At 71.5% G+C, this 226,952-nt stretch carries 208 protein-coding genes, 4 tRNA genes, 4 pseudogenes and 1 riboswitch (1 of these 217 cut by a window edge); of the genes and pseudogenes, 143 read left to right on the forward strand and 73 right to left on the reverse strand.

All coding sequences use genetic code 11. The features are described 5' to 3' along the window. The 4 genes in view from nuoK (ACIP4Z_RS17810) to nuoN are tightly spaced (at most 13 nt apart) and all read left to right on the forward strand, a layout consistent with a single transcriptional unit that may run on beyond the window. Window positions 1-51: the 3' portion of an NADH-quinone oxidoreductase subunit NuoK gene (gene nuoK / locus ACIP4Z_RS17810; RefSeq protein ID WP_355340432.1), read on the forward strand. Its footprint begins 249 nt before the window's first position; 51 of the gene's 300 nt are visible here — the last part of the coding sequence; its start codon lies beyond the left edge, outside the window; it ends in the stop codon at window positions 49-51. Window positions 52-64: 13 nt separating this feature from the next. Beyond that, window positions 65-1,969 (forward strand): NADH-quinone oxidoreductase subunit L, encoded by a 1,905-nt coding sequence (nuoL, locus tag ACIP4Z_RS17815; protein WP_355340429.1) that lies wholly within the window; start codon window positions 65-67, stop codon window positions 1,967-1,969. Window positions 1,970-1,975: 6 nt separating this feature from the next. Then, window positions 1,976-3,595, forward strand: coding sequence for an NADH-quinone oxidoreductase subunit M (locus ACIP4Z_RS17820; protein ID WP_355340426.1), 1,620 nt, complete (start codon window positions 1,976-1,978; stop codon window positions 3,593-3,595). Then, window positions 3,592-5,262, forward strand: a complete 1,671-nt coding sequence (gene nuoN, locus ACIP4Z_RS17825) for an NADH-quinone oxidoreductase subunit NuoN (protein WP_355340423.1) — start codon at window positions 3,592-3,594, stop codon at window positions 5,260-5,262. Before ACIP4Z_RS17820 ends, nuoN begins: the two co-directional genes overlap by 4 nt. Window positions 5,263-5,296: 34 nt before the next feature. On the opposite strand, the gene ACIP4Z_RS17830 is transcribed toward nuoN, so the two are convergent. Together ACIP4Z_RS17830 and ACIP4Z_RS17835 are read right to left on the reverse strand one after the other, a co-directional pair. After that, window positions 5,297-6,283, reverse strand: a complete 987-nt coding sequence (locus tag ACIP4Z_RS17830; protein WP_401309075.1) for a class I SAM-dependent methyltransferase — start codon at window positions 6,281-6,283, stop codon at window positions 5,297-5,299. Then, a complete protein-coding gene (locus tag ACIP4Z_RS17835; RefSeq protein ID WP_391163496.1) occupies window positions 6,280-6,927 on the reverse strand; it encodes a TetR family transcriptional regulator in 648 nt (215 codons plus the stop codon). Before ACIP4Z_RS17835 ends, ACIP4Z_RS17830 begins: the two co-directional genes overlap by 4 nt. A 146-nt stretch (window positions 6,928-7,073) precedes the next feature. Here ACIP4Z_RS17835 and ACIP4Z_RS17840 point away from each other — a divergent pair, with 146 nt between their 5' ends. Then, window positions 7,074-8,051 (forward strand): zinc-binding alcohol dehydrogenase family protein, encoded by a 978-nt coding sequence (locus tag ACIP4Z_RS17840; RefSeq protein ID WP_401309079.1) that lies wholly within the window; start codon window positions 7,074-7,076, stop codon window positions 8,049-8,051. 92 nt (window positions 8,052-8,143) lie between these two features. On the opposite strand, the gene egtD is transcribed toward ACIP4Z_RS17840, so the two are convergent. The 4 genes and pseudogenes from egtD to egtA all read right to left on the reverse strand — a co-directional run bounded on the left by egtD (window position 8,144) and on the right by egtA (window position 12,978). After that, window positions 8,144-9,136: an L-histidine N(alpha)-methyltransferase gene (gene egtD, locus ACIP4Z_RS17845; RefSeq protein WP_355340722.1), complete on the reverse strand. Its 993-nt coding sequence runs from the start codon at window positions 9,134-9,136 to the stop codon at window positions 8,144-8,146. Window positions 9,137-9,244: 108 nt separating this feature from the next. Next, window positions 9,245-10,018, reverse strand: a pseudogene (gene egtC, locus ACIP4Z_RS17850) (ergothioneine biosynthesis protein EgtC); the annotation flags it as partial. Continuing rightward, the gene (gene egtB, locus ACIP4Z_RS17855; RefSeq protein ID WP_401309082.1) at window positions 10,018-11,406 is read right to left on the reverse strand and encodes an ergothioneine biosynthesis protein EgtB; all 1,389 of its coding nucleotides are present in this window, start codon (window positions 11,404-11,406) and stop codon (window positions 10,018-10,020) included. The pseudogene egtC and the gene egtB, both read right to left, overlap by 1 nt. A gap of 297 nt (window positions 11,407-11,703) precedes the next feature. Next, on the reverse strand, window positions 11,704-12,978 hold the full coding sequence (egtA, locus tag ACIP4Z_RS17860; RefSeq protein ID WP_355340420.1) for an ergothioneine biosynthesis glutamate--cysteine ligase EgtA: 1,275 nt from the start codon (window positions 12,976-12,978) through the stop codon (window positions 11,704-11,706). A gap of 547 nt (window positions 12,979-13,525) precedes the next feature. Here egtA and ACIP4Z_RS17865 point away from each other — a divergent pair. From ACIP4Z_RS17865 to ACIP4Z_RS17890, 6 genes are all read left to right on the forward strand, one after another. After that, complete coding sequence (locus ACIP4Z_RS17865) at window positions 13,526-14,545, forward strand: polyprenyl synthetase family protein (RefSeq protein ID WP_355340417.1); 1,020 nt, start codon at window positions 13,526-13,528, stop codon at window positions 14,543-14,545. A gap of 309 nt (window positions 14,546-14,854) precedes the next feature. Then, on the forward strand, window positions 14,855-16,165 hold the full coding sequence (locus ACIP4Z_RS17870; protein WP_401309085.1) for an outer membrane lipoprotein carrier protein LolA: 1,311 nt from the start codon (window positions 14,855-14,857) through the stop codon (window positions 16,163-16,165). A gap of 157 nt (window positions 16,166-16,322) precedes the next feature. Then, a complete protein-coding gene (locus tag ACIP4Z_RS17875) occupies window positions 16,323-17,333 on the forward strand; it encodes an ABC transporter ATP-binding protein (RefSeq protein WP_401309087.1) in 1,011 nt (336 codons plus the stop codon). A gap of 202 nt (window positions 17,334-17,535) precedes the next feature. Beyond that, a complete protein-coding gene (locus tag ACIP4Z_RS17880; RefSeq protein WP_401309090.1) occupies window positions 17,536-18,426 on the forward strand; it encodes an ABC transporter permease in 891 nt (296 codons plus the stop codon). A 42-nt stretch (window positions 18,427-18,468) separates the two neighbouring features. Next, window positions 18,469-19,332 carry an NAD-dependent protein deacetylase gene (locus tag ACIP4Z_RS17885; RefSeq protein WP_401309093.1) on the forward strand — a complete coding sequence of 288 codons (864 nt, stop codon included), beginning with the start codon at window positions 18,469-18,471 and terminating at the stop codon, window positions 19,330-19,332. Between the two features lie 16 nt (window positions 19,333-19,348). Beyond that, window positions 19,349-19,756 (forward strand): DUF4259 domain-containing protein, encoded by a 408-nt coding sequence (locus tag ACIP4Z_RS17890; protein WP_401309095.1) that lies wholly within the window; start codon window positions 19,349-19,351, stop codon window positions 19,754-19,756. Window positions 19,757-20,063: 307 nt separating this feature from the next. Here the strand turns inward: ACIP4Z_RS17890 and ACIP4Z_RS17895 are convergent, their stop codons facing one another. Together ACIP4Z_RS17895 and ACIP4Z_RS17900 are read right to left on the reverse strand one after the other, a co-directional pair. Next, window positions 20,064-20,264 carry a DUF397 domain-containing protein gene (locus ACIP4Z_RS17895; RefSeq protein WP_355340402.1) on the reverse strand — a complete coding sequence of 67 codons (201 nt, stop codon included), beginning with the start codon at window positions 20,262-20,264 and terminating at the stop codon, window positions 20,064-20,066. Beyond that, window positions 20,261-21,136, reverse strand: coding sequence for a helix-turn-helix transcriptional regulator (locus tag ACIP4Z_RS17900; RefSeq protein WP_355340399.1), 876 nt, complete (start codon window positions 21,134-21,136; stop codon window positions 20,261-20,263). The genes ACIP4Z_RS17895 and ACIP4Z_RS17900 overlap by 4 nt, the downstream gene beginning before the upstream one ends. A 356-nt stretch (window positions 21,137-21,492) precedes the next feature. Between ACIP4Z_RS17900 and ACIP4Z_RS17905 the strand changes: the two genes are divergently transcribed. Further along, entirely contained in the window at window positions 21,493-21,945 is a 453-nt protein-coding gene (locus tag ACIP4Z_RS17905) for an ATP-binding protein (protein ID WP_355340396.1), read from the forward strand. Between the two features lie 74 nt (window positions 21,946-22,019). Here the strand turns inward: ACIP4Z_RS17905 and ACIP4Z_RS17910 are convergent, their stop codons facing one another. From ACIP4Z_RS17910 to ACIP4Z_RS17925, 4 genes are all read right to left on the reverse strand, one after another. Then, window positions 22,020-23,435, reverse strand: a complete 1,416-nt coding sequence (locus ACIP4Z_RS17910; RefSeq protein WP_401309100.1) for an Ig-like domain-containing protein — start codon at window positions 23,433-23,435, stop codon at window positions 22,020-22,022. A gap of 145 nt (window positions 23,436-23,580) precedes the next feature. After that, on the reverse strand, window positions 23,581-24,537 hold the full coding sequence (gene rarD, locus ACIP4Z_RS17915; protein ID WP_401309102.1) for an EamA family transporter RarD: 957 nt from the start codon (window positions 24,535-24,537) through the stop codon (window positions 23,581-23,583). A 145-nt stretch (window positions 24,538-24,682) separates the two neighbouring features. After that, window positions 24,683-26,824: an acyltransferase family protein gene (locus ACIP4Z_RS17920; RefSeq protein WP_401309105.1), complete on the reverse strand. Its 2,142-nt coding sequence runs from the start codon at window positions 26,822-26,824 to the stop codon at window positions 24,683-24,685. Between the two features lie 191 nt (window positions 26,825-27,015). Further along, complete coding sequence (locus ACIP4Z_RS17925; RefSeq protein WP_355340384.1) at window positions 27,016-27,897, reverse strand: NAD(P)H-binding protein; 882 nt, start codon at window positions 27,895-27,897, stop codon at window positions 27,016-27,018. Window positions 27,898-27,997: 100 nt separating this feature from the next. Between ACIP4Z_RS17925 and ACIP4Z_RS17930 the strand changes: the two genes are divergently transcribed. From ACIP4Z_RS17930 to ACIP4Z_RS17950, 5 genes are all read left to right on the forward strand, one after another. After that, window positions 27,998-28,366 carry a winged helix-turn-helix transcriptional regulator gene (locus ACIP4Z_RS17930; RefSeq protein WP_391050399.1) on the forward strand — a complete coding sequence of 123 codons (369 nt, stop codon included), beginning with the start codon at window positions 27,998-28,000 and terminating at the stop codon, window positions 28,364-28,366. Window positions 28,367-28,788: 422 nt separating this feature from the next. Further along, a complete protein-coding gene (locus tag ACIP4Z_RS17935; RefSeq protein ID WP_401309109.1) occupies window positions 28,789-29,307 on the forward strand; it encodes a toxin-antitoxin system HicB family antitoxin in 519 nt (172 codons plus the stop codon). A 99-nt stretch (window positions 29,308-29,406) separates the two neighbouring features. Continuing rightward, window positions 29,407-30,261: a DUF4097 family beta strand repeat-containing protein gene (locus ACIP4Z_RS17940; RefSeq protein WP_355340375.1), complete on the forward strand. Its 855-nt coding sequence runs from the start codon at window positions 29,407-29,409 to the stop codon at window positions 30,259-30,261. Between the two features lie 157 nt (window positions 30,262-30,418). After that, window positions 30,419-31,405, forward strand: a complete 987-nt coding sequence (locus ACIP4Z_RS17945; RefSeq protein WP_401309499.1) for an ATP-binding cassette domain-containing protein — start codon at window positions 30,419-30,421, stop codon at window positions 31,403-31,405. After that, window positions 31,402-32,193 carry an ABC transporter permease gene (locus ACIP4Z_RS17950; RefSeq protein ID WP_355340372.1) on the forward strand — a complete coding sequence of 264 codons (792 nt, stop codon included), beginning with the start codon at window positions 31,402-31,404 and terminating at the stop codon, window positions 32,191-32,193. Before ACIP4Z_RS17945 ends, ACIP4Z_RS17950 begins: the two co-directional genes overlap by 4 nt. Window positions 32,194-32,267: 74 nt before the next feature. Here ACIP4Z_RS17950 and ACIP4Z_RS17955 read toward each other — a convergent pair whose 3' ends face one another. From ACIP4Z_RS17955 to ACIP4Z_RS17965, 3 genes are all read right to left on the reverse strand, one after another. Further along, a complete protein-coding gene (locus ACIP4Z_RS17955; protein WP_355340369.1) occupies window positions 32,268-33,332 on the reverse strand; it encodes a 2-oxoacid:ferredoxin oxidoreductase subunit beta in 1,065 nt (354 codons plus the stop codon). Beyond that, the gene (locus ACIP4Z_RS17960; protein WP_391050402.1) at window positions 33,325-35,280 is read right to left on the reverse strand and encodes a 2-oxoacid:acceptor oxidoreductase subunit alpha; all 1,956 of its coding nucleotides are present in this window, start codon (window positions 35,278-35,280) and stop codon (window positions 33,325-33,327) included. Before ACIP4Z_RS17960 ends, ACIP4Z_RS17955 begins: the two co-directional genes overlap by 8 nt. A 206-nt stretch (window positions 35,281-35,486) precedes the next feature. Then, window positions 35,487-36,146: a response regulator transcription factor gene (locus tag ACIP4Z_RS17965; RefSeq protein ID WP_355340363.1), complete on the reverse strand. Its 660-nt coding sequence runs from the start codon at window positions 36,144-36,146 to the stop codon at window positions 35,487-35,489. Window positions 36,147-36,305: 159 nt separating this feature from the next. Here ACIP4Z_RS17965 and ACIP4Z_RS17970 point away from each other — a divergent pair, with 159 nt between their 5' ends. Then, a complete protein-coding gene (locus ACIP4Z_RS17970; RefSeq protein ID WP_355340360.1) occupies window positions 36,306-37,274 on the forward strand; it encodes a zinc-binding dehydrogenase in 969 nt (322 codons plus the stop codon). A 467-nt stretch (window positions 37,275-37,741) separates the two neighbouring features. Here the strand turns inward: ACIP4Z_RS17970 and ACIP4Z_RS17975 are convergent, their stop codons facing one another. Then, entirely contained in the window at window positions 37,742-39,073 is a 1,332-nt protein-coding gene (locus ACIP4Z_RS17975) for a sensor histidine kinase (RefSeq protein ID WP_401309116.1), read from the reverse strand. Window positions 39,074-39,270: 197 nt separating this feature from the next. Continuing rightward, window positions 39,271-40,467, reverse strand: a complete 1,197-nt coding sequence (locus tag ACIP4Z_RS17980; protein WP_355340354.1) for a sensor domain-containing protein — start codon at window positions 40,465-40,467, stop codon at window positions 39,271-39,273. A gap of 227 nt (window positions 40,468-40,694) precedes the next feature. On the opposite strand from ACIP4Z_RS17980, the gene ACIP4Z_RS17985 reads away from it, so the two are divergent. The 16 genes from ACIP4Z_RS17985 to ACIP4Z_RS18060 all read left to right on the forward strand — a co-directional run bounded on the left by ACIP4Z_RS17985 (window position 40,695) and on the right by ACIP4Z_RS18060 (window position 56,659). After that, window positions 40,695-41,084, forward strand: coding sequence for an NADH-quinone oxidoreductase subunit A (locus ACIP4Z_RS17985; protein ID WP_188283994.1), 390 nt, complete (start codon window positions 40,695-40,697; stop codon window positions 41,082-41,084). Beyond that, window positions 41,075-41,683, forward strand: a complete 609-nt coding sequence (locus ACIP4Z_RS17990; RefSeq protein ID WP_355340351.1) for an NADH-quinone oxidoreductase subunit B family protein — start codon at window positions 41,075-41,077, stop codon at window positions 41,681-41,683. The genes ACIP4Z_RS17985 and ACIP4Z_RS17990 overlap by 10 nt, the downstream gene beginning before the upstream one ends. An 83-nt stretch (window positions 41,684-41,766) precedes the next feature. Next, on the forward strand, window positions 41,767-44,025 hold the full coding sequence (locus ACIP4Z_RS17995) for an NADH-quinone oxidoreductase subunit C (protein WP_401309502.1): 2,259 nt from the start codon (window positions 41,767-41,769) through the stop codon (window positions 44,023-44,025). Further along, window positions 44,018-44,980, forward strand: coding sequence for a complex I subunit 1 family protein (locus ACIP4Z_RS18000; RefSeq protein WP_355340345.1), 963 nt, complete (start codon window positions 44,018-44,020; stop codon window positions 44,978-44,980). Before ACIP4Z_RS17995 ends, ACIP4Z_RS18000 begins: the two co-directional genes overlap by 8 nt. Before the next feature lies 1 nt (window position 44,981). After that, a complete protein-coding gene (locus ACIP4Z_RS18005; protein ID WP_401309121.1) occupies window positions 44,982-45,638 on the forward strand; it encodes a NuoI/complex I 23 kDa subunit family protein in 657 nt (218 codons plus the stop codon). Beyond that, window positions 45,635-46,291 (forward strand): NADH-quinone oxidoreductase subunit J, encoded by a 657-nt coding sequence (locus ACIP4Z_RS18010; RefSeq protein ID WP_401309124.1) that lies wholly within the window; start codon window positions 45,635-45,637, stop codon window positions 46,289-46,291. Before ACIP4Z_RS18005 ends, ACIP4Z_RS18010 begins: the two co-directional genes overlap by 4 nt. Next, entirely contained in the window at window positions 46,291-46,692 is a 402-nt protein-coding gene (gene nuoK / locus ACIP4Z_RS18015) for an NADH-quinone oxidoreductase subunit NuoK (protein ID WP_355340336.1), read from the forward strand. Before ACIP4Z_RS18010 ends, nuoK (ACIP4Z_RS18015) begins: the two co-directional genes overlap by 1 nt. Next, window positions 46,689-48,683, forward strand: coding sequence for an NADH-quinone oxidoreductase subunit L (locus ACIP4Z_RS18020; RefSeq protein WP_401309127.1), 1,995 nt, complete (start codon window positions 46,689-46,691; stop codon window positions 48,681-48,683). The genes nuoK (ACIP4Z_RS18015) and ACIP4Z_RS18020 overlap by 4 nt, the downstream gene beginning before the upstream one ends. 7 nt (window positions 48,684-48,690) lie before the next feature. Continuing rightward, entirely contained in the window at window positions 48,691-50,256 is a 1,566-nt protein-coding gene (locus ACIP4Z_RS18025; RefSeq protein ID WP_355340330.1) for an NADH-quinone oxidoreductase subunit M, read from the forward strand. Then, window positions 50,256-51,860 (forward strand): NADH-quinone oxidoreductase subunit N, encoded by a 1,605-nt coding sequence (locus ACIP4Z_RS18030; protein WP_401309130.1) that lies wholly within the window; start codon window positions 50,256-50,258, stop codon window positions 51,858-51,860. Before ACIP4Z_RS18025 ends, ACIP4Z_RS18030 begins: the two co-directional genes overlap by 1 nt. A gap of 196 nt (window positions 51,861-52,056) precedes the next feature. Beyond that, a complete protein-coding gene (gene htpX, locus ACIP4Z_RS18035; RefSeq protein ID WP_188284004.1) occupies window positions 52,057-52,914 on the forward strand; it encodes a zinc metalloprotease HtpX in 858 nt (285 codons plus the stop codon). Beyond that, a complete protein-coding gene (locus tag ACIP4Z_RS18040) occupies window positions 52,911-53,303 on the forward strand; it encodes a YccF domain-containing protein (RefSeq protein WP_355340322.1) in 393 nt (130 codons plus the stop codon). Before htpX ends, ACIP4Z_RS18040 begins: the two co-directional genes overlap by 4 nt. 146 nt (window positions 53,304-53,449) lie before the next feature. Further along, window positions 53,450-54,355, forward strand: coding sequence for a MarR family winged helix-turn-helix transcriptional regulator (locus ACIP4Z_RS18045; RefSeq protein WP_401309135.1), 906 nt, complete (start codon window positions 53,450-53,452; stop codon window positions 54,353-54,355). A gap of 146 nt (window positions 54,356-54,501) precedes the next feature. Next, entirely contained in the window at window positions 54,502-54,957 is a 456-nt protein-coding gene (locus ACIP4Z_RS18050; RefSeq protein WP_355340316.1) for a peroxiredoxin, read from the forward strand. A 134-nt stretch (window positions 54,958-55,091) separates the two neighbouring features. After that, window positions 55,092-55,757: a hemerythrin domain-containing protein gene (locus tag ACIP4Z_RS18055; protein WP_355340313.1), complete on the forward strand. Its 666-nt coding sequence runs from the start codon at window positions 55,092-55,094 to the stop codon at window positions 55,755-55,757. A 182-nt stretch (window positions 55,758-55,939) separates the two neighbouring features. Further along, window positions 55,940-56,659 carry a hypothetical protein gene (locus ACIP4Z_RS18060; RefSeq protein ID WP_391050409.1) on the forward strand — a complete coding sequence of 240 codons (720 nt, stop codon included), beginning with the start codon at window positions 55,940-55,942 and terminating at the stop codon, window positions 56,657-56,659. A gap of 119 nt (window positions 56,660-56,778) precedes the next feature. Here the strand turns inward: ACIP4Z_RS18060 and ACIP4Z_RS18065 are convergent, their stop codons facing one another. From ACIP4Z_RS18065 to ACIP4Z_RS18080, 4 genes are all read right to left on the reverse strand, one after another. Further along, entirely contained in the window at window positions 56,779-58,260 is a 1,482-nt protein-coding gene (locus ACIP4Z_RS18065) for a WXG100 family type VII secretion target (protein ID WP_355340307.1), read from the reverse strand. Between the two features lie 3 nt (window positions 58,261-58,263). Continuing rightward, window positions 58,264-59,007, reverse strand: coding sequence for a hypothetical protein (locus tag ACIP4Z_RS18070; RefSeq protein ID WP_401309140.1), 744 nt, complete (start codon window positions 59,005-59,007; stop codon window positions 58,264-58,266). Then, the gene (locus ACIP4Z_RS18075) at window positions 59,004-59,318 is read right to left on the reverse strand and encodes a hypothetical protein (RefSeq protein ID WP_355340301.1); all 315 of its coding nucleotides are present in this window, start codon (window positions 59,316-59,318) and stop codon (window positions 59,004-59,006) included. Before ACIP4Z_RS18075 ends, ACIP4Z_RS18070 begins: the two co-directional genes overlap by 4 nt. 192 nt (window positions 59,319-59,510) lie before the next feature. Then, the gene (locus tag ACIP4Z_RS18080) at window positions 59,511-59,999 is read right to left on the reverse strand and encodes a YajQ family cyclic di-GMP-binding protein (RefSeq protein WP_188284013.1); all 489 of its coding nucleotides are present in this window, start codon (window positions 59,997-59,999) and stop codon (window positions 59,511-59,513) included. Window positions 60,000-60,247: 248 nt separating this feature from the next. Between ACIP4Z_RS18080 and ACIP4Z_RS18085 the strand changes: the two genes are divergently transcribed. Then, window positions 60,248-60,329: transfer RNA gene (locus tag ACIP4Z_RS18085), tRNA-Tyr, on the forward strand. 136 nt (window positions 60,330-60,465) lie between these two features. Here ACIP4Z_RS18085 and ACIP4Z_RS18090 read toward each other — a convergent pair. The 11 genes from ACIP4Z_RS18090 to ACIP4Z_RS18140 all read right to left on the reverse strand — a co-directional run bounded on the left by ACIP4Z_RS18090 (window position 60,466) and on the right by ACIP4Z_RS18140 (window position 71,209). Then, complete coding sequence (locus ACIP4Z_RS18090) at window positions 60,466-61,875, reverse strand: tyrosine-type recombinase/integrase (RefSeq protein ID WP_401309144.1); 1,410 nt, start codon at window positions 61,873-61,875, stop codon at window positions 60,466-60,468. A 62-nt stretch (window positions 61,876-61,937) separates the two neighbouring features. Continuing rightward, window positions 61,938-62,123, reverse strand: coding sequence for a helix-turn-helix transcriptional regulator (locus ACIP4Z_RS18095; RefSeq protein WP_401309147.1), 186 nt, complete (start codon window positions 62,121-62,123; stop codon window positions 61,938-61,940). Between the two features lie 425 nt (window positions 62,124-62,548). Then, complete coding sequence (locus ACIP4Z_RS18100; protein WP_401309150.1) at window positions 62,549-64,024, reverse strand: ATP-binding protein; 1,476 nt, start codon at window positions 64,022-64,024, stop codon at window positions 62,549-62,551. Window positions 64,025-64,026: 2 nt separating this feature from the next. Continuing rightward, window positions 64,027-64,890 carry a bifunctional DNA primase/polymerase gene (locus tag ACIP4Z_RS18105; RefSeq protein ID WP_401309152.1) on the reverse strand — a complete coding sequence of 288 codons (864 nt, stop codon included), beginning with the start codon at window positions 64,888-64,890 and terminating at the stop codon, window positions 64,027-64,029. 126 nt (window positions 64,891-65,016) lie between these two features. Beyond that, complete coding sequence (locus ACIP4Z_RS18110) at window positions 65,017-65,331, reverse strand: hypothetical protein (RefSeq protein ID WP_401309155.1); 315 nt, start codon at window positions 65,329-65,331, stop codon at window positions 65,017-65,019. Next, window positions 65,328-66,584, reverse strand: a complete 1,257-nt coding sequence (locus ACIP4Z_RS18115) for a DNA cytosine methyltransferase (protein WP_401309158.1) — start codon at window positions 66,582-66,584, stop codon at window positions 65,328-65,330. The genes ACIP4Z_RS18110 and ACIP4Z_RS18115 overlap by 4 nt, the downstream gene beginning before the upstream one ends. Before the next feature lie 213 nt (window positions 66,585-66,797). Beyond that, window positions 66,798-69,014: an ATP-binding protein gene (locus tag ACIP4Z_RS18120; protein WP_401309161.1), complete on the reverse strand. Its 2,217-nt coding sequence runs from the start codon at window positions 69,012-69,014 to the stop codon at window positions 66,798-66,800. 87 nt (window positions 69,015-69,101) lie between these two features. Further along, the gene (locus ACIP4Z_RS18125; RefSeq protein WP_401309164.1) at window positions 69,102-69,311 is read right to left on the reverse strand and encodes a DUF6257 family protein; all 210 of its coding nucleotides are present in this window, start codon (window positions 69,309-69,311) and stop codon (window positions 69,102-69,104) included. Between the two features lie 354 nt (window positions 69,312-69,665). Further along, window positions 69,666-69,977, reverse strand: a complete 312-nt coding sequence (locus ACIP4Z_RS18130; protein ID WP_401309167.1) for a hypothetical protein — start codon at window positions 69,975-69,977, stop codon at window positions 69,666-69,668. A 45-nt stretch (window positions 69,978-70,022) separates the two neighbouring features. After that, on the reverse strand, window positions 70,023-70,925 hold the full coding sequence (locus ACIP4Z_RS18135) for a protein spdB (protein ID WP_391042836.1): 903 nt from the start codon (window positions 70,923-70,925) through the stop codon (window positions 70,023-70,025). Further along, window positions 70,922-71,209, reverse strand: a complete 288-nt coding sequence (locus tag ACIP4Z_RS18140) for a hypothetical protein (protein WP_391042837.1) — start codon at window positions 71,207-71,209, stop codon at window positions 70,922-70,924. The genes ACIP4Z_RS18135 and ACIP4Z_RS18140 overlap by 4 nt, the downstream gene beginning before the upstream one ends. A 92-nt stretch (window positions 71,210-71,301) precedes the next feature. Here ACIP4Z_RS18140 and ACIP4Z_RS18145 point away from each other — a divergent pair. Next, window positions 71,302-71,403, forward strand: a pseudogene (locus ACIP4Z_RS18145) (hypothetical protein); the annotation flags it as partial. Here ACIP4Z_RS18145 and ACIP4Z_RS18150 read toward each other — a convergent pair. Next, entirely contained in the window at window positions 71,361-71,810 is a 450-nt protein-coding gene (locus ACIP4Z_RS18150) for a protein kilB (protein WP_401309170.1), read from the reverse strand. The pseudogene ACIP4Z_RS18145 and the gene ACIP4Z_RS18150 overlap by 43 nt on opposite strands. 35 nt (window positions 71,811-71,845) lie before the next feature. Further along, the gene (locus tag ACIP4Z_RS18155; RefSeq protein ID WP_401309173.1) at window positions 71,846-72,301 is read right to left on the reverse strand and encodes a transcriptional regulator; all 456 of its coding nucleotides are present in this window, start codon (window positions 72,299-72,301) and stop codon (window positions 71,846-71,848) included. A gap of 672 nt (window positions 72,302-72,973) precedes the next feature. On the opposite strand from ACIP4Z_RS18155, the gene ACIP4Z_RS18160 reads away from it, so the two are divergent. The 3 genes from ACIP4Z_RS18160 to ACIP4Z_RS18170 all read left to right on the forward strand — a co-directional run bounded on the left by ACIP4Z_RS18160 (window position 72,974) and on the right by ACIP4Z_RS18170 (window position 74,844). Next, window positions 72,974-73,726 (forward strand): GntR family transcriptional regulator, encoded by a 753-nt coding sequence (locus ACIP4Z_RS18160; RefSeq protein ID WP_401309175.1) that lies wholly within the window; start codon window positions 72,974-72,976, stop codon window positions 73,724-73,726. Next, a complete protein-coding gene (locus tag ACIP4Z_RS18165) occupies window positions 73,723-74,232 on the forward strand; it encodes a GNAT family N-acetyltransferase (RefSeq protein WP_401309178.1) in 510 nt (169 codons plus the stop codon). The genes ACIP4Z_RS18160 and ACIP4Z_RS18165 overlap by 4 nt, the downstream gene beginning before the upstream one ends. Window positions 74,233-74,583: 351 nt before the next feature. Further along, window positions 74,584-74,844 carry a GntR family transcriptional regulator gene (locus tag ACIP4Z_RS18170; protein WP_401309181.1) on the forward strand — a complete coding sequence of 87 codons (261 nt, stop codon included), beginning with the start codon at window positions 74,584-74,586 and terminating at the stop codon, window positions 74,842-74,844. Window positions 74,845-75,047: 203 nt separating this feature from the next. Here the strand turns inward: ACIP4Z_RS18170 and ACIP4Z_RS18175 are convergent, their stop codons facing one another. Both ACIP4Z_RS18175 and ACIP4Z_RS18180 read right to left on the reverse strand, forming a co-directional pair. Then, complete coding sequence (locus ACIP4Z_RS18175; protein WP_401309184.1) at window positions 75,048-75,707, reverse strand: NAD(P)H-binding protein; 660 nt, start codon at window positions 75,705-75,707, stop codon at window positions 75,048-75,050. A gap of 10 nt (window positions 75,708-75,717) precedes the next feature. Further along, window positions 75,718-76,995, reverse strand: coding sequence for an amidohydrolase family protein (locus ACIP4Z_RS18180; protein WP_355340286.1), 1,278 nt, complete (start codon window positions 76,993-76,995; stop codon window positions 75,718-75,720). Between the two features lie 523 nt (window positions 76,996-77,518). Here ACIP4Z_RS18180 and ACIP4Z_RS18185 point away from each other — a divergent pair. The 8 genes from ACIP4Z_RS18185 to ACIP4Z_RS18220 all read left to right on the forward strand — a co-directional run bounded on the left by ACIP4Z_RS18185 (window position 77,519) and on the right by ACIP4Z_RS18220 (window position 83,360). Next, a tRNA-Thr gene (locus ACIP4Z_RS18185) sits at window positions 77,519-77,591 on the forward strand. A gap of 45 nt (window positions 77,592-77,636) precedes the next feature. Then, window positions 77,637-77,709 (forward strand) — tRNA-Met (locus tag ACIP4Z_RS18190). A gap of 86 nt (window positions 77,710-77,795) precedes the next feature. Continuing rightward, window positions 77,796-77,960, forward strand: coding sequence for a 50S ribosomal protein L33 (gene rpmG, locus ACIP4Z_RS18195; protein WP_004571794.1), 165 nt, complete (start codon window positions 77,796-77,798; stop codon window positions 77,958-77,960). 201 nt (window positions 77,961-78,161) lie between these two features. Next, complete coding sequence (locus tag ACIP4Z_RS18200; protein WP_391163447.1) at window positions 78,162-78,674, forward strand: MaoC family dehydratase N-terminal domain-containing protein; 513 nt, start codon at window positions 78,162-78,164, stop codon at window positions 78,672-78,674. Then, window positions 78,671-79,099 carry a MaoC family dehydratase gene (locus ACIP4Z_RS18205; RefSeq protein ID WP_355340280.1) on the forward strand — a complete coding sequence of 143 codons (429 nt, stop codon included), beginning with the start codon at window positions 78,671-78,673 and terminating at the stop codon, window positions 79,097-79,099. The genes ACIP4Z_RS18200 and ACIP4Z_RS18205 overlap by 4 nt, the downstream gene beginning before the upstream one ends. A 110-nt stretch (window positions 79,100-79,209) precedes the next feature. After that, window positions 79,210-79,767: a helix-turn-helix domain-containing protein gene (locus ACIP4Z_RS18210; protein ID WP_355340277.1), complete on the forward strand. Its 558-nt coding sequence runs from the start codon at window positions 79,210-79,212 to the stop codon at window positions 79,765-79,767. A 116-nt stretch (window positions 79,768-79,883) separates the two neighbouring features. Beyond that, a complete protein-coding gene (locus ACIP4Z_RS18215) occupies window positions 79,884-81,329 on the forward strand; it encodes an MFS transporter (protein ID WP_401309189.1) in 1,446 nt (481 codons plus the stop codon). A 975-nt stretch (window positions 81,330-82,304) separates the two neighbouring features. Further along, window positions 82,305-83,360 carry a UDP-N-acetylmuramate dehydrogenase gene (locus tag ACIP4Z_RS18220; RefSeq protein WP_391050447.1) on the forward strand — a complete coding sequence of 352 codons (1,056 nt, stop codon included), beginning with the start codon at window positions 82,305-82,307 and terminating at the stop codon, window positions 83,358-83,360. A 30-nt stretch (window positions 83,361-83,390) separates the two neighbouring features. On the opposite strand, the gene ACIP4Z_RS18225 is transcribed toward ACIP4Z_RS18220, so the two are convergent. Then, the gene (locus tag ACIP4Z_RS18225; RefSeq protein ID WP_401309192.1) at window positions 83,391-84,512 is read right to left on the reverse strand and encodes an adenosine deaminase; all 1,122 of its coding nucleotides are present in this window, start codon (window positions 84,510-84,512) and stop codon (window positions 83,391-83,393) included. A gap of 100 nt (window positions 84,513-84,612) precedes the next feature. Further along, complete coding sequence (locus ACIP4Z_RS18230; RefSeq protein WP_355340268.1) at window positions 84,613-85,851, reverse strand: pyridoxal phosphate-dependent aminotransferase; 1,239 nt, start codon at window positions 85,849-85,851, stop codon at window positions 84,613-84,615. 344 nt (window positions 85,852-86,195) lie between these two features. On the opposite strand from ACIP4Z_RS18230, the gene ACIP4Z_RS18235 reads away from it, so the two are divergent. The 14 genes from ACIP4Z_RS18235 (at window position 86,196) to tuf (ending at window position 103,734) form a co-directional block, all read left to right on the forward strand. Further along, window positions 86,196-86,268: transfer RNA gene (locus tag ACIP4Z_RS18235), tRNA-Trp, on the forward strand. A 106-nt stretch (window positions 86,269-86,374) separates the two neighbouring features. Further along, window positions 86,375-86,653: a preprotein translocase subunit SecE gene (gene secE, locus ACIP4Z_RS18240; protein ID WP_391050448.1), complete on the forward strand. Its 279-nt coding sequence runs from the start codon at window positions 86,375-86,377 to the stop codon at window positions 86,651-86,653. Between the two features lie 74 nt (window positions 86,654-86,727). Further along, the gene (gene nusG, locus ACIP4Z_RS18245) at window positions 86,728-87,651 is read left to right on the forward strand and encodes a transcription termination/antitermination protein NusG (RefSeq protein ID WP_391163443.1); all 924 of its coding nucleotides are present in this window, start codon (window positions 86,728-86,730) and stop codon (window positions 87,649-87,651) included. 160 nt (window positions 87,652-87,811) lie between these two features. Then, on the forward strand, window positions 87,812-88,246 hold the full coding sequence (rplK, locus tag ACIP4Z_RS18250; RefSeq protein ID WP_355340262.1) for a 50S ribosomal protein L11: 435 nt from the start codon (window positions 87,812-87,814) through the stop codon (window positions 88,244-88,246). 101 nt (window positions 88,247-88,347) lie between these two features. Further along, window positions 88,348-89,073, forward strand: a complete 726-nt coding sequence (gene rplA, locus ACIP4Z_RS18255; RefSeq protein ID WP_355340259.1) for a 50S ribosomal protein L1 — start codon at window positions 88,348-88,350, stop codon at window positions 89,071-89,073. 353 nt (window positions 89,074-89,426) lie between these two features. Further along, a complete protein-coding gene (rplJ, locus tag ACIP4Z_RS18260) occupies window positions 89,427-89,993 on the forward strand; it encodes a 50S ribosomal protein L10 (RefSeq protein ID WP_355340256.1) in 567 nt (188 codons plus the stop codon). An 84-nt stretch (window positions 89,994-90,077) separates the two neighbouring features. Beyond that, window positions 90,078-90,461 carry a 50S ribosomal protein L7/L12 gene (gene rplL / locus ACIP4Z_RS18265; protein WP_355340253.1) on the forward strand — a complete coding sequence of 128 codons (384 nt, stop codon included), beginning with the start codon at window positions 90,078-90,080 and terminating at the stop codon, window positions 90,459-90,461. A gap of 584 nt (window positions 90,462-91,045) precedes the next feature. Continuing rightward, window positions 91,046-94,531, forward strand: coding sequence for a DNA-directed RNA polymerase subunit beta (gene rpoB / locus ACIP4Z_RS18270; protein WP_355340250.1), 3,486 nt, complete (start codon window positions 91,046-91,048; stop codon window positions 94,529-94,531). Between the two features lie 125 nt (window positions 94,532-94,656). Then, window positions 94,657-98,556 carry a DNA-directed RNA polymerase subunit beta' gene (locus ACIP4Z_RS18275; protein WP_355340247.1) on the forward strand — a complete coding sequence of 1,300 codons (3,900 nt, stop codon included), beginning with the start codon at window positions 94,657-94,659 and terminating at the stop codon, window positions 98,554-98,556. A gap of 72 nt (window positions 98,557-98,628) precedes the next feature. Then, complete coding sequence (locus ACIP4Z_RS18280) at window positions 98,629-99,093, forward strand: DUF1707 and DUF4190 domain-containing protein (RefSeq protein WP_366823801.1); 465 nt, start codon at window positions 98,629-98,631, stop codon at window positions 99,091-99,093. A gap of 250 nt (window positions 99,094-99,343) precedes the next feature. Next, on the forward strand, window positions 99,344-99,715 hold the full coding sequence (rpsL, locus tag ACIP4Z_RS18285) for a 30S ribosomal protein S12 (protein WP_014144289.1): 372 nt from the start codon (window positions 99,344-99,346) through the stop codon (window positions 99,713-99,715). A gap of 2 nt (window positions 99,716-99,717) precedes the next feature. After that, on the forward strand, window positions 99,718-100,188 hold the full coding sequence (rpsG, locus tag ACIP4Z_RS18290; RefSeq protein WP_093713199.1) for a 30S ribosomal protein S7: 471 nt from the start codon (window positions 99,718-99,720) through the stop codon (window positions 100,186-100,188). A gap of 38 nt (window positions 100,189-100,226) precedes the next feature. Continuing rightward, window positions 100,227-102,356: an elongation factor G gene (fusA, locus tag ACIP4Z_RS18295; RefSeq protein ID WP_355340239.1), complete on the forward strand. Its 2,130-nt coding sequence runs from the start codon at window positions 100,227-100,229 to the stop codon at window positions 102,354-102,356. Window positions 102,357-102,540: 184 nt separating this feature from the next. Beyond that, a complete protein-coding gene (gene tuf / locus ACIP4Z_RS18300) occupies window positions 102,541-103,734 on the forward strand; it encodes an elongation factor Tu (RefSeq protein ID WP_355340236.1) in 1,194 nt (397 codons plus the stop codon). Window positions 103,735-103,826: 92 nt separating this feature from the next. Here tuf and ACIP4Z_RS18305 read toward each other — a convergent pair whose 3' ends face one another. The 3 genes from ACIP4Z_RS18305 to ACIP4Z_RS18315 form a co-directional block, all read right to left on the reverse strand. After that, entirely contained in the window at window positions 103,827-105,689 is a 1,863-nt protein-coding gene (locus ACIP4Z_RS18305) for a PIG-L family deacetylase (RefSeq protein ID WP_401309202.1), read from the reverse strand. A gap of 549 nt (window positions 105,690-106,238) precedes the next feature. Beyond that, window positions 106,239-108,029 (reverse strand): hypothetical protein, encoded by a 1,791-nt coding sequence (locus tag ACIP4Z_RS18310; protein ID WP_401309205.1) that lies wholly within the window; start codon window positions 108,027-108,029, stop codon window positions 106,239-106,241. After that, the gene (locus tag ACIP4Z_RS18315) at window positions 108,026-108,730 is read right to left on the reverse strand and encodes an ATP-binding cassette domain-containing protein (RefSeq protein ID WP_391163439.1); all 705 of its coding nucleotides are present in this window, start codon (window positions 108,728-108,730) and stop codon (window positions 108,026-108,028) included. The genes ACIP4Z_RS18310 and ACIP4Z_RS18315 overlap by 4 nt, the downstream gene beginning before the upstream one ends. Before the next feature lie 203 nt (window positions 108,731-108,933). On the opposite strand from ACIP4Z_RS18315, the gene ACIP4Z_RS18320 reads away from it, so the two are divergent. The 34 genes from ACIP4Z_RS18320 (at window position 108,934) to truA (ending at window position 128,933) form a co-directional block, all read left to right on the forward strand. Continuing rightward, on the forward strand, window positions 108,934-109,152 hold the full coding sequence (locus tag ACIP4Z_RS18320; protein ID WP_355340225.1) for a hypothetical protein: 219 nt from the start codon (window positions 108,934-108,936) through the stop codon (window positions 109,150-109,152). Window positions 109,153-109,304: 152 nt separating this feature from the next. Beyond that, entirely contained in the window at window positions 109,305-110,441 is a 1,137-nt protein-coding gene (locus tag ACIP4Z_RS18325; protein WP_401309208.1) for a hypothetical protein, read from the forward strand. A gap of 407 nt (window positions 110,442-110,848) precedes the next feature. After that, window positions 110,849-111,157 (forward strand): 30S ribosomal protein S10, encoded by a 309-nt coding sequence (gene rpsJ, locus ACIP4Z_RS18330; RefSeq protein ID WP_014144312.1) that lies wholly within the window; start codon window positions 110,849-110,851, stop codon window positions 111,155-111,157. 14 nt (window positions 111,158-111,171) lie between these two features. After that, window positions 111,172-111,816, forward strand: a complete 645-nt coding sequence (rplC, locus tag ACIP4Z_RS18335) for a 50S ribosomal protein L3 (protein ID WP_188284641.1) — start codon at window positions 111,172-111,174, stop codon at window positions 111,814-111,816. 5 nt (window positions 111,817-111,821) lie between these two features. Then, a complete protein-coding gene (gene rplD / locus ACIP4Z_RS18340; protein WP_355340218.1) occupies window positions 111,822-112,508 on the forward strand; it encodes a 50S ribosomal protein L4 in 687 nt (228 codons plus the stop codon). After that, entirely contained in the window at window positions 112,508-112,849 is a 342-nt protein-coding gene (gene rplW, locus ACIP4Z_RS18345) for a 50S ribosomal protein L23 (RefSeq protein ID WP_188284643.1), read from the forward strand. Before rplD ends, rplW begins: the two co-directional genes overlap by 1 nt. Before the next feature lie 48 nt (window positions 112,850-112,897). Further along, entirely contained in the window at window positions 112,898-113,734 is an 837-nt protein-coding gene (gene rplB, locus ACIP4Z_RS18350; RefSeq protein ID WP_073492405.1) for a 50S ribosomal protein L2, read from the forward strand. 12 nt (window positions 113,735-113,746) lie between these two features. Next, the gene (gene rpsS / locus ACIP4Z_RS18355; RefSeq protein ID WP_033177798.1) at window positions 113,747-114,028 is read left to right on the forward strand and encodes a 30S ribosomal protein S19; all 282 of its coding nucleotides are present in this window, start codon (window positions 113,747-113,749) and stop codon (window positions 114,026-114,028) included. A 45-nt stretch (window positions 114,029-114,073) separates the two neighbouring features. After that, complete coding sequence (rplV, locus tag ACIP4Z_RS18360; protein ID WP_188284646.1) at window positions 114,074-114,421, forward strand: 50S ribosomal protein L22; 348 nt, start codon at window positions 114,074-114,076, stop codon at window positions 114,419-114,421. After that, window positions 114,421-115,275: a 30S ribosomal protein S3 gene (gene rpsC, locus ACIP4Z_RS18365; RefSeq protein ID WP_355340213.1), complete on the forward strand. Its 855-nt coding sequence runs from the start codon at window positions 114,421-114,423 to the stop codon at window positions 115,273-115,275. The genes rplV and rpsC overlap by 1 nt, the downstream gene beginning before the upstream one ends. Before the next feature lie 5 nt (window positions 115,276-115,280). Then, window positions 115,281-115,700 (forward strand): 50S ribosomal protein L16, encoded by a 420-nt coding sequence (gene rplP, locus ACIP4Z_RS18370; RefSeq protein WP_188284648.1) that lies wholly within the window; start codon window positions 115,281-115,283, stop codon window positions 115,698-115,700. Further along, window positions 115,700-115,933, forward strand: coding sequence for a 50S ribosomal protein L29 (rpmC, locus tag ACIP4Z_RS18375; RefSeq protein WP_093713214.1), 234 nt, complete (start codon window positions 115,700-115,702; stop codon window positions 115,931-115,933). The genes rplP and rpmC overlap by 1 nt, the downstream gene beginning before the upstream one ends. Further along, window positions 115,933-116,220, forward strand: a complete 288-nt coding sequence (rpsQ, locus tag ACIP4Z_RS18380; RefSeq protein WP_188284650.1) for a 30S ribosomal protein S17 — start codon at window positions 115,933-115,935, stop codon at window positions 116,218-116,220. The genes rpmC and rpsQ overlap by 1 nt, the downstream gene beginning before the upstream one ends. 103 nt (window positions 116,221-116,323) lie before the next feature. After that, complete coding sequence (gene rplN, locus ACIP4Z_RS18385; RefSeq protein WP_031524788.1) at window positions 116,324-116,692, forward strand: 50S ribosomal protein L14; 369 nt, start codon at window positions 116,324-116,326, stop codon at window positions 116,690-116,692. A 3-nt stretch (window positions 116,693-116,695) separates the two neighbouring features. Next, entirely contained in the window at window positions 116,696-117,019 is a 324-nt protein-coding gene (gene rplX / locus ACIP4Z_RS18390; protein ID WP_188284651.1) for a 50S ribosomal protein L24, read from the forward strand. Continuing rightward, a complete protein-coding gene (gene rplE / locus ACIP4Z_RS18395; protein WP_188284652.1) occupies window positions 117,019-117,588 on the forward strand; it encodes a 50S ribosomal protein L5 in 570 nt (189 codons plus the stop codon). The genes rplX and rplE overlap by 1 nt, the downstream gene beginning before the upstream one ends. A 3-nt stretch (window positions 117,589-117,591) precedes the next feature. Beyond that, on the forward strand, window positions 117,592-117,777 hold the full coding sequence (locus ACIP4Z_RS18400) for a type Z 30S ribosomal protein S14 (protein ID WP_030890724.1): 186 nt from the start codon (window positions 117,592-117,594) through the stop codon (window positions 117,775-117,777). Window positions 117,778-118,008: 231 nt separating this feature from the next. Then, window positions 118,009-118,407, forward strand: coding sequence for a 30S ribosomal protein S8 (gene rpsH, locus ACIP4Z_RS18405; protein ID WP_355340206.1), 399 nt, complete (start codon window positions 118,009-118,011; stop codon window positions 118,405-118,407). Window positions 118,408-118,428: 21 nt separating this feature from the next. Continuing rightward, the gene (gene rplF, locus ACIP4Z_RS18410; RefSeq protein ID WP_188284654.1) at window positions 118,429-118,968 is read left to right on the forward strand and encodes a 50S ribosomal protein L6; all 540 of its coding nucleotides are present in this window, start codon (window positions 118,429-118,431) and stop codon (window positions 118,966-118,968) included. Between the two features lie 2 nt (window positions 118,969-118,970). Beyond that, window positions 118,971-119,354: a 50S ribosomal protein L18 gene (rplR, locus tag ACIP4Z_RS18415; protein WP_188284655.1), complete on the forward strand. Its 384-nt coding sequence runs from the start codon at window positions 118,971-118,973 to the stop codon at window positions 119,352-119,354. Window positions 119,355-119,396: 42 nt separating this feature from the next. Further along, window positions 119,397-120,002 (forward strand): 30S ribosomal protein S5, encoded by a 606-nt coding sequence (gene rpsE / locus ACIP4Z_RS18420; RefSeq protein ID WP_093713222.1) that lies wholly within the window; start codon window positions 119,397-119,399, stop codon window positions 120,000-120,002. Then, window positions 120,002-120,184 (forward strand): 50S ribosomal protein L30, encoded by a 183-nt coding sequence (rpmD, locus tag ACIP4Z_RS18425; protein ID WP_030890715.1) that lies wholly within the window; start codon window positions 120,002-120,004, stop codon window positions 120,182-120,184. The genes rpsE and rpmD overlap by 1 nt, the downstream gene beginning before the upstream one ends. 2 nt (window positions 120,185-120,186) lie before the next feature. Further along, on the forward strand, window positions 120,187-120,642 hold the full coding sequence (gene rplO, locus ACIP4Z_RS18430; RefSeq protein ID WP_355340200.1) for a 50S ribosomal protein L15: 456 nt from the start codon (window positions 120,187-120,189) through the stop codon (window positions 120,640-120,642). Between the two features lie 257 nt (window positions 120,643-120,899). Next, a complete protein-coding gene (gene secY, locus ACIP4Z_RS18435; RefSeq protein ID WP_093713225.1) occupies window positions 120,900-122,216 on the forward strand; it encodes a preprotein translocase subunit SecY in 1,317 nt (438 codons plus the stop codon). Beyond that, entirely contained in the window at window positions 122,216-122,875 is a 660-nt protein-coding gene (locus ACIP4Z_RS18440) for an adenylate kinase (RefSeq protein WP_355340197.1), read from the forward strand. Before secY ends, ACIP4Z_RS18440 begins: the two co-directional genes overlap by 1 nt. Before the next feature lie 133 nt (window positions 122,876-123,008). Beyond that, window positions 123,009-123,845 carry a type I methionyl aminopeptidase gene (map, locus tag ACIP4Z_RS18445; RefSeq protein ID WP_391050423.1) on the forward strand — a complete coding sequence of 279 codons (837 nt, stop codon included), beginning with the start codon at window positions 123,009-123,011 and terminating at the stop codon, window positions 123,843-123,845. Window positions 123,846-123,976: 131 nt separating this feature from the next. After that, on the forward strand, window positions 123,977-124,198 hold the full coding sequence (gene infA, locus ACIP4Z_RS18450) for a translation initiation factor IF-1 (RefSeq protein ID WP_003956442.1): 222 nt from the start codon (window positions 123,977-123,979) through the stop codon (window positions 124,196-124,198). Between the two features lie 37 nt (window positions 124,199-124,235). Next, on the forward strand, window positions 124,236-124,349 hold the full coding sequence (gene rpmJ / locus ACIP4Z_RS18455) for a 50S ribosomal protein L36 (RefSeq protein ID WP_003956441.1): 114 nt from the start codon (window positions 124,236-124,238) through the stop codon (window positions 124,347-124,349). Between the two features lie 198 nt (window positions 124,350-124,547). Next, window positions 124,548-124,928, forward strand: a complete 381-nt coding sequence (rpsM, locus tag ACIP4Z_RS18460; RefSeq protein ID WP_188284659.1) for a 30S ribosomal protein S13 — start codon at window positions 124,548-124,550, stop codon at window positions 124,926-124,928. A 68-nt stretch (window positions 124,929-124,996) separates the two neighbouring features. Further along, window positions 124,997-125,401, forward strand: coding sequence for a 30S ribosomal protein S11 (gene rpsK, locus ACIP4Z_RS18465; RefSeq protein ID WP_006376016.1), 405 nt, complete (start codon window positions 124,997-124,999; stop codon window positions 125,399-125,401). Between the two features lie 26 nt (window positions 125,402-125,427). Beyond that, entirely contained in the window at window positions 125,428-126,054 is a 627-nt protein-coding gene (rpsD, locus tag ACIP4Z_RS18470; RefSeq protein WP_355340190.1) for a 30S ribosomal protein S4, read from the forward strand. 127 nt (window positions 126,055-126,181) lie between these two features. Beyond that, on the forward strand, window positions 126,182-127,204 hold the full coding sequence (locus ACIP4Z_RS18475) for a DNA-directed RNA polymerase subunit alpha (RefSeq protein WP_033177813.1): 1,023 nt from the start codon (window positions 126,182-126,184) through the stop codon (window positions 127,202-127,204). A 176-nt stretch (window positions 127,205-127,380) separates the two neighbouring features. Next, the gene (rplQ, locus tag ACIP4Z_RS18480) at window positions 127,381-127,932 is read left to right on the forward strand and encodes a 50S ribosomal protein L17 (protein ID WP_355340186.1); all 552 of its coding nucleotides are present in this window, start codon (window positions 127,381-127,383) and stop codon (window positions 127,930-127,932) included. A 128-nt stretch (window positions 127,933-128,060) separates the two neighbouring features. Continuing rightward, window positions 128,061-128,933, forward strand: a complete 873-nt coding sequence (truA, locus tag ACIP4Z_RS18485) for a tRNA pseudouridine(38-40) synthase TruA (RefSeq protein WP_401309229.1) — start codon at window positions 128,061-128,063, stop codon at window positions 128,931-128,933. Here the strand turns inward: truA and ACIP4Z_RS18490 are convergent. Then, window positions 128,923-130,419 (reverse strand): hypothetical protein, encoded by a 1,497-nt coding sequence (locus ACIP4Z_RS18490; protein WP_401309232.1) that lies wholly within the window; start codon window positions 130,417-130,419, stop codon window positions 128,923-128,925. The two genes, truA and ACIP4Z_RS18490, sit on opposite strands and share 11 nt — an antisense overlap. A 148-nt stretch (window positions 130,420-130,567) precedes the next feature. On the opposite strand from ACIP4Z_RS18490, the gene ACIP4Z_RS18495 reads away from it, so the two are divergent. From ACIP4Z_RS18495 to glmM, 4 genes are all read left to right on the forward strand, one after another. After that, a complete protein-coding gene (locus ACIP4Z_RS18495; RefSeq protein ID WP_391050425.1) occupies window positions 130,568-132,190 on the forward strand; it encodes an ATP-binding cassette domain-containing protein in 1,623 nt (540 codons plus the stop codon). A 309-nt stretch (window positions 132,191-132,499) separates the two neighbouring features. Further along, a complete protein-coding gene (gene rplM / locus ACIP4Z_RS18500; RefSeq protein ID WP_355340175.1) occupies window positions 132,500-132,943 on the forward strand; it encodes a 50S ribosomal protein L13 in 444 nt (147 codons plus the stop codon). 39 nt (window positions 132,944-132,982) lie between these two features. After that, window positions 132,983-133,498 carry a 30S ribosomal protein S9 gene (rpsI, locus tag ACIP4Z_RS18505; RefSeq protein ID WP_188283331.1) on the forward strand — a complete coding sequence of 172 codons (516 nt, stop codon included), beginning with the start codon at window positions 132,983-132,985 and terminating at the stop codon, window positions 133,496-133,498. 250 nt (window positions 133,499-133,748) lie between these two features. Next, entirely contained in the window at window positions 133,749-135,107 is a 1,359-nt protein-coding gene (gene glmM / locus ACIP4Z_RS18510; protein WP_355340172.1) for a phosphoglucosamine mutase, read from the forward strand. A 31-nt stretch (window positions 135,108-135,138) separates the two neighbouring features. On the opposite strand, the gene ACIP4Z_RS18515 is transcribed toward glmM, so the two are convergent. Then, a complete protein-coding gene (locus tag ACIP4Z_RS18515; protein ID WP_401309237.1) occupies window positions 135,139-136,071 on the reverse strand; it encodes a DUF389 domain-containing protein in 933 nt (310 codons plus the stop codon). A 79-nt stretch (window positions 136,072-136,150) separates the two neighbouring features. After that, window positions 136,151-137,152, reverse strand: coding sequence for a type I pantothenate kinase (gene coaA / locus ACIP4Z_RS18520; protein WP_391050427.1), 1,002 nt, complete (start codon window positions 137,150-137,152; stop codon window positions 136,151-136,153). Window positions 137,153-137,310: 158 nt separating this feature from the next. Between coaA and ACIP4Z_RS18525 the strand changes: the two genes are divergently transcribed. The 3 genes from ACIP4Z_RS18525 to ACIP4Z_RS18535 all read left to right on the forward strand — a co-directional run bounded on the left by ACIP4Z_RS18525 (window position 137,311) and on the right by ACIP4Z_RS18535 (window position 141,421). Beyond that, window positions 137,311-137,679, forward strand: coding sequence for a holo-ACP synthase (locus tag ACIP4Z_RS18525; protein ID WP_355340163.1), 369 nt, complete (start codon window positions 137,311-137,313; stop codon window positions 137,677-137,679). 145 nt (window positions 137,680-137,824) lie between these two features. After that, entirely contained in the window at window positions 137,825-139,264 is a 1,440-nt protein-coding gene (locus tag ACIP4Z_RS18530; protein ID WP_401309241.1) for an NAD(P)H-hydrate dehydratase, read from the forward strand. Between the two features lie 594 nt (window positions 139,265-139,858). Then, window positions 139,859-141,421 carry a M48 family metalloprotease gene (locus ACIP4Z_RS18535; RefSeq protein ID WP_401309243.1) on the forward strand — a complete coding sequence of 521 codons (1,563 nt, stop codon included), beginning with the start codon at window positions 139,859-139,861 and terminating at the stop codon, window positions 141,419-141,421. Window positions 141,422-141,433: 12 nt separating this feature from the next. On the opposite strand, the gene ACIP4Z_RS18540 is transcribed toward ACIP4Z_RS18535, so the two are convergent. After that, window positions 141,434-141,802 (reverse strand): VOC family protein, encoded by a 369-nt coding sequence (locus ACIP4Z_RS18540; RefSeq protein WP_401309246.1) that lies wholly within the window; start codon window positions 141,800-141,802, stop codon window positions 141,434-141,436. A 27-nt stretch (window positions 141,803-141,829) separates the two neighbouring features. Beyond that, window positions 141,830-142,603, reverse strand: a complete 774-nt coding sequence (locus ACIP4Z_RS18545; RefSeq protein ID WP_401309249.1) for an SDR family oxidoreductase — start codon at window positions 142,601-142,603, stop codon at window positions 141,830-141,832. 78 nt (window positions 142,604-142,681) lie between these two features. Here ACIP4Z_RS18545 and ACIP4Z_RS18550 point away from each other — a divergent pair, with 78 nt between their 5' ends. The 5 genes from ACIP4Z_RS18550 to ACIP4Z_RS18570 all read left to right on the forward strand — a co-directional run bounded on the left by ACIP4Z_RS18550 (window position 142,682) and on the right by ACIP4Z_RS18570 (window position 147,077). After that, complete coding sequence (locus ACIP4Z_RS18550; protein WP_355350359.1) at window positions 142,682-143,242, forward strand: TetR/AcrR family transcriptional regulator; 561 nt, start codon at window positions 142,682-142,684, stop codon at window positions 143,240-143,242. A gap of 468 nt (window positions 143,243-143,710) precedes the next feature. Then, window positions 143,711-144,898 carry an alanine racemase gene (gene alr, locus ACIP4Z_RS18555; RefSeq protein WP_401309252.1) on the forward strand — a complete coding sequence of 396 codons (1,188 nt, stop codon included), beginning with the start codon at window positions 143,711-143,713 and terminating at the stop codon, window positions 144,896-144,898. After that, window positions 144,883-146,106: an alpha/beta hydrolase gene (locus ACIP4Z_RS18560; protein WP_355336783.1), complete on the forward strand. Its 1,224-nt coding sequence runs from the start codon at window positions 144,883-144,885 to the stop codon at window positions 146,104-146,106. The genes alr and ACIP4Z_RS18560 overlap by 16 nt, the downstream gene beginning before the upstream one ends. An 11-nt stretch (window positions 146,107-146,117) precedes the next feature. Beyond that, window positions 146,118-146,717 (forward strand): tRNA (adenosine(37)-N6)-threonylcarbamoyltransferase complex ATPase subunit type 1 TsaE, encoded by a 600-nt coding sequence (gene tsaE, locus ACIP4Z_RS18565; protein ID WP_391163421.1) that lies wholly within the window; start codon window positions 146,118-146,120, stop codon window positions 146,715-146,717. Window positions 146,718-146,867: 150 nt separating this feature from the next. Further along, window positions 146,868-147,077 (forward strand): hypothetical protein, encoded by a 210-nt coding sequence (locus ACIP4Z_RS18570; protein WP_355336784.1) that lies wholly within the window; start codon window positions 146,868-146,870, stop codon window positions 147,075-147,077. A gap of 70 nt (window positions 147,078-147,147) precedes the next feature. Here ACIP4Z_RS18570 and ACIP4Z_RS18575 read toward each other — a convergent pair whose 3' ends face one another. Further along, the gene (locus ACIP4Z_RS18575) at window positions 147,148-147,699 is read right to left on the reverse strand and encodes a hypothetical protein (protein ID WP_355336785.1); all 552 of its coding nucleotides are present in this window, start codon (window positions 147,697-147,699) and stop codon (window positions 147,148-147,150) included. Between the two features lie 101 nt (window positions 147,700-147,800). Between ACIP4Z_RS18575 and tsaB the strand changes: the two genes are divergently transcribed. From tsaB to ACIP4Z_RS18600, 5 genes are read left to right on the forward strand one after another with little or no spacing between them, the layout of a single operon-like run. Continuing rightward, complete coding sequence (gene tsaB, locus ACIP4Z_RS18580) at window positions 147,801-148,466, forward strand: tRNA (adenosine(37)-N6)-threonylcarbamoyltransferase complex dimerization subunit type 1 TsaB (protein ID WP_355336786.1); 666 nt, start codon at window positions 147,801-147,803, stop codon at window positions 148,464-148,466. 44 nt (window positions 148,467-148,510) lie between these two features. Further along, a complete protein-coding gene (gene rimI / locus ACIP4Z_RS18585) occupies window positions 148,511-149,038 on the forward strand; it encodes a ribosomal protein S18-alanine N-acetyltransferase (protein WP_401309506.1) in 528 nt (175 codons plus the stop codon). A 5-nt stretch (window positions 149,039-149,043) separates the two neighbouring features. Then, complete coding sequence (gene tsaD, locus ACIP4Z_RS18590) at window positions 149,044-150,213, forward strand: tRNA (adenosine(37)-N6)-threonylcarbamoyltransferase complex transferase subunit TsaD (protein ID WP_401309258.1); 1,170 nt, start codon at window positions 149,044-149,046, stop codon at window positions 150,211-150,213. Next, on the forward strand, window positions 150,210-150,482 hold the full coding sequence (locus tag ACIP4Z_RS18595; protein ID WP_391050434.1) for a hypothetical protein: 273 nt from the start codon (window positions 150,210-150,212) through the stop codon (window positions 150,480-150,482). The genes tsaD and ACIP4Z_RS18595 overlap by 4 nt, the downstream gene beginning before the upstream one ends. Window positions 150,483-150,501: 19 nt before the next feature. Then, on the forward strand, window positions 150,502-151,434 hold the full coding sequence (locus ACIP4Z_RS18600) for a polysaccharide deacetylase family protein (protein WP_401309261.1): 933 nt from the start codon (window positions 150,502-150,504) through the stop codon (window positions 151,432-151,434). Here ACIP4Z_RS18600 and ACIP4Z_RS18605 read toward each other — a convergent pair. Continuing rightward, the gene (locus ACIP4Z_RS18605) at window positions 151,425-152,690 is read right to left on the reverse strand and encodes a THUMP-like domain-containing protein (RefSeq protein WP_391163416.1); all 1,266 of its coding nucleotides are present in this window, start codon (window positions 152,688-152,690) and stop codon (window positions 151,425-151,427) included. The two genes, ACIP4Z_RS18600 and ACIP4Z_RS18605, sit on opposite strands and share 10 nt — an antisense overlap. A gap of 231 nt (window positions 152,691-152,921) precedes the next feature. On the opposite strand from ACIP4Z_RS18605, the gene groES reads away from it, so the two are divergent. Further along, entirely contained in the window at window positions 152,922-153,230 is a 309-nt protein-coding gene (groES, locus tag ACIP4Z_RS18610; protein ID WP_093740451.1) for a co-chaperone GroES, read from the forward strand. A gap of 136 nt (window positions 153,231-153,366) precedes the next feature. Beyond that, the gene (gene groL / locus ACIP4Z_RS18615) at window positions 153,367-154,992 is read left to right on the forward strand and encodes a chaperonin GroEL (protein WP_355336791.1); all 1,626 of its coding nucleotides are present in this window, start codon (window positions 153,367-153,369) and stop codon (window positions 154,990-154,992) included. Between the two features lie 566 nt (window positions 154,993-155,558). Here groL and ACIP4Z_RS18620 read toward each other — a convergent pair. From ACIP4Z_RS18620 to ACIP4Z_RS18640, 5 genes are all read right to left on the reverse strand, one after another. Continuing rightward, window positions 155,559-156,335: an SDR family NAD(P)-dependent oxidoreductase gene (locus ACIP4Z_RS18620; RefSeq protein ID WP_401309266.1), complete on the reverse strand. Its 777-nt coding sequence runs from the start codon at window positions 156,333-156,335 to the stop codon at window positions 155,559-155,561. A gap of 34 nt (window positions 156,336-156,369) precedes the next feature. Beyond that, on the reverse strand, window positions 156,370-157,041 hold the full coding sequence (locus tag ACIP4Z_RS18625; protein ID WP_401309269.1) for an MOSC domain-containing protein: 672 nt from the start codon (window positions 157,039-157,041) through the stop codon (window positions 156,370-156,372). 10 nt (window positions 157,042-157,051) lie between these two features. Beyond that, window positions 157,052-157,717, reverse strand: coding sequence for an MOSC domain-containing protein (locus ACIP4Z_RS18630; protein ID WP_401309272.1), 666 nt, complete (start codon window positions 157,715-157,717; stop codon window positions 157,052-157,054). Window positions 157,718-157,736: 19 nt separating this feature from the next. After that, a complete protein-coding gene (locus ACIP4Z_RS18635; protein ID WP_401309275.1) occupies window positions 157,737-158,525 on the reverse strand; it encodes a GNAT family N-acetyltransferase in 789 nt (262 codons plus the stop codon). A gap of 74 nt (window positions 158,526-158,599) precedes the next feature. Beyond that, complete coding sequence (locus ACIP4Z_RS18640; RefSeq protein WP_401309279.1) at window positions 158,600-159,790, reverse strand: aminotransferase class V-fold PLP-dependent enzyme; 1,191 nt, start codon at window positions 159,788-159,790, stop codon at window positions 158,600-158,602. 84 nt (window positions 159,791-159,874) lie between these two features. Between ACIP4Z_RS18640 and ACIP4Z_RS18645 the strand changes: the two genes are divergently transcribed. Beyond that, a complete protein-coding gene (locus ACIP4Z_RS18645; protein ID WP_401309282.1) occupies window positions 159,875-160,780 on the forward strand; it encodes a LysR family transcriptional regulator in 906 nt (301 codons plus the stop codon). A gap of 169 nt (window positions 160,781-160,949) precedes the next feature. Here ACIP4Z_RS18645 and ACIP4Z_RS18650 read toward each other — a convergent pair whose 3' ends face one another. Further along, a complete protein-coding gene (locus tag ACIP4Z_RS18650) occupies window positions 160,950-161,150 on the reverse strand; it encodes a pentapeptide repeat-containing protein (protein ID WP_401309509.1) in 201 nt (66 codons plus the stop codon). Then, window positions 161,124-161,432 (reverse strand): annotated as a pseudogene (locus tag ACIP4Z_RS18655) (WhiB family transcriptional regulator); the annotation flags it as partial. The pseudogene ACIP4Z_RS18655 and the gene ACIP4Z_RS18650, both read right to left, overlap by 27 nt. A 469-nt stretch (window positions 161,433-161,901) precedes the next feature. Between ACIP4Z_RS18655 and ACIP4Z_RS18660 the strand changes: the two are divergent. The 4 genes from ACIP4Z_RS18660 (at window position 161,902) to ACIP4Z_RS18675 (ending at window position 166,346) form a co-directional block, all read left to right on the forward strand. Beyond that, window positions 161,902-162,513 (forward strand): response regulator transcription factor, encoded by a 612-nt coding sequence (locus ACIP4Z_RS18660; RefSeq protein ID WP_003948568.1) that lies wholly within the window; start codon window positions 161,902-161,904, stop codon window positions 162,511-162,513. A gap of 225 nt (window positions 162,514-162,738) precedes the next feature. Further along, window positions 162,739-163,359, forward strand: coding sequence for a sigma-70 family RNA polymerase sigma factor (locus ACIP4Z_RS18665; RefSeq protein ID WP_355336798.1), 621 nt, complete (start codon window positions 162,739-162,741; stop codon window positions 163,357-163,359). A 176-nt stretch (window positions 163,360-163,535) separates the two neighbouring features. After that, complete coding sequence (gene guaB, locus ACIP4Z_RS18670; RefSeq protein WP_355336799.1) at window positions 163,536-165,038, forward strand: IMP dehydrogenase; 1,503 nt, start codon at window positions 163,536-163,538, stop codon at window positions 165,036-165,038. Between the two features lie 186 nt (window positions 165,039-165,224). Then, window positions 165,225-166,346, forward strand: coding sequence for a GuaB3 family IMP dehydrogenase-related protein (locus tag ACIP4Z_RS18675; RefSeq protein WP_355336800.1), 1,122 nt, complete (start codon window positions 165,225-165,227; stop codon window positions 166,344-166,346). Between the two features lie 280 nt (window positions 166,347-166,626). Here ACIP4Z_RS18675 and ACIP4Z_RS18680 read toward each other — a convergent pair whose 3' ends face one another. Together ACIP4Z_RS18680 and ACIP4Z_RS18685 are read right to left on the reverse strand one after the other, a co-directional pair. Further along, window positions 166,627-167,283, reverse strand: coding sequence for a hypothetical protein (locus tag ACIP4Z_RS18680; RefSeq protein ID WP_401309287.1), 657 nt, complete (start codon window positions 167,281-167,283; stop codon window positions 166,627-166,629). 133 nt (window positions 167,284-167,416) lie between these two features. After that, window positions 167,417-168,697, reverse strand: a complete 1,281-nt coding sequence (locus ACIP4Z_RS18685; protein ID WP_355336803.1) for a nucleotide sugar dehydrogenase — start codon at window positions 168,695-168,697, stop codon at window positions 167,417-167,419. Window positions 168,698-169,043: 346 nt separating this feature from the next. Here ACIP4Z_RS18685 and ACIP4Z_RS18690 point away from each other — a divergent pair, with 346 nt between their 5' ends. From ACIP4Z_RS18690 to ACIP4Z_RS18705, 4 genes are all read left to right on the forward strand, one after another. Then, window positions 169,044-170,750 (forward strand): glycerol-3-phosphate dehydrogenase/oxidase, encoded by a 1,707-nt coding sequence (locus ACIP4Z_RS18690; protein WP_188281981.1) that lies wholly within the window; start codon window positions 169,044-169,046, stop codon window positions 170,748-170,750. Window positions 170,751-170,810: 60 nt separating this feature from the next. Further along, window positions 170,811-172,589: a serine/threonine-protein kinase gene (locus ACIP4Z_RS18695; protein ID WP_401309291.1), complete on the forward strand. Its 1,779-nt coding sequence runs from the start codon at window positions 170,811-170,813 to the stop codon at window positions 172,587-172,589. A gap of 72 nt (window positions 172,590-172,661) precedes the next feature. After that, a complete protein-coding gene (locus tag ACIP4Z_RS18700) occupies window positions 172,662-174,551 on the forward strand; it encodes a serine/threonine-protein kinase (RefSeq protein WP_401309294.1) in 1,890 nt (629 codons plus the stop codon). Between the two features lie 147 nt (window positions 174,552-174,698). After that, window positions 174,699-176,702 (forward strand): protein tyrosine kinase, encoded by a 2,004-nt coding sequence (locus ACIP4Z_RS18705; RefSeq protein WP_401309297.1) that lies wholly within the window; start codon window positions 174,699-174,701, stop codon window positions 176,700-176,702. 481 nt (window positions 176,703-177,183) lie between these two features. Here ACIP4Z_RS18705 and ACIP4Z_RS18710 read toward each other — a convergent pair whose 3' ends face one another. Beyond that, window positions 177,184-177,690: a DUF6907 domain-containing protein gene (locus ACIP4Z_RS18710; RefSeq protein WP_401309512.1), complete on the reverse strand. Its 507-nt coding sequence runs from the start codon at window positions 177,688-177,690 to the stop codon at window positions 177,184-177,186. A gap of 5 nt (window positions 177,691-177,695) precedes the next feature. After that, a complete protein-coding gene (locus ACIP4Z_RS18715; RefSeq protein ID WP_355336808.1) occupies window positions 177,696-178,169 on the reverse strand; it encodes an ATP-binding protein in 474 nt (157 codons plus the stop codon). Between the two features lie 223 nt (window positions 178,170-178,392). On the opposite strand from ACIP4Z_RS18715, the gene ACIP4Z_RS18720 reads away from it, so the two are divergent. From ACIP4Z_RS18720 to ACIP4Z_RS18740, 5 genes are all read left to right on the forward strand, one after another. After that, window positions 178,393-179,556: a helix-turn-helix domain-containing protein gene (locus ACIP4Z_RS18720; protein ID WP_401309300.1), complete on the forward strand. Its 1,164-nt coding sequence runs from the start codon at window positions 178,393-178,395 to the stop codon at window positions 179,554-179,556. Between the two features lie 15 nt (window positions 179,557-179,571). Then, the gene (locus ACIP4Z_RS18725) at window positions 179,572-180,015 is read left to right on the forward strand and encodes a GNAT family N-acetyltransferase (RefSeq protein WP_401309303.1); all 444 of its coding nucleotides are present in this window, start codon (window positions 179,572-179,574) and stop codon (window positions 180,013-180,015) included. A 483-nt stretch (window positions 180,016-180,498) separates the two neighbouring features. After that, window positions 180,499-182,043 (forward strand): serine/threonine-protein kinase, encoded by a 1,545-nt coding sequence (locus ACIP4Z_RS18730; RefSeq protein WP_401309306.1) that lies wholly within the window; start codon window positions 180,499-180,501, stop codon window positions 182,041-182,043. Between the two features lie 186 nt (window positions 182,044-182,229). Beyond that, window positions 182,230-183,897 (forward strand): succinic semialdehyde dehydrogenase, encoded by a 1,668-nt coding sequence (locus ACIP4Z_RS18735; RefSeq protein ID WP_401309309.1) that lies wholly within the window; start codon window positions 182,230-182,232, stop codon window positions 183,895-183,897. A gap of 78 nt (window positions 183,898-183,975) precedes the next feature. Next, a complete protein-coding gene (locus tag ACIP4Z_RS18740; RefSeq protein ID WP_401309515.1) occupies window positions 183,976-185,802 on the forward strand; it encodes a GMC family oxidoreductase N-terminal domain-containing protein in 1,827 nt (608 codons plus the stop codon). Window positions 185,803-186,330: 528 nt separating this feature from the next. On the opposite strand, the gene ACIP4Z_RS18745 is transcribed toward ACIP4Z_RS18740, so the two are convergent. After that, complete coding sequence (locus tag ACIP4Z_RS18745) at window positions 186,331-186,711, reverse strand: chorismate mutase (protein WP_401309312.1); 381 nt, start codon at window positions 186,709-186,711, stop codon at window positions 186,331-186,333. Between the two features lie 294 nt (window positions 186,712-187,005). Here ACIP4Z_RS18745 and guaA point away from each other — a divergent pair, with 294 nt between their 5' ends. After that, a complete protein-coding gene (gene guaA / locus ACIP4Z_RS18750; protein ID WP_355336815.1) occupies window positions 187,006-188,610 on the forward strand; it encodes a glutamine-hydrolyzing GMP synthase in 1,605 nt (534 codons plus the stop codon). Window positions 188,611-188,617: 7 nt separating this feature from the next. Here guaA and ACIP4Z_RS18755 read toward each other — a convergent pair whose 3' ends face one another. Further along, window positions 188,618-188,977: a hypothetical protein gene (locus tag ACIP4Z_RS18755; RefSeq protein WP_355336816.1), complete on the reverse strand. Its 360-nt coding sequence runs from the start codon at window positions 188,975-188,977 to the stop codon at window positions 188,618-188,620. Between the two features lie 201 nt (window positions 188,978-189,178). On the opposite strand from ACIP4Z_RS18755, the pseudogene ACIP4Z_RS18760 reads away from it, so the two are divergent. After that, window positions 189,179-189,661 (forward strand): annotated as a pseudogene (locus ACIP4Z_RS18760) (DoxX family protein); the annotation flags it as partial. Between the two features lie 46 nt (window positions 189,662-189,707). Here the strand turns inward: ACIP4Z_RS18760 and ACIP4Z_RS18765 are convergent. After that, on the reverse strand, window positions 189,708-189,926 hold the full coding sequence (locus ACIP4Z_RS18765; RefSeq protein WP_355336817.1) for a hypothetical protein: 219 nt from the start codon (window positions 189,924-189,926) through the stop codon (window positions 189,708-189,710). Further along, the gene (locus tag ACIP4Z_RS18770) at window positions 189,923-191,389 is read right to left on the reverse strand and encodes a PspC domain-containing protein (RefSeq protein ID WP_401309317.1); all 1,467 of its coding nucleotides are present in this window, start codon (window positions 191,387-191,389) and stop codon (window positions 189,923-189,925) included. Before ACIP4Z_RS18770 ends, ACIP4Z_RS18765 begins: the two co-directional genes overlap by 4 nt. A gap of 134 nt (window positions 191,390-191,523) precedes the next feature. Here ACIP4Z_RS18770 and ACIP4Z_RS18775 point away from each other — a divergent pair, with 134 nt between their 5' ends. The 4 genes from ACIP4Z_RS18775 to ACIP4Z_RS18790 all read left to right on the forward strand — a co-directional run bounded on the left by ACIP4Z_RS18775 (window position 191,524) and on the right by ACIP4Z_RS18790 (window position 194,701). Beyond that, window positions 191,524-192,963 (forward strand): PspC domain-containing protein, encoded by a 1,440-nt coding sequence (locus tag ACIP4Z_RS18775; protein ID WP_355336819.1) that lies wholly within the window; start codon window positions 191,524-191,526, stop codon window positions 192,961-192,963. After that, a complete protein-coding gene (locus ACIP4Z_RS18780) occupies window positions 192,960-193,652 on the forward strand; it encodes a response regulator transcription factor (protein ID WP_188281968.1) in 693 nt (230 codons plus the stop codon). Before ACIP4Z_RS18775 ends, ACIP4Z_RS18780 begins: the two co-directional genes overlap by 4 nt. A gap of 101 nt (window positions 193,653-193,753) precedes the next feature. Next, complete coding sequence (locus tag ACIP4Z_RS18785) at window positions 193,754-194,026, forward strand: hypothetical protein (RefSeq protein ID WP_355336820.1); 273 nt, start codon at window positions 193,754-193,756, stop codon at window positions 194,024-194,026. A gap of 33 nt (window positions 194,027-194,059) precedes the next feature. Then, a complete protein-coding gene (locus ACIP4Z_RS18790; protein WP_355336821.1) occupies window positions 194,060-194,701 on the forward strand; it encodes a class I SAM-dependent methyltransferase in 642 nt (213 codons plus the stop codon). Between the two features lie 10 nt (window positions 194,702-194,711). Here ACIP4Z_RS18790 and ACIP4Z_RS18795 read toward each other — a convergent pair whose 3' ends face one another. Beyond that, the gene (locus tag ACIP4Z_RS18795; RefSeq protein ID WP_401309323.1) at window positions 194,712-195,440 is read right to left on the reverse strand and encodes a class I SAM-dependent methyltransferase; all 729 of its coding nucleotides are present in this window, start codon (window positions 195,438-195,440) and stop codon (window positions 194,712-194,714) included. 743 nt (window positions 195,441-196,183) lie between these two features. Between ACIP4Z_RS18795 and ACIP4Z_RS18800 the strand changes: the two genes are divergently transcribed. Then, window positions 196,184-202,747 carry an RHS repeat-associated core domain-containing protein gene (locus ACIP4Z_RS18800; protein WP_401309326.1) on the forward strand — a complete coding sequence of 2,188 codons (6,564 nt, stop codon included), beginning with the start codon at window positions 196,184-196,186 and terminating at the stop codon, window positions 202,745-202,747. Further along, a complete protein-coding gene (locus ACIP4Z_RS18805; protein ID WP_401309329.1) occupies window positions 202,744-203,544 on the forward strand; it encodes a hypothetical protein in 801 nt (266 codons plus the stop codon). The genes ACIP4Z_RS18800 and ACIP4Z_RS18805 overlap by 4 nt, the downstream gene beginning before the upstream one ends. 67 nt (window positions 203,545-203,611) lie before the next feature. Here the strand turns inward: ACIP4Z_RS18805 and ACIP4Z_RS18810 are convergent, their stop codons facing one another. From ACIP4Z_RS18810 to ACIP4Z_RS18830, 5 genes are all read right to left on the reverse strand, one after another. Beyond that, window positions 203,612-205,138: a VWA domain-containing protein gene (locus ACIP4Z_RS18810; protein WP_401309332.1), complete on the reverse strand. Its 1,527-nt coding sequence runs from the start codon at window positions 205,136-205,138 to the stop codon at window positions 203,612-203,614. A 134-nt stretch (window positions 205,139-205,272) separates the two neighbouring features. Then, on the reverse strand, window positions 205,273-206,385 hold the full coding sequence (locus tag ACIP4Z_RS18815) for an NlpC/P60 family protein (RefSeq protein WP_401309335.1): 1,113 nt from the start codon (window positions 206,383-206,385) through the stop codon (window positions 205,273-205,275). A gap of 7 nt (window positions 206,386-206,392) precedes the next feature. Continuing rightward, complete coding sequence (locus tag ACIP4Z_RS18820) at window positions 206,393-206,524, reverse strand: hypothetical protein (protein WP_355336827.1); 132 nt, start codon at window positions 206,522-206,524, stop codon at window positions 206,393-206,395. Between the two features lie 222 nt (window positions 206,525-206,746). Beyond that, the gene (locus ACIP4Z_RS18825) at window positions 206,747-207,832 is read right to left on the reverse strand and encodes an NlpC/P60 family protein (protein WP_401309338.1); all 1,086 of its coding nucleotides are present in this window, start codon (window positions 207,830-207,832) and stop codon (window positions 206,747-206,749) included. A 7-nt stretch (window positions 207,833-207,839) separates the two neighbouring features. Beyond that, window positions 207,840-207,994, reverse strand: a riboswitch (cyclic di-AMP (ydaO/yuaA leader). A gap of 166 nt (window positions 207,995-208,160) precedes the next feature. Then, window positions 208,161-209,291, reverse strand: a complete 1,131-nt coding sequence (locus ACIP4Z_RS18830) for an NlpC/P60 family protein (RefSeq protein ID WP_355336829.1) — start codon at window positions 209,289-209,291, stop codon at window positions 208,161-208,163. A 341-nt stretch (window positions 209,292-209,632) separates the two neighbouring features. On the opposite strand from ACIP4Z_RS18830, the gene pcrA reads away from it, so the two are divergent. Next, complete coding sequence (gene pcrA, locus ACIP4Z_RS18835; RefSeq protein WP_391123490.1) at window positions 209,633-212,101, forward strand: DNA helicase PcrA; 2,469 nt, start codon at window positions 209,633-209,635, stop codon at window positions 212,099-212,101. Window positions 212,102-212,422: 321 nt separating this feature from the next. Here pcrA and ACIP4Z_RS18840 read toward each other — a convergent pair whose 3' ends face one another. Further along, window positions 212,423-213,985, reverse strand: a complete 1,563-nt coding sequence (locus ACIP4Z_RS18840; RefSeq protein WP_401309342.1) for a M23 family metallopeptidase — start codon at window positions 213,983-213,985, stop codon at window positions 212,423-212,425. 139 nt (window positions 213,986-214,124) lie between these two features. Continuing rightward, the gene (locus ACIP4Z_RS18845; protein WP_391163374.1) at window positions 214,125-215,066 is read right to left on the reverse strand and encodes an alpha/beta fold hydrolase; all 942 of its coding nucleotides are present in this window, start codon (window positions 215,064-215,066) and stop codon (window positions 214,125-214,127) included. 369 nt (window positions 215,067-215,435) lie between these two features. Here ACIP4Z_RS18845 and ACIP4Z_RS18850 point away from each other — a divergent pair, with 369 nt between their 5' ends. Further along, window positions 215,436-215,849, forward strand: coding sequence for a cobalamin B12-binding domain-containing protein (locus ACIP4Z_RS18850; RefSeq protein ID WP_355336833.1), 414 nt, complete (start codon window positions 215,436-215,438; stop codon window positions 215,847-215,849). A 104-nt stretch (window positions 215,850-215,953) separates the two neighbouring features. Here ACIP4Z_RS18850 and ACIP4Z_RS18855 read toward each other — a convergent pair whose 3' ends face one another. After that, window positions 215,954-217,555, reverse strand: a complete 1,602-nt coding sequence (locus tag ACIP4Z_RS18855; RefSeq protein WP_391050470.1) for a DUF5691 domain-containing protein — start codon at window positions 217,553-217,555, stop codon at window positions 215,954-215,956. Window positions 217,556-217,822: 267 nt separating this feature from the next. Then, entirely contained in the window at window positions 217,823-219,226 is a 1,404-nt protein-coding gene (locus tag ACIP4Z_RS18860) for an SWIM zinc finger family protein (RefSeq protein WP_401309345.1), read from the reverse strand. Between the two features lie 138 nt (window positions 219,227-219,364). Between ACIP4Z_RS18860 and ACIP4Z_RS18865 the strand changes: the two genes are divergently transcribed. The 5 genes from ACIP4Z_RS18865 to sucD all read left to right on the forward strand — a co-directional run bounded on the left by ACIP4Z_RS18865 (window position 219,365) and on the right by sucD (window position 226,844). Further along, window positions 219,365-220,489: an AAA family ATPase gene (locus ACIP4Z_RS18865; RefSeq protein ID WP_355336836.1), complete on the forward strand. Its 1,125-nt coding sequence runs from the start codon at window positions 219,365-219,367 to the stop codon at window positions 220,487-220,489. Next, on the forward strand, window positions 220,486-223,323 hold the full coding sequence (locus tag ACIP4Z_RS18870; protein ID WP_401309348.1) for a DUF5682 family protein: 2,838 nt from the start codon (window positions 220,486-220,488) through the stop codon (window positions 223,321-223,323). Before ACIP4Z_RS18865 ends, ACIP4Z_RS18870 begins: the two co-directional genes overlap by 4 nt. Continuing rightward, window positions 223,316-224,464 (forward strand): VWA domain-containing protein, encoded by a 1,149-nt coding sequence (locus ACIP4Z_RS18875; RefSeq protein ID WP_355336838.1) that lies wholly within the window; start codon window positions 223,316-223,318, stop codon window positions 224,462-224,464. Before ACIP4Z_RS18870 ends, ACIP4Z_RS18875 begins: the two co-directional genes overlap by 8 nt. A 301-nt stretch (window positions 224,465-224,765) precedes the next feature. After that, window positions 224,766-225,938, forward strand: coding sequence for an ADP-forming succinate--CoA ligase subunit beta (gene sucC / locus ACIP4Z_RS18880; RefSeq protein WP_355336839.1), 1,173 nt, complete (start codon window positions 224,766-224,768; stop codon window positions 225,936-225,938). Between the two features lie 21 nt (window positions 225,939-225,959). Next, complete coding sequence (sucD, locus tag ACIP4Z_RS18885) at window positions 225,960-226,844, forward strand: succinate--CoA ligase subunit alpha (protein WP_355336840.1); 885 nt, start codon at window positions 225,960-225,962, stop codon at window positions 226,842-226,844. The last annotated feature ends 108 nt before the right edge of the window (window positions 226,845-226,952 follow it).

The raw sequence follows: 226,952 nt of genomic DNA on the forward strand, positions 1-226,952 counted from the left end.
CGCTCCCGCCACTCGGCTTCGGTCGACGACGCCAATCTCATGAAGCTGTAGAGGGGCTGCGACAGTGGAGAACCTGATCGGACTGCTCGTCGCGGCGCCGCTGCTGGGCGCGGGCATCCTGCTGACCGGAGGCCGGCGGCTCGACCGCTTCGGCCACCTGCTCGGCACGCTGCTCGCCCTGGCGTCGTTCGCGCTCGGCGTGGTGCTGTTCGCCAACATGCTGGGCAAGGACGCCGACGCGCGTGGCCTGCACTCGCACCTGTTCACCTGGGTGCCGGTCGGCGGTTTCCGCGCCGATGTCGGCTTCCAGCTCGACCAGTTGTCGATGACGTTCGTGCTGCTGATCACCGGTGTGGGCACGCTGATCCACATCTACTCGATCGGCTACATGGAGCACGACGAGCGCCGCCGCCGCTTCTTCGGCTACCTCAACCTGTTCCTCGCGGCGATGCTGCTGCTGGTGCTGGCCGACAACTACTTCCTGCTGTACGCCGGTTGGGAGGGCGTCGGCCTCGCCTCGTACCTGCTGATCGGCTTCTGGCAGCACAAGCCGAGCGCGGCGACCGCGGCGAAGAAGGCGTTCCTGGTCAACCGGGTCGGCGACATCGGCCTGTCGGTGGCCATCATGCTGATGTTCACCACCTTCGGCTCGTTCGCCTTCGCGGACATCCTGCCGCGGGCCGCGGACGCCTCGACCACGCAGCACGCCACGATCACCGGCATCGGCTTCATGCTGCTGCTGGCCGCGTGCGGCAAGTCGGCCCAGGTGCCGCTCCAGTCCTGGCTCGGCGACGCGATGGAGGGCCCGACCCCGGTCTCGGCCCTGATCCACGCCGCGACCATGGTGACCGCGGGCGTCTACCTGATCACCCGCTCCGGCGCGATCTTCAACGCGGCGCCCGACGCGCAGACCGCCGTCGTCACCGTCGGCGCGGTCACGCTGCTGTTCGGTGCGATCGTCGGTTGCGCGAAGGACGACATCAAGAAGGCGCTCGCCGGATCGACGATGTCGCAGATCGGCTACATGATCATGGCGGCCGGGCTCGGCCCGATCGGCTACGTCTTCGCGATCATGCACCTGGTCACGCACGGCTTCTTCAAGGCCGGGCTGTTCCTGGGCGCCGGTTCGGTCATGCACGGCATGAACGACGAGGTCGACATGCGGCGTTACGGCGGCCTGCGCACGTACATGCCGGTCACCTTCGTCACCTTCGGTCTCGGCTACCTGGCGATCATCGGCTTCCCCGGCCTGTCCGGCTTCTTCTCCAAGGACAAGATCATCGAGGCGGCCTTCGCCAAGGGCGGCGCCGAGGGCTGGATCCTCGGCTGCTGCGCCCTGCTGGGCGCCGCGATCACCGCCTTCTACATGACGCGCGTGATGCTGATGACCTTCTTCGGCGAGAAGCGCTGGGTGCCGGACGCCGAGGGCCACGAGCCGCACCCGCACGAGTCGCCCAAGTCGATGACCATCCCGATGATCATCCTGGCTTTCGGCTCGGTCCTGGCCGGTGGCCTGTTCAGCATCAACTCCTCCTTTGTGAAGTGGCTGGAGCCGGTCACCGGGCACGCCGAGGGCGACTCGCCGATCAGCGCGGGCACCGTCACCGGCGGCACGATGGTGGCGCTGGTCATCGGCGTCGGCATCGCCTGGATGCTGTACGGCCGCAGGTCCGTCCCCGCCGTCGCGCCGCGCGGTTCGCTGCTGACCCGGGCGGCCCGCCGCGACCTGCTCCAGGACGACTTCAACCACGTCGTCCTCGTCCGCGGCGGCGAGCACCTCACCCGCTCGCTGGTCTACCTCGACCACTCCCTGGTCGACGGCGTCGTCAACGGCACGGCCGCCTCGGTCGGCGGCCTCTCCGGCCGCCTCCGCAAGCTCCAGAACGGCTACGTACGGTCGTACGCCGTCTCGATGCTCGGCGGCTCCGCGGTGCTGGTCGCCGCGACTCTTCTCATGAGGGCGGTCTGATAGCTCATGTCCTTTCCCCTCCTCACGGTCACCGCCGCGCTGCCCGCGGTAGGCGCTGTCGTCACCGCGGCCGTGCCCGCGGCGAAGAGGACCGCCGCCAAGTACACGGCGCTGGTCTTCTCGCTGGGCACGCTCGGTCTGGCGATCGCCGCGCTGGTCCGCTTCGATCCGGGCGGCGACCGCTATCAGCTCACCGAGTCGCACGCCTGGATCAAGAACTTCGGGCTCCGCTACGACCTTGGCGTGGACGGCATCGCCGTCGCCCTGATCGCCCTGACCGCGCTGCTGATCCCCTTCGTGATGCTGGCCGGCTGGCACGACGCCGAGCCTCTGGAGACCGCGGCTCCCAGCGGCTCCGCCGCGGGCAACCCGCACCTCAAGTGGCGTCCCACGCAGGGCTTCTTCGCGCTGATCCTGCTGGTCGAGGCCATGGTGGTGCTCTCCTTCGAGGCCACCGACGTCTTCCTCTTCTACATCTTCTTCGAAGCCATGCTCATCCCGATGTACTTCCTCATCGGCGGCTTCGGCGACCGGGCCCACGCGGCCGGTGAGGAAGAGGCGGCACGGCAGCGGTCGTACGCGGCGGTCAAGTTCCTGCTGTACAACCTGGCGGGCGGCCTGATCATGCTCGCCGCGGTGATCGGCCTGTACGCGGTCACCGCCAAGCAGCTCGGCACCGGCACCTTCTCGCTCCAGGAGATCCTGGCCGCGCGCGGTTCCGGGAAGCTGCACATCGAGACGTCCACCGAGCGCTGGCTGTTCCTCGGCTTCTTCTTCGCCTTCGCGGTGAAGGCGCCGCTGTGGCCGCTGCACACCTGGCTGCCGAACGCGATGGGCGAGTCCACCGCGCCGGTCGCCGTACTGATCACCGCGGTCGTCGACAAGGTCGGCACCTTCGCGATGCTGCGCTACTGCCTCCAGCTCTTCCCCGAGGCGTCCAAGTGGGCGACCCCGGTGATCCTGGTCCTGGCCGTGATCGGCATCATCTACGGCGCGCTGCTCGCCGTCGGCCAGCGGGACATCAAGCGGCTGATCGCGTACGCCTCGATCTCGCACTTCGGCTTCATCATCCTGGGCATCTTCGCGATGACCACCCAGGGGCAGAGCGGCGCCGCGCTGTACATGGTCAACCACGGCATCTCGACGGCCGCGCTGATGCTGGTCGCGGGCTTCCTGATCACCCGGCGCGGCTCGCGGCTCATCGCCGACTTCGGCGGTGTGCAGAAGGTGGCGCCGGTACTGGCGGGCACCTTCCTGATCGGCGGCCTCGCCACCTTGTCGCTGCCGGGCCTGGCGCCCTTCGTCAGCGAATTCCTCGTACTGGTCGGCACGTTCAGCCGCTACCCGGTGCTCGGCATCATCGCCACGCTGGGCATCGTGCTCGCCGCGCTGTACGTGCTGGTGCTCTACCAGCGCACGATGACCGGCCCGGTCAAGGCCGGGATCGAGGGCATGTCCGACCTGAAGGTACGTGAACTGGTCGTCGTGGCACCGCTGATCGCGCTGCTGCTCTTCCTGGGCGTGTACCCGAAGCCGGTGACCGACATCCTCAACCCGTCGGTCAAGCACACGCTCTCCGACGTGCACAAGACCGATCCCAAGCCCGCGCTGGAGGCGAAGAAGTGAGCGCAGCAGACAAGGGAGCCGTAGGTGTGGGCGCCGTCCACAGCTTGTGGACGACGGCCGCTCCGGTCGCCGACAAGATCCCGAAGCCGGACATCGAGTACGCCCAGCTCTCGCCGGTGCTGATCGTCTTCGGCGTGGCGATGGTGGGCATCCTCCTTGAGGCGTTCCTGCCGCGCCGCTCCCGTTACACCGCGCAGCTCGTCCTCGCCGTGGTCGGTCTCGCGGCGGCCTTCGCCGCCGTGGTCGCGCTCGCCGAGAAGGGGTACGGCACCACGAAGGCGCATGTCGCCGCGATGGGCGCGGTCGCCGTGGACGGTCCCGCGCTCTTCCTCCAGGGCACGATCCTGCTGGTGGCGATCGTGGCCGTCTTCACCTTCGCCGAACGGCGCCTGGACCCGAAGGCGCACGGCAACAACGTCGACTCCTTCGCGGCCCAGGGCTCCGCCGTCCCCGGCGGCGAGCAGGAGAAGGCCGCGGTCAAGGCCGGTTTCACCACCACAGAGGTCTTCCCGCTGCTGCTCTTCGCGGTCGGCGGCATGCTGGTCTTCCCGGCGGCGAACGACCTGCTGACGCTCTTCGTCGCCCTCGAGGTCTTCTCGCTGCCGCTGTACATCCTGTGCGCGCTGGCCCGCCGCAACCGCCTGCTGTCGCAGGAAGCCGCCGTCAAGTACTTCCTGCTCGGCGCCTTCTCCTCGGCCTTCCTGCTCTTCGGGATCGCCCTGCTCTACGGCTACTCGGGCACGGTCACCTACGGCGGCATCGCCTCGGTCATCGACGGCACCGCCCCGATGACCCCGGCGCTCGCCAACAGCACCGGCAACGACGCGCTGCTCCTGATCGGCTTCGCGATGGTCGCGGTCGGCCTGCTCTTCAAGGTCGGCGCCGTCCCGTTCCACATGTGGACCCCGGACGTCTACCAGGGCGCGCCGACCCCGGTCACCGGCTTCATGGCCGCCGCCACCAAGGTCGCCGCCTTCGGCGCGCTGCTGCGGCTGCTGTACGTCGTCCTGCCCGGACTGCGCTGGGACTGGCGGCCCGTCATGTGGGGCGTCGCCATCCTCACGATGCTGGCGGGCGCGATCATCGCCGTCACCCAGACCGATGTGAAGCGGCTGCTGGCCTACTCCTCGGTCGCCCACGCCGGGTTCATCCTGGCGGGCGTGATCGCCACCGACAAGGAGGGCGTCTCCTCCGTCCTGTTCTACCTCGCCGCGTACTCCTTCGTGACCCTCGGCGCCTTCGCCGTCGTCACGCTGGTGCGCGACGCGGGCGGCGAGGCCACGCACCTGTCGCGGTGGGCCGGTCTCGGGCGGCGCTCGCCGCTGGTCGCTGCCGTCTTCGCCGTGTTCCTGCTGGCCTTCGCGGGCATCCCGCTGACGTCCGGTTTCGCGGGGAAGTTCGCGGTGTTCAAGGCCGCGGCGCAGGGCGGTGCGATGCCGCTGGTCATCGTCGGTGTCATCTCGTCGGCCATCGCGGCCTTCTTCTACATCCGCGTGATCGTGCTGATGTTCTTCAGCGAGCCGAAGGCGGACGGTCCGTCCGTCGCGGTGCCGAGCCCGCTGACGTCCACCGCCATCGCCATAGGGGTTGCCGTCACGATCGTGCTGGGTCTGGCCCCCCAGTACTTCCTGGATCTCGCCGACAAGGCGGGCGTGTTCGTCCGCTGACCGTCTCCTCGCCGCCGCGCCCCCGGGTGCCCCCTCAAGGGGCCCCGGGGGCGCGGCGCGTGGGGGGCGTGCGGGCGCGGTGCGTGCGCGGCGGGCGGCCGTGACGGGGCACGTCCGCGACGGCGAGCACGGCGGTGTGGGGGAGGGCCAGGAGCCCCTCGGGGGTCGTGAACTCCGCGGCCAGGCGGTCGAATTCGGCGCGGACGGCCGCGACGACGGACGGCGGCTGGGCGGTGAGGAGCTGGCCGACCGAGGCGATGCCCGCGGCGGGCCCCGACCACCAGGTGTCGGGGTCGACGCGGTGGTCCCAGGCGAGCGTGCGGGCCGTCGCCCCCGGGAGGCGGGCGTCGGCGAAGAGCCCGGTCAGGCCCGCTTCGGTGCGGGGGAAGTCCTCGTCGGGCGCGAGCGTGGGGAAGTCGGGCGGCCGGGGGACCCCGGCGGCGGCCACCGCGCGGCCGAGCAGGGACTGGCCGGGCGCGGGCGGGTAGCCCCAGACGGTGACCGCGATACGGCCGCCGGGGCGGGTGACGCGGCGCAGTTCGGCCAGGGCGGCGCGTGGCCGCCCCACGTGGTTGAGGACGAAGTTGCCGATGACCGCGTCGAATTCCCCGTCGGGGAAGGGGAGTTGCGGCAGCGTGGCGAGCCGTACGTCCGCTCCCGGCAGCGCCCGCGCGGCGGCGGCCACCATGGAGGGCTCGGCGTCCACCGCCGTGACCTCGGCCCCGCGAGCCAGGGCCGCCGCCGCGACCGTCCCCGTACCGGCGCCCACGTCGAGCATCCGGCCCCCGGCCGTTGCCCCGGTGGCGTCCAGGGCGATGTCCAGGGCGGCGTCCAGCAACTCCGGCACCGGGTGGGCGCACAGCAGGCCGAAGCTGCGCGCGTAGGCGTCGGCCTTCCCGCCCCAGGCCCGGCGCTCGAAGGCGTCGAAGGCATCGAAGGCATCGAAGGCGCCGGAGGGGGCGGGGGTGCCGGACGGGGCGGGGGTGCCGGACGGGCTGGGCGCGCCCTGAGCGTGCGTCACGTCCACTCCTCCCGGTCCACCAGCGCGGTGGCCAACTGCCGTACGCCCGCCGCGACCCGCTCCCCTTCGCCCGACTCCAGCAGCCGCAGGACGGGGACGCCGCTGAAGCAGGAGAGCAGGAGGTGGGCCAGGAGACCGGGATCGAAGGCGGGGGGAGCGTCGGGGCGGGCCTCGCGCAGGAGCGCGCTGAGGTGGGCGTGCCAGAAGCCGTAGACGGGGTGCGCGTCGCCCACTTCCGCCTCCGACTCGCACTGCCCGCCGCGCGGGGCGACGGCCGCCGCGTGGCCGAGGGCGGCCATGAGGCCCTTGTTGCGGGCGATGACGGCGGAGACGGCGTCCAGGAAGGCCAGCAGGCGCTCGCGGGGCGGCGCGCCGGGGCCGAGCGGCGGCGGCCCCGAGGTCACGTCCTCGTGCAGCGCGAGCGCGCGGTCCTCCATCAGGGCCCGCATGAGCCCGGCGCGGTTGCCGAAGCGGTGGAAGACGGTGCCCTTGCCGACGCCGGCCGCCTCCGCGACCCGCTCCATGGAGATCTCCTCCGGCCGGTGCGCGGCCAGCAGTTCCTCGGTGGCCCGCAGGATCGCGCGCCGGTTGCGGGCCGCGTCGGCCCGTTCGGGACGCGGCGCGGGCGGCTGGCCCTCTGTCATGGCACGGCTCCGTCCGGCATAGGCAAGGCGTAGGGCAGGGGCAAGACAGGCATGGACAACTGGACCGACGGTCCAGTACGGTCGCATCAACTTGACCGGCGGTCCACTTTAGTCGGGTGCCGAGTCGATCCCTGAGGAGATCCATCATGCGACGTGTCCGGTATCACGAGTACGGCGGCCCCGACGTTCTCACGCTGGAGGAGGCCGAGACCCCGGTGCCCGGCCCCGGCGAGGTGCTGATCAGGGCCGAGGCGATCGGCGCGAATTTCATCGACACCCGATTCCGGCGCGGCGCCCCCGAGGGCTCGATCTTCCACCGCCCGCTGCCCGGCGTCCTCACCGGCGACGTCGTCGGCACGGTCGAGGCCGTGGGCCCCGGCGCCGACCCCGGCCTGCTCGGCCGCCGCGTCGCCGCCCTGGCCGAGGACGCCTTCGCCGAGTACGTGACCGCCGACGCCGCCTGGCTCGTGCCCGTCCCCGACGGCCTCGCCCCCGGCCCCGCCAGCATGCTCCCGCTGGCCGTCCCGGTCGCCCTCGGCGCGCTGCGTGCGGGCCGCCTCGCGGCGGGCGAGACCGTCCTCGTCCACGCCGCCGCGGGCGGCATCGGGCACATCGCCGTACAACTCGCCAGGCTCCTCGGCGCGGGCACCGTCATCGGCACGGCGGGCGGCCCCGCCAAACTGGACTTCGTCCGCGACCACGGCGCCGACGCCGCCGTCGACTACACCGCCCCCGACTGGCCGGACCAGGTGAGGAAAGCGGCCCCCAACGGCGCCGTCGACGTCGTCCTGGACTCCGTCGGCGGCGACACCCTGCGCCGCGGCATCGACCTCCTGGCCCCCTACGGCCGGGCCGTCGTCTACGGCGCGGCCGGCGGCGAGCTGAACGCCGTCCCGGTCACCGACCTGTTCGCCCTCAAGTCCGTCACCGGCTTCTCACTCCTCGCCTGGCGCGCCGCCGACCCCGCCGCCGCCGAGGCCGACCTCCACGAGGCCGCCGCCCTCGCCGCCTCCGGCCGCCTCCGCACCGCCGTCCACGCCACCTTCCCCCTCTCCGAGGCCCCCGCCGCCCACCACGCCCTCGACACCCGCACCAACCTCGGCCGCGTCCTCCTCCTGCCGTAGCGGAAGGCGCGCGTCCCGTGCAGACCGGCCGCCTTGAGCAGCCCGCCCCCGGGGCCCGCGGTGGTCCGGGGGACCCGGGGGACGGGGCGGGGTCAGTTGGGGACGGCGAGGAGGAGGGCGAAGCGGGACTGGGGGTCGGTCCACCAGTGGCGGACGGTGAAGCCGCCTTCGTGGAGTTCGGCCGTGAGGGAGTCGCGGCGGAATTTGCAGGAGATCTCGGTGCGCAGGTGCTCGCCGGGGGTGAAGCCGGTGGTGAGGTCGAGGTCGGGGATCTTGACGGTCTGGGCGGTACGGGAGCGCAGGTGCATCTCGATCCGCTCGTGGTCGGTGTTCCACAGGGCGACGTGGTCGAAGGCGTCGGGGTCGAAGTCGGCGCCGAGTTCGCGGTTGAGCACGTGCAGGACGTTCTTGTTGAACTCGGCGGTGATGCCCTGCGAGTCGTCGTAGGCGCGGATCAGGACGTCCGGGTCCTTGACCAGGTCGGCGCCGAGGAGCAGGACGTCGTCGCTGGTGAGGGAGAGGGACAGCGTCCGGTAGAAGGCGCGGCGCTGGGCCGCGTCGAAGTTGCCGATGGTGCTGCCGAGGAAGGCCAGCAGGCGCGGGCCCGGCTCGTCGGACAGCGCGAGACCGCTCTCGAAGTCGGCGACGGTCGCGGCGACGCGCAGCCCCGGGTAGTCGCGGACGATCGCCTCACCGGCCTCTTCGAGCGCGGACGCGCTGACGTCCAGCGGCGCGTAGCGCGACAGCGTGCCGCCCGAGGTCAGCGCGTCGAGCAGCAGCCGCGTCTTGCGGGAGGAGCCCGAGCCCAGCTCGATCAGGGTCGCGGCCCGGGTGAGCTGCGCGATCTCGGGGGCCCTGCGGGTCAGGATCTCCTGCTCGGCGCGGGTCGGGTAGTACTCCGGCAGCCGCGTGATCTGCTCGAAGAGATCGCTGCCGCGCTTGTCGTAGAACCACTTGGGCGGCAGGGTGCGCGGCGCGGTGGTGAGCCCGCCGAGCACGTCGGCGCGCAGTGAGGTCGTGAAGTAGTCGGCGGGCAGCCGGTCGTCGAGGGTGAAGCGGCTGCCACCCGTGCGGCTCTCGTCCATGCTGCTCTCCTCCATAAGGTGCGGGTGCGGGTCCTCGCGTGTGCGGTCCTTGCCCCGGGCGTCCTCGCGGTCGGTACGGACAGGGGTCGGCGGGCGCAGCGGGATGATCCGTACGCCCTCGGTGGTCGCCAACAGCAGCGACCGGTCCGGGACTTCGTGCCAGTCGCCCGGAGCGTCGTCCGGCTCCGAGGCGACGAGCACGGACCCCCCGGAGGCCACGGCCTCCGCGGACCCCGGCACATCGCGGCCGGTACGGAACCACAGCGTGTCCCCGTACGCCGTGGCCGCGATCGTCCGGCCGTCCGTGAGCAGCAGATTGAGCCGCGCGGTCGGCCGGGCGGCGGCGACCTCACGTACGACGGAGGCGAGCGCCCCGCCCGGCGGCTGGCCCTGCCGCAGCCGCCGGGTGAGCAGCGCCCACAACAGCGCCGAGTCGCTGTGGGACGCGAGGCCCAGCAGTTCGGCGGAGGTCAGATCGGTCGGCAGCCGCTCCCAGTCGGCGACGGCGCCGTTGTGGCTGAACAGCCAGCGGCCGTCACGGAAGGGCGCGGCGGCCGACTCGTCCTGCGTGGTGCCCGCGGTCGCGGACCGTACCGCCGCCAGGACGGCGCCGGCCCGGATCGTCCGGGCCAGCTCGGTGAAGTTGGCGTCCGACCAGACGGGTACGGCCCGCCGGTAACGGGCGGGGAGCGGAAAGCCCTCGTCACCCTCCTCGGGCGAGGGCTCCAGCGGGTACCAACCCACGCCGAAACCATCCGCGTTCACCGTGCCGTGCCGTTGGAGCCGCGGCTGCCACGACTGCTCGTACAGTCCGCGCGACGGCTCGGTGAGCAGCCGGGCCAGCGTCAACGGCGGCCCGACGTACGCGAGATGACGGCACATCAGCCGCGCCCGGCTTCCGGGGACGCGGACGCGGACGGAGACGTGGACGCCGACCCGGACGGAGACGTGGACGCCGACCCGGACGCCGACCCGGACCCTGCCCCCGGCCCCGACGCGTCCCGCGCCGTCCTGAACCCGGAGAAGATCTGCCGCCGGATCGGATAGTCCCAGTTGCGGAAGGTCCCGCGCGCCGCCACCTGGTCCGCGCCGAACGACCCGCCGCGCAGCACCTTGTAGTCGGGACCGAAGAAGACGTCGGAATACTCCTTGTACGGGAACGCCTCGAAGCCCGGGTACGGCGCGAAGTCCGAGGACGTCCACTCCCATACGTCGCCCAGGAGTTGACGCGCGCCGCAGGGCGCCGCACCGGCCGGGTAACTGCCCGCGGGCGCGGGCCGCAGGTGCGTCTGGCCGAGATTGGCGTGCTCGGGACCGGGATCGGCGTCACCCCACGGGTAGCGCAGCGAGCGCCCGGTCGCCGGGTCGTGCCGCGCCGCCTTCTCCCACTCCTCCTCGGTCGGCAGCCGCCGCCCGGCCCAGCGGGCGTACGCGTCGGCCTCGTACCAACACACGTGCACGACCGGCTCGTTGACCCGTACGGGCTCGGTCCGGCCGAAGACGCGCCGGGTCCAGACGGAGGCGCCGTCGTCGTACGACCAGAAGAGCGGCGCTTCGAGGCCCGCGTCCTGGACGTGCCGCCAGCCCTCCTCGGTCCACCAGCGGGCGTCCTGGTAGCCGCCCGCCGCGATGAAGGCGAGGTAGTCGCCGTTGGTGACCGGCACGGTGTCCAGCCAGAAGGCGGCGACGTCCACGGTGTGCTGGGGGCGCTCGTTGTCCAGCGCCCACGGCTCGGTGCTGGTGCCCATCGTGAACGGGCCGCCGGGGACGAGGACTTCGGCGGGCAGCACGGCCGCGTCCGCGGGCGCCTGCGGAGGCTCGGGGGCCTCCAGGACGGCCGGGCCGCTGCGGAGCTGATGGGTGGCGAGCATCGTCTCGTCGTGCTGCTGCTCGTGCTGGGCGAGCATCCCGAAGACGAAGCCGTCCGCGAGCAGCCGTTCCGCCCGCTCCCGCTTCAGGGACGGCGAGTCGTTGGGCGAGGTGTCGACGGCGTCCAGTACGTCGACGGTCTCGGCGCGTACCTCCGCCACGTACGCCCTGGCCTCGTCGGGGCCGAGCAGCGGCAGCGCGGGACGGTCGGCGCGCGGGTGCTGGAAGGCGTCGTAGAGCTGGTCGAGGTCGGGCCGCAGGCCCGGCCTGCCGCCGGCCTCACGGACCAGCCACAGCTCTTCCTGGTTGCCGATGTGCGCCAGGTCCCAGACCAGCGGGGACATCAGCGGCGAGTGCTGCGCGGCCAGATCCGCGTCGTCCACGCAGTCGGTGAGGGCCATGGTCCTGCGCCGGGCGGTCTCCAGCGCGGCGAGCGCCCGCGCCTTGACATCAAAGCCGCCGGAGCCGCCTGAGCCACCGGAAGCCCCGGACCCGCCGGAAGCCCCGGACCCACCGGACCCGTCAGCACCGCCCGAAGCACGCGAAGCGCCCGAAGCACCCGATGCCGAGCCAGGCGTGGCGGAAGCGTCCGAAGTGCTGGATGCGCCAGAAGTGAGGGAAGTGCCGGGTGAGGCACTGTTTTCGGCCGTGTTCCGGCCGTCGGTACGAGGGTTTGTCACGACATGCCTTCCGGAGGGTCAGACGCGGCGCAGCGCGTCCAACTGGTCATGGGCGGGACATCGTCCGCGTTCTGGATAGCGCTCGGCGAAGTCGGCGACGGCCAGCCGCAGGGCCGCCGGGGCGTCGGTACGCGCCAGCGCACCGGCCGCGGCGTCGAAACAGGCCCGTACGGCCTCGCCGATGACGGGGTCGGCGGGGCCGACCCGGGCGGCGCGCCGCCACATCTCCTCGGACGGCATCGGATCGCCGTCCTCGCAGAGCGGCTCGGTGGCCGCGTGGGCGGCCTCGGCGGCGACGGGGTCGTCCAGCAGTGTCGCCGTCAGCACGGTCGGGACGATCCAGTCGTCGCCGTCCTGCGCGTCGGTCATCCGCAGCTCCAGCCAGCCGCGCGGGCGGACCGGCGGGAAGAGCGTGCTGAGGTGGTAGTCGAGGTCGTCCACGGTCGGCGCCCGCACGCCCGGCGCGCCCCGCAGCCATGCGCGGAAGGTCAGGTCGCCCGGCACCGACCAGTCGGGCTGGGCGGCGTCCCAGACGCCGCTGCTGTCGGTGGGCCCCTCGCGTACGCACAGCAGGCGCGCGTCGAGGGCGTACCGCGTCCACGCGGTACGGGGGTCCTCGTCGTGCCCCGGCTGCCGGGTGCGGCTGGGGTCCATCCGGCTCCAGACCGCCTGCCGGGTGGAGACCCAGCCGGTCGGCGTACCGCCCTGGACCGGCGAATTCGCGAAGGCCGCGACCAGGACCGGGCCGATCCGGTGCGCCAGCTCCCAGCGGAAGCGGTAGCCGGAGGTGCCCGCGGAGTCGTCGCCCGCGTCGAGGTTCACCTGAAGGGCGGCGGTGCGCCGCATCATCGTGCGGCCCCACGGGCCGTCGCGGTCGAAGAAGCTCTCCATGGCCCGGTAGCGGGGATGGTCGAGCACGCGGGGAGGGTCGCGGAACGGGTCGAGCCCGCGTCCCACGAGGACGAGTCCGGCCTCGTCGGTCGCCTGTCGCAGTGCCGCGAGATCGGCGGCCATGGAGTCGACGCAGGCGGCGAGGGTGTCGGCGGGCCGGGAGCTGAGCTCCACCTGGCCGCCCGGCTCACGGGTGAGCCTGCTGCCGCTGGGCAGCCCGCCCGGCTGTTCGACGGGCGCGAGGGCCGCGTCCAGCCGGTCGACGGATATCAGGGACAGCGGATCGGAGCGGTCGTGGACCAGCCACTCCAATTCCACACCGGTGCGTGCGGGCGGACCCGTTTTGAAGCAGACCCCGCGCACGTGGGCCTCCGCCTCGTCTTCCCGCAGGTCGGCTGCCATCGATCCACCTCCTCTCTTTCCTTGGGGGGTTTCCCCGGGGATTACCCGTGGGGTCTACCCCGAAGCGAGGACATGTCACCTGTTGCTGCCGCGAGTGTAGTTGACCATGTTGCGGGACCGTCTTACGTAATGGTGAACGTTCTTCGGTCAACCGCCCGAATCGGCCATCATCCCTTCCGGGCGGTCTTTACGTCGCTAAAACCGGCATTACGGATCATAACCGTCCCGGTCGGAGGCGGCCTGGTGTAGTGCCGGAGCGGGGGTAGCCGAGGGGCAGGGACGGGGAAAGCCGAGGGGTAGGGCGGGGGAAGCCGCGCCGCCGGAGTGAGGAATCGGTGCGGCCGGAGCGGGGAACCCGTGAGGAAGCCGCGGCGAATACGGGGCGAATCCGGGGGGAATTCCGGAACCTCGCTTCCGGTACGCCGCGACCCCGCTTCCAGGGCGATGCCCCGGCGGTGATCCACAGCCGACCGGCTACGCTGCCCGTGTAGACAGTGCCGCCCCTCAGACCCCGCCAGAAGCCAGATCAGCGACAGGAGTACCCCTCGTGACCGTCGTCGGGCCCTTCGGGCTGAGCGTGTGGGACGAGGCCCTTGAGGCCGACGTCCAGGCCGGTCTCTCGGCCGTCGAAGAGGGCCTGCTGGAGGCCACCAAGAGTGATGTCCCGTTCATCACCGACGCCGCGCGCCACCTCCTCAAGGCGGGAGGCAAGCGCTTCCGGCCACTCCTGGTGATGCTCGGGGCCCAGTTCGGCGACCCGCACGCGCCCCGGGTGGTCCCCGCGGCCGTCGTGGTCGAGCTGACCCACCTGGCCACGCTCTACCACGACGACATCATGGACGAGGCCGAGGTGCGCCGCGGCGTGCCCAGCGCCAACGCCCGCTGGGGCAACTCCGTCGCCATCCTGACCGGCGACTTCCTCTTCTCCCGCGCCTCGCACATCCTGGCCGACCTCGGCCCCGAGGCCGTACGCGTCCAGGCGGAGTCCTTCGAACGGCTGGTCACCGGCCAGATCCTGGAGACGGTCGGACCGCGCGACGGCCGCGATCCGATCGACCACTACCTGGACGTCCTCGCGGGCAAGACCAGTTCGCTGATGGCCGTGTCCGGGCGGTTCGGCGCGATGATGTCCGGCGCGGACGAGACGGTCGTGCACACCCTCACCCAGTACGGCGAGCGCATCGGCCTGGCCTTCCAGCTCGCCGACGACCTCCTCGACATCACCAGCGACAGCCACGAGTCCGGCAAGACCCCGGGCACCGACCTGCGCGAGGGCATCGCCACGCTGCCGATCCTGCACGTACGCCGTCTGTACCAGCAGGCCGCGGGCGGCGTCTCGGCCACCGACCGCCGCCTCAACCAGCTCCTCGACGGCGACCTCACCGACGACGCCCTGCACGGCGAGGCCCTGAGCCTCCTGCGCGGCCACCCCGCGCTCGAACAGGCCCGCCGTGACACCCTCCGGTACGCCGACGAGGCGCGCGCCGCCCTCGCGCCGCTGCCGGAGTGCACGGCGAAGCTGGCGCTGGCGGCGCTGTGCGACATCGTGGTGCACCGGGCGGGCTAGCCCCCGCGTCGGGCTCCCGCGTGGGGCCCCGGCGTCGGGCCCCCGCGTCGGGCTGCATCGGCGACGTGCACCGGCCGGTGAGGTCGGATCGCCGGCGTCCCCTAGGTGGCGCCCTGCGCCGACCCGAGTACGGCGTCGGGGTCTGTCATCCCGGGGACGTACACAGGGTTGCATCCGTCGGCTGATGTGGCGGGTTGGCCGTTTTGGTGTGATGGAGACGTCCACTTCACGGCGGACCGGGCGACAATGGCCCGGGGAGCGGACGAGTGCGAGGCAGTGAACCGCCGCGACGACGGAGGTAGAGACGCGATGGCACGGATCCAACCGGCACAGTTTCCGGAGCACCCGGAATCGGACGAGCCCGGCAGGGGGCGGGGACGCAAGGCCATGCGGTACGCGGTGCCCGTCGCGGTGGCGGGGGTGGCGGCGGCGACCATCAGCCTCGTACCCGCGCTCGCGGACACCGGCAGCCCGTCGCTGCCCACGCTGACGGCGGAGCAGTTGCTCACGAAGATCGCGGCGTCCGACACCCAGACGGTGTCGGGCTCGGTGAAGGTCAGTACGGACCTCGGGCTGCCCGACGTCCTGTCCGGCGGCGCGGCGAGCAGCCTGTTCGGCGGCGCCGCGAGCGCCGCGGGCCCGTCCGGCAAGGACGGCAAGGACGGCAAGGGCTCGGCCGCGGCCCCGCAGGCCCAGCTCACCCAGCTCCTGGCCGGTTCGCACACCCTGCACGTGGCGGCGGACGGCCCCGACCGGCAGAAGGTCTCGATCATCGAGCCCACCGCCGAGTACAGCCTGATCCACAACGGCACCGAGGTCTGGGGCTACGACAGCGGGTCCAACGAGGCGTATCACGCGACCGCCCCGGCCGACGCCAAGGGCGGCGCCGACAGCAGGGCCCGGTCCCAGGACTTCCCGGCCACCCCGCAGGCCGCCGCCCAGCAGGTGCTCAAGGCCGCCGACGGTACGGCCTCGGTCACCGTGGACGGCACCGCGCGTGTCGCGGGCCACAGCGCGTACCAACTCCTGGTCACCCCGCAGCACGCGGACAAGACCACGGTCGGCGCGATCCGTATCGCCGTCGACTCCAAGACCGGCGTCCCGCTGAAGTTCACGCTCTCGCCCAAGGGCGGCGGCAAGGCCATCGTGGACATCGGCTTCACGAAGGTGAGCTTCGGCAAGCCGTCCGCGTCGACCTTCACCTTCACCCCGCCCAAGGGCACGAAGGTCACCGAGGCCGGCAAGGAGTCCGACGCCGTCGCCAAGGGCCAGAAGGGGTTTGACGGTGTCACCGGCCTGCCCGGCTTCGACGGTGTCAACGGCACCGGTCACACCTCCGGCGCCGAGCCCACCGTCATCGGCAAGGGCTGGGACTCCATCGCCGTCATCACGTCGCCCGGCGGCCTGCCCTCCGGCGCCGACAAGAACGCGCACGGCAAGGGCGGCGGCGACGCCCAGTCCCTGCTCAACAGCTTCGGTCGGCACGTCACCGGTGACTTCGGCTCCGGCACCGTCTTCCACACCCGCCTGGTCAACGCCCTCCTGACCGACAAGGGCACCCTGTACGTGGGCGCGGTGACGCAGTCCGCGCTGACGGACGCGGCGAACGCGGCGAAGTAGCGTCGCTCGCACGCCAGTCGGTGGGTGCCCGTCCCTGTCCGGGGGGCACCCACCGGGCGCGGGCGGAAGCGGGTCCGGGCTCAGGCCCGGAGCCGGGAGTTCCGGCCGGGCGCGGCGTGCGCCGTACACTTCCCAGTCCCCGTCGCAGAGGAGCGCGATGCAGCAGCCGCAGGCCGCCGGGCCGAACGGGTCGAGCGCGTACGACGCGGTGACCGTGCCCGCGGCGGACGCCGCCGACGTGGTGATCGAGACGCGCGGCCTCGCGAAGCGGTACCGCGGCACGCTCGCCGTGGACGGCCTGGACCTGCGGGTGCCGCGCGGCAGCGTCTTCGGTTTCCTGGGCCCCAACGGCTCGGGGAAGACGACGACGATCCGGATGCTGATGGGCCTGATCGCGCCGACGGCGGGCACGGCGCGGGTGCTGGGCCGCCCGATGCCGGGCGCACAGCGCACGGTGCTGCCCAAGGTGGGCGCGCTGATCGAGGGCCCGGCCCTCTACGGCTTCCTGTCCGGCCGGGACAATCTGCTGCGGTACGACGCGGCCGACCCGACGGCCGACCCGCGTACGCGCCGGGCCAGGGTGGGCTCCGCGCTGGACCGGGTCGGGCTCACGGCGGCGGGCCCGAAGAAGGCGAAGGCGTACTCGCTGGGCATGAAGCAGCGGCTCGGACTGGCCGCCGCCCTGCTCCAGCCGCGCGAGCTGCTGGTCCTCGACGAGCCCACGAACGGGCTCGATCCGCAGGGCATGCGCGAAATCCGCTCCCTGGTAAGGGAGTTGGCCGCCGACGGCACCACCGTCTTCCTCTCCTCGCACCTGTTGGACGAGATCGAGCAGGTCTGTACGCACGCGGCCGTCATGGCGCGCGGCCGGCTCCTCACGCAGGGGCCGGTGGCCGACCTCGCGGCCGGTACGCGCGGGCGGCTCGTCGTCACCACACCGGACCCGGCGGAGGCGGCCCGCGTGCTCACCGAACACGGCGTCGGCGCCCTCCTCACCGACGGCCAACGCGTCAGCGGCGAACTGCCCCCCGCCCCGCCGGACCTCGCCGACCTCAACGCCGCGCTGGTCGCCGCGGGCGTCCGCGTCCGCGGCTTCGGCCTCGAACGCGCCTCCCTGGAGGACGCGTTCGTCGCCCTGACGGGAGAGGGCTTCGATGTCGCGGGCTGAAACGGAGCCGGCCGCTTCGAGCGCCGACCAGAACCGGCCTGCGGTCGACCAGAACCGGCCTGCGGCCGGGCCGCGACCTGAGCCGACCCCCGCCCCGGGCCCGGCCCGCCCGGAGGCCGCATCGCCCCCGGAGCCCGCCGCCCGGCCCTCCGGGCCCGCCACCGATCCCCCCGGGACCGAAGCCGGAGCCGCCGCGGGCACCGTGGCCACCGAGCCGCCGTTCGGGCCGCGTACGCCCCGGCTGCTCTGGAGCTTCGGGCTGTTCCGGTCGGAGCTGGTCACCGTGTTCCGGCGGTGGCGGACGCTGGCGCTGTTCGCGGTGCTGGCGGGGGTGCCGCTGCTGGTCGGCGTGGCGGTGCGGATCGAGACGCGTAACGGGGGGTCGCTCGGCGGGGGCGGGGGGCCGGACGGGAACGGCAACGGCCCGGCGTTCATCGAGCAGGTGAGCAACAACGGCCTGTTCCTGACGTTCGCCGCCCTGGCGGCCACGCTCCCGTTCTTCCTCCCGATGGCGATCGGGGTGATCGCGGGCGACTCGATCGCGGGCGAGGCCAGCGGCGGCACGCTGCGCTATCTGCTGGTGGCCCCGGCGGGCCGCACCCGCCTGCTGCTCGCCAAGTACGCGTCCGTGCTGGCCTTCTGCCTGGCGGCCACCCTGGTGGTCGCCGTCTCGGCGCTGATCGTCGGCTTCGCGCTCTTCCCGGTCGGAGACGTCACGCTGCTGTCGGGCACGACGATCCCGCTCTCGGACGGCATGCTGCGCTGCCTGCTGATCGCGGTCCTGGTCGCGGCCTCCCTGGTCGGCATCGGCGCGCTGGGCCTGTTCATCTCGACCCTCACCGACAGCGGCATCGGCGCCATGGCCGCCACCGTCGGCCTGCTCATCACCGTCCAGATCATCGACAACATCCCCCAGCTCCACGCCTTCCAGCCCTACCTCTTCCCCCACTACTGGCTCAGCTTCGCCGACATCCTCCGCGACCCCGTCACCTGGACCGGCATCGCCAAGAACCTCGGCCTCCAGGCCCTCTACGCCGCCGTCTTCGGCTCGGCCGCATGGGCCCGCTTCACCACCCGCGACGTGACGGCCTAGGACAGGCCCCTAGCGCCCGTCAGGCGGGCGTACGCTGCCGGTATGGAGACCGGGGTCGGCAGGGGGCGAGGGGAAGGCGTGGACGTGCTGGCCGGGTTCCTGGCCGGGCGGCCGGCCGTGGTGCTCAGCGGGGCGGGGCTGTCGACGGAGTCGGGGATTCCGGACTACCGCGGGGTGACGGGGCGGCGGCGGACGTCGGCGCCGATGACGTATCAGGAGTTCGTCGGGGAAGAGGCGGCCAGGCGCCGGTACTGGGCGCGCAGCCACCTCGGGTGGCGGACGATCGCGCGGGCGCTGCCGAACGACGGGCACCGGGCGGTGGCGCGGCTCGTGCGGGCGGGCGCGGTGACCGGGGTGATCACGCAGAATGTGGACGGGCTGCACGCGGCGGCCGGTACGGCGGAGGCGATCGACCTGCACGGCAGGCTGGACCGGGTGGTGTGCCTGGACTGCGGCGACCTCAGCGACCGTACGCGGCTGGACGAGCGCCTGGAGGAGGCGAACCCCGGCTTCCGCGCCACCGCCGTCGCCCACACCAACGCGGACGGCGACGCCGAACTCCCGGCGGGGAGCACCGAGCGGTTCCGGCTCGTGCCCTGCGAGGTCTGCGGCACCGGCACGCTCAAGCCGGACGTGGTCTTCTTCGGCGAGAATGTGCCGCCCGAGCGGGTCCACCGCGCCTTCGCCCTGGTCGACGCCGCCCCCGCCCTGCTCGTCCTGGGCTCGTCCCTCACCGTGATGTCGGGGCTGCGCTTCGTCCGCCGCGCCGCCCGCCAGGGCACCCCGGTGGCGATCGTCAACCAGGGCCCCACCAGGGGCGACGACCTGGCCGCGCTCACCCTCGACCTGCCCCTCGGCCCCACCCTCAGCGCCCTGACGGAGGCGCTGGGCGCGGCGGCCGTCTGAGCGGCGGGAGAAGCACATGGGCACCTGGCACGTCGGCCCCTTCGACAACGACACCGCGTGGGACCTCAGCGACACCCTCGACGAGGCGAGCCCCGACGCGCGCCCCGGCATCGTCCGCGACGCCCTCGTCCGCGTGATCGACACGACGGGCGACCTCGACGCGGACATCTCCGAAGAGGCCGTGGCCGCCGCCGCTCTGGTCGCCGCCCAGTGCCCCGGCGGTGAGCCCATCGACCCCGACTACGGGCCGAAGCAGCCGCTCGCGGACCTCACACCGCTGCGCGCCACGGCCCTCAGGGCCCTGGACCGGGTCGTCACCGAACCCTCCGAGCTGCTGGAGCTCTGGGACGAGCCCCCTGACGGCCCCTGGCGGGCGACCATCACCCGCCTCCAGCACACGCTCACCCCTCAAGCGCCCACCTGATGCCGCAACCCGGCCCGCTCAGCGGCCCTCAGCGCTCGTCATCGACACCGACGGCTCGGGCACCGACCCGGCCGACCGGGGCCACCGCCTCCTGGGAGCCCTGCCAGGGGAACAGCGGTGACCACCCATCTGCGGGCGCCCGCAGCCCCGTTGATGACGGCGCACGCCAAACGCGTCGTCGCCGATACCGGGGTCCTGAACAATCCGTACTTCCGCGCGCTGGTCGACGGCAGCATGCCGTTGGCCCGCCGACATGGCGAAGGCCCCCGGTGGCGACTCCGGGGGCCTTCGCGTGGCGCGTGGTGCCTTAGTGAGCGAACTCGCCGTTTCGCGTACCCGCGAGGAAGGCGGTCCACTCGGTGGGCGTGAAGTAGAGGCTCGGACCGGCCGGGTCCTTGCTGTCCCGCACGGCCCGCCCTCCGCCGGCCGTGGCGGCGACCTCCACGCAGTTGTTTTCCGCCCCGGAGTACGAGGACTTCCGGAAGGGCCCTATTACCTTAGGGGTCACTTTGTGTCGTCCTTGCTTCTCTGTAGTGCGCCTCGGATGAGCCGCGCGCTTGCATCCGGGGCCAGTGCTGCCGATCGTAGTTGATCAAATGCGAGAGCGTAAGCGGTCAAATCCTCGGCGGCTTCCAGGATGGAGGCCCCCCGGAGATTGTCCAACGTGACTGCCTCGACCACGGGTTCGCTGTCGAAGGAGAAGCTCGAAAACGCGGCGGGCATTGACGCCTTGACTCCGGCTGAAATCGATAGCACCTGTAGCGTCACGTTCTGCCTTTGGCCGACCTCAAGAATATGGGCCAATTGCTGTTGGTAGACCTCGGGTTTGACGATCGAGTGGATGATCACCGGTTCCCAGATGATGACCGTGTAGTTCGCCGAGCCCTCGACCTCGTCGATTTTTACCTGACGGTCCTGCCGCACCTTGACGAGCTGCGAGACCCGCTCCGGGTCGATGAAGTGCGGAGCACTTGTGATCACCGCCTCCGCGTACGCGGGGACTTGGAGCAGTCCGGGGATCAGGTTGGGCTGCCACTCGCGGATGTACGTCGCGTCATCCTCAAGCGAGATGTGGTCCAAGTAGTCCGCGCGTAGGTGCGCAGCGTGCTCCAGCCACCAACCGCGCCGGTTCGACCCCTTGGCCAACTCTTCGAGCCGAGAACGCACTTCGGGATCGGTCACGCCGTACGCGTCGAGGAGCAGGCGCAGTTCGATGACGCGGGTGCTGATGTGGCCGGTTTCGATGCGGCTGATCTTGCTGGCGCTGACCGCGATCACCTCGGCGGCCTGTGGTTGATCGAGCTGAGCTGCGGTTCTGTACTTTTTCAGGGCCGACCCGAGTCGCCTGCTGCGCACGGTCGGCCGTCCCCCTGCGGGCATGGGTCGGCTCCCTCCTCGGCACGCCCGGTCACGTACCGGGCACAACTCTAGGGCCACGCGACGCCGTTGACGCACCGGATTGCACGCGTGCGCCTGTTCTGGTTGCGGCGCAGCCAATTCCGCGCCTACTCTCGTACTACGCGCTACTTCGCACCGCGATGCGGCGCGGTGCTTGGCGCTGCCAAGTACGTACCGATTCCCGTCGCGTGGGTGCCGCGCCCCGCGACGGGTGGCGAGGACCCCCGTGCGGCGCCACTCCCCGTGGGCGCCCGGGTGAGTCCTCCGTCGGGGCCCCCGACGTGGCGACAAGGGGGCCCCGACGTCAATGGGATTCGGCGACGAGGGAAGGCACGGCCATGCACCGAGAACCACCTGGACAGTCCGACGAATCGGCGGGCGAGCCGCCCGGTGCCGAATCCCGAACGGTCGCCCGGTTGTGGCCGCGTACGCCGCGTTCGGTGGGGCGGGCGCGGCACGAACTGGAAACGGCCCTCAAGGGCTGGGGACTGGAAGACCTCACGGATTCCGCCGTGTTGATCCTGTCGGAGTTATTCACGAACGCCGTCGTGCACGCGCGGGTCGCCGGGCGCGATGTGCAGACGCGGTACGTGCGGACGCCTGGCGGTGTGCGGATCGAGGTGCACGACGCGGGGGACGGGCGGCCCGAGCCACGGGTCGCGGCGGAGAGCGACGAGGACGGGCGCGGGCTCGCGCTGGTCAACGCGGTCGCGGGGCCCGGGCATTGGGGCGTCGGGGAGCGGGACGGCGTCGGGAAGATGGTCTGGGCGGAGTGCGGCCTCGGGCGGTGACGCGCGGGTGAACGTGACCGCGCCCGCCGGGAACCGTACCGGCGGGCGCGGAGCCGTACACGAAGGCAGGGGGGTCAGCGGCGGCGCTTCCGCGCGCGGGTGGCGGTCACCGCGAGGGCCCCGGCGGCGACGAGGCCGCCCGCGACCATGGCGAGGGGACCGTCGGCGCCCGAGGCGGCCAGTTCGGGGCCGGTCTGCTGCGGCTGCGGGTGGTTGGCCGGGGGAGCGGGGTGCGGCTTGGGCGGCGTCGGCGTCGGCTTCGGCCTGGTGACGTCCACGCTCACCTTCACGAACTTCGGCTGCCCGTCCTTCGCCGTCACCTTGTAGATGAAGGAGTCCTTGCCCGCGTAGCCCTTGTCGGGCGTGTAGACGAGGTGGTCTCCCTCGACCGCGACCTTTCCGTGGTCCGGCGGCTCGGGGACGGTGACCGGGGTGTGGGGCGCGCGGTCGGGGGTGACCGGGACCCGGACCGGGCCGCCGTTCCCGGGGACGGTCACCGGCGGCGCGGGCTCGGGCGTACAGCCGATCCGGAAGTCGGCGCCGCGCACGTCACCGCCCGAGGTGTCGGCGGTCCGGCTGGTCGCGCCGGTCGCCGTGTACCCGGCGGGCACCGGCAGCACGACCCGGAAGCGGCCGGTGGCCACGCCGGAGAAGGAGTACGCGCCGTCGGCGTCGACGGCCGCCGCCACCGGCTGGCCCGCGCTGTCGAGCACGGCGGCGCCGGTCGCGGTGCGCAGCCGTACCGACGTGCCGGGCGGGATGCCGCAGTCCGAGGCGACCGTGCCGCTGATGTCGGCGTCCGGGGCGGCCATCCAGATCTGGTAGACCGGCGATCCGCTGAGCACGCTGTAGGTGAAGGAGACCGAGGTCACCGGGGCCGTCGGGCGGAACCAGCCGGAGGCGCCGTTGGTGTCGAGCACGTTGCCGCGCAGCGTCGAGGTCGCGGGGTCCCAGGTGGGCACGTCGGTGTTCGGGCCGGAGCCGCACGAGGACGGCTTCGGCGTGCCCACGCAGTAGTTGAAGGTCGACTGGAAGCCGAGCTGCGCCGCCGTCAGCCGTACACCGCCCGCGCCGGTCGCGCTGATCCGCACCTGGTCGGCGTCGATGTCGCCGAGGGTGAAGCCCCAGCCGACCGGGGTGGCGGCGGCGAAGGTGACGGTGGTGAGCGACGGCCGGCCGTTGGTGCCGCCGGTCGAGGGGCGCAGGGCGAGGTAGTTCTGCCCGCGCGAGCTGCCGTACTCGGCGCCGAAGGGGGTGGAGCCGTTGAGGAAGGTCGAGGCGCCGCCGGGGATGGACGGCGAGCTGCTGTCGGTGCTGAAGGTGGCGTCGGGGAAGCCGGTCACGGGCACGTGCAGCACCTCGGGACTCCAGCTCCCGTAGGCGGAGCCCGCCGCCACGGCCGGGCTCGCGGCCAGCGGGATCATGACGGCGGCCGTGGCCGCCGCGGCCAGCCCCCGGGCCGTTCTCGTGGTGAGTCTGTTGGCCGGCATGCGCACGACGCGTTCTCCTGCACTTCGGGCGGCCCGGCGCCTGACCGCCGGACGAGTACGTCCTTCGCATGACCCCTCGTCAGATCACCCAATCGGCGGCGGTGTCCGTGTCACCCGAGTGGATGTCGGCGCTCGCCCGTTCGGCTCAGCCGGGCAGCGGGGAGTCGGTCGCCTCCGGGGACTCCACGACCGCCGGGGCCTGGCGCGCCGCGCGCGCTTCCGTACGCCCGCGGTGTGCGCCCCTGATCGCGTCCCAGGTGAGCAGGACGAGCGCCGCCCACACCATCAGGAAACCGGCCCAGCGCTCGGGGGGCATCTCCTCGTGGAAGTGGAGCACGCCGATCAGGAACTGGAAGACCGGCGTCAGATACTGCATGAGGCCGATGGTGGACAGCGGGAGCCGGGTCGCCGCCATGCCGAAACAGACCAGCGGCCCCGCCGTGACCAGACCGCAGGCGGCCAGCAGGGCGGCGTGGCCGGGGCCGTGGTGGGTGAAGGTCGAGTCGCCGCGCGCGCCGAGCACGACGAGGAAGACCAGCGCGGGCAGGAACTGCACCGAGGTCTCGGCGGCCAGCGACTCCAGGCCGCCCATGTTGATCTGCTTCTTCGCCAGGCCGTAGACGCCGAAGGAGAAGGCGAGCGAGAGGGCGATCCACGGCAGCCGCCCGTATCCGACGGTGAGGACGACGACGGCCAGCGCGCCGACGCCGACCGCCGCCCACTGCACCGGGCGCAGCCGCTCGTGCAGGACGAGGACGCCGAGCGCGATGGTGACCAGCGGGTTGATGAAGTAGCCGAGCGAAGCCTCCACCACATGGCCCGCGTTGACGGCCCAGATGTACAGGCCCCAGTTGGCGGAGACGAAGACGGCGGCGACGGCGATCAGGCCGAGCCGCCCGGGCTGCCTGACCAGTTCGGATATCCACGCCCAGCGGCGCATCGCCAGCAGGATCACGGCGACCACCACCAGCGCCCACACCATCCGGTGGGCCAGGATCTCCAGCGCTCCCGCCGGTTCGAGCAGCGGCCAGAACAGCGGGAACAGGCCCCACATGCCGTAGGCCGCGAAGCCGTAGACCAGTCCCGCGCGCCGCTCGTTCATCCCGACCCCTTCCCGTACCGCCCCGGCCGTACGATCCGCCGTCGGCGCGCGACGTGACGACGGTAGCGGCAGCCGCCCCGGCCTGTCATGTCCGTTCCGCTCCACGGTCATGACAGGACGGTGGCCGGGGCCGGGCGGGACCGCCTTACGGCAGGAGGGCGGTGAGGCGGCGGCCGAGGACCGGGGCCAGCGCGTCGGCGTACGTCTCGGACATGTGGCTGTCGTCGCGGTAGACCAGGGTGTCGCCCGCGAGCACCGGGCAGGTGCCGTCCGTGGCGCACAGCCAGGGCGCGGGGTCGATCACGGCGGCCCCGGCCGCCGTCGCCGCCGCCCGTACCGCGCCCTGCCGCGCCGGGTCCCGGAGCGCGTCGGGCAGCCGGCTCGCGCAGTGGCCGAGCCGCAGCGGGTGGGCCGCCGCGCACTCGACGGCGTCGGAGGCGGTCCAGGGGGTGTCGAGCAGGGCGGCGACCCGCGCGCCCGAGGCCGCGAGCGCGGTGAAGGTGGCGCGGAAGCCGTCCGTCCACTGCTGTACGGGATCGGCGGCCGGGTGCAGCGGGCGGCCCGCGTCCGAGGACGAGACGAGGACGAGACCGGGGCGGAGCGCGGCGATCCGGGCGACCGCCGCGCGGCGCCAGGTGTCGCAGACGGCGGGGCCGCCCTGGTAAACGGTCGTCACCGTCGCGGCGTTGCACGACGCCTTCGTCAACGACACCAGTTTCCAGTGCCGTTCGCGCGCCAGCCGGTCGAGCGCGGGGAACCACTGGGCGGCGTGCGAGTCGCCGAAGAGGACGACGGTGGTGGCCGCGGACGGGTCGCCGTAGACGCACGGGGGTGTGCTCGTACGCGCGTAGCCCGCGTGGCAGCCGTCCCGGTAGACCGCCGAGCGCACCGGCTTGACCTCGGCCAGGGGCGGGGTGAGATTGCTCGGCAGGCTCGGACCCGAGGTCCGCAGGAGCTGCCCGAGCCGCAGCGCGGGGTCGCGCGCCGCCGTCAGCTCCCGCCGCAGGTCGGGCGCGGGTCTGCCGGAATCGACCGCGGGCGGGAAGTGGGCGGCGGTCAGCACGGCCACCGCGGCGCCCGCCGACAGGCCGCCGCCGAGCCGCAGCGCCAGGGCCGGACGGCGGCGGAAGGCGGCGTGGAACCGTATCGGGTTCTCCACCAGCCGCAGCGTCGCCCAGGCCAGCGCCAGCGCGACCGCGCACAGGACCAGGGCGAGACCGGTGGAGGGCGCGGTGTTCAGCGCCGCGGGTCCGATGACCAGCAGGGGCCAGTGCCACAGATACCAGCCGTAGGAGAGGCCGCCGAGCCGGGCGACCGGCCGCCGGGCGAGCAGGAGTCGGGCGCCGTAGCGGGCGGGGGAGGGGGTGTGGGCGTGGGTGCGGGTGCGGGTCGGGGAGCGGCCGGGGGCGTGGGTCGAGGAGTGGCCGGAGGTCGGGGAGGGGCCGGGGGATCGGCCGCCCGCGAGGACGAGGAGGGTGCCGACGACCGGCAGGAGCGCGTAACGGCCGGGGAAGGGCGTGGCGTCGTCGTACGTCAGCGCGGCCACGACGATGCCGGTCAGGCCCGCCCAGCTCAGGGCCGCCGCGAGGGGGGCTCGGATGGCCAGCCGGTGCGCGCCCAGGGCGAGCAGCGCGCCCGCGCCCAGCTCCCAGAAGCGGGCGGGGGAGCCGAAGTAGGCCCAGGAGGGGGAGGAGCGGGTGAGGGCGAGACTCAGCGCGAAGGAGGCCGCGCAGAGGGCGGTGAGGGCCAGGGCCGCAGGGAGCGCGGGGCGGCGGCGCCACCGCAGGCACAGGACGAGCAGCAGCGGCCAGAGCAGATAGAACTGCTCCTCCACCGCCAGCGACCAGAAGTGCTGGAAGGGGGAGGGCGGCTCGCTCGCGCCGAGGTAGTCCGTACCGGCTGCGGCCAGCCGGAAGTTGACGGCGTAGAGCGAGCTGCCGAGCGCGTCCCCCGCGTACTGCGCGAAGCGGATCTTCGACAGGAAGAGCCGGCAGCCCGCGAGCGTGCCGAGCACGACGAGGGTCGCGGCGGGCAGCAGGCGCACCGCGCGGCGGGCGTAGAAGTCCCTGACCGATATGCGGCCGGTGGCGCGGGACTCGCGGGTCAGCAGCGAGGTGATCAGGAAGCCCGAGACGACGAAGAAGACGTCGACGCCGACGTATCCGCCCGCCACCGCGCCGACGCCCGCGTGCGCGAGGACGACGAGGGTGACCGCGACGGCGCGCAGCCCCTGGATGTCCAGGCGCGGCGGGTCCCGCGGGTGCGGCGGTGCGGTGGCCGTGGTCACGGTGGGGTCCTCGGGGTGCTGCGTCGAGGCCGCCCCGCCGTCTGTTCACGAGGACGCGCCGTCCCGCGAAGACAAGCAACGCTCCGGGGCGGGGGCGTGAACGGGGGAGGTCCCCGGCCGGAACAGCCGGGGACCTCTGTCGTGTGCGGGGGTGGTGCAGGCCGCCGGGGTCAGGCCGGGTCAGGCCGGGGTCACGCCTTGGGCGTGTCCTTGGGCGTGTCCTTGAGGGTGGCGGCCAGGGTCTCGCGGATCGGGGTCGTGGGGCGGCCGATCAGCCGGGACAGCTCGCCGTTGGTGCGCGCGAGCAGGCCGCGCTCGATGGCGTGGTCCACGTCGACCAGGATGGCCGCGAAGTCCGCCGGGACGCCCGCGCCTTCGAGGATCGACTGGCGCGTCTCGGCCGGGACGTTCTTGTACGTGATCTCCCTGCCGGTCAGCTCGGCGACCAGCGCCGCGTACTCGGCGAAGCTCCACGCCGTGTCGCCGCTCAGCTCGTACGCCGTGTTCTCGTGGCCCTCACCGGTCAGGACGGCGGCGGCCGCGGCGGCGTAGTCGGCGCGGGCCGCGCTCGCGACCCGGCCGTCGCCCGCGTTGCCGATGACGGCGCCGTGCTCCAGGACCGGGGCCAGATTCTCGGTCTGGACCTCGCTGTACCAGCCGTTGCGCAGGAACACGTAGGGCAGGCCCGAGGCCAGGATGTACGTCTCGGTCGCCTTGTGCTCGTCCGCCAGCTTCAGGTCGGCGTCCGGGCCGCCGAGGATGCCGGTGTACGCCAGCAGCGCCACGCCCGAGGCCGCCGCCGCGTCCACGACGGCGCTGTGCTGCGCGATGCGGCGGCCGACCTCGCTGCCGGAGATCAGCAGGACCTTGTCGCCCGCGTGGAAGGCGTCCTTCAGCGTCTCGGGGTGGTTGTAGTCCGCGATCCGCAGCTCCACGCCGCGCTCCGCCAGGTCGGCGGCCTTGGCCTCGTCCCGCACGACGGCGGCCACGTCCGTGGCCGGGACCTGCTTGAGCAGCTCGTCGATGACGAGGTGGCCGAGGTGCCCGGTGGCTCCTGTGACGACGATGCTCATGTCTTTTTGCTCCCTGTTTGCGGTGGTCCGGTGTCTTCGGCTCCACCGTACGCCGGGCACTAACTCTTGGAAAGTACCCACCTTGAAGTAAGGTACCGACATGGACGTAAGTTGCCCCGAGCGGCTCATTCTCGAACACGTCACCTCCCGGTGGGGGGTTCTTGTCCTGTGCGAGCTGCTCGACGGGGCGGTGCTGCGCTTCAGTGAGCTGCGGCGGGCCGTCGGCGGGGTCAGCGAGAAGATGCTCACCCAGACGCTGCGCACGCTGGAGCGGGACGGCTTCGTCCTTCGCCGGGCTCTGCCCGTCATCCCGCCGCACGTCACCTACTCCCTCACCCCTCTCGGCCGTGAGGCCGCCGGTCAGGTCCGCGCCCTCTCCGTCTGGACGGCTGCCGCCGTCCCCGCCGTCCTCTCCGCCCGCACCGCCTACGACGCCGCCCACTCCCCGGTCGGCTCGCCGACCCTCTAAGACTCGCCGGGGCCCTGCCCGGCCCGCCCCCCACCGGGCTTTCAGCCCGAACGCAACCGGGCCTGCCCGACTGGGGCCGGTTTTTTGGCGGTGCCACCGTCGTGGCTGGTCGCGCAGTTCCCCGCGCCCCTGAAGACGGGCCCTTACGTGGCGTGAACGCACGGGGGGGTGGGCCGGTTTTTTGGCGGTGCCATGGTCGTGGCTGGTCGCGCAGTTCCCCGCGCCCCTGAAGACGGGCCCTTGCGTGTGGTGAACGCGCCGGGGGGTGGGCCGGTTTTTGGTGGTGCCACGGTCGTGGCTGGTCGCGCAGTTCCCCGCGCACCTGGAAGCAAGCCCTTGGGTGGGGGGTGGTGCCACGTGGTGCCAGGGTGGTGTCAGGGAGGGGGTTGCGGGTGGTGCCAGGGTGGTGCCACTATGGCGTCATGGACCTGACGCCGTATGTCGAGAATCTGCGCCGCGAGCTGGCGGTGGCCGCCGAAGCCGGAGGCGAAGAAGCGAGGGAGCTGGCGGAGCGCCTGACGGCACCGCTGGAGTCGGCGACGCGGTTGACGATGCTGAATGTGCTGTCGGCGGCCATGGACGAGATCACGCGGGACCTGGCACCGGGCTCGGTGGACGTGCGGCTCCGGGGCCTGGACCCGGACTTCGTGGTGACGCGGCCGTACGCGCAGGAGGAGGCCCCGGCGCAGGCGCAGGCCCCGGCGCCGCCCGCACCGGTCGAGGGCGACGACAGCAGCACCGCCAGGGTGAATCTGCGACTGCCGGGCCACCTCAAGGCGCGGGCCGAGGAGGCCGCGACCAGGGAGGGCCTGTCGGTCAACGCCTGGCTGGTGCGAGCCGTCTCGGCGGCGGTCGGCGACGGCGGCGGCCAGCCGCGTACGACGGAGAAGACCCGTACCACCAGAACCGTCGGACAGAGCTTCAAGGGCTGGGTCCGCTAGCCGCGAAGCGCGAAAAGCGCGAAAAGCGCGAAAAGCGCGAGAAGCCCACCGCCTCCCACCTGCGGAGACGTCACAACGACCCAAGAGGACGGGACAACCATGCCTTCTTTCACCCCCTTCGACACCCCGGAACCCATCTCGGTGACGAGCACCGTGGAAGCCGGATCGATCCAGTTCACGGCCGAGGACCGCCTCGACACCCTCGTGGAGGTACGGCCCCGCGACCCGAAGCGGGACCAGGACGTCAAGGCGGCCGAGCAGACCGAAGTGCGCTACTCCGGCGGCCTGTTGACCATCAGGACCCCCAAGGGCCGCCGCCTCATCGGGCCTTCGGGCGCCGTGGACGTGGCGGTCGAACTGCCCACGGGCTCGGCGGTCGAGGTGACCGGCGCGTGGGCGCAGGTGCACGGCGAGGGCAGGCTCGGCGAGGTGCGGGTGAAGGTCTCGGTGGGCGACGTGCGGTTCGACACGACCGGGCCGCTCAATCTGGCCGTGTCGCACGGCAGCGTCACCGTGGACCGGGTCGAGGGCCCGGCCGAGATCGCCACCAGCTCCGGGAGTCTGCGGATCGGCACGGTCGACGGGACCGCCGTGCTGAAGAACTCCAACGGCACCACGACCCTCGCCGCCGTCACCGGCGAACTGCGGGTCAGCGGCACCAACGGCGGCATCGACATCGCCCGCGCCGAGGCGTCGGTCACCGGCACCACGTCCAACGGCCACCTGCGCGTCGCCGAAGTCGTACGCGGCGAGGTCCAGTTGGAGACCTCCAACGGCCCCATCGAGGTCGGCGTCCGCGAGGGCACCGCCGCGTGGCTCGACGTCAGCTCCAGCCACGGGCAGGTGCGCAACAGGCTCCCCGCCTCCGAGGCCCCCGGCCAGAGCGAGGACACCGTCTCGGTCCGCGCCAGGACCAACTGGGGCAACATCGAGATCCTCCGCGCGCGCGGCTGACCCGCCCGCCCCCTCGCCACGTACGGCCCGACGCACCGGGCCACTTCACCGCGCGCCGCCGATCGCCCACCGCCGATCGCCCACCCTTCACCGCGCACCCCCCACCCGCTCCTCTCACCACGCCCCGAAACGGGAGAGCTCCATGCCTTCTTCTGTCATGCCCATGCCCAGAAATGCCCGGGGCGCCGACCCGCGCCCGCCCGCCGTCTCCACCGCCGACCTGCGCAAGTCCTACGGCGACAAGACCGTCCTCGACGGCATCGACCTGCGCATCCCGGCGGGCACCGTCTTCGCGCTGCTCGGCCCCAACGGCGCGGGCAAGACCACCACCGTGCAGATCCTGTCCACCCTCATCTCCGCCGACGGCGGCCACGCCCAGGTCGCGGGCCACGACGTGGCCGGCTCACCGGACGGCGTCCGCGCCGCGATCGGCGTCACCGGACAGTTCGCCGCGCTCGACAACCTGCTCACCGCCGAGGAGAACCTGCTCCTCATGGCCGACCTGCTGCACCTCGGCAGGGCCGAAGGGCGGTCGCGGGCCCAGGAGTTGCTGGCCCGCTTCGACATCGCCGACGTCGCCAAGCAGCGCGCCGCGCTCTTCTCCGGCGGCATGCGGCGCCGCCTGGACCTGGCCATGACGCTGGTCGGCGACCCGAAGGTGATCTTCCTGGACGAGCCGACGACCGGCCTCGACCCGCGCAGCCGCCGCACGATGTGGGACACCGTGCGGTCACTGGTCGCGAGCGGCGTCACCGTCTTCCTCACCACGCAGTACCTGGAGGAGGCCGACCAGTTGGCCGACCGTGTCGCCGTGCTCGACGGCGGCCGGATCGTCGCCGAGGGCACCGCCGACGAGCTGAAGGCGCGTATCCCCGGCAGCCACGTACGCCTGCGGTTCACCGACCCCGAGCAGTACGAACGGGCCGCCGCCGCCGTCCCCGGCGCGGTCCGCGACGACGGGGAGCTGGCCCTGCGCGTGGCGGGCGACGCCGGACTCGACGCGCTGCGCTCGCTGCTCGACCGGCTCGACGCCGCCGGCGTGCGTACCGCCGACTTCTCCGTGCACACCCCCGACCTGGACGACGTCTTCCTCGCCCTGACCGGCGACGGTTCCGCCCCTCACCCCAAGGAGACCTCGCGATGAGCAGCACCCTCACCTACGCCGTGCGCGACTCGACGACGATGCTGCGGCGCAATCTGAAGCACGCGATCCGCTACCCGGCGGTCGGCTTCGGCACGGCCGCGATGCCCATCCTCATGCTGCTGCTGTTCGTGTACGCCTTCGGCGGGTCGATCGGCGCCGGACTCGGGGCGGGCGGCGGCCGGAGCGTGTACCTGGAGTACCTGACGCCCGGCATCCTGATCATGGCGGTGGCCGCCGGGGCCATGTCCACGTCGATCGCGGTCTGCACCGACATGACCGAGGGCATCATCAACCGCTTCCGCACGATGAACATCTCGCGGGCCTCGTTCATGACCGGCCATGTCGTCGGCAGCGTCATCCAGACCATGACCAGCCTCGTGCTGGTCATGGGCGTGGCGCTCGCGGTCGGCTTCCGGCCCGACGCGAGCCCGCTGGAGTGGCTGGCGGCGGCCGGGCTGCTCGCCGCCGTCGCCTTCGCGGTGACCTGGCTGTCGGCGGCGCTCGGCCTGATCTCCAAGACGGTCGAGTCGGCGAGCAACAAGCCGCTGCTCGTCCAGTTCCTGCCGTTCCTGGGCTCGGCCTTCGTACCGGCCGACTCGATGTCCCCCGGTCTGCGCTGGTTCGCCGAGTACCAGCCGTTCACGCCGATGACCGAGACCCTGCGGGGGCTGCTGACCGGCTCGGCGATCGGCCACGACGCCTGGATCTCGCTCGCCTGGTGCGCCGGTATCGGCCTGGCCGGGTACCTCTGGTCGCGCTCGCTGTTCAACAGCGGGACCACGCGGTGAGCACGGGAGAGACGGACGAGGGCGGGGCGCGCACCGATGAGGGTGCGCGCCCCGCCCTTGTGCGGTCCCGTGCCTCAGCCGACGACGGTCCAGGTGTCCCGCCCGGTCAGCAGCCCGGCGAGGTCGCCCTTGCCCTGCTGCACCACGGCCTTTTCGAGCTGGTCCGACATCTCCGTGTCGTACACCGGGCGCGTCACGTCCCGCAGCACACCGATCGGCGTGTGGTGGAGCGTGTCGGCGTCCGCCAGCCGCGACAGCGCGAAAGCGGTCGTCGGGGACTGGGTGTGCGCGTCGTGGACGAGCACTCCCGCGCTGCCCTCCACGGTCACGTCGATCACCTTCAGGTCACCGGTCGCCGGGTCGCGTACGACGCCCTTCGAACCGAGTCCGTCCTCGGCGGGGGCGCCGAAGCGGATCGGCTGCCCCTGCTCCAGCCGGATCACGGCGTCCTGCGCGGTCTCGCGCTCCTTCAGGACGTCGAAGGCGCCGTCGTTGAAGATGTTGCAGTTCTGGTAGATCTCCACCAGCGCCGTGCCCTCGTGCTCGGCCGCCGCCCGCAGCACCGACTGGAGGTGCTTGCGGTCGGAGTCGATCGTGCGGGCCACGAAGGACGCCTCGGCGCCGATCGCCAGCGACACCGGGTTGAAGGGCGCGTCCAGCGAACCCATCGGCGTCGACTTGGTGATCTTGCCGACCTCGGAGGTGGGGCTGTACTGGCCCTTGGTGAGCCCGTAGATCCGGTTGTTGAACAGCAGGATCTTCAGGTTCACATTGCGCCGCAGCGCGTGGATCAGGTGATTGCCGCCGATGGAGAGCGCGTCGCCGTCACCGGTGACGACCCACACGCTCAGGTCGCGGCGCGAGGCGGCGAGCCCCGTCGCGATGGCCGGGGCGCGGCCGTGGATGGAGTGCATGCCGTAGGTGTTCATGTAGTACGGGAAGCGGGACGAGCACCCGATCCCGGACACGAACACCACGTTCTCGCGGGCCAGGCCCAGCTCCGGCATGAAGGACTGGACGGCGGCCAGGATCGCGTAGTCCCCGCAGCCCGGGCACCAGCGCACCTCCTGGTCCGACTTGAAGTCCTTCATGGACTGCTTCGCCTCGGCCTTGGGCACCAGCGACAGCGCCTCAATCATTCGCACTCTCCTCCACGAGGGCCTTCGCGAGCTGTTCCGACTTGAACGGCAACCCGGTGACCTGCGTGTACGAACGGGCGTCGACCAGATACTTGGCGCGCAGCAGGTGGGCGAGCTGGCCGAGGTTCATCTCGGGCACCACGACCTTGTCGTACGCCCGCAGGACCTCACCGAGGTTGGCCGGGAAGGGGTTGAGATGGCGCAGATGGGCCTGCGCGATCGTGCCGCCCTCGCGCCGGATGCGGCGCACGGCCGCGGTGATCGGCCCGTACGTCGAACCCCAGCCGATGACCAGGGTCCGCGCGGCGCCCTCCGGGTCGTCCACGATCAGGTCGGGCACCTTGATGCCGTCGACCTTGGCCTGCCGGGTGCGGGTCATGAAGTCGTGGTTGGCCGGGTCGTACGAGATGTTGCCGGTGCCGTCCTGCTTCTCGATGCCGCCGATGCGGTGTTCGAGGCCGGGCGTGCCGGGCACCGCCCACGGGCGGGCCAGCGTCTCCGGGTCGCGCAGATACGGCCAGAAGTCCTCGGTGCCGTCCTCGGCCGTGTGGTTGGGCCCGGTCGCGAATTGCACCCGCAGGTCGGGCAGGTCCTGGACGTCGGGGACCCGCCACGGCTCCGAGCCGTTGGCGAGATAGCCGTCGGAGAGCAGGAAGACCGGGGTGCGGTACGTGACCGCGATCCTGGCCGCCTCCAGCGCCGCGTCGAAGCAGTCCGCCGGGGTGCTGGGCGCCACGATCGGCACCGGCGCCTCGCCGTTGCGCCCGTACATCGCCTGGAGCAGGTCGGACTGCTCGGTCTTGGTGGGCAGTCCGGTCGAGGGGCCGCCGCGCTGGATGTCGATGATCAGCAGCGGCAGCTCCAGGCTGACGGCGAGCCCGATCGTCTCCGACTTCAGCGCCACACCGGGACCCGAGGTGGTGGTGAGGGCCAGCGACCCGCCGAAGGACGCGCCGAGCGCCGCGCCGATCGCGGCGATCTCGTCCTCGGCCTGGAAGGTGCGCACGCCGAAATTCTTGTGCTTGGACAGCTCGTGCAGGATGTCGGAGGCCGGGGTGATCGGGTACGAGCCGAGGAAGAGCGGCAGTTCGCTCTGCCTGCTCGCGGCGATCAGGCCGTACGACAGCGCCAGATTCCCGGAGATGTTGCGGTAGGTGCCCGCGGGGAAGGCGCTGGAGGCGGGCTGCACCTCGTAGTTGACCGCGAAGTCCTCGGTGGTCTCGCCGAAGTTCCAGCCCGCGCGGAAGGCCGTGACATTGGCCTCCGCGATGTCCGGCTTCTTGGCGAACTTCCTGCGGAGGAAGGACTCGGTGCCCTCGGTCGGCCGGTGGTACATCCACGACAGCAGGCCGAGCGCGAACATGTTCTTCGCCCGTTCGGCGTCCTTGCGCGCCAGGCCGCTGTCCTTGAGCGCCTCGACGGTGAGCGTCGTCAGCGGCACCGGGTGGATCGCGTACGCCTCCAGGGACCCGTCGTCCAACGGGTTGGCGGCGTATCCGACCTTCGCCATCGCGCGCTTGGTGAACTCGTCGGTGTTGACGATGATCTCGGCGCCGCGCGGCAGGTCGGCGACGTTCGCCTTCAGCGCGGCCGGGTTCATCGCGACCAGCACGTCGGGCGCGTCGCCGGGCGTGAGGATGTCGTGGTCCGCGAAGTGGAGCTGGAACGACGACACGCCCGGCAGGGTGCCTGCGGGGGCCCGGATCTCGGCCGGGAAGTTCGGCAGCGTCGAGAGATCGTTCCCGAAGGACGCGGTCTCCGAGGTGAAACGGTCCCCGGTGAGCTGCATTCCGTCCCCGGAGTCACCGGCGAACCGGATGATCACCCGGTCGAGGCGTTTCGTCTCTTTCGCCGGTTTGCGCTGTTCGCCCAGGACATCGCCGATCACCGGCGGATGCGCGGGCTGCTCCGTGGGCACGGGGCTGCTGCTGCTGACCTGGCTGGTCACTGAAACGGACCTCCCTAGAGGCGGCGGCTCACCGGTCATCGTACGTCGGTAAGGGTCGCCTTCCCCGTACGTCCCGGAATGTGGATGCGGGAGCGCGGCCCCGACCTGCGGACTGCCGGACATGTGTGTGGCATGTGCAGGTAACGGCGCGGTGCCCGTGGGGCCCGCGCCGTCAGGCGTCTGCTGTGAGACAGAGTGTCAACAGATCAGGAGTTCAGATAGGTGAGCACCGCCAGGACACGACGGTGATCCCCGTCACTCGGCGCCAGGCCCAGCTTCAGGAAGATGTTGCTGACGTGCTTCTCCACCGCGCCGTCGCTCACCACGAGCTGCTTGGCCACCGCCGAATTCGTCCGGCCCTCCGCCATCAGCCCCAGCACCTCGCGCTCGCGCGGCGTCAGCCCCGCCAGCACGTCCTGCTTGCGGCTGCGGCCCAGGAGCTGTGCGACCACCTCGGGGTCCAGCGCCGTGCCGCCCTCGGCGACCCGCACCACCGCGTCCACGAACTCGCGGACCTCGGCCACCCGGTCCTTGAGCAGATACCCCACCCCGCGGCTGCTGCCCGCCAGCAGCTCGGTCGCGTACTGCTCCTCCACGTACTGCGACAGCACCAGCACGCCCACGCCGGGGTGGTCCCGGCGCAGCTGCACCGCCGCCCGCACCCCCTCGTCGGTGTGCGTCGGCGGCATCCGTACGTCCGCCACCACCACGTCGGGGGCCGCGCCCTCGTCCGCCAGCTCCCGTACGACCTTGATCAGCGCCTCGGCGTCACCGACGCCGGCCACCACATCGTGACCGCGATCGGTCAGCAATCGGGTCAGTCCCTCCCGAAGCAGCACCGAATCCTCGGCGATGACCACCCGCACCCTGTCCTCCACCCGTTCCAGCCCCCCACATCCGACCCTGTCTTCCCCAGCATCCCAGCAACGACGCGCTGATGGGGAATACGGTTCCGGTGGGCAAGGTTGCGCCCGGAAGGTCGGCGGGGGTCGCGCGTCAGCGGCTCACAGGCAAGAGGAGAGCGTGTGCGCGCGGTCGGATTCGACGTCAACGGTGGCCCGGAAGTGCTCCGGCCGGTGGAAATCCCCGTCCCGGAACCGGGCCCCGGGCAGGTGCTGATCCAGGTCGCGTACGCGGGCGTCAACCACGGCGAGGTGCTGCACCGGCTCGGCGACTACGGTCCGCCGGACGGGATCGCCGTGCCCGGCCTCGAGGTCTCCGGCGAGATCGCCGCGCTCGGCGCGGGCGTCACCGGGCTCGCCGTCGGCGACCCCGTCGCCGCCTACCTGCCCGACGGCGGCGGATACGCCGAATACGCGGTCGCGCCCGCCGACTTCGCCTTCCCGCTCGACGGGATCTCCCTCCGGGACGGGGGCGGGGCGGCGCTCGTCCTCACCACCGCGTACGGGGTGCTCGCCGGGGCCGCGCGGCTCACCGCGGGGGACACCGTCCTCATCCACGCCGCCGCGGGCGGGGTCGGCTCTGTCGCCGCGCAGATCGCCCGCGCGCTGGGGGCCGCCGCCGTGTACGGGACGGTCCGCACGGCCGAGAAGGCCGAGTACGCGAAACGTTTCGGCTACGACGCGGTGCTGCTACGTGAGACCTTCGCCGAGGAGCTGGCCGCCGCCCGCACCGAGATCGACGTGCTGCTCGACCCCATCGGCGGGGGGACGCGGCTGGCCGGGCTCTCCCTTCTGGCGCCCTTCGGCCGTCTGGTCGCCTACGGCGAGGCCGCCCGGCAGCCCGACCTCACGCTGCCCGTGCTCCCCTTCTCCGAGCGCAACCGCGCTCTCACCGGCTACTCCATCCACGACCTCGCGCTCCGCGCCCCGGCCGTTCTGCGCGGCCACGCCCTCGCCGCCCTCTCCCTCCTGGCCTCCGGAGCCATTCGGCTCGACATCACCGCCGAGTTGTCGCTTGCCGCGGCCTTCCAAGCCCATCAGGCCCTCCAGGCCGGCACCAACCGCGGCAAAGTCCTCCTCACCCTGACCTAGCCGCCCCCTGCCGGGGGGACGCCGATCTCTCAGGGGCGCGGCCCCGGTGCGGTTCCTGTGCGGTTCCTTTGCCGGGGGCGCGGGGAACTGCGCGCTCAGCCCGCGCGGACCGCCTTGGACGGAGGCAGGGCCGGGGTCCTGGAGGGGCGAGCCGTTTTGGGCGGGCCGGCCGCGTGTTTTTGGGGGCGCGGGGAACTGCGCGCTCAGCCCGCGCGGTGGTGCGCCTTTGAGAACCGGCCCCGGTGGGGCAGACGCGGTTGTTTTCGGGCTGAAAGCCCGGTGGGGGCGGGCCGCGCAGTTCCCCGCGCCCCTGAAAAGATCGGCGCACCGCCTTGGGCGGGGGCTGGTCGCGCAGTTTCCCGCGGCCCTGGAAGGGGCGGCGGACCGCCTTGGGTGGAGGCGAGGTAGCAGGGGTTGCGCACCTGGGGCGGGGCGCGGGGAGGGGTAAGGGGGCCGGCCCGGAGGGGTTAGACGCGCCAGGGGAGTTCGGTGGTGATGTGGGTGGGGCCACCGGGCGGCGAGGCCACGGCGAGGACACCGTCGACGGAGTCGAGCCGCTCGGCGAGCCCGGCGAGCCCGGACCCACCGGACACGGCGGCGCCCCCGCGCCCGTTGTCGGACACCTGCATCATGAGCCGGTCACCGACCCGCCACACCTCCACGGTCGCGCGCGAAGCGCCACTGTGCTTGCTGACGTTCTGCAGCAGCTCGGACACCGTGAAATAGGCGATGCCCTCAATGGCCGGCACCGGCCGCGCCGGCAAATCGACGGTCACGGCGACCGGCACGGTGCAGCGCGACGCGACCGACGACAGGGCCGCGTCCAGCCCGCGGTCGGTGAGGATCGCCGGATGGATGCCCCGCGCCAGATCCCGCAGCTCCTGAAGGGCCACCTTCACCTCCCCGTGCGCCTCCTCGACCATCACGGCCCCGGCCGACGGATCTTCGAGCAGCTTCTCCTTGGCCAGGCCCAGGTCCATCGCCAGCGCCACCAGCCGCGCCTGCGCGCCGTCGTGCAGGTCGCGCTCGATGCGCCGCAGGTCCGCCGCCGCCGTGTCGACCACGACCCCGCGGTCCGACTCCAGCTCGGTGACCCGCTCCGCCAGCCGCGAAGGCCCGAGCAGACCGCTCACCAGAATCCGGTCCACGTGCGCCATGCCCCGGTAGACCCACGGGCTGCTCAGCACGAGCGCGCCGCCGACCACGACGCACAGCAGCATGTCGGCCGGGGTGTGCAGCCACCAGCCGTGCCCGTGCCCGTCGCCGTACATCTGGAGGCCGTCCTGCCCGAAGTAGACCGGGAAGACCCAGCGCCACAGCGGATACGTCAACAGGCCCCAGCCGTACGTGAAGAAGCTGATGGCGACGGAGAAGGTGAAGATCCCCCACGGGAAGTGGACCAGGGTGTAGGCGGCGTGCCGCCAGTTGACGCCGCTGCCGAGCTGCGCACCGAGCCGGGACAGGAAACCGCCGTTCCTGCCGCGCACCGGCCGCGGGTCCTCCACGTCCAGCCAGAGCAGCGACCGCGCGCGGGCCCGCTCCACGGCGCCGATCGCGCGGCAGCCGCCGAGCGCGAGCACGAGCACCGGCAGCCCGATGAAGGTGACCACCAGCCCGGCGCCGAGCGAGAACATCGTCACGGTCCAGACGAAGCCGACGATGCACATCGGCAGATTGAGCAGCAGGTAGGCGAACTCGCGCCAGGCGCGTGCCTCGACCGGCGCGCGCAGCGCCGTCGGCAGGCGGTGCTCGCGCTCGCGCTCGTGCGCGCGCTCGGCGGGCGGGAAGCCGTAAGCCATGGTCGGTCCGTCCTCTCTGCTTTTCTCTGTGACTCCATGCTGGCTGGTGCGTGCACCCATCCCCATGGTGCGGATCGGCGTCTTGGGGGTGGGGCTAGCCCTACCGCCCCGGCTTCCGCGCCCAGCGCCCCGCTCGGTGCTTGACTCCGCTCAGCGCCTGGCCGCGGCTCAGCGCCCCGCTCAGCGCCTGGCTCCGCTCAGCGCCTGGCCCCGGCCTTGCGGAACTCCCGGTCGCGCCACGGCAGTTCGGCCGTGACCACGGTCGGCCCCGCCTCCGGTGAGCTGACCACGAAGAGCCCGTCCACCGACCGCAGCCGTTCGCCGAGCCCGGCCAGACCCGTACCGCCCGACACGTCCGCGCCGCCGCGCCCGTCGTCCCGTACCTGCACCATCAGCCGGTCGTCGGCGCGCCACACGTCCACCGAGGCGTGCCGTGCCCTGCTGTGCTTGCTGACGTTCTGCAACAGCTCGGAGACCGTGAAGTACGCGATCCCCTCGATCGCCTCCGCGGGCCGCGCGGGCAGGTCCACGGTCACGGCAACCGGCACAGTGCAGCGCGACGCGACCGACGACAGGGCCGCGTCCAGGCCGCGGTCGGTGAGGATCGCGGGGTGGATGCCGCGCGCCAGATCCCGCAGCTCCTGAAGGGCCACCTTCACCTCGCCGTGCGCCTCGCCCACCATCTTGGCCGCCGCCTCCGGGTCCTCCAGCAGCTTCTCCTTGGCCAGGCCGAGGTCCATCGCCAGCGCCACCAGCCGCGCCTGCGCGCCGTCGTGCAGGTCGCGCTCGATGCGCCGCAGGTCCGCCGCCGCCGTGTCGACCACGACCCCGCGGTCCGACTCCAGCTCCTCGATCCGCCGCTCCAGCTCGTCCGACGGCTGGAGCAGCCCGCGGACCATCGCCCGGTCGACCATCGTCAGCCCGCGCGCCAGGAACGGCAGCACCGGCCACAACACGAACAGCGAGACCAGCGTCAAGGTGAAGGTGAGGATGCCCCACGGCAGCCGGATGCCGTAATAGAGGGCGTGCCGCCACGCCACCGGGTCCTTCAGCGACGCCCACAGCCACGGCAGGAAACCGAAGGTGCCCCGCTTCAGCGGGCGCGGCTCGTCGATGTGCACGCCCAGCAGGTCGCGCGCCCGGCTCCGCTCCACCCGCCCCAGCAGCCGGCACCCGGCGAGTCCGTACGCCAGCAGGGGCAACCCGATCACCGTCACCGACAGGCCGAGGCCCACCGTCACGACCGTCACGACGTAGACGAAGCCGATGATCGACACCGGCAGATTCAGCAGCAGATACCCGATCTCCCGCCACGTCACGCGGTCGTACGCGAAGCGCACGGGTGGCAGCGGGGCGGGGGCGGCGGGCTGACGGGACGCGGGCGAGGTGTTCATGAGTCCAGCCTGCCGGGGAAGCGGCGGGGCGCGCCATGGGGTGCGTAGGTCAGGCGGCGGTGGGGTTATCCCCCGGTACGGGCGAGGGCGTCCGGCGGGGCCGCCGCCGATGCGCGCACCGGTGCCCGCACGGGGGGCGTGCGCCTGTGAGGCCAGGGCCTAGACTCCCTCCCGTATAGATCGTCTAAAGAGATCCACAAGGATCGCTGGACACCACCGGTCAACGAGTGAACGAGGGGCGGACGGACGTGGACTACTTCCACGGCTACTCGGTCGTCGGCCTGGTCGCGGTCGTCGGTGTGCTCTTCGTGACCGTCGCCTTCGCGTCCGGCCGCCTGCTGCGGCCCGTCGTGCCGACGCGCGAGAAGATGCTCACGTACGAGTGCGGGGTCGACCCGGTCGGCGAGGGCTGGGCGCACACCCAGGTCAAGTACTACGTGTACTCCTTCCTCTACGTCATCTTCGCGGTCGACGCGATCTTCCTGTTCCCGTGGGCCACGGTCTTCGCCGCGCCCGGCTTCGGCGCGACGACGCTGGTGGAGATGTTCGTCTTCATCGGCTTCCTCGCGATCGGGCTGCTCTACGCATGGAAGAAGGGCGTCCTCGAATGGACGTGAACCCGCAGGCGATTCCCGAGGCCCCTGCGCAGGACCTTCCCGAGCCGCGCCGTCTCGGCGTGCTGTCCCGGCTGGCGCCGGAGCCGATGAAGGTGGTGCTCAACTGGGGCCGCCGCTACAGCCTGTGGGTCTTCAACTTCGGCCTCGCCTGCTGCGCCATCGAGTTCATCGCCGCGTCGATGTCCCGGCACGACTTCATCCGGCTGGGCGTCATCCCCTTCGCGCCGGGACCGCGCCAGGCCGACCTCATGGTCGTCTCCGGCACCGTCACCGACAAGATGGCGCCCGCCGTCAAGCGCCTGTACGAGCAGATGCCCGAGCCGAAGTACGTCATCTCCTTCGGCGCGTGCTCCAACTGCGGCGGCCCCTACTGGGACTCGTACTCCGTCACCAAGGGCGTCGACCAGATCATCCCCGTCGACGTCTACGTGCCCGGCTGCCCGCCGCGCCCCGAAGCGCTCCTCCAGGGCATCCTCAAGCTCCAGGAGAAGATCGCGCGCGAGTCGCTGGCGGAGCGGTACGGCTCCGCCGCGGGCCCGCGCCCGTCCGTCGCCGCCTTGACGAGCGGCCTCGTCACTCCGCCGGAGGGGCCGAGGTGACCGGTTGGCTGCCGCGGGAGGCCGCGGAGATCTTCGGCGAGGGCGCCGTCGCGCAGGAGGCGTACGACCTCCTGACCGTCGATGTGCCGGCCGGTGAGTGGGTCGCCTCGCTCACGGCCGCGCGGGACGCCCTCGGCTGCACGTACTTCGACTGGCTGAGCGCCGTCGACGAGCCCGGCACCGGCTTCCGGGTCTGCGCGCACGTCGTCGCGCTGGACGGCGGCGTCCGGCGGCTGCTGCTGCGGACGACCGTGCCGCACGACGCGCCCGTCCTCGCCACCGCCACCGGCGTCTACGCGGGCGCGGCGTGGCACGAACGCGAGACCCACGAGATGTTCGGCGTCGACTTCACCGGGCACCCGGGCCTCGCGCCCCTCCTGCTCCCCGACGAGTTCGAGGGGCACCCCCTCCGCAAGGACTTCGTCCTCGCCGCCCGCGTCGCCAAGGCGTGGCCCGGTGCCAAGGAGCCCGGCGAGTCCCACGACGGCGGCCCCAAGCGCCGCCAGATGCAGCCCCCCGGCGTCCCCGACCCCAACGACTGGGGCCCCCAAAAAGGCCAACTCCCCCCACCCCCCGCCCGCCCCGCCCGCGGCCCCCGCCCAACGGCCCCCCCGGCCGACCGCCCGGCGCGTACAACCCCGTCGGCCGACCGCCCGGCGCGTACAACCCCGTCGGCCGACCGCCCGGCCCGCCGCACCCGCAGCGTGACCGAAGGCTCCACCAGCCAAACCCCTGCCGGGGCCCCCTCCGGCGACACCCCCGCGCCCCCACGCAAGCGCGTCCCCGACGCCCCATGGGAACAACCCCCGGGCGCCACCCCCGCGGGGCGCGGCGACGCTGCGCCGACCAAGAAGCCCGCCGCAAGCGAACCGCCCGCCCCAGGTGGCACCTCCGCCGACGGCGGCGAGCCCGCGCAGTCGGCGAAGCCTGCCGCTGGCGGCAGCTCCGCTGCGGGTAGCGAGCCCGCGCTGTCCGACGAGCCCGCCGCAGGCGAACCGCCCGCCGTAGGCGAGGGGCCCGCCGCAGGTGGCACTCCCGGCCGGGGTAGTGAGCCTGCGTCGTCCGACGAGGCCGCCGCTGGCGAGACGCCCGCTGCAAGCGAACCGCCGGCCGCAGGCGAGGGGCCCACCGCAGGTGGCACCCCCGCCGGGGGTGGCGGCCCCGCGCCGTCGGCGAGGCCTGCCGCTGGCGGCAGCTCCGCTGCGGGTAGTGAGCCCGCGTCGTCCGACGAGCCCGCCGCAGGCGAACCGCCCGCCGCAGGCGAACCGCACGCTGCAAGCGAACCGCCCGCCGCAGGCGAGGGGCCCACCGCAGGTGGCACCCGCGCCGGGGGTGGCGGACCCGCGCCGTCGGCGAAGCCTGCCGTTGGCGGCAGATCCGTTGCGGGTAGTGAGCCCGCGTCGTCCGGCGAGGCCGCCGCAGGCGAGACGCCCGCTGCGAGCGAACCGCCCGCCGCAGGCGAGGGGTCCACCGCAGGTGGCACCCCCGCTCGGGGAAGCGAGCCCGCGTCGTCCGACGAGCCCGCCGCAGGCGAACCCTCCACCGCTGGCGAGAAGCCCGCCGCAGGTGGCACCCCTGCCGGGGGTGGCGAGCCCGCGCCGTCAAAGAAGCCCGCAGCAGGAGGCAGTTCGGCCGGGGGCGGCGAGCCTGCTGCGAGCGAGCCGTCCGCCGCAGACGAGGGGCCCGCCGCAGGTGGCAGCCCCGCCGGGGCTGGCGGCCCCGCATTGTCTGAGACGCTTGCCGCTGGAGGCAGTTCCGACGGGGGCAGCGACGCTGCGTCGTCCGAGACGCCTGCTGCGAGCGAACCGCCCGCCGCAGGCGAGGAGTCCACCGCCGGTGGCACCCCCGCCGGGGGTGGCGGCCCCGCGCCGTCGGCGAAGCCTGCCGTTGGCGGCAGCTCCGCTGCGGGTAGCGAGCCCGCGCCGTCCGACGAGCCCGCCGCAGGCGAGAAGCCCACCGCAGGTGGCACCCGCGGCCGGGGTGGTGAGCCCGCGTCGTCCGACGAGCCCGCCGCAGGCGAGAGGCCCACCGCAGGTGGCACCCCCGCTCGGGGTGGTGAGCCCGCGTCGTCTGACGAGCGCGCCGCAGGCGAGACGCCCGCTGCGAGCGAACCGCCCGCCGCAGGCGAGAAGCCCACCGCAGGTGGCACCCCCGCTCGGGGTGGTGAGCCCGCGTCGTCCGGCGAGGCCGCCGCAGGCGAGACGCCCGCTGCAAGCGAACCGCCCGCCGCGAGCGAGAAGCCCACCGCAGGTGGCACACCCGGTCGGGGTGGTGGGTCCGCGTCGTCTGATGAGCGCGCCGCAGGCGAAGACGGTGGGCGGGGAGGTGAGGGGCGTGGGTGACGTAGTGGACGTCGGGCTGCGGCTTGTGGGCGTGCTCGTTGTGTTCCTGGTGTTTCCGCTGGTGGTGGGGCAGGCGGAGCACAAGGTGATGGCGCATATGCAGGGCCGATTGGGGCCGATGTATGCGGGCGGGTTCCACGGGTGGGCCCAACTGGTGGCGGACGGAGTCAAGTTCGCGCAGAAGGAAGACGTGGTTCCGGCCGACGCGGACCGGCGGATCTTCCAACTCGCCCCCGCCGTCGCGCTCCTGCCCTACCTCGTCGTGCTGATCGCGATCCCGGTGGGACCGCACGGCTTCGTCGGCCAGGCCCTGGACGCGGGCCTGATCTTCGTCCTGGCCATGATGGGCATCGGCGTGCTCGGCTCGCTGATGGCGGGCTGGGCGTCGGCGAACAAGTTCTCCCTGCTCGGCGGCCTGCGCACGGCGGCGCAACTGATGGCGTACGAGCTGCCGATGCTGCTCACCGCCGCGTCGGTCGCGATGGCGGCGGGCACGCTGTCACTGCCGGGCATCGTGGGGGAGTACCACTGGTGGTGGACCCCCTGGCAGCTCATCGGCGGCCTCGTGTTCTTCACGGCGGGCCTCGCCGAGCTGCAACGGCCCCCGTTCGACATGCCGGTGGCCGACTCCGAGATCATCTTCGGCGCGTACACCGAATACACCGGCCTGCGCTTCGCCCTGTTCCTGCTCGCCGAGTACGCCGGCATCGTCGTGCTGTGCGCCCTGACCACGGTGCTGTTCCTCGGCGGCTGGCACGGCCCCTGGTCCGGCAGCGTCGGCTGGCTGTGGACGCTGGTCAAAACCGGCCTCCTGGCCTTCGTCGTGATCTGGCTGCGGGTCAGCTACCCGCGCCTTCGCGAGGACCAGCTCCAGAAACTCGCCTGGACCGTACTCATCCCGCTCGCCCTCGCCCAGATCGCCCTGACCGGCGTCGTCAAGGTGGTGATCTCCTAGCATGGCCATCCCCGGAACCGGCCTCGCCAAGGGCCTGGCCGTCACCCTGCGGACGATGACGAAGCGTTCCGTCACCGACCAGTACCCGGACGCGCTGCCCGCACTCCCGCCGCGCTCGCGCGGTGTGATCGCGCTGTTCGAGGAGAACTGCACGGTCTGCATGCTGTGCGCCCGCGAGTGCCCCGACTGGTGCATCTACATCGACTCCCACAAGGAGACGACACCGGCCGCCGCCCCCGGCGGGCGCGAGCGCAGCCGCAATGTGCTGGACCGCTTCGCCATCGACTTCTCGCTGTGCATGTACTGCGGCATCTGCATCGAGGTGTGCCCCTTCGACGCGCTGTTCTGGTCGCCGGAGTTCGAGTACGCCGAGACCGACATCCTCGAACTCACCCACGAGCGCGACAAGCTGCGCGACTGGATGTGGACGGTGCCCGCGCCTCCCGCGCTCGACCCGGCCGCCGAGGAACCCAAGGAGATCGCCGCCGCCCGTAAGGCCGCCGACAAGCTCATCGCGGCCCAGGCCCAGGCGGAAGCCCAGGCCCAGGCGGAGGCGCAGGCCCAAACAGAGGCCCAGCCGCAGGCCCCGACGACGACCGACCCGGCGACCGACCCGGCGACCGAAGGACCCTCCGCGCCGGGGGAGGGCGACTCGTGATCGTCCACGAAACCATCCACAGCCAGGGCGGCTTCCTCTCGCCCACCGGCGTCGAGATCGCCTTCCTCCTCATCGGCCTCGTCACTCTCGGCGCGGCCGTCCTGACCGTCACCACTCGGCAGCTCGTGCACGCGGCCCTGTGGCTGGTCGTCGCCCTCGGCGGCCTCGCCGTCGAATACCTGCTGCTCACGGCCGAGTTCATCGCCTGGGTGCAGGTGCTGATCTACGTCGGCTCCGTCGTCGTCCTCCTGCTGTTCGGACTGATGCTGACCAGAGCGCCCATCGGCCGCTCGCCGGACGCCGACTCCGAGAACCGCTGGGTCGCCCTCGGGGTCGCCGTCGCCGCCGCGGTCACCCTGGTGTGGGTGGTCGTTGACGCCTTCCGCTCCACCTGGATCGACCTGCACGGCGTGGTCCAGGGCTCCTCGCACGCCACCGGGCAGACCCTGTTCCGCTTCTGGGTGCTGCCCTTCGAGGCGCTGTCGGTGCTGCTGCTCGCCGCCCTCGTCGGCGCGATCGTCCTCTCCCGCCGCGAGACCGCCGAGGACCGCGCGGGCACCGGGACCGCTAAGGGCACCGGGACCGGCACGGGCGGCCGCACCCCCACCGGCACCCCCAGCGGCACCCCCACCGGCCAGGGCAAGGAGAACTGATGCACCTCGTCTACCCGGCCGTCCTCGCCGCCCTCCTCTTCTGCGTCGGTGTCTACGGCGTCCTCGCCCGCCGCAACGCGATCCTCGTCCTGATGTCCGTCGAGCTGATGCTCAACGCCGTCAATCTCAACCTGGTCGCCTTCGACGTGTGGCTGCGCGACACCCTCCACTCCGGCCAGGCCCTCACCCTGTTCACCATCACGATCGCCGCCGCCGAGATCGGTCTCGGCCTGGCGATCGTGCTGCTCGTGTACCGCAACCGCGGCAGCTCCGACATCGACCGGCTCACCGACCTCGCCGAGCCGCCCGAGCACGCGTCAGCCGAGCACGCGTCGTCCGAGCACACCGCGTCCGACCCGGACGGCACGGCCGCCGACAAGAAGGCCGAGGCCGCCGCGTGACCCTGACCGCCCTTGCCGCGCTCGTCCCCCTCCTGCCCTTCCTCGGCGCGGTCACCGGACTCCTGCTCGGCCGGCGCGCACCCGGCTTCGTACGCCCGCTGGCCGTACTGCCCACCGCCACCGCCTTCGTCCTGGCCGCGGTCGTCGCCGCCCGCCAGGGCACCGGCGCGCCGACCGACGCCGTCCACAAGCTCACCGACACCGGCTCCGCGCCCGTCTACCTCGCCCTGCACCTGGACGGCTTCGCGGTCCTGATCGCCGTCCTCGTCGGCCTCGTCGCCACCTGCGTCCAGCTCTACTCCACCGCCTATCTGCGCGACGACCCGCGCTATCCCTCGTACGCCGCCCTCGTCTCGCTGTTCACCGCCGCCATGTTCCTGGTCGTCTACTCGGGCGACCTGATGGTGCTGCTGGTCGGCTGGGAGATCATGGGCATCTGCTCGTACTTCCTGGTCGGGCACTACTGGGAGACCGAGGCCGCCAGGACGGCGTCGATCAAGGCGTTCCTGGTCACCAAGCTCGGCGACGTCCCCTTCCTCATCGGGGTGTTCGCGCTCGCCGCCGACGCCGGGACCTTCCGGATCAGCGGCATCCTCTCCGCCGCGGCGGACGGCCGGCTCCACCACCCCACGGTGATCGCGCTGCTGCTGCTCGCCGGGGTCGCGGGCAAGTCCGCGCAGTTCCCGCTGCACACCTGGCTGCCCGACGCGATGGCCGGTCCCACCCCGGTCTCCGCGCTGATCCACGCCGCCACCATGGTCGCCGCCGGCATCTATCTCGTGGCCAGGCTGCTGCCGGTGTTCACCGCGTCCGCCGCCGCGCTGGCCGTCCTCGCCGTGATGGCCGCCGTCACCATGATCGGCTCGGGCCTGGCCGCCCTCGCCCAGGACGACATCAAACGCGTGCTGGCGTACTCCACCATCGGCCAGCTCGGCTACATGGCGGGCGCCCTGGCCGTCGCCGACCGCGACGCCGCCGTCTTCCACCTCCTGTCGCACGGCGCCTTCAAGGCGCTGCTCTTCCTCGGCGCGGGCGTCGTCATCCACGCGGCGGGCACCAACTCGCTCACCGCGATGTCCCGCATGGGCTCGCTCGCCAAGCGCGTCCCCGACGCCATGTGGACGATGGGCATCGCCCTCGCCGCCCTCGCGGCCCTCCCTCCGCTGTCCGGCTTCTTCTCCAAGGAGTCCGTGCTGCGCGCCGCCGAGCACGCCTCGGCCGGGCACACCGCGCACGTCCCCTCGGCCGTCGGCTGGACCGTCTTCGTCGCGGGCCTGACCGCCGCCGTCCTGACCGCCGGATACGCCACCCGGCTGTTCCTGCTGGCTTTCCGCGGCAGCGGCCCCGAGGCCCCCGACCACGGCAGGCAGCCGGTCGTGATGACCTCCGTGCTGTGGGTGCTGGCCGTCCCCACCATCGCCTTCGGCGGCCTCGCCTACCGCGAGCTGCCCGACTGGTTCGGCGGCGCCCCGCTCGGCCCCACCCTGATCACCTCCGTCCTCGGCACCGGCCTGGCCCTGGTCGGCGTCCTGATCACCTACGGCGCCTGGAAGGCGGCCACCGCCACCCGGCTCGCCGTCCCCGTCGGAGCCGTCGTCACCGCCGACGGCGACCCCGGCGCGGAACCCGCCCTCGTCGAGGCCGAGGCCACCGCCACCCACGAGGCGATCTACGGCGACATCGCGTCCGCCGACGACCCGGGCGACCCCGGCCGTCTGCTGCTGGGCAGGCTGCACCGCCACGCGGCCCACGGCTTCCACCTCGACGCCCTCTACACCGCGCTGTTCGTCCGCCCGGTGCTGGCCGCCGCGCAACTCGTCCGCTTCCTGGACCGCGAGGTCATCGAGACCTACGTCCGCGGCGCGGGCGGCACCCCCCGGCTGCTCGGCGCGGCCGTCCGCAAGGCCCAGACCGGAAACGTCCAGACCTACCTCAGCGCGCTGCTGGCCGGTGCGGTCGTCCTCGCCGTCCTCGTCGCCGTCGGAGGCTGAGCCCGAAGTGAACGACACCGCCCTCCAGTACGTCCTCGCGGCACTCCTCGTGCTGCCGCTGCTCGGCGCGGTCGGCGCCCTGCTCCCGCCGCCGCCCGGCCTGAAGGGCCGTGACCCCGGCCAGGCCGTCCTGCGGCACGGCGTCACCGTCACCGGCGCCGTACTCGTCCTGGCGATCGTCCTCGCGGCCGGCTTCGACCACGACCACCCCGCCAGGACCCAGGCCACCACCGACCTCAACTGGATCCCCGCGCTCAAGATCCATCTCCACCTCGGCGTCGACGGCATCTCGCTTCCCCTCCTCGTCCTGACCGCGCTGCTGACCTTCCTCTGCGCGCTCTACAGCTACTTCAAAATGCCCGCGGGCCCCGGCCCCAAGGCGTTCGTCGCCCTGCTGCTGCTCCTGGAAGCGGGCACGCTGGCGACCTTCGCCGTGCTCGACCTGATGCTGTTCTTCCTCGCCTTCGAGACGGTCCTCATCCCGATGTACTTCCTCATCGCCCGCTGGGGCGGCGGGGACCGCGAGCGATCCGCACTGCGCTTCATCGTCTACACCCTCCTCGGCTCCGTGATCATGCTGCTCGGCCTGCTCCTCATCGGCGTGAAGGCGGGCACATTCGACATGGTGGCACTCGCCACTGACAACGGGTCATCACTCAGTCACTCCACGCAACTGATCGCGGTCCTCGCGATCGGCCTCGGCCTGGCCGTGAAGGCCCCGATGTGGCCGCTGCACAGCTGGCTGCCCGACGCCCACACCGCCGCCCCCACCGTCGGATCGGTGCTGCTCGCGGGCGTGCTGCTGAAGATGGGCACCTACGGCCTGGTCCGGATCGTCCTGCCGATGGCCCCCGACGGCATCCACACCTTCGCCCCCTACCTGGCCGCCTTCGCCGTCGTCGGCATCGTCTACGGCTCGCTCGCCTGCCTCGCGCTGGCCCGCCGGGGCAACGGCGGCGACCTCAAGCGGCTGATCGCGTACTCCTCCGTCGGCCACATGGGCTTCGTCCTGCTCGGCATCGCCTCCCTGACCCCCACCGGCGTCAACGGCGCGCTCTTCGCCAACATCGCCCACGGCCTCATCACCGGCCTGCTGTTCTTCCTGGTCGGCGCCCTGAAGGACCGATACGGCTCCAGCGACCTCGACACCCTCGCCGGGGCCACGGGAGCCGCGCTCTACGGCAAGGCGCCGCGCCTGGGCGGCCTGGTCGCCTTCGCCGCCGTCGCCTCCCTCGGACTGCCGGGCCTGGCCGGATTCTGGGGCGAGATGCTGTCGATGTTCGGCGCCTTCAAACCCGCCGCGGGCCTCAGCCGCCCCGCCTATCTGACCTTCACCGCCGTCGCCGCCTTCGGCACCCTGCTCACCGCCGCCTACCTGCTGGTCGTGGTCCGCCGGGTCTGCATGGGCGACCGCGAGACCGTCGACGCGCAGCCCGCGCTCGCCGACGTCCAGGCGTACGAATTCGCCGCCTGGACGCCGCTCGCCGCGCTCACCGTCCTGGCCGGACTGTGGCCCGCCGTCCTGCTCGGCCTCACCGATCCGGCCGTGCACACCCTCCTCGGAGGCAACTGATGCCGTCCCTCGTGCAGTCCGTCGACTGGACGGCGCTCGCCCCCGCCGCCATCCCGGCGGTCCTCGCCCTCGTCGTCCTGGTCGCCGACCTCTTCCTGCCCAAGGCCCGCAAGGAACTGCTGGCCTGGACCACCGTCGCGGGGCTCGTCCTGGCCGCACTGGCCCTGATCCCGCTGCGTGCGGGCCGCCACGCCACCTTCTGCGTGACGGTCGTGCACCCCGGCACCGCCGCCGACCTCCCCGCGGGCGGCGGCGGGTGCTCGTACGCGGCCGACCACTTCACCCTGGTCATCCAGGCCCTGGTGCTCGGCGGCGCGCTGCTCACGGCCCTGCTCTCGGTCAACACCCAGGACGACCTCCCGGCGGGCGAGTACTGGTTCCTGCTGCTCGCCTCCGCCTCAGGCGCCGCGCTGCTGCCCGCCTCCCGCGACCTGGCGACCCTGATCGTCGCCCTCGAGGTCGCCACCCTGCCCGCCTTCGCGCTGGTCGGCCTGCGGCGCGGCGACAAGCTGTCCAGCGAGGCCGCGCTCAAGTTCTTCCTGTCATCGGTGACCGCGACCGCCGTCTCACTGCTCGGCATCAGCTTCGTCTACGCGGCCACCGGCACCATGCACCTGGCCGCCGTCGCCGACGGCCTCACGCACGCGCCCGCGCAACTCGTCACCGTGGCGAAGGTCGGCGCGGCCCTCACTCTGGTGGGGTTCGCCTTCAAACTCGCCGCGGCCCCCTTTCACTTCTGGGTGCCCGACACCTACGCGGGCGCGCCGCTGCCGGTCGCCGCGTATCTGTCGGTGGTCGGCAAGGCCGCCGGTTTCTCCGGCCTGATCCTGGTGTCGGTCATCGCCTTCAAGCCCTACCACGACGTGTGGGGCCCGGCCTTCGGCGTACTGGCCGCGCTCACCATGACCGTCGGGAACGTCGGCGCGCTCCGGCAGCGGCCCGGCGTGCCGCGCGGCGCCGTACGCCTGCTGGCCTGGTCGTCCATCGGCCAGGCGGGTTATCTGCTGGTGCCGCTGGCCGCCGCGTCCTCCGCCGCCGACCCGGCGCACGAGATCGGCACCACCGTCGCGTACGCCCTGATGTACGCGGTGGTGAACCTCGGGGCCTTCGCCGTGGCCGCCCTCGTCTCGCGCACCGCCCCGCAGGGCCGGCTCAGCGACTACCGGGGCCTGTACGCGACCCGCCCGCTGGCCGCCCTCGCGCTCGGCTTCTTCCTGCTGTGCCTGGCCGGACTGCCGCCGGGCGTCATCGGCCTGTTCGCCAAGGTCGCCGTCTTCTCCTCCGCCGTCGGCACGCAGCACGGCTGGCTCGCGGTGATCATGGCCGTCAACGTCGTCATCGCGCTCGTGTACTACCTGCGCTGGACGGCGCTGCTCTTCACCCGCCCCGAGGGCGCCCCCGAGCAATCTCCGAGCGCGGTCACGACCGGCGGAGCGACCGGCGGCGCGAGCGGCGTCACGACCGGCGGCGCGCTCGCGGCCGTACCCGTCGCCCGTACGCCCGTCGGCCTCGTCGCCGCCATCACGCTGACCGCGCTGGCCGGGGTCGCACTGTCCGGCGCGCCGCAGCTCGTCCTGCGGTACGCGCAGGGCTCGCTGTTCTGACCGGGCCCTCCCTCCGCCCCTCTGACCAGCACGTCCGTCCCCGGCCCCGACCGGCCGGGGGCCGTATCCGTACGCCCCGCGCCGGTAGCGCTGCGTGCGCATAAGGGAACTAGCGGCGCTCGGGTGGCGTTGTTGTGGGCAGGAGGTTCTCCTAGGGGGAGAGGTTCCCCCCGACGCACACTCTGGAGGGCGCACCGTGCACCGCCGGCACAACGGGCTGAAGACCGCAGTACTCCTCGGCGGTCTGTCGGCCCTCATCCTGGTCATCGGCAGCTTCTTCGGCCGGACCGGACTCATCGTGGCCCTGGTCATCGCGGTGGGGACGAACGCGTACGCGTACTGGAACAGCGACAAGCTGGCTCTACGCGCGATGCGCGCCCGCCCCGTCAGCGAATTCGAGGCGCCCGAGCTGTACCGGATCGTGCGCGAGCTCTCGACCACCGCCCGCGAGCCCATGCCCCGGCTGTACATCTCGCCCACCGAGGCGCCGAACGCCTTCGCGACCGGCCGCAATCCGCGCAACGCGGCGGTCTGCTGCACTCAGGGCATCCTGGCCATCCTCGACGAGCGCGAGCTGCGCGGCGTCCTCGGCCACGAGCTGAGCCACGTCTACAACCGCGACATCCTCATCTCCTCGATCGCGGGGGCGCTCGCCTCCGTGGTGATGTTCCTGGTCAACTTCGCGTGGCTGATCCCGATCGGCCGCTCCGACGACGACGAGGGCCCCGGCATCCTCGGCATGCTGCTGCTGATGATCCTCGGCCCGCTGGCCGCCTCGGTCATCCAGCTGGCCGTCTCCCGCTCGCGGGAGTACGAGGCCGACGCCTCGGGCGCGCGCCTGACCGGCGACCCGCTGGCCCTGGCCTCCGCGCTGCGCAAGCTCGAAACGGGCACACAGCAGCGGCCCCTCGCGCCCGAACCGCGCCTGGAGACCGCCAGCCATATGATGATCGCCAGTCCATTCCGCGCGGGCGACGTCTCCAAGCTCTTCTCGACCCATCCCCCGATGGCAGAACGCATCTCCCGCCTCGAAGACATGGCAGGCCACCGGTGAAGACCATCCTGAACGTCATCTGGCTCATCCTCTGCGGTGTGTGGATGTTCCTCGGCTACGTCCTGGCAGGGGCACTCCTCTGCGTCACGATCATCGGCATCCCGTTCGGCATCGCCGCCTTCCGCATCGGCGTCTACGCGCTCTGGCCGTTCGGCTACACCGCGGTCGAGCGCCGGGACGCGGGCACGGGCTCCTTCGTCGGCAATGTGCTGTGGGTGATCCTCGCGGGCTGGTGGCTGGCCCTCGGCCACATCGTCACCGGCGTGCTGCTCTGCGTCACGATCATCGGCATCCCGTTCGGCATCGCCAACTTCAAGCTGATCCCGCTGTCGCTCATGCCCCTGGGCAAGGAGATCGTGCCGACCGACCGGCCGTTCGCCTCGCGCTGAGCGCCTCCCGGCCGTCCGCCGCGCCGAGCGCCTTCGGGCCGCCCCTCGGGCCGAGTGCCTTCGGGCCGAGCGCCTTCCGGCCGTCCGCCGTACCTGACGGCCGGTCAGGTGGCCGTCCCTGCTACCCTCACCTGCGGAGGTGCCGGGTGGACGACTACGCGCTCAGTGTCGAGACGGCGGACGCCGAACTGCCGCCCGCCCTCGCCGTCTACGCGGCGCATCTTCTGCGCCGCGCACACATCCGCGCCAACCGGGTCGCCGATCACCTCGCCCCGGAATTCGGCGTCGCGGCGGGCCAAGGCGCCTCAGGCGCGCGCGACTTCCAGATACTCGACGCGCTCGACGCCCCCGTCACGTACTCCCAGCAGGATCTCGGCGAGCGGCTCGGCATCAACCGCACCACCATGGTCAAGCTGATCGACCGGCTGGAGCAGGCGGGCCAGGTCACCCGCGCCCGCAACCCCGGCGACCGCCGCTCGTACGTCCTCGCCCTCACCGACGACGGCCGCAGCGCCGTCAAGGCCATGGAACCCGCGATGGCCGCGGGCGACGACCACCTCACCGCGGCCCTGACCGCCGCGGAACGCGTCCGCCTCGACGCGCTGCTGAGCACCCTGCTGGCCCGTACCCCGCCCGAGCGCGGTGTACGGCGTACGAGCCCGCTGATCGCCCAGGCCCACCATTTCGTACGGCGCCGGATCGAGGACGCGCTGACCGACGTCGGCCTCCAGGCGCGGCATTTCGGCGCGCTCACCGTCCTGGCCGACGAGGCGAGTTCGCAGCAGCGGCTCGCCCGGCGGCTCGGCATCAGCGAGCAGGCGATCCTCCAGATCGTCGACGACCTGGAGAGCGCGGGCCGGGTGGTGCGCGAGCGCGACCCGCGCGACCGGCGGCGGTACGCGCTGCGGCTGACCGACGTGGGGCGCGACGCGCTGGCCACCGCCCGGCGGGCCGTCGAGGCCGCCGAGACCGACATGGGCACGAGGCTCGGCACCGACGGCCGGGCGGAGTTGAAGGCGCTGCTCACGAAGATGCTGCGCGCGGACGTCTGACCACTGGCTGTCGCGCGCGGGGCGCCCGTACCGTTTCCGTCCCCGACGCCCCTCGCGGGCCGTGTCCCCCGACCCGCATACCCGACCCGCATACCCGGTCCGCATCCCCGACCGCATTCCCGACCGCATCCCACCGAGGAGACGTCATGGCCATTCTTCACGTCGGCGCCAAGGCACCGGACTTCACCCTTCCCGACCAGACGGGCAAGCCCGTCACGCTCAGCGATGTGCTGGGCGAGAAGGTCGTGGTGCTGTACTTCTACCCGAAGGACAACACCAGCGGCTGCACCACCGAGGCGTGCAGCTTCCGTGACAGCTACGAGAGCTTCACCGACGCGGGCGCCGAGGTGATCGGCGTCAGCTCCGACTCGGTCGAGACGCACGAGAAGTTCGCCGGCCGCCACGAACTGCCCTTCATCCTGCTCGCCGACACCGACAAGGCCGTCCGCAAGCAGTACGGCGCCACGAGCCTGGGCGTCGTGCCCGGCCGCGTCACCTTCGTCATCGACCGCGAGGGCGTCGTCCGGCACGCGTTCTCCTCGATGATGAACATCGGCGGGCACATCGGGGACGCGCTGAAGGTGGTCAAGGAGCTTCAGTAGCCGCTCGGTTCGGCCCGGAAATGGTTCAACTCCCGGATAAATATACGGATTGACGATTCGGCAGGCTGACTATAGCCTCGGTGTGGCGATTCCTCCTGATCCACTGGTTCACCTAGTTCCAGGGAGACACGTTGATGACCACTCCGCACCAGCCGGGCGAGACCGTCGATCTGACGATGATGTACGCCTTCCACGACGGACTGCGGCGCGACGTGGCGATCATCGCCAAGTCCGCCGCCGTCACGGGCGACGACCCGTCCCGGCTCACCGCCACCCACTTCGGGTGGGATCTGTTCAAGCGATTCCTGACCATCCATCACACGGCCGAGGACGACGTCCTGTGGCCGAAGCTGCGCGGCCAGTTCGCCGACCGCCCCGACGACCTCGAACTCCTTGAGGCGATGGAGGCGGAACACGACCGGATCGACCCGCTGATCGCCGCGATCGACGCGGCGCTCGCCGACGAACAGGGCGGCCACACCGCCCTCGGCGACGCCGCCGACGCCTTCGCCACCGAACTGAACGCCCACCTCAGCCACGAGGAGAGCGACGCGCTCCCGCTCATCGAGCGCGAACTGTCCCCGGCCGACTGGGCCTTGTTCGCCGACAGCCAGCGCAATCAGATCGGCCTCGGCCTCGCGCCGCGCTACATCCCGTGGCTGCTCGACGGCGCCACCCCCGAGCGCGTCGCCGAAGTCCTGGCGATCTTCCCCCCGCCGCTGGCGGCCCAGTACCGCACGGCCTGGAAGCAGCAGTACGCCGAACTCAACCCGTGGGCGGCCGATTACGGCAAGCCGTGACGTACCGCGCCGTCGGTTCAGCCCCTCGGCCGGGCCCGTCGCTTGAGCCCCTCGGTTCAGCCCTCGGTTCAGCCCTCGCTTGCGCCCTCGCTTGAGCCCGCGCCGCCGGAGACCCGCACTGCTAGGGTCGAACGCCGACGGCCGGACCCGATGGCCGCACCCACACCCGAGGGGGAATTCCCGTGCCTGCTGGGGCCTACGAGGGTGCGCCGCGCGACGGCGTGACGTACGAGAGCGCGACGTACGACGGCGTGACGTACGAGGGCGCGGTCGCGGAACCGGCGACGCGCGAGTGGTGCGCGCGGTCCCGCGGGCGGCTGCGGGCGCTGCTGATCGTCAGCGCCGCGGGCATCCCCGGCTGGGCCCTGGTCTTCGCCTTCCTCGACGTCTTCCTCGACATCGACGTCACCTGGCTCGCGTACGTCCTCATGACGGCCTCGATGCTCGGCCTCGGCTGGTGGGCCCTGATACAGCCGCGCTACAAGAGGTACTGGCGGGTCCTTCAGGTCTACCCCTGGCAGCGCCTGGACGGCGTCGCCCAAGTGGCCGATAACGGCGTGCCGTTCTTCCGACTGCCTGTGCCCGACAACCCGGACAAGGACGTGAGCATCCGGGTCCGCTTCCCCGACGTCCGCCGCTGGCGGCGGGTGCTCGGCGAGAACGCCAAGCGCGAGGTCTGGTTCGCGGGCGACCCCAGGATCGGGGGAGTGCTCGCGCTGCCGGGGCCGCGCGGGGTGAGCCTGGTCAGGCAGGGCGGGGCCGCCGGAGCCGCCGAGCGGACCGATGAGGCCCGCGGCGGCGGCCCGGCGATCCGGGACATCGGCGATGAGGCGCTGCGCCGGGCGCGGGCCGCCGGTTTCGGCGACCCGCGGTACGACGTGGCCGTACGGCGCGGCTCGTAGCGGTCGCGGGCCCCGGTCTGTCCGGCCTCTGGTCTGTCCGGCCCCCGGTCTGTCCGGCTCCAGGTCTGTCCGGCTCCTGGCGGTGAACCGGACCCGGCCCGCTCGGGTGAACGTCCCGCTCAGTGCCGGCCGGTGCGGTAGCCGCCGCCCGAGTTGCCGAAGCCGGTGAGCGTGCCGAAGCCGATGTTCTCGATGGTGAAGTCCTTGCCGAAGACCGTGCTCTTGACGGTCTCCTTCGTCACTGACGTCACCAGCCCCTTCGTGGCGCCGATGAGCGTCTTACCGCGCTGCGTCAGGCCGTTCATGTCCATCGACAGGTGGCCCAGGGCTCGGCGTTCGGCGCCCGACATCGCGGAGATCGGGCCGCTGTAGTAGAGCCGGGGGATCTTGGCGAAGCCCTTGTCGACCAGCGGGGAGAGCCCGGCGCCGATGGTGTTGCCCGCGACGTTGGCCAGGAAGTTCTTCTTGACGTTCGTCCAGCCGCCGTTCATGGCGTCCTTGAGGGTGTCCTTGCCCAGGCCCTTGGCGAAGCCGAAGGCGACCTTGCGGAATCCGCTGAGGTCTTCGCCGTACTTCCACACCTTGATGACGTTCTGGTACTTCCGCTCGGCCTGGAGGATCTTCACCGCCCACTTCAGCTTGCCGATCTCACCCGCCTTGACCAGCATGCTGACCTTGCCCATCACCGGGATGCAGTCCAGCGCGGCGAACAGCAGATCGCCCCAACCCGCCTTGCCCTGAATGAATTTCACCAAGGTGTCGGCGAAGACCAGCAAGGCCGCGGCCAGCACGATCCAGGCCAGCGGGCCGCCGATGAACAGCAGCAGGATGCCGCCGATGGCGACGATCACCTTGAGGATCGGGAGGATGACGCTCCACGCCTTGACCAGGAAGTCCCCGAGCTTCTGGTACCACTTCTTGTTGTGGATGCCGACGTCGGAGGCGTGGTCGAGGTCCTTCTTGAGGACGTCCACCGCCGTGCCGTGGTTGGTCCCGGCGTCCTGCGCCTTCTTGCGCAGCTCGGCCAACTGCTGCTGAATCCCGGAGACCTGGCCCGCGACCTGGTTCTTGTGGGCGTCGGCCTGCTGGGCGTTGCGGACCGCCTGACGGACCTTGTCCGGGTCGGGCGGCGGTACGTTCCCGCCGGCGCTTCCGGCTGACCCCTTGGAGCCGTCGAGCTTCGCCTTGGCGTCGCCCGCCGTGGTCGCGTCGACCTGCGCGCGGGCCAACTCGGTCTGCTTGGCGGCCAGATCGTTGCGCAACAGGCGCGCCTGGGACAACGCGCCGTCAGCGGTGGACTGTTCGGTCTCCACCGAGTCGGCGAAGGTCACCAAAGCGTCGCCGGCCGCGCCGTAGGAGTCGTGGAGCTTGCCCAACTGCCCGGGCAGCTTGCCAATTTGGCCGCGGAACGCCTCGGCGGCCTTGCCGTTCCACTCGGCGAGCGCCTGGTCCTTGGCCGCGCTGCTGAGCAGCGAGTGCACGGTCGCCACGTCCTCGGCGAAGGTCTGGAAGCGCCTGCCCTCGGCCCTGATCTCGTAGACGTCACCGGGAGTCGGGTCGCTGTCGAGGTCGAGATTGTGCCAGTCGGTGGGTCGGGTCACGGCTCAGCTCACCTTCTCGGCGGACCCGGCGGAGGGGTCGTCGTCGGCGTACACGAAGCGGAAGGTCTCGGTGATGCCGTCGAACAGCTCCAGCATCGGCTCGGCGAGGGCCAGTTGGGAGGTCGCCCCGCTGATCACCGCGACCCGAGGGTCGCCGCCGGGGAACGGTACGAAGGTCTGCATCAGCACCATCCGGACCGTACGGTCGTCGTCCGGCAGCTCGATGTCGTCGATCCCCTCGCTGCGCGCGGCGGAACCCGCGTCCGGCAGCTCCACCAGCTTGATCCGGCGCCACGGGTCGGTCGGCCTGCGGCCCGCGGCGACCGGCTTGAGCGCCGCCACCAGCGCCGCCAGATTGCCGCCCGCCCCACCGGCCCCACCGGCCCCTCCTGCCCCGCCGCCGGGCCGATCGCCGTCCGCCGTGCCGTCCGCCCGGTCGTCGGCTTCCAGGACCGCGATCGTGACGCTCGCCGTCAGCGGTGCCTCGTCGCTCAGGTCGGCCAGCGCGCCGAAGTACAGCACCCCGGTCTGCCACGCCTCGTCGGCCGTACGGGTCAGCGTGCGGATGAGCGCCGTCCTGGAGTCGGCCAACTCCGGCCGTTCCCGCACCCGTTCGCGTACGACCTCACGTATCGACGCGTCGCGCGTGGCCGGATGGATGTCGAACTCGTACCAGGAGCTGGGCACCAGGATGTTCACCCCGCGCACCGGCGACGTGCCGGAGGGGGCGGAAGAGGACACGGTCACGGCTGACCGCCGCCCTCGTGCTTGGCCAGCGCGTCCTTCAGCTCCTGGTCGGTCTTGGTGAGCTCGTCCACGACGGCCTGCGCCATCTTCGCGACGCTCTCCAGACCGCTGTCGATCTCCTTACGGCCGTCCTTCCAGCCGTGCATGAAACCGTCGAGCGCGTCATGCGCCCTGGACGAGCCCAACTCCCCGTTGCCGAGGGCGCGATCAACCTGCCCGGTGTCGTCCATCCGCGTCTTGACCGATCTCAGCCCCGTCGCCAGGTCGCTGAGCCCGATCAGACTTATCGTCAGATCTCCTTTGGCGGACATGCCTGGTACTTCCCCGTTCCCCGTTGCCTGTCTTGGCCAGGCAGCCTATCGCCGGGGGCGCGGGAGCCACAGGGATTCGGCGTCCGCAGGGATTCGGCGTCCACGGGGATGGGGGCGGCCACAGGGATGCGGCGTCCACGGGGGAAACCGGCGGGAGGGCCGCGACGTGGGCCGCGGCCTCCCGGCGTGGAATCAGCGGTAGTTGACGAACTGGAGGGCGAAGTCGAGGTCCTTGCCCTTGAGCAGGGCCTGGACGGACTGGAGGTCGTCACGGCTCTTGGAGCTGACGCGCAGCTCCTCGCCCTGGACCTGGGCCTTGACGCCCTTGGGACCCTCGTCCCTGATGATCTTCGCGACCTTCTTGGCGTTCTCCTGGGAGATGCCTTCCTCGATCGAGGCGAAGATCTTGTACTCCTTGCCGGAGAGCTGCGGCTCGCCCGCGTCCAGCGCCTTCAGCGAGATTCCCCGCTTGACCAGCTTGGTCTCGAAGACGTCCAGGATCGCCTTGACGCGCTCCTCGGAGTTCGCCTCCATCAGGATCTTCTCGCCCGACCAGGCGATCGAGGCCCCGACGTTCTTGAAGTCGTACCGCTGCGAGATCTCCTTGGCGGCCTGGTTGAGGGCGTTGTCGACCTCCTGCCGCTCGACCTTCGAGACGATGTCGAAACTGGAGTCGGCCATCTTCAGTGGGCTCCTTGGGTATCGCTTGTCTGTCTTCCATCACATCCGCGGCCCGATCCCCGGACCACCATCCCCAAAGACTAGGGCCTGTCGTGTGGATCTCCGCGGGGAAGGAGCGGTGTCCGGTGCGCGCGGACACAAGGCGCAGGCGGTGATCAATCCGGTGGCGAACCACCCCTCCGGATCGGGTATCGTTTACGTCGTCGCCACGGCACCCCGCACCCAGCGGATCCGCGGCTTCAGCCCATGGCGGTATGCCCGAGTGGCCAATGGGAACGGACTGTAAATCCGTCGGCTATGCCTACCGTGGTTCGAATCCACGTGCCGCCACGCTTAGGGAGAACCCTCTCTGACCAGCGAAAACGCTGGATCAGAGAGGGTTTTTTCGTGGCCCGATCCTCTATTCGAACGAAGATCGAAAAGTAGCGCTTTGTCTCACCCTGCCTCAGGGTTTCTCACGCCCTGATCAGCGCGTGTCCCCCAGGTGTCCCCCAAGGGACGGAGAGTTCCCGCCCCAGTCGCGCAGGGCTGCGTCGATCTTCTGATTCGCTCGGTCCTGCGACTGAGCCAGCACCTTCGCGTACACGCGGAACAGGACGGCAACGGAGTGCCCCGCCCTGCGCGCGCATTCGATCGGCTCCACTCCGGAGCTGAGCCACAGCGAGACGCCCGCGTGACGCAGGTCGTACGGCCGCCGCGCCAACCGCGAGGTTCCCGCCCCCTCTCCGAGCGCCGCGTGCCGGGCGCGGGCCCACACCTCCCCGTAACCCGACTCCTGCAAGAACCCCCCGCGCTCGGTTCGGAACAGCCGGCCATCGGGGGTCGTGCCGTACGTGTCGATGTGGTGCCGGAGCAGCGCGACGAACTTCGGCGGAATGGGCACCGGACGTGAGTCCTGCGTGGCCCGCGCCTTCAGGTGGCGCCGCTCGTGAGCGCTTCCGTCGTCGGTCCAGCTCCGGCCGCCACGCACGATGCCGCCGCGCAGAACGAGAGTGCCCCAGCCGCTTTCTGGTAGGTGGCACTGTTCCGCGCGTACGGCCATGGCCTCAGCGGGCCGCATTGCCGCGAAGTACAGGCAGCCGAAGAACGCCTCCAACTTCTCGCCACGGGGCCCCTGGCGACGGACTTCACGCAAGAACACGTCGACCTGACCGGGGTGAGGCACTGCCTCGGGATCGACCGTGTCCGTGGTCTTCGGCGCGCGCCATTTCACCGCGCTCAGGGGATTCGCTGGTGTCGTGAAGTACCGGGCTTCGGCGGCCATGCCGAGCACGTCGCTCAGGCAGGCTTTCTTGCGGCGGGCGGTGCTCGCTGCGGCGGGGGAGCCGTCCATCTTCCTGCCGAGAGCGTCCAGCGCCAGCCGGAGCGTGGCCACGTCTTCGAGCGCGGAGACCGGAAGGGAGTTCTTCTCGATCCAGCGCAGCGCGGTAGCGACATCACCGGGCGGTTGCTCCGACCAGCGATTCCGGTTGAACGCCCAACTGTACAAAGCCCGGCGCAGCAGTGCGGGAGCCGGAGTTCCAGGGGCATTCGTCACGAGCGCGGGCGTGATGGTCGCCAGCGCGTCGGCGTAGCCCTTGCGGCTCTTGACGGGGGCATCGGCCCACTTGTGGTCGATGTAGGCCCGTGCGTGCTCGTACCAAGAGACGGCACTGTGCCTCGCGCGGAGCTCCGACACGGGCAGGCCCGTCGTGTCATCGAACTGTTCCTGATTGCGCAGCGCCGTCATCAACTCCGACCGGCGTCCATCGGCCTGAGCTTTCAGGGTGTAGCTCTTGGAGTGCTTCCGGGCGCCGACCAGCCAGCGGAGCCGGTAGGGCTTGGGGCGGTCGGGGCGCGTCTCGATTGAGTAGATGCGTACGTCGTAGGTGAGCACGTTTCTCCCATGGGAAAGGGGCCCGCCTGTCAGGCGGGCCCCTTGGTGGTTGCGGGGGATGGTCAGGCGGGGGGCTGTTCGCACTCGGTAAGCCAGGCGTCCAGGTCGGAGCGCCGGACCCGGATCTGTCCGTTCGGCAGCTTGATGAGCCTTGGTGCCTTGCCGCGTGCCCGCATCCGGTAGAAGGCGGCGCGGCTCATCTGGATCTCTTCGAGCACTTCGGGGAGCTTGAGTTGGGGGCGAGGCATGGCACTCCTTCGCGATGACGTACGGCAGGGTGCGTGTGTGTCCGAGGTTCGGATTTCTGCGTCATTGCGTCATGTGCGTCATGCGGACTTGTGAACTGGGGGTTTGCATGACGCAGTGGTTCGGGTGTGCGTCATGCGTGCGTCATGGGCTGCGTCATCGCATGACGCACATGACGCAGGATGACGCAGGATTTTCCGTCTGCGTCATGGTCGTTGCAGCAGCTCAGGGGAGGTTCTTCGGCTCGCATGACGCACATGACGCAGGGTTTTCCTCTTAGGACAAAAGAGAGGGTGTGTTGTAGTGCGGTGCGCCTCAGAATGCGAAGCGGAGCCGCTTCGCGGCGCGATTTGGGGGCGGGCGCCCCCCGAACAACAAGAGGAGCACCCCGGCCCGTGGTGCTCTTCTTGCTTGTCCCAGCGGCGGGTCAGAACGCCTGCTGTTGCTCGGGCGGGGGCGGCGGGGCGGGCCGGGTCATTTCGAGGTAGCGGCCTTCATAGGTGCGGCCGGTGTCAAGGAGGACGCCACGGGCGGCAAGGGTGGGCTGAAGGCGTTTGAGGCGGTCTGAGAGGACTTTCCCGGTGGTGGGCCACCCTTTAGGTAGGGAGCACGGTTCGTCACCGCCGTAGACGCGGCTGAGGGCGTGCAGCCACTCGGTTGAGGTCATCCGCTGTGCCACGCCCGGAGCGATGGTCTCGGCATGGCGGAGGACGGTCTGCGCGAGGAGATCTCCCTCAATCACGTCGTCGTTGAGGTCGTCCAGACTGGCCCGGTAGGCGCTCAGCGCTCCGAGGCCGGTTGCCGCGTCGAGCTGTGCGCACAGGTGGGCGAAGTCCGCCATCCGCAGGTCAGTGGGAGTCTCCGCCGTGACCGCACGGACCTTGACCGTGAGATCCAGCAGCGACCCGAGAACGACCGGCAGAACCTCCGCGTACTCCGCCCACAACTCCGCCTCCGTGCGCCGCACCTTGGGACGCTCCAACCGCAACGGCAGCAGCCGCTCCGCCAGGTCCGGGCGGATCACCCCGACGTCAATGCCGGTCAGCAGCAGCGGGCGGCGGTAGCCGACGCGGAACACGTCCCCGTCAGTGAACAGCGCCCGCTTGACGTTCTCGGCACCGGTCACGATGCAGCACATCGCATCGGACAGGTCCGGGGTCATGTGACTCAGGTTGTCCAGCGCGGTCACCCAACCAGCCGCCACCGCGGCAATCAGGTTCTCCTCATCCTTCGGCGCGCGGCGCAGGTCCCCGCTCATGCCCTCGATAATCCGGATGAGCATCCGGCCGCCCGTGGACTTGCCCGCCCCTTGGGGCCCGGTGAGGAACGGCGCGGGCACGGGAACGGACGGTCCGAGGCAGCCGATCAGCCACGCGATGGCCAGGCATTCGGTCTCGGCGGTGGCGAAGTTGCACAGCCTGAGCAGCAGATCGATTCCCTTGCCGTCAGTGTCCTTGACCGGCAGGGGGAGTTCCCCGGTGAGCTGGGTGCGGCGCCAGCACACCTCAAGCGGGTCGGGGGTGAGGATGTCCCAGCCGGTGGGGTGGATGCGGACCGACTGTCCGTCGTCGCGGCCGAGGTCCAGCCAGGTGGCGCCGTCGTATCCGGGGGCGACGCGGATGTTCACCGGCTGCACGTCCTCGGTCAGCGCCAGCGCCTCGATCAGGTCGAGGGCTTCCTTGAGGGCGGTGCCGTTGAAGACGCCGCGCCCGTCCCTATACAGGCCGACCATGAGTTCCTGCCGGTGGCTGCCGGTCGTTCCCTGGGAGCGGATCGGCCGGGCCACAGGATGGCCGTTCTTCTGCGCGTAGACGGTCCCCTCGGCGGTGCGGAAGTACCGGAAGTGGGATTGCGCGTAGTCGGTGATGATCTCGCGGCCGGGAGTCTTCTCGTCCTCGGACACCGCTACACCCCCAGTCGGGCGCGGGCGTTGGTCCACGCGTCGGTGCAGTGCCGGACCGATTCGCCCTTGGTCTGAGCGGCGGCGAACAGCCGCGCCATGTGCACCTCGGTGAGGCACCCGCAACCCCCGTGCGCGGAGAGTACGGCGAGGAACGTCCGGTAGACCGTCGTGTGCACGCCGCCGGTTGCGGCGGTGATGGTCTGCTCCGCCATGGTGATACCGCGTTCCAGGTACGTCGGGGTGCGGTGGCGGCACGCCGCGCCCCCGGCCGGTGCGGGCGTCGTGACGGCAACCGGCGGGCCGGGAACGGGCTTCTTCACGGCCAGAGCGCGCACGGCGTCCGGCAGGCCGGTGAGGGTGCCGGTGCCGGGACCGAGCCAACGGGTGTAGGCCATCGAGGACTTGATGTCCACGCCCGGCCGGACCGCGTTCGCGGACGGCATGGCGCCCCGGTAGAGCCAGTGCTCACCCCGCGTCGTCGGCACCGTGCGGGTAGCGGGCAGCGTCTTCCGCGCCCAGGTGAGGGCGTCGGCGTTGTCGAGGTCGACCACGGTCAGCCCGGCGCCGCCGGGGTGGTAGGCGACCGCTGCCGCCTCCCGCCACACCGCAGCCCACGTCGGCGAGGTCAGGACGTTCGGGTCAGTGGTCGCGGCGGCCCACGCGTGGCAGGGGTGCGGGCAGGCGCACGGGCCGGGGGTCTTCATGGTCGGCCGCCCGCCGCACGCGTTGCCCTTGCACGCGGGGCAGTTGCCGAACGGCACCTTGCCCGCCCGGAGTGGCAGTACGGGCAGACCATTTGTGGCTAGACGCAGGGCTGTGCGCAGGTGATCGCTCGGGGGTCGTTGAAGGGCGCTGAGTCGGGTCATGCTGGTGTCTCCAGTGAGGGGTGCTGGGGTGCCGGGACGGCCGCGCTTCTTTGGCGAGAGTGGGCGGCCGTCCTGGGCGGGGTAGGCGGCAACTGGGCCGTGGCGCCGGGCAGGCACGTTTGCGGATCAGAGGTCGAACAGGCCGCCCTGGCTGGCCGCCGTCGCGGACTGAGCCCGTGTCGCGGCCCGTTGGGCGGCGGTGAAGCAGGGCGGGCACCAGGCGCGCAGGGCGGTGGCGGGCAGGGTGGCGGCGGCGCGTTCGGGTGTGGCCGGGTCGGCGGGTGCGGCGATGAGCCGGACGCGGTTGCCGTCGTGCCACTTCGGGCAGCGGTCCTCGGTGCGGCGGTGGTTCTGTCGGCACTGCCCGGTGCAGTGGCACCGCCAACCGGCCTTGGCCATGACGGCGGTGAACAGGTCGGCGCCGACGATCGGGGTGTTCATGCCGCCCCCCGCAGTACGTGCGCGGGCTCGTTGAGGAGCAGCCCGGCGCGGTCGGCCAGGTGACGCAGGGCGGCTTCGGCCTGACGGGGCACTACCCCGTTGCCCAAGGCTTTGAGCTGGGCGGTGCGGGACAGGCCCGGTACGGTGGTGACGTGGCCCTCGGGCAGGCCCATCAGCCACTCGACCAGCGGCGGGTTCAGCCGTCCCAGAGCGTCAACTGGCCAGGGGGCGGCACGGCCCGTGACCGTCTCCCACCGTTCGACGGCGGGGGCGTAGCGTCCCCAGTCAGGCCGCTGAACGTCAGGTCGGTCAAGGTCGGCGAACTGCTGCGCGGGTTCGGTGCTGTCGCCTGCCGGGCTCCCTTGGCGTCGCCCACCAGCGGTGTGGGCAGCAGAGGAAGGACGACCTGCGAGAGTGGCGGCCGGAATCCCTCGCTCGCACGGCGTCCCGGTGTCCCGGTGTCCGTGGCGCGCGGTGTCGGCAGTAGCTCGCACACCTCGGCTGCCAGGCACAGGCCGTGCGTCCCTGCGTTCTGCGACGGGGTGCGCCTGGTCTGCCGGTTCTCCCGCGCAGATGCCCGTGGTGTCGGCAGGAGTGAAACGACGTGGCGCAGGTTCATCCCGCCGTCGGCCGCGTGCCCGGTCCCGGTTGCTTCCGAGGTCGAGGGCGTCGGCAGCAGTGATGTCACCGCAGTGGGGAGCTGCCCCTTCTGGCCGCCGCCGCGCCAGTCGCGGGCCGCCGGGGTCGGCAGGCCAGGCGAGGATGAACAGCCGTTTGCGCTGGTGGGCGGCCCCGACGTCGGACGCGCGCAGAGTTGTCCACTCCGCATCGAACCCGATTCCGGCAAGGTCGGCGAGGACGGCGTCCAGTCCCAACCGAATGTGCCCTGCGACGTTCTCAAAGATCCCGAGTTGGGGTCGTAGAACGCGAAGGGCGGTGGTGAAGTGCGGCCAGATGTGCCGGGCATCAGCGGTTCCCTTCCTCTTGCCCGCGCTGGAAAACGGCTGGCACGGATACCCGCCGCACACCACATCGACCGGCTCAACGCCGGTCCAGTCCACGGCGGTGAGGTCTCCGAGGTTCGGCACGTGCGGGTGGTGGTGGGCCAGGATGCGGGCCGCGCCGGGGTCGTTGTCCGCGACCCAGGCCAGCGACCCGCCGAAGACGGCCTGGACGGCCATGTCCAGGCCGCCATAGCCAGAGCACAGCGATCCCAGCCGTAGCCCGGCGGGCACGGCGGCGGGAATGGTCATGGTGGTGCACTCCCATCAACGATGGTGACTGCGTGTGAAGGGAGGGAGGCAGAGGTGTCCCCGGTGGCCCGTATTTTCGGGGGTTTCCGCAGGTTGCGGGGGCGTGCCTCCCTGCCTCCCTGTGATGGTTTTTCCGCTGATCAGGTCGGGGAGGCGGGGTGAGGGAGGCGGGCAGGGAGAACTCCCTGCCTCCCTCACCGCCTCCCTTTACTGTCAGTCACGGTCGGCGTAGGCTTCGGCGTCAGTCGCGCGCCGATCCAGGGCGGCGCGGACGTGGTTGGAGCTGACGACCATGACACCGCCGGACTTGTACGGCGCGGCGTCCACGTCGTCCAGGACGCGGGTGAGGGCGGCCGGAGTCCACGTCCGGTACTCGCGGGGGTTGCGCTCGGCGAGGCGCTGGCGGACTTCGTCGGTCCGCATCCGCTTGGCGTCCCCGAGGACGGCGCCGATGTCGGCGAGGTGATCGACCGGCTTGTCGTCGCCGCTGTCGGCGGCGGTACGGGTGTCGACTCCGGCGCGCCGGTCCTTGATGCGGTCCGCGAGTTCGGCGGCTTCGTCGCCGTCGATGTAGTGGGTCCGGATCGTGATCGCGGGCTGTCCGGGGGCGAGTTTGACGCCGTCGCCTGCGACGACGACGGTTCCCTTGTCGAGGCCCTGGCGGAGCTTGTGCGGGGCGGCGCCCGCGTCGATGGCGTTGTCCCCGAGCGCCATCCTGGCCTGCGACTCCGTGCCGAGGACCAGCGACGACCGGATGTGGTTGCCCTCGCGGGACCGCTTGGGCAGGTTCTCGTTCGTGGGGTCCTGTGTGCCTTCCCAGATGGTCACCAGGACCGCGCGGCCCTGGTCGTGGATCTTCTTGACCGCCTGGAAGTACCTGCTCGTGGCCTTGGAGCCGCCGTAGGGGCGCTTGTCCGGTCCGATCGCGCCGGAGCCGTAGGCGACCTGGGCTTCGTCCACGATGATGACCAGCGGCGGGAACGGCGTGCCTGCGGGGGCGAGCAGGCGCCGGTTCATCTCCTCCACGCCCGCCTCGACCATCTCGGTCACGTCGATGACGTGGTCGTCGGTGGGTCCCTCGATCAGGACTTCGGCGATGCCGTCGAACATGCGCCAGTCCCCGAGGCCCTTGAGGTCGCCGATCCAGAACCGAACGGCCGGGTCGTGGGCCAGCCACAGCGCCAGCGCGCGGATCGCGGCGGTCTTGCCCTGGTTCGACAGACCGGTGATGAGCATGTGCCGCTGGTACAGGCTGATCAGGGCGGCGTCCCCGCGCAGGTCGACACCCCAGGGGGCGCGGCCCTTGGCGTAGTCGGCAGAGGTGTCGGGGTCGGTGACCAGCGGGGACGGGCCGATCGGCTCGTCCAGCGCACCCGAGTCCGCGATCCACACCCGGACCGTGCGGGCGGCGGGCGCCACGGACAGGTGCACCTCGTGCTCGTGGCGGCCCAGGTTCTCCGCCAGCTTCCGGCGCCTGGCCAGGACTTCCTCGGTGCTGGAACCGGACGGCAGGGTGATGTCCAGTTCGACGCCGCATCCGGCGAGCACGATCGGGGAGAGCATCGCGGCGCCGCTGTCCTCCATGGCCTTGATGGAGTTGCGCAGCGGGGCAATGCCCAGGTCGCGCAGGGCGGTCACGACGATGGACGGGGTAATCGGCTCTCCGTCGCCGCGCTCGCGGGCGGGCAGCGCCCAGCGGGGCGCGGCGCCGCGCAGACGGCCGAGGTTCCACAGGCCGAGGAAGCACGCCCACGGGGCGAGCCACAGGGCAGGGCCCCACACGATGCCGCAGATGATGACGGCCCAGCGGACCACGTCGATGGTGAAGACCACAGGCGCGATGACCATGCCGGGGTCGTGCTCGGCGACCGCGAGCAGCGCTCCCAGGCCCAGCAGCGCGCCGGCCGTTGCGGCGGTGCCCACAGCCATTCCCTTGGCGAGGCGCTGAGGGGCGGTCAGCAGGTCCATACGCCGCTGGTGCCGGGCGGCACGGAAAGCGCGCCCGCGCTCTTCCCATTCCATGGCGTCCTCGCGGTTGCCCGCGGCTTCCGCGATCCGCATCATCCGCTCGTAGCGGGCGGCGGACCGGCCGTCCCACGCCCGCTTCGCCAGCACCCCGGCGCCCCCGGCCACGTACGAGCTGTGACGGACCATCAGGCGCGCGCCCGTCCTGGTGCGTTCATGGGTGATGACGTGCTGCGTCACACCCACGGCACGCCGCAGGCGCACCGCGTGACGCGCCCCGGCACGGCCCGCGTCGGTCTTGCCCCTGCCGGGGATGTCGGAGGGGATGACGGCCCCTTCGAGCGCTTCGCGCGGGTCGGGCACGGCGTCCTCGGGCGCGGCGGTCGCCGTGTCGTGCTTGGTGAGGTCGGGTATCGGGGTGCGGGCGCGGGCCCGCCGCTCGTCAAGGTCGATGATCTCGGTCATGCTGGTGGTCCTCCGTTTCTGCACGGGAGCGGTAGGGGCCCGGACCGGCCGGTGTCTTGGCGGATGTGCGGCCGGTCCGGGGCGGAGCTACTTGGGCCTGCGCGCGGTGGTCTTCCACTCTTCGCGTTCCTCGCGCCTGCGCGCGCCCTTGAGGATGCTGTCGATTCCCGCCTGCAAGTCGGACTGGTCTACTTCCTCACCGGCAAGGCCGCGCTTGGTCATGCGGGCGACCAGCCATGCGATTCTGGCGGCTTCCGCGCCGGTCAGCGGGGGGTCGTCGGGGTGGGTGCGGATCATGGTTGCCCCTATTCGGAGTGACGGATTCTCCTGATGGAACGTCAGTTTGGTGCGCCTGTATGCACGCCTGTACTCTCCGCGATCAAGAGAGTCGATCATGGATGCAAGGGCGTGGCTGAGTGATAGGCATGAAGACGGCGGCGGTCAGTCTGGCCGCGGCGGCGGTGGTTCTCGGACCGGTTGGCGCAGCGAGCGCGATATGTATCCCCTCTGGGGTGAAACCGGCTGCTCCGGCGGCCATCATGGCCGTGGCGCCCGCACTGTCGGCGCATGCGCCGGTCACGGGCCCTGCGGTCGCGGTGAAGGCGGTGTGCATGCCCATGGAGGCCACCGACCCCGCCGCGCCGCGGCGGGCTACCGCCGCCTGATGTCGCGGTAGATGCCGTAGACGACCAGGGCCACGAGCGCGATGCACGCGGAGGCAATCGCGAGAGCGACCGCGGCGAACGCGACGGTAATCATGAGCATGGAGCCGCCCGCGGCGATGGCGAGCCACTTGCCCGCGGTGCCGGTCTGCTGCACCGCGACGGGGGCCGGGGGCGGAACGGGCTGCTGCTGGGACCGGACGGTCTGAGCGGTCTGGATCGCGGCGAGGATCATCGCGAACTGCTCGCCCTGGCGGGCGGCCTCGACCGCGTCGGCGGTGGCTTTCGGCAGGTCGGACATGGGAGAGATACCTCCGGGCTGATGGCGTGCGGACAGGGGCCGGTGTCAGCCGGTGACGGACTCGGTGGTGCAGCGTTTCCATGCCGCGCGCAGCCGCATCTCCGCGGCGGTGTGTCCGGCGGCGCGGAACCGGGCGGCGGCCTCGCGGTAGGACGGCGGCGGGGTCTGGCCAGCCAGCAGGTCGGCCACGATCCGGTCGAGGTCGGCGTCACTCAGGGAGGGTGCGTCCAGGGCCGGGACCGGCTCGACCGGGCCCCATACCGGCAGGTCCCAGCGGGCCGTGTCGGCTGCCGTGACACGGCCGGTCACGCTGGCCAGCGCGGCGGCGGCGCTCTCGTCGGCGCGCGCCTTCTCCAGCACCGCCCACGCCTCAGACAGTGCGGCGGCGGTGGTGGCCTGGACACGGGCGACGCGGGACCCGGCGTGCGTCACGGCCAGCAGCCGGGTCTCCTCGGTGGTGGCGTCCGCGTGCAGCCGGGCCCGCGCGACCGCGGCGGCGTCGCGGGCTTCCTGCTGGATACCGCGGATCGCGGTGAGCGCGACGGGAGTGAGCGCGGTGCGCTCCCACAGCCCGTGCACCAGCCACAGGGCCTTGGCCGCAAGGGGCAGCCACGCGACGGCCAGCCACGCGCCCGCGGAGGTCTCCGCGAGCAGCGCGTGAGCGACCAGGACGGCGGTCGCGACGGCGCCGAAGCACCAGCCGACCGCGGTCACGCCGCGGGAGTGGTCGCCCTGCGCGGCAAGCCGCCGCTCGTATGCCAAGGTGGCAAGCCAGCCGCCGTCCAGGCCGAGGCCGACGACCAGCGCGACCGGCGAGGGCATCGCCGTGCCCAGCCACATCACGACCACGGCCAACGTCAGGACCATCGACACGGCCGTCATCACGACAGCGGGCAGCACGGTCAGCAACCGGCGCCATCGGGCGACGGCCGCGGTGCGGGCGCTCATGCCGCCACCGCCCCACGGGCCGCGCTCCGGCGCGCCGGGCGGGCCGGGGTCAGGCGCAGGAGCTCCGGCATGGTGCGGCCGATCACCTCGGACGCGAGCGCGGTCGTGCGGTCGAACAGGGCGGGGTCGTCGGCGAGGATGTCCCGCGCCGCGGCCTCTCGCGCGGCCCGCTCGTCGGGCGTCTCGCCGTCCTCGCCGAGCCACAGGTCAAGCGGCGTACCGAGGGCGAGTTCGAGGAAATCGTCAGTGGTCAGGGCCCGGTGGGGGCCGATGTAGTCATGCACGGGAAGTCTCCAAGGGGAGTTGAGGGCCGGGACCGGCCGGTGACTTGGCGGATGTGCGGCCGGTCCCAGAAACCGAGTGGGTGGTGGTGCGAGTGCCCCCGGCCCGATTCGATCGGGCAGCATCACGCCGGGTCGGGGGCGAAGGCCACGGTCAGACCAGCGCAGTGGCTTCGGCGACCAGCCGGTCAGCGGCGCTGATAGCGGCAGTCCGGCGGGCTTCGAGGGTGGCCGGGTCAGGCGACTTGCGCAGCGCATAAGCGGCGCTCACGGCCTGGTCAGCAGCCTGAGCCAAAGACGGCGCGAGGATGACGACCTGAGTCAGCGGCGCGGTGATCGCAGACCGCGTGACATGGCTCTCGGCACGTGCCGCCGCGTAGGCGGCGGGGGTGTCACCGGCCATCCGCAGGTCCTCGCGAACCCACATCGCACGGCGGTGGTCAGCCAGCGCCGACACCAACGCGGTAACGGCGGCAAGCCGTTCGCTGCGCCGGGCTTCGGTCCGGTGTTCGGCCCGCTCGACCCGGCCAGACCGCTGTTGCAAGGCATACGCGCTCACCGACCCCAGCAGGGTTCCGAGCACGGCAATCACGCTGCTCCACATGGGATGTCTCCAAGGTCCGGGAAGGGGCAGGTCGGTCAGACGAGGGCGATCAGCAGTGCGCCGACCAGCAGGAACAGGTGATGGGCCGACTGGTCGAGCACGTAGGCGCCGGTGCCGAGCGACGGGTTGTCGTCATGGCCGGGCCGCGGCGCGCCCATGCGGTAGAAGCCGCCGGACCCGACGAGGTCCGCCAGCCACGCCAGCGTCGAACGCCGGTCGGCCCACCAGTGCGTGACTGCGTCCACGCCCAGACCGGCCACCAGACCCCACACCGACAGGTGCAGACCCAGCAGCAGACCCACAGGAACCAGGACGACCAATTTCGTCAGCGTCAGCGTCGCCACGTGCCGGGTGTCGGCTAACCGGCCGACCCATCCGGGACGGCCCTTGGCCGCCGACTGCGCGGAGGTCTGCACCCAGTGATCACCCACACTGTGGGCGACGTACAGGGAGGCGAAGACCGCGGCGAACGTACCGGCCGCGGCACTCACTTCCCGCCCCCGTTCTCGCTGCGCCGGTTGGCCTCGCCGACCTTGCGCGACAAGTCCTCGTGTTCCTTGTCGTTCAGGAAGATGATGGTGACCACAGGTTCCTCCTTGGGGTTCCTGTACAGCGGCGTCCGGGGGGCCACCCGGACGCCGCACTCGTTTTGGCTGGTCGGTTCGAGCAGCCACGGACCAGCGCCGCCGCAAGACGGCGACGCCGGACCGTGCGCGCTCGACACGCACCCGTGACGCCAGCCGCTATCCGGCCGTCTCGGCATCACGCGATGACGCGGAGGGCCCGCCCGTCCGGCTGGTCAAAGCCGGACGGGGCCCTTGGTACTTCGCTGGAACATGTGCACCTCGCAGTACGACGAACAGTGCTTGACGTGCTTGTTGTCTCCTTCAGGACTGCGGCTCCCGTACGAGGTAGAGCCGCCATGGCCTGTTTCAGGCAGAGACGTGACCTTTCGGTCTCGTGCCCTCCGGCTGACAAGGCGCCGGGAACCTCCCCCCGACCAACGCGGGGCCCCTGTAGCCATTGTCCGTACAATGGCTACAGTCAGGATGTTGGCAGTCGAGTGCGGGGGTGTCAAGCCCATTGGCCACATTGACTGGACAATGGCGACAACCTGCGGCTTTGATGGAGGCGTGACCGTGAATCGACTTGGGCGAAGCCCCATGTACCACCAGATTGCGGATGCTCTCCGCGCGCAGATCGACGCGGGCGAGCTGGAACCGGGAGCCAAACTTCCGACCGAGGCAGAGCTTCGGGCGGACTATGGCGTATCGCGAGAGACCGTTCGCAAGGCGGTCGCGATCCTGGTCAATGAGGGATTGGTGGTGTCGGCACGACCGCAAGGGCACTTCGTACGGCGGCGCCAGCCGATGGTGTTCCGGCCGCAAGCGGAGTTCCGGGAGCGTCCGTACACACCGGAGATGGACGCGTTCGTGACGGAGTACTCCGCTGAGGGGCGGGAGCCGCGACAGGAAATCGAGGTAGCCATCGTTGAGCCGCCCGCCGACGTGGCCAAGCGGCTCCAACTCGCCCCTGGGGAGCTGGTCGCGGTACGCAAGCGGGTTCGCTACCTCGACGGGGAACCGTTCAACACGAACGACAGCTACTTTCCGCTGAGCATCGTCAGGGACTCGGAGATCATGCGACCGGAAGGCATCAGCCGGGGCGCCAACGAGGTACTCGCCGAGTTGGGGTACCGGCAGGTACGCGCCCTTGACGAGCTGTACGTGCGGATGCCAATTCCCGATGAGGTCCACCGCTTGGACCTCGGGCCCGGTACGCCGGTCGGCGTCCACATCACGACCGGACACACCGTAGACGGGCAGCCGGTACGCGTGGCGGTCACGATCCTGCCGGGAGACCGTCACGTGATCTCGTACGAGCGGCGGCGCGAGGCAATGGACGGGAAGGCGTGACGGACTTGCACATTCGTGCCGCCCGGCTGGACGAGCTCGGGCAGGTGGAAGACCTCTTGCGGGAGGCTTCCGCCTGGCTTGCAGCGCGCGGGATCGACCAATGGCAGTTCCCGCCGCACCGTGACCGCATCACCCGCGCCTTGGAGAACGGGGACGTGTTTCTCGCGGTTGTGGGCGAAAGACCCATCGCCACGTTGCAGCTAGACGCCCACGCCGATCCGGAGTTCTGGACCGCAGAGGACAGGCCGGACGATGCGCTGTATGTCCACCGTATGGCGGTCACCCGAGGTTCAGCGGGCGCGGGAGTCGGAGGCGCGCTGCTGAACTGGGCCGCTGTGCGGGCCGCGACGGCGGGCAAGAGCTGGCTACGGCTCGACGCATGGAAGGACAACCACGGTTTGCACCGCTACTACGAAGCGGAAGGCTTCACGCTGGTCCGCGTTGTCGACCTACCGCATCGCGGCTCGGGGGCCCTGTTCCAACGACCGGTTGATCGGTGTCCCTAGTCGCGAACTTTGCGGTAGGCGCGCCAGAGTGCGGCTGCAACGCCGCACTGGAACGTGGACTGCGGGCACTCCTCGCAGTCGCGTGCATGGTCGAGGTAGGCGCGGTAGGCAGTCTGCGCCTTGCCCTCGAATGCGATGCCGGACACAACTGCTAGAGACTTTGGGCCATCGCCCGTATCCAACCATCGACCCTCGGTACGCTCGCTCACGTCGACCTCTCGCAGTCGGCCAATGCCCCCGGACCGGCTGCACGGTTGCGGGGGCTCTCTGTCCTCCAAATGACCGTACTACCCCCTGCTACCCCCGTGGGTAGCTATGCCTGGACATGGCTACCTGCCTAGCTTGCGGATCATGACCATCGACCGCGAGGGACCGGTACCGCCCTACCGGCAGATTGCCGACGATCTACGGAGCCGCATTGACGACGGAGCAATTCCGCCGGGCAGGCGAATCCCGAGCATGGTCGAGATGGAGCAGCAATACGGCGTAGCGCGCGACACACTGCGCAAGGCAGTCCAGGTGCTCAAAGATGAGGGACTGGTCGAGACCGTGAACGGCATGGGCATCTACGTCGTCGGCCCAGGGCCCGAGGCTGATGATCAGAGTTCTTGATCATCCCCCCTGTGTCCCCCGCCGGGGGAGAGCTGAGGGAAACTTCCTGGTCGGATGGGGTGAAACCGGCGCACTGTAAATCCGTCGGCTATGCCTACCGTGGTTCGAATCCACGTGCCGCCACATCATGAGAACGGCCCTCCGGCCTGCTGAAGAGCAGGGCGGGGGGCCGTTTTGGTGTGTGTGCGGGGGAGGGGGAGGGGTTAGGGGAGGGCGGCGGTGCGGAGGGCTTCGGGGATGGTGTCGGTGCCGGAGACGAGTTCGAGGGTGAGGCCGGCGGTCGAGGGGGTCAGCAGGAGGCCGGCCAGGACGGCGGCGACGTCGTCGCGGGGGATGGAGCCGCGGCCGGTGGAGGGGGCGAGGCGGACGCGGCCGGTGCCCGGGTCGTTGGTCAGGGCGCCGGGGCGCACGATCGTCCAGTCCAGGTCCGTACGCGCGCGGATGTCGTCGTCGGCCGCGCCCTTGGCGCGCAGGTACTCGGTGAAGACGGGGTCACCCCCGCTCGCCCGGGCGTCGGCGCCCATCGAGGAGACCACCAGATAGCGCCGTACGCCCGCCTGTTCGGCCGCGTCGGCGAAGAGCACGGCCGCCGCGTGGTCGACGGTGTGCTTGCGGGCGGCCCCGCTGCCCGCACCCGCGCCCGCCGCGAAGACGGCCGCCTCGGCGCCCTCCAGGACGGCGGCCACCTCCGCGACCGTCGCCGATTCGAGGTCCAGGACGACCGGCTCGGCGCCCGCCGCCCGCAAGTCGTCGGCCTGGGCCGGGTTACGGATCAGCCCGACCACACTGTCACCGCGCTCGGCGAGCAACCGCTCAAGCCGCAACGCGATCTGTCCATGTCCACCAGCGATCACCATGCGCATGGACGTGACGCTACGCCTCGCGGTGCGACTGACGCGGGAGGTCGAGCGCGGCCTCGCTGGCCGAGTCGCAGTATTCGCGCACCGCGCTCGTCCGCGAGACCACCCGGCCCCGGTGGATGACGATCCGGCTGTACGCCAGGGAGAGCACCGCCTCGACACCCTCCCCGCGCACCGCCAGCAGCTCGGCCGGGAAACCGGCCTCGACCCGTACCTCCGGCAGCCCGAGCACGGCCCGCGCCCGGCCGCTGACCGCCGCGTACGCCTGCGCCGCGCCGCACTCGCCGTAGGAGGCGAGCAGGAAGGCGGCCTCCAGCGGATCGCCGCGGCCGACCGGATTGGCCAGGTCGCCCAGCGCCCCGCTGCCCGCCGTGACCCGGACGCCCGCCGCGCGCAGCCGGCGGACCGGGGTGTGCGGACCGCCGCCGCGGCGTACGGAGTCCAGCGCGCCGCAGCCGCCCTGGGGGAGCGCGGTGACCGAGATTCCGGCGGCGGCCAGCCGCTGCGCGGCGGAGTCGATCGCCTCGGGCGGCAGCGCGCCGAGACCGTGGCACGGGCCGAGGGTGACGCCCGGCCGCAGACCGCCCGCCATCGCGGCGAGCCGGGCCAGCCGGGCCGGGTCGTCGGCGGCGGTGTGCAGGTCGACCGGGAGCCCGAACTCGGCGGCGAGCGAGAAGACGGCCTCGGCGTACCCGCTCGGGTCCGGGTCCAGATCGGGGCAGCCGCCGACCACCGCGGCGCCCATCTTCAGCGCGTCGCGCAGCATCGCGAGCCCGTCCGCGCCCGCCGCGCCGGTCAGCAGCCGCGGTACGGCGACGGTGTGCAGGTCGACGAGCCCGCGCAGCGCCCGCCGCGCCTGGAGCACGGCTTCGAGCGCCTGCAACCCCTGGACGTCGCCGATCCGCACATGGCTGCGCAAAGCGGTGGCGCCGTGGCCGAGTTGGAGCAGCGCGGCCTCGGTGGCGCGCCGCTGCACATCGGCGGGGTCGTCGGACGGCGGCCCCGCGGCGCCCGCGGTCAGCGCCAGGTCGAGGTGGGCGTGCGGCTCGGCGGGCGCGGGCAGCAGCAGATATCCGCGCAGGTCGATACGGGTGCCGTCGGCCGGACGGCGCGACCCGTCGGCGGTACGGCCCGCGGCGGGCGCGAGGCTGCCGGCGGTGCCCACGGCCTCGATCCGGGGGCCGCTGAGCCGTACGTCCACGGTCCGGCCGTCGGTCAGCCGGGCGCCGCACAGCAGCAGGGTGGCGGTTTCTGCGGCGGTGCGGGCACTGTCGCGAGGGCTGTCGGTCATCGCGCTCCTCCGGTGCGTGCAGGGCGGGCGGCGGGAGGCAAGATCACGCAAAGCCGAGCTTAGGGGTCAGCACGGCACACACCTGACAGGAGGGCATTAGTCGTACCGGTGGGGGTCGTGAGACGGGGCACACGGTACGGCCGGCGCCGCGCGGGGGAGCGGACGCGCTCGCGTTCCGGGGCGCCCGGAACTCGTACGCGCCGGGGCGCGGTTCGCGGGTGCGGGCGGACGCGGTGCCGCGCGGAGAGCGAGCGCGGGTACGGCTCCTGGCAGGCGCGGCCCAGGCGGTCGCGGCGGCGCGGGCGGACCCTCGTGGCGGCGGCGCGAACAGGCCCTCCTGCCCGGCGGTCGCGGCGGCGCGAACAGGCCCCCGTACGGGGCCCGTCGGCCACCCGGCGCGCGGCGGCCGGGAGGTGATCACGTCCTGATCAGGGGGTGGGCGTGACGCCCCGCGACGCCCGATGTGCCCTGCCCGATACGGATTTCACGTATCGCGGCGGACCGTGTAATGTCTTCCTCGCTCGCCCCAATAGCTCAGTCGGTAGAGCGTCTCCATGGTAAGGAGAAGGTCTACGGTTCGATTCCGTATTGGGGCTCAGATGGATCGGTTCCCCGCCGCCAGGCGGGGACCAGTTCGTCAAAGCGGCGTAGCTCAGTCGGTAGAGCAAGCGGCTCATAATCGCTGTGTCACCGGTTCAAGTCCGGTCGCCGCTACTCACCGTAGCCGATTGTGGGATCGGTCCCTCAGTCGGCTACTATTCTCATGTTCAAATCACCCCCGTTCGTCAAGGAGCACTCACGTGGCCGCCACAGACGTCCGCCCGAAGATCACGCTGGCCTGCGTGGAGTGCAAGGAGCGGAACTACATCACCAAGAAGAACCGGCGCAACGACCCGGACCGTCTTGAGATGAAGAAGCACTGCCCGCGTTGCAACGCGCACACCGCGCACCGCGAAACGCGCTGACTCCAGGCCGTAGCAGTACCGCGAGGCCGTCCCCGTCACCGGGGGCGGCCTCGACGTATTGCCCGGTGGGAGCCGTACGGATCAGCTGAACCGTTACGCCACCGCTAGCGACCCCCCGCGCCCGTACGACTTCCGTACGTATGTCGTACGCTGCCCCCGATCCCGCCCGCTTCCCGCCCGCTTCCCGCACCGGAGGTGCCGATGGCTCTGGACCAGTCCTTCGTGGGGCGGAGCTATCCGCCCACCGCCGCCTATGAGGTGGGCCGGGAGAAGATCCGCGAATTCGCCGAGGCGGTCGGGGACACCAACCCGGCGTATATGGACGCGGACGCGGCCAAGGCGCTCGGGCACCGCGATGTGATCGCCCCGCCGACCTTCGCCTTCTCGATCACCTTCAAGGCCGCCGGCCAGGTCGTCCAGGACCCGGAGCTGGGCCTCGACTACAGCCGGGTCGTGCACGGCGACCAGAAGTTCGCGTACACGCGCCCGGTCATGGCCGGTGACCGGCTCTCGGTCACCTCCACCATCGAGGCGATCAAGTCCCTGGCGGGCAACGACATCATCGACATCCGCGGCGAGGTCCACGACGAGTCCGGCGAGCACGTGGTGACCGCCTGGACGAAGCTGGTCGCCCGCGCGGCGGAGGACGACCCGCGCAGCGGCAGCGGGAACGGCTCGGGGAACGCTTCGGCGAACGCGGAGGGCGCGGCATGACGGCGACGATCGGTTACGCGGACGTCGAGGTCGGCACCGAACTGCCCGCGCGGACCTTCCCTGTGAGCCGCGCCACGCTCGTGCAGTACGCGGGCGCCTCCGGCGACTTCAACCCGATCCACTGGAACGAGAAGTTCGCCCGCGAGGTCGGCCTGCCCGACGTCATCGCGCACGGCATGTTCACCATGGCCTCGGCGATCCGGGTCGTCACGGACTGGGCCGGCGACCCGGGGGCGGTCGTCGAGTACGGCGTACGGTTCACCAAGCCCGTCGTCGTGCCCAACGACGAGCAGGGCGCGCTCATCGAGGTGACCGCGAAGGTCGCCGCCAAACTGGATGACCAGCGGGTGCGGGTCGACCTCACCGCGACGTCCGCGGGCCAGAAGGTGCTGGGCATGTCCCGCGCCGTGGTCCGGCTCGCCTGAGACGTAGAAGCGCAGGTAAGGGGTGCCCATCCAGGTGGGTGCCCCTTACGTTTGCCCGTGTCTCCCGTACTGCGGTTGACAGGTTAGTTATGGACCACTAACTTACTCGTATGGTCAGGATGAGCGCAGAGGAGAGGCGCGAGAGCGTCATCCGCGCGGCGATGAGCGAATTCGCCCGCGGCGGCTACAACGGCACGTCCACCGAGACGATCGCCCGCCGGGTGGGCGTCTCGCAGCCGTATCTCTTCCGCCTCTTCCCGAACAAGGAGGCCATGTTCCTGGCGGCGGCCACCTACTGCCTGGAATCGACACGCCAGGTCTTCGCCGATGTGGCCGAGGACGAGACGGACCACGAGGGCAAGCTCAAGGCGATGGGGAACGCGTATCAGACGCTGATCTCCGACGACCCCGAGCGGCTGCTGATGCAGATGCAGATGTATGTCGCGGTCGCCGCCGCCGAGGCGTCCGGGGACCACGAATTCGGCCGTTCCATCCGTGAGGGGTGGGAGGCGCTGTGGGAGACCCTGCATCTGGAGCTGGGCGCGGATGTCGAGCAGACCACGCAGTTCCTCGCCTACGGAATGTTGATCAACACCCTGGTGTCGCTGGGCTTCCCGGCCGACCACCGCATCTGGGAAGGGCTGTACGAGACGGCCCGTCCCGAGTGAGGCGCCGCGCCTTTCGGGGCGCGGAGTCATCGGTTTTTTCTGTCCGCTGAAGTTAGTCATCCATAACTAACCGTACGGCTCGAAGCCGTCGCAGTACGCACTCCACAGGGGGAGTCATGACCCAGCAAGCAGCAGAAGGCCGCAGGCCAGGCACCGCCGCCTGGGCTCTGATCATCACCAGCGTCGCCGGATTCATGGCGGCCCTCGACAATCTCGTGGTCACCACCGCGCTGCCGTCCATCCGCAAGGACCTCGGCGGGGCGCTGTCCGACCTCGAATGGACGGTCAACGCCTACACGCTCACCTTCGCCGTCCTGCTGATGTTCGGCGCGGCGCTGGGCGACCGCTTCGGCCGCCGCAAGCTCTTCCTCACCGGCCTCACGATCTTCACCGGCGCCTCCGCCGCGGCGGCCCTCGCGCCCACCATCTCCATGCTCATCGCCTTCCGCGCGCTCCAGGGCGTCGGCGCCGCGATCATGATGCCGCTCACGCTGACGCTGCTCACCGCGGCGGTGCCTGCCGAGCGGCGAGGCGCCGCGTTCGGGATCTGGGGCGCCGTCAACGGCCTCGCCGTCGCCAGCGGGCCGCTCATCGGCGGCAGCCTGACCGAACACATCTCCTGGCAGTGGATCTTCTGGCTGAACGTTCCGCTCGGCATCGCCCTCATCCCGCTGGCCCGGCTGCGCCTCAACGAGTCCACCGCGCCCGGCGCCCGGCTCGACCCGCGCGGCACCGCGCTCATCAGCCTCGGGCTGTTCGGCGTCGTCTACGCGCTGGTCAACGCCACGACCAAGGGGTGGACCAGCGGGCCGGTGCTCGGCGGCCTCATCGGCGGCGCGGCGCTCGTCGCGGCCTTCATCCGGCACGGGGCGACCTCGCCGAACGCCATGCTGCCGATGCGGCTGTTCCGCAGCCGCGGGTTCTCGGCCATCAACGCGGCCAGCATGCTGATGTTCACCGGGATGTTCGGGTCGATCTTCCTGCTCAGCCAGTTCCTGCAGAACGTCGTCAGCTACTCGCCGACCGAGGCCGGGCTGCGCATGCTGCCGTGGACCGGTATGCCGATGATCGTCGCGCCGATCGCCGGGATTGTCTCCGACCGGATCGGGGGGCGGCCGGTGGTCGCGGCCGGGCTGGCCCTTCAGGCGATCGGGCTCGGGTGGTTCGCGACGATCATCTCGCCGGACGTCTCGTATCTGGCGCAGCTTCCCGCGCTGATCATCAGCGGGGCCGGGATGGCGCTGTTCGTGGCGCCGGCCACGGCGTTGGTGATGGGGAGTGTGCGGGGGGCGGAGCAGGGGATCGCCTCGGGGGCCAACAACGCGCTGCGTGAGGTGGGGGGAGCGCTGGGGATCGCGGTGCTGGGCTCGATCTTTTCCGCGCAGGGCGGGTACGGGTCGGCTGACGCCTTTGTCGACGGGTTGACGCCTGCGCTGTGGGTTGGTGCCGCCGTGCTCGGTGTCGCCACGGTCGCGGCCCTCCTCCTTCCCCGCCGTCCCTCTCCCACCTCCCTCGACTCCACCCCGTCCTCCTCCCCCCGCGACCTCCAGCCCACCGCCTAGCCCTTTCCTGGCCGTCCTGGCCGCCATAGCTGTTCCTGGCCCTCTTGACCCCCGTGCCCGGCTTTTGGGTGCGGGGGTCAGCCCTTTCTTCCACCGCCCTGTCCTTGGTGTCGGTCCCGGGCCGGGGCACCTCCTCGAGCTGCGTGCTGCCTGCTCCTTTCCCATTCGTCCACGCCCTGTCGGCACGCAAATCTGCGGGGGCACCCCGCCCCGTCCCCTCCGGCCCGCCTGCGAGTGACGGTTCGTGGTGGGTGGGGGGAGGGGGTGGGGGCGGTTCGCCGTGGGTGGGGGGCTAGCGGTGCGGTTCGCCGTGGGGTGGGCGGAGGGGGGTGGGTGGGTTCCGGGCCCTCCGGCCCGTCTGCGGGTGACGGTTCGCCGTGGGGTGGGGGCTGCGAGGGGGGCGGTTCGCCGTGGGGTGGGCGGAGGGGGGTGGGTGGGTTTCCGCTCCTCCGGCACGGCTGCGAGTGACGGTTCGCCGTGGGCGAGGGGTGCGGGGTGGGGGGCGGTTCGCCGTGGGGTGGGCGTCGGGGGCGGTGGCAGAGGCTCGTTCGGTACGGGTGCGGGTGGCGTGGTGGGTGAGTGGGGGCCTTTGGTTGGCTGGCGGGGGGGGCTCGGGGCCTTCACTTCTGGGGGCGGTCCTTTCGGAATGGCCGGGGGGGAGTTGCGCGGGGCGGTACGCCGCGAAGGCTCCCTCCCTCCTCAGCTACAGCGGACAGGCGGGCGCCGACGGACCGGAGGGGACGGTGCGGGGTGCCCCCGCAGGGGGACGAACGGGCAAGGGCTGGACGTCATCGAAGTGCGGGCACGTTCGTCGCCCGAGGAGGTGCCCCGGGCCGGGACCGACCAGGCACAGGCGGCACCCGCAGACGAAAAAGCACCCGCACGGGTGGGCGGGTGGGCAAAGACGCCCCCCACGCAAGCGGGCCGGGAAAAGAAGGGAGGCGGCGGGCCCCCTAGGGTGAGGGGGTGGACGTAATGGAGAAGGCGCCGCTGGCCCCGTTGACAACCTTCCGCGTAGGCGGCCCCGCGCACCGCCTGATCACGGCGGCCTCGGACGCCGACGTCATCGCCGCCGTCGCCGCGGCGGACACCACCGGCGACCCCCTGCTGATCGTCGGCGGCGGCAGCAACCTCGTCGTCGGCGACCGCGGCTTCGAGGGAACGGCGCTACGGATCGCCACCCGCGGCGTGACCCTCGACGGCACCTCGCTTGAGGTCGCCGCGGGCGAGACCTGGAGCGACGTCGTGGCGCGGACCGTCGCCGCCGGCCTGGCCGGAATCGAGTGCCTGGCGGGCATCCCCGGCTCGGCGGGGGCGACGCCGATCCAGAACGTCGGCGCCTACGGCCAAGAGGTGTCGACGACGATCACCGAGGTCGTCGCGTACGACCGCCGGACCCGCGAGACGGTGACGCTGGCGAACGACGCGTGCGCCTTCTCGTACCGCCACAGCCGCTTCAAGGCGGAGCCGCACCGCTACGTCGTGCTGCGCGTCCGCTTCGGACTGGAGGACGCGGGCGGGCTCTCCGCCCCGGTGAAGTACGCGGAGACGGCCCGCGCCCTGGGCGTGGAACCCGGCGACCGGGTGCCCCTGGAAAAGGCGCGGGAGACGGTGCTGGCGCTGCGCGCGGGCAAGGGCATGGTGCTGGACGAGGCCGACCACGACACCTGGTCTGCGGGCTCCTTCTTCACCAACCCGATCCTGACCGCCCCGGAGCACGCCGCGTTCCTGGAGCGGGCGAAGGAGCGGCTCGGCCAGGACACGGCGCCGCCGTCGTACCCGGCGGGCGAGGCCGGTCAGGGCCTCACGAAGCTCTCGGCGGCCTGGCTGATCGACAAGGCGGGGTTCACCAAGGGGTACGGCAGCGGCCCGGCGCGGATCTCCACCAAGCACACGCTGGCGCTGACCAACCGCGGCGGCGCGACCGCCGAGGACCTGCTGGCGCTGGCCCGCGAGGTACGCGACGGCGTCCACGCGGCGTTCGGCGTGACGCTGGTCAACGAGCCGGTCCTGGTGGGCGTCAGCCTGTAGACCCGACGACCCTCCCGGCAGAGCCCGGCGTCAGCCTGTAGACCCGACGACCCTCTCGGCGGAGCCCACCGCACCCTCGGCGGAGCCCACCGCCCCCTCGGGAGAGCCCACCCCCTCACGAGAGCCCCCGGCCCCCTCCGGTGTCGCCTCCCACTCGGCGATCCCCGCCAGCAGCCGCCGGCGTACGTCCTCCGGCGCGCGGGAGCCCCGTACGGACTGCCGGGCCAGCTCGGCCAGTTCGGCGTCGGTGAAGTCGTGCGAGGCGCGGGCGATCTCGTACTGGGCGGCGAGCCGGGAGCCGAAGAGCAGCGGGTCGTCGGCGCCGAGCGCCATCGGCACGCCCGCCTCGTACAGGGTGCGCAGCGGTACGTCCTCGGCCTTCTCGTACACGCCGAGCGCGACGTTGGAGGCCGGGCAGACCTCGCAGGTGATGCCCTTCTCGGCGAGGCGGCGCAGCAGCCGAGGGTCCTCGGCGGCGCGGACCCCGTGCCCGATACGGCCCGCGTACAGGTCGTCGACGCAGTCGCGGACGCTGGAGGGCCCCGCCAGCTCCCCGCCGTGCGGGGCCGCGAGCAGGCCGCCGTCGCGGGCGATGGCGAAGGCGCGGTCGAAGTCCCGTGCCAGACCGCGCCGTTCGTCGTTGGAGAGCCCGAAGCCGACCACGCCGCGGTCGGCGTACCGGACGGCGAGCCGGGCCAGCGTACGGGCGTCCAGCGGGTGCTTCATGCGGTTGGCGGCGACGACCACGGCCATGCCGATCCCGGTGTCCCGCGAGGCGGTGTGCACGGCGTCCAGCACGATCTCCATCGTGGGGATCAGCCCGCCGAGCCGCGGCGCGTACGAGGTCGGGTCGACCTGGATCTCCAGCCAGCCGGAGCCGTCCGCCGCGTCCTCCTCGGCGGCCTCGCGGACCAGCCGCTGGATGTCCTCCGGGGTGCGCAGGCAGGAGCGGGCGATGTCGTACAGCCGCTGGAAGCGGAACCAGCCGCGCTCGTCGGTGGCCCGGAGTTTGGGGGGTTCGCCCGAGGTCAGCGCCTCGGGGAGGTGCACGCCGTGCCGGTCGGCCAGTTCCAGGAGCGTGCCGGGGCGCATGGAGCCGGTGAAGTGCAGATGCAGATGTGCCTTGGGGAGCTGACGGACCTCGCGTGCCATTCCAAGATCCTGCTATACGACAGCCCCCGTCCGGTACCACTTTCTCCGAACGGGGGCTTGCCCGAATGCAAAAACGGATCGCCGCAGCGTCCGAAGGGGCTCAGTCCTTCGCCTCGCCCAGCAGCTTCTGGAGCCGCGAGACGCCCTCTTCCAGGTCCTCGTCGCCGAGCGCGTACGAAAGCCGCAGGTAGCCCGGGGTGCCGAAGGCCTCACCAGGCACGACCGCGACCTCGGCCTCGTCCAGGATCAGCGCGGCCAGCTCGACGGAGTCGGCCGGGCGCTTGCCGCGGATCTCCTTGCCGAGCAGCGCCTTCACCGACGGGTAGACGTAGAACGCGCCCTCGGGCGTCGGGCAGACGACGCCGTCGATCTCGTTGAGCATCCGCACGATGGTGCGGCGGCGGCGGTCGAAGGCGGTCCGCATCTCGGCGACCGCGTCCAGGTTCCCCGAGACGGCGGCCAGCGCGGCGACCTGCGCGACGTTGGAGACGTTCGAGGTGGCGTGCGACTGGAGGTTCGTCGCGGCCTTGACCACGTCCTTCGGGCCGATGATCCACCCGACCCGCCAGCCGGTCATGGCGTACGTCTTCGCCACGCCGTTGACCACGATGCACTTGTCGCGCAGCTCGGGCACGGCCGTCGGCAGCGAGGTGAACGTCGCGTCGCCGTACACCAGGTGCTCGTAGATCTCGTCGGTCAGCACCCACAGGCCGTGCTCGACGGCCCAGCGGCCGATCGCCTCGGTGTCGGCGGCGCTGTACACGGCGCCGGTGGGGTTGGACGGCGAGACGAACAGCACGACCTTGGTGCGCTCGGTGCGGGCCGCTTCGAGCTGCTCGACCGAGACCCGGTAACCGGTGGTCTCGTCCGCGACGACCTCGACCGGCACGCCGCCCGCGAGCCGGATCGACTCGGGGTAGGTGGTCCAGTACGGGGCGGGCACGATGACCTCGTCACCCGGGTCGAGGATCGCGGCGAACGCCTCGTAGATGGCCTGCTTGCCGCCGTTGGTGACCAGCACCTGCGACGGCTCGACCTCGTAGCCGGAGTCGCGGAGCGTCTTGGCGGCGATGGCCGTCTTCAGCTCGGGCAGACCGCCGGCCGGGGTGTAGCGGTGGTACTTCGGGTTGCGGCACGCCTCCACCGCGGCTTCGACGATGTAGCCGGGCGTCGGGAAATCGGGCTCTCCCGCGCCGAATCCGATGACCGGGCGCCCGGCGGCCTTGAGGGCCTTGGCCTTGGCGTCGACGGCCAGCGTCGCGGACTCGGAGATCGACCCGACGCGGGCCGACACCCGACGGTCGGTGGGAGACTGTACGGGGGGAGTAGCTGCGCTCATGACTGCATGGTCCCAGACGCGGGGGAGGCCCGGCACCCAGGTTTGCGGACCTGTCCGGACTGTGAACACACCCGGTGCGCGCCGGGGGTCCGCGGCCCCGTCGGCACCCGACCGGCACCTGACCAGCGCCTCGCCGGAATCTCGCCGGCACCCCGCCGGAACCTCCTCGGCACCCCACCGGCACCCCGTCGACACCGCGTCAAAACGTCAACGGAACGCGGCCGGAACCTGATCGGACGCAAGGCGTTCGACGGAGGGCCGCGAAACACGTACACTCATCCGTCGATGGCCTTCCCACCGGCACCGCGGTTCCGCAATGCTGCGGTACGTTGGGGGAGTCGCAAAGGGTCGTAGCTCAATTGGTAGAGCACTGGTCTCCAAAACCAGCGGTTGTGGGTTCGAGTCCCTCCGACCCTGCTCCACACGTCACCCGACGGACGTGGGCAGGTAAAGCACTCGCCGTACCGCGCGACGGGCGCGACACGGCCACGACCCGGAGTCAGGTGAGGACGTAGTGACTGAGATCACGGACTCCATCGAGGCCCCTGAGCCTGACACGTCCGAGGACGACGAGAGTCGGAAGCCCCGCCGCGGCGGCAAGCGCGGCAAGAAGGGCCCCCTCGGTCGGCTGGCGCTCTTCTACCGCCAGATCGTCGCGGAACTCCGCAAGGTCGTCTGGCCGAGCCGCAACGACCTGATCACCTACACCACAGTGGTGATTGTCTTCGTTGTCGTCGTCATCGGTCTCGTCAGCGTGGTTGACTGGGGATTCTCGAAGCTCGTTTCGTACGTCTTCGGCTGATCCCGCGGTGGGCGCCGGTCCACGGGCGCCTGTCCGCATGTTCCACCCCTTGAAGTCAGGAAGAAGCAGTCACCGTGTCTGACCCGAACGTGTACGACGCCGACGAAACCGTTGAGGGCGACGACACCGCGCTCGACATCGTCGAGGCCGCCGACGGCGAGATCGACCAGGCCGAGGCTGCCGACCTGAACGCCGGCGAAGCCGCCGAGCAGGCCGCCGTCCACGAGGACGAGGACGAGGAAGCCGCCGAGGCCGCCACGGACGAGGCGGACGACGACGAGGCGGACGACGAGTCCGACGAGGACGTGGCGGCCGCCGCTGAGGACGAAGCGGCTGAGGACGAAGCGGACGAGGACGACGGCGAGGCCGCCGTGTCCGAGCCGGTCGTGGACGCGGTCGCCGCCTTCCGCGAGGAGCTTCGCACCCTGCCCGGCGAGTGGTACGTGATCCACACCTACGCCGGTTACGAGAACCGCGTGAAGTCCAACCTGGAGCAGCGCGCCGTCTCGCTCAACGTCGAGGACTACATCTACCAGGCCGAAGTGCCCCAGGAAGAAGTCGTCCAGATCAAGAACGGCGACCGCAAGACCATTCGGCAGAACAAGCTCCCCGGCTACGTGCTGGTGCGCATGGACCTGACGAACGAGTCGTGGGGCGTCGTCCGCAACACCCCCGGTGTCACCGGCTTCGTCGGCAACGCGTACGACCCGTACCCGCTGACCCTCGACGAGATCGTGAAGATGCTCGCCCCGGAGGTGGAGGCCGCGGCCGAGGCCGCCGCCATCGCCGAGGGCACCGCCCAGCCGCGCAAGGTCGAGGTCCAGGTGCTGGACTTCGAGGTCGGCGACTCGGTCACCGTCACCGACGGCCCCTTCGCGACGCTCCAGGCGACGATCAACGAGATCAACGCCGACTCGAAGAAGGTCAAGGGCCTGGTCGAGATCTTCGGCCGCGAGACCCCGGTCGAGCTGAGCTTCGACCAGATCCAGAAGAACTGAGACTTTTCCAGCGGCCCCCGTTCGACGGATTTCCGTCGGCCGGGGGCCGCTGTGTCCCCCGGCCACCGGCCGGTTTCAGGATGCGGGCCAATACCCGCTAAAGTGGTGCGGTATGCCTGTACGCAGGCACGAACACTCTCAACAGGACCCGGAGAGAGCAATGCCTCCCAAGAAGAAGAAGATCACGGGGCTGATCAAGCTCCAGATCAACGCCGGCGCGGCCAACCCGGCGCCGCCGGTCGGCCCCGCGCTGGGCCAGCACGGCGTGAACATCATGGAGTTCTGCAAGGCCTACAACGCGGCGACCGAGTCGCAGCGCGGCATGGTGATCCCGGTGGAGATCACGGTCTACGACGACCGTTCCTTCACCTTCATCACCAAGACGCCGCCGGCGGCCAAGCTGATCCTCAAGGCCGCGGGTGTCGAGAAGGGCTCCGGCGAGCCGCACGTCAAGAAGGTCGCCAAGCTCACCCGCGACCAGGTTCGGGACATCGCCACGACGAAGCTCCCCGACCTGAACGCGAACGACCTGGACGCCGCCGAGAAGATCATCGCCGGCACCGCCCGCTCCATGGGCATCACGGTCGAGGGCTGACGCCCGAGCGACAGAGGCGAGGGCTGACGCCCCGCCGGTTCATCTGTGGCAGGGCCTGCTCGGCCCGTACCACGACTCCCCTTCACCAACAGGAGCAGTAAGTGAGCAAGCGCAGCAAGTCCCTTCGCGCTGCCGACGGCAAGATCGACGCGGAGCGCCTGTACGCCCCGCTCGAGGCCGTCCGGATCGCCAAGGACACCGCGACCACCAAGTTCGACTCGACCGTCGAGGTCGCCTTCCGCCTGGGTGTCGACCCGCGCAAGGCCGACCAGATGGTCCGTGGCACCGTGAACCTTCCGCACGGCACCGGCAAGACCGCCCGGGTCCTGGTCTTCGCGACCGGTGACCGTGCTGCGGCCGCGGAAGCCGCGGGAGCCGACATCGTCGGCTCCGACGAACTGATCGACGAGGTGTCGAAGGGCCGTCTGGACTTCGACGCCGTCGTCGCCACCCCGGACCTCATGGGCAAGGTCGGCCGTCTGGGCCGCGTGCTCGGTCCCCGTGGCCTGATGCCGAACCCGAAGACCGGTACGGTCACCCCGGACGTGGCGAAGGCTGTCACGGACATCAAGGGCGGCAAGATCGAGTTCCGCGTCGACAAGCACTCGAACCTGCACTTCATCATCGGCAAGGTCTCCTTCGACGAGACCAAGCTGGTGGAGAACTACGCGGCGGCCCTGGACGAGATCCTGCGTCTCAAGCCGTCCGCCGCCAAGGGTCGTTACATCAAGAAGGCCGCCGTGAGCACCACCATGGGCCCCGGCATCCAGGTCGACCCCAACCGCACCCGCAACCTCCTCGTCGAGGAGGACCCGGCGTCCGTCTGATGACGACGCGGGGCCACGCGTAAGGCGTGCGGCACCATCCGAAGTCCGGCCTCCGTGCACACCGCACGGGGGCCGGATTTGGTGTTGTCAGGACCCGTCCCGTACGCTTCCCGAGAAGCCAAAGACCGCTGGTCGTTGCCGTGCCCCGAAAAGGGCGTGGCGGCCGAAGGATCCGCTAGCTGCGGATGGCCCGCGCAGGTGATCGTGGATGAACTCCGGAAGAGATTTCCGCCGAGCGGAAGTCGATTCCGTCGAGTCACGCCCCGTGCGCCTGCGCCGGGGCGTTCGTTTTTGCCAAGTCCCCTCCTTCAATTCCGTGCGGTCCGCAATCACCCGGAAGGAGGCCGAGACTCATGGCGAGGCCCGATAAGGCTGCCGCGGTTGCCGAGTTGACGGATCAGTTCCGCTCCTCGAACGCCGCTGTGCTGACCGAGTACCGCGGTCTCACCGTGGCGCAGCTCAAGACGCTGCGCCGTTCGCTCGGTGAGAACGTCACGTACGCCGTGGTGAAGAACACGCTGACCAAGATCGCGGCCAACGAGGCCGGGATCAGCACGCTCGACGACCTGTTCGCGGGTCCGTCGGCCGTCGCCTTCGTCGCCGGTGACCCGGTCGAGGCGGCGAAGGGTCTGCGCGACTTCGCCAAGGACAACCCCGCTCTCGTCATCAAGGGCGGTGTCCTTGACGGCAAGGCGCTGTCCGCCGACGAGATCAAGAAGCTCGCGGACCTCGAGTCCCGCGAGGTTCTGCTCGCCAAGCTGGCGGGCGCCATGAAGGCCAAGCAGTCGCAGACTGCCGCGCTCTTCCAGGCGCTGCCCTCGAAGTTCGTCCGCACCGCGGAGGCGCTTCGTGCCAAGCAGGCCGAGCAGGCAGAGCAGGGCGGTGCCGGTACGCCGGCTCCCGCCGAGGCTGCGGAGTAACCACTCCCGCAGTCCAGCGGGCTCCGAGTACGCCCGCCGACATCGACAACCGGCACCAGCCGAATTAGTGGAAGGACCGCCATCATGGCGAAGCTCAGCCAGGCCGAGCTGCTCGAGCAGTTCGAGACCCTCACCCTCATCGAGCTCTCCGAGTTCGTGAAGGCCTTCGAGGAGAAGTTCGACGTCACCGCCGCCGCCCCCGTCGCCGCCGCCGGTGTCGCCGGTCCGGCCGCCGTCGCGGACGCCGCCCCGGAGCAGGACGAGTTCGACGTCGTCCTCACCGCCGCCGGTGACAAGAAGATCCAGGTCATCAAGGTCGTGCGTGAGCTGACCTCGCTCGGCCTGAAGGAGGCCAAGGACCTCGTGGACGGCGCCCCGAAGCCCGTCCTGGAGAAGGTCGACAAGGCTGCCGCCGACAAGGCCGCCGAGTCCCTCAAGGCCGCCGGCGCCTCGGTCGAGGTCAAGTAACACCGAGCGGCACCCAGCAGTCCCCGTACGGCCCGCACAGGGCCGGACAGCCGTAGGGCGGTCACCCATCCGGGTGGCCGCCCTACGGCGTTCCCGCGTCCTTGTGGCGGGGCGGTGCCACCGTCCGGATAAGGTGATCGTTCCCGCACGGGACCTGCTCCGGGAGCCATCCGGCAGGGGGGCCGGGCGCGGGGCTGTGAGCATCTCTGCCAGGCCAGGGCCTTGACGAACCGCACGCGGCGCGCAATTCTCAGGACGCGTCGACACTTCGATCCGGGTTGGATGCATGGATCGGGGGAGATGCGGGAATGCATGGCGCAGGCGCGGATCCGGTTCCGAGGCGGGATCCGCAGGACGGACGAGGGGGCGATGATTCGGTACTCCGAATCTCTGCTCTGGACATCAGTGTGCCGAGTGGCTACACTGACCCTTTGCGCTGCCTGTTAGCTGCTGCCTGGCCCGTCACCAGGAGCATGCCCACGTCTGAGCACTGCTGAAGAAGTCCGCCATCAGGGCTTTCTTCTTACGCTCAGGGGCGGACCGGTATGCGCGTAGTGAGTCCGAGCCCTCGGAAGGACCCCCTCTTGGCCGCCTCGCGCAACGCCTCGACCACCAATTCGAACAACGGCGCAAGCACCGCCCCGCTGCGCATCTCTTTCGCGAAGATCCGTGAACCGCTCGAAGTTCCGAACCTCCTCGCGCTCCAGACCGAGAGCTTTGACTGGCTGCTCGGCAACGCCGCGTGGAAGGCCCGTGTCGAGGCGGCCCTGGACAGTGGGCAGGACGTCCCCAGGAAGTCGGGTCTGGAGGAGATCTTCGAGGAGATCTCGCCGATCGAGGACTTCTCCGGGTCGATGTCGCTCACTTTCCGTGACCACCGATTCGAGCCTCCGAAGAACTCGCTGGACGAGTGCAAGGAGCGCGACTTCACGTACGGCGCCCCGCTCTTCGTCACCGCCGAGTTCACCAACAACGAGACCGGCGAGATCAAGTCCCAGACGGTCTTCATGGGTGACTTCCCGCTGATGACCAACAAGGGCACCTTCTGCATCAACGGCACCGAGCGTGTCGTCGTCTCGCAGCTCGTGCGCTCGCCGGGTGTCTACTTCGACAGCCAGATCGACAAGACGTCCGACAAGGACATCTTCTCCGCCAAGATCATCCCGTCCCGGGGTGCCTGGCTGGAGATGGAGATCGACAAGCGCGACATGGTCGGTGTCCGCATCGACCGCAAGCGCAAGCAGTCGGTCACCGTCCTGCTCAAGGCGCTCGGCTGGAGCACCGAGCAGATCCTGGACGAGTTCGGCGACTACGAGTCGATGCGCGCCACCCTGGAGAAGGACCACACCCAGGGCCAGGACGACGCGCTGCTCGACATCTACCGCAAGCTGCGTCCGGGCGAGCCGCCGACCAAGGAGGCCGCGCAGACCCTGCTGGAGAACCTCTACTTCAACCCCAAGCGCTACGACCTCGCGAAGGTCGGCCGCTACAAGGTGAACAAGAAGCTCGGCAGCGACGCGCCCCTGGACGCCGGTGTGCTCACCACCGACGACATCATCGCCACCATCAAGTACCTGGTGAAGCTGCACGCCGGTGAGACCGAGACCACCGGGGAGAACGGCTCCTCGATGGTCGTCGAGGTCGACGACATCGACCACTTCGGCAACCGCCGCCTGCGCAACGTGGGCGAGCTGATCCAGAACCAGGTCCGTACCGGCCTGGCCCGTATGGAGCGCGTGGTCCGCGAGCGGATGACGACCCAGGACGTCGAGGCGATCACGCCGCAGACCCTGATCAACATCCGGCCGGTCGTCGCCTCCATCAAGGAGTTCTTCGGCACCAGCCAGCTCTCCCAGTTCATGGACCAGACGAACCCGCTGTCCGGCCTGACCCACAAGCGCCGCCTGTCGGCGCTGGGCCCCGGCGGTCTGTCCCGTGAGCGGGCCGGCTTCGAGGTCCGCGACGTGCACCCGTCGCACTACGGCCGCATGTGCCCGATCGAGACCCCCGAAGGCCCGAACATCGGCCTGATCGGCTCGCTCGCCTCCTACGGCCGGGTCAACGCGTTCGGCTTCGTCGAGACCCCGTACCGCAAGGTCGTCGAGGGCGTCGTCACCGACGACGTCGACTACCTGACCGCGGACGAGGAAGACCGCTTCGTCATCGCGCAGGCCAACGCGCCGCTCACCGAGGACCTGCGGTTCGCCGAGTCCCGCGTGCTGGTCCGCCGCCGCGGCGGCGAGATCGACTACATCCCCGGCGACGACGTCGACTACATGGACGTCTCGCCGCGCCAGATGGTGTCGGTCGCGACCGCGATGATCCCGTTCCTGGAGCACGACGACGCCAACCGCGCGCTCATGGGATCGAACATGATGCGCCAGGCCGTGCCGCTGATCAAGGCGGAGGCGCCGCTGGTCGGCACCGGCATGGAGTACCGCTGCGCGGTCGACGCCGGTGACGTCATCAAGGCGGACAAGGACGGTGTGGTCCAGGAGGTCTCCGCCGACTACGTCACCATCACCAACGACGACGGCACGTACACCACGTACCGCGTCGCGAAGTTCTCCCGCTCCAACCAGGGCACGTCCTTCAACCAGAAGGTCGTCGTCAACGAGGGCGACCGGGTCGTCGTCGGCCAGGTGCTCGCCGACGGTCCCTCGACCGACGAGGGCGAGATGGCCCTCGGCAAGAACCTCCTGGTGGCGTTCATGCCCTGGGAGGGCCACAACTACGAAGACGCGATCATCCTCAGCCAGCGGCTGGTCCAGGACGACGTCCTCTCCTCGATCCACATTGAGGAGCACGAGGTCGACGCCCGTGACACCAAGCTCGGCCCGGAGGAGATCACCCGGGACATCCCCAACGTCTCCGAGGAGGTCCTCGCGGACCTCGACGAGCGCGGGATCATCCGGATCGGCGCCGACGTCGTCGCCGGCGACATCCTGGTCGGCAAGGTCACGCCCAAGGGCGAGACCGAGCTGACCCCGGAGGAGCGCCTGCTGCGCGCGATCTTCGGCGAGAAGGCCCGTGAGGTCCGTGACACCTCGCTGAAGGTGCCGCACGGCGAGACCGGCAAGGTCATCGGCGTCCGGGTCTTCGACCGCGAGGAGGGCGACGAACTGCCGCCCGGTGTCAACCAGCTCGTGCGCGTGTACGTGGCGCAGAAGCGGAAGATCACCGACGGCGACAAGCTCGCCGGCCGTCACGGCAACAAGGGCGTCATCTCGAAGATCCTGCCGGTCGAGGACATGCCGTTCACCGAGGACGGCACCCCGGTCGACATCATCCTCAACCCGCTCGGCGTCCCGTCCCGCATGAACCCGGGACAGGTGCTGGAGATCCACCTCGGCTGGCTCGCCAAGCAGGGCTGGGACGTCTCCGGTATCGGCGAGGAGTGGGCGCGTCGCCTCCAGGCGATCGACGCGGACGTCGTCGCCGCCGGCACCAACGTCGCGACCCCGGTCTTCGACGGCGCCCGCGAGGACGAGATCCGCGGTCTGTTCGAGTCCACCATCCCGAACCGCGACGGCGACCGCATGGTCCTGCCGTCCGGCAAGGCGCGGATGTTCGACGGCCGCTCCGGCGAGCCGTTCCCTGAGCCGATCTCGATCGGCTACATGTACATCCTCAAGCTGCACCACCTGGTGGACGACAAGCTGCACGCCCGCTCCACCGGTCCGTACTCGATGATCACCCAGCAGCCGCTGGGTGGTAAGGCGCAGTTCGGTGGCCAGCGATTCGGTGAGATGGAGGTGTGGGCGCTGGAGGCGTACGGCGCCGCTTACGCCCTCCAGGAGCTGCTGACCATCAAGTCCGACGACGTGCTCGGCCGCGTGAAGGTCTACGAGGCCATCGTCAAGGGCGAGAACATCCCCGAGCCGGGCATCCCCGAGTCCTTCAAGGTGCTCATCAAGGAAATGCAGTCGCTCTGCCTCAACGTGGAGGTGCTGTCCTCGGACGGCATGTCCATCGAGATGCGTGACACCGACGAGGACGTCTTCCGCGCCGCGGAAGAACTCGGTATCGACCTGTCCCGGCGGGAGCCGAGCAGCGTCGAAGAGGTCTGACGGGCCGGTCGCCCGGTCCCTCCAGGACCGGGCGGCCTCTCCCAGGACCGTTCAGACCATGTTTGACAATCGACCCCGACCGCGTTTTTTGGTCGGGTGGAACCCGAAGGCGGGATTGACGACAAGTGCTCGACGTCAACTTCTTCGACGAGCTGCGGATCGGCCTTGCCACCGCGGACGACATTCGTACCTGGTCGCACGGCGAAGTGAAGAAGCCGGAGACCATCAACTACCGCACGCTCAAGCCGGAAAAGGACGGGCTCTTCTGCGAGAAGATCTTCGGCCCGACCCGGGACTGGGAGTGCTACTGCGGGAAGTACAAGCGGGTCCGCTTCAAGGGCATCATCTGTGAGCGCTGCGGCGTCGAGGTCACTCGCGCCAAGGTGCGTCGTGAGCGGATGGGCCACATCGAGCTGGCCGCGCCCGTCACGCACATCTGGTACTTCAAGGGCGTTCCGTCGCGCCTCGGCTACCTGCTCGACCTCGCCCCGAAGGACCTGGAGAAGGTCATCTACTTCGCGGCGTACATGATCACGTGGGTGGACGACGAGCGCCGCACGCGCGACCTGCCGTCGCTGGAGGCCCAGGTCTCCGTCGAGCGCCAGCAGGTCGAGCAGCGCCGTGACTCCGACGTCGAGGGCCGGCAGAAGAAGCTGGAAGCCGACCTGGCCGAGCTGGAGAACGAAGGCGCCAAGGCCGACGTCCGCCGCAAGGTCCGCGAAGGCGCCGAGCGCGAGATGAAGCAGCTCCGCGACCGTGCGCAGCGCGAGATCGACCGGCTCGACGAGGTGTGGGCCCGCTTCAAGAACCTCAAGGTCCAGGACCTGGAGGGCGACGAGCTGCTCTACCGCGAGCTGCGCGACCGCTTCGGTACGTACTTCCAGGGTTCGATGGGTGCCGCGGCGCTGCAAAAGCGCCTGGAGTCCTTCGACCTGGAGGAGGAGGCCGAGCGCCTCCGCGAGATCATCCGTACCGGCAAGGGCCAGAAGAAGACCCGGGCGCTCAAGCGCCTCAAGGTCGTCTCCGCCTTCCTCCAGACCACCAACAAGCCCAACGGCATGGTGCTGGACTGCGTCCCGGTGATCCCGCCGGACCTGCGTCCGATGGTGCAGCTCGACGGTGGCCGCTTCGCGACCTCCGACCTCAACGACCTGTACCGCCGCGTCATCAACCGCAACAACCGCCTGAAGCGGCTTCTCGACCTCGGCGCCCCCGAGATCATCGTGAACAACGAGAAGCGCATGCTCCAGGAGGCCGTCGACGCGCTCTTCGACAACGGCCGTCGCGGCCGCCCGGTCACGGGCCCCGGCAACCGTCCGCTGAAGTCGCTGTCCGACATGCTCAAGGGCAAGCAGGGCCGCTTCCGGCAGAACCTGCTCGGCAAGCGCGTCGACTACTCCGCCCGTTCGGTGATCGTCGTCGGCCCGCAGCTCAAGCTGCACCAGTGCGGCCTGCCCAAGGCCATGGCGCTGGAGCTCTTCAAGCCGTTCGTGATGAAGCGCCTGGTGGACCTGAACCACGCGCAGAACATCAAGTCGGCCAAGCGCATGGTCGAGCGCGGCCGTACGGTCGTGTACGACGTGCTCGAAGAGGTCATCGCCGAGCACCCGGTGCTGCTCAACCGCGCACCGACCCTGCACCGTCTGGGCATCCAGGCCTTCGAGCCGCAGCTCGTCGAGGGCAAGGCCATCCAGATCCACCCGCTGGTCTGCACCGCGTTCAACGCGGACTTCGACGGCGACCAGATGGCCGTGCACCTCCCGCTGTCCGCGGAGGCGCAGGCCGAGGCCCGCATCCTGATGCTGTCCTCGAACAACATCCTCAAGCCGGCCGACGGCCGTCCGGTCACCATGCCGACCCAGGACATGGTGCTCGGTCTGTTCTTCCTGACCACGGACTCCGAGGAGCGCGAGGTCATCGGGGAGAACCGGGCGTTCGGTTCGACCGCCGAGGCGATCATGGCGTTCGACGGCCGTGAGCTGTCGATGCAGGCGCCGGTCGACATCCGCTTCCCGGTGGGCACCGTCCCGCCGCGCGGCTGGGTGCCGCCGGAGCCCACCGAGGGCGAGGAGCCGTACCAGCTCGGCGACACGTTCCGGCTGCGGACGACCCTGGGCCGCGCGCTCTTCAACGAGCTGCTGCCCGAGGACTACCCGTTCGTGGACTACGCGGTCGGCAAGAAGCAGCTCTCCGAGATCGTCAACGACCTCGCCGAGCGCTACCCCAAGGTCATCGTGGCGGCGACGCTCGACAACCTGAAGGCGGCGGGCTTCCACTGGGCGACCCGTTCCGGTGTCACCGTGTCCGTCACGGACATCGTGGTGCCCGAGGCCAAGAAGGCGATCATCGCCTCCTACGAGGCCCAGGACGAGAAGGTCCAGAAGCAGTACGAGCGCGGTCTGATCACCAAGGACGAGCGCACTCAGGAGCTCATCGCGATCTGGACCAAGGCGACCAACGAGGTCGCCGTGGCGATGAACGCGAACTTCCCGAAGACCAACCCCATCTTCATGATGGTGGACTCCGGGGCCCGCGGAAACATGATGCAGATGCGTCAGATCGCGGGTATGCGTGGCCTGGTGTCGAACGCCAAGAACGAGACGATCGCCCGTCCGATCAAGGCGTCCTTCCGTGAGGGCCTGTCCGTGCTGGAGTACTTCATCTCCACCCACGGTGCCCGTAAGGGTCTGGCCGACACCGCGCTGCGTACCGCCGACTCGGGTTACCTGACCCGTCGTCTGGTGGACGTCTCGCAGGACGTGATCATCCGCGAGGAGGACTGCGGCACCGAGCGCGGTCTGAAGCTGCGGATCGCCGAGCGCGGCGCGGACGGTTCGCTGCGCAAGACGGACGACGTCGAGACCAGCGTGTACGCCCGCATGCTCGCCGAGGACGTCGTGGTGGACGGCAAGGTCATCGCGCCCGCCAACGTCGACCTCGGTGACGTGCTGATCGACCAGCTCGTGCGGCACGGTGTCGAGGAGGTCAAGACCCGCTCGATCCTCACCTGCGAGTCGACCGTCGGCACCTGCGCGTACTGCTACGGCCGTTCGCTGGCCACCGGCAAGCTCGTCGACATCGGCGAGGCCGTCGGTATCATCGCGGCCCAGTCGATCGGTGAGCCCGGCACCCAGCTCACGATGCGTACCTTCCACACCGGTGGTGTGGCCGGTGACGACATCACGCAGGGTCTGCCGCGTGTCGTCGAGCTGTTCGAGGCCCGTGTCCCGAAGGGTGTCGCCCCGATCTCCGAGGCGTCCGGCCGGGTGCGGATCGAGGAGACCGAGAAGACGAAGAAGCTCGTCGTCACCCCGGACGACGGTGCCGAGGAGATCGCCTACCCGATCTCCAAGCGCGCCAAGCTCCTGGTGGGCGAGGGCGACCACGTCGAGGTCGGCCAGAAGCTGACCTTCGGTGCCACCAACCCGCACGACGTGCTGCGCATTCTGGGCCAGCGCCAGGTGCAGATCCACCTGGTGCAGGAAGTCCAGAAGGTCTACAACTCGCAGGGCGTGTCGATCCACGACAAGCACATCGAGATCATCATCCGGCAGATGCTGCGCCGGGTGACGATCATCGAGTCCGGCGACGCGGAGCTGCTGCCCGGCGAGCTGGTCGAGCGCGGCCGGTTCGAGACCGAGAACCGGCGTGTGGTCTCCGAGGGCGGTCACCCGGCCTCGGGTCGTCCGCAGCTCATGGGTATCACCAAGGCGTCGCTGGCCACGGAGTCCTGGCTGTCGGCCGCCTCCTTCCAGGAGACGACCCGGGTGCTGACCGACGCGGCGATCCACGCCAAGTCGGACTCGCTGCTGGGCCTGAAGGAGAACGTCATCATCGGCAAGCTGATCCCGGCCGGTACGGGCCTCGCCCGCTACCGCAACATCCGGGTGGAGCCGACCGAGGAGGCCAAGGCCGCGATGTACTCGGCCGTCGGCTACGACGACATCGACTACAGCCCGTTCGGCACCGGCTCCGGCCAGGCCGTTCCGCTGGAGGACTACGACTACGGCCCGTACAACGGCTGAGTTTCGTCCCGTTGCTGTCACACAGGGCGGCCATCCCTCTCGGGGATGGCCGCTCTGCGGCATTATGGATACATGCTTGCCGGGGATGCGGACAGAGAGCGCGCGGTGAACGTGCTGAACGAGGCGTTCACCGAGGGGCGGTTGAAGCAGGAAGAGTACGAGGACCGGTTGGGGCGTGCCTACGCGGCGCGTACGTACGGGGACTTGGACCGGCTGACAGCGGACATTCCGCGGCCGTCCTCGCCGTATCCGGTGCCTCCGACGTTCGGGGCGCCGCAGCCGTTCCGGTACGCGCCGCCGGTGGCGCCCGTGCCGAAGACGAACGGGGCGGCGATCGGGGCACTGGTGTGCTCATTGGTCGGGTCGCCGATCTTCGGGATGGCGTCGATCGGCGCGGTCGTGCTCGGGCACACCGCGAAGCGGCAGATCCGCGAGCGCGGTGAGCAGGGTGACGGGATGGCGACCGCCGGGTTGGTGATCGGTTATCTCGGGCTGGCTTTCTGGGCGCTGATCTGGGTGGTGGCAATCTTCGAGTAGTCACCGGCCTGCGCGTTTGCATTTGTTTTGACCGCAGCCGATGCGGTAGGTACGCTCTGACCTTGTGCCTGGGGTGTGCCCGGGTCCTCGCGCGTGCCATGCGACCGCGAGAGGGCACCGAGGCCGCGTCACCCGACATACGCACTTCTCCGTTGGTTCGGATTCGTGTGGGGTCCGCGACACACCCGACCGCGTGGGTCGGTCCCCAGGTTAGATTTATCGAGATCGGCACACAGAAACCGGAGAAACGGTGCCTACGATCCAGCAGTTGGTCCGAAAGGGCCGGCAGGACAAGGTCGAGAAGAACAAGACGCCCGCGCTGAAGGGTTCCCCGCAGCGTCGTGGCGTTTGCACGCGTGTGTACACGACCACCCCGAAGAAGCCGAACTCGGCGCTGCGCAAGGTCGCGCGCGTACGGCTGACCAGCGGTATCGAGGTCACGGCCTACATCCCGGGTGAGGGCCACAACCTCCAGGAGCACTCGATCGTGCTCGTGCGCGGCGGTCGTGTGAAGGACCTTCCGGGTGTTCGTTACAAGATCATCCGCGGTTCCCTCGACACGCAGGGCGTCAAGAACCGTAAGCAGGCTCGTAGCCGCTACGGCGCCAAGAAGGAGAAGTAAGCATGCCTCGTAAGGGCCCCGCCCCGAAGCGCCCGGTCATCATCGACCCGGTTTACGGCTCCCCGCTGGTGACGTCGCTCGTCAACAAGATCCTCCTGCACGGCAAGCGCTCCACCGCTGAGCGCATCGTGTACGGCGCCCTTGAGGGCCTTCGTGAGAAGTCGGGCAACGACCCGGTCATCACGCTGAAGCGCGCGCTGGAGAACATCAAGCCGACCCTTGAGGTCAAGTCCCGCCGCGTCGGCGGTGCGACCTACCAGGTGCCGGTCGAGGTCCGTCCGGGCCGTCAGAACACGCTGGCGCTCCGCTGGCTCGTCGGTTACTCCCGCGCCCGTCGCGAGAAGACGATGACCGAGCGTCTGATGAACGAGATCCTCGACGCCAGCAACGGCCTGGGTGCTTCCGTGAAGCGCCGCGAGGACACGCACAAGATGGCCGAGTCCAACAAGGCCTTCGCGCACTACCGCTGGTAGTCACCACCCACATCGAAACCGAGAGAAGACTGAGCCACATGGCCACCACTTCGCTTGACCTGGCCAGGGTCCGCAACATCGGGATCATGGCCCACATCGACGCGGGCAAGACGACGACCACCGAGCGGATCCTGTTCTACACCGGTGTTTCCTACAAGATCGGTGAAGTCCACGACGGCGCAGCCACCATGGACTGGATGGAGCAGGAGCAGGAGCGCGGCATCACGATCACGTCGGCCGCGACGACCTGTCACTGGCCGCTCGATGATGTCGACCACACCATCAACATCATCGACACCCCCGGTCACGTCGACTTCACCGTCGAGGTGGAGCGTTCGCTCCGCGTCCTCGACGGCGCCGTCACGGTGTTCGACGGTGTCGCCGGTGTGGAGCCGCAGTCCGAGACGGTGTGGCGTCAGGCCGACCGTTACGGCGTGCCCCGCATCTGCTTCGTCAACAAGCTCGACCGCACCGGCGCGGAGTTCCACCGCTGCGTCGACATGATCGTGGACCGCCTCGGCGCGGTGCCGCTGGTCATGCAGCTCCCGATCGGCGCGGAAGCCGACTTCAAGGGCGTGGTCGACCTCGTCCAGATGAAGGCGCTGGTCTGGTCCGCGGAAGCGACCAAGGGCGAGATGTACGACACCGTCGACATCCCGGACACCCACGTCGAAGCGGCCGACGAGTGGCGCGGCAAGTTGCTCGAGGCCGTCGCCGAGCACGACGACGCCATGATGGAGCTGTACCTGGAGGGCCAGGAGCCCGACCAGGACCAGTTGATCGCGGCCATCCGCCGGATCACCCTGGCCTCCAAGGGGACCAAGGACTCCGTCACCGTCACCCCCGTGTTCTGCGGCACCGCGTTCAAGAACAAGGGCGTTCAGCCCCTGCTCGACGCGGTCGTGCGCTACCTCCCGTCGCCGCTGGACGTCGAGGCCATCGAGGGCCACGCCGTCGGCAACGCCGACGAGATCATCAAGCGCCGGCCGTCGGACGAGGAGCCGTTCTCCGGCCTCGCGTTCAAGATCATGAGCGACCCGCACCTGGGCAAGCTCACCTTCGTCCGGGTCTACTCGGGCCGCCTGAACGCGGGTTCGGCTGTGCTGAACTCCGTCAAGGGCAAGAAGGAGCGCATCGGCAAGATCTACCGCATGCACGCGAACAAGCGTGAGGAGATCGAGTCGGTGGGCGCGGGCGACATCATCGCCGTCATGGGCCTGAAGCAGACCACCACCGGTGAGACGCTGTGCGACGACAAGAGCCCGGTGATCCTGGAGTCCATGGACTTCCCGGCGCCGGTGATCCAGGTCGCGATCGAGCCCAAGTCCAAGGGCGACCAGGAGAAGCTGGGTGTCGCCATCCAGCGGCTCTCGGAGGAGGACCCCTCCTTCCAGGTCCACTCGGACGAGGAGACCGGCCAGACCATCATCGGCGGTATGGGCGAGCTGCACCTCGAGGTGCTGGTCGACCGTATGCGGCGCGAGTTCAAGGTCGAGGCCAACGTCGGCAAGCCGCAGGTCGCGTACCGCGAGACCATCCGCAAGACGGTCGAGCGCATTGACTACACCCACAAGAAGCAGACCGGTGGTACCGGTCAGTTCGCGAAGGTGCAGATCATGCTGGAGCCGCTGGAAGGCGGCGACGCGACCTACGAGTTCGTCAACAAGGTCACCGGTGGCCGCATCCCCCGCGAGTACATCCCGTCGGTGGACGCCGGTGCGCAGGAGGCCATGAAGTTCGGCATCCTGGCCGGCTACGAGATGGTGGGCGTCCGCGTCACCCTGATCGACGGCGGCTACCACGAGGTCGACTCCTCCGAACTGGCATTCAAGATCGCCGGTTCGCAGGCGTTCAAGGAGGGTGCCCGCAAGGCGAGCCCCGTGCTCCTCGAACCGATGATGGCCGTCGAGGTCACCACGCCCGAGGACTACATGGGCGATGTCATCGGCGACCTCAACTCCCGCCGTGGCCAGATCCAGGCCATGGAGGAGCGCAGCGGCGCCCGTGTCGTCAAGGGCCTGGTTCCGCTGTCGGAGATGTTCGGCTACGTCGGTGACCTGCGGTCCAAGACCTCGGGCCGGGCCAGCTACTCCATGCAGTTCGACTCCTACGCCGAGGTTCCGCGGAACGTCGCCGAGGAGATCATCGCGAAGGCCAAGGGCGAGTAACGCCTGAAATCCTCAGCGCGTTTCACCCTTTAGGCTTGACAGCAGGCTTCGGGGCAATCCGCCGCAAACCGGAAGGTGTGTACCGGACGGTGCGCGGCGGGTGCCCCGGCAGTCCGCATTCCAGCAAAGATCACCTGGCGCCGATGAAGCAAGGCGTACAGATCCACTCCCCAGGAGGACCCCAGTGGCGAAGGCGAAGTTCGAGCGGACTAAGCCGCACGTCAACATCGGCACCATCGGTCACATCGACCACGGTAAGACGACCCTTACCGCGGCGATCACCAAGGTGCTGCACGACGCGTACCCGAACCTGAACGAGGCCTCGGCCTTCGACCAGATCGACAAGGCTCCTGAGGAGCGCCAGCGCGGTATCACCATCTCGATCGCGCACGTCGAGTACCAGACAGAGTCGCGTCACTACGCGCACGTCGACTGCCCCGGTCACGCGGACTACATCAAGAACATGATCACCGGTGCGGCGCAGATGGACGGCGCCATCCTGGTGGTCGCCGCGACCGACGGCCCGATGCCGCAGACCAAGGAGCACGTGCTCCTGGCCCGCCAGGTCGGCGTGCCGTACATCGTCGTCGCCCTGAACAAGGCCGACATGGTGGACGACGAGGAGATCCTGGAGCTCGTCGAGCTCGAGGTCCGTGAGCTGCTCTCCGAGTACGAGTTCCCGGGCGACGACCTGCCGGTCGTGCGCGTCTCCGCGCTCAAGGCGCTTGAGGGCGACAAGGAGTGGGGCGAGAAGCTCCTCGGCCTCATGGAGGCCGTGGACACCGCGATCCCGACCCCCGAGCGTGACGTCGACAAGCCGTTCCTGATGCCGATCGAGGACGTCTTCACGATCACCGGTCGTGGCACCGTCGTCACCGGCCGCATCGAGCGTGGTGTGCTGAAGGTCAACGAGACCGTTGACATCATCGGCATCAAGCAGGACAAGACCACCACCACGGTCACCGGCATCGAGATGTTCCGCAAGCTGCTCGACGAGGGCCAGGCCGGTGAGAACGTCGGTCTGCTCCTCCGTGGCATCAAGCGCGAGGATGTCGAGCGCGGCCAGGTCATCATCAAGCCCGGTTCGGTCACCCCGCACACCGAGTTCGAGGCCCAGGCCTACATCCTGTCGAAGGACGAGGGTGGCCGTCACACCCCCTTCTTCAACAACTACCGTCCGCAGTTCTACTTCCGCACCACGGACGTGACCGGCGTCGTGACCCTCCCCGAGGGCACCGAGATGGTCATGCCGGGCGACAACACGGCCATGAGCGTCCAGCTCATCCAGCCGATCGCCATGGAAGAGGGCCTGAAGTTCGCCATCCGTGAGGGTGGGCGCACGGTGGGTGCCGGTCAGGTCACGAAGATCAACAAGTAGTGGCTTGCGGCTCGCTCTGAGCCAACGAGGGTGCCCCGGATCGCTTCCCGCGATCCGGGGCACCTTTGCGTTGCGCCCCGTCAGGCGCGGCCCTAGAGGGCGAGGGACTGGTGGAAGACGCGGGGGGTGGCGGGGAGGGTGTAGCGGAGTGACAGGGGGCCGGAGGGGGTGAGGGCGGCGGAGGGGAGGCCGCCGGGGGCGGGGAGGGCCGGGAGGGGGGCGTAGACGACGGCGCCGCCCGGCTTGGACTGGGCCCAGTGGTGGATGGTGGTGTGGCCGGAGGCGAAGACGTGGATACGGCCACGGCGGTCGGTGACGACGGCCAGCCCGTCCTGGACCTCGGCGCCGCCGAGATCGCGCCAGGGGCTCCAGACGCCGGCGGTCAGCACCCGGGTGCTGACCCCCTTGGCCGCGTTGCGCGCGAAGAGGTGCACGCTGCCGTCAGGGGCCGCGACGGCGACCGGCGCACCGGTCCTGCGCGTACGGTCCGGGTGCGTCTCGGGACTGCCGAGCGAGGACCAGCCCCCGTCGCGCCACATCACGATGTCGCGGGTGTTCGGCCCGCCGTGCCCCTCCAGGACGGCGAAGCGCAGCGCGAACAGCAGGGTGCCGCCGTCGCGGGTCCGTACACAGGACAGCGCCGGGGCCAGCGTCCCGCCGCCGAGATCCTGGGGCGGCCCCCAGACCCCGCTGCCCGGCCGGGTCTCCTCGCGCCGCACCGCCCGCGTACCGAGCACTTCGTACGCGGCCCCGCCGACCACGATCCGGCGCGCCCCCGGATAGCGGCGGTGCGTCGAGCGGATCCACCCCTTGGGGTTGGCCAGCGGCTCGTTCTCGCCCTGGCCGTAGTCACCGCAGCCGCCCGGATTCCCGCAGCGCCACGCCTGGTTGCCGCCGTACTGGAAGAGGAAGCGCGCCTTGAGCGCCACGGTCGCGGGCGGCAGGTTGTACGGCCAGTGGTGGTTGTAGTAGCCGCGGTACGCGGTGGTGCTGAAGGCGGGCACCGCCCGGCCGGGGCCGTTCGCCGACTCCGACACCCACTGCGCCATCGCCTTCCAGGTGAACAGCGCCGTCGCGGTGTGGTCCCGGTGGTCGGAGAAGCCGGGCTGCTCACTGGCGGCCGGATGCCGCTTGTCGTGCACCTGGATGTCGGGGTCCGGGTCGAGCGTCCTGATCTCCGTCGGGCGGAAACGTTCCATCAGCCCGGCCAGGACGTCCACCAGCTTCTGGTGGGTGTACGTGCCGCGGCCGTTGGCGGGCGCGGGCGCGTTCTGCGCCACCACGTACGACAGTACGGTGCCCGGCACCTCCCACATCATCGGGAGGCTCGCGCTGGAGCTCAGCTCGTGCATCGACACCTGGAGGAACACCAGGCGCGCGTGCATCGCGCCGTGCCGCAGCTCGTCCACCTCCGCGTGCAGACCGCCGCCGACGTCGATCACGTCGGTGGTCCACCGGGTGAAGTGCGGCAGCCCCAGCATCGTCGCGTACGCCTGCCGCAGGCCCTGGTGGCGGGAGGAGGAGTACGCGGCCTGGTCCCTGCGGTGGCGCCTGCGCGGGCCGAACGGTTCGTGGTTGACGCCTGTCGACTCGCCCGCCGTCACGTACACCGACACCACGGGCGTGCCCGCCTGGAGCGAGTGCAGCGTGTCCGGGTTCATGAAGAACAGGTCGTCGTCCGGGTGCGCCATCACCTGGAGCACCAGCGGGTCGCCCTGCGGGCGGTACGGCTGCGTCGCCAGCGGGTCCGCCGGGGCCGGGAGCCGGCGCGGGGCGGTGTCCTGGGCCTGGGAGGTGCAGCCGCTCAGGGCCGCTGCCGCGGCCGTCGCTCCCGCCGTCGCCACCGCTGCCGTCAGCAGGGAGCGGCGGGAGGGGTGGTCTGGGCTGTGGTGGTCCTTCACGCCCGCTAAGAGCCGCTTCGCGGCGATCAGGTTGCCTCCCTCCTCCGCCGACACCTCGCGCAGGACGGCGCCCCGTCAGGGTCGCGGACAACTGCGCGGCCCGGCCCCACCGGGCCGGTGGTCCGGGGACAACCGGTCTGCCCCGCTGGGGCGGGTGGTGACGTGCGGGAGCGTCGTGGCTGAGCGCGCAGTTCCCCGCGCCCCTTAAAGGATCGGCTCGCCGTCCGGGCGAAAGGCGGTGTGCCTCGTCAGGGTCGCGGGGAACTGCGCGGCCCGGCCCCACCGGGCCGGTGGTCCGGGGACAACCGGTCTGCCCCGCTGGGGCGGGTGGTGACGTGCGGGAGCGTCGTGGCTTGTCGCGCAGTTCCTCGCGCCCCTTAAAGGATCGGCTTGCCGTCCGGGCGAAAGGGGGTGGGCCCCGTTAGGGGCGCGGGGAACTGCGCGGGTAACCCATCACCGGCGGGTGGTCCGGGGACAACCGGATTGCCCCGTCGGGGCGGGTGGTGACGTGCGGGAGCGTCGTGGCTGAGCGCGCAGTTCCCCGCGCCCCTGAAGACCTGGCCCTGCGCGAGGGCGCCGGCTTTGGGGGACCCCCCGGAGGGGTCAGTGGCGGATGAGGCGGTCGGCGGCGCGGGTGGTGAGGAGGAGAAGGAGGGCGGTGAGGAGGGCGGTGGGGAGGAGGAGCTGGGCGGCGGAGCCGGGGTGGAGGCCGTGGACGAGGGGCGGGTCGAGGAGGAGGGCGAGGGCGGTGACGGAGACGAGGGGCCCGGCGGCGTACCAGGCGAGGAAGATCAGCGGGCCGGGCCCGCCGACGGGGGAGCCGCCGCCGAGGAAGAGGAGCTGGGTGCGGGCGGGGCCGCGGCACGCGGAGAAGAGGGCGGCGGCGGTGAAGGGCGGGGCGCACAGGGGCATGAGCAGCAGCGCCGAGGGGGTGCCGGTCACGGCGAAGGGAACCGCGGCGAGCAGGCCGAGGAGCGCGCCGAGGACGGCGGGCACGACGGCGTGGTGCAGCATCAGCGTGCGGAAGCGGAACGGCGCCCAGGCGGCCCGCCGCACATCGTCGGTCTCCAGCCGCGCGGCCTCGGCGAGCGCGCCGACCGCCATGTAGCCGAAGAGCAGGCCGAGGACGAGGCCGACGACTCGCCGCTCCCCGCCGAGGTCCACGCCGAGCCCCGCGGTGGCGGCGCCGCACGCGGTCCAGACGGCGGCCTTGCCGAGCCGCCCGGGAGCCCGCAGCAGCGCCAGCAGGTCGCGCCACTCGACGACGAAGTGCCGGCCGAGCCGCCCGCGCGGCGGACGCAGCCGCAGCCCGCGGGCGGTGGACGCGCCGCCCGCCTCCATGATCGCCAGCTTGGCGGCGCGCAGCTCCATCGACCACATCACGGAGGACACGGTGGTGGCCGTCGCCGCCCGCTCCCTGAGCTGCGTGGTCGGCACGCGGGCCGCGTCCCCGTACGCGCGGACGGTGGCGACGGCGGTGAGCGCCACCAGCAGCACGACCGCGGCGGGCCAGCCGGGCACCGAGCCGCCGGTGGCCCGTACGACCGGCTGCGCGGCCCAGCCCCACGGCCCCGACCACAGCTCGATCCACTCCAGGACCGACGAGCGGTGGCCGGTCGCGGCCAGGACGGTCTGGGCGGTCAGCGCGCCCAGCAGCAGGACGGCGGGCGCGGTCCACCGCTGGACGGCCCGGATCAGCCGGGGCCGCCGCTCGACGGCCATGCCGAGCGCGACCGCGAGCAGCGGCAGGCACAGCGCGGCCGGGAGCACCCCGAGCAGTGCGGGGCCGATCGCCGCGCGCCCGGTGACGCGCAGTACGACGCCGCCCGCGACCCCCACCAGCAGGCCGGGGATCAGCGCGATCCCGGCGGAGAGCCGGAACCACGGGCGCAGCACCGCCGCCCGCCGTACCGGCTGGGCCAGCAGCCAGCCCACGGTCGGGCCCGGCACGACGACCGGGCCGCGCCACAGCGCGTCGCGCGCCGCGAAGAGCGCGAGGGCGACGGTCAGGGTCGTGAACAGCGCGGGCAGCCCGCGCTGGAGGTCCCGGCCGACCCCGCTGTAGTCCGCGCCGTTCTCCAGCTCCCGCAGGAAGTGCACGGCCACCCCGCTGCCGTACCCGATGCCGCCGAGCAGCACGGAGTACAGCAGGACGGCCAGGTCCCGGCCCTGTTCCCTGCGGTGTGCCCGGCGCTTGCGCTTCAGCCAGGCCAGCGTCTCGGCCGTCCGGTCGTCGTCCTCCTCGCTCCAGACCTCGTCGGGGTCCGGGTCCCCGATGTCGGACGCGACGTCGGTCGCGATGTCGGTCGCGATGTCGGACGCGTCGCCGGAGTCGTCGCCGTCGTCCACCGGGTCCCGGCCGTCCGCCTGCGGCGGGATCGACGCGGCCGTCACGGGCGCAGCCCCAGCTCGCGCAGGACCGTGGCGGGCGCGCCGGAGGCGATCACACGGCCGTCCTCCAGGGCGATCATGCGGTCGGCGACGGCCTCGGCGAGGTCGGGCTGGTGGGTGGCGAGCAGTACGGCGACGCCGTCGGCCTTCTCCGCGACGAGCAGTTCGGCCAGGCGGCGCCGGGCGTCGGGGTCGAGGCGCTGCTCGGGCTCGTCGAGCACGAGCAGGTCGCGGGGGCGGACGAGGGCGGCGGCCAGCAGCAGGGACTGCATCTGGCCGGAGGAGAGCGAGCCCGGCAGGGCGTTGGCGTGGTCGGACAGCCGCCGGTCGGCCAGCACCTGGTCGATCCAGGCGGCTGCGTCGTCCACGGCGTGCGCGACGGTGACCAGCTCCAGGTGCTCGCGGACGGTCAGGTCCGGGTAGCAGGCGACGGTGTCGCCGACGACCGCGACCCTGGCGCGTACCTCGGGGTCGTCCTCGCTCATGGTGCGGCCCGCGAACAGCGCCTCTCCCGAGGTGGGCGCGTCCCGGCCGCTGGCGATCCGCAGCAGGGTGGACTTGCCGGAGCCGTTGTGGCCGAACAGGGCCGTGCAGCGGCCCGGCGCCAGGCTCAGGTCGAGCGGCAGCAGCGCCTTGCGTTCCCCGTAGGTCCTGCTCACCTTCCGCAGTCGCAGGAGCGCGCCCGCACCCTTGGTCGCCTTCATGCGGGGCCTCCGTGCCGAGGTGGGTGGATACGTCGTGACCTTAGTACGACGGGTACGGCCGCCCGGCCGCCGGTCGGCACAGCGCCGCCGCATTGGTATAGACCTATAGCGGGTCGCCCGGATAGCATGCGAGCGCAATCGCACCACCTCCGCACGGTCCCTGACTGTCTGTCAGGGAATCACCCTGTTCAAGGAGTTGGAACGTGAGACAACGCATCGGACTGCTCGCCGCCGCCGCGGTGGCGATCCTGGCCCCGCTCGGCGCCGCGACCTCCGCCAGCGCCGCGGGCGAATTCCACGTCTCGGGCGTCTACTACACGCAGGAACAGTGCCAGGCGGCGGGCGCCGCGGGCGTCGCGCTCTGGGGTCCCAACTACTTCTGCTCCCAGGCCAACGGCTTCGTGTACCTCTACACGCACTGACCCCGTGACCCCGCGGACCCGCTGATCCCACCGGGATCACCGGCGGCACGGGACCGGGGGCGCGGCGCGGGCCCGCCCCCGGTCGTCACCGTGACGACACCCGAACGTCTTCCTGCGGTGGTGCGTTCAGGACAGAATCTCCCCTCGTGACGATGACGGATGCCACGGAGACCGCCCACGCCGGCGGGAACGGCCCTGCGGCGCTGCTGCGCGGACTGCTGGTCGGCGGGGCGTTCGGCGCCGGGGTGGCGGCGATCGTGGTCGGCGGCACCATCGGCAAGGTCGCGGTGTGGGGCAGCGGCATCGCGGCCCTGGCGCTGCTGGTCCTGACCACGGCCGCGTTCAGCGCGCGGCGCCGGGTGCGGCGGCCGGTCGTGGAGCGGGTCAAGGCCGTCGCCATGATCGAGAGCAGGCGCGCCACCAGCGGGGAGTACGCGGACGTGCCGGTGGCCTTCGACCTGACCGTGGCGCCGGACGACCGGCCCGCGTTCCGGGCCCACGTCCACCGGTCGGTGAATCTGGTCGACCTCCCCGACTTCCCGGTGCGCGGCATCGTGGTGGTCGAGTACCGGCCCGACAGGCCGTGGGACGTCACGATCGTCAGCGAGCCGGACGCGGAGTGGGCGAGCCGGGCGGCGCGGGCGTCGCTGGACTCGGCGCCGGAGTCCACGCGGGTCCGCGATCCGGAGAAGGCCGGCCCCTGGTGCGCGATCGCCGTCCTCGGCATGCTGGCCGGCGCCGCGGTCGTCGTCCTGGTCTTCCGCGGCGACCTCTTCACGGACGACCCGGCGAAGCCCTCCTCGTCCGCGACGGGCCCCGGCGCCCCCGGCGCCCCCGGCGCCCCCGGCGCCTCCGGCGGTTCCGGCGCCACGAGCACGACCGTCTCGCGGAGCGTGACCACGGCCGACGTCAGCACCTCGATTCTCATCGGAGGGCAGTTGCGCGCCACGTCCGACGCGCTGCTCAAGGCCGGGGTGTCCACCGCCGTCAGCGTCAGCGTCACCGACCGCCGTATGACGGCCCGCGGTACGAAGCCGGACGAGTGGGCCCCGGGCCAACTGCCCGTGGTGCTGACCGACCTGCCGTACGAGCGGATGCCGGAACTCGTCAGGGAGGCCAGGACCAACCTCGGGGTCACGGGCGCGGGCGCCGGCTCCTGGAGGATCGACATCGCCCGCGACGCGAAGACCAGGGCCGTGGTGATCCGGGTGACCGTCACCGGCGGCAACGGCACGGCCGACGTGCAAGCGGACGGAACAGGACGTATCACCGCGACCCACTCGCTGTGAGGGCCGCCGCCGCACGCCTCAACGAGCCCAGGTTTGGCGGCCGAACGCGGAGGGGTAAGCTTTCCGGCCCGATTGGCCACGGCCATGCCCCATATGGCACACTGTCCAAGTTGCTCGGTCGAGCGCCGATGCTGCGCGCCTCCCGTCGGGAGGACCGGAAGCGAGTCCCACAGTACTCGTCGCCTTAACTGCCCCTCGGGGCAGCGCTGGGGCGGACGTACGGGAATCTTCCGGGAAGCGTGAGCGCGGTTCCGACCAGGCATCCGGTGGGTGTTATCTCCCACGCAACCCCCTGAAGAGGGATTTCCGCATGCGGAAATTCGCGGAAGGGGCGCGACACGCCCGACCGCGTGGGTCGGCGAAGCGGATGTCAGAGCGTAAACAGAGACAAGGACTACGGAGTAGCCATGGCGGGACAGAAGATCCGCATCCGGCTCAAGGCCTACGACCACGAGGTCATCGACTCCTCGGCGAAGAAGATCGTCGAGACGGTGACGCGTACTGGTGCGCAGGTCGCGGGCCCGGTGCCGCTGCCCACTGAGAAGAACGTGTACTGCGTCATCAAGTCGCCGCACAAGTACAAGGACTCGCGCGAGCACTTCGAGATGCGCACGCACAAGCGCCTGATCGACATCCTCGACCCGACGCCCAAGACCGTTGACTCGTTGATGCGCCTGGACCTTCCGGCCGGCGTCGACATCGAGATCAAGCTCTGAGAGGCGCGGAGAAGATGACCAAGCAGATCAAGGGCATCCTGGGCGAGAAGCTCGGCATGACCCAGGTCTGGGACGAGAACAACCGTGTCGTCCCAGTGACTGTCGTCAAGGCCGGTCCGAACGTTGTGACCCAGGTCCGTACGAACGACGCCGACGGTTACGAGTCGGTTCAGCTCGCCTTCGGCGAGATCGACCCGCGCAAGGTGAACAAGCCCCTCAAGGGCCACTTCGCGAAGGCCGACGTCACCCCCCGCCGCCACCTGGTGGAGCTGCGCACCGCGGACGCCGCGGAGTACACGCTCGGCCAGGAGATCACCGCCGAGGTGTTCGAGGCAGGCGTCAAGGTCGACGTGACCGGCAAGAGCAAGGGCAAGGGCTTCGCCGGTGTCATGAAGCGTCACAACTTCAAGGGCCTCGGCGCCGGGCACGGCGTGCAGCGCAAGCACCGCTCGCCGGGCTCCATCGGTGGCTGCGCCACCCCCGGCCGTGTCTTCAAGGGCATGCGCATGGCGGGCCGCATGGGCAACGAGCGGGTCACCACCCAGAACCTGACCGTCCACGCCGTTGACGCGGAGAAGGGACTGCTGCTCATCAAGGGCGCTATCCCCGGTCCGAACGGCGGCCTCGTCCTGGTCCGCACCGCGGCCAAGGGGGCCTGAAGGCTATGAGCACCATCAACGTCCTGTCGCCGTCGGGCGACACCGCCGGGACCGTAGAACTCCCGGCCGAGATCTTCGACGCCAAGGTCAGCATCCCGCTGATCCACCAGGTCGTCGTCGCGCAGCTCGCCGCCGCCCGCCAGGGCACGCACAAGGTGAAGACGCGTGGCGAGGTCCGCGGTGGTGGCCGCAAGCCGTACCGCCAGAAGGGCACCGGCCGCGCCCGTCAGGGCTCGACCCGCGCCCCGCAGTTCGCCGGCGGTGGCGTCGTCCACGGTCCCGTACCGCGTGACTACTCGCAGCGCACCCCCAAGAAGATGGTCAAGGCCGCCCTCCGCGGCGCCCTGACCGACCGTGCGCGGCACAACCGCATCCACGTCGTCTCCGGCGTCGTCGAGGGCTCCGCCCCGTCGACGAAGGCCGCCAAGAGCCTGCTCGGCAAGATCAGCGAGCGCAAGAACGTGCTCCTGGTCATCGAGCGCGCCGACGAGGCCGCGTGGCTTTCCGCCCGCAACCTGCCCCAGGTGCACATCCTGGACGCAGGCCAGCTCAACACGTACGACGTGCTCGTCTCCGACGACGTGGTCTTCACCAAGGACGCCTTCGAGCGTTTCGTGGCGGGATCCGGTCCTGAGTCGGCCTCCGGCAAGGCCGTCGCCTCCGAGGATGAGCTCGAAGGGAGCGAAGCCTGATGAGCGACGACACGACCACCACCGGACCCGTGATCACCAGCAAGACGTACACGGACCCCCGTGACCTCTTGATCAAGCCGGTGGTCTCGGAGAAGAGCTACGCGCTGCTGGACGAGAACAAGTACACGTTCGTCGTCGACCCGCGCGCGAACAAGACCCAGATCAAGCAGGCCGTCGAGGCGGTCTTCTCGGTCAAGGTCACCGGGGTCAACACGATCAACCGGCAGGGCAAGCGCAAGCGCACCCGCACCGGTTTCGGCAAGCGCGCCAACACCAAGCGCGCCATCGTGACCCTTGCCGAGGGCGACCGAATCGACATCTTCGGCGGCCCGGTCTCCTAACGGAGGCCGGATCGTGTCGAAGTCCTGAATTCATCCGAGGACTGAGAAATGGGTATCCGCAAGTACAAGCCGACGACTCCGGGCCGTCGTGGCTCCAGCGTCGCCGACTTTGTCGAGATCACGCGGTCCACGCCGGAGAAGTCGCTGGTCCGCCCGCTGCACAGCAAGGGCGGCCGTAACAACGCCGGTCGTGTGACCGTCCGCCACCAAGGCGGTGGCCACAAGCGCGCCTACCGTGTCATCGACTTCCGTCGCCATGACAAGGACGGCGTGCCCGCCAAGGTCGCGCACATCGAGTACGACCCCAACCGCACCGCGCGCATCGCGCTGCTGCACTACGCGGACGGCGAGAAGCGCTACATCCTCGCCCCCGCGAAGCTCCAGCAGGGTGACCGGATCGAGAACGGCCCCAACGCCGACATCAAGCCGGGCAACAACCTGCCGCTGCGCAACATCCCGGTGGGTACGACGATCCACGCGATCGAGCTGCGGCCCGGTGGCGGCGCGAAGATCTCCCGCTCCGCGGGCGCTTCCGTCCAGCTACTGGCGAAGGAAGGCACCATGGCCACCCTTCGCATGCCGTCCGGTGAAGTCCGCATGGTCGACGTCCGCTGCCGCGCCACGATCGGCGAGGTCGGCAACGCCGAGCAGTCGAACATCAACTGGGGCAAGGCCGGCCGCATGCGCTGGAAGGGCGTCCGCCCGACCGTCCGCGGTGTCGCCATGAACCCGGTGGACCACCCGCACGGTGGTGGTGAGGGCAAGACCTCCGGTGGTCGCCACCCGGTCTCCCCGTGGGGTCAGAAGGAAGGTCGTACTCGCTCGCCGAAGAAGGCATCGAGCAAGTACATCGTCCGCCGCCGCAAGACGAACAAGAAGCGCTAGGAGCGGGTTTAGATGCCGCGCAGTCTCAAGAAGGGGCCCTTCGTCGACGACCACCTGATCAAGAAGGTGGACGTACAGAACGAAGCAGGCACCAAGAACGTCATCAAGACCTGGTCCCGCCGCTCGATGATCATCCCGGCGATGCTGGGTCACACGATCGCGGTGCACGACGGCCGTAAGCACGTCCCGGTGTTCGTCACTGAGTCGATGGTCGGCCACAAGCTCGGCGAGTTCGCACCGACCCGCACCTTCCGCGGGCACGAGAAGGACGACCGCAAGTCGCGGCGTCGCTGAGCGGGCTGAACCGTGACGACGAAGACAGACACTGAAGGGACAACCATGGAAGCCAGGGCCCAGGCGCGGTACATCCGCGTCACGCCCATGAAGGCCCGCCGCGTGGTGGACCTCATCCGTGGCATGGACGCCACGGAGGCTCAGGCGGTCCTGCGTTTCACCCCGCAGGCCGCGAGCGTGCCGGTCGGCAAGGTGCTGGACAGCGCCATTGCCAACGCCGCGCACAACTACGACCACACCGACGCCGAGTCGCTGTTCATCAGCGAGGCGTATGTGGACGAGGGTCCGACCCTCAAGCGGTTCCGGCCGCGCGCCCAGGGCCGCGCCTACCGCATCCGCAAGCGGACCAGCCACATCACCGTGGTCGTCGCCAGCAAGGGAGAGACCCGGTAATGGGCCAGAAGGTAAACCCGTACGGGTTCCGCCTCGGCATCACCACGGACTTCAAGTCCCGCTGGTACGCCGACAAGCTGTACAAGGACTACGTCAAGGAAGACGTGGCCATCCGCAAGATGATGACGCAGGGCATGGAGCGCGCCGGTATCTCCAAGGTGGAGATCGAGCGCACCCGTGACCGCGTCCGCGTCGACATCCACACCGCCCGGCCGGGCATCGTCATCGGCCGTCGCGGCGCGGAGGCCGACCGCATCCGCGGTGACCTGGAGAAGCTGACCGGCAAGCAGGTCCAGCTCAACATCCTCGAGGTCAAGAACCCGGAGATGGACGCTCAGTTGGTGGCCCAGGCCGTCGCCGAGCAGCTCTCCTCGCGCGTCTCCTTCCGCCGTGCCATGCGCAAGAGCATGCAGGGCACCATGAAGGCCGGCGCCAAGGGCATCAAGATCCAGTGCGGTGGCCGCCTCGGCGGCGCCGAGATGTCCCGCTCCGAGTTCTACCGCGAGGGCCGTGTCCCGCTGCACACCCTGCGCGCCAACGTGGACTACGGCTTCTTCGAGGCCAAGACCACCTTCGGCCGTATCGGTGTCAAGGTGTGGATCTACAAGGGCGACGTCAAGAACATCGCCGAGGTCCGCGCCGACAACGCCGCGGCCCGTGCGGGCAACCGCCCGGCGCGTGGTGGCGGCAACGAGCGTCCGCAGCGCCGCGGTGGCGAGCGCGGTGGCCGCGGTGGCGGTGGCGGCCGTCGTCCTCAGACCGACGGCGCGTCCGGCTCCCCGGCCTCCAAGACGGATGTTCCTGCCGTCGAGGCCCCGGCAGCAGCCGCGGAGACCCCCGGAACGGAAGGCTAAGTACCATGCTGATCCCCCGTAGGGTCAAGCACCGCAAGCAGCACCACCCCGGGCGCGACGGAATGGCCAAGGGCGGCACGGAGCTGGCGTTCGGCGAGTACGGCCTTCAGGCCGTCACGCCCGCCTACGTGACCAACCGGCAGATCGAGTCCGCTCGTATCTCCATCACCCGTCACATCAAGCGCGGCGGCAAGGTCTGGATCAACATCTACCCGGACCGCCCGCTGACCAAGAAGCCCGCCGAGACCCGCATGGGTTCCGGTAAGGGTTCTCCCGAGTGGTGGATCGCGAACGTCAAGCCCGGTCGGGTGATGTTCGAGCTGTCATTCCCGAACGAGAAGGTTGCTCGTGAGGCGCTGACCCGCGCCGCGCACAAGCTTCCGATGAAGTGCCGCATCGTGCGGCGCGAGGCAGGTGAGTCGTGATGGCGGCCGGTACCAAGGCTTCCGAGCTGCGCCAGCTTGGTGACGAGGAGCTCGTCAACAAGCTGCGCGAGGCGAAGGAGGAGCTGTTCAACCTCCGCTTCCAAGGGGCCACCGGGCAGCTCGAGAACAACAGCCGGCTCAAGGTGGTCCGCAAGGACATCGCCCGGATCTACACGTTGATGCACGAGCGTGAGCTGGGCATCGAGACTGTGGAGACGGTGGAGAGCGCCTGATGAGCGAGAAGAATGTGACTGAGACGACCGACGAGCAGCGCGGCTTCCGCAAGACCCGCGAGGGCCTTGTGGTCAGCGACAAGATGGACAAGACCGTAGTGGTCGCCGTCGAGGACCGTGTGAAGCACGCCCTGTACGGCAAGGTCATCCGCCGCACCAACAAGCTCAAGGCGCACGACGAGCAGAACGCCGCGGGCATCGGCGACCGGGTCCTCCTCATGGAGACCCGGCCGACCTCCGCGACCAAGCGGTGGCGCGTCGTCGAGATCCTCGAGAAGGCCAAGTAATCCCTGAGGGCACTCCCTCAGGACCGTTCCGTCAGGCTCGGCGGTGGCCCGCTCCCCGTGAGTGGGCCCCGCCGGGAACCGACGCGACAAACAGGAGATAGACGTGATCCAGCAGGAGTCGCGACTTCGTGTCGCCGACAACACTGGTGCCAAGGAGATCCTTTGCATCCGTGTTCTCGGTGGCTCGGGTCGCCGCTACGCGGGAATCGGTGACGTCATCGTCGCCACCGTCAAGGACGCGATCCCCGGTGGCAACGTGAAGAAGGGCGAGGTCGTCAAGGCGGTCATCGTCCGGACCGTCAAGGAGCGCCGTCGCGCCGACGGCTCGTACATCCGGTTCGACGAGAACGCCGCCGTCATCCTCAAGAACGACGGCGACCCCCGCGGCACCCGTATCTTCGGCCCGGTGGGCCGTGAGCTGCGCGAGAAGAAGTTCATGAAGATCGTCTCGCTCGCGCCGGAGGTGCTGTAACCGATGAAGATCAAGAAGGGCGACCTGGTCCAGGTCATCACCGGTAAGGACAAGGGCAAGCAGGGCAAGGTCATCGTTGCCTACCCCGCGCTCGACCGTGTCCTCGTCGAGGGTGTCAACCGGGTCAAGAAGCACACCAAGGCCGGCCAGACCGACCGCGGTTCGAAGACCGGCGGCATCATCACCACCGAGGCGCCCATCCACGTCAGCAACGTGCAGCTCGTTGTTGAGAAGGACGGCAACAAGGTCGTGACCCGCGTCGGCTACCGGTTCGACGACGAGGGCAACAAGATCCGCGTTGCCAAGCGGACCGGTGAGGACATCTGATGACTGACACCGCTACGACGCACGCACAGCCGCGTCTCAAGACGCGCTACCGCGAGGAGATCGCGGGCAAGCTGCGCGACGAGTTCTCGTACGAGAACGTCATGCAGATTCCCGGTCTCACCAAGATCGTGGTCAACATGGGTGTGGGCGACGCCGCCCGCGACTCCAAGCTGATCGAGGGCGCCATCCGCGACCTCGCCACGATCACCGGCCAGAAGCCGCAGGTCACCAAGGCCCGGAAGTCCATCGCGCAGTTCAAGCTGCGTGAGGGTCAGCCGATCGGCGCCCACGTCACCCTCCGCGGTGACCGCATGTGGGAGTTCCTGGACCGCCTGCTGTCGCTCGCGCTCCCGCGTATCCGCGACTTCCGCGGTCTGTCGCCGAAGCAGTTCGACGGCCGGGGCAACTACACCTTCGGTCTCACGGAGCAGGTCATGTTCCACGAGATCGACCAGGACAAGATCGACCGCGTCCGGGGTATGGACATCACCGTGGTCACCACGGCGACCAACGACGATGAGGGCCGCGCCCTCCTTCGTCACCTCGGCTTCCCGTTCAAGGAGGCGTGAGCCGTGGCGAAGAAGGCTCTCATTGCCAAGGCCGCTCGTAAGCCGAAGTTCGCTGTGCGCGCGTACAACCGCTGCCAGCGCTGCGGCCGGCCGCACTCCGTCTACCGCAAGTTCGGCCTGTGCCGCGTGTGCCTTCGTGAGATGGCCCACCGTGGCGAGCTGCCGGGCGTGACCAAGAGCTCCTGGTAGTCCGGGCAATCCGGATCACCAGGAACTCTCGGTAAGCATCTGGACGGTCGGGGGCCCAACCTTTTTCCCGTAAGGTAGAAGGGTTGGGCGTCCGCCGCCCGATTCGACTTACTACGCCGTAGGTCCCCGTACCGCACCCGTCCCGACGTGTCCGCCACCGTGCGGCGCACCTCTCGGGGAGAGGGATGGCACAGATAGGAAACCCCGGCGAGAGAGGCCCAGGGCCAACTCATGACCATGACCGACCCCATCGCGGACATGCTGACCCGTCTGCGTAACGCCAACTCGGCGTACCACGACGACGTCGAGATGCCGTTCAGCAAGATCAAGTCGCACATCGCGGAGATCCTCCAGCAGGAGGGTTACATCACCGGCTGGAAGGTCGAGGACGCCGAGGTCGGCAAGAACCTCATCCTCGAGCTGAAGTTCGGTCCGGAGCGGCAGCGCTCCATCGCCGGGATCAAGCGGATCAGCAAGCCTGGTCTGCGGGTCTACGCGAAGTCCACCAACCTGCCGAAGGTGCTCGGCGGCCTGGGCGTGGCGATCATCTCCACGTCCCACGGGCTGCTCACCGGCCAGCAGGCGCAGAAGAAGGGCGTGGGTGGGGAAGTCCTCGCCTACGTCTGGTAACCGGGAAAGCGAGGTATAGCAATGTCGCGCATCGGCAAGCTGCCCATCTCGGTTCCCGCCGGAGTGGACGTCACCATCGACGGCCGCACGGTCGCTGTGAAGGGCCCCAAGGGTTCCCTTTCGCACACCGTTGCCGCGCCGATCGAGATCGCCAAGGGCGAGGACGGCACTCTGCTGGTCACCCGCCCCAACGACGAGCGTGTCTCGAAGGCCCTGCACGGCCTGTCCCGCACGCTGGTGGCGAACATGATCACCGGCGTGACCGCGGGCTACAGCAAGCAGCTCGAAATCAGCGGTGTCGGCTACCGCGTCCAGGCGAAGGGCTCCAACCTGGAGTTCGCCCTGGGCTACAGCCACCCGATTCTCGTCGAGGCCCCCGAGGGGATCTCCTTCAAGGTCGAGAACCCGACGAAGTTCTCCGTCGAGGGCATCGACAAGCAGAAGGTCGGCGAGGTGGCCGCCAACATCCGCAAGCTGCGGAAGCCCGACCCGTACAAGGCCAAGGGCGTCAAGTACGCCGGCGAGGTCATCCGCCGCAAGGTCGGAAAGGCTGGTAAGTAGCCATGGCATACGGTGTGAAGATCGCCAAGGGCAAGGCGTACAAGGGTGCGGCACTCAAGCGTCGCCACATCCGCGTCCGCAAGCGGGTCTCGGGCACGGAGGCGCGTCCGCGTCTGGTCGTGACCCGTTCCAACCGTGGCATCGTGGCGCAGGTCATCGACGATCTCGCGGGCCACACGCTCGCGTCCGCGTCGACCCTCGACGCGTCCATCCGCGGCGGCGAAGGCGACAAGAGCGCCAAGGCCAAGCAGGTCGGCCAGCTCGTGGCCGAGCGTGCGAAGGCCAAGGGCGTCGAGGCTGTCGTGTTCGACCGTGGCGGCAACCAGTACGCGGGGCGCATCGCCGCCCTGGCGGACGCCGCCCGCGAAGCCGGACTGAAGTTCTGATCCGGTTCCGTAGCTAGCGGAAAACGAAGAGAGGTAATTCCAATGGCTGGACCCCAGCGCCGCGGAAGCGGTGCCGGTGGCGGCGAGCGACGGGACCGTAAGGACCGGCGGGACGGCGGCCAGCAGGCCGAGAAGACCGCCTATGTCGAGCGTGTCGTCGCGATCAATCGCGTCGCCAAGGTTGTGAAGGGTGGTCGTCGCTTCAGCTTCACCGCGCTGGTCGTGGTGGGCGACGGTGACGGCACCGTGGGTGTCGGTTACGGCAAGGCCAAGGAGGTGCCGGCCGCCATCGCCAAGGGTGTGGAGGAGGCCAAGAAGCACTTCTTCAAGGTCCCCCGTATCCAGGGCACCATCCCGCACCCGATCCAGGGCGAGAAGGCCGCGGGCGTCGTCCTGCTCAAGCCCGCTTCCCCCGGTACCGGTGTGATCGCCGGTGGCCCGGTGCGCGCCGTTCTGGAGTGCGCCGGTATCCACGACGTGCTGTCCAAGAGCCTCGGCTCGGACAACGCGATCAACATCGTGCACGCCACGGTGGCCGCGCTCCAGGGGCTTCAGCGCCCCGAGGAGATCGCCGCCCGCCGCGGTCTGCCGATCGAGGACGTCGCGCCCGCCGCCCTGCTGCGTGCGCGTGCCGGGGTGGGTGCGTAATGGCTCGCCTCAAGGTCACCCAGACCAAGTCCTACATCGGCAGCAAGCAGAACCACCGTGACACCCTGCGGTCGCTCGGCCTGAAGCGGCTGAACGACGTGGTGGTCAAGGAGGACCGGCCGGAGATCCGCGGCATGGTCCAGACCGTCCGCCACCTCGTCACGGTCGAGGAGGTCGACTGATCATGGGTAACGAAAGCCCGATCAAGATCCACAACCTCCGTCCGGCCCCCGGCGCCAAGACCGCCAAGACCCGTGTGGGTCGTGGCGAGGCGTCCAAGGGCAAGACGGCCGGTCGTGGCACCAAGGGCACCAAGGCCCGCTACCAGGTTCCGGAGCGCTTCGAGGGCGGGCAGATGCCCCTCCACATGCGTCTCCCGAAGCTCAAGGGCTTCAAGAACCCGTTCCGCACCGAGTACCAGGTCGTCAACCTGGACAAGCTCGCGACCCTCTACCCCGAGGGTGGCGAGGTCACGGTGGCCGATCTGGTCGCCAAGGGCGCGGTACGCAAGAACCAGCTCGTCAAGGTGCTCGGCACCGGCGAGGTGACCGTGGCGCTCCAGGTGACCGTGGACGCGGTTTCCGGGTCCGCCCAGCAGAAGATCACCGCCGCCGGCGGTACCGTGACCGAACTCATCTGAGTCAGATGTCACACGACGACCGGGGATGCCCAGCACCTAGGGGCATCCCCGGTCGTTGTTTCCTTGTATTTCCTTGGCCGATTGGTCATTCCTAGGGAGCCCGCCTCGCGGGTAGGGTGACGTCGGTTGTTACTGTTCGCAGAGCCTGTGTGCTTTCGCGGGTGGTACAGCCGTATGGCCAGCGCCGTATCTGCCCGTATCAGTCAGTACCTCATCAGACCGTCCTTCCGCCGTGCGCGGGGGGTGCAGGAGGCACCGTGCTCACCGCGTTCGCACGGGCGTTCAGGACGCCCGACCTGCGGAAGAAGCTGCTGTTCACGTTGGGCATCGTGGTGATCTATCGCCTCGGTGCGCATGTTCCGGTGCCGGGGATCGACTACTCGGTGGTCAACCAGTGCATTAAGGACACGAAGAGCAGCAACAGCCTCTTCGGCCTGGTGAACATGTTCAGCGGCGGCGCTCTTCTCCAGCTCACGATCTTCGCGCTCGGGATCATGCCGTACATCACGGCGAGCATCATCCTGCAGCTCCTCACGGTGGTGATCCCACGCCTGGAGGCCCTCAAGAAGGAGGGCCAGGCGGGCACCACCAAGATCACGCAGTACACCCGGTACCTGACCGTCGCGCTCGCGGTCCTCCAGGGCACCGGCCTCGTCGCCACCGCCCGCTCCGGCAGCCTGTTCTCCAGTTGCCAGAACAAGTTCGACATCGTGCCGAACCAGTCGATCTTCACCACCGTGACCATGGTGACCACCATGACCGCGGGCACCGTGATGATCATGTGGCTCGGTGAGCTGATCACCGACAAGGGCATCGGCAACGGCATGTCGATCCTGATGTTCGTGGCCATCGCCGCCGGATTCCCCGGCTCGCTGTGGGCGATCAAGGTCTCCGGCAAGATCGCCGGCGGCTGGGTGGAGTTCCTCGCGGTGATCGCCGTCGGTCTCGCGATGGTCGGCCTGGTGGTCTTCGTCGAACAGGCCCAGCGCCGAATTCCGGTGCAGTACGCGAAGCGCATGATCGGCCGCCGCTCGTACGGCGGCACCTCCACGTACATCCCCCTGAAGGTCAATCAGGCGGGTGTGATCCCGGTCATCTTCGCGTCGTCGCTGCTCTACATCCCGGCGCTGATCGTGCAGTTCTCCGGGTCGACCGCGGGCTGGGCGCAGTGGATCAGCCGCAACATGACCAAGGGCGACCACCCGATCTACATGGCCGCCTACTTCCTGCTGATCGTGTTCTTCGCCTTCTTCTACGTCGCTATCTCGTTTAACCCCGAGGAAGTGGCGGATAATATGAAGAAGTACGGTGGCTTCATCCCCGGCATCCGGGCCGGCCGCCCCACCGCGGAGTACCTGAGTTACGTGCTGAATCGCATCACGTGGCCGGGATCGCTGTATCTGGGTCTCATCGCTCTCGTGCCAACGGTCGCCATCGCGGTCTTCAACGGGAGCAACGGCAGCTTCCCGCTGGGCGGCACCAGCATCCTGATCATCGTGGGTGTCGGTCTGGAGACGGTGAAGCAGATCGAGAGCCAGCTCCAGCAGCGTAACTACGAAGGGTTCCTCCGCTGATGCGAATCGTCCTGGTCGGTCCCCCCGGCGCGGGCAAGGGGACGCAGGCCGCGTTCCTCGCCAAGAACCTGTCGATCCCGCACATCTCCACGGGAGACCTGTTCCGCGCCAACATCAGTCAAGGGACCGACCTGGGCAAGCAGGCGAAGGCGTTCATGGACGCCGGTGACCTGGTACCTGACGAGATCACCATCGGCATGGCGGAGGACCGCCTGGAGCAGGCGGACGCGGCGGAGGGCTTCCTGCTCGACGGCTTTCCGCGCAACGAGTTCCAGGCCCGCGCGCTGGACGCGTACATGGCCGGGCACGGGATCGCGCTCGACGGTGTGCTCGACCTGGAGGTCCCCGAGGACGAGGTCGTCAAGCGGATCGCCGGCCGCCGGGTGTGCCGCAACAACAGCGCGCACGTCTTCCATGTCGAGTACAGCAAGCCCGCCACCGAGGGCGTCTGCGACGTCTGCGGCGGCGAGCTGTACCAGCGCAGCGACGACGCGGAGGACAAGGTCCGCAACCGGATCGAGGTCTACCACCGCGAGACCGAGCCGATCATCGACTACTACAAGCAGCAGGACCTTGTGGTGACGATCTCGGCGCTCGGCCCGGTGGCCGAGGTCACGCAGCGCGCGATGGACGCGCTGCGCGCGGGCGAGCGGCGGTAGCCGCCGCAGAGCACGGCATCGGCCGTGGTGCCCTGACGGGCGCCACGGCCGTATCGTTGAGTGGGCACATGCCGTCCCCGAGGGGACGAGCGGTGCCCGAGCACTGACGTACACGAGGAAGGCGCCAGCCGTCATGGTGGAGATCAAGACCCCCGAGCAGATCGCCAAGATGCGCGAGGCCGGGTTGGTCGTGGCGGCGATCCACCGGGCGACGCGCGCCGCGGCGGTGCCCGGCGCCACCACCAAGGACCTGGACGAGGTCGCCGCGAAGGTGATCGCCGACCACGGCGCCAAGCCGAACTTCCTGGGGTACGGCGGCTTCCCCGGCAACATCTGCACGTCGGTCAACGACGTGGTGGTGCACGGCATCCCGGACCGCGAGACGGTGCTCAAGGACGGCGACATGATCGCCATCGACGCCGGCGCCATCGTCGACGGCTGGCACGGCGACGCGGCCTTCACGTGCTTCGTGGGCAGCGGGCACGCGCCGGAGCTGATCGAGCTGAGCCGGGTCACCGAGGAGTCCATGTGGGCGGGCATCGCCGCCTTCCGCAAGGGCAACCGGTTGGAGGACATCTCCAAGGCGATCGAGGGCTACATCCGCCGCCAGCCGCGGCCCGCCTCCGGCAAGTACGGCATCGTCGAGGACTACGGGGGCCACGGCATCGGCACCCAGATGCACATGGACCCGCACCTGCTGAACTACGTCACCAAGAAGCGCGGGCGCGGCATCAAGCTGATCCCCGGTGTCTGCCTCGCCATCGAGCCGATGGTCACCCTCGGCACCCCCCGCACCCACGTCCTCGCCGACGAGTGGACGGTCAAGTCCGACGACGGCTCCTGGTCCTCCCACTGGGAGCACTCCATCGCCCTCACCGAGGACGGCCCCCTCGTCCTGACCGCCGAGGACTGCGGCAGGGCCAAACTGGCCGAGTACGGCATCACGACCGCCCCAGACCCGCTTGCTTAAGGATCTTCGGGGCAGGGCATACATCCCTGATTCGTCTTTCCGGGTGGCGTGACGTAGACTGACACGTCGGCTCTCGCGTGTCTTTTGGCATGTCTGGGGCCGACCAAGGTAGCCGATCCCGAAAGCAGGACATGGCCAAAAAGCAAGGCGCCATCGAAATCGAGGGCACCGTGATCGAGTCTCTGCCGAACGCGATGTTCAAGGTGGAGCTGCAGAACGGTCACAAGGTCCTCGCGCACATCAGCGGCAAGATGCGGATGCACTACATCCGCATCCTCCCGGATGACCGGGTCGTTGTGGAGCTCTCTCCGTACGACCTGACGCGCGGACGGATCGTCTACCGATACAAGTAGCAACGAGTAGATCTCAAGACCCGGAGAACCTCACCTCATGAAGGTCAAGCCGAGCGTCAAGAAGATCTGCGACAAGTGCAAGGTGATCCGCCGTCACGGCCGGGTCATGGTCATCTGCGACAACCTGCGCCACAAGCAGCGCCAGGGCTGACGCACGCCGACCTACCTGCATCCGCAGAACTTCGCGCGACGCACACACGTACATACGCAGTGCCCATCTCCTGCCACAAGGGGATGACACCTCCGGCGGAGGCCGGGGACCTGGTCGTACCACCGCTCAGCACACGAGCGGTCGGCGGTCAGGAGCCGGTACTGCGGAAGACCTCCGAAACCATCAGGAGCCAAGAAAATGGCACGCCTTTCAGGCGTTGACCTCCCGCGTGAGAAGCGCGTGGAGATCGCCCTCACCTACGTCTTCGGCATCGGGCGCTCCCGCTCCCAGCAGGTGCTGAAGGAGACCGGTGTGAACCCCGACATCCGCGTCCGCGACCTGGCCGAGGAAGACCTCGTCAAGCTGCGCGAGTACGTCGATGCCAACTTCAAGACCGAGGGTGACCTCCGTCGCGAGGTGCAGGCCGACATCCGCCGCAAGGTGGAAATCGGCTGCTACCAGGGTCTGCGCCACCGTCGTGGCCTGCCGGTCCACGGTCAGCGCACTCACACCAACGCCCGTACCCGCAAGGGTCCGCGTCGCGCCATCGCCGGTAAGAAGAAGCCGGGCAAGAAGTAGTCCTCAGCGGACGCTCATCAGCGGTCTTCGCTGTAGGACCGACCACCTCCACCGGGAGAAGTTGACACATGCCTCCTAAGGGCCGTCAGGGCGCAGCCAAGAAGGTGCGCCGCAAGGAAAAGAAGAACGTCGCTCATGGGCACGCCCACATCAAGAGCACGTTCAACAACACGATCGTCTCGATCACCGACCCCGCGGGCAACGTGATCTCCTGGGCCTCCGCCGGCCACGTCGGCTTCAAGGGCTCGCGCAAGTCCACCCCCTTCGCCGCGCAGATGGCCGCCGAGTCGGCCGCCCGCCGGGCGCAGGAGCACGGCATGCGCAAGGTCGACGTCTTCGTGAAGGGTCCCGGCTCCGGCCGCGAGACCGCGATCCGCTCCCTCCAGGCCACGGGCCTCGAGGTCGGTTCGATCCAGGACGTCACCCCGACCCCGCACAACGGCTGCCGCCCGCCCAAGCGCCGCCGCGTCTGACAAGCTGATACAGGAGACACGAGACAATGGCGCGTTACACCGGGGCCGACTGCAAGCGTTGCCGTCGGGAGAAGCAGAAGCTCTTCCTCAAGGGGAGCAAGTGCGAGAGCGCGAAGTGCCCGATCGAGATCCGTCCTTACCCCCCGGGTGAGCACGGACGCGGGCGCACCAAGGACAGCGAGTACCTTCTCCAGCTTCGTGAGAAGCAGAAGTGCGCGCGCATCTACGGTGTCCTCGAGAAGCAGTTCGTGAACTACTACAAGGAAGCGAACCAGAAGTCCGGCAAGACCGGTGAGAACCTTCTGCGCATCCTTGAGACCCGCCTCGACAACGTGGTGTACCGGGCCGGCTTCGCCAAGTCCCGCGACCACGCGCGGCAGCTCGTCCGTCACGGACACATCACCGTCAACGGCCGCAAGACCGACATCCCGTCGGCCCGTGTGTCCGTGAGCGACATCGTCGAGGTCCGCGAGTCGTCCCGCAACCTGACCCCGTTCGCGGTGGCCCAGGGCGAGGCCGGCGACAAGACCGTGCCCGCGTGGCTCGAAGCCAACGCCGGCAAGCTGCGGATCCTCGTGCACAGCCTGCCCGAGCGCCAGGTGATCGACACCCAGGTGCAGGAGCAGCTCATCGTCGAGCTGTACTCGAAGTAAGCAATTACTTCGGCGTACGGACCGAGGCGATGCCGGGCGGTACGACGGGCGACCGTCGTACCGCCCGTATCCTCGTAGTACAGGGGGCGTCAAATAGCGGGCGCCCACGAATGAAGGACCGACACTCATGCTGATCGCTCAGCGTCCCTCGTTGACCGAAGAGGTCGTCGACGAATTCCGCTCCCGGTTCGTGATCGAGCCGCTGGAGCCGGGCTTCGGCTACACCCTCGGCAACTCGCTCCGCCGTACGCTCCTCTCCTCGATCCCCGGTGCCGCTGTCACCAGCATCCGGGTCGACGGTGTCCTGCACGAGTTCACCACCGTGCCGGGCGTCAAGGAGGACGTGACCGACGTCATCCTCAACATCAAGCAGCTCGTCGTCTCCTCGGAGCACGACGAGCCGGTCGTGATGTACCTGCGCAAGCAGGGCCCGGGTGTCGTCACCGCCGCCGACATCGCGCCCCCGGCCGGTGTCGAGGTGCACAACCCCGACCTGGTCCTGGCGACGCTGAACGCCAAGGGCAAGCTGGAGATGGAGCTGACCGTCGAGCGCGGTCGCGGCTACGTTTCCGCGGTGCAGAACAAGCAGCAGGGCCAGGAGATCGGCCGCATCCCGGTCGACTCCATCTACAGCCCGGTGCTCAAGGTCACCTACAAGGTCGAGGCGACCCGTGTCGAGCAGCGCACCGACTTCGACAAGCTGATCGTCGACGTCGAGACCAAGCAGGCCATGCGCCCCCGTGACGCCATGGCGTCCGCGGGCAAGACCCTGGTCGAGCTGTTCGGCCTGGCCCGCGAGCTGAACGTCGACGCCGAGGGCATCGACATGGGCCCGTCCCCCACGGACGCCGCCCTGGCCGCTGACCTGGCGCTGCCGATCGAGGAGCTGGAACTCACCGTCCGCTCCTACAACTGCCTCAAGCGCGAGGGCATCCACTCCGTGGGTGAGCTCGTGGCACGCTCCGAGGCCGACCTGCTCGACATCCGCAACTTCGGCGCGAAGTCGATCGACGAGGTCAAGGCGAAGCTGGCCGGCATGGGCCTGGCCCTCAAAGACAGCCCGCCCGGATTCGACCCCACCGCCGCCGCCGACGCCTTCGGCGCCGACGACGACGTGGACGCCGGTTTCGTGGAGACCGAGCAGTACTGATCGCCTCCGGCGCGGCCGGGACCCCTGGTCCCGGCCGTCGCCGGGCGCCTTCCCGGTTCGCACCGAACGGGGAGGGCACCGGGGCCCCGCCCCGGACCCCCATCGAGCTGGCAGCCGCCAGTTCGCACTGACATCGGTACCTCGTACGGCCGGTGCAGCGGAGAAGGAGAAAGACCATGCCTCAGCCCGCGAAGGGTGCCCGCCTCGGCGGCGGCGCCGCGCACGAGAAGCTGCTGCTCGCGAACCTCGCGAAGTCGCTGTTCGAGCACGGCAGGATCAAGACCACCGAGGCCAAGGCGCGCCGTCTGCGTCCGGTCGCGGAGCGGCTGATCACCAAGGCGAAGAAGGGCGACATGCACAACCGTCGCCAGGTGCTGCAGACGATCACGGACAAGAGCGTCGTCCACACGCTCTTCACCGAGATCGCGCCGCGGTACGAGAACCGCCCGGGTGGCTACACCCGGATCACCAAGGTCGGTAACCGCCGCGGCGACAACGCGCCGATGGCCGTCATCGAGCTGGTCGAGGCGCTGACCGTGGCGCAGGCCGCCACGGGCGAGGCCGAGGCCGCCACCAAGCGTTCCGCCAAGGACCGCGCCGGTGACGAGGCTCTGGCCGACCTCAAGAAGGACTCCGAGCCGGCGGACGCCACGCCCGAGACCGCGGACGACGCGGTCGAGGACGCCGCTCCGGCCGACGAGGAGCCCAAGGAGTCCAAGGACGCCTGAGCGTTCTGAGACCCCGGGAGCGACCCCGCGGGCCCGTACCCCTCTGCCGGAGGGGTACGGGCCCGTTCCGCTGGTCCCCGCGATCCCGGCCCCCGAAGTCCCCTGATCCCGCTGAGAGGAATGCGCGCGTGAGCGACGAGGTGGCGCCCGGCGCCGTACGGGTGCGGCTGGATCTGGCCTACGACGGTACGGACTTCTCCGGGTGGGCCAAGCAGCGCACCCGGCGGACCGTGCAGGGGGAGTTGGAGGCGGCGATCCCGACGGTGCTGCGGATGGCCGAGCCGGTGGAGCTGACCGTCGCGGGGCGCACCGACGCCGGGGTGCACGCGCGCGGGCAGGTGGCGCACGTGGACCTGCCCGCGGACGTGTGGGCGGCCGAGGGCGGCAATCTGCGCCGGCGGCTGGCCGGACGGCTGCCGTGGGACGTACGCGTCTGGGACGTCTCGGCGGCACCCGCCGGGTTCAACGCGCGGTTCTCGGCGGTCTGGCGGCGGTACGCCTACCGCGTCGGCGACCACCCCGGCGGTGTGGACCCGCTGCTGCGCGGCCACGTGCTGTGGCACGACCGTCCGGTGGACGTCGACCGGATGAACGCGGCGGCCGAACTCCTGCTCGGCGAGCACGACTTCGCCGCGTACTGCAAGAAGCGCGAGGGCGCCACGACCATCCGCACCCTGCTCGACCTGCGCTGGGAGCGTACGGCCGACGGTCTCGCGGTCGCCACGGTCCGCGCCGACGCCTTCTGCCACAACATGGTGCGCGCGCTGATCGGCGCGATGATCCTGGTCGGCGACGGCCACTGCCCGGTCGGCTTCCCCGGCGAGGTCCTGGCCGGGCGCGAGCGCCACTCCGCCGTCAAGGTCCTGCGCCCGCACGGCCTCACCCTGGAAGAGGTCGGCTACCCGGCGGACGACCAGCTGGCCGCCCGCTCGGTGGAGGCCCGCAACAGGCGGACCCTGCCGTGCGCCCCCGCCGCGCCCGCTGCCGCCGTTACGGGGTAGCGGCGCTCGCGGCGTCGCGGCCGCGCTGGATGACGCGCTGGAAGGCGAAGTCGGAGGCGTCGTTGGCGGCCTGCCTGGCGGTGGTGTCGGCCTTGGTGAGGGTCTTGCCGGTCTTGAAGCCGGAGATGGTGAAGTAGGCGTAGCGGCCGACGGCGTTGGACGTCATCTGGCAGGCGACGGCGTGGCAGAAGTCCTTGATGCCGCCGCCGTTGAGCGGGCCGAGGTAGTGGGCGGTCTTCTGCACCTTCGCCGCGTGGGCGGTGTCGTCGAAGACGGCGACGCCGACGGTGACGGCCACGCCGCCGCGTACGTAGGTGGCGCGGATCAGCTTGCGGCAGCCGTTGGCGGTGAGGGCGGCGGCCAGCTCGCTGCGGGCGCCGTCGGCGCACTTGGCGGTGGTGGCGGCGGCGGTCTGGGAGTAGACGTTGCCGCCGATCCGGAACTGCTTGCCGGGGAAGAGGCCGCCCACGGTGATCGGGGCGGTGTCCTTGGCGGGGGTGGAGATGAAGTCCAGCGGGTTGGGCGGCGGCGGGGGAGCGACCGAGGAGAACGAGGGCGCGGGCGGCAGCGGCGACTGCGACGTGGCGCCGCTGGTGGCTGAGGACGGCCCGGCCACCGGCTCGTCGTCCGAGCCGCCCGACATGACGACGGCGGTGGCGACGCCGCCCGCTATCACCGCGACGGCGACGATCCCGCCGCCGAGCATCATCAGCTTGCGCCGCTTGGCACCGCTGGCGGCCTGCTGCTCGGCGAGCGCGCCCCAGTCGGGTGTCCCGGCCGAGGGCGGGCCGCCCGGCCCTGAGGCGGGCGTGTGCGCCCCTTGCCGACGCTGTCCCGCGCCGCGCTGCTGGCGCGGGAAGGGCTGACGGTGGGTGCCCATGCCGGGCGCGCCCTGCGGGGCGCCCTGGGGGCTCTGCGACGGGCTTCGGGGTGCGCCCTGGGCGGGGGCCTGGGGCGTGCTCCGGGGCGCGGTCTGGGCGGCCGGCCGCGGGCCTGTCGGGCCGGTGGGCCGCGCGGGGGCGGGGCCGGGCGGCGGCGCGGGAGCCGCGGGGGTCTCGGCGGCACCCGGCGCCGCGGCGGCGGGCGGCAGCGAGGCGTGCGGCCGGGCCGCGCCCTGGCCGGGGACGCCGGGCCGTACCTGGTACGCGCCCGGCTGCTCGGCCTGCGGCGACCACGCGGGACCGGAGGACGGCGCCTGCGGCTGCGACTGTCCGGGCTCGTGGCGGAACCCGCGCCGCGGGTCGTCCGCGTAGCCCCCCGGCGGCCCGGCCGGCTGGTCGGCGGCCGGCCCCGACGGCGGCTGCGGGCCCTGCGGCGCCTGCGCGTCGTACGGCGACGGCTGCTGCGGTGGTGCCTGGGCGGCGGCGTGGCGCGGCTGGGGCCGAGAGGGGATGACGCGTCCCTCAAGGACCTCGCGCTCGCCCTCGGGGGCGCTCGTGGGGGGTTCCTGCGGAGGCTGCGGCTGCTGTCCGGGCCCATCAGTCATGCCGCGCATCATATTGCCGGTCAGGCCGCGCACATATTCCGGTGAACACACCGGTGAACACACCGGAGAACGCACCGGTGAACGCGCCGGTGGAGACCTCACGAAAACGAGTTGGGGCGGATCGCGCCCCACAGGGAGAATCCAGGACATGGGACATGTGGAAGCAGCGCACTTGGAGTACTACCTGCCGGATGGGCGGGCGCTGCTCGGCGACGTCTCGTTCCGTGTGGGTGACGGCGCCGTGGTCGCGCTGGTCGGCGCCAACGGCGCGGGCAAGACCACGCTGCTGCGGCTGATCTCCGGCGAGATCAAGCCGCACGGCGGCACGGTCACGGTCAGCGGCGGCCTCGGGGTGATGCGGCAGTTCGTCGGCAGCGTCCGCGACGACCGCACCGTACGTGACCTGCTGGTGTCCGTCGCGCACCCGCGGATCCGGACCGCCGCCAAGGCGGTCGACGCGGCCGAGCTGGCGATCATGGCGCAGGACGACGAACCGGCGCAGATGGCGTACGCGCACGCCCTGGCCGAATGGGCCGAGGCGCGCGGCTACGAGGCCGAGACCCTGTGGGACATGTGCACGATGGCCGCGCTCGGCGTGCCGTACGAGCGGGCGCAGTGGCGCGAGGTGAAGACGCTCTCGGGCGGTGAGCAGAAACGGCTGGTTCTGGAGGCCCTGCTGCGCGGCCCCGACGAGACGCTGCTGCTCGACGAGCCGGACAACTACCTGGACGTACCGGGCAAGCGCTGGCTGGAGGAGCAGCTCGCCCTCACCAAGAAGACCGTGCTGTTCGTCAGCCACGACCGGGAGCTGCTGGCCCGCAGCGCGCAGAAGATCGTCGCCGTCGAGACCGGCCCGGCCGGGTCCACGGTGTGGGTGCACGGCGGCGGTTTCGACACCTTCCACGAGGCCCGCAAGGAGCGCTTCGCGCGCTTCGAGGAGCTGCGGCGGCGCTGGGAGGAGGAGCACGCCAAGCTCAAGGCGATGGTGCTGCGGCTGCGCCAGCAGGCGGCGAACAGCCCCGACATGGCGTCCCGCTACCACGCGGCGCAGACCCGGCTGAAGCGGTTCGAGGACGCGGGCGCCCCGCAGGAGCCGCCGCGCGAGCAGGACATCCGGATGCGGCTGCGCGGCGGACGTACCGGCGTACGGGCGGTGACCTGCGAGAAGCTGGAGCTGACCGGTCTGATGAAGCCGTTCGACCTGGAGGTCTACTACGGCGAGCGGGTCGCGGTGCTCGGCTCCAACGGCTCGGGGAAGTCGCACTTCCTGCGGCTGCTCGCCGGGGACGGGAGCGTCGCGCACACCGGGACGTTCAAGCTCGGCGCGCGGGTGGTGCCCGGCCACTTCGCGCAGACCCACGCGCACCCGGAACTGCTCGGCCGCACCCTGGTCGACATCCTGTGGGGCGACCACGCGCACGACCGGGGCCGCGCCATGGGCGTCCTGCGGCGGTACGAGCTGGAGCGGCAGGGCGACCAGCCCTTCGACAAGCTCTCCGGCGGGCAGCAGGCCCGCTTCCAGATCCTGCTCATGGAGCTGGCCGGGACCACCGCGCTGCTGCTGGACGAGCCCACGGACAACCTCGACCTGGAGAGCGCCGAGGCCCTCCAGGAGGGCCTGGAGTCGTACGACGGCACGGTGCTCGCGGTGACGCACGACCGGTGGTTCGCGCGCAGTTTCGACCGCTATCTGGTCTTCGGGTCCGACGGTCTGGTCAGGGAGTCCACCGAGCCGGTCTGGGACGAGCGGCGGGTCGAGCGCAAGCGGTAGGGCCCGGCGGACGCCCGGTCCCCACGGGTCCCGAACGGCCCCTCCCGGCCCGGGAATCCGACGCGTTTTGACCCGTACGGGGGCGCGCGGGTATTCTTCGATGTCGTTATGCGTATTGGCTTGCTCTATCTCACGTGAGGGGCCCTTACGCCGGTCCACCGGGCCGATGACCAGCGGCAGGCAGACGGGTTGCGTCCCCGAATGCCGCCAGGGCTGGCCTGATCGTCCGGGTGGCCTTGTACAAGGACCCGTTTCCCCGGCCCCTCACGGGCTCGTGGAGACACCATCACTGAAGAAGCGAAGGCGACCGTGCGTACGTTCAGCCCCAAGCCCGGCGATGTCACCCGCCAGTGGCACGTAATCGACGCGCAGGACGTTGTCCTGGGCCGTCTGGCCACCCAGGCCGCGACCCTCCTGCGGGGCAAGCACAAGCCCATCTACGCCCCGCACGTCGACACCGGTGACTTCGTCATCATCATCAACGCCGACAAGGTGCACCTGTCGGGCAACAAGAAGACCCAGAAGATGGCGTACCGCCACTCCGGGTACCCGGGCGGCCTGCGCTCCGTGCGCTACGACGAGCTGCTCGACAAGAACCCGGAGAAGGCCGTGGAGAAGGCCATCAAGGGCATGCTCCCGAAGAACACCCTGGGCCGTCAGATGCTCTCGAAGCTGAAGGTCTACTCGGGCGACCAGCACCCGCACGCTGCCCAGCAGCCGGTGCCGTTCGAGATCACCCAGGTCGCGCAGTAGTACCGGCCACCAGCTACCAGAAAGAATCTGAGGAGAATCGTGGCTGAGACCACTGCCGAGACCGTCGTCGAGGGTGAAGAGACCTTCGAGGAGATCACGACCTTCGAGTCCGAGACCCCCGAGTCGGAGTACACCTCCGAGTCGCTCGCCTCGCGCTTCGGCGACCCGCAGCCGGCCGCCGGCACCGGCCGCCGCAAGCAGTCCATCGCCCGTGTCCGGATCGTTCCGGGCAGCGGCAAGTGGAAGATCAACGGCCGCACCCTTGAGGGCTACTTCCCCAACAAGGTGCACCAGCAGGAAGTCAACGAGCCCTTCAAGGTGCTCGAGCTGGACAACCGGTACGACGTCGTGGCCCGCATCAGCGGCGGCGGCATCTCCGGCCAGGCCGGTGCCCTGCGCCTGGGCGTCGCCCGCGCGCTCAACGAGGCGGACGTGGACAACAACCGCGGCCCGCTGAAGAAGGCCGGCTTCCTGACCCGTGACGACCGCGCGGTCGAGCGGAAGAAGGCCGGTCTGAAGAAGGCCCGCAAGGCCCCGCAGTTCAGCAAGCGCTAAGTCGCCTCCGGCGCGGGAACCAAACCCGCGCCGGGCGCATCGAACGCCTCGGAGACACTTTGTGCCTCCGAGGCGTTCGCATTCCTGGGAATCGGCACATTTGTCTGTTGATATGGCTCTGAGCCCTGGATGGTGGAGCCATGTCCCCGCACCGGGGGCGCGGACCGCGGGGCACGGGAGGCCCGGCGGCGCAGGGATCGTCGCGTCCCGGGACGGCCGCACGACCGCACGGATCATCGGAGGAAACACTGTGGGACGACTCTTCGGCACCGACGGCGTGCGGGGCATGGCCAACGCCGACCTCACCGCCGAGCTTGCTCTCGGCCTGTCGGTCGCGGCGGCACACGTGCTCGGCGAAGCGGGCAGCTTCGCGGGCCACCGGCCGGTGGCGGTCGTGGGGCGCGACCCGCGCGCCTCGGGCGAATTCCTGGAGGCGGCCGTCGTGGCGGGCCTCGCGAGCGCGGGCGTGGACGTCCTGCGGGTCGGTGTGCTGCCCACCCCGGCGGTGGCGTATCTCACCGGCGCGCTGGGCGCCGACCTCGGCGTGATGCTCTCCGCGAGCCACAACGCGATGCCGGACAACGGCGTGAAGTTCCTGGCGCGCGGCGGCCACAAGCTCGACGACGAGCTGGAGGAGCGGATCGAGGCGATCTACGAGGAGCACCGCACCGGCGCCCCCTGGAACCGCCCGACCGGCGGCGGCGTCGGCCGGGTCCGCGACTACGACGAGGGCTTCGACCAGTACGTGGCCCACCTCATCGCGGTGCTGCCCAACCGCCTCGACGGCCTGAAGGTCGTCCTGGACGAGGCGCACGGCGCGGCCTCCCGCGTCTCGCCCGAGGCGTTCTCGCGCGCCGGTGCCGAGATCATCACCATCGGCGCCCAGCCCGACGGGCTCAACATCAACGACGGCTGCGGCTCCACCCACCTGGAGCTGCTGAAGGCCGCCGTGGTCGAGCACGGCGCCGACTTCGGCATCGCGCACGACGGCGACGCCGACCGCTGCCTGGCCGTCGACGCCACCGGTGAGGAGGTCGACGGCGACCAGATCCTCGCGATCCTCGCCCTGTCGCTGCGCGAGCGCGGCGCCCTGCGCGAGAACACCGTCGTCGGCACCGTGATGTCCAACCTCGGCTTCAAGCTGGCGATGGAACGCGAAGGCATCGAGATGGTGCAGACCGCCGTCGGCGACCGCTACGTCCTGGAAGCGATGAAGGAGCACGGGTACGCGCTCGGCGGCGAGCAGTCCGGGCACGTCATCGTGCTCGACCACGCCACCACCGGCGACGGCACCCTGACCGGTCTGCTGCTGGCCGCCCGCGTCGCCGCCACCAAGCGCACCCTGGCCGACCTGGCCGGGGTCATGGTGCGGCTGCCGCAGGTGCTGGTCAATGTGCCGGACGTCGACAAGAGCCGGGTCGACTCCACGCCCGAGCTGCTGACCGCCGTCGCCGAGGCCGAGACCGAGCTGGGCACCACCGGCCGGGTCCTGCTGCGGCCCTCCGGCACCGAGCCGCTGGTGCGCGTGATGGTCGAGGCCGCCGACATCGACCACGCCCAGTCCGTCGCCGGGCGGCTGGCCGACGTCGTCAAGTCCACCCTGGGCTGAGCCGCCCCGCGCGGGGGCCGACCGTACGTCGTCAGGCGGCGGGTACGTGCCGCTTCGCCCAGAGCCACTTCTGGGCGAGCAGCGTCAACGTGCCCGCCACCGCGATGCCCGCCAGGTTGATCACGAGCTGCAAGGTGGAACCCCACGCCTCGCCCCAGGCCCCGTAGCTGATCCCCAGGGCGGCGTTCGCGGCGGCCGGCACCGTCGTCACCGAGATCGCCACACCCACCAGCGCGCCCGACTTGGACGAGGTCAGGGAGAGGATTCCGGCGATCCCGGCGAGGAACGCGACGACGAACGAATCCCACGTCGGCTGCCAGATGAACTCCGTCGCCGGGTGCGGCGCGTCGAACCGCGCCTGCGTGAACAGCCCGAACAGGCTCATCAGATCGCTGAACCCGCCGGTGATCAGCATCGCCACCGGGAAGCCGATCAGCAGCGCCGCCACCGACCGCCCCACCAGGCGGCGCTGACGCCGCACCACCCCCGTACAGATCCCGGCCAGCGGCCCGAACTCCGGCCCGACCACCATCGCGCCGACGATCAGGATCGAGCTGTCCAGCATCACGCCGTACGCGGCCAGCATCGTCGCCACCGTCAGGAACGCGATGTACGTGACCGTCAGCGTCGACTCCTCGTGCGTCTCCTCGACCAGCGACTCCCACAGCACCGCGTCCGCGCCCTCGCCCGGCGCGTCCTCCTCGGCCTTCTCCGCGCTCGTCGACAGCGTCAGGTCGATGTTCTCGACCGCGATCGAACCGGTCTCCGCCACGCCCAGCTCACGCAGCCCGGCCAGCAGGCCGTCGGCCGCCTCCCGCGCCACGTCGCAGGTCAGCACGTCACCGAGCGGGTCGTACGCGGCGCCGCGCATCACCGTCAGATGGGTGGCGCCGAGGGTCGCGCCGACCAGTCGCGCGACCTCCTCGGTGCGGTCGGCGGGCACGATCATCCGCAGGTGCAGCACGGCGGGGCTCCCGTTTCCTCGACATCTGGCGGCCGCGTCGGGCGAGCCGCGTCATGTGACCGGCGCCGGGTGACCGGCGTCAGAGCTTGCGCAGCGACAGGCGCTGCACCTTGTGCCCCGGTCCCTTGCGGAGCACCAGCGTCGCCCGGCTGCGGGTGGGCAGCACATTCTGCTGCAAGTTGGGCTGATTGACGGTGCGCCACATCAGCCGGGCGTACTCCAGCGCCTCGTCCTCCGAGACCTGGGTGTACTTGCGGAAGTACGAGTGCGGGTCCTGGAAGGCCGTCTCGCGCAGTTTCCTGAACCGTCCCAGGTACCACTGCTCGATGTCCTCGGTGCGCGCGTCCACGTACACGCTGAAGTCGAAGTGGTCGGCCAGGCCGATCCTCGTCCTGCCGTCCTTGCCGGGCAGCGCCGGCTGGAGGACGTTCAGGCCCTCCACGATGAGGATGTCCGGGCGGCGCACCGTCAGCGTCTCGCCGGGCACGATGTCGTAGATCAGGTGCGAGTAGACCGGCGCGGTGACCTCGTCGCGGCCGGCCTTCACGTCCGCCACGAAGCGGGTCAGCGCGCGGCGGTCGTACGACTCGGGGAAGCCCTTGCGGGACATCAGGCCGCGCCGGTGCAACTCCGCGTTGGGCAGCAGGAAGCCGTCGGTGGTGACCAGTTCGACCCGCGGGTGCTCGGGCCAGCGGGCCAGCAGCGCCTGGAGCAGCCGGGCCGTGGTCGACTTGCCCACCGCCACACTGCCCGCCACCCCGATCACGAACGGCGTCCCCGGCTGCGCGTGGTGCCCTCCCCCTGCCTTCGGCGGAGGCGCCCCCACCGCGTCCCCCAGGAAGGTGTTCAGCGCGCCGCGCAGCCGGTTGTGCGCGGCCACGTACAGATTCAGCAGCCGGGACAGCGGCAGATAGACGTCCACCACCTCGTCCAGGTCGATCACGTCGCCCAGGCCGCGCAGCCGCTCCACCTCCTCGGCGGTCAGCGGCAGCGGTGTGCGCTCGCGCAGCGCACTCCACTCCTCGCGGGTCAGGTCGACATAGGGGCTGGTCGCGGCTGGGGTCGTCGGCACGGGCCCCATTGTCCAGACGTGCGTGTACGGAGCGCGGGCGGGGGGTGCGGCGCGCGGGCGGGGTGCGGCGCGCGGCCGGGGGTGCGCGTGCGGGCGGGGGCACGGCGGGTGGGGGCACGGCCTAAGCTGGCCGGCATGAACGGCACGTCGGGCGAAGGGGATGGCCAGTGATCGTCGGGGTCGGGATCGACGTCGCCGAGATCGACCGCTTCGCCGCCGCCCTGGAGCGCACGCCCGGCATGGCCGACCGGCTCTTCCTCCCCGGCGAACTGCTGCTGCCGACCGGCGAGCGGCGCGGTGTCGCCTCGCTGGCCGCCCGGTTCGCGGCCAAGGAAGCGCTCGCCAAGGCCCTGGGCGCTCCCGCCGGGCTGCACTGGCTCGACGCCGAGATCACCACGGAGCCGTCCGGCCGGCCCCGGCTGACCGTCACCGGGACCGTGGCCGCGCGGGCCGCGGAGCTGGGGGTACGCGGCTGGCACGTCTCCCTCAGCCATGACGCCGGGGTCGCGTCCGCGGTGGTCATCGCGGAGGGCTGACCCGCGGGCGGGTGCGCCGGGCGCGTCCGGTGCGCCTGGTCGGGGGGCTGGGTGCGCCGGTCCGCCTGGTCGGGGGGCTGGGTGCGCGCCGGGCGCGTAGTGTCCGTTGAGGCTGTTTTCGTCGAGCCCTGCCGGAGGACTTTCCATGAGGTACGCGCACGCGGTGGAGACCGTACGGGCCGCCGAGGGCGAGTTGATGGCCCGGCTGCCCGAGGGCGCGCTCATGCAGCGCGCGGCGGCCGGGCTCGCGGCGGCGTGCCGGGACCTGCTCGGGCGTACGTACGGCGCGCGCGTCGTCGTCCTCGCCGGGAGCGGCGACAACGGCGGTGACGCGCTGTACGCCGGTGCCCGGCTGGCCCGCCGCGGCGCCGCCGTGCACGCCGTGCTGCTGGCCCCCGAACGCGCCCACCGCGGGGGCCTCGCCGCCCTGCTGGCCGCCGGGGGCCGCGCCGCCGCCGCGGCGGACGCCGAGGCGCTGATCGGGCGGGCCGACCTCGTGCTCGACGGGATCGTCGGCATCGGCGGCAAGGGCGGGCTGCGGCCCGGCGCCGTACCGCTCGCCGAGGCCGCCGGGGCCTCCCGCGCCCTCGTCGTCGCCGTCGACCTGCCCAGCGGCGTCGACGCCGACACCGGGGAAGTCCTCGGGGACGCCGTGCACGCCGACGCGACCGTCACCTTCGGTACGTACAAGCCGGGGCTGCTCGTCGACCCGGCCGCCACCTTCGCCGGGGCGCCCCGGCTCGTCGACATCGGCCTCGGGCCGTACCTCGGCGAACCCGAACTGGAGGCGCTCCAGCACGCGGACGTCGCCGCCGCGCTGCCGCGGCCGGGGGAGTCGAGCGACAAGTACCGGCGCGGTGTCGTCGGCGTCGTCGCCGGGTCCGGGCGGTATCCGGGGGCCGCCGTCCTCGCCGTCTCCGGCGCGCTGCGGGGCGGCGCCGGGGCGGTGCGCTACGTCGGGCCCGGCGGCGACGCCGTGCTCGCCCGGCACCCCGAGGTGCTGGTGTCCACCGGGTCCCCGCACAGCGCCGGGCGCGTTCAGTCCTGGGTGGTCGGGCCCGGCATCGGCGACTCCCCGGAGGCGCGGCAGGCCGTCACCGACGTGCTCGCCACCTCGGTGCCGGTCCTCGTCGACGCCGACGCCTTGCGCTTCCTCTCGCCCGCCGCCGTACGGGAGCGGAGCGCCCCCACCGTCCTCACCCCGCACGCCGGGGAGGCCGCCGCGCTGCTCGGCTGGGCGCGGGAGGAGGTCGAGGCGCGGCGCCTCGACGCCGTGCGGGGGCTGGCCGGGCGGTTCGGTGCCACCGTTCTGCTCAAGGGGGCCACCACGTTGGTGGCTTCGCCGTCGCCCCGGGCGCCCGTTCGCGTCAATCCGACGGGGGTCGCGTGGCTGGCGACGGCGGGGAGTGGGGACGTGCTGTCCGGGCTTACGGGGTCGTTGCTCGCGGCGGGGCTTGCGCCGATGGACGCGGCTGCTTGTGGGGCGTACCTGCATGGGCTCGCTGCGCGGCTGGGGTCGGGGGGAGCGCCGCTTGCGGCGTTGGATGTGGCCGCCGCCGTTCCCACTGCGTGGCGCAGCCTTTAGCTTGTCTTGCCCGCCCTCCCCCTACCTTCGGCGGGGGGACCCCCATGCCGTGCGGGTGCTTTTTCGTCTGCGGGTGCCGCTTGTGCCTGGTCGGTGCCGGTCCGGGGCACCTCCTCGGGCGACGAACGTGTCCGCACTTCGAAGACGTCCAGCCCTTGTCTGTTCGTCCCCCTGCGGGGGCACCCCGGCCCGTCCCCTCCCGGTACGTCGGCGTCCGCCCGCCGGTGGGGGTTGCGGAGGGGGGTGGGTGGGCTTGGGTACGTCGGTGTCCGACGGTCCGTGGGGGTTGCCGGGCGGGGTGGGTGGGCTTGGGTACGTCGGCGTCCGCCTGTCCGTGGGGGTGGGCGGAGGGGGTGGGTGGGGGTGCGGCTGCTTCCGGTGCGTCGGCGGCCGACGGTCCGGTGGGGGTGGGCGGGGTGCTCGTCCGGGGGCGGGGGCAGGTGAGGCGGGGGATCGGGGGGGGGCTTGGGGTGGGGGGTAGGATCTGCGGGCCTTGTCGGGGTGTGCCGGTGGGGGTGGGCTGGTCCTGTGGGGGGATTGTCGATGACGTTCCGGCTGCGTGCTGTGCGCGCGTTGGTGTTGCTGGTCGGGTTCGTGTTGTTGGGGTTTGTGCTGTTGGCGGCGATGGCGGCGCTGGACTGGCTGCTGGTGACGCGGTGGTTCGCGGCGGGGGCGGCGTGGTTCGAGGGCACGATTTTGATGGTCACGGCGTTGGTGGCGGTGGCGATCGTGCGGGGGATGCTGGCGTTTCTGCGGGCCGGGCGGCTGGGGTCGGAGCCGGGCGGGGTGGCGGTCACGGCGCAGGAGCAGCCCGAGTTGTGGGAGCAGGTGCGGGCGGCGGCGGAGGTGGCGGGGGAGCGGGCGCCGGACGAGCTGTACCTGGTTTCCGAGGTCAACGCGGGGGTGGCGGAACAGAGCCGTCTGCTGGGCCTGTTGCCGGGGCGGCGCCGTCTGCTGCTGGGCCTGCCGCTGCTCGCGGGGCTGACCGTGCCCCGGCTGCGGGCCGTTCTGGCGCATGAGTTCGGCCACTACGGCAATCGCGACACCCGGCTCGGCGGCCTCACCCTGCGCGGCCGGGCGGCCGTACTGCACACGGTGGAGGTGTTCAGCGAGGGCACCACGCGGATGCATTACGTGGTCGGCGCCGTCTACGTCGGCTACGCCCGGATGTTCCTGCGGACCTCGCAGTCCGTCGCCCGCCAGCAGGAGTTCGCCGCCGATGAGTCGGCCGCCCGGTACGCGGGCCGTGACGCGACGGTCGGCGCACTGCGCGCCATGCCGGTCATCGACGCCGCGTACGACCACTACGTGGACACGTACGCCGGGATGGGCGGCCCCGTGGGGGCGCTGCCTCCGGTCGGCGAGGTCCTCGGCGGATTCTCGCGACTGCTCGCCGCCCGGCCGGGGGAGAGGCTCGCCGCGCTCGCGGACGGTCGGCGTCCGCCGAAGCCGCACCCGTACGACTCCCACCCGCCGCTCCAGGACCGGATAGCCCGGATCGAGCGGCTGCCCGCCGACGGTGCGACGGATGAAGGTGAGGGGGAGGCGAACGCGCTGTCCCTGCTGCGGGACCAGAGCCAGGTGTTCGCCGCTCTGGAGGCGCGCACGCTGCCCCCGGAGGCGGCCGAGCGCCCGCGTCTGGCCTGGGACGACCTGGTCATGGCCCGCGCCTCAGCGGATGCCGAGGGCTGGTCCCGACCGCTGCTGCTCGCGGTCGCCAGGGCGCTGCGCGCGGAGTCGCCGGACCAGGACGGCGCGGCCCGTACGTCCCGCCGCGCGTCCTCCGAGACGGTGACGGACACCGATCTGCCCACCCTGGAGGACGTGCTCGACGCCTTCGACCACGGCCTGCTGTGGATGGCGGTCGCCGACCGTATCCCCAAGCCGCCGCAGGCGGGCCGCCTGACCGGCGCGTCGGCGCGCAACTTCATCCGGCCCGTGGTCTTCGACGGGCTGGCCGGTCTCATCCAGCTCCGTCTCATCGAGTCCGGCCTCGCCGCCCCCGACATCGCCTGGGCGGGCCGCCCCGGACTTGTTCTCCCGCCGGCCTGGGAGAACGGCATGGACGACGCCATCGACGCGGCCATCGCCGACACGCCCGACACGGCCCCCCTCCGCACGCTCCTCGCCGCCGCCGACCGGGAGGTCGTCCCGTAGCCGTGGCGGGGGTCAGGCCGGGCGAACGCAGAAGGGGTGCCCGGCCGGACTGGCGTAGACCCGGGCACCCTCGCGGTCGGCGGGGCCGACATCGCCGGTCGGCCGCAGTCGGCGGCCGCCGGCCGCGAGCACCCGCGTGTCGGCGCTCTCCATGTCGTCCGTCGCGAGGTCGAAGTGCATCTGCTGGGAGGTCCCGTCGGGCCACCGCGGCATGACATGCCCCGGAACCCGCTGGACCACGAGCACGGGGAATCCGTCGCTGCGCAGGAAGTGGTGCGTGGCCGTCCGGGTGACCGAGCCGCCGAGCAGGCGGTGCCAGAACGCGCCTTCGCTCTCCGGGTCCGCGGCGTCCACGATCAGTGACGTCAGGCTGAAGGTCACGGTGTCTCTCCTCGGAATCGCTGGGGCTCAGACGGTGGGGATGATGCCGCCGTCGACCCTGAACTGGGCGCCGGTGAGCCATTTGGCGCGGTCGGACGCGAGGAACGCGATCATCTCGGCGACGTCCTCGGGTTCGCCGGGCCGTCCCATCGGCAGCTTCAGGTGCTCCACGATCCGCTGCGTGACGTCGTCGACGCCGATGCCCTCACTGTCGGCCATCCGCCGGAGGTGGCCGGCGGCTCCCTCGGTGACGACGAAGCCCGGCAGCACGCACACCACGCGTACGCCGTGGCCGCCCACTGCCGTCGCCAGTTCGCGGCTGTAGGCGTTGAGCGCCGCCTTCGACGCGGCGTACGACGCCTCGGCGGGCTGGGGGAGGTGGCTGGCGATGGACGAGACGTGCACCACGACGCCCGAGCCGCGCTCGACCATCCCCGGAACCAACGCCCGGTCGAGCCGGACCGCGCTGAGCAGATTCATCTCCAGGTCGGCGAGCCACGACGCGTCGGACCGCTCCAGAGTCGGCATCGGCCCGGTCGCGGCTCCCGCGTTGTTCACCAGGACGTCAACGCCTCCGACGCTGTCCAGCACGCGCTGCCCCAGCTCCCGCACCCCCTCCTCGGACCGCAGGTCGGCCGGGATGAAGGCGGCGTCCAGGTCGTCCGGCGGCGCGGTGCGCGAGGCCGTCAGCACCGTGGCGCCCGCGGCGGCGAAGCGGCGGGCCGTCGCCTCCCCGAGCCCTCGGCTGCCGCCGGTCACCAGCACACGCAGGCCGTCAAGCCCCTCGTTCTCGATCGGCACGGACGTTCTCCCCAGTAAAGTGAACCCGACTCCGGAAACTGTACACAAGCGGAGTCCGATTCACCTTATGGGGGACTGTTGCCGTCACCACGCCCGTTGCGCGCCGACGCCCGCCGCAACCGCGAAGCGCTCCTCGCCGCCGCGCGCGAAGCACTCCTCTCCGACGACGACGCCCACGTCGAGGAGATCGCCCGCCGTGCCGGTGTGGCCGTCGGCACGCTGTACCGCCACTTCGACACCCGCGAAGCCCTTGTCGCCGACGTGTACCGCCAAGAGGTCGCCGACCTCTGCGCGGCCCCCTCCCGGCTGCTCGCCCAGCACGCCCCCGACGAAGCCCTGCGCGCCTTCCTCCTGCTGCTCGTGGAGCACGCGGCGGTCGGCCGCGGCATGGGCGAAGTGCTGGAGAGCATCATGGCGACCGACTCGCCCGTCTTCGACGACACCCGCGCCGAGATGGCCCGTGCCCTGGACCACCTCCTCACCGCCGGCGCCGCCGCCGGCCTCATCCGCGAGGACGTCAGCGGCCGCCTCCTCCTCCGCGCCCTCGGCGGCATCTGCGGCCTGCGCTCCGAAGGCTGGCAGGACGACGCCGTACGCATCGCCTCACTCCTCTACAACGGCCTCCGCCTCCCCACCTAGCGCCTGTCCGGCGGATCACGAACGGCCCCTGCGACCCCTGCCCCGCCCGGCCCCACTGACGGGCACCCGTAGCCGTACGCCACCAGCCCACCCACCCCCTCCGCCACCACAGCGGACCGTCGGCCGCCGACGTACCCGTGCCCCCACCCACCCCCCTCCGCCCACCCCCACCGGACCGTCGGCCGCCGACGCACCCGAGCCCACCCACCCCCTTCCCCGGCCACCCCCACCGGCAGGCGGACGCCGACGTACCGGGAGGGGACGGGCCGGGGTGCCCCCGCAGGGGGACGAACGGAAAGGGGCTGGACGTCATCGAAGTGCGGGCACGTTCGTCGCCCGAGGAGGTGCCCCGGACCGGCACCGACCCAGGCACAAGCGGCACCCGCAGACGAACAAACACCCGCACGGGTGGGCGGGCGGGCGGGCGGGAAAGACACGCCCAGCACCCGACCTGAGACACTGACCGCAATGGACGAGAAGCGGATGCGCGGCTGGGCACAAGTGGACCTGACCGCGCTGCGAGCAAACGTGAGAGCGCTGCGCGCAAAGGCACCCACGGCCGCGTTCATGGCCGTCGTGAAGGCCGACGCCTACGGCCACGGAATGGTCCCGTGCGCCAAGGCGGCCGTCGAGGCCGGAGCGACCTGGCTCGGCGTGGCCACCCCCGAGGAAGCCCTGACCCTGCGGGCAGCGGGCCTGAAGGCCCGCACCCTGTGCTGGCTGTGGACCCCCGGAGGGCCCTGGCAGGAGTGCGTCGAAGCCGACATCGACGTGACGGTGAGCGCGATGTGGGCGCTCCGCGAAGCCACGGCGGCGGCCGAGGCGGCCGGCCGCCCGGCCAGGGTGCAGCTCAAGATCGACGCGGGCCTCGGCCGCAACGGCGCCCAGCCCGCCCAGTGGCCCGAACTGGTCGCACGGGCCCGCGCGGCCGAGCGCGACGGCCTCATCCGGGTGACAGGAGTGTGGGCGCACTTCAGCTGCGCCGACGAACCGGGCCACCCCTCCATCGAGCGGGAGCTGAACGTCTTCAAGGAGGCCCTGGCGCAGGCCGAGGCGGCGGGCCTCACCCCCGAGGTGCGGCACCTCGCGAATTCGCCGGGCACCCTGACGCTCCCGGAGGCGCACTTCGACCTGGTGCGGCCGGGCGTGGCGATGTACGGCATCTCGCCGGTGCCCGAGATCGGCGGTTCCGCGGACTTCGGGCTGCGGCCGGTGATGACGGTCGTCGGCCGCCTGGCATCGGTGAAGCGGGTGCCGGGCGGCCACGGGGTGAGCTACGGGCACAAGTACGTGACGCCGGGCGAGACGACGTTGGCGCTGGTGCCGCTGGGCTACGCGGACGGCGTGCCGCGGCACGCCTCGGGCACGGGCCCGGTGCTGGTCGCGGGCAAGTGGCGGACGGTCGCGGGCCGGGTCGCGATGGACCAGTTCGTGGTGGACCTCGGCGGCGACGCGGCCGAGCCCGGCGACGAGGCGGTGCTGTTCGGCCCCGGTGACCAGGGCGAGCCGACCGCCGAGGACTGGGCACGGGCGTGCGGCACGATCGCGTACGAGATCGTCACCCGCATCGGCGCGCGGGTCCCGCGGGTATACGTGGGGGAAGGCGCCGGTCCCGGCGCAGGCGACAGCGATGGAGCACCGTGCCAGAAGGCGTGAAGTGGGAGAAGGCAGGGCTGGTCGGCGCGGCGATCGGGGTGGTCGCGGCGGGCGCCGCCGCGGGCGTGGCGATCGAGCGGGTGACCGTCGGCCGCGGGATGCGCCGCCGCGCCCGGCTGGCGCTGGACTCGGCGGGCCCGTACGGAACGCTGCGCGGACAGCCCGGCACGGTCGCGGCGGAGGACGGTACGGAGCTGTACTACGAGACCGAGGACGTCGCGCCGCCCGAGCCCGAGCCGCAGACACCGCCCTCGCGCCGCAGCCGCGGCTGGCTGCGCCGCCGCGCCGAGGCGCCGCAGCCGGTGACGGTGGTGTTCTCGCACGGGTACTGCCTGAACCAGGACTCCTGGCACTTCCAGCGGGCGGCGCTGCGCGGCACCGTACGGGCGGTGTACTGGGACCAGCGCAGTCACGGCCGCAGCGAGCGCGGCCGGGACCAGGTGGCGGGCGGGCCCGCCACCATCGACCAGCTGGGCCGCGACCTGAAGGCGGTGCTGGACGCGGCGGTGCCCGAGGGCCCGGTGGTGCTGGTCGGGCACTCGATGGGCGGGATGACGGTGATGGCGTTCGCCGACCAGTTCCCCGAGTACGTCGAGGAGCGGGTCGTCGGCGTCGCGTTCGTCTCGACGTCGGCGGGGAAGCTGGCCGCGGTGACGCTGGGGCTGCCCGCCGCGGGCGCGCGGGCGTTCCGGGCGCTGGCGCCCGCGGTGCTGCGGGCGCTGGGCAGCCAGGCGGATCTGGTCGAGCGGGGGCGGCAGGCCACCGCCGACCTGTTCGCGGGGATCATCAAGCGGTACTCGTTCGGCTCCGACGTGGACCCGGCGGTCGGCCGGTTCGCCGAGCGGCTGATCGAGTCGACGCCGATCGACGTGGTCGCCGAGTTCTATCCGGCGTTCACCGACCACGACAAGGGCGACGCGCTGTCGGTGCTCGACGGGCTGCCCGGTCTCGTACTGGCGGGGGACAAGGACCTGTTGACGCCGAGCGCGCACAGTACGGAGATCGCCGAGAAGCTGCCGGACGCCGAACTGGTGATCGTGGAGGGCGCGGGGCACCTGGTCATCATGGAGCGCCCCGAGGTGGTGAACGCGGCGCTCGCGCTGCTGATCGCGCAGGCCGCGGACTCGGTGCGCGCACCGGTCCCGCAGGTGCTGCGCGACCTGGCGGCGGCGCGGGCGTCGACCCGTACGACGGCCGCCGACGCGTAACATTCGCGTTCATGGCCACACCGCACGATGCCACGCCGCCGCACGAGACCGCCGCGCAGAACGCCGCCGAGCACGAGGCGGTGCGGCGCGGCGCGACACCGCACGAACCGGGCTCCGTGGGGATCACCGTCCCCACCCCCGACCTGATGCGCGACCTGGGCCGCCGCCTGGCCGCGCTGCTCGCCCCCGGCGACCTGGTGCTGCTCAGCGGCGAGCTGGGCGCGGGCAAGACCACGCTGGCCCGCGGCCTCGGCGAGGGTCTGGGCGTACGCGGCGCCGTCACCTCCCCGACCTTCGTGATCGCCCGCGTCCACCCCTCCCTGACCGCGGGTCCCGCGCTGGTGCACGTGGACGCGTACCGCCTGGGCGGCGGCCTGGACGAGATGGAGGACCTGGACCTCGACGTGTCGCTCCCCGAGTCCGTGGTCGTCGTGGAGTGGGGCGACGGCAAGGTCGAGGAGCTGTCGGAGGCGCGGCTCCAGGTCGTCATCGCCCGTACGGTCGGCGGCCCGGCGGACGGGGACGGCGAGGGCGACGACGTACGCGAGGTGACCGTCACCGGCGTCGGCCCGCGCTGGACCGGCCAGGACCTCACCGCGCTGCGCGCCTGACCCTCGCTCCGATCCCCCGTTCGGCCCCCGCTCCGCCCTCCGTTCCGACAGGCTGTCGGCAAGATGTTGCGCGAGGGCGGCCGGGCGTGGTCTGCTGGTTGCGGGTACCTGGTTAGGGCGCCCTAACTACGTCTCTTCGGGGAGGCGCACATGCCGGCCCAGATCCGGACCCAGGACACGCGGGACCCGCGGCGGGACACCCCGCCGCCCAACGTCGGCGCCCTGCTGGCCGCCGGAGCCGCGGCCCGCACACTGTCGACCCCGCCGGACGACGGCGAGGAGCCCGCGCCGGCGGACCCGCCGGTCACCACGGCGACGGGCAGGACGACGGACGCGCCGGAGGCAGAAACCGGCGCGTGAGACGCGCGGCTACTTCACGACGCGGCTACTTCACGACGCGGCCACTCCGCGCGGCTACTTCACCGCACGCCTACTTCACGACGAAAACACTGCTGCCGATCGTCGCGATCTGCCACAGCGCCGTGCCGTCGAGCCGCGTCTCGCGGATCGCCGCCGTCTGCTTCGAGGGATCAGGCTTCGCCAGCGACCCGTCCGCGGCCGCGCTGAAGCCGACGTTTATCCCGTCGGTCGTCGCGAAGAGCACCACGTGCTCGACCTGGGCGCCGTCGCCTCCTATGCCGGAGGCGCGCCGCGAGAAGACGCGGTGTATCCCCACGCTCGGCGCCACATTGCCCGCGACCACCGCGTAGGTGCGGTCGACCTTCTCCGCGTCACCGACCAGCCACACCCGCTTGGCGGAGATGCTGTAGACCACGCGCCTGCCGGTGCCGGAGGCGGCGGGCAGCGGATACGTCTTCGGCGTCGGCTTCGTGCTGGGCGACTTCACGGCCGAGGTGGAGGGCCTGGCCTGCGGCGGCTGGTCGGGCGCGGAGCCCGCCGCCTGCGCGGCGAGCACGGCGATGACGACCAGGGCAGCCGCAGTGAGCCCCGAGACCAGGGTGCTCGACTTGATCCGCGCCACGGTTGTCCTCCGGATGGGGTTCGCACATGCTCCCGGTTGACGGTAGCAGCCGCGCCGCCCGCGGCCACGACCGTACGGGCGCGCGCCGTACCCTTGGGGACGTGCTGCTGCTTGCCTTCGATACCGCCACACCCGCCGTCACCGCCGCCCTGCACGACGGGGAGCGGGTCCTCGCCGAGTCGACCGTCGTCGACGCGCGCCGGCACGGCGAGTTGCTGATGCCCGCGATCGACCGGGTCCTGGTCGCCGCCGACCGTACGCTCGCCCACGTCACCGGCGTCGTGGTCGGCGTCGGCCCGGGACCGTACACCGGGCTGCGGGTCGGCCTGGTGACGGCCGCGTCCTTCGGGGACGCGCTGGGCGTCCCCGTGCACGGCGTGTGCACCCTGGACGGGCTGGCCTGGGCCGCGGGCGCGGCCGGGCTCGACGGGCCGTTCACCGTGGCCACCGACGCCCGCCGCAAAGAGGTGTACTGGGCGCGCTACGACGACCCGCGGCACCGCGCCACCGAGCCCGCCGTGGACCGCCCGGCCGACATCGCGGACGCGGTACGCGGCCTGCCGTCGGTCGGCGCGGGCGCCGCGCTGTACCCGGAGGTCTTCACCGACCGCCGTCAGGGCACCGAGGACCAGTCGGCGGGCGCGCTCGCGGCGCTGGCCGCGTACCGGCTGGCCGCCGACGAGCCCTTCGACCCGCCGCTGCCGCTGTACCTGCGGCGGCCGGACGCGCAGGTGCCCGCCGGGTACAAGGCGGTACTGCCGAAGTGACCGGGGCCGCTCACGGGAGCGCCACCGCCGTGACGCTGCGCGAGATGCGCTGGTGGGACCTGGACGCCGTACTGGCCCTGGAACACGACCTGTTCCCCGAGGACGCCTGGTCGCGCGCGATGTTCTGGTCGGAGCTGGCCGACGCCCGGCACCCGGCCGCGACCCGCTTCTACGTGGTCGCGCAGGACGCCGGGGGACGGCTCGTCGGCTACGCGGGGCTCGCCGCCATCGCCGGAACGGGTGATGTGCAGACCATCGCCGCCGCCCGCGACCACTGGGGCACCGGGCTCGGCGCCCGGCTGCTCAGCACGCTGCTGCGCGCCGCCACCGACGCCGAGTGCCACGAGGTGCTGCTGGAGGTACGGGTCGACAACACCCGCGCCCAGCGGCTCTACCAGCGCTTCGGCTTCGAGCCGATCGGCTTCCGCAAGGGCTACTACCAGCCGGGCAACGTGGACGCCCTCGTCATGCGGCTCGCCGACCCGGCCGCCACCCCCGTCGCCCCCGCCGCCTTCGCGCAGACCGACGAAACCGATCCGGCCGCCCCGCCTCCCACCCGTACAGGAAACTGAGATCCATGGCTGACGAACCCCTTGTCCTCGGCATCGAGACCTCGTGCGACGAGACCGGCGTCGGCATCGTGCGCGGCCACACGCTGCTGGCCGACGCGGTCGCCTCCAGCGTCGACGAGCACGCCCGGTACGGCGGTGTGGTCCCCGAAGTGGCCAGCCGCGCGCACCTGGAGGCGATGGTCCCCACGATCCAGCGCGCGCTGAAGGACGCCGGGGTCGCCGCGAGCGACCTGGACGGCATCGCGGTCACGGCGGGCCCCGGGCTCGCGGGCGCGCTGCTGGTCGGGGTGTCGGCTGCGAAGGCGTACGCGTACGCGCTCGGCAAGCCGCTGTACGGCGTCAACCACCTGGCCTCGCACATCTGCGTCGACCAGCTCGAACACGGCGCGCTGCCCGAGCCGACGATGGCGCTGCTGGTGTCCGGCGGGCACTCGTCGCTGCTGCTCGCGCCCGACATCACCAGCGACGTACGGCCGTTGGGCGCGACCATCGACGACGCGGCGGGCGAGGCGTTCGACAAGGTCGCCAGGGTGCTGGGGCTCGGCTTCCCCGGCGGCCCGGCGATCGACCGGCACGCCCGCGAGGGCGACCCCGGGGCCATCGCCTTCCCGCGCGGCCTGACCGGCGGGCGCGACCCGGTCTACGACTTCTCCTTCTCCGGCCTGAAGACCGCCGTGGCCCGCTGGGTCGAGGCCCGGCGCAGGGACGGCCAGGACGTGCCGATCGCCGATGTGGCCGCGTCCTTCCAGGAGGCCGTGGTGGACGTGCTGACCCGCAAGGCGATCCGCGCCTGCCGGGACAACGGCGTCGACCACCTGATGATCGGCGGCGGTGTCGCCGCCAACTCCCGCCTGCGGTCACTGGCGTTGGAGCGCTGCGAGGACGCGGGCATCCGGCTGCGGGTGCCGCGCCCCGGCCTGTGCACCGACAACGGCGCGATGGTCGCGGCCCTCGGCGCCGAGATGGTCGCGCGCGGCCGGGCCTCCTCCACCCTCGACCTGCCCGCCGACTCCTCGCTGCCGGTCACGGAGGTGTCGGTGCCCGGCCACACCCACCCCGGCCCGCACGGCCACGGGCCGGGCCACGGGCACCCGCACGCACACGACCACGGGCCGGGCCACGGGCACGACCACGACCATGTGCACGAGCTGAGCAAGGACAACCTGTACGGATGACCGTCACGCTGATGTGGGAGGCCGCCGCCGCAGAAGGCCGCGGCCCCGACCTCCTCGACTGGGCCAGGAAGCAGGCCCGTACGCTCCCCGGCACGCCGACCCGCCGCGAATTCCTCACCGCGCCCGACGACCGGGTGCTCATCCTCACGTGGTGGGACGCGCCCTACGACGCCGTACTGCCGGAACTGCCCGACCCGGACGGGACGTTGGTGCGCCGCCAGGTGCACCGCTGGCGCTTCACCTCGGTGTCGGTGGAACCCGGCGCCTGAAAGTCGCATCAGCCAGGGTGTGCACCACGATCCCCTGACCCCCGTCCCCACCCGCGCCCGTCGCCGCCCCGGCGGTCGCCCGGGCCGTACCGGCAGCAGGGCCGCTCTCCCGCTGCTGGCGGCGGCCTGCCTGCTGCTCGTCGCGGGCTGCTCGGGCAGCACCTCGACGTCCGCCTCGACGCCCGGCCCGTCCGCGCCGACGGGCACGGCCACGAGCGCGGGCGGCACCGGGAAGCCCACCACGCCGGCCGGCTCCGCGCAGGCCGAGCGCGCCGCCGCCTTCCGCAAGTGGGGCATACCCGTGCTCGCGGACCCGCCCCCGCCGCCCGCGGTGAAGCCGGTCAAGAGCGGCAAGGGGCTGCTGCCGGTGGTCAGCGACGTCCCGACGACGCGGAAGATCGTCTTCGTCACCTTCGACGACGGCGCGGAGAAGGACCCGAAGTTCGTGCGGATGATGCAGGACCTGAAGATCCCCTTCACCATGTTCCTGACGAACGCGATCATCCAGAACGACTACGGCTTCTTCAAACCGCTCCAGGCGCTGGGCAACTCGATCGAGAACCACACCCTGACCCACCCCAACCTGAACACCGAGTCGCTCGCCGCGCAGAAGCACGAGATCTGCGGCCAGCAGACGAAACTCACCCACGAGTACGGCACCGCGCCCGGCCTCTTCCGCCCGCCCTACGGCAACCACAACGCCGCCACCAAGGAGGCCGTGCGGTCCTGCGGGGGCCTGCGCGCGATCATCCTGTGGCGCGAGTCGATGCAGATCAAGAAGGTGCAGTTCCAGCGGCCCGACCACATGTTCCACCCCGGCGACATCATCCTGGCGCACTTCCGCGGGCCCAGTGAGCTCAAGGGCGAGTCGATGACGAAGATGACCGCGAACATGCTCCGGCAGATCGCCCAACAGGGCTTCACCGTGGCCCGGTTGGAGGACTACGTCTGAGAGGTCCCGGTCACCGGCCGCCCGAGCAGCATCGAGGGCGCGCCCGCCACCCGGGTCAGGAACACGGTCGCCGCGTGCGGCCCCCGCGGCTTGACCCGGCGCCGCACCTCCTCGGGCTCCACCGCCGACCCGCGCTTCTTCACCGTCAGCACGCCGACCTCGCGCTCCCGCAGCAGCGCCTTGAGCCGCTTCAGCCCGAACGGCAGCACATCGCCGATCTCGTACGCCGTCGCGTACGGCGTCGGCCGCAGCTCGTCCGCCGTCACGTACGCGATGGTCTCGTCGATCAGGCCGCCGTCCAGCGGGGCCGCCGCCTCCGCCACCAGATGCGCGCGGATCACCGCGCCGTCCGGCTCGTACAGATACCGGCCGACCGGGCGGACCTCCGGGTCGGGCAGCGGCGCCGCCGTGCGCAGACTGGCCCCGCCGGGCAGCAGCGTGGCGCGTACGGCGCCGGGCTCGGTGCCGAACCACAGCGCCGCCTCCTTCACGTCACCGCGGTCCGAGACCCACTCCGCCTCGGCCTCCGGCGGCACCGCCTCGTGCGGAATGCCGGGCGCGACCTTCACCGCGGCGAACGGCACCGCACGTGCCGCGGCCAACGCCCAGGACAGCGGCGGCGCGTACGCCTCGGGGTCGAAGGTCCGCCCGCCCGTCGCCCGGCCGCCACCCCTCATCGACGTGCCGCGCGCGGCCCCGCCCGGTCCGCCGGTCCGGCGCGCCGGGTCCACGAACACCGCGTCGAACCCGGCGGTGTCCACCTCCGTCACGTCCGCGCAGCGCACCTCGATCAGGTCGGCCAGGCCCAGCGCCGCCGCGTTCGCCCGCGCCGCCGCGCACGCCAACGGGTCCCGGTCCACGGCCAGCACCTCGATCCCGGCCCGCGCCAGCGCGAGGGCGTCCCCGCCGATGCCCCCGCACAGATCCGCCAGCCGCCGCACGCCGAGCGCCCTGAAGCGCTCCGCGCGGTGCGTCGCGACACTCTTCCGAGTGGACTGCTCCACGCCGTTCGGCGTGAAGTACATCCGGTACGCGTCCTCCTCGCCGAATTTCGCCACGGCCCGCTGCCGCAGCCGCGCCTGCCCCAGCGCCGCCGACACCAGCCCGGCGTCGTACGTGCGCCGCAGCCGGGTGGCCGCCGCCAGCTCGTCGGCGGGGCTGTGCTCCCGCAACTCCGCGAGCAGCGCCTGTCCGTCGCCGGACAGCAGCCCGGCAAATCCTTGGAGGTCCACCCGGCCATTGTCCCCGCCCGCCATGCGCCGGACGACGGGGCCTGGTACCCCCGAGGGGTACCCCTTTGGAGGGCGTCGCCTGGCACTCCGCTTGACCGAGTGCTAAGCGCGTCCTAGTCTCGGTTCTGGCACTCGGCACCGCTGAGTGCCAGCACTCAGCGACGGGCAGGTCCGGCACCCGCGACGACGGGCCTACCAGGTCGCCGACCCAGACAGACACTCTTCCGTGAGCCCTTTGAAGGGGGAGGTCGGATCGTGACGACCGCCAGCACCAAGGTTGCCATCAAGCCGCTCGAGGACCGCATCGTGGTCCAGCCGCTGGATGCCGAGCAGACCACGGCCTCCGGCCTGGTCATCCCGGACACCGCCAAGGAGAAGCCCCAGGAGGGCGTCGTCCTGGCCGTCGGTCCGGGCCGCTTCGAGGACGGCAACCGCCTGCCGCTCGACGTCTCCGTGGGCGACGTCGTGCTCTACAGCAAGTACGGCGGCACCGAGGTGAAGTACAACGGCGAGGAGTACCTCGTCCTCTCGGCTCGCGACGTCCTCGCGATCGTCGAGAAGTAAGCACCGCTTTTACCGCAGCAGTGATCCCGCCCCGGGTTTCCGCGTCCTACGGACCGGGCGCCCGGGGTGGTTTCGTTGCCTGCTCCTGCCGTCCTTGACGACGTGATTTGACGAGTAGACGAGGTAGTTCACAGGCATGGCCAAGACCCTGAAGTTCGACGAGGACGCCCGTCGCGCCCTTGAGCGCGGCGTCAACAAGCTCGCCGACACCGTGAAGGTGACGATCGGTCCCAAGGGCCGCAACGTCGTCATCGACAAGAAGTTCGGCGCCCCCACCATCACCAACGACGGCGTGACCATCGCCCGTGAGGTGGAGCTGGAGGACGCCTACGAGAACCTGGGCGCCCAGCTCGTCAAGGAGGTGGCGACCAAGACCAACGACATCGCGGGTGACGGCACCACCACCGCGACCGTGCTGGCCCAGGCCCTGGTCCGCGAGGGCCTGCGCAACGTGGCCGCGGGCGCCTCCCCGGCCGCCCTGAAGAAGGGCATCGACGCCGCCGTCAAGGCCGTGTCCGAGGAGCTGCTCGCCACCGCCCGCGCGATCGAGGGCAAGGAGGACATCGCCGCCGTCGCCGCGCTGTCCGCGCAGGACAAGCAGGTCGGCGACCTGATCGCCGAGGCGATGGACAAGGTCGGCAAGGACGGTGTCATCACCGTCGAGGAGTCCAACACCTTCGGCCTGGAGCTGGACTTCACCGAGGGCATGGCGTTCGACAAGGGCTACCTGTCGCCGTACTTCGTCACCGACCAGGAGCGGATGGAAGCGGTCCTCGACGACCCCTACGTCCTCATCCACCAGGGCAAGATCTCCTCGATCCAGGACCTGCTGCCGCTGCTGGAGAAGGTCATCCAGTCCGGCGCGTCCAAGCCGCTGCTGATCATCGCCGAGGACGTCGAGGGCGAGGCCCTGTCGACCCTGGTCGTCAACAAGATCCGCGGCACGTTCAACGCCGTCGCCGTCAAGGCGCCCGGCTTCGGTGACCGCCGCAAGGCCATGCTGGGCGACATCGCGACGCTGACCGGCGCCACGGTCATCGCCGAGGAGGTCGGCCTCAAGCTCGACCAGGCCGGTCTCGACCTGCTCGGCACCGCCCGCCGCATCACCGTCACCAAGGACGACACCACGATCGTCGACGGCGCCGGTGACAAGGCCGAGATCGAGGGCCGCGTCAACCAGATCAAGGCCGAGATCGGCACCACCGACTCGGACTGGGACCGCGAGAAGCTCCAGGAGCGCCTGGCCAAGCTCGCCGGCGGCGTCTGCGTCATCAAGGTCGGCGCGGCCACCGAGGTCGAGCTCAAGGAGAAGAAGCACCGTCTGGAGGACGCCATCTCCGCGACCCGCGCCGCGGTCGAGGAAGGCATCGTCTCCGGCGGCGGCTCCGCGCTCGTCCACGCCGTCAAGGTCCTGGAGGGCAACCTCGGCAAGACCGGTGACGAGGCGACCGGTGTCGCCGTCGTCCGCCGCGCCGCCGTCGAGCCGCTGCGCTGGATCGCCGAGAACGCCGGTCTCGAGGGCTACGTCATCACCGCCAAGGTGGCCGAGCTGGAGAAGAACCACGGCTTCAACGCCGCCTCCGGTGAGTACGGCGACCTCGTCAAGGCCGGCGTCATCGACCCGGTCAAGGTCACGCGCTCCGCGCTGGAGAACGCGGCCTCGATCGCGTCGCTGCTGCTGACGACGGAGACGCTGGTCGTGGAGAAGAAGGAAGAGGAGCCCGCTGACGCGGGGCACGGTGGGCACGGTCACTCCCACTGAGTGACGTCCGGCGGTTCCACCGGGGCGGCCCCGGCACCCTCACGAGGGTGCCGGGGCCGCCCCCTTTCCCCGCCCCGGCCCTACGTCGCCTCCCCGACAGACGGCACACCGCCTTCCCCGCGGCGCCCCCCCGGACGGCTCCCTTGCCCTGGGCGTCACGCCGATCTTTTTCGGGGCGCGGCCCCGGGGCGGTTTCCTTGCGCTGGGCGTCAGGCACGGCTTTTTCGGGGCGCGGCCCCAAGGCGGTTCCTTTGCCGGGGCGTCGGCCACGTGTTTTTAGGGGCGCGGGGAACTGCGCGCTCAGCCACGGCGCTGGTGCGCCGTGAAAACCGGCCCCAGCGGGGCAGCCGCTGTTGTTCTCGGGCTGAAAGCCCGGTGGGGGCTGGTCGCGCAGTTCCCCGCGCCCCTAAAAGCAGGCCCTGCGTCGGCGCCGCGCGCGTACCCGTGCCCCTAAAAAACAGGTCCTGCGCCAGCGTGGCGCGCGTACCCGTTGCCCCTAAAAACAGGCCCTGCGTCAGCGCCGCGCGCGTAGCTGCGGCCCTGGGGGCGTGAGCTGAGGGATCGGCTTACCCACGGGGGTCGAAGCGGCGGCCGGCGCGGGTGGAGGCGGCTGCGTAGAGGCCGGGAGGAAGGTGCCGGGCAAGGGACACGGCGAGTTTGTAGCGGGCGGAGGGCACGCTGAGAGTGCGCCGGCGGGCGAGATCACGCAGGGCCGCCGTGACCACGGCATCGGCGTCGAGCCAGGCGAAGGAGGGCAGCCGGGAGGCGTCCATCCCGGCCCGGGCGTGGAATTCGGTGCGGACGAAGCCGGGGCACAGGGCGAGGAGCCGCACGCCGGACCCGGCCGTCTCGGCGGCCACGCCCTCGGTGAAGTGGACGATCCACGCCTTGCTGGCCCCGTACGTGCCGCGAGGCATGTAGGCCGCGACGGACGAGACGTTGATCACGTACCCGCGCCCCCGCGGACGCATGGTCTCGACGGCCGCGCCGGTGAGGCGCAGCACGGCCTCGCAGTGCAGCTTGAGCATGCGCAGCTCGTCGGACATGGGGGCGTCGAGGAAGGTGCCGTGGTTGCCGAAACCGGCGTTGTTGACGAGGACGTCGACGGGCCGTTCCCGGTCGCGCAGCCGCGCTTCGACGGCGGCGATCCCGTCGTCGGTGGTGAGGTCGGCGGGGAGCACCTCGACGTCGGCCCCGTACCGCTCGCGCAGCCCGGCCGCGGTGTCGGCGAGCCGCTGTTCGTCGCGGGCGACGAGGACGAGGGCGTGTCCGTCGGCGGCGAGCCGTCGTACGAAGGCCGCTCCGATGCCGGAGGTCGCCCCGGTGACCAGTGAAGTCGTCATCCCGGCAGCGTACGGGCCGCCGCCGGACCCTTCGTCAACGCGCCGGACTCAAGCGGCTGTTGACCGCCTCCAGATACGTACGGTTCATGGTGTCGGCCGCGGCCATGACCCGCGGCAGCAGCTCGGACTCCAGGGTCATCGCCCGGAAGAGGAAGGCGACGGTGACCTCGTGGTCCGGCCGGTGCACGACCTCGACCGGGTCCCCCGCGCGGACCTCGCCCGGTGTGATCACCCGCAGGAACGGGCCCGGCAGCCCCTCCCGGGTGAACCGCTTGACCCATCCGCGTTCGTCCAGCCACCCGGCGAAGGTGCGGCACGGGATGCGGGGCGAGGTCACTTCGAGGACGAGCCCCGCGGCGCCGATCCGCCAGCGCTCGCCGATGAGCGCGGCGTTGACGTCGATGCCGGTGGTGGTCAGATTCTCGCCGAAGCGGCCGTCGGGCAGCTCGCGCCCCAGCCGCCGCTCCCAGCGGTCGAGATCCTCGCGGGCGTACGCGTACACCGCCTGTTCGTCGCCGCCGTGGAAGCGCAGGTCGCAGACGGTGTCCCCGGCGAGGCCGCCGCCCGCGACGCCGCGCGGTCCGGGCGCCGTGACGGCGACGGGTCCGGTCACCGGGAGCTTCCCGATGCCGGTGAGGCCGCCTTCGCCGTCGGTGTAGGGCACGACGAGGGGGCGGGCGACGTTCACGGAGCGCACTCGGGACATGGGAGGCAGCCTATTTCGCGTCGCGGGCGAGGCGGCGGCGGATCGCGTCGCGGTCCTCGCGGGGGAGGGCGTCGAGGCCGGTCAGCAGCGGCAGCAGCTCGGGCTCGGTGGTGAAGGCCCGGAAGGACAGCGCGACGGTGACCTCGTGGTCCGGCCGGTGCACGGCCTCGACCGGGTCCCCGGCGCGGATCTCGCCCGGCTCGATCACCCGCAGATACGGGCCCGGCAGCGCCGCGTCGGTGAAGCGCCGCAGCCACCGGTTCTCGCCGAGCCAGCCCGCGAAGGTCGCGCACGGGATGCGCGGGCAGGACACCTCCAGGAGGGGTCCGCGCGCGCCGATCCGCCAGCGCTCGCCGATCAGCGCGGCGTTGACGTCGATGCCGGAGGTGGTCAGATTCTCGCCGAAGAAGCCGTTGGCGAAGGTACGGCCCAGCTCGCGGCCCCAGTGGTCGAGGTCTTCGCGGGCGTACGCGTAGACGGCCTGGTCGGCGCCGCCGTGGTGCTTGACGTCGTGCGCGCGGTCACCGGCCAGACCGACCGCGCCGTCCCCCTTCGGACCCGGCGCGGTGACCCGTACCGGGCCGGTGACCGGCCGTTTGTCGATACCGGTCGCCGGCAGCCGCTTCCACGGGTTGGGGCGCGGGTGGCCGATGTTGACGCTCAGCAGCAGTCCCATGCGGGGCGCGCCTCCGCTCTCAGGGCTGGTAGAGGTACGGGGTGGTGACGCTCAGGGCGCTGAAGCCGAGGCGCTGGAGGATGGGGCGGCTGGCGTCCATCGCGTCGACCTGGAGGTAGCGGTAGCCGCGGGCGGCGGCGATACGGGCCCGGTGGGCGATCAGCGCGCGGTAGACGCCGCGCCCCCGCCACTCGGCGACGGTCCCGCCGCCCCACAGGCTCGCGAAGTCCTTGCCCGGCGGCATCTCCATGCGGGCCCCGCAGACCGGCCGGTCGCCCGCCATCGCCAGCACCAGCGCGATCTCGTCCGGCGCCTGCGCGAGCGCGTCCAGCAGCCGCTCGCGCAGCTGCTCCGCGCCCGTACCGAACGCCTCCTCGTGCACGGCGGCCAGCAGGTCCACCCCGGCGGCGTCGGTCACCTCCACCAGCCGTACGCCGTCCGGCGGGACGGGCTCGCCGGGCAGCGCCGCGACCTCCGCGACCATCAGCGTCTCCGGCTCCTCCGGCACGAACCCCGCCGCGCGCAGCCGCTCGCCCAGATCGGCCGGCCGGTCGTGCGAGTAGAGCTTCCACTCGAACTCCCGGCCCGCCCCCTCGGGCGACTTCAGCCACGCGAGCTGCGCCTGGACCGCGGGGCCCGCGCTGTCCTCGTCCAGCTCGGACCAGAGCACCCCGCTCCAGTCGTGCACCGCGGCCCCCACCTGCCGCACCACCCCGCCGCTCCGCTCCACCCGCGTCCCCGCCCCCTCCGGCGGAGCGTCCCGCCGCATCTGAGCATCGAACAACCCGAGTACATAAGCGCGATCCATCCCCCCATCCCAACACGCCCACCCCCCCACCCCCAACCGATTTCCCCCCGCGACGCGCCCCGCCGGGAGAGGCGTCAGGCGAGGGATTCGAGGGTGTGGTCGATGTCGGAGGGGGTGTTGTAGAGGTGGAAGGCGAAGCGGAGGGAGGTGGTGGGGGTGGAGAAGCGGACGGCGGCGGCGGTGAGGCGGGCGGGGGCGGTCGGGGGGAGGGCGACGGTGACGGTGGCGGAGGGGCCGGGGACGGGGGTGTGGCCGAGGGCGGTGAGGCCGTCGCGGAAGCGGGCGGCGAGGGCGGTGTCGTGGGCGTGGATCGCGGGGACGCCGATCTCCTCGATCAGGGAGAGGGAGGCGGCGGCGCCGACGAGGGGGAGGTAGGCGGGGCGGGCGTCGAAGCGGCGGGCGCCGGGGGCCAGCCGGGTGACGGGGCCGTAGCACCACTCCCAGGGGTCGTCGGCGGCGTACCAGCCCGCGAAGCCGGGGGAGAGGGTCGGCTCGGCGCCCGCGCGCACGGTCAGGAAGCAGGCGCCGTGCGGGCTGAGCAGCCACTTGTAGGCGTGGCAGACCACGTAGTCGTAGTCGTCGGCGCACAGCGGGAGCCAGCCGACGGACTGGGTGCCGTCCAGGAGCGTACGGGCGCCGTGGGCCGCGGCGGCGGCGCGGACCGCGGGCAGGTCGGCGACCCGGCCGTCGGCGGACTGCACGGCGCTGACGGCGACCAGCGCGGTGCCCGGCCGCACCGCGTCGGCGAGCGCGTCCAGCGGCACGATCCGCAGGTCCAGGTCCTCGCGGGCGGCGAAGGGCTGCACGAGGGAGCTGAAGTCCCGGTCGGCGACGACCACTTCGGCGCCGGGCGGCAGCCGCGCCGCGATCAGCCCGACGCTCTCGGCGACCGTGCTGGCCAGCGCCACCCGCTCCACCGCCACCCCGACGATCCGGGCGTAGGCGGCGCGCGCCGAGACGACGGCCGCCTCGAAGGCGTCGGTGTCGGGGCGGCCCGCCGCCCACTCGTCGACGGCCCCGCGCAGCGCCGCCGCGGTGCGGGCCGGGAGCAGCCCGACGGTGGCGGTGTTGAGGTAGGGCGCGGCGGGGTCGAGGTCCGGATACTCGGCACGGATGAGGCGGTCCGCGGCGAGGTCGCCCCCCGAGGCGCCGCTGGCGCCCGCGCCCGTACCGCTGCCCGCGCTCGTACCGCTGCCCGTACCGTTGCCCGCGCCCGTACCGCTGCCCGTACCGCTGCCTGTGCTGCCGAATGCGATGGCGTCCATGGCTCCTCAGCGTGGCGCGGGCCCGCCTCAAAGTCCATTACCGATATCTGTCGGGTATCCCTAAGTTCCGCTTATGGTGGGCGGATGATCGAGGCACGTCATCTCCGGGTGCTGCGGGCCGTCGCCCGCACCGGTTCGTTCTCCGCGGCGGCCCGCGAACTGGGCTGCACCCAGCCCGCCGTCAGCCAGCAGATGAAGGCGCTGGAGCACTCCGCGGGCACCCCGCTGCTGGTCCGCGGCGCCCGCGAGACCCGGCTGACGGAGGCGGGTGACGTGCTGGTCAGGCACGCCGTCGGCATCCTGGCCGGGCTGACGGCGGCCGAGGAGGAGGTCGCGGCGATCGCGGGGCTGCGGGCCGGACGCGTACGCCTCACCTCGTTCCCCTCGGGCAGCTCCACGCTGGTGCCGGGCGCGGTCGCGGCGATGCGCGCGCAGTACCCGGGCACGAAGGTGTCGCTGGAGGAGGCCGAGCCGCCGCGCTCGGTGGAGATGCTGCGCGCGGGCGACTGCGACATCACCCTGGCGTTCCGCTACGTGGATCTGCCGACCCCGGCCGAGGAGTCGTGGGACGACCTCGTCGTGCGCCCGCTGCTCACCGACCGGCTGGTCGGCGTCGTCCCGGAGGGGCACGCGCTCGCCGTCGGCGGGCGCCCGGTGGAGATCGCGGAGCTGGAGCAGGAGCAGTGGATCGCGGGGTGCGCGCGCTGCCGCCGCCACCTCGTGGAGGTGTGCGAGCGGGCCGGGTTCACCCCGCGGATCGACTTCGCGACCGACGACTACCCGGCGGTGGTCGGCCTGGTGGCGGCCGGTCTCGGGGTCGCGGTGCTGCCGGAGCTGGCGCTGGAGTCGGTACGTCCCAAGGGCGTCGCCGTGGTGGAGGTGCGTCCGGCCGTGCAGCGCGAGGTGGTGGCCCTCACGCTGCCCGATCTGGCGAACGTCCCGGCGGTGGACATGATGCTCGGCCGCCTCGCGCAGGCGGCGGCCCGCTGATCTCAGGGCACCGGTCGCCCGTCAGCCGGGCCCGGCGGGCGGCGCGCCGCGCGTGCCGTACGCGGCAGGGCGGACGGAGCCGACGCGGCCGACGGGGCCGACGGAACCGGGAGTGCCGACGGCGCCGGGAGTGCAGGAACGATTCTGCTGGCGTCTCGCGGAAGCGCGCTCACACGTGGGACGCGTCGCGGATGTCGGACGCGTCGTGCAGGTCGGCGTCGTGCAGGTCGGCGTCGTGCAGGTCAGCGTCGTGCAGGTCAGAGTCGTGCAGGCCGGCGTCGTCCAGGTCGGCGTCATGCAGGTCGGTCGCGTCGCGCACGTCCGACGGCTCGCGCTCGGAGCGGGCCGCCTCGGCGTCCGCCGAGGGCATCCGCGACCGCGAGCGGCCCATCATCGCCTCGCGCTCGTCCTCGGTGAGGCCGCCCCAGACCCCGTAGGGCTCGCGGACGGCGAGGGCGTGGGTGGCGCATTCGGCCCGTACGGGACAGCGCATGCACACCTCCTTGGCGGAGGCCTCGCGCGCGCTCCGGGCGGCGCCCCGCTCGCCCTCGGGGTGGAAGAAGAGCGAGCTGTCGACGCCTCGGCAGGCGGCCACGAGCTGCCAGTCCCAGAGGTCGGCGTTGGGGCCGGGAAGGCGGGAGAAGTCTGCCATTGCTTATCCCCTCGGAGGGTGTGTGTCGGTCTGGGAGGCCGTGAAGAGTCAGCGTCTCGACCGTACATCTACTGTCGTAGTAGATGTAAATATGACTCATCGCCAATCTAGTGGCGAATAGCCCACAAGGCGCGAAAGAGCGTCCAAACAGTGAAAAATCTGGCATAACACCCGTTCGGCAGCATCCGGGCAGGGCCGCTCGGCCGTAGAGGAATCGTTCCGCCTCCGAAATACCGGCTCTCTCACCCGTCTGACCTGCGGCCTGGGCGATCCGTGTGCGCATGATCACGTAGAGTGCCGATGACCGTCGGCAAACTTCGTAACTCTTTCGGGTGAGGGTCGTTGAGTCTGGCGGAAGCGGTTGGCGGACAAGTGAATCGGGCAGGTGCCCGAGGCCGTCAGCCTCAACGGTGAACATTCGTACAGCCTGGAGGCACAACGTGACGCGGTTCAGCTGCGGAGGGCGGTCATGACTTCTGTCCTCGTCTGCGACGACTCCCCGCTCGCCCGAGAGGCCCTGCGCCGCGCGGTGGCCACCGTGCCCGGTGTCGAGCGCGTAACCACCGCGGCCAACGGCGAGGAAGTCCTCCGCCGCTGGGGTGCCGACCGGTCGGACCTGATCCTGATGGACGTCCGCATGCCCGGCCTCGGCGGCGTCGAGACCGTACGGCGGCTGCTGTCGGCCGACCCCGGCGCCCGGATCATCATGCTCACGGTCGCCGAGGACCTGGACGGCGTGGCGCTCGCCGTCGCCGCCGGTGCCCGCGGCTACCTGCACAAGGACGCCTCGCGCGCCGAACTGCGGGCGACCGTGACGCAGGCGCTGGCCGACCCCACCTGGCGGCTCGCCCCGCGGCGGCTGCGCTCGGCCGAGATGGGCGCCGCGCCCACCCTCACCGCCCGCGAGATCCAGGTGCTCGAAGGCATGAGCCACGGACGCTCCAACGCCGAGATCGGCCGCGAACTGTTCCTCTCCGAGGACACCGTGAAGACGCACGCCAGGCGGCTGTTCAAGAAGCTCGGCGCGTCCGACCGGGCCCACGCCGTGGCGCTCGGCTTCCGCTGGGGCCTGGTTCGCTGAGCCGTCGTGTCGTACGCCCGAGAGGGCGGCCGTTCCGGCGAAGTCGCCCACAAGTCCTCGGTTTCCCGGGGGAGGACGCATGCTTGACGTATGGACTTCCTCGGGGATCGGCGGGGGCCTCACATGGCGGAGATGACAGCGTCGGGTTCGGCCGCTCATAACGCTTCGGTGCAGAAGTACGGCCGCGATGACGCGGATCGCGCCGCGGCGAGGCACCATGGGTGGATGCGCGACGACGACACTCCGGCCATCGGTGCCCTTGTCCGGCGCGCAGTCGACGGCGACGAGCAGGCGACACACGACCTGCTCGCGCATGTCCACCCGCTCGCCGAGCGGTACTGCCGCACCAAACTGTCCCGTCTTCCGGGCGACGCCCGGCACTTCGTCGACGACCTCGCCCAAGAGGTCTGTCTCGCGGTGCTGTGCGCCCTGCCCCGCTACCGCGACCTGGGGCGGCCGTTCGAGGCCTTCGTGGTCTCCATCGCCGCCCACAAGGTCGCCGATCTGCAACGGGCCGCCATGCGCGGGCCCGGCAGCACCGCCGTTCCGTCCGACGAGATGCCGGAGAAACCGGACGATTCGCTCGGCCCCGAGGAGCGCGCGCTGCTCAACAGCGACGCCGCCTGGGCCAAGAAGCTGCTCGACAACCTCCCTGACCACCTGCGCGAGTTGGTGCTCCTGCGGGTCGCCGTCGGGCTGAGCGCCGAGGAGACCGGCCAGGTGCTCGGCATGTCGCCGGGGGCCGTACGGGTGGCGCAGCACCGCGCGCTCAGCCGGCTGCGCGCCATCGCGGAACAGACGGCGGGGGCGCCCGCCGCCGGGGACGCGCCGGGTCTCTCGGCGTAGGACACGCGGAAACGGACGGGCGGGCCCGGCACCGGGCCCGGCACCCGGGTGCGACGGCGCGGTCCGACACCTGGTGACCGTACGGGTGTACGGGCCCGGCCGAGGGCGTCATGGGAATAGCGGCGAAGCCACTACCATTGAACAACTCGCCGGGCAAGACCATTCGGGAAGGTGTCATGACGCTGAACGCCGACGGAGTAGCTGAGAAGTTCGCCACACTCGGGCTGACCTATGACGATGTGCTGCTGCTTCCGGGGGCGTCAGAGGTGCTGCCCAACCAGGTGGACACCTCCTCCCTCATCTCCCGCAACGTCCGGGTGAACATCCCGCTGCTGTCCGCCGCCATGGACAAGGTCACCGAGGCCCGGATGGCCATCGCGATGGCCCGCCAGGGCGGCGTCGGCGTGCTGCACCGCAATCTGTCGATCGAGGACCAGGTCAACCAGGTCGACCTGGTGAAGCGGTCCGAGTCCGGCATGGTCACCGACCCGATCACCGTCAGGCCCGACGCGACGCTCGCCGACGCGGACGCGCTCTGCGCGAAGTTCCGGATCAGCGGCGTGCCCGTCACCGACGCGTCCGGGCGGCTGCTCGGCATCGTCACCAACCGCGACATGGCCTTCGAGAGCGACCGCTCCCGCCAGGTCCGCGAGGTCATGACCCCGATGCCGCTGGTCACCGGCCAGGTCGGGATCTCCGGGGTCGACGCGATGGCGCTGCTGCGCCGTCACAAGATCGAGAAGCTGCCGCTGGTCGACGCCGACGGCAAGCTCAGCGGGCTCATCACCGTCAAGGACTTCGTCAAGGCCGAGCAGTACCCGAACGCGGCGAAGGACTCCGAGGGCCGGCTGCTGGTCGGCGCCGCCGTCGGCGCCAGCCCCGAGGCGCTGGACCGCGCCCAGGCGCTGGTCGGCGCGGGCGTCGACTTCCTCGTCGTGGACACCTCGCACGGCCACAACAGCAACGCGCTGAACTGGATGGCGAAGATCAAGTCCAGCGTCGGCGGGGTCGACGTGGTCGGCGGCAACATCGCCACCCGTGACGGCGCCCGCGCCCTCATCGACGCCGGTGTCGACGGCGTCAAGGTCGGCGTCGGACCCGGCTCCATCTGCACCACCCGCGTCGTCGCGGGCATCGGCGTCCCGCAGGTCACCGCGATCTACGAGGCCGCGCAGGCGTGCATCGAGGCCGGGGTGCCGGTCATCGGCGACGGCGGCCTCCAGTACAGCGGCGACATCGGCAAGGCGCTCGCCGCGGGCGCCAGCAGCGTCATGCTCGGCAGCCTGCTCGCCGGGTGCGAGGAGTCCCCCGGGGAGCTGCTCTTCATCAACGGCAAGCAGTTCAAGTCCTACCGGGGCATGGGGTCGCTCGGCGCGATGCAGTCCCGCGGCCAGGGCCGCTCCTACTCCAAGGACCGCTACTTCCAGGCCGAGGTCTCCTCCGACGACAAGCTCGTGCCCGAGGGGATCGAGGGCCAGGTGCCGTACCGCGGACCGCTGTCCGCCGTCCTCCACCAGCTCATCGGCGGTCTCCGGCAGACCATGGGCTACGTCGGCGCCGCCGCCGTCTCCGAGATGGAGTCCAAGGGGCGGTTCGTCCGCATCACCGCCGCCGGGCTCAAGGAGTCCCACCCCCACGACATCCAGATGACCGTAGAGGCCCCCAACTACCACGGCTGACCCCGCGCTTGCGCGGGCCCTGGTCCTCCGGGCCGCGGCCCCGTGCGGTTCTTCTCCCCGCGCCCCCACGGGGCACAGGTCCCGTGCCGGGGCAGCGCGCGGGGGCGCATCCCCGACGGGGCACGGGCCGCCCGCGGGCCGAACGGGGATACTGAGGGGCCGCAGGTCAAAAGAAAGGCGCAGGACGTGACAGAGATCGAGATCGGTCGGGGCAAGCGAGGCCGCAGGGCGTACTCGTTCGACGACATCGCCGTCGTGCCGAGCCGGCGCACCCGGGACCCGAAGGAGGTCTCGATCGCGTGGCAGATCGACGCGTACCGCTTCGAGCTGCCGTTCCTCGCGGCGCCCATGGACTCGGTGGTGTCGCCGGAGACGGCGATCAGGATCGGGAACCTCGGCGGCCTCGGGGTGCTGAACCTCGAAGGGCTGTGGACCCGGTACGACGACCCGGAGCCGCTGCTCGCGGAGATCTCGGAGCTGGACGACACCCGGGCGACGGCCCGCCTCCAGGAGATCTACGCGGCGCCGATCCGCGAGGAGCTGATCGGGCAGCGGATCAAGGAGGTCCGGGACGCGGGCGTCGTGACGGCCGCCGCGCTGTCGCCGCAGCGCACCGCGCAGTTCTCGAAGGCGGTCGTGGACGCGGGCGTCGACCTGTTCGTGATCCGCGGCACCACGGTCTCCGCCGAGCACGTCTCCGGCTCGCACGAGCCGCTGAACCTCAAGCAGTTCATCTACGAACTCGACGTGCCGGTGATCGTCGGGGGCTGCGCCACGTACACGGCGGCGCTGCACCTGATGCGGACCGGCGCCGCGGGCGTCCTCGTCGGCTTCGGCGGCGGCGCCGCGCACACCACGCGCAATGTGCTGGGCATCCAGGTGCCGATGGCGACCGCGGTGGCCGATGTCGCCGCCGCCCGCAGGGACTACATGGACGAGTCCGGCGGCCGGTACGTGCACGTCATCGCGGACGGCGGCTTCGGCGCCAGCGGTGACCTGCCCAAGGCGGTCGCGTGCGGCGCGGACGCGGTGATGATGGGCTCCCCGCTGGCCCGCGCCACCGACGCGCCGGGCCGCGGTTTCCACTGGGGCATGGAGGCGGTCAACACCGAACTGCCGCGCGGCAAGCGGATGAACCTCGGCACCGCGGGCACCACCGAGCAGATCCTGCTCGGCCCGTCCCACGCGCCCGACGGCTCGATGAACTTCTTCGGCGCCCTGCGCCGCTCGATGGCCACCACCGGCTACTCGGACCTGAAGGAGTTCCAGCGCGTCGAGGTGACGGTCTCCCCGACCCACCACCGCTAGGGCGTGTCCGTAAAGTCTCGCCTGGCTGGCGGTGCCTGGCACGCACGCTCGCTGCGTTGTCGGGCTCATCCGAATAGGCCCACTATGAGGACGACCCTCCGCCTTGCGATCGCACGCACCAGACACCGCCAGCCCCGCCCTCCGGGCGGACGACGCGACTTTACGGACACGCCCTAGACCGCACACGCCGGAGAACGCACGAGGGGCCGTACCGCGCAGGCGGTACGGCCCCTCGTCGCGTCACGGCGCGGTACGCGTCACCGCGCCGGGGCGGTTGTCGTCAGTTGTCGCCCGCGTGCTTCGCGACGCCGAAGGAGATGAACGCGGCGACGGCGAGGAAGAGGAAGCGCATGAAGCTGAAGTCCTGCTTCCATGAGTCGAGCAGGTCGCCGAAGTGGTGGAAGAAGATGTCGGTGACCGGCATCGAGCCGCCCTGGCCCGACACGTAGTGGCTGATCACCAGGGCGCCGCCGAAGAGTTCGCCGAAGACGACCGCGAACAGCGCGAGCAGGACGGCCACGAACGGCAGGGCCGGGTTGCGTCCGCCGGCCTTGCCGACGGCGAGGCCGACGAGCGCGCCGACGCCGATCGCCATCAGCCGGAATTCGTGGGTGCTGCCGTCGTCGCTGGACAGCGCGCGCAGGATGCCGCCGTACGCGAGCGCGGCGACGATCGCGGCCAGCAGGCCGACCAGGAAGCCGAGTCCGGGGGTGTCGCGGCGGGCGACCGGCACCGGCGGCGGGTAGGCGGCCGGGTTGAAGGCGCCGGGCGCGGGCGGCGCGCCCCACTGCTGCTGGGGCTGCTGACCGTAGGGCGCCTGGGGCTGCTGGCCGTACGGGGCCTGGGGCTGCTGCGGGTAGCCGTATCCGGCGCCCGGCGGCGGTCCGTACGGATTCTGGCCACCGGGCTGCTGCGGCGGCGGGTAGTTGGCGCTCATGGGGTCCCCCGGGATACGGCATTCGACGATGGACGCCGAAATCTAGCAGCAGGGGGTGACAATCGGACAAGTTGTTCTTCCGGTCGTTACATGACCACTACACGCGGATCGGGAACCCCGCCGCGGCGGGCCGCTACAGCCGCGCCGCCGCGCCCGCGGGCGTCGCCCCCCTTGTGTCCAGCAGGAGTTGCGCCTTGACCGCCAGACCCTGGAGGTCGTACGTGCGGTGGTGCTGGAGCAGCACCGTCAGATCGGCCTCGGAGGCGGCCTCCCACAGGGAGTCGGCGCGCGGCACCGGACGGTCGAGAACGCGCCACTGCGGTACGTAGGGGTCGTGGTAGCACAGCTGCGCGCCGAGTTCGATGAGCCGGGTGCCGATCTCGCGGGCGGGGGCGCCCTCCTGGGAGGCCAGGTCGGCCTTGTAGGTGACGCCGAGCAGCAGGACGCGGGCGCCGCGCAGGGACTTGCCGTGCTCGTTGAGCAGCGCGGCGGCGCGCTGGACGACGTAGCGCGGCATGCGGGAGTTGACCTCCTGGGCCAGTTCGACCATCCGCAGCGGGTGGCCGAGCATGCGGACCTGGCCCTGGGCGGGCATGGCGGCGAAGAGCGGGACGGCGTTGGGGTCGAGGGCGGCGGCCGGGCCGCCGACGCCGGGTCCCGGTCGGAACGCCTGGAAGCCGAACGGCTTGGTCTCGGCGCAGCGGATCACGTCCCACAGGTCGACGCCGAGGTCGTGGCAGAAGACCGCCATCTCGTTGGCGAAGGCGATGTTGACGTGCCGGTAGTTGGTCTCCAGCAGATTGACCGCCTCGGCCTCGCGGGGGCCGCGGGCGCGCACGATGCGTTCGGTGAAGCGGCCGTAGAAGGCGGCGGCGGCCTCGGTGCAGGCGGGGGTGCAACCGCCGATCACCTTGGGGGTGTTGGCGAGGTGGAAGTCCCGGTTGCCGGGGTCGAGGCGGCTGGGGGAGTAGGCGAGGTGGAAGTCCCGGCCCGCGCGCAGACCGTCGGCCTCCAGCAGCGGGCGCAGGAACCCCTCGGTGGTGCCGGGGTAGACCGCCGACTCCAGGACGACGGTGGTGTGCGGGCGCAGGTGCCCGGCGAGCGCGCGGGCGGCGGCGGACACCGCCGTCAGGTCCAGGGCGCGGTCCTCGCCGAGCGGGGTGGGCGCGCAGATCACGGCGGTCCTGACCCGGCCGAGCACCGCCGGGTCCGCGGTCGCGCGGAAGCCGCCCGCGAGCATCCGGCGCAGGTCGGCGGCGGCGAGCGTGCCCGGCGGTACGCGGCCCGCGTTGATGTCGGCCGCGGCGGCCGGGTCGGGTTCGTAGCCGATGACGCCGACGCCCGCGGCGGTCGCCGCCTGGGCGAGGGGAAGTCCGGTGCGGCCGAGTCCGAGCACTGCGAGGTCTGCGGGCATGCGGTTCAGTCCTCTCCCTTGCGACCACCACGGGGACTCCACGGATGGCTCCACGGATGGCTTTAAATCAGGCTAACCAGACAAATGACTGATATGACTGCACGGCGCGCCGTGCAGTCATCCGGGTTACGGGCAGAAGAGGCACGGGATCGCCGGGTAGGAGAGGGACGGCCCGGACGCCCTGCCCGCAGGGCGTTCACCGCCTCGCCGCACCGCGGGCGCGCCCCGGCACCCCCCTCGACGGCGGGTCAAGGGTGGCCGCTCGCGGCGGTGGCGGTCACTATCGAGTGGAGGGCTATCCACCGCGGCGGCACGCGAGAGCGCCGCCACCATGGGAGGCACACGGATGCGTACGTCAACACTGGGCCCCGCCGAGCGGGCCGGGGCACTGGCCCGGATGGCCGAGCACGAGCTGGACCTGCTGGTCGTGGGCGGCGGGGTGGTCGGCGCGGGAACAGCGCTGGACGCCGTCACCCGTGGCCTGTCCACCGGTCTGGTCGAGGCCCGCGACTGGGCGTCCGGCACGTCGAGCCGGTCGAGCAAGCTGATCCACGGCGGCCTGCGCTACCTGGAGATGCTGGACTTCGCGCTGGTCCGCGAGGCCCTCAAGGAGCGCGGCCTGCTCCTGGAACGCCTCGCCCCGCACCTGGTGCGGCCGGTCCCGTTCCTCTACCCCTTGCAGCACAAGGCGTGGGAGCGGCTCTACGCGGGCTCCGGCGTCGCGCTGTACGACACCATGTCGGTCTCCTCCGCGCACGGCCGCGGCCTGCCGGTGCACCGCCACCTCACCCGTAAGCACGCCCTCCAGGTCGCGCCCGCGCTGCGCAAGGACGCGCTGGTCGGCGCGCTCCAGTACTACGACGCGCAGGTCGACGACGCGCGCTTCGTCACCACCCTGGTGCGTACCGCCGCCTCCTACGGCGCGCAGGTCGCCAACCAGGCGCGGGTGATCGGCTTCCTCCGCGAGGGCGAGCGCGTCGTCGGCGCGCGGGTGCAGGACGGCGAGCAGGGCGGCGAGTACGAGATCCGCGCCAAGCAGATCGTCAACGCCACCGGGGTGTGGACCGACGACACGCAGGCGCTGATCGGCGAGCGCGGCCAGTTCCACGTCCGCGCGTCCAAGGGCATCCACCTGGTGGTCCCCAAGGACCGGATCCACTCCACTACCGGGCTCATCCTGCGGACCGAGAAGAGCGTGCTCTTCGTCATCCCCTGGGGCAGGCACTGGATCATCGGCACCACCGACACCGACTGGGACCTGGACAAGGCCCACCCGGCGGCGTCCAGCGCCGACATCGACTATCTGCTCGAACACGTCAACTCGGTGCTGTCCACCCCGCTGACCAGGGACGACGTCCAGGGCGTCTACGCGGGCCTGCGTCCGCTGCTGGCCGGGGAGTCGGACGCCACCAGCAAGCTCTCGCGCGAGCACACCGTGGCGCACCCGGTGCCGGGACTCGTGGTGGTCGCGGGCGGCAAGTACACGACGTACCGCGTGATGGCCAAGGACGCGGTCGACGAGGCCGTGCACGGCCTGGACCACCGGGTGGCCGAGTGCTGCACGGAGGATGTGCCGCTGGTCGGCGCCGAGGGCTACCACGCGCTGTGGAACGCCCGCGCCCGCACCGCCGCCCGCACCGGACTGCACGTCGCCCGGGTGGAGCACCTGCTCAACCGGTACGGCTCGCTCGCCGAGGAGGTGCTCGCGCTGATCGCCGAGGACCCGTCGCTGGGCGCCCCGCTGACCTCGGCCGACGACTACCTGCGGGCCGAGATCGTCTACGCGGCGATGTACGAGAGCGCCCGCCACCTGGACGACGTGCTCGCCCGCAGGACCCGGATCTCGATCGAGACCTTCGACCGCGGCACCCGCAGCGCCCGCGAGGCCGCCGAGTTGATGGCACCCGTCCTGGGCTGGGACAAGGACCAGATCGACAAGGAAGTGGCCTACTACGAGAAGCGCGTGGAGGCCGAGCGCGAGTCGCAGCTCCAGCCTGATGATCTGACCGCGGATGCGGCCAGGCTGGGCGCGCCCGATATCGTTCCCCTCTAGGCACGGTGCGTCTCGGGGGAGACGCGGCGCGCGTCGGGGGAGCGGGCGGAAGGGCGCGAGATGACGGGACAGGCCGACGAGGGGCGGTTGGTCGCGGGCCGGTACCGGCTGCTCGAACGCATCGGCCGGGGCGGCATGGGCACCGTGTGGCGGGCCGAGGACGAACTCCTCGGCCGGCAGGTCGCGGTGAAGAAGCTGCACCCGCCCCAGCCGCACATGCACGACGACGAGTTGGCCACCCTCTTCGAACGCACCCGCCGCGAGGCGCGCGCCGCCGCCCGGATCAGCCACCCCAACGTGGTGGTCGTGCACGACGTCGTGGACGACGAGGGACTGCCGTCCATCGTCATGGAGTACGTCCCGTCGGTCACGCTCGGCGAACAGCTCAAGAAGCACGGACCGCTGCCGGTCGCCGAAGTCGCCAGGATCGGCCGCGGCATGGTCGCCGCGCTGCGGGCCGCGCACCGCGCCGGAGTGCTGCACCGCGACGTCAAGCCGGGCAACGTCCTGCTCGGCGTCGAGGGCGGCGCGCCCGTCGAGGGCGCTTCCGCGGAACAGGGCTACGGCAGCGGGCGCGTGGTCCTCACCGACTTCGGCATCGCCCAGGCGTCCGGCACCTCCACCCTCACCCGGACCGGCGAACTCATCGGCTCCATCGACTTCCTGTCGCCCGAGCGGATCAGGGGCGCCCTGCCCGGACCCGAGGCCGACCTGTGGGCGCTGGGCGCCACCCTCTACCAGGCCGTCCAGGGCGAGTCGCCCTTCCGGCGGCCGACCGCGATCGAGACCGCGTACGCCATCGCCGAGGAGCCGGTGCTGCCGGCCGCCAACGCGGGCGCGCTGACCCAGGTGATCGCCGGGCTGCTCGCCAAGGAACCGGCCGAGCGGCTGTCCGCGGCCGAGACCGAGCGGCTGCTGCGGATTCCGCTGGCAGAACCCGACACCGGGCAGGTCGACACCGACCGGTTCACCTACCCCGCGGGCGACGGCCGGACCGCCACCGTGACCCAGGTGCCCGGCGCCCCGCCCCCCGGCGGCGCGCACTCCCCTCCGTACGCCGACTCCTTCGGGCCCCCGCCGCCCTACTCCACGGGAACCGGTACGGGAACGGCCGCCGGTTTCGGTACGGGCGCGGGCGGTTCAGGCCCCGACACCGGCCCGCACTCCGGCGCGCACCGCCCCGAACGGCCGCGCCGCCGTACCGGAGCGTGGATCGCGGGCGTCGCCGTCCTCGCCCTCGTGGCCGCGGGCACCGCCTTCGCCGTCATCCACAACGGCGGCTCCGGTAAGGACGCGAGCCCCGGCCCCACCACCGCGGTCAGTACACCGCCCACCGGCACCACGTCCTCGGCCGGTCCCACGCCGAGCACCACGGCGCCGCCCCCGCCGGTCCCCGACGGCTACCACCTGGTCACGGAGTCCGACCACGGTTACGCGGTGCCGGTGCCCGACGGCTGGACGCGGCAGGTCAAGAACGACGGCGACGAGGTCGACTTCATCGACCCGACCGGCAAGATCGGCCTGAAGATCAGCTCGCTGGACTTCGGCAGCGACGACCCGTACGAGCACTGGCTGACTCTGGAGCCGCAGACCCAGGAGCAGGTTGACGAGTACCACCGTGAACGGATGATCCGCACCGTGCAGTTGGGGATGCCCGCCGCGCTGTGGGAGTTCACCTTCCAGGGCTCGGTCCGCAAGTTCCATGCGATCGACCTCGGATTCGGCAAGCCGGGTGGTCGTGAGTACGCGGTCTACCTGTCGGCTCCGGACGCCGAATGGGACACCTACCGACCGGTGTTCACGAACGCTGTGGCCGGTTTCCGGCTATCGAACCCATAAGCCGGGTTCGCTTCCGCGTCCCCCGTTCGGGGATGATGGGTGTTTACACGTCCAGCACTCCAGAGGGATCCCATGAGCGAGGTCGAAAGTACCGACGGACGCGTGCTCGCCGACCGGTACCGCCTCGGCGAAGTCCTCGGCAAAGGCGGCATGGGCACGGTGTGGCGCGCCGTCGACGAGACGCTGGGCCGTACCGTCGCGGTCAAAGAGCTGCGTTTCCCCGGCAACGTCGACGAGGACGAGAAGCAGCGCCTGGTCACCAGGACCCTGCGCGAGGCCAAGGCCACCGCGCGGATTCGCAACACCGGCGCGATCACCGTCTTCGACGTGGTCAAGGAGGACGACCGGCCGTGGATCGTCATGGAGCTGGTCGAGGGCCGCTCGCTGTCCGACGCGATCCGTGAGGACGGCCCGCTCACGCCCAAGCGCGCCGCCGAGGTCGGCCTCGTCATACTCGACGTCCTCAAGGCCGCCCACAACGCCGGCATCCTGCACCGCGACGTGAAACCCTCCAACGTCCTGCTCGCCGACCGCGGTTCGGACCCCGCGGGCCGCGGCGCCGGGCGCGTGGTCCTCAGCGACTTCGGCATCGCCCAGATCGACGGCGACCCGTCCGTCACCTCCACCGGCATGCTCGTCGGCGCCCCCTCGTACATCTCGCCGGAACGCGCGCGCGGCCAGAAGCCGGGCCCGCCCGCCGACCTGTGGTCGCTCGGCGCGCTGCTCTACGCCTCGGTCGAGGGCCGCCCGCCCTACGACAAGGGGTCGGCCATCGCCACCCTGACCGCGGTGATGACCGAGCCGGTCGGGCCGATGACCAACGCCGGGCCGCTCGCCGAGGCGATCAAGGGCCTGCTGGTCAAGGACCCGGCCCAACGCCTCGACCACGACGCCGCGTACGCCCTGCTGTCCACCGTCGCGCACGCCCCCGACCGCCCGGTCGCGCCGCCCACCTCCGACGCCCGTACCGTCGTGCTGAACGTGGACCCGCAGCCCACCCCGACCGACGCTCCCGCTGCCTCCGGCGGGGGGACCCCCACCGCCGGAGGCGAAGCCGCCGCCGACCAGGCCCGGGTGCGCGACGCGCTGCGCTCGGTCCGCAAGGCCGCCGCCGCCAAGATCCCCGCGAAGCCCGCGACGTCGGCCGCCGCCCCTGAGCCGGGCGGCCCCGTCCCGCCGCCCGCCCCGCCGCGCGCGTCGCTCACCGACGTCGTACCGCGCCGCACGATGGTCATCGTGGCCGCGGCGATCGTGATCGTCCTGCTGGGCACGGTGATCGGCATAGCGCTCGCCAACTCCGGTGGCGGCGACGGCGGGAACGGATCGGCGTCGAAGCCGAAGGGCGGGGCCTCGGCCTCCGCGTCCGCGTCGACCGGCGCGAAGAACGACGACGACAGCAAGGGCGGCACGGACGACAGCAAGTCGCCGTCGTCGCCGGGCGGTTCGGCCTCCGCGCCGACCACCCCCGCCTCGTCCCCGCCGGCCACCGGCGGCTCGGACGCCGTACCGGCGGGCTTCTACCGCTACGACGACTCCGAGGGCTTCTCGATAGCCCTGCCCAACGGCTGGAAGCGCGTGGGGGACAACGGGTACGGCAGCGGCTCGAAGTTCCGGGGCTCGGACGGCAGCGAGTTGCTCGTGGACTGGACGCATTCGCCGGGGCCGAGCGCGCTCAAGGACTGGCAGAACGCGGCGAAGACCGCCAAGTCCGGCCGGAACGGCATGCCCGGCTACCAGGAACTCAAGGTGGCCCAGACGCAGTACCGCTCGTACGACGCGGCCGACTGGGAGTACAAGCGGGACGTGAAGGGTAAGCAGGTACACGTCCTGAATCGCGGCATGGTGACGGACCCGAAGCACGGGTACGCCATCATGTTCACGACTCCGGCCGACGCGTGGACCAGCGATACCAGCACCAAGGCCCTCACGACCTTCTTCGCTACCTTCAAACCGGCCAAGTGAGCCTTCCGCAGCACGTATTGTGAGTAGCCGTGGACTGTCCGCAGCCGGATTCCGTTCGGATCGGACCGCTTCGGGTACAAGGTGGGGTGCGGGCGAGGGTTCCCGCACGGATGGCATCGGGTCGGGAAGGGCCGGAGAGGGGGCGTCGTGGACGAATACGCGGGCCGCGTGCTCGCCGACCGGTACCGGCTGCCCCGGCCGCCCGCCGACGAGTTCGAACTGGTCGAGACGCGCGCCTTCGACACCTACAGCGGCCAGGAGGTCCTGGTCCGGCAGGTGCTGCTGCCCGAGGTCGTCACGGCCGAGGACCCGGGCGACGACCGGGGATACGGCGACCAGGACGCGCTGAGCGACAGCGCCCGGCGCGCCCTCGAGGCCGCCCGCGCGGCGGCGGCGATACCCGACCACCCCCGCCTGGTCCAGGTCTTCGACATCTTCATCGAGGGCGGCAGTCTCTGGATCGCGAGCGAACTGGTGTCCGCCCGGCCGCTCGCCGCGTTACTCGCCGACCGGCCGCTGGACGCCTACCGCGCCGCCGAGGTCGCCTCCGACGTGCTCACCGCGCTGCGCGCCGTGCACGCGTACGGCTGGACGCACCGCAATGTGACCGCGAGCACCGTGCTGGTCTGCGACGACGGCCGGGCGATGCTCGCCGGGCTCGCCGCGGGCGCCGCCCAGGAGGCGCTGTGCGGCTACGACCCCGTCCCGCAGCACATCCAGGTCCTCGCGGGCGGCGGCCTGTCGGGCGCGGGGGAAGACCAGTCGTGGCACGGCCCCGAGTCCGCGCTCGAACAGGAGCGGGCCCGGCAGAACCGGATCACCGTCATCGGCGCCGTCACCGAGCGCTGGGCGCCGGAGCAGGCGCACGAGGTGCACGAGAACTGGCGGCTGTCCCCGCCGGTCGGCCCGGCCGCCGACCTGTGGGCGCTCGGTTCGCTGCTCTTCCGTACCGTGCAGGGGCATCCGCCGTTCCCCGAGGAGAGCGCCGCCGAACTGGTGCAGATGGTGTGCGCCGAGCCGCCCGCCTTCGCCGAGGAGTGCGGCGCGCTGCGGCCGATCGTCGAGTCGCTGCTCCGGCCCGACCCCGAGGAGCGGCCGGAGGCCGAGGAGTTGGGCGGCTGGCTGCGGTCGCTGATCCGCTCCGCGCCCGAGCCGGATCTCGGCCTCGACATGGTCCAGGTGCCGACGGATCCGGCCAAATTGCCGATCGTGCGCCGCAAGGGCGAATTGGTACGGCGGCGGCGCCGCAAGGCCGCCGCCGAGGCCGACGTCGCCGGGATTCAGCACCGCAGGCACGCCCGCGGCAAGCAGGCCAGGGTCACCAAGGCCAAGCGCGAGCAGGCGCGGCGCAGCGAGATGCGGCAGGAGCAGATCCACCAGGAGCAGGAGGTCGTCTACCGCAAGCCCCCGCGCGGCGGCGACGAGGCACCGCGCAAGCTGGGCGTGCGGCTGCTGATCGCGGTCCTGGTGGTGCTCGCGGCCGTCGTCGCGTACGCGGTGCTCGCCATGCCCGGCAACGGCGACACGTCGGACAACGGGGCCAAGGGCGGCGACCGTACGGTCCCGGCCGAGGTGCCGGGCGGCCACAGCGGCGGCAAGAAGCCGACGCCGACGCCCACTCGTACGACCGCGGCGCCGACGACGAAGCCGGCCACCACGAAGCCGGCCCCGCCGCCGAGTACGGTGGTGCCGCCGCCGGACCTCGGCAGCGACTTCGTCATGCGGACCGACTCCGCCGGGTTCACCGTCGCCGTCCACACCGGGTGGCAGCGCTCCGGCAAGAATGGTCAGGGGCAGGTCCGTTACTCCGGCAGCGACCTCCAGCTCACCGTCGTGCCCGGCCGTGACAAGGTCTCCGACCACGGCAGCGATCCGCTCGCCTACCAGCTCGAAGAGCCCGAACTGGCCGCCTTCCGCGGCTCCTCCTGGTCCGCCGCCTCCGGTCTCCACACGCTCGACCTGCGCGGGCACAGTGCCGCCGAGGGCGAGTACAGCTACCGCGACGCCAACGACACGCAGATCTACGCCCTCAATCTCGCCGTCATCATCGACGGCTCCTACCACGTCGTCGTCGTCAGCGGGCCGGACGCTCGGCGCGCCGATGTCCAGCGTGCCTTCGACAAAGCCGTCGAAACCTACGCGGCGAGCTGACGCCCGCCCCACGCCAAGGGCTCGCCGCCCCGGCCCGTTCACCTTGCGCGGTGGGGTCCGCCCCCTCAGGGGCGCGGGGAACTGCGCGAGCAACCCACCACCGGCCGGTGGTCCGGAGACAACCGAACTGCCCCGCTGGGGCGGGATCTTCGCCCGCGCCACTGCCAGCGGCTGCTCGCGCAGTTCCCCGGAGGGGATTCCTCAAAACGCACGTGACGTGCGGGAGGGGTAGGCGGACCATGGAGAGCATGTACGCGACGGCTATTGCTGGCGATGACGGCGGCGGGGGCCGTGCGCGCGGGGCGCGGTCGTGGTCGGGGTAGGAGGGCGCGGATTCCGGCGGGGCCGGTGACGGCTTATGACGGGTGTGGGAAGTGTCTGGTGGCGGTGCGCAGGCTGAGCCGGAAGAAGGACGCGACGTCGTCGCCGGAGAGGCAGGAGGCTCAGGACCTCAAGGCGGCGGCGAGAGTCGGTGGTCACATCATCGCTTGGGCGGACGACTGGGAGGGCCCGCATGCCGGGCGGTCCACTCCGCACGCGCCGCCACAAGCAGGGGGTATACCTCGCGGTCGAGGTAGTCGGCCTGAGCGCGCAGTTGGGCGGCGAACTTCGCCAGGCCGGTCGGATCGAGCCCGTTGACCCAGTAGTCGTCAACGATCCAGACGTTCGCCACCGGAAGACGCCCCGCAGTGTCTTCGGCGTACGGCGTGCAGTCGATGGTCCCGCTGAACACCGCCGACTCCTCGCCCGGTTCGCGGGCATGCGCGACGCGCATCCGCTGACCGTCGAAGTGAGCCTGGTGGCACATGTCTCCCAGCAGGACGAAGAGCCGTGCGAGCGATACGCCGGACGTGCTCGGATCGTCCTCGGCCCAGGTCGGCAGGTAACCCGTAGCGGTGTAGTTGTCCGTGCTGGCGATCTCCCACGTCCGGCCAGGGCGTGCGGGAACGTCGGTTTCGGCGGCAGGGCCACGGGAGACGGTCTTCATTCCGCTCACCGGCCCGGCACCTCGCCCTCGGCGTCCGCGTCGTCCTGCGCGACCACCGCCCATACCCGCTTTCCGACGCCTTCTCGCGCGCTCACACCCCAACGTGCCCCGGTAATCGCGTCCACCAGCGCCAGCCCCCGGCCGCACTCCGCGTCCGCCGACGGCTCCCGGAGTACGGGCCAGGACTCGTTGGCGTCATGCACCTCGATCTGCACGCCGCCGTCGAGGCGTTCGTACCGCGTCTCGATCAGCCGCCCCTGCGGGGAACGCGCATGGCGCAGAGAATTGGTCAGTAACTCCGAGAGGACGACCTCAGCGCGGTCGGCGAGCGTGGGCATCCCCCAAGCTCCCAAATGCCCCCGCAGCTCATGCCGAGCCACCGGTACACACCTCGGATGGTGGGCCCACCGCTTCACGACCAGGGAACGCCCCTCCGCAGCGGGCGGCACAGTCAACGTCACCGCACTGCCCCCACCCACACGAACGAACGCCGGTTAAACTCACGCATGTCAGCCTGCTCTCTCAGGTTGGCCACGCCCCCGAACCGTTCACGCGGTTGCGGGGGTCGTACGGCGAATCCGCCAGGAGCGCGGCTTGCACGTCCTGACCCGAGTAGCGTTGCTTGTCGGCAAAGTCCGGTGCAGTAGTTACGTGTCCGCGCTCGTCCGCACCTCTGCGGACACGGCGGACAGCGGAGGACTCATGAGCGAGTCATTCGGTCAGGCGTTGAAGCGGCTTCGCGGAAGCCGGTCGCTTCGAGACGTAGCCCGATTGGCAAGTGTCAGCAAGAGTCAGGTGTCTGATCTCGAAAACGGTCGGCGTAAGCCAACCGCACAGTCAGCGGCGGCACTTGATCGGGCGTTGGAGGCACACGGAGAGCTGGTGGTCCTGGCCGAAGCGGAGTCCGGTCCGTCGTCACTTGAGCAAGCGGACTCCTTGCAACGCGGGCTGCACGAAGCCTTCGCCGCTGGTCCCCTCTCAGGTGTGAGCCTGGACGAGGTGGAATGGACGGTCGCACGCCACGGCAGAGCCACCCGATACCGTCCGGAGTCCGAGCTGTTGCCAGATCTGATCACCGACTTCGCAGATCTCCGCCTCTTAATGACGGGGCGTCAGTCGGAGCGCGTACGTAAGCGGCTCACCATCGCCGCCGCACGTATGTCCGGTCTCGTCGCCCTGACATTGCTCAAGATGGGAGACGAGCGAGCGAAGAGTTGGTGGCGCACGGGGCGTGCCGCAGCGGCGTCCGCCGAAGACCGGGCCACCCTCTCGTGGATCTACGCGCAGGAGGCGTACCAGCTCTACTACAGCGGTGACCTCTACGGGGCGGTCGAACTGGCTGTACGGGCCCAGCATTGGGCCGGTGGCCTCCCTTGCGTCGGGCCTGCTCTCGCCGCGCCGCTTGAAGCACGTGCCCACGCCTTGCTCTCCCGACCCGACGCCACGGCGGTGGCGCTGGCTCATGCTCAAGATGCGCTGAACCGGCTTCCGGACGAAGACCGGGAGGAGTCCGCGTTCAGCTACTCCGAATCGCAGATGGCCTTCCACGCCGGGAACGCCTGGACGCACCTTGAAGACAGTGACCGTGCCAGCGCGGAGTTGACCCGCGCTCTCGATCTCTACCCATGCTCCGATCACACGGACCGGGCTCTCGTCCGGCTGGACTTGGCCATGTGCACGGCGATTGCGGGCGATCCCGCCTCGGCCGCCGAACAGGCCATGAACACCGTGGTCGAGTTGCCCGAGGAGCACAGGACCGCACTGATCATGTGCCGCGCCCGAGATGTCGCCGATAGGGTGCCGGAGGCTCGAAGAGTGCTGGAGGTGAAGGCGCTGCGTGAGATCCTCGCGCAACCTTCGGAGTGAGAAAGGGCGGGCGCGGTGCAGATCAGCGAGGCGACCGAGGCGGACACGGACGAAATCTCCGTGATCCTCGGAGAGATAGAGCACTACTACGGCGGCGAGCCGACCGCCGCCGATCCCGAGCAGATCCGCCGGGCCCTGTTCTCCTCCAGGCCCGCCGCGACCGTTCTCCTCGCCCGGAATGACGGCAACGTCGTCGGGCTCGCGTCCTACACGTTCCTCTGGCCCGCAGCGGGCGCGGACACGTCGCTGTACCTCAAGGAGCTTTACGTACGCGAGAGCGCTCAGCGTCGCGGCGTAGGTCGTGCGCTGCTGGCTGAGCTGAAGAGGATCGCCGCCGAATCCGCGTGCTCCCGGATCGAATGGACGGCAGATACCGACAACCCCCCGGCCCTCGCGTTCTACGAGGCACTGGGCGTGGAACAGAAGGCGGGGAAGGTCTTCTACCGCCTCGGCCTGTAGCACTAGATGTTGCCGTCGACGGACCGCACACCGGTTCAAGCAGCTACGGCTGATGGGCGGCTGATCGGGGCTTTAGGCAGCCACCATGGGGCGAGCCTCTAAGATCGGGGCCCACTTCGGGCTATTGCGGGCAGGTCCACAGCCTGCCCGAGTCGCGCGAGCTTACGGGCCCCGATCTCTCGCCCCATGGCAGCTCCCGCCCAAAGCCCCGCCCAACCGCCAGCCCGCACGCGCACCCAGCAATGCGCGCACCCCAACCGACCAGCGTGAATGCCTCATTTTGCCTGTTCAGAGCGACTTCTCGCCGGTAGAACGGACCTTGTCTTTAGGCGAAGTCCCCCCGCGCCCCTGAGGAACAGGTCCTGCGGGGAGGGGCTGTTCGGGGCGGGGGCCCTGGAGGGTGGGCCGGGGTGAGGGAGGGTGGATAGCCTGGGGGGTATGGGGAGTGACGGGGGGTGGACGGCGGAGGCGGAGCCTCGGGATGTGGTGGCGGGGAGGTACCGCATCACGGGGCGGCTCGGCCGCGGCGGGATGGGGACGGTGTGGCGGGCGGAGGACGAACTGCTGCACCGACCGGTGGCGGTCAAGGAGCTGCACCTGCCCGAGGGCGGCCAGGACCGGGCACTGCGCGAAGCGCGCAGCGTGGCCAGGATCAGGCACCCGCATGTGATCGTCGTGTACGACGTGCTGGAGCAGGACGGCCGCCCGTGGATCGTGATGGAGCTGGTGGACGGCCGTTCGCTGGCGGACGTGCTGGCACAGGACGGCCCCCTGGAACCGCGGGAGGCGGCGCGGATCGGCGCGGCCGTGGCGGGCGCGCTGCGGGCGGCGCACGCGAGCGAGGTCCAGCACCGTGACGTGAAACCGGCGAACGTACTGCTCGAGCGCGGCACCGGACGCGTCGTCCTGACGGACTTCGGAATCGCCCGGGTCGCGGGCAGCGCGACGATCAGCGAGACCGGGTCCTTCGTGGGGTCGCCGGAGTACACCTCGCCCGAGCGGATGTCGGGCCGTGCGGCGGGCCCGGAGTCCGACCTGTGGTCGCTCGGCGCGCTGCTGTGCGCGGCGGTGGACGGCGAGTCCCCGTTCCACCGCGAGTCGATAGGCGAGATCGTGCACGCGGTCGCGATCGACACGATCAGAACGCCCGAGGCGGCGGAGCCGCTGCTGCCGGTGGTCACGGCGCTGCTCGACCGGGACCCGGGCCGCCGGATGGGCGCGGCGCGGGCGCAGACGCTGCTGACGGCGTACGCGGAGACCGGTGAGCCGCCGCCCGCCCAGCACGTACCGGTGGTCCCGGCGGCCGAACCCCCGCGTGACGCGGAGCCCGAGCCGCGGGCGACCCCCCGCCCGAAGGGCCGCAGGCGCCGTGTCCTCGCCGCCGCCGTGAGCGTGGCGGCCCTCGCGGTCGGCGGCGGCGCGCTGGCCGCGGTGCTGGTCGTCCGGCACGACGACGGCGGCGCCCGCGCCGCGTCGCCCCCGCCGAGCACGGCGCCGGTGACGGGCACGACCCCGCCGCCCACGACGCCGAGCCCGACGACACCCCCGCCGACGACCCCGGCCCTCCCGGCCGGGTACGAGCGCGTCACCGATCCGACCGGCTTCTCGCTGGCGCTGCCCGCCGGATACGTGCGCGACGCGCAGCGCGACAGCAGCGGCGTCCTGCGGGTGTACTACTGGTCGCCCGACCGCGCCTTCCGCTTCGGCGAGCGCGAGCAGTCGCCCGACCCGCGCGGCCCGTACGCGGTGCTGCGCGACCAGGATCTGGCCGGTCCCCGGGCGGGCAGTGTCTATCCCGGGTACCGGGACGGCGTGATCACCGAGACCACGCAGCGCGGGCGGCCCGCCGCGCTGTGGCAGTTCACGTACGACGGTTTCGCCGACGGCAACGGCGCGCGCCGGACGTTCGACCTGTGCTGGACGGAGGGCGGCCGGATGTACGACATGTGGCTGTCGGCGCCGATCGAGCAGGTCGAGCGGGCGCGGGACACCTTCGACGCGGCGCGCGCCGCCTTCCGTCCGCACTGATGTTCCACCGACACGTACGCGCCCCGCGGGCGCCCGGCACCTGCCGCCACTGCCCCTCCGGGCAACCCGCGTGACCTGCGAAGATCCGTACGACGCCACCGATTGCTGGCTTAGTTGCACGGATCACGAGGAAAATACTTACTCACGGGTATCCAATCGGTGCCGGACGGTCGTAATCTCACCGGCATGACGGATTCGCTGGAGCGCAGCACGCCCCCCGCAGACGGCCGCCCCACCGACGGCCCCACCGACGGAAACCCGGTCGCGCCCACCACGGCGCGCGGCCCGAAGGACGTCGTCACCCCCGATCTGGTCGCCCGCCTCACCCGCGACGTCATCGGCTGGGGGTCCCCCCGCTGGCAAGCAGGGGGAGGCCGTACCGCCAGCCACACCCCGCTGACCGGCGACAGGCTCGCCGAGCTGCCGGAGACCACGCCCGAGGAGGTCGCGGAGGCGTTCGCGCGCGCCCGCACGGCGCAGAAGGCGTGGGCCGCCACCCCCGTACGGCAGCGCGCCGCGGTCCTGCTCCGCTTCCACGACCTGGTGCTCGCCCGGCAGGCCGAGGTGCTCGACCTGATCCAGGTGGAGACCGGCAAGGCGCGCATGCACGCGCACGAAGAGGTGCAGGTGGTCGCGATGGCGGCCCGGCACTACGGCCGCAAGGCCCCCGCGTACCTGAAGCCCAAGCGGCACACCGGCGCCATCCCGACGCTGACCAAGGCCGTGGAGCTGCGGCAGCCGCGCGGGGTCGTCGGCCAGATCGCGCCCTGGAACTACCCGCTGGAGCTGTCCGTCGGCGACGCGCTGCCCGGACTCGTGGCGGGCAACGCCCTGGTGATGAAGCCGGACACCGAGACCGCGCTGACCGCGCTGTGGGCGCGCGAGCAGTTGGTCGAGGCGGGGCTGCCCGCCGACGTGTGGCAGATCGTGATCGGCGAGGGCCCGGTCGTCGGCCCGGCCCTGGTCGAGCACGCCGACTACGTGTCCTTCACCGGCTCGACGCGCACCGGCCGCGACGTGGCCCAGCGCGCCGCCGCCCGGCTGATCGGCGCCTCCCTCGAACTCGGCGGCAAGAACCCCCTGTTGGTGCTGCGCGACGCCGACCTCGACAAGGCCGCCGACGGCGCCGTCCGCGCCTGCTTCGCCTCCGCCGGTCAACTCTGCGTCTCCGTCGAGCGGTTGCTGGTGGACGAGTCGGTCGCCGACGCGTTCCTGGAGAAGTTCGCCGCGCGCACGAAGGCGATCAGGCTCGGCACGGCCCTCGCGTACGGCGCGGGCATGGGATCGCTGGCCGGGGAACGGCAGTTGGAGACCGTCGTCCGGCACGTCGAGGAGGCCCGCGAGAAGGGCGCCACGGTGGTGGCCGGCGGCCGGGCCCGCCCCGACATCGGCCCGTACGTCTACGAGCCGACGATCCTGGACGGCGTCGAGGCCCCGATGGCCGTCTGCGCGCAGGAGACCTTCGGCCCCGTCGTGTCCGTCTACCGCTTCCGCGACGAGGAGGAGGCGATCGAGCGCGCCAACGACACCGACTACGGCCTCAACGCCAGTGTGTGGACCAAGGACACCCGGCGCGGCGCGCGGATCGCGGCCCGGCTGCGCTCCGGCACGGTCAACATCAACGAGGCGTACGCCGCCGCGTACGGCAGTGTCCGGGCGCCGATGGGCGGCATGAAGGACTCCGGGCTCGGCCGCAGGCACGGCTCCGAGGGCATCCTCAAGCACACCGAGGCCCAGACCGTCGCCACCCAGCGCCTCCTGCCGATGGCGCCCTCGCTCGGCATGACCGACGAGACGTACGCGAAGTTCCTCACCGTCTCGCTGAAGGCGATGAAGGCCCTGCGGATGCGCTGACCCCCGCCCGCCCGCGCGCTGCCCGGCCCTCGCCCGCCGCCCGCGCCCCGCCCACGCCCTGCCCGCCGACCCGGCCGGATCAGACGAGTCCCGCACCGACGCACGGAGGATCACGTGTCACAGGAAGACGGCTACGACTACGACGTCGTCGTCATCGGCTCCGGCTTCGGCGGCTCCGTCTCCGCGCTGCGGCTGACCGAGAAGGGCTACCGGGTCGGCGTGCTGGAGGCCGGCCGCCGCTTCGCCCGCGACGAACTGCCGAAGAACTCCTGGGACGTCCGCAACTACCTGTGGGCGCCCGCGCTCGGCCTCTACGGCATCCAGCGCATCCACGTCCTCGGCAACGTCCTGGTGCTGGCGGGCGCGGGCGTCGGCGGCGGCTCGCTGAACTACGCCAACACCCTGTACGTGCCCCCGAAGGCGTTCTTCGAGGACCGGCAGTGGGGCGCGATCACCGACTGGCAGCAGGAGTTGGCGCCGTACTACGACCAGGCCCAGCGGATGCTCGGGGTGCGCACCAACCCCACGCTCACCCCCTCGGACGAGCACCTGAAGGCGGCGGCCGAGCGGATGGGCGTCGGCGACAGCTTCCACCTCGCGCCGGTCGGGGTGTTCTTCGGCGACGGCCAGGACGCGGGCGGCGCGTCGAAGGCGGCGCCCGGCGGCGAGGTGCCCGACCCGTACTTCGGCGGAACCGGCCCCGCGCGGCGGGCCTGCACCGAGTGCGGCGAGTGCATGACCGGCTGCCGGCACGGCGCGAAGAACACCCTCACGGAGAACTATCTGCACCTCGCCGAGCGCGCGGGCGCCGTCATCCACCCGATGACCACCGTCACCGACCTCACCGAGGACCCCGAGGGCGGCTACCGCGTCACCGCCGTCCCCACCGACCAGCGCAAGAAGGGCGAGCGGGCGGTGCTGAGGGCCCGTCAGGTCGTGGTCGCGGCGGGCACGTACGGGACGCAGACGCTGCTGCACGCGATGCGCGACGGCGGCCGGCTGCCCGGCATCTCGGCGAAGCTCGGCGAGCTGACCCGTACCAACTCCGAGGCGCTGGTGGGCGCGCAGACCTCCACCCGCCGCTACCGCAAGCGGCACCCGGACCGCGCGCTGGACTTCACCAAGGGCGTCGCGATCACCTCGTCCGTGCACCCCAACGACCACACCCACATCGAGCCGGTCCGCTACGGCAAGGGCTCCAACGCGATGGGGAATCTGTCGATCATGGCGGCGCCGTACGGCGGGAAGGTGCCGCGCTGGGCCGAATTCGCCGTCAACTACCTGCGCCACCCGGCGGTCGGCCTCCGCTCGCTGTCCAACTTCCACTGGTCGGAGCGGACGATCATCGGCCTGGTCATGCAGACCAGCGACAATTCGCTGACCACCTACCGCAAGGCCAAGGGCCTGGGCAAAGGGCTGCTGACGGCCCGTCAGGGCCACGGCGCTCCCAACCCGACGCACATCCCGGAGGGCGCGCGGGCCGCGGAGTTGATAGCCGAGGAGATCAACGGCTTCGCGGGCAGCAACGTCGGCGAGGCCACCGAACGCCCCATGACCGCGCACTTCCTGGGCGGCTGCCCGATCGGCGAGGACGCGGACCACGGCGTCATCGACCCGTACCACCGGCTCTACGGGCACCCGGGCATCCACGTGGTCGACGGTTCGGCCGTCTCGGCGAATCTCGGCGTCAATCCGTCGCTGACGATCACCGCGCAGGCGGAGCGCGCGATGTCGCTGTGGCCCAACAAGGGCGAGGCGGACCCGCGTCCGGCCCAGGGCGAGGGCTACCGCAGGATCGCCGCGGTACGGCCCGCCGCCCCGGTGGTGCCGGAGGGAGCCTTCGGCGCGCTGCGGCTTCCGATGCTGCCGGTCCCCGCGGTGCCGCCCAGGTCCGCGGCAGAGTGACGCGGCTGAACCGGCTGAACCGGCTGAACCGGCTGAACTGCCTGAACCGGCTGAACTGCCTGAACTGACTGCGGTGACTGACGCGTTCGGGTGACGCGTCCGCGCGCGCCGACGCGTACCCGTGCGCACGGGCACGCGCTGTGTCACCCGATCGTGGACGGGAAGTCCGTGCCGGGAGCCGTACATGAGTAATGTGGGTTCTCGCAGAGCGGCCGGATCCAAGCGTCCCCGGAGCCGACCGCCTCTTTGAGTCGTGACCGGGCTGCTGTCCCCTGCCGTCCGGTCACATAGCACCGACACGAGGTCCCACGGCGACCGCACACCTGCGGTCGCCTCATCGCATCGGTCACACCCCGCCTAGCTGCGTCTAGGCGGTGTCCAGTTCCACGCGTGGTGTTGGGTTACCGCCCCTGGATGGCACGGACACCACCTCCAACGAAGCCATCGCGGGCCGGTCACGTGCCGTACGGGTGATGCCGCTCGAAAGGGCGAAACGTCACGCCTCGCGGGCCGCTCCGGCCGCGCCGCTCACACCTTGCCGCGGCACAGTTCCAGCAGCGTCATCGCCAGTGACGTGCCCGGCCTCCCCAACTCCGCGCTGTAGTGCGTCAGCACCTCCATCTCGCGGTTCAGGCTCACCCGGCGACCGCCGGACGTCATGCGGGCGCGCTGGATGTCGGCCGACTCGGTCATCCGTTCCCTGACCAGGCCGATGATCCGGGTGTCGAGATCGTCGATCCGCCGCCGCTTGCGCGCGATGACCGCGTCCGCGGACTCCGGGACGCCGTGGGTGTCCGGGGCGTCCGGGACGCTCTCGGTGCCCGCGGTCGCGGTCGCGGTCGCGGTCGCGGGGGCCGGGGCCGGAATGGGGGCCGGGACGGAGATAGGTGTCGGGGTCGGGGTCGTCATGTCTGCTCTCCTCGGGAGGGGCGGGCGGCGCCGCGGGCCTCGGGTCCCGGGGGAGCGAAACGACAGGCGCCCCGGGCCGTCCGGCCCGGGGCGCCTGGGAAGTCGCTCGTCAGCTCACGCGACGCGACCATGGCAGCCGGACCAGCCGGTGCCATAGGTAAACGTGACGCTGCGCGTGTGCATGGCGTCAGTGTGCCCCCCTCGCCTCCCGCGGGGCAAGCCGGGGGAAGGAGGGAGTCCGCCGCCCCGGTAGAATCGGGTCCTATCCCCGTTGGAACCGCCGGAAGGCACACCGTGGTAACGCCAGTCGCCCCCGCCCCCTCGTCGGGCACACCGGATACACCGGACCTGGTCCTGGTCGTGGACTTCGGTGCGCAGTACGCGCAACTGATCGCGCGCCGGGTCCGTGAGGCCCGGGTGTACAGCGAGATCGTGCCCTCCACGACGCCGGTGAGCGAGATGCTGGCGAAGCGGCCGAGCGCGATCATCCTGTCCGGCGGCCCGTCCTCGGTCTACGAGCCGGGCGCCCCCACCCTGGACCCGGCGATCTTCACGGCGGGCGTCCCCGTCTTCGGCATGTGCTACGGCTTCCAGCTCATGGCGACGGCGCTCGGCGGGACCGTCGACAACACCGGGGCGCGGGAGTACGGCCGCACCGCGCTGGCCGTCTCCAAGCCCGGCTCCACCCTCTTCGAGGGCACCCCCGCCGAGCAGTCGGTGTGGATGTCGCACGGCGACGCCTGCTCGGCCGCGCCCGAGGGCTTCGCCGTGACGGCGTCCACCGACGTGGTGCCGGTCGCCGCGTTCGAGAACGACGAGAAGCGGCTGTACGGCGTCCAGTACCACCCCGAGGTGCTGCACTCCACGCACGGCCAGCAGATCCTGGAGCACTTCCTCTACCGCGGCGCGGGCCTCGCGCCGACGTGGACGACCGTCAATGTCGTGGACGAGCAGATCGCGCTGATCCGCGAGCAGGTCGGCAGCAGCCGGGCCATCTGCGGGCTGTCCGGCGGCGTGGACTCCGCGGTCGCCGCCGCCCTCGTCCAGAAGGCCATCGGTGACCGGCTCACCTGCGTGTACGTCGACCACGGACTGATGCGCAAGGGCGAGACCGAGCAGGTCGAGAAGGACTTCGTGGCCGCGACCGGCGTCCAGCTCAAGGTCGTGGACGCCACCGACCGCTTCCTGGACGCGCTCGCCGGGGTCAGCGACCCGGAGCAGAAGCGGAAGATCATCGGCCGGGAGTTCATCCGGGTCTTCGAGCAGGCGCAGGCGGAGATCGTCGCCGAGGCCCCCGGCGACGAGCCGGTGGAGTTCCTGGTCCAGGGCACCCTCTACCCGGACGTGGTCGAGTCCGGCGGCGGCACCGGCACCGCGAACATCAAGTCGCACCACAATGTCGGCGGCCTGCCCGAAGACCTCCAGTTCACGCTCGTCGAGCCGCTGCGCAAGCTGTTCAAGGACGAGGTGCGGATGGTCGGCCAGGAGCTGGGCCTGCCCGAGGAGATCGTGCAGCGGCAGCCGTTCCCCGGCCCCGGGCTCGGCATCCGGATCGTCGGCGAGGTCACCCGCGACCGGCTCGACCTGCTGCGCGAGGCCGACGCCATCGCCCGCGAGGAGCTGACCGCGGCCGGGCTCGACCGCGACATCTGGCAGTGCCCGGTGGTGCTGCTCGCCGACGTCCGCTCCGTCGGCGTCCAGGGCGACGGCCGCACCTACGGCCACCCGATCGTGCTGCGCCCGGTCTCCTCCGAGGACGCCATGACCGCGGACTGGTCGCGGCTGCCGTACGAGGTGCTGGCGAAGATCTCCACCCGGATCACCAACGAGGTGGCCGACGTCAACCGCGTGGTGCTCGACGTGACGAGCAAGCCGCCGGGCACCATCGAGTGGGAGTGACGCGCGGTCAGTGCGCCGCCAGGCTCTCGCGGGCCGCGGTGACGTAGCGGCTCCTGGCCGCCTTGTACTCCTCCCACGCGCTGTCCGGGATCTCGTCCATGTCGTAGAAGGACCGGATGCGGCCGACCAGGGCCTTCGCCTCGGTGAGCGGGCCGCCGCCCTCGATGTCCAGCACATTGAGGGCGGCCTGGGTCCTGCCGTACGCGGCCTCCGTACGCTCCAGGAGGTCGGCCCTGTCGGTGTGGTCGCCCTGCCTGCGGTGCCAGACGACGGACGCCTCCTCGTCGGTCGCGGTGAGGAAGTCCGCGTAGTCGTCGCGGTGGGCCAGGTAGATCGTCAGGTCGTACGGCAACTCGGATACCTCCACCCGTCGGGTCCGTGCGATGCCTGAGTATCGGGGGCGGGGCCGCGTACTGCCAGAGACGTGCGGGTCTTTCTGCGGTCCCGCGCTTTCTGCCCGCCGCCTTGAGTGACAGCCGCCGGGCGTACGTATGTCCCCCCGAGGGCGCCGTACCGGCAGAATCGTTCTCATCAGGGAACGCACGGGCGGCGGGATTGGCGGAACACGATGCTCGAACGGCTCGACGTCCGGCGGGACACCGCCCGTCGCTACGCACTGCTGCCGCTGCGGATCTTCCTCGGCGTCACGTTCATCTACGCCGGGCTCGACAAGCTGACCAGCGACACCTTCTTCACCGACTCCGCGAATGGCTCGCTGGTGCAGATCCTGCACGGCGCCCACGACACCGCGGCGATCCCGGCGATGATCGACCTCGCGCTGAAGGCGCCGCACGGCTTCGGGTACGCCATCGCGCTCGGTGAGACAGCGGCGGGGCTCGGCACGCTGTTCGGGCTCCTCGGCCGGGTCGCCGCCCTCGGCGGCGCGCTGGTCTCGCTCAGCCTGTGGCTGACGGTGAGCTGGTCCTCGACGCCGTACTACTACGGCAACGACCTCGCGTATCTGATGGCCTGGCTGCCGCTGGTGCTCGCGGGCACGCCCTACCTGTCGCTGGACGCGCTGCTCGCGCGGCGGCGCGGCAAGGGCGGCGGCGCGGTGCCGGGGCCCGGCGCGCACGCCGCCGACGGCTCGGGCTCCGCTACGCGCGGCGGCGCTTCCGGCGCCCCCGTACCGCCCTCACGACCTGTGTGACGATCGCGGTGGCCACCGTCAGGGCCAGACCGCTGACGACGAGCGGGACGGAGTCCTCGGGCCGCAGGTCCCAGACCTGGCAGGCGTCGAGGATGAAGCACGCCGTCAGCCAGAGCAGCACCAGGCCCATGACCAGGACGGCGGGTTCGAAGCGGTGCCTTCTCATCGGTTCACCTGTCCTGCGGGCGGGCCGGGCACGCCGGGTACGGGCACGTGGCGCGCGCCGGGTACGGCGGGCGCGGTCGGCGCGAGCGGGGCCGTCCCCGTACCGGTCCCGGCCGTGGCGGGCTCGATCCGCAGGTCACCGGCGCCGATCCGCACGTGGACGTTGACCGTGCCGGTGTTCATGGTGCCCGCGGGCGGGGCGAAGACGACCGGCACGGCCCCTTCGCTGTTGACGTTCAGTCCGCCGTGGTCCTTCTCCGGCAGGCGGATGGCGCCGACGGCGACGTGGTAGGTCAGGTGCACGGTCGCGTCCTTGGGCAGTCTGATCAGCACTTCGCCGACGCGCAGGTCGACCCGTGTGTTGACCGTCCTGCCGTCGAGCGTCAGGTCGGTCAGGTCGAGGACGCCCTGTCCGCTGCCGCGTTCGTACGTCGGCTGGACGGCGGCGGCGGTCATCGGCCTCCAGGTGTCGCGCCACCCGGCGTTGTCGTGCGGCACCGACGCGGTGCCGATCAGCCCGGCGAGGGTCAGCAGGGTGAAGAAGACGGTGCCGCCGCGCGCCCGCCCGGCGAACGACGCGACGACGAAGGCCAGGCCGAAGACGCCGAGCACCGCGATCAGGCCGATCTCGACGCTCACGGCGGGAGACTGGTACGGCGCTGCGGCCCCGGTGCCGATCGCGCCCGCCGCCACGACCAGCACGAAGACGGTCAGGCCGAAGACCCACGAGCTCTCCTTCTTGCGGGCCGCGCGCTTGCGCTCCCGCCAGGCGACCTTGTCCTCGTCGCCGTAGGGGCCGTCGTCCGGGCCCCACAGATACGACGGCTCCTTGGTCAGCGGGCCGCGCCACCAGGACGCGGAGCCGCCGGGCTCCGGCGGCGCCTGCACGGCGGGCGGCGCGTCCACCACCGCGCTCGCCGCGCCCGACGGGGAGGCGGCCTCGCCCGCGGCCTGCCGACGCCGTACCTGGGCCCAGTAGTAGACGGCGCCGGTCGTCGCGGCCAGCAGGATCAGTGAGAACGCCTGGTCGTCGCCGTTGTCCAGCATCGAGGCGTACAGCCCGCAGCCGACCAGCGCCATCAGCACGGCGGTCAGCGGCGCGCCCTCGATCCGGCCGGACAGCAGCCGCTGCGCCTCGCTCTGCCGCTCGCCCTCCAGCGGGATGACCAGCCAGCCCATGCCGTAGATGATCAGACCTATGCCGCCGGTGAGAGAGAGGACGGCCAGCACCACGCGGAAGATCACCGGGTCGATGTCGAAGTAGCGGCCCGCCCCGTCGCACACGCCCGCGAGGACTTTGTGGTCGCGGCCACGGGTCAGCCGCCGCTTGGGCGCGGCGCTGTCGCCGTCCGGGCCGCCGGTGCCGCCGGTGCCGAGGTCGCTGCCGTCGGCGGCGCTGGCGCGCGGTGCACTCGGCCGGTCGCGCGGCTCGTCGCTCGGCTCTTCGGGTGGCTGGTCCGTCATACGACCATGGTGACGGTTCGCGGGGGCGGCCGGCATCGGCCCCGACCCTGGTACGTCCCTGATCCGTACCCTGCCCTACCCCTGGGGGGACAACCCTGATGCCCCGGGCGGCCCGGACGTGTGACGATCGGGGTATGTCAGCGAGCAGCCCGGCCGGAGCGTCCGGCATGCCCGGAGCGTCCCGTATGCCGGGCGGGTCCGGCGGACCCGGCGTGCCGGGCGGCCCCGGTCCCGGCGGTCCCGGCCTGGGCGGCTCCGGTGGTCCCGGCCTCGGCGGGCCCGGTGCTCCGCGCGGTCCCGGCGGTCCCAGCGGGGCGTCCTTCCTCTCCTCGCCCCTGTCCTCGCACGAGCCGGGGGACTCCGGGGTGCGCAAGCTCTACCGCAGCTCCGAGGGGCGGATGGTCGGCGGCGTCGCGCGCGGCCTGGCCGGGCACTTCGGCCTGCCCGTGCTGTGGGTACGCGGCCTGTTCGTGCTGCTCGCCTGCTTCAACGGCATCGGCGTGCTCCTCTACGCCGTCTTCTGGTTCTTCGTACCGCTCGGCGTCGGCGGTGTCGCCATGGCCAAGGAGCCGCGCGACGCCCGCTCATGGCTGGCGGGCAAGCGGCCCGACAAGGGCCAGATCATGGCCCTGATCGCGCTGGCCGTCGGCGCGGGCATCCTCATCGACAACCTCAACCTCGGCGCCGCCAACCGCGCCGTGTGGCCGCTGCTGGTCATCGGCCTCGGTGTCGCGCTGGTCTGGCGGCAGGCCGACAACGCCCGCAAGGCCCGCTGGGTCGAGATGAGCCACGGCAAGCGGTTCTGGCCGCTGGCCCGCGCGGCGGCCGGTGTCGCCCTGGTCGTCGCGGGCGTCACCGGCTTCATCGTGGTGCGCGGCTCCGGCAGCCACCTCGGCGGCATCCTCCAGGCCGCGCTCGCCGTCCTCGTCGGCGTCGCCCTGATCGCGGGCCCGTACCTGGTCCGTATGACACAGGACCTGTCGGCGGAGCGGCTGATGCGCATCCGCGCCCAGGAGCGCGCCGAAGTCGCCGCCCACGTCCACGACTCGGTCCTGCACACCCTGACCCTCATCCAGCGGCACGCCGACGAACCCCGCGAGGTCAACCGGCTGGCCCGCGCCCAGGAACGCGAGCTGCGCGCCTGGCTCTACCGCCCCGAGGGCACCGGGCGCGACGACGAGCCGACGACGGTCGCCGAGGGCGTACGCGCCGCAGCCGCCGAGGTCGAGGACGCGCACGGCGTCCCGGTCGAGGTCGTCTGCGTCGGCGACTGCCCGCTGGACGAGAAGCTGGCGGCGCAGATGCAGGCCGCGCGGGAGGCGATGGTGAACGCGGCCAAGTACGGTGGCAGCGGACCCGTTCAGGTCTACGCGGAGGTGGAGGGCGTCAAGGTGTTCGTCTCCGTGCGCGACCACGGCCCCGGATTCGACCTCGACCAGGTGCCGGACGACCGCATGGGCGTCCGCGAGTCGATCATCGGCCGGATGCAGCGCAACGGCGGCGAGGCCCGGCTGCGGGCCGCACCCGGCGGCGGTACGGAAGTCGAACTGGAGATGGAGAGGGTGGCGGCATGAGCACACCGAGTGCGCCTTTGGCGGGGGAGCGGCGGGTACGGGTGGTGCTCGTCGACGACCACCGGATGTTCCGTACCGGGGTCCAGGCGGAGATCGGCGCCACCGAGGAGACCGGTGTCGAGGTCGTCGGCGAGGCCGCCGACGTCGACCAGGCGGTCAGTGTCGTCACCGCGACCCGGCCCGAGGTCGTCCTCCTCGACGTGCACCTGCCCGGCGGCGGCGGTGTCGAAGTCCTGCGCCGCTGCGCCCCGTTGGCCGCCGACCCCGACAACCCGGTGCGTTTCCTGGCCCTTTCGGTCTCCGACGCGGCCGACGACGTCATCGGTGTCATCCGGGGCGGCGCGCGCGGTTATGTCACCAAGACCATCACCGGGCCCGACCTGATCAACTCGATCTTCCGGGTGCGCGACGGAGACGCCGTCTTCTCCCCGCGGCTGGCCGGTTTCGTGCTGGACGCCTTCGCGTCCACCGACGCCCCGCCGGTCGACGAGGACCTGGACCGGCTCACCCAGCGCGAGCGCGAGGTCCTGCGCCTGATCGCGCGCGGCTACGCGTACAAGGAGATCGCCAAGCAGCTCTTCATCTCGGTCAAGACCGTCGAGTCCCATGTCTCGGCCGTCCTGCGCAAGCTCCAGCTCTCCAACCGCCATGAGCTCACGCGGTGGGCGACGGCACGGCGCCTGGTCTGAGCCGGGCGCGCATGCCGGAGCCCGCAGGAGAGCCCGTACGCGAACCTGGCCGCGAGCCCGCAGGAGAGCCTGGCCGCGAGCGACGCGTCACGCCCGGGCGTGTGCTGTGGCTGGCGTGCCTGGTCCTCGTGTGGGCGCTGCTGCTGCTGGCCGGGGTGCTGGACGTCGTCGCCTTCGTCGCCAGCGCGTCCGACACCCCTTACCAGGGCCGGGCCGACGACCGTACCGCCGCCTGGTGGACGCTCTTCGGCCTGGTGATCCCGCTGGCCTTCCTGGCCGCCGTCCTGACCTCCCTGGAACGACGCGCCCGCCGTCGCCGCGGCGGTCCGCCGGGCGGTGACCGCAGGTCGCTGACGGACGGCAGCGTCGGATAAGCGGTGTCAGAGGGCGGCGATACGGTCGCCCGCATGACGGAATCCACCGACCTGACGGACATCCGCGCGGCCTACGACACCGTCGCCGACAGCTACGCCGACCTGCTGCGGGACGCGCTGGCGGCCGGCGTCCTGGACCGCGCGACGCTGGGGGCGTTCGCCGAACTGGCCCAGCGGGGACGGCCGGTGGCGGACATCGGATGCGGCCCCGGACGGATCACCGGGTATCTGGCGGAGCTGGGACTCGACGTCTTCGGCGTCGACCTCTCGCCCGAGATGGTCGCCGTGGCCCGCCGCGATCTGCCCGGACTGCGCTTCGACGTCGGCTCGATGACCGACCTGGACCTCCCGGACGGCTCCCTCGGCGGCCTCGTCGCCTGGTACTCGATCATCCACCTGCCCCCGCGCCTGCTGCCGCGCGTCTTCGCCGAATTCCACCGCGTCCTGGCCCCCGGCGCCCCGCTCGCCGTGGCCTACAAGATCGGCGACACCCGCCACCACCTCTCCCACGGCTACGGCCACCCCATCTCCCTCGACGTCTACTGGCATCCCCCCGCCCGTATCACCGCCCTCGCCGAATCCGCCGGCCTCACCGTCACCGCCACCACGACCCGCGCTCCGGCCCCGGACGAACGCCAGCCCCAGGGCTACCTGTTGGCGGCCAGGCCCGTCTGAAGGGCGGGGGTCAGGCCAGGGCGACGGTGATGATCTCGCGGCTGGCCGGGGTGACCGGGGTGCGGGGCCAGTCGCCGTAGCGGGACTCGGTGCGGAAGCCCGCGGCGGTGAGGAAGGTGTCGAGGGCGGGCTCGGAGAGGAAGCGGAGGGTGGAGCGGTCGGTATGGAGGGGGGTGCCGTCCGGGGCGGCGGTGGTGGTGGTGAAGGTGACGAGGTCGGGGGTGACGGAGTCGACGCTGTGCCAGACGCGGAGCGGACCGGCGGTGGGGTGGGTGGTCGTGACGGGGTGACTGGGGGTCCAGGACAGCCAGGCGCGGGCCTGGGGGTGGCGGGTCTCGAAGACGAAACGGCCGCCGGGGCGCAGGGCGGCGCGGACGGCGGCGAGCGAGTCGCGGATGTCGTCGTCGGTGAGCAGGCACTGGAAGGCGTGCCCGGTCATGATCGCCAGGTCGAAACCGGCGCCGGGCGGGGCGTCGGCGGCGCGGCCGTCGAGCCACTCGATGTCGGTACGGCGCCGGGCCCGGCGCAGGGACGGGGGGTGCGGGTCGAGGCCGGTCAGACGGCCGCGGTGGCCCAGCGCCCGCGCGTGATGCAGCGTCATGCCGGTGCCGCAGCCCACGTCGAGAACGGAGTCGGCGGCCATGACCAGGTCGGTGTAGAACCGGTCGCCGGGTGACCGCTCGGGGTCCCACTGATTGAGCAGGTCGTAGAGCACGGCATCGTCGTCGTCGGTGAACACCGGGACAGTATTGAGGCGCGGCCGTCCGCGGCCAACCGGTTATTCCGGCCGCCGGGAAGGTGCCCCCGGCACGTATGCCTTTCCGGCGCGCTCCGCTATTCGGCCGGCCTCGCCGTTCCCGCGCCAATCCTTACGAACACGGGGGTTCGTAGTCACCACCCGGCGACCGGTGATTCGATACGCGGCTGTAGGTATCGCTGAGCGTGGGGTGGGGGAAATGGCTCGGGGTGGAGCGGGGCTGTTCGGCGTGCGCGAGGGGCGGTTGAGGCCGCGCGCGGCGGGTCCGGTGCGTGTGAGCGCCGCCGTACCGCCGACGGCGGGAGCCATTCCCGGAGTGCCGCCCCTGCCGACGTCACCTACGGATTCCGGTCGTCCGGATTCCGCCGCTCCGGATTCCGGCTATACGGATTCTGCCCGTCCGGATTCCGCCCGTCCGGATTCCCGCGCGAATACAAAAGCGTCCACGGCTTCCACCCCGCCCGGGGCCGTCGCCTCGCGAACGGCCCTCTCCTCCGGCGGCGGCGACACGGCCGGGGCGGCGGCGCGTCGGGAACGGGCCGCCGCGGCCGTCGGCGGGTGACGGCCGCCGGGCGGGGCGGGACGGACCGGCCCGGCCGGGCGCGTGGTGATCGTTCGTGGGGTTGTACGGCCGCGGGGCGGGATGTCCGTCCGCGGCCGGTGTCGGGACTGCTCGTGCCGCGGTGCTCCGGTCCGCGGCCGTCATTCACCAGGGGGTTGTCATCGTGAGATCGGGATTCGCCGGCCGCGGGCGGCGGGCACGCGCCCGCGCGTACCTGCCGGGCAGGCGCGCCAAGCTGTTCGTCGTGGCGCTCGCCGCCGCGCTGACCGTGCCGGTCGGGCTGAGCCCGCTCGCCCACGCCGCGCCGGGGCCGCTGGGCCGCCCCGATCTGCCCGCGCCGCGCAACGGCACGGTGCACACCGCGGGCCTCGGCGCGCAGCAGGCCCGCGCGAAGGCCGCGGCGGGCAAGGCGGCCGACGACCGGAGCGCGCGGCGCGCGCTCGCCGAGCAGCACACGACCTGGCCCAAGGGCAGCACCCTCAAGAGCGCCGCGTCCGGCACCTCCGAGGTCACCGTCCTGGACCGGGCCGCGACGGACGCGGCAGGCGTACGAGGTGTGCTGCTCGCCGTCACACCGCGGGCGCGCGAGGCGAGTTCGGCCTCCGCCGCGCACACCGGCCCGACCGGCGCACGCGTCCACGTCTCCGTCGACTACTCCTCCTTCGCCTCCGCCTACGGCGGCGACTGGTCCGGCCGCCTGCGCCTGGTGCGGCTCCCGGCGTGCGCCCTGACCACCCCGCAGAAGGCGCGGTGCAGGACCCGGACCCCGGTCCCTTCGTCCGTCAACGACCTTGCCCGGCAGACGGTTTCGGCCGACGTCAGTGCCGATGCCGGTGCCGGTGCCGGTGGTGACGCCGGTGCTGACGCCACCGACGACGCCCCCGCCACGGCCGGTACCGACGCCGGTACCCTGAGCGCCTTCGCCGTCACCGCCGACAGCGGCGAGTCCGCCAAGGGCAGTGGCGACTACGGCGCCACCCCCCTGTCGGCGTCCTCCAAGTGGTCGGCGGGCACCTCCTCCGGCTCCTTCGACTGGTCGTACCCGATGGAGGTCGCCCCGTCCGTCGCGGGCCCGGTGCCCGCGGTGACGCTCACCTACGACTCCGGCAGCATCGACGGCCGCACCGCATCGACCAACAACCAGGGCTCGCAGGTCGGTGAGGGCTTCACCGTCTCCGCCGACTCCTACGTCGAGCGCCAGTACGGCGGTTGCGACAAGGACGGGCACGCCGAGGTCTTCGACCAGTGCTGGAAGTTCGACAACGCCTCGGTCGTCCTGAACGGCAAGTCCACGGAGCTGGTCAAGGACGACACCACGGGGAAGTGGCGGCTGGCCGACGACGACGCCTCCACCGTCACCCACTCCACGGGCGCCGACAACGGCGACGAGGGAGACAGCGTGGACGGCGCGGGCGAGTACTGGACGGTGACGACCGGTGACGGCACCCAGTACGTCTTCGGCCTCAACAAGCTCACCGGCGCGGGCTCGCAGCGCACCAACTCCGTATGGACCGTCCCGGTGTTCGGCGACGACTCCGGCGAGCCCGGCTACGCCAAGGGCAGCGCCTTCGCCGACCGCTCCTACAACCAGGCGTGGCGCTGGAACCTCGACTACGTCGTCGACACCCACGGCAACGCCGAGTCGTACTGGTACACGGCGGAGTCCAACTTCTACAAGAAGAACGGCTCGAAGACCGCCAACGCCTCCTACACGCGCGGCGGTCACCTCGACAAGATCCTCTACGGGCAGCGCTCCGACACGCTCTTCAGCGCCACCGCGCCCTACGAGGTGACCTTCGGCTACACCGAGCGCTGCACCGCCTCGGACTGCTCGAAGCTGACCAAGGACACCGCGCACAACTGGCCCGACGTGCCCTTCGACGCGATCTGCGCCTCCGGCGCGTCCGACACCGACTGCGCCGCCCAGGCGCCGTCGTTCTTCACCCGCAAGCGCCTCACCTCGGTGCAGGCCCTGGTGCTGTCGGGGACCTCGTACACGCCCGTCGACACCTGGGCGCTGGCGGAGAAGTACCTGGACGCCGGTGACCTCGGCGACAGCAGCGACCAGACGCTGGTGCTCGACTCGATCAAGCGGACCGGCGAGGCCGGCACCGCGGTCCCGCTGGACCCGGTGTCGTTCACCTACCAGATGCTGGCGAACCGGGTCGACGCCACCGACGACATCCTGCCGCTGCACCGGCCCCGCATCCAGTCGGTCACCTCGGAGACCGGCGCGGTCACCAGCGTCACGATGTCGACGCCGGAGTGCGTGCGCGGCTCGCACATGCCCGCCGCCGAGGACAGCGACACCATGAACTGCTATCCGCAGTACTGGCACATCAACGGTGCCGAGGACGCCGGACTCGACTGGTTCCACAAGTACCGCGTCGTGGACGTCACCACCTCCGACCCGGCGGGCAACAACGAGGCGCTGGAGCAGAGTTACGTCTACACCGACCCGGCCTGGCACTACAACGACAGCCCGTTCACACCCGACGACGAGCGCACCTGGTCGGTCTTCCGCGGCTACGGCACGGTCACCTCGTACTCCGGGACCGGCGCGGGCAACCGGCTCAGGACCGTCACCCGCTACATGCAGGGCATGAACGGCGACAAGGTGAAGGCGGGCGGCACCCGTACGGTGACCGTGGCGGGGCTGACCGTGCCGGGACTGACCACGGCGGCGCTCACCGACTCCGACCAGTACGCGGGCTTCCAGCGCCAACAGGTCACCTACAACGGGGACACGCCCGTCTCGGCGACCGTCAACGACCCGTGGTCGGTCAGGACCGCCACGCAGCACAAGTCGTACGCCGACGTCGAGGCGTACTACGTGCGCACCGCGAAGACGTACTCCGACACCTATCTGACCGTGCCCGCCAAGTGGCGCACCAGCACCACGGCCAGCACCTACGACTCCTACGGCATGCCGGTCACGGTCGACGACGCGGGCGACACCGCCAAGAGCGGCGACGAGACCTGCACCCGCACCTGGTACGCCCGCAACGACAGCGCGGGCATCAACTCCCTGACCTCCAGGGTCCGTACGGTCGGCCAGCCGTGCGGCACCGCCGACGCGTCGCTGTCGCTGCCCGCGAACAGCACCACGCGCGGCGATGTGCTCGCCGACACCGCGACCGTCTACGACAGTTCGGCCGCGACGGCCTGGACCGCGAACCAGAGCCCGGCCAAGGGCGACGCGATGTGGAAGGGCCGGGCCGCCGCGTACCCGGCGGGCGCGGACGCCAACGGCGACCGCAACCCCAGTAGTTGGCAGACCACCGGCACCTCGGCCTACGACACCCTCGGCCGGATGACCCTCGCCAAGGACGGCGCGGGCAACCCGACGTCCAACACCTACACCCCGACCGGCGCGGGCGTCCCGACCCGTTCGGTGATCACCAACGCCAAGAGCCAGAAGACCACGACCTTCTACGACGGTCTGCGCGGCCTGCCGACCACCACCTACGACGTCAACACCAAGAAGACCGAGCTGACCTACGACGGTCTGGGGCGGCTGACCGGCGTGTGGCAGCCGGGCCGCGTCAAGTCGGCGGGCGACAGCGCCAGCATCGTCTACGGCTACCACATGGAGCGCGGCTCGGCGCCGTACGTCAGCACCTCCACGCTCGGCCCGAACAACGTCCGCAGGGTCACCTACCAGATCGACGACGCGCTGCTGCGCCCGCTCCAGACGCAGTCGCCGAGCCCGCTGGGCGGCCGGGTCCTCACCGACACCCGTTACGACTCACGGGGGTTGGCGTACGAGACCTTCGCCGGGATCTTCGACCAGGACCACACGCCGAGCGGCACGTACGCCCGCGCCGAATACGGCGGCGCGCCCACCCAGCACGAGATCACCTTCGACGGCGCGGGCCGCACCACCTCCGACAAGCTGCTCGTCTACGGCGTGCAGAAGGGCGTCACCGTCACCTCGACGTACACCGGTGACTCGACGGCCACCAGCGCCCAGCCGGGCGGCACCGCCTCCCGCGTGATCACCGACGCGCTCGGCCGCACCGTCGAGCGCCGCGACTACTCGGGCGCCTCGCCCGCCGACGCGGACTACGGCGGCGCCGCCCCGCTGCCCGCGCACACCAGCACCCTGTACGGCCTGACCAGGGACGGTAAGCAGTCCACCGCCACCGGCCCCGACAACGCCAAGTGGAGCTGGGGCTACGACCTGTTCGGCCGTCAGGTCTCCGCGAACGACCCGGACATGGGCGCCACGTCGACCACGTACAACGCGCTCGACCAGATCGCCACGACGACCGGCTCCACGCACAAGACGCTGCTGTTCGAGTACGACACGCTCGGCCGCAAGACCGGCGAGTGGGAGACGGCCAGGACCGACGCGACGAAGATCGCCGCGTGGACGTACGACACGGCCGCCGCGGGACAGCTCGACACCTCCACCCGCTACGACGGCGGACTGGCCGGGAAGGCGTACACCCAGAAGGTCACCGCGTACGACGACGCCTACCACGTCACCGGCAGCGAGATCGACCTCGACGCCACCGACCCGCTGGTGAAGTCCGGTGCGGCGAAGGCCAGTTACAGCTACTCCGCCTACTACAACGTCGACGGCAGCCTCCAGCACACCACCGAGCCCGCCGTCGGCGGCCTGCCGCAGGAGTCCGTCAGCTACGGCTACACGCCGACCGGCCAGATCGAGACCGCCACCGGCACCAGCGGCTACCTCCAGGACACCTCCTACTCCGCGCTCGGCGAACCGCAGCAACTCACCCTGGCCACCGCGGCGTCCGGGGTGAAGAAGGCGTACATCACCAACGTCTACGAGGAGGGCACCAGCCGGCTGACCCGCTCCTCGGTCACCGACCAGACCCACGCGTACATGACGCAGGACCTCAACTACAGCTACGACGACGCCGGGAACGTCACCAAGATCGCCGACCCGACCACGCAGGGCGGCACCGCGCAGGCCGACACGCAGTGCTTCGGCTACGACGGCTACCAGCGGATGACCAGCGCCTGGACGCCCGCCAACGCCGACTGCGCGAGCACCACGACCGGCGGCGCGGCCCCGTACTCCACCGGCTGGACCTACAACCCGGCGGGGCTGCGGCTCACCCGGACCCAGCACACCGCGACCGGCGACAGCACCGCCCAGTCCTGCTACAACGACTCCGCCCACCCGCACGCCCTGACCACCGTCACGGCGGCGGCGAGCTGCACCGGGGCGACCGCCACATACGGCTACGACGAGGCGGGCGACACCACCAAGCGGCCCGGCCCGAGCGGCACTTCGCAGACGCTGGCCTGGAACAGCGAAGGCGACCTGACCAGGACCACCGAGGGCGCCAAGGTCACCGACTACCTCTACGACGCGGGTGACAACCTGCTGATCCGCCGGGCGTCCGCGGGCGACGGCGAGAGCGTCGTCTACCTGGGCGCCACCGAGATCCACAGCAAGGTCAGCGCCGGGAAGACCACCACCTGGGCGGTCCGCACCTACACCGCGGGCGCCGGGGGACCGGCGATCGCGGTGCGCTCCACCCAGTCCGGCGCCACCACCCTGACCTGGCTCGCGGGCGACAACCACGGCACCAGCAGCCTCGCGGTGGACGCCGGCACGCAGGCCGTCACCAAGCGCTACACCGACCCGTTCGGCGCCGCCCGCGGCAGCGCGCCCGCGACGGCGTGGCCCGACGACAAGACCTTCCTCGGCAAGCCCGCGGACACCGGCACCGGACTCGTCCACATCGGCGCCCGCGAGTACGACCCGTCGACCGGCCGCTTCATCAGCGTCGACCCGCTGCTCCAGACCGACAAGGCGCAGACCCTCAACGGCTACGTCTACGCCGCCGACAATCCCACCGGGCTCGCCGACCCGACCGGCGAGGGCGTTCCCGAGTGCATGACCGGTGTCATCACCGGCTGCCACAACGGCGTGCCCGGCAAGGGCTCGGTCTACCACCCGGACCGCGACCCGGGGAACCGGCCGTCCCACAGCGGCGGCAAAGGCAACGGCAACAGCAACAGCAGTGGCAGCGGCGGCTGCGACCGGGCCTGCCAGAACGCGCTCGCCGCGCTCCAGCAGAACACCTGGAAGGACGACAAGAACGAGAAGAACGTCCACGCGGCGCTGGCCAAGGAACTGCGCGACTACGTCCTCGCCCTCGCCGGGAACACCAACCCCTGCAAGGTCGGCGCGTCCGTGACCTCCGGCACCATGGCCGCCTGCAACCAGATGGGCGGCAACTCGCCGCAACTGACCTGGACCGACCTGCTGCAACTGTGGCTCGGCGGCAAGGGCGCCAATGTGCCCTTCGACGCGAACAGCCTGCTCACCAAGCAGTTGGCGTTCAACGGCCACAGTCTCCAGATCATCAAGAATCTGGCCAGGGCGGTCTCGGACGCCGACTTCGGGGCCGACATTGACGCGCTGGGAGGCCAGGACGACTATGTCGACGGGAAGAACCTCGGGGAGAAGATGAAGAATCTGCCCAAGGACCTCAGCGGCATGGCCACCAGGGGGCGCGTGGGCACCAAGGTCCCCGAAGCCTTCACCGGCGGCTACGACCTCGTCTACCAGGTGATCAACCAGAACAAGAAGGACCACTCCATGACCGTGGCCTTCGCCGCGTTCAACGACACCGGCACCGCGTCCGCCTTCCACTTCGGGGTCCCGGACATCAAGCAGGGCTACGGAGGAGCGAGCGTGTACCAGGAGTACTACTGGTCCGTCACGGTGAGCGTCGAGTGACCACCGGTCCGCAGGCCACGCTCCCCGCCGCACCGGACGGCGGGGAGCCCGGGGGGCCGGGCTCCGGCGGTCACGGCTCCGGGCCCGCCGCCCGGCTCGACCGGCTCTGGGGGCCCGCCCGCTGGGTGCTGCTGGCCGTGCTGGTGCTGTCGTTCGCCACCGTCCTGCTGCGGATCGTGCCGGGCGGCGGGTCGACCGGCGCCCTGGCACGGGACATCGAGGCCGGGCGGACCCACTCGGTACGGGTCGACGACCAGGGCTCCGACGGGATCACCGTCCGCTGGAGCGCCGGGCCGCTGACCGAACGGCAGTACACCTACCGGCCCGCGAACCCCTTCCCCCGCGGCCGGAACGGTGTCGTCGGGGAGTTCACCGCGGACATCAGGCGGCAGGCGGGACCCGCGGCCGACGGCCTCGCCGTACGGAGCTTCGACAGCTCCTACGGAGCCGGGGGCCTGACGCTGCTGGTGCCCGTCGCCTACGTCCTGCTCACTCCGTGGGCGTGGCTGCGGGTGGCGGCGCTGCTCGCCGGTCTCCTGGTGGTCGTACGGACGCTGGCGGTGACCCGGCACCGGCGCGCGAGCGGCCCCGCGTGGCTGCTGGCGTGCGCGGTGACGGGGGCCGGTTTCTTCGGCTACCTGTGGGCGGAACCGGGAGGCGGCCCCGGCCCCGGCACCTCGGGGGACGGGTCCGTACGGGCGCCGCGGTGGACGCGGGCCTGGCTGGCGTCGCTCGCCTCGGCGGCCGGGCTGGCCGTCCTCGGCGCGCTGCTGCTGCTCGTCGCCGGGCGGTACTGACCCGGCGGCCGGTGGAGGCGTACGGCCGCGGGCGCGCGCTCAGCGCAGGATGCCCGCGGGCGCGCGCTCAGCGCAGAATGCCCGCGGCCGTCGCGGCCTTCAGCCAGGTCGGGAACTCGGTGAGCAGGCGGTCGTACAGTTCGGCGTCGGAGAGGCTGGCGATGTCGTCGACGGCGAAGAAGCCGACGTTGTCCACGCGGCGGCCGGTCATGGTGTCGAAGCGCTCCAGGACGCCGTAGTTGGACTGGCCGAGTCCGACGAACTGCCAGAACAGCGGCTCCTCGACGGCCCCGCGCAGCTCGTGCTCGATCTCCGCGTTGCGGTAGACACCGCCGTCGGAGAAGAAGAGCACGAGGGTCGGGGCGGCGGACGGCTCGCCGCGCACGTAGTCCCGTACCTGCGCGATGACCTTCTGCTCCTCGTTGCCGAAGCCGACCAGCTTCATGTCCACCTGGCCGTTCGGAGACGGCTTGCGGCGCTTGAAGATGCCGATCGCGCCGACCCGGACGTGCAGTTCCAGCCACTGCGGCAGCGAGCCGAGGTCGAGGTCGGGCAGCCGCGCCGGGTTGCTGGCGAAGGTCCACGCCTGCATGACGCCGTCCGGTACGAGCGCGGCGGCCACGGCCGCCATCCGCTCCACCACGTCGTGCACCACGCGCCGCGAGTATAGGTGGGACATCGACCCCGACGCGTCCAGCACGATGATCACCCGCGCCCGGACGTTGTCGGCGCCGTGCTTGCGCAGGCTCACCGCGACCTGCTCCTTGCGCAGCGACAGCCGCTTGCGCATGTCGACCGGCAGGTGCTCCTCGCCCTTGACGAGCGAGGGCGCGCCGGAGCCGGGGGCAGGCGCCGACGCGTATCCGGACGCGGGCTGCGCGCCGTACGCAGAGCCGTACGGGGAAGCGGGCTGGGCGGGCGCAGAGCCGTACGGGGAAGCGGGCTGGGCGGGCGCAGAGCCGTACGGCGAGGGCGCCGCGTACGGGGACGCGGGCGGCGGGGGCGCGGCGGGCATCGGCGGCGCGGCGGCGGGCGCCGTCACGGGAACGGGCGCCGCTTCCTCCTCCTCCGCGTCCACGCTGATGCCGAAATCGGTGGCGAGCCCCGCGAGGCCCGAGGCGTACCCCTGGCCGATCGCGCGGAATTTCCAGCCGTCCCCGCGCCGGTACAGCTCACCCGCGACGAGCGCCGTCTCGGATGTCGCGGTGACCGGGAAGTACGCCAGTTCGGCGCCGGACGCCGCGTCCAGCAGCCGCAGCCCGAGGCCGGTCATCGCGCCGAAGGTGCCGCCGTCGGCGGACGCGCACAGCATGATCCGCTCGATCCCCGGCTCGACGCGCGCCAGGTCCACCTCGATGGTGTCGGTGACCACGGCCGCCTGCCGCTTCCCCGCGTGCCGTACGGCCCCCGACGCGTGTCCTGGCTGGTTGTAGAAGACGAAGTCGGCGTCGTCCCGCACCTTCCCGCCGCCCGCCAGCAGCAGCGCCGACGCGTCGGCGTCGGGCCCGCCGCCCGCTCCCCAGGCCAGTTCGGCCCGTACGGCGGGCACGGCGACCGGCACATTCGCACCCTTGCTCAGCGGCGTAGACGTCATGGGGCAAGTCTGCCCGGAGTCGGGCGGTTCGTCAGGAGAAGAGCTTGTCCGGATTTCGTATCAACATCTGACGTGCGGACCGGTGGGCGGGGCGGACGGGCCGACGGCCGGGCTCAGCGGGCGGGCGGCCTCGGTCAGGTGGGGCGGGTGGCTCCCGCGAAGGGCATCTCGGAGATCGGGGCGATACGGACCGGGGCGCCCGGGTGCGGGGCGTGGATCATCTGGCCGTTGCCGATGTAGAGGCCCACGTGGCTGATGCCGGAGTAGAAGAAGACCAGGTCACCGGGTTGGAGCTGGGACTCGGAGACCCGGGTGCCCGCGTTGATCTGGGTGTACGTGGTGCGCGGGAGCGAGACCCCCGCGGCCCTCCAGGCGGCCTGGGTGAGGCCGGAACAGTCGTACGAGTTGGGCCCGGTGGAGCCCCAGACGTACGGCAGGCCGAGCGCGCGGTAGGCGAAGGCGACGGCCTGGGCGGCGCGCGAGGACGGCGCGGCGACGGGCGTCGTGTCGCCGGGCAGCGGCGTACGGGCGCTGGCGCGGGTCGCGGCGGCCGGTCCCGACGACGGGGTGTCGGCGGCCTCGACGGCCGCGCGCTGGGCGGCCGTCAGCCGGTCGAGCAGCGCGCGCGCCGCCCGCAGCTTGCCCTGCACGGTCGCCTTGCGCGCGGCCAGCTTGGACTGCGCCTCCTTGAGCGCGTCGAGTTTCGCGTCGGCCGCGTCATGGGTACGGGTGACGTCCCGCTGCTCCTCGGTGAGCTGCGCGAGCGCGGTCGCCGTCCGCGAGTCGAGGCGGTTGAGCATCCCGGCCCGGTCCAGATACGTGTCGGGCGAGGAGCTGAGCGCGAGCTGCACGCTGGGGTCGAGCGAGCCGGTGCGGTACTGCGCCGCCGCGAGGGCGCCGATCGTGTCGCGGGTGGCGTTCAGCCGCGCGGTCTTGCGGGCCAGTTCGTTCTGCAGATCGGCGACCGCGGCGCGGGCCTGATCGGCCTGCTCCTTCGCGCCGTTGTACTGCTCGGTGGCGGCCTCCGCCTGCCGGTAGAGCGTGTCGACCTGGTCCTTCACCTCGCTGAGCGAGGCCGGTGCCTGCGGCCGCGGGTCCGCGAGGGCGGATTCGCCGAGCAGGCTCACGGAGGCGGCGGACGCGAGCGCCACGGTGAGGGCGGCGCGGGTCGCGGTGAGCGCCGACGTGCGGGCGGACGTACGCGCCGCCGAGGCTCTGCGGTGTGAGGCGGGACTGTGGGAGGCCATGCGGCCGTCATTCCTTCCAGTGCTCCGACGGGCCCGCGCGGAGGCCCGGCGACGCCTGCACGGGGGAGCAGAGCGCCGCCGGACCTTCGGCGGGGGTGACCGCGCCGCCACGGTCCTGACGGCTGTGGGGATCGGTCACCTGGGGAGCGACGCTAAACCTGACCGGGGGTGCGCCAGGGGAAGGAGACCGGGACTGCTCCGATTCGACCGGCCCGTGACCGTAAACGACCGCCGTTCGACGGGTGACCCGGTCATATGCGCGCGCCTGCTGACCAAAGTGCCCGGTCGGGAGGTCCGACCGGGCACGGGGTGCTATGCGGGGCTGTGAGCCCGGCGGTCCTGAGGCTCCGCGGACGCGGGTTCAGGCGATACGGCGGGCCGCAGCGAAGGGCATCCAGCTCATCGGGGCGACCTCGACGACCGCGCCGCTGTGCGGGGCGTGCACGATCTGGCCGTTGCCGATGTACATGCCGACGTGGCTGATGCTGGAGTAGAAGAACACCAGGTCGCCGGGGCGCAGGTCGGACTGCGAGACCGCCGTGCCGTCCTTGACCTGGTCCCACGTAGTGCGGCCGATGGAGATGCCGGCGGCGCGGTAGGCGGCCTGGGTGAGCCCGGAGCAGTCGTACGCGTCGGGGCCGGTGCGGCCGGAGCCGTACGGCTTGCCGCGCTGCGACATCGCGAACTGGATGGCGGCGGCGGCGCGGCCGGACGCCGGGCCGTTGTAGGTGTAACTGACGTTGCTCGCCGTGGAGTTCGAGGAGTTCGAGGAATTCGAGGAGCCCGCGGTGTTGGTCGGGGCGGTGGGCCGCATCGCGGCGAGCTTGGCGCGCTCCTGCGCGTTGAGGCTGTTGAGCAGCTTCTGCGCGGCGGCCAGCTTCGTCTGGACGTTCTTCTTCGCCGCCGCGAGCTTGTTCTGCGCGCTGGTCAGCTCGTTGAGGCTCTTGGTGGCCTGCGCGCGCTGGATGGACGCCTGCTCCTGCTGGACCTTGAAGGTCTCCAGCGCCTGTTCCTGCGTGGTGGAGATGCGGTCCATCATGTGCGACTGGTCGAAGAACTTCTGGGGGTCGTCCGTCAGCAGCAACTGCGTCGTCTGGTCGAGGCCGCCGTCGCGGTACTGCGCGGTGGCGTACTGCCCGAGCACCCGCCGCGTCTCGTTCATCTTCGCGGTCTTCTGCGCGACCTGCTCCAGGAGCTGATTGGCCTTGGCCCGCTGGTTGTCGGTCTTCTCCTTGGCGGCGTCGAAGTGCTGCGTCGCTACCTCGGCGTCCTGGTTGAGCTGGTCGATCTGCGCCTTGACCTCGGTGATCGAGGGCTTCGCGGGCGCCGCACTGGCGCTCTCGCTGAGCAGGGTGACCGACGCGAGGGCCGCTGTGGTGATCCCGACGGCGGCCCGTGGACCGGCCGTGGACAGTATGCGATTGCGCGGCTTGCGGTGCGACGCCAAGGGAGGCGACTCCTTCCGAATACCGCCGACCGGGTTAGCTGACGGGTTCGGGCTGAAGGTCGCCCTACGGTCCCGACGCCTGCTGCGGCGTCCGTTCCGATTCACCCCACGTGCTGTTGGGTCCCCGGCTCCGGCCTGGGCCGGATTGAGCGGAGGTGATTCGCTGTCGGCTCTTCAGCCGACGGGGAAGCTCACCACCTAGCGGGCTACCGTAGTCAACTTGTGCGAGCCTTGGGAAGTTTGGATTGCAATGTGACCGAAATCGCTTTGTGATCTTACCGTTTGTGAGCGCGGCGGCGTCCGGACAAGTCGGACTATGCCGGGTGGACTATGCGGGACGGACCGCCCCGTAGAACGGCATTTCGGTAATCGGGGCGATCTTGACCACGGTGCCGGTGTGCGGCGCGTGGATCATCTGGCCGCCGCCGATGTAGAGGCCGACGTGGCTGATGTCGCTGTAGAAGAAGATCAGGTCACCCGGCCGGAGATCCGACTCCGACACCCGCGTGCCGACGTTCACCTGGTCCCAGGTCGTGCGCGGCAGATCGACCCCGGCCGCCTTCCACGCCGCCTGGGTGAGCCCCGAGCAGTCGTACGACGTCGGCCCGGTCGCGCCCCACACGTACGGCTTGCCGAGCTGCTTGCGCGCGAAGGCGATGGCGTCGTCGGCCTTCGAGGAACCCGTGCTCGGCACGGTCGGCGTCGAGGAGTCCTTCGCGGCCTTCGCCGCCTTCGCCGCGGCCTCGGCCGCCGCCTTCTCCTTGGCCGCGATGGCGGCGGCCTTGACGCGCGCCTCTTCCTCCTGCTTGGCCCGCAGCGCCGCGAGCCGCGCCTTCTCCTGCGCGTTGAGGCTGTTGAGCAGCTTCTGCGCCTCGCCCAGTTTGGCCTGCACATCCCGCTTGGCGGTGCGCAGTTCGCCCTGCTGGGTGGTGAGCGTCGCCAGGCTCTTGGCCGCCTCGATGCGCTGCTGCGTGGCCGCGGCCTGCTGCACCCGGTACGACTCGACGGCCTTCTGCTGCCGCTTGCCGAGCACGTCCGACAGGTGCACCTGGTCGAGCATCGACTGCGGGTCGGTGGCCAGCAGGTAGCGGCCGGTCGAGTCGTCGCCCCCGGTGCGGTACTGCGCGGCGGCGTACTGCCCGAGGACCCGGCGCGAGTCGTTCAGCGCCTGCGTCTTCTTCGCCGCCTGCTCCAGGAGCCGGTTGACCTTCGCGTTCTGCGCGTCGGTCGACTCCTTGATGCCGTTGTACTTCTCCGTGGCGACCTCGGCCTGGTGCGTCAGCCCGTCGACCTTCGCCTTCACCTCGGCGATGCTCGGCTGCTTCGGCTTGGCCGGCTCGGCGCTGGCGCTCTCCGCGAAGAGGGTCACGGTGGCCAGCGCGGCCGTCGTGATCCCCACGGCCGCACGCGGGCCGGGGGTGCTGAGGATCGCGGCGCGAGCCTTACGGTGTGTCGCCATGGCGCGCGGACTCCTTTCGGACGCCCATCCGGACGCTGCTGGAGCGAGACCGTAGCCAACGCTCCGGGCTGCTGGGAAGAGCGGTGTCCGATAGGCCCGATACCTTTTCGTAATCATTTCCCATTGTCACGGTGCGTGGTAACGGGACTACGGGGTAAAGGTACGTGGTTGCCCCGGAGGCGGCCGTTGGGCGGGGGCCGGGAGTGTCGGCCGGGGTTCCGGGCGAAGGGTCCGTCGGGTGTCGGCCGGGGGGCCGTCGTACGGGGGCCGGGGGTGTCGGCCGGGGGCTGTGCGGGGAAGGGCCGTGGGCTGTCGGTGCCGGGCTCTAGACTCGGGGAGCGATGAGCAGCCTCTTTGACGACAACTTCCTGAACGGTCTGCATGTGGCCCCCGAGCCCGCCGACCCCACCGCTCCGCCGCCCCCGGAGGACGGGGGCCCCGGCGGCGAGCACGTACCGGACGACCTGTTCGGCGGCCGGTTCGACGGACCGCCGCCGCAGGCCACCGGGCGGGACGCGTATTACCGTGACGGCGCCCCGCGGCCCGCCACCGACCCCGCGCAGCTCCTGGAAGGGCTCAACGAGCAGCAGCGCGCCGCCGTCGAGCACGCGGGCGGCCCGCTGCTCATCGTCGCGGGCGCGGGCTCCGGCAAGACCCGGGTGCTCACCCACCGGATCGCCTATCTGCTCGGCGCCCGGCACGTGCACCCCGGCTCCATCCTCGCCATCACCTTCACCAACAAGGCCGCGGGCGAGATGAAGGAGCGCGTCGAGGAGCTGGTCGGCCCGCGCGCCAATGTGATGTGGGTCTCCACCTTCCACAGCGCGTGCGTGCGCATCCTGCGCCGCGAGTCCAAGTCGCTCGGTTTCACCTCGTCGTTCTCGATCTACGACGCCGCCGACTCCAAGCGGCTGATGGCGCTGGTCTGCCGGGACCTCGACCTGGACCCCAAGCAGTACCCGCCGAAGTCGTTCAGCGCGAAGATCTCGAATCTGAAGAACGAGCTGATCGACGAGGAGACCTTCGCGGCCACCGCGGAGAACCCCTTCGAGAAGAAGCTCGCCGAGGCGTACGCGATGTACCAGTCGCGGCTGCGGGACGCCAACGCGCTGGACTTCGACGACATCATCATGACCACCGTCAATCTGCTCCAGGCGTTCCCCGACGTCGCCGAGCACTACCGGCGGCGCTTCCGGCACGTCCTGGTCGACGAGTACCAGGACACCAACATCGCCCAGTACACGCTGGTCCGCGAGCTGGTCGGCACCGACCAGGACGAGGACGCGGCCGAGCTGTGCGTGGTCGGTGACGCCGACCAGTCGATCTACGCCTTCCGCGGTGCGACGATCCGCAACATCCTCCAGTTCGAGGAGGACTACCCGCAGGCCCGCACGATCCTGCTGGAGCAGAACTACCGCTCCACGCAGACGATCCTCACGGCCGCCAACGCCGTCATCGAGCGCAACGCGGGGCGGCGGGCGAAGAACCTGTGGACCGAGTCCGGCGACGGCCCGGTCATCGTCGGCTACGTCGCCGACCAGGAGCACGAGGAAGCGCAGTTCATCGCCGAGGAGATCGACCGGCTCACGGACGCGGGCGACGCCCGCCCCAGCGACGTCGCCGTCTTCTACCGCACCAACGCGCAGTCCCGTGTCTTCGAGGAAGTCTTCATCCGCGTCGGCCTGCCCTACAAGGTCGTCGGCGGCGTCCGCTTCTACGAGCGGCGCGAGGTCCGCGACGTCCTGGCGTATCTGCGGGTGCTGTCCAACCCCGAGGACACCGTGCCGCTGCGCCGCATCCTCAACGTGCCCAAGCGCGGCATCGGCGACCGCGCCGAGGCGATGATCGACGCGCTGGCCGCGCGCGAGCGGATCACCTTCCCGCAGGCGCTGCGGCGGGTGGACGAGGCGTACGGGATGGCGGCCCGCTCGGCGAACGCCGTCAAGCGCTTCAACACCCTCCTGGAGGAGCTGCGCACCATCGTGGAGTCCGGCGCGGGCCCCGCGGTCGTCCTGGAGGCCGTGCTGGAACGCACGGGCTATCTGGCCGAGTTGCAGGCGTCCACCGACCCGCAGGACGAGACCCGCGTGGAGAACCTCCAGGAACTGGCCGCCGTGGCCCTGGAGTTCGAGCAGGAGCGGGACGCGGACGAGCCGGGCACCCTCGCCGACTTCCTGGAACGGGTCGCGCTGGTCGCCGACTCCGACCAGATCCCCGACGAGGACGACTCCGGCGGCGTCATCACCCTCATGACCCTGCACACCGCCAAGGGCCTGGAATTCCCCGTGGTGTTCCTCACCGGCATGGAGGACGGCGTCTTCCCGCACATGCGGGCGCTCGGCCAGGTCAAGGAGCTGGAGGAGGAGCGGCGGCTCGCCTACGTCGGCATCACCCGCGCCCGCGAACGGCTCTACCTGACCCGCTCGACGATGCGCAGCGCCTGGGGCCAGCCCTCCTACAACCCGCCGTCGCGCTTCCTGGAGGAGATTCCGCCGACGCTGATCGAATGGAAGCGGCTCGGCTCCGCCGGGGGGTCCTCGGGGCCCATGACCAAGTCCGCCTCCGCGGCCTCCTCCGTCACCGCCCGCGGCCGGTCCGGCGCCGCCGGCGGCTTCGCCACCCGCCGCTCCTCCGGTGACCGCCCCGTCATCTCCCTCAAGGTCGGCGACCGCGTCACCCACGACCAGTTCGGCCTGGGCACCGTCATCTCCGTCACCGGCCAGCCGGGCGACGAAAAGGCCACCATCGATTTCGGCGACGAACGCCCCAAACAGCTTCTTCTCCGCTACGCCCCCGTAGAAAAGCTCTAGCCCCTCCCGCGCGAGCCTTCCCCCTGCGCCAGCCCGGCCGCCCTTGCGCAGGGCCTGGTCTTTAGGGGCGCGGGGAACTGCGCGACAAGCCCCCACCGGCGGGTGGTCCGGGGACAACCGGACTGCCCCGCCGGGGCGGGTGGTGACCTGCGGGAGCGCGGCGGCCGCGCAGTTCCTCCCCCCACCTCCGGCCGGGGGTGCCCCCAGCGCCCCAGACGGGGCACAGCCCACCCGCAGGGTGAACGCACAGGGGCCGCGCCCCTGACGGGGCGCACCGTCATGCGCAGGGTGGACGTCGCGAGTAGGCCCGCCCGCAGGGCGTCAGCGGGGGTCGAGCCCGTGGGCCAGAAGCCAGGGCAGCGGATCAATCGGAGATCCCCCGTGGGGCCGCACCTCGAGGTGCAGGTGCGGACCGGTGGTGTTGCCGGTGTTGCCGGAGTAGGCGATGACGGTGCCCGCCTTGACCGACCCGCTGCGAATCTTCGTACTGCTGAGGTGGCAGTACCACGTCTCCGTGCCGTCGGCCGCCGTGACGATCGCCATGTTGCCGTAGGAGCTGTTCCACTGCGTGCGGACGGTGCCGTCCGTGACCGCCATGACCGGCGTCCCCACCGACACGGGGAAGTCGATGCCGGTGTGCAGCGCCATCCAGTTGACGCCGGCCTGGCCGAAGTACGCGCTGAGGCCCTTCTCCGTCACCGGCAGCAGGAACTTCGGCCGCAGCGCCTCCTTGCGGGCCGCCGCGTCCGCCTTGGCCTTCTTCGCCGCCGCCTCGCGGTCCTTGAGGTCGATCCGCTCCTGCGTCCGGCTCGCGCGGTCCGCGAAGTCGTTCGCGTCGGCGCTCACCCCGGCGAGCTGCCGGTCGAACTGCGTCGTCGGCGCGTTCGCGTCCGTCGCCGCGCTCCCGCCGTCGGCCTGCGTCTTCGAGGATTCGGCGACGCCGACCCCGGAGACCGCCGCCGCGCCCACGGCCGCCACGCCCATCACCGCGACGGAGGGGACCGCCACGGTCAGCAGCGCCGACCGCCGGGCGGGCTTTCGTCGTCGGCTGCGCGCCACCGGCTCGCCGTCCGCCGGGAACGCGTCCGCGTAGGCGTGCTCCACGGCGGGCTCGTCGTCGCGGGCCGCCTCGGCCGTCGCCGTCGCCGTCGCCGTCACGGGCTCGACCGCGTCGACCGCCTCGAACTCGGCCGTCGTCGCGGCGGGTTCCGCCACCGGCTCCTCGACCCCCGGGTGCGGCTGCGGCTCCTCGTGGACCGGCGCCATCTGCTCGTACACACCGGTGTCGCCGCTGGCGTCGTAGCCGTACCCGTAGCCGTACGTCGGATACGCGCCCGAGTCCCAGTCCTGCTGCGGCTGTTGGGCCGGAGCCTGCGGCTCCTGATACGGCTGCTGGTAGAACGCCGTGCTGTCGTACGTCCCCGTGTCGTAGTACGTCCCCGCGGCCTGCGTCGCGTACGGGTCGTACGCCGCGTAGCCGCCGGTGTCGTACGTCCCGGTCTCGTACGTCCCGGTCCCGGCCGCGTACATGCCGGTGTCGTAGACGCCCGTGTCGTACGTGCCCGTGTCGTACGAGGTGTACGTGCCGGTGTCGTACGCGTCGGCGGGCTGGGACTGCGCCGGTACGTGGGGCTGCTGGACCTGGGTCTGGGCCTGCGGCTGCCCCTGGTCGTAGCCGTAACCGGTGTCGTAGCCGTACCCGTGTGTGTACTGCGGGGGCTGCGGGGCATACGCGTAACTACCGGTCGCGTCGGGCGCGTGGCCGTACAGCGGATCGGCGTCAGCGAAGGTGGTGCCGACGGTCTGGTAGGCGCCCGTGGAATAAGCGTCGTACCCGTAGGCGTCGTAGTCGGGGGCGTACCCCGACGCAGGACGTTCGTTCACCGCCAGCTTCTCTTTCGCCTAGGCAGCAGGAGAATTAGCGGTGACTGTAGCTCCCCGTACGGGGAGCCGACAATCTTCTGCGGTGACCTGGCGTCCGCCTTGCCCGGTGTTCGGTTGATATTCGACCGTTACGTGTCCGTTATGCGGCGTCGATCGCGCCCCTCCACAGCTCCTTCCCGCTCAGCGCTCGCCGTATCTCGGCGGCCACACCCCGGTGCACGGGCAGTGCCAGGTGGCCGATCCCGCTCACCCGGATGTTCTCCGCCGAAAGATCCGGGTGTTCGAGGCGCGCCGCGGCCACCGGGACCATCAACTGGTCGAGGTCGCTCCAGAACGACACAAAGCGCGTCCCGCACCCCCGCGCGGGCTGCGACAGCTCCTCCAGCAGCGCCGACCCGGGCCGCATCTGCCGCACGATCGGCAGCGGCGTCAGCAGCGGCACCACCCTGGTCCCGGTGTGCGGCGTCCCCAGCGTGACCAGCGTCCGCACCCGCGCGTCACCGCCCAGCCGCTGCACGTAGTACCGCGCGATCAGCCCGCCCAGGCTGTGTCCCACCAGGTCGACCCGGCTGTGCCCGGACTCCGCGCAGATCCGCTCGACGTGCCGCCCCAGCAGCTCGGCCGCTCCGCGTATGTCACAGGTCAACGGTGAGTAGTTCAGCGCGTCGACCCGTGTCCAGCCGTGGTGCAGCAGGGAGCGGCGCAGCAGGGTGAAGACCGACCGGTTGTCCACGAAGCCGTGCAGCATCACCACGGGCGGGTGGGCCCTGCCCTCGGTCGGCAGCCGCAGCGCCCCGCCGGGCGCCCGGCCTATCGCGGGCGTCTTCGGTGAGGGGGCGGCCGTCCGCGCGGGGAGTATCCCCGTGGGGTAGAGCAGCAGGTGGCCCGCCAGGATCGCCAGGTCGAACGCGGTGGCCTTGACCAGCGCCGCGCCGTGCAGCAGCCGGGCCAGCGGGGCCGTCGCCGCCCCGGCGGACGGACGGTCCGCCTGCGGGTCCTCCGCGGCCCGTGGAGGGCCGGTGGCGGCCGGGGTGCCGGCCGGTGTCGTGGCGTCCGGCGAATCGGCTGGTCCGACGGTCATGGCCCACCTCCCGTCACGGCACGCTCCGTGTGGCCCGGTGGCCCGGCGTGCCCTGTCGAGGGCCGGAGCGGAGGCCGTGTCCCCGTGCTCTGCGGCTGCGAGCGCGGGAACACGGCATCCTGGCAGCGGCTCCTCCACAGCGGGCCGGACCGGTGAGCGACGGCTCCGGCGTGTCCCACACCGTGACGAGCCGTTTCCCGGGGTCCCACCCGTGGTGAATGTGTCCCACTGTGTGATTTCCCCCTCCCTGGGTCCCGCGAAACTGTCGGGCGGCGGAGCGGGGCGATAACGTTCGTTCACACTGTGGGACGCTCTCCGCGACCGCAGCCCCGAATTCCCGGCCCGCGAGCCGTACGCATGGAGGCAGTGATGGGAGTGTCCGGTCCGATCCGCGTGGTGGTGGCCAAGCCGGGTCTCGACGGCCACGATCGCGGGGCCAAGGTCATCGCCCGCGCCCTGCGGGACGCCGGTATGGAGGTCATCTACACCGGCCTGCACCAGACGCCCGAGCAGGTCGTCGACACCGCCATCCAGGAGGACGCCGACGCGATCGGCCTGTCGATCCTGTCCGGCGCCCATATGACGCTCTTCGCGAAGGTCCTCGAACTGCTCAAGGAGCGCGACGCCCTGGACATCAAGGTCTTCGGCGGCGGCATCATCCCCGAGGCCGACATCGCGCCCCTCAAGGAACTCGGCGTCGCCGCGATCTTCACCCCCGGCACCCCGACCACGGCCGCCGTGGACTGGGTGCGCGCCAACGTCCACCAGGCCACCGGCGCCTGACCGCCGCCGCCCCGTCCGCCCGAGCCCGCCGGGCCCGCCGAGCCGCGCCAGGCCCCGGAGCGCCCGGGCCGCGGTGCGGGCCGCCCGCCGTACCGTCCGCATGATCACTCACCCCCGTCCCCCGGCGCCCCGGGGGCGGTGGCCTCGCCGCGCAGCTCGGCCAGCATCACCGCGCGCAGCCGCAGCGTGCCCGTCAGCCGCTGGAACGCCTCCGACCAGTACGCGCCCGCGCCCGGCGAACCGTCCGGCGGCTCCTCGGCCGCCGCGCTGAGCACTCCGACCTGGTCGGCCGCCGCCGGATCGAGACAGCGCTCCGCCAGACCCATCACGCCGCTGAAGCTCCACGGGTAACTGCCCGCGTCCCGCGCGATGTCCAGGGCGTCCACCACGGCCCGGCCCAGCGGCTCCGACCACGGCACCGCGCACACGCCCAGCATCTGGAACGCCTCGGACAGCCCGTGCGTGGCGATGAACTCCGCCACCCACGTGGCCCGTTCGTCCTCCGGCAGGATCGACAGCAGCTTCGCCGGGTCGCCGACCGCCGCCACCGGCGAGGACGGCGCCGGAGGAGGGCCGAGCAGGGCCCGCGCCCAGCCCGTGTCGTGCTGCCGTACCGCCGCCCGGCACCAGGCGGCGTGCAGATCGGCCTGCCAGTCGTCCAGGACCGGGAGCGCGATGATCTGCTCCGGGTCGCGGTCGCCGAACCGCGCGCCCCAGGTCGCCAGCGGCGCCGCGTCCACCAACTGGCCCAGCCACCAGGCCCTTTCACCCCGCCCGCTCGGCGGCTTGGGCGCCACCCCGTCCCGTTCCATCCCCGCGTCGCACTCGTACGGCGCCTCCACCGTGATGCCGTCGGGGCCCAGCGACACACAGCTCCTGGCCCGGTCCGCCATCCGCCCGGCCAGCGCCGACTCGGGCAGCGCGGCCAGCAACTCGGCCGCCGTCGAGCGGACATTGCGGCTGCGGTCGGTCAACGCCTGTTCCAGGAAGGGCTCGTCGGCCCCCGACAGGCCCACCCGCAGCGAGTCCAGGAACATCAGCCGGTCCTCGGCCCGCTCGCCGCTCCAGGTGGACACCAGCAGCGCCAGCGCGCGGGCCGGGTCGGCCAGCCTGATCCGGGTGAGCAGCGCGACCCGCTCCGCGAACAGGCCCTCCTCCCACAGCCGTTCGGCCGCGTCCGGGTCCTCGGGCGCCGCCGCCAGGCCCCGGTGGCCCGAGCGCAGCACGAACTTCCAGTCCGGATTCAGCCCGGCCAGCCACAGCCCGCGCGGTCCCGCCAGCGCCACCGCGTCCGTCCGCAGGTCCGTCCGCGCCCTGGCGGCGTCCAGCAGCGCGGGCAGCAGCGCGGGCGGCGCCCCGTACCCGAGGAGGTTGGCCTCCGCGAGCCACTGCGGCAGCAGCTCGGCCAGATTCGGCGCCGACCCCCGCCGGTTGCCGGAACCGCCGCCGGTGCGGTCCGTCAGCAGCCGGTCCAGCCGCTGCCGGGCGGCCTCGGGCAGCGGCCGTCGTGTGTCGGGCGGCGCCAATCCCGGCCGCTCCCGCGCCACCCCCGGCCGTACACCGGCACGCCGCCGCACCACCCCGGCCGCCGCCGCGTCCAGCAGCCCCGCCGCCGCCTCGTCCGCGTCGCCCGCCACGATCGCGGGCCGCCGCCGCTCGGTGCCCAGCAGCGCGCTGCCGACCAGATCGTCCCAACCGATGCTCATCACATTCCCCCTTCGCACTCCACGACGTCGCCTCGCGGATCTCCTCCGCGTCGTCCGCTTCCCCTGCGCTGATGCCGCTGATCCCGCTGATGCCTGATGCCGCTGCTCCGGCCGGGTCCGGCCCGCCGGGTTCCCGCGCGCGGCTGCCCCCTCCGCAGTCGCGCACCGTCCCCCGGGCGGGCCGCCCCGCGCCCCCGTACCCGTCCCCCCGTAAACCGTGCGTTCCACGCCGGGCCCTGCTCTGGGCCCCCCGCGCTTCCGGCGCGGTTAGAGCGGCACCGTCTCCCCGCCGTCCGGCCAGACCGCCAGCGCGCGCAGGCCCGTCGGACCCAACTCACCGAAGACGGTGACCGGGTGGCCGCCGGAGACCGAGGCGAGGCGCCACAGGCCGGTGGTGGCCGGGGTGAGCGGGACGGCGTCCTGCCCTTCCCTGTGCGCCAGTTGCCAGCGGTTCGGCCCCGGTATGGGGACGACTCCCGACAGGACGACGGGCCACGCGTCGAGCCAGGGATCGTCCGCGAGCGCGCTGCCGTAGGACGCGAGCGCCGCGTCGATCCCGGTCCCGACCGGTGCGCCGCCCGTACTGCCGCCGGAGGGGCCGCCGCCCGTACCGCCCCCCGTACCGCCACCGGAGGGGCCGCCTCCCGCGCCGACCGTGCCGTGCCGGGCGCCGAGCGCGGCCCGCAACGGCAGCGCCGCCGGGTGGTAGGCCAGCTCCGCGTCGAGCACCGCGCCCACCGGCAGGGCCAGTTCGGGCGCGCGGCCGACCGCCCCGAAGGACAGGAGCAGCGCGAAACGGCCGGGCTCCCGGTCGTACAGCCAGATCCGCCGAGTCGTCAGCCGCTCGTCCGCGCTGTCGTACTGCGCGAGGACCTGCCAGTGGCCGCGGATGGTCGGCCCGGCCAGCAACTCCGCCGTGTCGACGGTGAATCCGACCCGCGACCTGACCGTGTCGGCCAGCGGCCCCGGCAGCCCCTGGCGGCCGAGGAAGCCGCGCGCCAGCAGATGCAGCAGCGCCGTCTCCTCCAGCATCCGCGACGGCCAGTCGCCGCCCGCCGCGACCACCGTCCCCAACTCCCGCACCCGCGTGGCCAGTCCCGGCGCCTGCGCGTCGACCATGCGGGCCGCGATCTCGTCCCACTGCTGATAGCCCGCGCGGTCCGCGCCCGCGAGCCCGCCGCGCAGCAGGTCGGTGAGCCGCTGCTCCAGCTCGGCGGCCCCGCCCTCGACGCGGACCGCGCGCCGCTCGGCCCGCCGCCGCGCCGCCGTCGGGTCCGCGGGGCCCGACTCCGCCCGGACCGCGGCCGTCTCGGCCACCGTCTCGGCCTTCTTCCGCCGGGCGTCGATCCACTGCTCGGCCCACTCCGGCACGTCTCCCGCGCCGACCGGCCCCGCCCCGCCCTCGGACCACAGCAGCAGCAGTCCGAGCGCGTGCTTGCACGGGAATTTCCGGCTCGGGCAACTGCACCGGTACGCGGGCCCGTTCACATCCACGACCGTCTGGTACGGCTTGCTGCCGCTGCCCGCGCACAGCCCCCACACCGCGCCGCCGGCCGTCCCCGCACCGGACCACGGCGCGGGTGTGGCGAGCCGCGCGCCCGCCTTGCGTGATGCGGCGTCAGGCGCGAGCGCCAGGACCTGATCCGCTGTCCACCGTGCTTCCGTCTCCATGCCCCCGAAGGTAGAACCCCCCACTGACAATCGCTCTGACCTGCGCGGATCGCGCGCTGTGACCGATTGTCAGTGGTCGGGTGCATCGTGGAGAACAGCTCGGACCACGCGGGTCCGACGGATGAGTGGGGGAGAGCCATGACCGGTACGACGGGTGCCGAGACCGACAGCGGCACCGGCGCCGAGCAGGCCCTGAGGCCGCACGCGGAGGACGCGTTCGCGGACGAGCTCAAGGCGCTCGCCGCGGCGGACGACCGGCCGCGCCCCGCCCGGTGGAATCTCTCGCCCTGGGCCGTGGCCACCTACCTGCTCGGCGGGACACTGCCCGACGGCACGGTCGTCACACCGAAGTACGTGGGCCCGCGGCGGATCGTCGAGGTGGCCGTGACCACGCTCGCCACCGACCGGGCGCTGCTGCTGCTCGGCGTGCCGGGCACCGCGAAGACCTGGGTGTCGGAACACCTCGCCGCCGCGATCAGCGGCGACTCGACACTGCTGGTGCAGGGCACCGCGGGCACCCCCGAGGAGGCCATCCGCTACGGGTGGAACTACGCGCAGCTCCTCACCAACGGCCCCAGCAGGGACGCGCTGGTGCCCAGCCCCGTCATGCGGGCGATGGCCGAGGGCCGGCTCGCGCGGGTCGAGGAGCTGACCCGCATCCCGGCGGACGTCCAGGACTCGCTGATCACGATCCTGTCCGAGAAGACCCTGCCGATACCGGAGTTGGGCGCCGAGACACAGGCCGTACGCGGCTTCAACCTCATCGCGACCGCCAACGACCGCGACCGCGGGGTCAACGACCTCTCCAGCGCGCTGCGCCGCCGCTTCAACACGGTCGTGCTGCCGCTGCCCGCCTCCGCCGAGGACGAGATCGACATCGTCTCCCGCCGGGTCGACCAGCTCGGCCGCGGCCTCGACCTCCCGGCCGCCCCGGAGGGCGCCACCGAGATCCGCCGGGTCGTCACCGTCTTCCGCGAACTGCGCGGCGGCGTCACCGAGGACGGCCGCACCAAGCTCAAGTCCCCCTCGGGCACGCTCTCCACGGCCGAGGCGATCTCCGTGGTCACCAACGGCCTCGCGCTCGCGGCCCACTTCGGGGACGGCGTGCTGCGGGCCGGTGACGTCGCCGCGGGCATCCTCGGCGCCGTCGTCCGCGACCCGGCCGCCGACCGGCTGATCTGGCACGAGTATCTGGAGACGGTCGTCCGCGAGCGGGACGGCTGGAAGGACTTCTACCGCGCCTGCCGCGAGGTGTCGGCATGACGGTCATGGACGCCGCCACCGGCGGCACGACGACGGGTGACCGCGCGGCGGGCGGCACGCGGACGGCTGACGGTACGGCGGTGCCCGGTCGCGCGGAGGACGGTGCGACGGCGGCCGGAAGCGGGCCGGGGGACCGCACGGCGGAAGGACTCCGGGCCGGGGCGGTGCCCGCCGCCGTCGTCCGCGGCGGTGCGGGCGGCCACTACGGCGACGACCTCGTACTGCTCGGAGTACGGCACCACGGGCCCGGGTCCGCGCGGGCGGTGCGGGCCGCGCTCGACGCGTACCGGCCGCAGGCCGTGCTCATCGAGGGGCCGCCGGAGGCCGACGCGCTGCTCGCGCTGGCCGCCGACCCCGCGATGCGCCCGCCCGTCGCGCTGCTGGCGCACGTGGTGGACGACCCGGCGCGGGCCGGGTTCTGGCCCTTCGCCGAATTCTCGCCCGAGTGGGTGGCGATCCGGTGGGCCGCGCAGGCGGGCGCCGACGTCCGCTTCATCGACCTCCCGGCCGCGCACACCCTCGCGCTGCGCGCCGCCGCGGAGGAAGAGGAGGCCGCGTCCGGCGGCCCGGACCCGGAAGGGCCGGTACGGGGGCCGGTGCGAGAAGGAGAGGAAGGGCAGCAGCCCGCCGAGGAGGAGGCGGCCGGAGGGGATAGGGACGACGGCGGGGCGGCGGCTGCCGCGCGGATCGACCCGCTGGCCGTCCTCGCCAGGGCAGCCGGGTACGACGACCCGGAGCGCTGGTGGGAGGACGCGGTCGAGCACCGCGGCGGCACGGCGGACGGCGACGGCGACCCGCTCGTCCCCTTCGCGGCGCTCGCCGAGGCCATGGCGGCGATCCGCGAGACCTACGGCGACGGCGGCCACGCCCAGGACCCGCTGCGCGAGGCCCACATGCGGCTGCGGGTCCGCGAGGCGCGCAAGGCGTACGAGCGGACGGCGGTGGTCTGCGGCGCCTGGCACGTGCCCGCCCTCACCGAGCGGACGACGGCCACCGCCGACCGGCAGCTCCTCAAGGGCCTGCCCAAGGCGAAGGTCGAGACGACCTGGGTGCCGTGGACCCACCGGCGGCTGGCCAGGGCCAGCGGCTACGGCGCGGGCATCGACTCGCCGGGCTGGTACCGGCACCTGTTCACCGCGCGGGACCGCCCGGTGACCCGCTGGATGACGAAGGTGGCGGGGCTGCTCAGGGAGGAGGACCTGCCGGTCTCCTCGGCCCACGTCATCGAGGCGGTACGGCTGGCCGACACGCTCGCCGCGATGCGGGGCCGCCCGCTGGCCGGTCTCGGCGAGACCACCGACGCGGTCCGCGCGGTGATGTGCGACGGCTCCGACGTGCCGCTCGCCCTGATCCAGGACCGGCTGGTCGTCGGCGACGTGCTCGGCGAAGTCCCGCCGGACGCGCCCGCGGTGCCGCTCGCCCGTGACCTCGCCCGCGAGCAGCGCAGGCTCCGGCTCAAGCCCGAGGCGCTGGAGAAGGAGCTGGAGCTGGACCTGCGCAAGGAGACGGACGCGGGCCGCAGCCGCCTGCTGCACCGGCTGACGATGCTCGGCATCGGCTGGGGCGAACCGGCCGTCGCCCGGCACGGCAAGGGCACCTTCCGTGAGACGTGGCGGCTGCGCTGGGAGCCGGAGCTGGCGGTACGGATCGCCGAGGCCGGGATCTGGGGCACCACCGTGGGGTCGGCCGCCACGGCCAAGGCCGAGGACGCCGCCGTGCACAGCGACGCGCTCGCCGCCGTCACCTCGGTCGCCGAACAGTGCCTGCTCGCCGGGCTGTCCGACGCGCTCCCCGTCGTGATGCGCGTCCTCGCCGACCGCGCCGCGCTCGACGCCGACGTCTCCCACCTCGCCGCCGCGCTGCCCGCGCTGGTCCGTGCCGTCCGCTACGGCGACGTCCGCGGCACCGACTCCGCCGCCCTCGGCGAGGTCGCGGAGGGCCTGGCCTCCCGTATCTGCGTCGGCTTCCCCCCGGCCTGCGTCGGCCTCGACGCCGACGGCGCGGCGGCGCTGCGCACCCACATGGACGAGGTCCACCGCGCGATCGGCCTCCTCCCCTCCCCGACCCCGCACCCTGCGGTCGGCCCAGGACCGGCGGTTGGCCCAGCGCAGACGGACGCACCCGCACCCGCCTCCGAGCCCGCCTCCGGCACCGCACCCGCGCCCGGCACCGCACCCGCGCCCGGCACCGCACCCGCACCCGGCACCGCACCCGCCTCCGGCACCGCGCTGGTCTCCGGGGCCAGCGCGCGGGGGCGGGGGGATGCTCCTGGGGGGGACCTTCGGGAGCGGTGGGCGGGGACGCTGCGGGGGTTGGCCGAGCGGGACGGGGCGATACCCGGGCTGCTGCGGGGGGCCGCGACGCGGCTGCTCATGGACGACGGGCGGATCGAGGCGGAGGACGCGGCGCGGCTGATGGGGCTGGCGCTGTCGCCGGGGACGGGGCCCGCGGAGGGGGCCGCGTGGATCGAGGGGTTCCTGTCCGGCGGCGGGATGCTGCTGGTGCACGACGAGCGGCTGCTGGCGCTGGTCGACGGCTGGCTGGCGGCCGTACCGGCGACGGCGTTCAACGACGTGCTGCCCCTGCTGCGGCGGACCTTCGCGGACTTCGAGACCGGAGTGCGGCGCAGCGTGGGGGAGTTGGTGCGGCGCGGCCCCTCGGCGGCGCGCCGCCCGGCCACCGCGTCGGACCCGGGCCTGCCCGGCTTCGGCACCGGCCTCGACGCGGCCCGCGCCGACGCCGTCCTGCACACCGTCCGGCTGCTGCTGGGCACGACCACCACGACCGATCTCGCCGCCAGGCTGACCAACGAGGGGGACCAGGCAGATGACTGACACCGATGAGCGGCTGCGCCGCTGGCGGCTCGTGCTCGGCGGCGGGGGCGCCGACGGCACCGGGTGCGAACTGACCGGCAGGGACGCGGCGATGGACCGTACCCTCGGCGCGCTGTACGGCGGCACGGGCAGCGCCTCGGGGCGCGGGGCCGACCGTTCGGCGGGCCTCGGCGGCTCCGCGCCGCAAGTGGCCCGCTGGCTCGGCGACATCCGTACGTACTTCCCCAGCTCCGTCGTCCAGGTGATGCAGCGGGACGCGATCGACCGGCTCGGGCTGTCGGCGCTGCTGCTGGAGCCGGAGATGCTGGAGGCCGTGGAGGCCGACGTGCACCTGGTCGGCACGCTGCTGTCGCTGAACAAGGCGATGCCCGACACCACCAAGGAGACGGCGCGGATGGTCGTCCGCAAGGTCGTGGACGACCTGGAGAAGCGGCTCGCCACCCGGACCCGCGCCACCCTCACCGGCGCGCTCGACCGCTCGGCGCGGGTCAGCCGCCCCCGGCACCGGGACATCGACTGGAACCGCACGATCCGCGCCAACCTCAAGAACTACCTGCCCGAGCACGGCACCGTCGTACCCGAGCGGCTGATCGGTTACGGCCGCGCCGACCAGGCGGTGAAGAAGGACGTCGTCCTCTGCATCGACCAGTCGGGTTCGATGGCCGCCTCCGTCGTCTACGCGTCCGTCTTCGGCGCAGTCCTGGCCTCGATGCGCTCGATCGCCACCAAGCTCGTCGTCTTCGACACCGCCGTGGTCGACCTCACCGACGAGCTGGACGACCCGGTGGACGTGCTGTTCGGCACCCAGCTCGGCGGCGGCACCGACATCAACCGGGCGCTCGCGTACTGCCAGGGCCTGATCACCCGTCCGGCCGAAACCGTCGTCGTACTGATCAGCGATCTCTACGAGGGCGGTATCCGCGACGAGATGCTGAAGCGGGTGGCGGCCATGAAGGCGGCCGGCGTCCAGTTCGTGGCGCTGCTCGCGCTGTCCGACGAGGGCGCGCCCGCCTACGACCACGACCACGCCGCCGCGCTCGCCGCCCTCGGCGCTCCCGCGTTCGCCTGCACCCCCGACCTCTTTCCCGATGTGATGGCAGCGGCGATCGAGAAACGCCCGATTCCGATACCGGAGGCGTGAACGGCGATCGGGAACGGACCCGGACGGTGATCTGTGACCGTTCTCACCGCCCACATGTGATCTGCGATTTAGCCCGTCACCGCCCTCGGCGATAACCTGCGAGACGGACATGCCGCGTACTCGGTCACCGTGTGCGCTTCCCTTGTGACAGTGCAGTCGCCCTGCCCGTAGCGGCACGCCCAGGCAGATCAGGCAGAAACGCACGCAGCGCCGCACACATCAGGCGGCAGCAGCTTGCGAAATGCTGAATTCCAGGGAAACCAGGAACCCTGGAAACCAGGGAAAAGGGAGACGGACGCGCGTGGACCTGTTCGAGTACCAGGCGAGGGACCTCTTCGCCAAGCACGGTGTACCGGTGCTGGCCGGTGAAGTCATCGACACGCCTGAGGCGGCGCGCGAGGTGGCGGAGCGACTGGGCGGCCGTGCGGTCGTCAAGGCTCAGGTCAAGGTGGGCGGTCGCGGCAAGGCCGGTGGCGTGAAGCTGGCCGCCGACCCGGCCGACGCGGTGGCCAAGGCCGACGCGATCCTGGGCATGGACATCAAGGGCCACACGGTCCACAAGGTGATGCTCGCCGAGACCGCGGACATCAAGGAGGAGTACTACGTCTCCTTCCTGCTGGACCGCACCAACCGCACCTTCCTCGCCATGGCCTCCGTCGAGGGCGGTGTCGAGATCGAGGTCGTCGCCGAGGAGAACCCGGACGCGCTGGCCAAGGTCCCGGTCGACGCCCTGGAGGGTGTGACCCCGGAGAAGGCCGCCGAGATCGTCGCCGCCGCGAAGTTCCCGGCCGACATCGCCGACCAGGTCGCCTCCGTCCTCCAGCAGCTCTGGACCGTCTTCGTCAAGGAAGACGCCCTGCTGGTCGAGGTCAACCCGCTGGTCAAGACCGGCGAGGGCAAGATCGTCGCGCTCGACGGCAAGGTCTCGCTCGACGAGAACGCCGCGTTCCGGCAGCCGGAGCACGAGGCGCTCGAGGACAAGGCCGCCGCCAACCCGCTGGAGGCGAAGGCCAAGGCCAAGGGCCTCAACTACGTGAAGCTGGAAGGCGAGGTCGGCATCATCGGCAACGGCGCGGGGCTCGTCATGAGCACCCTCGACGTCGTCGCCTACGCCGGTGAGGCGCACGGCGGCGTGAAGCCCGCCAACTTCCTGGACATCGGCGGCGGCGCGTCCGCCGAGGTGATGGCCAACGGCCTGGAGATCATCCTCGGCGACCCGGACGTCAAGTCCGTCTTCGTCAACGTCTTCGGCGGCATCACCGCCTGCGACGAGGTCGCCAACGGCATCGTGCAGGCCCTGGAGCTGCTCAAGTCCAAGGGTGAGAACGTCACGAAGCCGCTGGTCGTACGCCTGGACGGCAACAACGCGGAGCTGGGTCGCAAGATCCTGTCCGACGCGAACCACCCGCTGGTACAGCGCGTGGACACCATGGACGGAGCGGCCGACAAGGCCGCCGAGCTGGCTGCGAAGTAAGGGACGAGGACACCGACAACCATGGCTATCTTCCTGACCAAGGACAGCAAGGTCATCGTCCAGGGCATGACCGGCGCCACCGGCATGAAGCACACCACGCTCATGCTCGCCGATGGCACGAACATCGTCGGCGGCGTCAACCCGCGCAAGGCGGGCACCACCGTCTCCTTCGACCAGGGCGAGGTCCCGGTCTTCGGCTCCGTCAAGGAGGCCATCGAGGCCACCGGCGCGGACGTGACGGTCATCTTCGTCCCGGAGAAGTTCACCAAGGACGCCGTGGTCGAGGCCATCGAGGCCGAGATCCCGCTCGCCGTGGTGATCACCGAGGGCGTCGCGGTGCACGACTCCGCCGCGTTCTGGGCGCTCGCCCAGGCCAAGGGCAACAAGACCCGGATCATCGGCCCGAACTGCCCCGGCCTGATCACCCCCGGCCAGTCCAACGCGGGCATCATTCCGGGCGACATCACCAAGCCCGGCCGCATCGGCCTGGTCTCCAAGTCCGGCACCCTGACGTACCAGATGATGTACGAGCTGCGCGACATCGGCTTCTCGTCCGCCGTCGGCATCGGCGGTGACCCGATCATCGGCACCACGCACATCGACGCGCTCGCCGCGTTCGAGGCCGACCCCGACACCGACCTGATCGTCATGATCGGCGAGATCGGCGGCGACGCCGAGGAGCGGGCCGCGGCCTTCATCGAGAAGAACGTGACGAAGCCGGTCGTCGGCTACGTCGCCGGTTTCACCGCGCCCGAGGGCAAGACGATGGGCCACGCGGGCGCCATCGTCTCCGGCTCCTCCGGCACGGCGCAGGCCAAGAAGGAGGCCCTGGAGGCCGCGGGCGTCAAGGTCGGCAAGACGCCGTCCGAGACGGCGCGCCTCGCGCGGTCGATCCTGGCCGGCTGACCCGCGGTCGGTTCGGCACGCAACCCGGCGCGGGTCCGGTTCCCTTCCTCGGAAGGGGCCGGACCCGCGCCGTTTCCGCGTCGCGCGGACGGAGCTCGGCCCAGCGGC

The organism is Streptomyces sp. NPDC088910, from assembly GCF_044749865.1.
In the GTDB taxonomy this organism is placed as follows: domain Bacteria; phylum Actinomycetota; class Actinomycetes; order Streptomycetales; family Streptomycetaceae; genus Actinacidiphila.

What these genes read in the sequence shown, in the direction of transcription:
- ACIP4Z_RS17820 (WP_355340426.1), top strand. Translation starts at nt 1,976, where the DNA reads ATGTCCTTTCCCCTCCTCACGGTCACCGCCGCGCTGCCCGCGGTAGGC.
- ACIP4Z_RS17835 (WP_391163496.1), bottom strand. Translation starts at nt 6,927, where the DNA reads ATGACAGAGGGCCAGCCGCCCGCGCCGCGTCCCGAACGGGCCGACGCG.
- ACIP4Z_RS17840 (WP_401309079.1), top strand. Translation starts at nt 7,074, where the DNA reads ATGCGACGTGTCCGGTATCACGAGTACGGCGGCCCCGACGTTCTCACG.
- egtD (WP_355340722.1), bottom strand. Translation starts at nt 9,136, where the DNA reads ATGGACGAGAGCCGCACGGGTGGCAGCCGCTTCACCCTCGACGACCGG.
- egtB (WP_401309082.1), bottom strand. Translation starts at nt 11,406, where the DNA reads ATGGCCCTCACCGACTGCGTGGACGACGCGGATCTGGCCGCGCAGCAC.
- egtA (WP_355340420.1), bottom strand. Translation starts at nt 12,978, where the DNA reads ATGGCAGCCGACCTGCGGGAAGACGAGGCGGAGGCCCACGTGCGCGGG.
- ACIP4Z_RS17870 (WP_401309085.1), top strand. Translation starts at nt 14,855, where the DNA reads ATGGCACGGATCCAACCGGCACAGTTTCCGGAGCACCCGGAATCGGAC.
- ACIP4Z_RS17875 (WP_401309087.1), top strand. Translation starts at nt 16,323, where the DNA reads ATGCAGCAGCCGCAGGCCGCCGGGCCGAACGGGTCGAGCGCGTACGAC.
- ACIP4Z_RS17885 (WP_401309093.1), top strand. Translation starts at nt 18,469, where the DNA reads ATGGAGACCGGGGTCGGCAGGGGGCGAGGGGAAGGCGTGGACGTGCTG.
- ACIP4Z_RS17890 (WP_401309095.1), top strand. Translation starts at nt 19,349, where the DNA reads ATGGGCACCTGGCACGTCGGCCCCTTCGACAACGACACCGCGTGGGAC.
- ACIP4Z_RS17900 (WP_355340399.1), bottom strand. Translation starts at nt 21,136, where the DNA reads ATGCCCGCAGGGGGACGGCCGACCGTGCGCAGCAGGCGACTCGGGTCG.
- ACIP4Z_RS17905 (WP_355340396.1), top strand. Translation starts at nt 21,493, where the DNA reads ATGCACCGAGAACCACCTGGACAGTCCGACGAATCGGCGGGCGAGCCG.
- ACIP4Z_RS17910 (WP_401309100.1), bottom strand. Translation starts at nt 23,435, where the DNA reads ATGCCGGCCAACAGACTCACCACGAGAACGGCCCGGGGGCTGGCCGCG.
- rarD (WP_401309102.1), bottom strand. Translation starts at nt 24,537, where the DNA reads ATGAACGAGCGGCGCGCGGGACTGGTCTACGGCTTCGCGGCCTACGGC.
- ACIP4Z_RS17925 (WP_355340384.1), bottom strand. Translation starts at nt 27,897, where the DNA reads ATGAGCATCGTCGTCACAGGAGCCACCGGGCACCTCGGCCACCTCGTC.
- ACIP4Z_RS17930 (WP_391050399.1), top strand. Translation starts at nt 27,998, where the DNA reads ATGGACGTAAGTTGCCCCGAGCGGCTCATTCTCGAACACGTCACCTCC.
- ACIP4Z_RS17935 (WP_401309109.1), top strand. Translation starts at nt 28,789, where the DNA reads ATGGACCTGACGCCGTATGTCGAGAATCTGCGCCGCGAGCTGGCGGTG.
- ACIP4Z_RS17940 (WP_355340375.1), top strand. Translation starts at nt 29,407, where the DNA reads ATGCCTTCTTTCACCCCCTTCGACACCCCGGAACCCATCTCGGTGACG.
- ACIP4Z_RS17945 (WP_401309499.1), top strand. Translation starts at nt 30,419, where the DNA reads ATGCCCATGCCCAGAAATGCCCGGGGCGCCGACCCGCGCCCGCCCGCC.
- ACIP4Z_RS17950 (WP_355340372.1), top strand. Translation starts at nt 31,402, where the DNA reads ATGAGCAGCACCCTCACCTACGCCGTGCGCGACTCGACGACGATGCTG.
- ACIP4Z_RS17955 (WP_355340369.1), bottom strand. Translation starts at nt 33,332, where the DNA reads ATGATTGAGGCGCTGTCGCTGGTGCCCAAGGCCGAGGCGAAGCAGTCC.
- ACIP4Z_RS17975 (WP_401309116.1), bottom strand. Translation starts at nt 39,073, where the DNA reads ATGGCTTACGGCTTCCCGCCCGCCGAGCGCGCGCACGAGCGCGAGCGC.
- ACIP4Z_RS17980 (WP_355340354.1), bottom strand. Translation starts at nt 40,467, where the DNA reads ATGAACACCTCGCCCGCGTCCCGTCAGCCCGCCGCCCCCGCCCCGCTG.
- ACIP4Z_RS17990 (WP_355340351.1), top strand. Translation starts at nt 41,075, where the DNA reads ATGGACGTGAACCCGCAGGCGATTCCCGAGGCCCCTGCGCAGGACCTT.
- ACIP4Z_RS18005 (WP_401309121.1), top strand. Translation starts at nt 44,982, where the DNA reads ATGGCCATCCCCGGAACCGGCCTCGCCAAGGGCCTGGCCGTCACCCTG.
- nuoK (WP_355340336.1), top strand. Translation starts at nt 46,291, where the DNA reads ATGCACCTCGTCTACCCGGCCGTCCTCGCCGCCCTCCTCTTCTGCGTC.
- ACIP4Z_RS18030 (WP_401309130.1), top strand. Translation starts at nt 50,256, where the DNA reads ATGCCGTCCCTCGTGCAGTCCGTCGACTGGACGGCGCTCGCCCCCGCC.
- ACIP4Z_RS18050 (WP_355340316.1), top strand. Translation starts at nt 54,502, where the DNA reads ATGGCCATTCTTCACGTCGGCGCCAAGGCACCGGACTTCACCCTTCCC.
- ACIP4Z_RS18055 (WP_355340313.1), top strand. Translation starts at nt 55,092, where the DNA reads ATGACCACTCCGCACCAGCCGGGCGAGACCGTCGATCTGACGATGATG.
- ACIP4Z_RS18075 (WP_355340301.1), bottom strand. Translation starts at nt 59,318, where the DNA reads ATGTCCGCCAAAGGAGATCTGACGATAAGTCTGATCGGGCTCAGCGAC.
- ACIP4Z_RS18080 (WP_188284013.1), bottom strand. Translation starts at nt 59,999, where the DNA reads ATGGCCGACTCCAGTTTCGACATCGTCTCGAAGGTCGAGCGGCAGGAG.
- ACIP4Z_RS18095 (WP_401309147.1), bottom strand. Translation starts at nt 62,123, where the DNA reads ATGCCTCGCCCCCAACTCAAGCTCCCCGAAGTGCTCGAAGAGATCCAG.
- ACIP4Z_RS18105 (WP_401309152.1), bottom strand. Translation starts at nt 64,890, where the DNA reads ATGACCCGACTCAGCGCCCTTCAACGACCCCCGAGCGATCACCTGCGC.
- ACIP4Z_RS18110 (WP_401309155.1), bottom strand. Translation starts at nt 65,331, where the DNA reads ATGAACACCCCGATCGTCGGCGCCGACCTGTTCACCGCCGTCATGGCC.
- ACIP4Z_RS18115 (WP_401309158.1), bottom strand. Translation starts at nt 66,584, where the DNA reads ATGACCATTCCCGCCGCCGTGCCCGCCGGGCTACGGCTGGGATCGCTG.
- ACIP4Z_RS18120 (WP_401309161.1), bottom strand. Translation starts at nt 69,014, where the DNA reads ATGACCGAGATCATCGACCTTGACGAGCGGCGGGCCCGCGCCCGCACC.
- ACIP4Z_RS18125 (WP_401309164.1), bottom strand. Translation starts at nt 69,311, where the DNA reads ATGATCCGCACCCACCCCGACGACCCCCCGCTGACCGGCGCGGAAGCC.
- ACIP4Z_RS18130 (WP_401309167.1), bottom strand. Translation starts at nt 69,977, where the DNA reads ATGTCCGACCTGCCGAAAGCCACCGCCGACGCGGTCGAGGCCGCCCGC.
- ACIP4Z_RS18135 (WP_391042836.1), bottom strand. Translation starts at nt 70,925, where the DNA reads ATGAGCGCCCGCACCGCGGCCGTCGCCCGATGGCGCCGGTTGCTGACC.
- ACIP4Z_RS18150 (WP_401309170.1), bottom strand. Translation starts at nt 71,810, where the DNA reads ATGTGGAGCAGCGTGATTGCCGTGCTCGGAACCCTGCTGGGGTCGGTG.
- ACIP4Z_RS18160 (WP_401309175.1), top strand. Translation starts at nt 72,974, where the DNA reads ATGTACCACCAGATTGCGGATGCTCTCCGCGCGCAGATCGACGCGGGC.
- ACIP4Z_RS18170 (WP_401309181.1), top strand. Translation starts at nt 74,584, where the DNA reads ATGACCATCGACCGCGAGGGACCGGTACCGCCCTACCGGCAGATTGCC.
- ACIP4Z_RS18175 (WP_401309184.1), bottom strand. Translation starts at nt 75,707, where the DNA reads ATGCGCATGGTGATCGCTGGTGGACATGGACAGATCGCGTTGCGGCTT.
- ACIP4Z_RS18180 (WP_355340286.1), bottom strand. Translation starts at nt 76,995, where the DNA reads ATGACCGACAGCCCTCGCGACAGTGCCCGCACCGCCGCAGAAACCGCC.
- ACIP4Z_RS18200 (WP_391163447.1), top strand. Translation starts at nt 78,162, where the DNA reads ATGGCTCTGGACCAGTCCTTCGTGGGGCGGAGCTATCCGCCCACCGCC.
- ACIP4Z_RS18205 (WP_355340280.1), top strand. Translation starts at nt 78,671, where the DNA reads ATGACGGCGACGATCGGTTACGCGGACGTCGAGGTCGGCACCGAACTG.
- ACIP4Z_RS18210 (WP_355340277.1), top strand. Translation starts at nt 79,210, where the DNA reads ATGGTCAGGATGAGCGCAGAGGAGAGGCGCGAGAGCGTCATCCGCGCG.
- ACIP4Z_RS18215 (WP_401309189.1), top strand. Translation starts at nt 79,884, where the DNA reads ATGACCCAGCAAGCAGCAGAAGGCCGCAGGCCAGGCACCGCCGCCTGG.
- ACIP4Z_RS18220 (WP_391050447.1), top strand. Translation starts at nt 82,305, where the DNA reads ATGGAGAAGGCGCCGCTGGCCCCGTTGACAACCTTCCGCGTAGGCGGC.
- ACIP4Z_RS18225 (WP_401309192.1), bottom strand. Translation starts at nt 84,512, where the DNA reads ATGGCACGCGAGGTCCGTCAGCTCCCCAAGGCACATCTGCATCTGCAC.
- ACIP4Z_RS18230 (WP_355340268.1), bottom strand. Translation starts at nt 85,851, where the DNA reads ATGAGCGCAGCTACTCCCCCCGTACAGTCTCCCACCGACCGTCGGGTG.
- rplK (WP_355340262.1), top strand. Translation starts at nt 87,812, where the DNA reads ATGCCTCCCAAGAAGAAGAAGATCACGGGGCTGATCAAGCTCCAGATC.
- rplJ (WP_355340256.1), top strand. Translation starts at nt 89,427, where the DNA reads ATGGCGAGGCCCGATAAGGCTGCCGCGGTTGCCGAGTTGACGGATCAG.
- rplL (WP_355340253.1), top strand. Translation starts at nt 90,078, where the DNA reads ATGGCGAAGCTCAGCCAGGCCGAGCTGCTCGAGCAGTTCGAGACCCTC.
- ACIP4Z_RS18280 (WP_366823801.1), top strand. Translation starts at nt 98,629, where the DNA reads ATGCTTGCCGGGGATGCGGACAGAGAGCGCGCGGTGAACGTGCTGAAC.
- rpsG (WP_093713199.1), top strand. Translation starts at nt 99,718, where the DNA reads ATGCCTCGTAAGGGCCCCGCCCCGAAGCGCCCGGTCATCATCGACCCG.
- fusA (WP_355340239.1), top strand. Translation starts at nt 100,227, where the DNA reads ATGGCCACCACTTCGCTTGACCTGGCCAGGGTCCGCAACATCGGGATC.
- ACIP4Z_RS18315 (WP_391163439.1), bottom strand. Translation starts at nt 108,730, where the DNA reads ATGAAGGCGACCAAGGGTGCGGGCGCGCTCCTGCGACTGCGGAAGGTG.
- ACIP4Z_RS18325 (WP_401309208.1), top strand. Translation starts at nt 109,305, where the DNA reads ATGACGGATGCCACGGAGACCGCCCACGCCGGCGGGAACGGCCCTGCG.
- rpsJ (WP_014144312.1), top strand. Translation starts at nt 110,849, where the DNA reads ATGGCGGGACAGAAGATCCGCATCCGGCTCAAGGCCTACGACCACGAG.
- rplC (WP_188284641.1), top strand. Translation starts at nt 111,172, where the DNA reads ATGACCAAGCAGATCAAGGGCATCCTGGGCGAGAAGCTCGGCATGACC.
- rplD (WP_355340218.1), top strand. Translation starts at nt 111,822, where the DNA reads ATGAGCACCATCAACGTCCTGTCGCCGTCGGGCGACACCGCCGGGACC.
- rplW (WP_188284643.1), top strand. Translation starts at nt 112,508, where the DNA reads ATGAGCGACGACACGACCACCACCGGACCCGTGATCACCAGCAAGACG.
- rplB (WP_073492405.1), top strand. Translation starts at nt 112,898, where the DNA reads ATGGGTATCCGCAAGTACAAGCCGACGACTCCGGGCCGTCGTGGCTCC.
- rpsS (WP_033177798.1), top strand. Translation starts at nt 113,747, where the DNA reads ATGCCGCGCAGTCTCAAGAAGGGGCCCTTCGTCGACGACCACCTGATC.
- rplV (WP_188284646.1), top strand. Translation starts at nt 114,074, where the DNA reads ATGGAAGCCAGGGCCCAGGCGCGGTACATCCGCGTCACGCCCATGAAG.
- rpsC (WP_355340213.1), top strand. Translation starts at nt 114,421, where the DNA reads ATGGGCCAGAAGGTAAACCCGTACGGGTTCCGCCTCGGCATCACCACG.
- rplP (WP_188284648.1), top strand. Translation starts at nt 115,281, where the DNA reads ATGCTGATCCCCCGTAGGGTCAAGCACCGCAAGCAGCACCACCCCGGG.
- rpmC (WP_093713214.1), top strand. Translation starts at nt 115,700, where the DNA reads ATGGCGGCCGGTACCAAGGCTTCCGAGCTGCGCCAGCTTGGTGACGAG.
- rpsQ (WP_188284650.1), top strand. Translation starts at nt 115,933, where the DNA reads ATGAGCGAGAAGAATGTGACTGAGACGACCGACGAGCAGCGCGGCTTC.
- rplX (WP_188284651.1), top strand. Translation starts at nt 116,696, where the DNA reads ATGAAGATCAAGAAGGGCGACCTGGTCCAGGTCATCACCGGTAAGGAC.
- rplE (WP_188284652.1), top strand. Translation starts at nt 117,019, where the DNA reads ATGACTGACACCGCTACGACGCACGCACAGCCGCGTCTCAAGACGCGC.
- rpsH (WP_355340206.1), top strand. Translation starts at nt 118,009, where the DNA reads ATGACCATGACCGACCCCATCGCGGACATGCTGACCCGTCTGCGTAAC.
- rplF (WP_188284654.1), top strand. Translation starts at nt 118,429, where the DNA reads ATGTCGCGCATCGGCAAGCTGCCCATCTCGGTTCCCGCCGGAGTGGAC.
- rplR (WP_188284655.1), top strand. Translation starts at nt 118,971, where the DNA reads ATGGCATACGGTGTGAAGATCGCCAAGGGCAAGGCGTACAAGGGTGCG.
- rpsE (WP_093713222.1), top strand. Translation starts at nt 119,397, where the DNA reads ATGGCTGGACCCCAGCGCCGCGGAAGCGGTGCCGGTGGCGGCGAGCGA.
- rpmD (WP_030890715.1), top strand. Translation starts at nt 120,002, where the DNA reads ATGGCTCGCCTCAAGGTCACCCAGACCAAGTCCTACATCGGCAGCAAG.
- rplO (WP_355340200.1), top strand. Translation starts at nt 120,187, where the DNA reads ATGGGTAACGAAAGCCCGATCAAGATCCACAACCTCCGTCCGGCCCCC.
- ACIP4Z_RS18440 (WP_355340197.1), top strand. Translation starts at nt 122,216, where the DNA reads ATGCGAATCGTCCTGGTCGGTCCCCCCGGCGCGGGCAAGGGGACGCAG.
- map (WP_391050423.1), top strand. Translation starts at nt 123,009, where the DNA reads ATGGTGGAGATCAAGACCCCCGAGCAGATCGCCAAGATGCGCGAGGCC.
- infA (WP_003956442.1), top strand. Translation starts at nt 123,977, where the DNA reads ATGGCCAAAAAGCAAGGCGCCATCGAAATCGAGGGCACCGTGATCGAG.
- rpmJ (WP_003956441.1), top strand. Translation starts at nt 124,236, where the DNA reads ATGAAGGTCAAGCCGAGCGTCAAGAAGATCTGCGACAAGTGCAAGGTG.
- rpsM (WP_188284659.1), top strand. Translation starts at nt 124,548, where the DNA reads ATGGCACGCCTTTCAGGCGTTGACCTCCCGCGTGAGAAGCGCGTGGAG.
- rpsK (WP_006376016.1), top strand. Translation starts at nt 124,997, where the DNA reads ATGCCTCCTAAGGGCCGTCAGGGCGCAGCCAAGAAGGTGCGCCGCAAG.
- rpsD (WP_355340190.1), top strand. Translation starts at nt 125,428, where the DNA reads ATGGCGCGTTACACCGGGGCCGACTGCAAGCGTTGCCGTCGGGAGAAG.
- ACIP4Z_RS18475 (WP_033177813.1), top strand. Translation starts at nt 126,182, where the DNA reads ATGCTGATCGCTCAGCGTCCCTCGTTGACCGAAGAGGTCGTCGACGAA.
- rplQ (WP_355340186.1), top strand. Translation starts at nt 127,381, where the DNA reads ATGCCTCAGCCCGCGAAGGGTGCCCGCCTCGGCGGCGGCGCCGCGCAC.
- ACIP4Z_RS18490 (WP_401309232.1), bottom strand. Translation starts at nt 130,419, where the DNA reads ATGACTGATGGGCCCGGACAGCAGCCGCAGCCTCCGCAGGAACCCCCC.
- ACIP4Z_RS18495 (WP_391050425.1), top strand. Translation starts at nt 130,568, where the DNA reads ATGGGACATGTGGAAGCAGCGCACTTGGAGTACTACCTGCCGGATGGG.
- coaA (WP_391050427.1), bottom strand. Translation starts at nt 137,152, where the DNA reads ATGGGGCCCGTGCCGACGACCCCAGCCGCGACCAGCCCCTATGTCGAC.
- ACIP4Z_RS18530 (WP_401309241.1), top strand. Translation starts at nt 137,825, where the DNA reads ATGAGGTACGCGCACGCGGTGGAGACCGTACGGGCCGCCGAGGGCGAG.
- alr (WP_401309252.1), top strand. Translation starts at nt 143,711, where the DNA reads ATGGACGAGAAGCGGATGCGCGGCTGGGCACAAGTGGACCTGACCGCG.
- tsaE (WP_391163421.1), top strand. Translation starts at nt 146,118, where the DNA reads ATGGCCACACCGCACGATGCCACGCCGCCGCACGAGACCGCCGCGCAG.
- ACIP4Z_RS18570 (WP_355336784.1), top strand. Translation starts at nt 146,868, where the DNA reads ATGCCGGCCCAGATCCGGACCCAGGACACGCGGGACCCGCGGCGGGAC.
- rimI (WP_401309506.1), top strand. Translation starts at nt 148,511, where the DNA reads ATGCGCTGGTGGGACCTGGACGCCGTACTGGCCCTGGAACACGACCTG.
- tsaD (WP_401309258.1), top strand. Translation starts at nt 149,044, where the DNA reads ATGGCTGACGAACCCCTTGTCCTCGGCATCGAGACCTCGTGCGACGAG.
- ACIP4Z_RS18595 (WP_391050434.1), top strand. Translation starts at nt 150,210, where the DNA reads ATGACCGTCACGCTGATGTGGGAGGCCGCCGCCGCAGAAGGCCGCGGC.
- ACIP4Z_RS18605 (WP_391163416.1), bottom strand. Translation starts at nt 152,690, where the DNA reads ATGGCGGGCGGGGACAATGGCCGGGTGGACCTCCAAGGATTTGCCGGG.
- groL (WP_355336791.1), top strand. Translation starts at nt 153,367, where the DNA reads ATGGCCAAGACCCTGAAGTTCGACGAGGACGCCCGTCGCGCCCTTGAG.
- ACIP4Z_RS18620 (WP_401309266.1), bottom strand. Translation starts at nt 156,335, where the DNA reads ATGACGACTTCACTGGTCACCGGGGCGACCTCCGGCATCGGAGCGGCC.
- ACIP4Z_RS18625 (WP_401309269.1), bottom strand. Translation starts at nt 157,041, where the DNA reads ATGTCCCGAGTGCGCTCCGTGAACGTCGCCCGCCCCCTCGTCGTGCCC.
- ACIP4Z_RS18630 (WP_401309272.1), bottom strand. Translation starts at nt 157,717, where the DNA reads ATGGGACTGCTGCTGAGCGTCAACATCGGCCACCCGCGCCCCAACCCG.
- ACIP4Z_RS18635 (WP_401309275.1), bottom strand. Translation starts at nt 158,525, where the DNA reads ATGGATCGCGCTTATGTACTCGGGTTGTTCGATGCTCAGATGCGGCGG.
- ACIP4Z_RS18640 (WP_401309279.1), bottom strand. Translation starts at nt 159,790, where the DNA reads ATGGACGCCATCGCATTCGGCAGCACAGGCAGCGGTACGGGCAGCGGT.
- ACIP4Z_RS18645 (WP_401309282.1), top strand. Translation starts at nt 159,875, where the DNA reads ATGATCGAGGCACGTCATCTCCGGGTGCTGCGGGCCGTCGCCCGCACC.
- ACIP4Z_RS18650 (WP_401309509.1), bottom strand. Translation starts at nt 161,150, where the DNA reads ATGCCCTCGGCGGACGCCGAGGCGGCCCGCTCCGAGCGCGAGCCGTCG.
- ACIP4Z_RS18660 (WP_003948568.1), top strand. Translation starts at nt 161,902, where the DNA reads ATGACTTCTGTCCTCGTCTGCGACGACTCCCCGCTCGCCCGAGAGGCC.
- ACIP4Z_RS18665 (WP_355336798.1), top strand. Translation starts at nt 162,739, where the DNA reads ATGCGCGACGACGACACTCCGGCCATCGGTGCCCTTGTCCGGCGCGCA.
- guaB (WP_355336799.1), top strand. Translation starts at nt 163,536, where the DNA reads ATGACGCTGAACGCCGACGGAGTAGCTGAGAAGTTCGCCACACTCGGG.
- ACIP4Z_RS18680 (WP_401309287.1), bottom strand. Translation starts at nt 167,283, where the DNA reads ATGAGCGCCAACTACCCGCCGCCGCAGCAGCCCGGTGGCCAGAATCCG.
- ACIP4Z_RS18685 (WP_355336803.1), bottom strand. Translation starts at nt 168,697, where the DNA reads ATGCCCGCAGACCTCGCAGTGCTCGGACTCGGCCGCACCGGACTTCCC.
- ACIP4Z_RS18690 (WP_188281981.1), top strand. Translation starts at nt 169,044, where the DNA reads ATGCGTACGTCAACACTGGGCCCCGCCGAGCGGGCCGGGGCACTGGCC.
- ACIP4Z_RS18695 (WP_401309291.1), top strand. Translation starts at nt 170,811, where the DNA reads ATGACGGGACAGGCCGACGAGGGGCGGTTGGTCGCGGGCCGGTACCGG.
- ACIP4Z_RS18700 (WP_401309294.1), top strand. Translation starts at nt 172,662, where the DNA reads ATGAGCGAGGTCGAAAGTACCGACGGACGCGTGCTCGCCGACCGGTAC.
- ACIP4Z_RS18710 (WP_401309512.1), bottom strand. Translation starts at nt 177,690, where the DNA reads ATGAAGACCGTCTCCCGTGGCCCTGCCGCCGAAACCGACGTTCCCGCA.
- ACIP4Z_RS18720 (WP_401309300.1), top strand. Translation starts at nt 178,393, where the DNA reads ATGAGCGAGTCATTCGGTCAGGCGTTGAAGCGGCTTCGCGGAAGCCGG.
- ACIP4Z_RS18735 (WP_401309309.1), top strand. Translation starts at nt 182,230, where the DNA reads ATGACGGATTCGCTGGAGCGCAGCACGCCCCCCGCAGACGGCCGCCCC.
- ACIP4Z_RS18745 (WP_401309312.1), bottom strand. Translation starts at nt 186,711, where the DNA reads ATGACGACCCCGACCCCGACACCTATCTCCGTCCCGGCCCCCATTCCG.
- ACIP4Z_RS18765 (WP_355336817.1), bottom strand. Translation starts at nt 189,926, where the DNA reads ATGAGAAGGCACCGCTTCGAACCCGCCGTCCTGGTCATGGGCCTGGTG.
- ACIP4Z_RS18770 (WP_401309317.1), bottom strand. Translation starts at nt 191,389, where the DNA reads ATGACGGACCAGCCACCCGAAGAGCCGAGCGACGAGCCGCGCGACCGG.
- ACIP4Z_RS18775 (WP_355336819.1), top strand. Translation starts at nt 191,524, where the DNA reads ATGTCAGCGAGCAGCCCGGCCGGAGCGTCCGGCATGCCCGGAGCGTCC.
- ACIP4Z_RS18780 (WP_188281968.1), top strand. Translation starts at nt 192,960, where the DNA reads ATGAGCACACCGAGTGCGCCTTTGGCGGGGGAGCGGCGGGTACGGGTG.
- ACIP4Z_RS18790 (WP_355336821.1), top strand. Translation starts at nt 194,060, where the DNA reads ATGACGGAATCCACCGACCTGACGGACATCCGCGCGGCCTACGACACC.
- ACIP4Z_RS18810 (WP_401309332.1), bottom strand. Translation starts at nt 205,138, where the DNA reads ATGACGTCTACGCCGCTGAGCAAGGGTGCGAATGTGCCGGTCGCCGTG.
- ACIP4Z_RS18815 (WP_401309335.1), bottom strand. Translation starts at nt 206,385, where the DNA reads ATGGCCTCCCACAGTCCCGCCTCACACCGCAGAGCCTCGGCGGCGCGT.
- ACIP4Z_RS18830 (WP_355336829.1), bottom strand. Translation starts at nt 209,291, where the DNA reads ATGGCGACACACCGTAAGGCTCGCGCCGCGATCCTCAGCACCCCCGGC.
- pcrA (WP_391123490.1), top strand. Translation starts at nt 209,633, where the DNA reads ATGAGCAGCCTCTTTGACGACAACTTCCTGAACGGTCTGCATGTGGCC.
- ACIP4Z_RS18845 (WP_391163374.1), bottom strand. Translation starts at nt 215,066, where the DNA reads ATGACCGTCGGACCAGCCGATTCGCCGGACGCCACGACACCGGCCGGC.
- ACIP4Z_RS18850 (WP_355336833.1), top strand. Translation starts at nt 215,436, where the DNA reads ATGGGAGTGTCCGGTCCGATCCGCGTGGTGGTGGCCAAGCCGGGTCTC.
- ACIP4Z_RS18855 (WP_391050470.1), bottom strand. Translation starts at nt 217,555, where the DNA reads ATGAGCATCGGTTGGGACGATCTGGTCGGCAGCGCGCTGCTGGGCACC.
- ACIP4Z_RS18860 (WP_401309345.1), bottom strand. Translation starts at nt 219,226, where the DNA reads ATGGAGACGGAAGCACGGTGGACAGCGGATCAGGTCCTGGCGCTCGCG.
- ACIP4Z_RS18865 (WP_355336836.1), top strand. Translation starts at nt 219,365, where the DNA reads ATGACCGGTACGACGGGTGCCGAGACCGACAGCGGCACCGGCGCCGAG.
- ACIP4Z_RS18870 (WP_401309348.1), top strand. Translation starts at nt 220,486, where the DNA reads ATGACGGTCATGGACGCCGCCACCGGCGGCACGACGACGGGTGACCGC.
- ACIP4Z_RS18875 (WP_355336838.1), top strand. Translation starts at nt 223,316, where the DNA reads ATGACTGACACCGATGAGCGGCTGCGCCGCTGGCGGCTCGTGCTCGGC.
- sucD (WP_355336840.1), top strand. Translation starts at nt 225,960, where the DNA reads ATGGCTATCTTCCTGACCAAGGACAGCAAGGTCATCGTCCAGGGCATG.